The sequence below is a fragment of the Bradyrhizobium sp. LMTR 3 genome, assembly GCF_001693485.1.
Taxonomy (GTDB): Bacteria; Pseudomonadota; Alphaproteobacteria; order Rhizobiales; family Xanthobacteraceae; genus Bradyrhizobium.
Genome location: NZ_MAXC01000001.1, coordinates 1 through 225,064, shown reverse-complemented (window position 1 = coordinate 225,064; position 225,064 = coordinate 1). Strand labels below are relative to the sequence as shown.

Sequence of the window (225,064 nt, the reverse complement as noted above, 5' to 3'; positions counted from 1 at the left end):
ATGGCGTGATATTGGCGTCGCACGCCTTCAGCTTCTTCGCCGCCGGCTCGATGTCCTTGATGGTTGCGGGCGGTTCGACGCCGCATTTCTTCAGAATGTCAGTCCGATAATAGAGGATCGGCCCTTCGATATTCATCGGCATGCTGGTGAGCTTGCCGTCGAAGGTCCCCGCCTTCAGTAGAGCCTGGCTGAGGCCGGCATAGTCGTAGTCGCCGGCCACCGCGCCCTTGGTCATGGGCGTCAGATCGGCGTACCAGCCGGCAGCAGCGAATTGCGGGCCTTCGCGCGACGGCAAGGACATGAACACGTCGACCTCGTCGCTGCGCGCGTTCATCACGGTCACCAGGCGCTGGCGCATCTGCTGCTCCTGGTAGCCGTCGACCTTCAACGTGATGCCAGTGAGCTTCTCGAAGTCGGCCTTGTGCGCCAGCAGCGCCTGCGCCACCGGATTGTTGTTGGCGAGGAAGGTAACGGTCTTGCCCTGGAATTTCTTCCAGTCGAAATCAGCGGCGCAGGCCACCGAGGCAGCATTACCGGCCGCGACAAGAGCAAGCGCAAGGCGCGCCGCAAAGGCTTTGGCTTTCATTGGTCTCCTCCCTGATGGGGCTGACGCCCTCGTTTCCGGCTCAACCGGTTTTCTTGAAAACGGTTACATACTAGGCCGATGATATTGGCTGTCAAGCTTGCGCAAAATACAACTTATATAAGCAAATACCGATGGACTTCCCATCTACTATCCGCCATCCTTACATTTGTAACGTTACATCCAACCGACCGACGTGGTGATGGAAAGATCCGCAAAGCAGGGAATTCGCGCGGTGGCGGCCGAGGCCGGCGTGTCGACCGCCTCGGTATCCCGCGCCCTCAACAACCCGGACTCGGTAAGCGCGCCGCTGCGGGCGCGCATCGCGCGCGCCGTCGAGACGGTCGGCTATATTCCGCACGCGCCGGCACGCGAGTTGTCGTCACGACGGTCGCGCACGCTCGGCGCGATCGTTCCGACTATCGACAACACCATGTTCGCGCGCGGCATCGCCTCACTGCAGAAATATCTCTCTTCCGTCGGCTACATGCTGTTCCTGACTACGAGCGGCTACGACCTCGACGCTGAACTGGAGCAGGCGCGCAACCTCGTCAGCCGCGGCGTCGACGGCCTCGTGCTGCGCGGCGACTGCCATCACGACGGCTTGCGCAAGATGCTAGTCGACTATTCCGTGCCCTTCATCAATGTCGGCATCTATCGTCCCGACCGGCCCTATCCCTGCGTCGGCACGGACAATGAAGCCGCGGCACACCGTGCGGCCTTGCATGTGATCGAACTCGGCCATCGGCGAATCGGCATCGTCTCTGCACTCCAGCGCAACAACGATCGGGCGAGCGCCCGCGTCGCCGGCTTTCGCCGCGCGATGGCCGAACACGGCATCAAGATGCCCCCGCAATGGCATGTCGAGGTGCCCTATACGCTGGACGACGCGCGCGAAGCCGCCCGCTACCTGCTTGGCCTCAAGGATCGGCCGACGGCGGTGGTCTGCGGCAATGACGTTATCGCCTATGGCGTGCTGCTGGAGGCCGAACGCAGCGGATTTTCCGTGCCCGACGATCTGTCGGTGGTCGGCTTCGACGATCTCGACTGGAGCCGGCATTTGCGCCCTAGCCTCACGACCATCCATGTACCGACCGGAGATACCTGGCAACGCGCCGGCGAGTATCTCGTGCGCCACCTCGCGGGCGAGCAGACCATCATGCATCACGAAGTCGACTATTCGCTGATCGTCCGCGAGTCGACAGCGCCGCCGATGCGATCATCCAAATAGCAAGGAACAATCCGATGAACGCCCCCTTCGCGCTGGCTCCGGGATTCCACGCCGTGGTGATCGGCGGCGCCGGCGACATCGGCGCTGCCATTGCCAATCTGTTCTGCGATCTCGGCGCGACGGTAACCGCCACCGGCGTCGACGAGGCCGATATCGCGCGCACCGTGCTACGGCCCCGGCCGGGATTGCAGTTGGCTCCCCTCGATATCACCGATGATGAAGCAGTCGCATCGTTCGCAGGCCGCCAGGCACGCGTCGATGCGCTGGTCAACTGCGCCGGCATATTGGCGCGCGATAAGGAATTCGAGATCGAGACCTTTACAAAGGTGCTCGATGTCAACCTCGTCGGTACGTTCCGCACCTGCATGGCCTTTCGGGCCGCGCTTGCCGGCGCCAAAGGCTCGATCGTGAACATCGCATCGATGAACGCAACGCTCGCGCTGCCGCGCATTCCCGCCTACTGCGCCAGCAAGGGCGGTGTCGTCATGCTGACCAAGGCGCTGGCACTGGCCTGGGCGGAAGAAGGCATCCGCGTCAACGCGGTCGCGCCGGGCTACATCGAGACGGCGATCAATGCAGCAGGACGATCCGAGCGCGCGCACTACCAGCGCATTGCCGATCGTACGGCGCTCAAAAGGTGGGGACAGCCGGAGGACATCGCCGGCGCGGTTGCATTTCTCTGCATGCCGGCGTCGCAATACGCGACCGGCACGGTTGTCGCCGTTGATGGCGGATTTCTCGCCGGCTGAGGACGATAGAAGAAAACCCTAGCCCGGGGCTGCAGCGGAAAACGAGCTTCCACGCCGCGGCCACAAAAGGCATTCCTCTACCCTTGCTTCCGCGCAGCTATTGGCGACATTAGCTACAGCGAAACGGAAGCTACCATGAGCCAGCCCGCATTCGATCCCTTTGGAGAGCCGGTCCCGGCGGTCGATCCTTCGACTGCGCCCGGCGGCGCGTCCAAATGGCTGAAATCGGCCGGCATAGGCCTGTTCTGGGGGCTTGTCGGCGTCATCGTGCTGGCGCGCGCGGTCTATTTCGAGCCGGGCGATCTCAGCTTCGAGCGCGCCGTCGCGTGGGCGCATGGCTTGCTCGCCTCGCTTTAATATCTTGACCCGAGTGGTTGATCTGATCGTCGTTGGCCGCCACCGGGACGACGGCACGCCGACGTCTGCAAATGCAGGTTGAGGGATATAACCTCTCTGTATGGGCACAATCCGAAAATGGACTAGCGAGCCCGCGTGGTCCGGCGCATAAATTATTCTCCAAGGAGGATAAGTGCCGCCACCCCAAAGCAGTTCTGACGACGCAAAGCCACGACCCGGCATGCTCAGCCGCGGCATGGCCCTCGTTCCAGGGATCGCACTCTGCGGCATCATCACCGCCGTTTCGCTGGGCGCGCAACGTCTCGAAGAGCACGTCTTCATCCATCCTTACGTCGAGGCACTGGTCATCGCGATCCTGCTCGGGATGGCGATTCGCACCGTCTGGCAACCATCCCAGCGCTGGCGTTCCGGCATAGCCTTCAGCGCCAAGCAACTGCTCGAGGTCGCCGTCATGCTGCTCGGCGCGTCCGTCAGTTTTGGCGCGATCGCGGCCTCCGGCTATCTCTTGATCGGCGCAATCGTCGCCACCGTCGCCGTAATGCTTGCGGTGAGCTTCGGCCTCAGCCGCATGCTCGGGCTTCCTACGAAAATGTCGATCCTGATCGCCTGCGGCAATTCGATATGCGGTAACTCGGCAATCGCCGCCGTCGCGCCGGTGATCGGAGCCAATAGCGACGATGTCGCCTCGTCGATCTCCTTCACCGCCATCCTCGGTGTGTTGATGGTGCTGGGCCTGCCGCTCCTGATCCCCCTGCTTGCCCTATCGGCGACGCAGTACGGCATTCTGGCGGGCCTCACCGTCTATGCCGTTCCACAGGTTTTGGCGGCGACCGTGCCCGCGGGCATCGTCAGCACGCAAATTGGCACGCTGGTCAAGCTTGTGCGCGTGCTGATGCTGGGGCCGATCGTGGTCGCCCTCTCGCTGGTCGCGGCGCGCCGCCGCAAGCTCCACGCCGATCAAACGAAGGTCGCCGCCATCAGCCCATTCAAGCTGGTGCCCTGGTTTATCATCGGCTTTCTGGTGCTTGCAGTCCTGCGCTCGCTCCAGCTCGTGCCGGATCTTGTGGTCGCACCGGTGACGAAGACGGCGGCTATCCTGACCGTCCTCTCGATGGCTGCGCTTGGCCTTGGCGTCGACGTGCGCGTGCTCTCGACCGTGGGGGGAAGGGTCACCGCCGCCGTCACGCTGTCGCTGCTTCTCTTGCTGGGCCTGAGCATCGGGCTCGTCCATCTATTCCCGTGACCATGTGGCGCGCAGCCCCGTAGATGGTACCATGATTATGGCCGAGGGGGACAGCAGGCTACGGAGCAACGATGAGGCAGACGATACGGTTCTGCACGTCCCGCGACGGAGTGCGCATCGCCTTTGCCACGGCCGGTCATGGACCACCCATTGTTCGCGTGAACAACTGGTTCACGCACCTCGAAATCGATTGGGAGAGTCCGGTCTGGCGGCACTGGCTGGAGGCATTCGTGCAGCGGCATACGCTTGTCCGCCACGATCCCAGAGGCTCCGGCCTTTCCGACAGGAACGTGACGGATTTCTCGCTGGATGCCTGGGTGGCAGACCTCGAAGCGGTAGTCGATGCTGCCGGCCTGCGCCGGTTCCCGCTTTTTGGATTGTGCCAGGGCGGCTCAGTTGCGATTGCCTACGCGGCGCGCCACCCGGACCGGGTCAGCCGACTCATCCTCTACAGCGCCTATCCGCACGGTGCCTATGTCGACGGTGCAGCGGAGAAAACTGCCAGGCAGGCCCAGACACTCGCGCAGATGATCGAGATCGGTTGGGGCCGGAATGCCGGAGCGTTTCGCGAGGTGTTTGCCAATCTCCTGATGCCGGACGGCGGCAAGGAGCAGCTCAAATGGATCGGCGAGCTGCAGCGGCGCAGTGCCTCGCCTGAAACCGCTTGCCGGCTCTGGAATGCCTTCCACGCCTTCGACATACGCACAGAGGCGGGCAAAGTGAGCGTGCCGACACTCGTCTTTCACGTTCGCGGCGATGCGATGGTGCCGTTCGAGGCGGGCCGGCAGGTGGCGGCGATGATCCCGAATGCCCGGTTCGTACCGCTTGAGAGCAAGAACCACATTCTGCTTCCGCATGAGAAGGCCTGGTCTGTATTCCGCAAAGAGCTCGACGACTTCCTTAGGGCTGACGAGCCTGTCCAGACAATGGTGGCCGGCGAGTTGGCCGCTCTGACGGCGCGTGAAAGGGAGATACTGGACAGAGTCGCCCGCGGGCTCAGCAACGATGAGATTGCGAAGCTGCTGCGCATTTCCGAAAAGACCGTGCGAAACCACTTGACGACGATCTTTGCCAAGCTCGGGCTTGCCAGCCGCGCGCAGGCGATCGTCACCGCGCGCGAGGCCGGCCTCGGCCGCGACTGACCGGGACAAACGTCCCGACTCGGCGTCTTTCACCGAAAAACAATCCGCATCGATGGGACTGGCGCCTCATGCGCCCTCGCCTGCCTTGCCGCATGCTTCGCATCATCGCCAACATACATGGGAGCGGCCCGATGAGCGCAAGCACGATCGATATGGTAACGCCGCGTCAGGAACCTCTGCGCCAACGCTACCGCGAGAGGCCGGAGCAGGCGCAGATCGCAGATCACGCACGGGCTGCAAACACAGACCGGGATCCATTCCATGGAGCGGTCGTTGCAGGCGATGGTGAGGTCTCGCTGGATTTCGGCATCCACCGAACCATTGGCGGCGACCATGATCTACTGAATCCGGGCGACATGCTGTGTGCAGCGCTGGCCGCCTGCCTGGACTCTACGCTTCGGATGATCGCGGCGCGCATGGGAATCGCGCTTAAGACCCTCGCGGTCGAGGTGAAGGCCTTCGCCGACGTGCGCGGCTGTCTGGTGGTGGACCGCCAGGTCCCAGTCGGTTTCCAGCGTATCGATGTCGACGTGCTCATCGAGGCCGAAGAGAACACCGATCCAGCGCAGGTCAGTCGCCTTGCATCAGTCGCCGAGCGCTGCTGCGTCGTTCTTCAGACCTTGCGCAGCGACATCGCGGTGGACACGAGATTCCGCGGACCGGCAGCTATTGCATCCGCTGAGTGAGCCGCGTCGAGTGCTTCGCGGCGATCCAAACCTTGAACCTAGAACAGGAGCAACAGACCATGCCACTCGTCGATATTCACGTCATTCGCGACGTTTTCACACCGGCACAGAAGCAACAGCTAATCGAGAAGGTGACCGAAGCGATGGTCGCCGTGGAGGGCGAGAACATGCGCGGCGTCACCTGGGTGAAGATCAATGAGGTTGCAAGCGGCGACTGGGCGATCGGCGGAGAGAGGCTGACGTCCGAAAAGGTGAAAGCAATCGCTGCCGGACGCGCGGCATAGCCGACGGCCACGGTGCCCTTACAGGGAAAGCCGGTGATCCGGGAGCGGAACCCTCCGGGGCTCGATCACGCCATCGTGCTTGCCGATCCACGCGACTTCCGCGAGGAGGTCGAAGCTTGGTCGGCAAGCGAACCCGATACCGGGTTGTGAAAGGCCTCCCCGGATCAAGGCATCAGCTTCCCCGACCATGAAGCTTTTTCGTCTTTCCAGCACCAGTTTGCTTTTGCGCGAGGTGACACGATGACCTCACCTGTTTCGCAAACCTTGATCGACGCTGCGAGGGCCTACGAGGCACTGTTCGTTCCAGCACTCTTTCAGCAATGGGCGCCGATGGTGGCAGATGCCGCCAGGATTGAGAGCGGCGACCGCGTTCTGGACATTGCCTGCGGCACCGGAGTTCTGGCGCGCGAGGCGGCAAGGCGGACCGAAAGCTCAGGTCGTGTCGCCGGACTTGATCCAAACGCAGGAATGCTGGCCGTGGCGCGAGGCCTCGCGCCCGGCATCGACTGGCGCGATGGAGCGGCCGAGGCGCTGCCGTTTCCGGATCATTCGTTTGATGCTGTTGTGTGTCAGTTCGGCCTGATGTTCTTCTCGGATCGCGACAAAGCGGTCCGGGAGATGCTGCGCGTGATGGTGCCTGGCGGCAGGTGCGCGGTCGCAGTCTGGGATGTCATCGAGCACGCCTCCGCATTCGCTGCCCTCGTGGACCTCTTGGATCGCGTCGCCGGAAAGCCCGCCGGTGACGCGCTTCGCGCACCGTTTGTGCTGGGTGACAGGCAGGGGCTCGCCGCGTTGTTCAAGGGCGCCGGAGCCGGCTTGGTAGATCTCACGACCTGTAGCGGCACAGCACGGTTCCCCAACATACGCGAATTCGTAGAGGCGGAACTCAGGGGCTGGCTGCCCGTCATGGGAGTCGTGCTGCCGGAGCCGCAGATCAATCGCATCCTGGCAGAGGCGGAAACAATCTTCGCTCGCTATCTCACGGCCGATGGGCTTGCTTTCAGCATATCGGCGCATCTCGCGACCTGCAGACGACCTTAGGCGGCACGTCGCTACGACTGCAAATCACTTCACGTGCAAAACTTCACTCATCCAACCTCTTGCTTACCTCAGGATCGAGCTTGTTCCGATCGACAGACTGATAGAACGTGATGGGTCTGCATTTTCCCTCGAAATCCGCGAGGACAATGGCCGTCCACGGGCTCGTGTTCTCGCCCGAACCCTCGCGGAGGTCCGGCATGACCTTGCGAGCAGCGATCACATACCACGCGCGACCAGCCGCTGCGGCCTTCGCAGCCGCCGCGTACTCATCCAATATTCCGCGCAGATTCTTGCGCATTTCTTCTTCGCTGTCCCCGCGCAGGTATTTCCGAGTCGACTTTCCCGCCTCTCCGTACTCATGATGAATGTTCAACTGCAGTCGGGCATCATCCACTTCGATCTTGGTGACCCGTATCACGGCTCCGCCTTCACGAAGATAGTCCCGCACCCGAACGTCGCAGGCCAAAAATCTGTCCGTGGGTGGCTGAGCGACGCTAGCTGAAGGGGCAACCGCGGGCTTCTTCTTTCGAGGAGCAGCATCCGCGGGCATCGTGGCGATGGTGGCGCTGAGGAGCGCCGCGGCAAGCACGACCGGGAAAAGGGCAATCATGAGTGCGCTGCCAATACTGTGCTTCTAAAACGCATTGGCCGCAGCGTTGGTTCCGCGGCCGGAAGCGGTGCTGAACGGCCGGAGAAGCTGCGGGGCGCAGCCGTCGCACGGCTGCGCTCAGCCGCAGATGATCTCTTCGTTGGCGATGCAATCGGCGGCAAGGGTTTGGGCCGACCGGATGTTGTCGAGGTCGCTCGAAGGTCTAATCCCGACATTCGCGTCGCCATGCACCGGCGTACCAGGGAGTCTCCACTGTCCTCCCGCTGAATGACCGGCACTCACCGCGGGCCAAAGCGAGCCAACGGGAACTTTTTCCTCAAAACAGCCTTGTTTAATACCGTCCTACAAAAAAGGACCTTACGGAGGCGGTGTTTTCGACCGTCGGCAGGTCATGGACTCGATTCTCATCAAGATCTTCGCCACGGCGCTTGCCTTCAGCCAGGTCACTACCCGGCCGGATGGGGTCAAGACGGAGTTCGATGCGGTGCGCGACCGATCCGAGGTGGCGCAGCTTTTGAGTGCCGGCTGCGCTCACATGCGCAAGGCTTTCGACATCGAGGACCTCAACCTGGACGATCTGATTTCCACTGCCATGGATGACAAGGAAGCGTTGAGCGGTGAGATCAAGGCGCTCAAAGGATTGAATCTGGCCGACCTCCACGTTGCCTACCGGGAGTTCTGCAAGGTCGAAAAAGTGGAAGGATCTCCGGTCGATCTCGGTCAGGTCATCGCTTTCTACAACAGCGCGGTCAAGGATCTGCCCGATGCCGCGCAGCTTAAAGACCTCAGGCTTCCCGGCACGAGCGTAATTCTCGATAACAAGAGCGAGCGCGTTGCCGAAATTTACGCGCCGAACAATCGCCGCATCTGGGTCAAGCTTGCTGATATCCCGGAAGCGGTGCGCAACGCGTTCATCGCCGCCGAGGACAAGCGCTTCTTCCAACACACCGGCATTGACGAGCGCGGACTGGTCCGCGCCTTCATCGGCAACTTCACGAAGCCGGGCCGGCCGCAGGGCGGCTCGACCATTACGCAGCAGGTCGCCAAGAACCTGCTGGTGGGCAACGACGTCACTTACGAGAGAAAATTGCGCGAAATGATCGTTGCCTCGCGGATGGAGCGGGCCCTGACCAAGGAGGAAATCCTCGAGCTCTATCTCAACTCGATTTATCTCGGTCGCGGAGTCTGGGGCATCGAGCTGGCGGCGCGTAGCTATTTCGGCAAGCCAGCCAAGGCGCTTTCCGCGGTGGAGGGCGCGCTGCTCGCCGGGCTCGCCAAGGGACCGAACTACTTCAATCCCGACCACCACCCTGAGCGCGCGCGCGAGCGCCTTGCCTACGTGCTGGGCCGCATGCAGGACGACGCCATGATCGATGCCGCCGCGGCGCAGGCAGTACTACCGCAGCTCGTCGAGTACCGGCCGACGCGAAGGGACTTCGGCTTTCACTTCGTCGATCACATCGCCCGCGAGGCAAAGGCGGTCGCGGGCCTCGATAATCTCACCAATTCCTCCTACACCGTGCGCTCGACCGTCAACTCGGCCTTGCAGCGCGTAGTCGAAGCGACATTGCAGGAGGGCCTCGCGCAATACGAGCTGAACACTAGGCGTTACAAATTTGAGGGACCCGAGGCGAACATTTCCGATGCTGTCCGTCTGAGAGCGGCTGACCCGAGGGGCACGGAACCGGCTTGGCTCATGGCGTTGAAGACGACGCGGCTACCTCTCTATGACGTTCACTGGCAATCGGCGGTCGTCCTGGAGAGTACGCGTGGCAAGCGCGGCCATGCGATCAACGTCGGTCTGACCGACGGAAGCATCCTGCCGCTGAACACCTGGAGCGCCGCGATCGGGCGCGGTCTCAAGCCGTACGACGTGGTCTATGTGCAGGTGCGCGAAACCAAGGGTAAGCAAGCGGCGCGTGCCGATCTGCGCATTCGACCGACCGTGCAGGGAGCGGCGCTCGTACTCGGGAACGAAACCGGCCACATTCTCGCGATGGCCGGCGGCTTTTCGTATCCGGCAAGCCAGCTCAACCGCGCCGTCCAGAGCCTGCGGCAACCCGGCTCGACCTTGAAGCCGCTGACCTACCTCGCCGCCCTTCGGAAGGGATTGCAGCCCAACACGCTGGTGATGGACGAACCCATTACGCTGGCACCGATCGGCGCGACGGGCTACGCGCGCCAGCGCGGTTTCTGGTCGCCGAAGAACTATGAGGGCGGCGCTTCGGGCGCCATTACGCTGCGGCGTGCGCTGGAAAACTCCCGGAATCTCGCCACCGCGCAACTGCTCGCGACCGGCCTCGACGACAGCGCCGAGCGAGGCCTTGACCGGGTCTGCGAGCTTGCGATGGAGGCGCAGCTCTACAAGGACTGCATGCGCTACTACCCGTTCGTGCTCGGTGCCCAAACTGTGAGGCTCATCGACCTTGCGGCGTTCTATGCAGCGATCGCCAACGAAGGCGCGCGGCCCCAGCCCCATGCGATCGAAACGATCGAACAGGACGGCCACCCAATTTACCGGCACGATCCGCGCGCGGTGGACTGGATCGGCTCCGCCGACCGCGCATCGTTTTACCAGTTGAAATCAATGCTGCAGGGCGTGCTCGCGCGCGGTACAGCGCGCGCGGTGAAGCATCTCTCGCCCTATGTCGGCGGCAAGACTGGTACCACTGACAATTCGGCCGATGCCTGGTTCGTCGGCTTCACAAACGACGTCACCGTCGCCATCTGGATCGGCTACGACAACAGCGACGGCGAGCGCCGCACCCTTGGGCCGGGCCAGACCGGGGGGAAAGTGGCGCTGCCGATGTTCGAGCCGATCGTGCAGGCAGCCTGGGAGCTGCACGCTCCCAAGACGGCGTTGAATGGCCCTTCACGCGAAGCCATGCGCCAGCTCGCTACTCTGTCGATCGATCCTCATACCGGCGATCCTGTACCGGCCGGCTCCGGGCGCGCTTTCACCGAGTACTTCAAGAGGGATCCGGCGGGCAGAATCGATGATTCGCAATTTCGGATCGTCTCGCGTGCGGAAAGCTACACCTATCGTGGCGGTCGTGACGAAGACGACGGACCATTCCAGCAGTGGTCCTACGGCAATCGCCTTTACGGCGACAACCGGCTGCCCTTTCCATTCCCAACCTGGCGTCTTGGTCCGCGCGGATATCCCTCCTGGCGCGAATATCCCGATGACGAGGACCGCCTCCCGCGACCGCCGCTCCGAGTCGATCCCGATTACTTCTGGCGGCGGCTGAATTGAGCATTGCCATGAGCCTCTACCGTGCCGCCGCCCTCATCGCCGCCTGCGTGGCCACTTGCGCGAGCGCGGCGGCGCAGGAATTCCAGGTGGAGGACGTGCCAGCAGCCGCCAGCGTTCCGATCGAACAGATCAAGCCGCGCACGGTCATCTTCGCCGACCAACGCAACGACAAGCTCGCCGATTCCTCGACCGGGCTCATTCCTTTCGACGATTGGACCCGCTCACGCCCGGTTCAGCGGCGCTTCCTCTCGCTCTTCCCGAGCTTCGTAGAGCCCACGCTCAAACAACAAACGAAGCTGAAGCTCTCGGTCTACCAGGCGGAGGCGCGGTTTCGACTTCCAAAACCGGCAGCGGCATTGGATCTGTCGCGGTATGCGAGTGTCGCTTTCCTCGAGCAGATCGATCCGGCGGTCAAGCACCGGCCGATCACGGCGAGCGATGCTGTTCCGAACAAGGACGCAGGCGCCGCGCACAACCGTCCGCCGGATCGCCGCTGGTGTGAGGACGCGAAGGCGGTCTGCGTGCAGTCCCGCTACACGTTCGAAGGCAAAATTCCGTCGGGCATTCAGCTTGCCAACAAGCTGCGCGAGGAGAGCAAAAAGCCCATTCCGGATTTCATCGAGTTTCAGAGTGAGATCATGCTGGTCGCGCAGCCGCACCTTGCCGAGCTGCCGAGCCTGACCGGGCTCGACTCCACAGTCACCAGTGGGCTCGAGCAGAACATCTTTTGGGTCAACCAGGTCATCCAGTTCGGCAAGCTGCTTGCGGTTCTGCAACAGCATCCGACCGAGCGGGACGCCGCCATCGCGACGGTCTACATCCTGATTGCGGTCAGGAACGACGTGCTGAACAAGCAAAAGGAGTACAGCAACACACCCATGCTGCGAAACCTCGTGCCCGCGCAACTGCTCATGGGCAACAGCTCCTTCAACAGCGGCGATTCGTTGAGCGCCGGCCTGCCGAAATACGCCAAAAGCCGCATCAAGGCGATCGCCGAGATCATGGAGCGGGAATGAGCGGATCGTGTGCGCGAACTAGACTGGCGCCTCACTCATATCTTACGCGATCAAACGTGCCTCAGGCTTGTTCTTGCAATATCGCGGCACCGAGTTCGTCGAAACGAAACAGTTGAAAGATCCGCTGGCCATTGTAATCGAGCATCCTCAGATCGTCTGTTTCGTGCAAATCGCTCTCGACCGCGTGGAAATGTCCGCCATAGCGCTCCTTCGCGAGATCGAGCGGCACATCGAAGGCGACAAACTTGCCGATTCCCTTGGCTTTGAGCCTGCTCAGGAACTTCGGATCGTGCAGCGTTTCGTGGGACGTGAGGACCAGCAATGGACCACCGGCCGTAAGCAGCAGAAAGGACCTCATCGATCAACTCCCTGGTCGTTGGTTTCACCAGCATCGCGGTCCTGCGAACAATGTTCGCGGTTACGTCGGGCTGGTGCTTATCGATAGATACATAAGACCGAGAATGACGACTGAGAATAGGAGCGCGCAGGACGGGGTCGAGATGCCGATCACGGCTCCGATACCGAATTCCGCGGCATCGGTGAGCTGCGTTGAGACGGTCCAGAACGTCTCTATGGCCCCATTATTCTTCTCATTGTGGCTCTTTGCATTGATCGCGGCGTCAGACGGTTTGAAAAGGCGGCCATCTTGTTCGACAGGCCTGCGACGACCATGGCCTTTCCTTGCAAGAGCGCCCGGATACCGCTCGCAGCGACCGGACGCGGCTTCATCGTAAGGAGACGCAGCAAGGGCGAGGCGGTTGCGCCGGCTGTCGCATCGAATTCCGTCGCGGTGTGCCCGGGGCAGAGGCTGGTCACGACCACGCCATGCAGGCGGAGTTCGTCATGCAGGGCCTCGCCAAGGGCGAGCACGTAAGCCTTGGTCGCCGCATAGGCCGCATAGCTGGGAACGGCCTGGAAGGCCAGGAGGCTGGCGACGAGAAGGATGTGTCCAGATCGCCGTGTGGCCATGTCGCGGCCGAAGAGATAGGTCAGCTCGGTGAGCGTCGTGATGTTGAGCTGGGTCATGTTCGCGGTGCGCTCGATCGGCGTTTCCAAAAAATCGCCGTGCAAGCCGTATCCGGCGTTGTTCACCAAGATATCGATCGTCACGGACCTCGCGTCGAGACTGCTTTTCAGGCGGCTAGGTGCACCGGGCGAGGCAAGATCGATCGCCTCGACCAACACATCCAACCCGTATTTGCGGCGAAGATCGGAGGCGAGCCTTTCCATCGGTTCGAGCCGGCGGGCCGCCAATACGAGATTGACCTTCTGCGCCGCCAGTAGATCGGCAAATTCAAGACCGAGGCCACTCGATGCTCCCGTGATCAACGCCCGCTTTCCGGCGAGGCTGTTTATTGTTCCATCGGTTGCGCCGGGAGCTCCCGTTACCGAACTGATCGACTCTTTCGACATCGTTCTCTCCGTCGTCTATTTGATGGATTGGAAAAACAGGAAGAAAAGGCTTCAATCACGGGACGGTCCGGCGCTCGTGTCGGCCAGCTTGTCCGTCCAGCGTCGGAACAACGCGCTGGCGTTGACTCCCCCGAAGCCAAAGCCATTGGAGATTGCGTAGTCCATCTCCATTGGGCGAGCCTGGTTTGCGACGAAATCTATTCCATGGCCGGCCGGATCGGGCGCGCTCAGATTGAGAGTCGGCGGTGCCATCTGATCCCTGAGCGCCAGGATCGTGAAGATGGCTCCAAGCCCGCCGGCGGCTCCGAGCAGGTGTCCGGTCGCCGACTTCGTTGCGCTGACAGCGATAGTGGATTCTGTGCCGAAGACCCTTCTGATAGCCGCGATTTCCCCCAGATCACCGACCGGCGTGGAGGTTGCGTGCGCATTGAGGTGCACAATCTCACTCGCCGAAATACCGGCTTGGGTAATCGCGATCTCCATAGCTCGGCGCGCACCGTCGCCGTCCTCGGGACCGGAAGTGACGTGATGAGCGTCCGCTGTGGTGCCGTAGCCGACGAGCTCGGCGAGCGGTTTCGCGCCACGCGCAAGCGCGTGGCTCAATTCCTCGATGACCAGGATGCCGGCTCCTTCGCCCATGACGAAGCCGTCACGCAACATGTCGAAGGGGCGCGAAGCCCGATCAGGTGTTTCATTGAAGCCGGTCGAAAGAGAACGAGCTGCAGCAAAACCAGCGAGACTGACAATATTCATGCATGCTTCCGTTCCACCGCATACGGCGATATCGGCTTCGTTGGCGCGGATAAGACGAGCCGCATCGCCGATTGCCTGGATGCCGGCCGCACACGCCGTCACCGGTGCGCCGAGCGGGCCTTTGAAGCCGTAACGGATCGAGATGTGGCCCGCCGCGAGGTTCACCAGGAAGGACGGCACGGTAAAAGGCGATAAACGGCGGACGCCGCGCAGATCGACCGTACGCACCGCCTCGGTTATGGCAGGGAAGCCGCCGATACCCGAAGCGACGATCGTGGCCGTGCGCAAGCGATCCGCTTCCGAGACGGGTGCCCACCTCGCTTGGGCGAGTGCCTCTTGCGCAGCCGCGAGCCCGAAGAGAATGAACCGGTCTACCTTGCGTTGGTCCTTCGGCGCAAAGACGGTATTCGGTTCGAAGCCAGCTTCGGGGTCCTCCTCCAGGGAGGGAACCACGCCGCCGATCTTGGCTGGCAGGTCTCCCACCACATCGTCTGGAAGCCGGCGGATGCCCGAGCGACCGGCCAGGAGACGCGACCAGGACGCTTCGACATCTGCAGCAAGGGGCGTGACCGCGCCGATGCCTGTAACAACAATCCGTCGCATCTATTCTCCTACCCATTGGGTGCGCCGCCAACGCTGCCTACGTCGTGGCTCAATCCTGAGCTGACACGCGCTCGCAGCCGCTTCAGCTCCGCCGATACAGAGCGCCGGAGACGGGGACATCAGCCGTTCATCTCAAGCGGCGACGACTTCGCGAACCTGTTCGGTCGCCCTATCCAGAAAAGCCTGAGCCAGATCGGGGTCGTTGACGACGCGCGATAGCGTCACCGCACCGACCATTGTCGTGAGAATGGCCATGGCTTTGCCCTTGGACTTCTCGCCGTCGGTCTCGGCAATCAAGCGGCCGAGGACTTCGAGATGCGCCTTGATCCCCGCTTCGAATGCCGCTTTCACGTCGGACCCCTGTCTGGCGGCATCCGAGCCGAGCGCCACGATCGGGCAGCCGTCCATCTTTTCTTCGCGATGGTCAGCGCTGAGATAGAACGCGATCACCGCACCAAGCGGATCATCAGGATTCTCCGCGGCCGCGTCCGACCATCGGCGGGAGGCGCTCTCCAACGCCCGCCTGGACGCCTCTGCCGCCAAATCCTCTTTTGACGCGAACTGCTTGTAAAAGCCGCCTTGGGTCAGCCCGGCACCCTTCATCAGATCTTTAAGGCCGATGCCATCAAAGCCGCGCTCCCGAAAAAGGCGACTTGCCACATTGATTACGGTTTGACGGTTCTCCGCGGCCTGAATCCGACTCACGCGCATTGTCGACTCCATTTTTGATTTCGTTCGACATCTATACCAGATAGAAGTCGAATGCAATCTATTAGGAGGGGCTATTGCTCACCCGAAGGGAACTTGCCGCGGTCACTGTTTCGTGAATTCTCATTTTTAGATTGCGATCGAAATCTATATGAGGCATATAGAGGTCGATCAAAATCTAACAAGAGGAGATACGAGATGATCCGCAGGACCCTGGGCGCATCGCTCCTAGCTGCGCTGTTTCTGGCGACGCCCGCGTTTGCCGAGAAAGCCACCGTCGTACGCCCTGTCGAAGGCGGCAGCCTTCACGTGGGACGCCTCGACATGGCGGTCTACTACGTTCCGGTCGATGGCGACCTCCTGGAGGTCACCGCCACCTTCGCGCCGAAGAAGGGCGGGGGCGATCCGCTGCGCGTCGTCATGGGCCTCGCCGACGGCGACTCCGTGGCCTTCTCCATGCCGGGCTACCAGGACTCGCTCTACGCGTTCTCGAGGTCTGGCGAGAAGGTGACGGTCTCGACCAAGACCGACAAGCATCTGCGAGCCGATGCGCAAAAGCACTGACCGCCGCAAAATGAGGCAATGGCCATGAAGAAAAGACCCGCTGTTGTGCTGGGGGGACTCCTGATCGCGATGTCAGGGGCGGCCGCGTTCATCACAGTTTCCATGCGCACGCAGGAAGCCTCCGCCGTGAGCGACCCTAGGCAGCAACCACCGATCGTCAGACTGGCGGCCGCAGCGCGGGTGAATGGATCCGAACGCGGCTTCACGGGCGTCATAGGTGCGAGGGTGCAGAGCAACCTCGGATTTCGCGTCGCCGGCAAGATCGTGGAACGGCTTGTGAATGCCGGTCAGCAGGTCAAAGCCGGTGAGCCGCTGATGAGGATCGACGAGACCGACCTTCGCCTTGCGGTCACGGCGAAGCGCAACGCCGTTGCCGCGGCGCGTGCATCTGTCGTTCAGACCGACGCGGATGAACAGCGATACGCCAGGTTGGTGAGCAACGGATGGGCCTCCCGACAGCGCTATGAGCAAGCGAAGGCCGCGCTGGATACGGCCGAGGCGCAACTCGCCACCGCCGAAGCGGATGCGCGGGTCGCCGAAAACGAGGCGACCTATTCGGTTCTCGTTGCGGATGCGGACGGAACGGTGGTCGAAACGCTTGGCGAGCCCGGGCAGGTCGTCTCTGCCGGCCAGACCGTCGTTCGGATCGCAAAGGCCGGCCCCCGCGAAGCTGTGGTCGCGCTTCCCGAAACGATCCGGCCGGCGATCGGCTCCGCGGCCGAGGCCAGCGTGTATGGGGCGGCCGATGGGCGGCGCTATACGGCGCATCTGCGGCAGTTGTCGGATTCCGCCGATGCTCAGACCCGTACCTATGAGGCCCGTTATGTGCTCGACGGTGAGGCCGCGGCAGCACCGCTTGGCGCGACGGTAACCATTCGGCTGGCAAGCCAGGCTATTCAGCCGGAAGTTCAGGTGCCGCTCGGAGCCGTGCTCGATGACGGCCGGAAGACCGGTGTGTGGGTCCTGGATAGCGCCACCTCGACCGTACGCTTTCGGCCGGTCAAGCTTGTTCGGGTGAGCGGCGAAACCGCCGTGATCTCCGGACTGAGTTCTGGTGATCCGGTTGTTTCGCTCGGCGCTCATCTCCTGCAGGAGGGCGCTCGCGTCAGGACTGCGTCTGAAACGAGGAGCAACTGATGAGCCTCAATCTTTCCGCGATCGCCGTTCGTGAACGGGCCGTCACCCTGTTCTTCATCGTCCTGCTGGCGGCCGCAGGCGCCTACGCCTTCCTCATGCTCGGGCGGGCGGAGGACCCCTCCTTCACCATCAAGACCCTGACGGTCACGACGGTATGGCCGGGCGCGACGTCGCGCGAGATGCAGGACCAGGTCGCCGAACCCTTGGAGAAGCGGATTCAGGAGCTGACCTGGTACGACCGGGTGGAGACGACCACACGGCCAGGTTATGCGTACATGACGGTTACGCTGAAAGACAGCACACCGCCATCCAGCGTGCAGGAGGAGTTCTACCAGGCCCGCAAGAAGCTTGGGGATGAAGCGCGCAAGCTGCCGACCGGTGTGCTCGGCCCCTTCGTCAACGACGAATATTCGGACGTGAGCTTCGCCCTTTATGCCCTCAAGGCGAAGGGCATGCCGATGCGCGAACTCGCCAGGCAAGCCGAGACCATTCGCCAGGACCTCCTGCACGTGCCCGGCGTCAAGAAGATCAACATCCTCGGTGAACGTCCCGAACAGATATTCATCGAGTTTTCCTATGCCAAACTGGCAACGCTTGGCGTGTCGGCACAGGATATCGTTGCCGCCTTGCAGCGGCAGAACACCGTCACACCGGCAGGCTCGATCGACACCAAGGGGCCGCAGGTCTTCATCCGGGTCGACGGCGCTTATGACAGCGTCCAGGCGATCGCCGACACGCCGATCGTGGCTGCGGGGCGGACGCTGAAACTCTCCGACATCGCCGAAGTCCGCCGCGGCTACGAGGATCCTCCCACCTACCTCATTCGACACCAGGGTGAGCCCTCCGTCATGCTCGCAGCGGTTATGCAGGAGGGCTGGGACGGCCTCGCGCTCGGCAAGGCGCTGGAGGAGAGGTCCGCAGCTATCGCCCGGACGCTGCCACTCGGGATGACTCTGGCCAAGGTCAGCGACCAGGCCGTCAACATCACCTCGGCGGTTGACGAATTCATGATGAAGTTTGCGATGGCGCTCGGCGTGGTGCTGCTGGTGAGCCTGCTCAGCCTCGGCTGGCGCGTCGGCATCGTCGTGGCGGCCGCCGTCCCTCTGACGCTTGCCGTCGTGTTCCTCATCATGCTGGAAACCGGCCGGTTCTTCGACCGCATCACGCTCGGCGCCCTCATCCTGGCGCTTGGTCTTCTCGTGGACGACGCCATCATCGCCATCGAGGTGATGGTGGTGAAAATGGAAGAAGGCATGGACCGCATCAAGGCGGCGGCCTATGCCTGGAGCCACACTGCGGCGCCGATGCTGTCGGGTACACTCGTGACGGTCGCCGGATTCCTGCCGGTGGGCTTCGCGCGCTCGACGGCCGGCGAATACGCCGGCAACATCTTCTGGGTCGTGGGATTCGCGCTCATCGTCTCCTGGATCGTTGCGGTGGTCTTCACGCCCTACCTTGGCGTCAAGATGCTGCCCGCGATCAAGCCGGTCGAAGGCGGTCACCACGCGATTTACGGCACACCGAACTATCGGCGTCTGCGAAGCCTCATCACCTTCGCCGTGCGCCACAAGTTCGTAACCAGCGGCATCGTCGCCATCGCCTTCGCGCTTTCCGTCGTCGGCATGGGCGCCGTCAAACAGCAGTTCTTCCCGACGTCCGACCGCCCCGAAGTGCTGGTGGAGGTTCGTCTACCGGAAGGCACCAGCATTGGGACGACGACCGCAACCGTCGAGAAGCTCGAACACTGGCTGGGCCACCAGTCGGAGGCCAAGATCGTCACGAGCTATGTCGGTCAGGGCGCTCCCCGCTTCTTCTTCGCGATGGCGCCGGAGCTGCCTGATCCGGCCTTCGCCAAGATCGTCGTGCTTACACCGGATGCGGAGGCGCGCGAAGCTTTGAAGCACCGGCTCCGACAGGCGGTGTCAGAGGGGCTTGCACCTGAGGCCAATGTGCGCGTCACGCAGCTTGTGTTCGGACCCTACACGCCGTTCCCGGTCGAGTTTCGGATCGTGGGGCCTGATCCCGCGCAACTGTACAGCATTTCCGAGAAAGCCCTCGACATCATGCGTGGCGTTCCCGATGTGCGGCAGGCCAGCCGCGACTGGGGTAACCGCACACCCGTGCTCCGCTTCATCCCGGATCAGGATCGACTGAACCTCATCGGCCTCTCGCCAGCGGAGGTGGGCCGGCAACTGCAGTTTCTTCTTACGGGCATCCCGGTTACGCAGGTCCGCGAGGACATTCGCAATGTCCCCATCGTGGCACGCAGCGCCGGCGGCGAGCGGCTGGATCCGGCGCGTCTGGCGGATTTCTCACTGATGAGCCGGGACGGCCGCCCGATTCCGCTCGACCAGATCGGCCATTCGGAAATCCGTCTGGAAGAGCCGATCATGAAGCGCCGCGATCGCACACCCGTGGTCACGATTCGCTCTGATATCAATGAAGCGACCCAACCTCCGGAGGTCTCCAAGGAGATCAAGACGGCGCTTCAGCCGCTGATCGCATCGCTTCCGGCCGGCTATCGCATCGAATTGGGCGGATCGATCGAGGAGGCAACCAAGGCCAATGACGCGTTGGCGACGATCTTTCCCGCCATGATCGCCGCCATGTTGATCGTCGTCATGCTGCAGGTGCGATCCTTCTCGACGATGGCCATGGTCATGCTGACGGCACCACTCGGCCTCGTCGGTGTCGTGCCGGTGTTGCTCGCCTTCAACCAGCCCTTCGGATTCAATGCCATTCTGGGCCTGATAGGACTGGCCGGCATCCTGATGCGCAACACGCTGATCCTGACCGAACAAATCAAGGAGAACCGTGCTGCCGGCCTTGACGACTATCACGCCATCATCGAGGCCACGGTGCAACGCACGAGGCCGGTGATCCTGACTGCACTTGCCGCCGTGCTGGCCTTCATCCCTCTCACGCATTCCGTCTTCTGGGGATCGATGGCCTATACGCTGATCGGCGGCACCGCAGTCGGCACGGTACTGATCCTGCTGTTCTTGCCTGCGCTTTATGCCGCGTGGTTTCGGATCAAGCCGACGGCAGAAGATGAGATCCATGAGGATTCGACGGAGGATTTGAAATTGCGACCGGCAATGGCTGCCGAGTAGGACGCTGTTGTCGGAGGGGACGGTTCAAGTTCTCCTCCGCTGTATCGCACCGTGGCTTTGCCGGCATAGCTGCGGGTGACGTTGGAGAACTCCCCTTGGAAGGTGCGCGCTCCCAAAATATCGAAAACAACCCCATGCAAAGTAGCAGGCGGCCGCCGGCATTCGACAAAGCAACTTGACGCGTCGGGCAAATCAGCGGCATCCTTTCATTATTCAGAAATCCTGTATGCAACCATCGCCCCGCAATAGCGGGCGCGTCCGTTGCGATTGCAGCCGAAGAAGCCTCACCCACCATTGAAAATGAACCCGACCGCCGCGGCGAGCGATCGCCTGCGCGTGGCCGAGCCGCGCGCAGTGTCCGCGCGCCTGCCGGGAAATATCGACATGAACACCGCTCCTGACGTTACTGCGCCAACGGCGATCGCCGCGCCCGACCAGGCCAAAGCTGCCGCACTCCCGCGAATAAAGCTTCAGTCGCACGGATTCTCCCTCGACCATCCCGATCAAGCACTCGGCGAGCAGCTCATGGCGAACGCGCTGGGGGTCACCGATCGCGAAGCGATGCATGGCATTATCAGGCAATTGGTAAAGGCCAGCGTGAGCGGCGAGAGGCCCGACGAGGTCAACCTCTCCTTCATGATTTCGATGGTGAAGAGCATTCGCCCCCGGGATTCCGTCGAGGCCATGCTGGTGGCGCAGATGGTTTCGGTTCATGTGATGGCGATGCGATGCGCCCATCACCTTGCGAATGCGGACGATCTCGCGCAGCACGACAGTGCCGCCCGCGCATTGGGCAGGCTCGCCCGCACGTTTCCCGCCCAGATCGAGACGCTCAATCGTTACCGGAGCCATGGCGAGCCCGCCATCACCGTGCAGAACGTGTCGGTCGGGGATGGCGGCAAGGCCATTGTCGGCAACGTCACGCAGCATGCGAGCGTGATCGTGTCGGACAAGAGCCCGGCCGCGGCGCGGCATGCGCCGAAGGCCGCGGGCTCCAGGCGAAGGCCCGCTTCCGCTGATGCCAAGCGGGAAGCACAGGCATGAGCGATCACATCAGAACGACCGGCCCGATGCTGGCGAGCCCACGTTGTGGCGCCAAAACCCGTTGCAGCGGCGCGTGCCGCTCGCCGGCGGTGAGCGGCAGGAAGCGCTGCCGCATGCATGGCGGTGCACAGGGATCCGGCGCGCCAAGGGCAAACCAGAACGCGCGCAAGCACGGCCTGTTCACCAGGGACGCGATAGCCGAGCGAAGGGAGATACGGGCGCTGTTGGGTGAGGTTCGTAGGGTGCTGGAGAAGGTGAAGTGATTGGCTTTCGCAGAAGGCTGCGCCCACGCGTTGGCAAGCTTGCCCTTGTCTCGCATCGACAGCATTCGATTTCAAGCTAGCCATACCTGCCGTTCGAGCATTGGGGATAGTGCACTCAAACTCTGGGGTTTTATGTGCAGTCCAGCACTGCCACCGTAATTTGGCACCGGGCCGCCGCTATGATCCCACGATTTCGCCATACGCATCGTGTTGTTCGCCCGTACGACCCTTCCCGTCAGGCTCGCCTTCGGAAACATGGACATGGGCGGTGATTTCATGGGCCGCTGGCGTGCGGGTAGCGGCAGGAGAACGGCACGGCAAGCGAAAGCCGGACAGTACAGCGCGAAGGTGCTTGCTTGCGGCTCATGGCTGCTCACGTGTGTCATCGTCGATGGTATGGCGATGCAAACGGCATTGGCGGAAACAGCTGCACCGGCCGGGACAGGCGTCGCTGATACCGAAAAAGAACAGAGTGGGCACGGCGCCGCGCAAGCATCCCGCACGCAGAAGTCGGAGCCCGAAACAGTCCTGCGACAGCCCGAGGTGCAGAAGCCGGCGCCGGAAGCTGCCGTGCAAATGCCGGAAGCACGGAAATCGAGCCACGAGGCCAAGGATTTGCCTGTACCACAGCTCGTCTTGCCGGGCGATCTGGCGAAGAAGATCGGCCAGAAGATCTGGCTGAATGAAACAGGCGGAAGACGTGATGCGATCACGTCATGGAATGCGAACGAGGAATTCGCTTCCTTAGGGATCGGTCATTTCATCTGGTTTCCTGTCGGCAAATGGCTGCCTTTCGAGGAGAGCTTTCCGGCCCTGCTCGAATTCATGCGCAAGAAGAACGTGCGTTTGCCCGGCTGGCTGGACCAGACGCAAATTCCGGCCAACCCGTGGACAAGCCGGGCCGAATTCAGGAGGAACGCCAACTCACCGCAGATGAATGAGTTGAGGCAGTTTCTGCTCGGCACCGTGGCGGAGCAGACGCAATTCATGATGGCGCGGGCGCAAGGTGCGATGGAAAAAATCCTCAAGACGACGCCCGACGGCTCGGAGCGCGAACATATCGTCATCCAGTTCACGCGCGTTGTTCGCGCCTCCGAGAATTTTTATCCGCTGATCGACTACATCAATTTCAAGGGCGAGGGCACCAACCCGAACGAAACCGCCATGAACAGGGAGACCGGGCGGCGGCAGGGTTGGGGTCTCAAGCAGGTGCTGCTCAAGATGAATGGTGATACCAGCGATCCGAAGGTCGTGCGCGCCGAATTCGCCGATGCGGCGCAGTTCGTCCTGCAGCAGAGGATTCGCAACCTTCCATCCAACCGTGTCTTCGAGGTCGGCTGGATGCGCCGCGTCGCGACCTACCGCCGCCCGATCGCGGATACGGAATCGAGCCCCGAACGGGCTCTGAGGAAATCGTTGCGAGTGACGGCGGCTCAATAGCTTTGCTATGAAGGGGACGGTTGCCGTTTTTGCGTATGCGTGAGGCCGCTTGTCCCGCGACGTTCGTCAGCGAGTAGCCCGCATGAGCGCAGCGATATGCGGGGATGGACGATCCCACCGGATGTCGCTGCGCTCATCCGGGCTACGTTTGCTAACTCAAGATTTCCATTCGCTCATCGCCCATACAGAAGCAGGAAAGCGCGGGTGGCGTGGGCGGCACGCGCCTCGACCTGCGCCTTGCTGGGCCGCGGCAGCAAACCGAGAAGCCGCCTGATCTGAGCGTCACCAAGTAACAGGCCGAGAAAGTCTTCGGCGGCCTGGGTGGCGTCGTCGAGCTTCAGTGTCCCATGTTCGGCATACCTCTCCAGCAATCGGATGAAGGTTGGCAACACAGCCTGGCGCCCGCCGGCGGCCAGCGTTCGCGCGAGCGCGGGATCCGACTTCACTTCGGCAATCACGGCACGGTTGATCGCGACCGCACTATCCCCCAAGAGCAGTTCAAGGAGAGCGCGACCGAATTCGAGCAGCAGGCGTTCGGGAGGCGCATCGCCCTCCAGGTACCCGGCGAGGACCGCCTGCACGAGTTGAGCGTTTCTCTTGATCAAGGCCGCAAGGAGGCCTTGCTTGTCACCGAACCACGCGTAGAGCGTTTCCTTGGATGCCGATGCACGGTTGGCAATTTCGAGCATGCTGGCATCGCGATATCCGCGCTCGGACAGCACCTGAACGGCCACATCCAGGATCTCGTCGCGACGTCGGTCGCGGGAAGTCCTCTTCACGAACAGCACCCCATCAAGACCTCGCTTGACAGCAACCGTACCCTGCGGTACGGAAAGGTCAAGGCGTACCCGCAAGTACGGAAGATTGAGATGGCACAACCGCTACAGTCAGACGGCCAAGAGAGCGCTCCCACGCAGACCGCGGTCCTTGTCCTCTTGGTACTCACCGCCGTCATGCTGCTGGCCTTGTTCACGCGCACCGCGCCACATCCGCCGCTGGAGGTGGCGCCATTCGCTCTCGCGCCCTTCCTGGGCGCGTCATTGGCGATTGGCGCAGCCGCGTTCCAGCTCGGCCGCCATGGCGGTCGCGTCGGCAGCGCATTTGCGCTTCTTTTCGCCCTCACGGCGCTGGTGTCGTTCGGTCCCCAGAAATACGTGGACCCCGCCTTTTCGCGCATTTGGCCGGCGGTGATCACAGCTCAGGCGGCCATCATCATCATTGCCGTCTTCGGCATCAAAGCGCTGATCGAAAGAAAGGGTTCGGGTGGCTAGCGTGAAGGCGAAGCTCCGCCGGGGTGCCGCGTTCGCAATTTCCACTTCTCCGGGTCCGAGGTAGCGCTGGACTGAAAGTTCGCAGCCTAGTGGCCAGTGGAGCGTTGGTTCATTTTCTCCAAAAGCTCGCGCATTGCATCGAACTGCGTGCCGAAGCCTTTCCAATCTCCGGACTTCAATCGCTCCACTGCTTGATTGTAGCGATCAAGCGCCTCCCGTGCCTGACTTGCCGCTGGGCTTGTCACGGGCGTCTCCCCTATCGTGCCTGAAACTGCCGGCGCAGCGCCGGGCTCCATGAACAGCGCCGACAACGCTTCGGCGAGCGTCTCCTTCATCACCACATGTTCGCCGTAGGCTGCGATCACGCGTTTCAGCTCCGGCAGGTGTCCGTGCTCCGCCCGCAAATAGAGCGGCGTTACATAAAGGATCGAGTTCTCGATCGGGATCACAAGCAGGTTCGCGCCGCGTATCACCCGCGAGCCCATCTGGTTCCACAGCGTGATTTGTTGGGTTATCTCGGTGTTCTGATTGATCCGTGCTTCGATCTGGAATGGTCCATAGACGAGCTTCTCCTTGGGAAACTCGTAAACGATCAGTTTGCCGTAGTCGGGCCCATCGCAGCGCGCGGCGAGCCACGCGATCATGTTGTCACGGCGGCTGGGCACCATCGGGAGCATGAGGAAAAACTCGGCCTGCGGCTCGCCGGGCAGCCGCATGATGATGTAGTAAGGCGCCATCATTGCGGTGCCGCCGCCACCCGGCTGGCGCGGAAACTGCCAGAGATCTTCGCGATTATAGAAAACGTCGGCCGCGTCCATGTGGTAGGTTTGGTACAGCCGCGCCTGAATCAGGAACAGATCCTCCGGATAGCGAATGTGCTTCTGCAAGTCTGGCGGCATGGCCGCGAACGGCTTGAACAAGCTCGGAAAGATGCGCTGGAAGGTTGCGGCTACGGGGTCCGCGGTATCCATCAGATAAAAGTCGACAGTTCCGTTATAAGCATCGACGATAACCTTCACCGAATTGCGAATGTAGTTGAGATCCAGGCCTTGCGCCGGCTGCGCAGAGGGGAAGTAGGAACTCACCGTATAAGCGTCCTGCATCCAGAACATCCGCCCATCGCTGATGACCAGATAAGGATCGTGATCGAGCCTGAGGAACGGAGCGATCGTCCGTACCCTTTCCCCGATATTGCGGCGGATCATGATCCGGCTGTCGGTGGTGATGTAGCTTGAGAGCACCAGGTTCGGGTCGTTGACGTAATAAGCAAACAGACCTCTCCACACCATCGCCCCTATCGGAACGCCTCCCGCGCCGTCATAAGCCGCGTAGACATTGTCTTTCCCCTTCGGATAGTCGAACTCGGGTGTGCTCCCCTTGACGATGACGTAGCTGTCGCGCTCTTCGCCGTAGTAGATGCGCGGTTCATGGATCTGGAGGCCTCCGTCCGCAACAGGAGGTATGTCGCGCAGATAGAAGAATGGGAGCCCTTCGGCACTCTTGCGAGTGACCGGGCTCATCACTGCGCCGATGCCGTGAGTAAACAGCACGTGGCGGTTGACCCATGTCTGGGCATTCGGCGGCAGCAAGGAGGGCCGCAGTTCGCGGGCCGAGATCATTACGCTTTGGTAGGAGCCATCGAGCCAGTAGCGATCAACGTCAAGATGATGGAATTTGTAGTAAGTGCGGATCTCTTGAAGCTGCGCGTAGGTGTCCGACAAGGGCAGCCAGTCCCACAGCCTGATATTCTCGATGGTCGCCTTGTTGGCCTCAAGCGTCTTGAAGGTAAGCGTCTGTTCGGCAGCAAACGGCTTGGCTGCGATCTGATCGAGATTGTATGCCTGCCGGGTGAGCGCGATGTTGCGTTCGATGTAGGGCTTCTCCAGCTCCAACTCGCTTGGTTTGACGAAGAACTGCCGGAACAGCACGGGAGCTACGCCGGACAGCACGAAAGAGCCGATGACGACAAGCATGACCGCGGCGGCAGGAAGCCGGTAGGTCCTCGCCCGGAGGTTTGCCAATGCAGCAAACGCCGCAATGATCGACAGCCCAATCATTAGCCACAGGCCCGGTAGCCCAACATATACATCGGTGAAACTAGCGCCCACGACGACGCCGTTGTCGCCATAGAGCAGCAGATAACGGTCGAGAACGTAGGACCAGGCCTTCGCGACGAGGAGGAGAGCGAGCAACGCCGAGCCGTGAGCGATTGCTGTCGGCGACATCGATCGATGATGAATGTCGTATTCGATGTCGCCATGCACCCAATAGATCGCTGCGGCGAAAAGCGCGCTCAGAACGAGTACGAGCAGCATCCAGTTTTTGACGAGGATATAGGCCGGCAGTACGAACAGATAGAAACTGATGTCCTTGTTGAAGAGCGGATCGTCTGCACCAAAGGGGACGTGATAGAAAAACTGCAGGATGACGCCCCAATTGCCGACTTCTGCCGCGGCAACCAGAAGAGCGAGCAAACCTGCACCGCCCGCGACAACCCGGGACCATCGCAGCCGATCGCGCAACAGGTCGGGCGCCGGCACGTTGCCCGCAAGATTCCACACGAACGCCGCGACAGATTGCGGCGGCTGCCGCCGCGCAAAGTGCACCGCGAGCCATCCGTTCAACCAAAGGACGACCGCAGTACCGGTCCAGACTGCAAAAAAGACGACGGCCTTGGCGCCGATTGTCGTCCAAAAAACCTGCGGATAACCGATCGCGGAAAACCACAGCCAGTCAACCAGGAAGCCGCTCGTGAGCCAGAGCAGGATCAGGCAAATCCCGACGAAGACGGCCGCAATGAAGGACCCGACCACGGCGCTTTGCCTTGGTACCTTCCGTTCGGGTCCGGTAATCCCGATCGTCATGGCTTGATCATAGCGGAAATGAGGGACGCCTGCCGCTTGATTCGTGGTCGGGATTGCGCGGCAAAAGGGAAACGCGGAAGCTCGAAGCTCCGTCGCCGGGACCGCGCAACGAGTGAAGCTGTTTTCGAACTTTTGGGGGCAGGATCGGACCGGCCGATCCTACCGTCAGCGCGTAATTCTATGCCAGCTTATGCACCGCGGCGTTTCAGTTGATGCCTTGTCAGTTGATGTCTTGTCAGTTGATGTCTTGGCCCTGGCGGAAAACCCACTGACGTTGATGGCTCCCGTGCCACCATGGGTTCGCAGTTTTGTTCAGAGCGGTGGCGATTTGGCGCTCCCTAGGGGAATCGAACCCCTGTTTCAGCCTTGAGAGGGCCGCGTCCTAACCGCTAGACGAAGGGAGCGTGTGCTTCAGGGAATAGCCTCGAAATGCGCGGTCGGCAAGGCAAGTCTGAAGCCTTCGCACGGGTGGTTAACCCTGTCGCTTCGGGTTCTCGGGCCGACCCGCTGCACACCCGATCCGCCCGGCCTCAGGGTTCATTGACGAACTTGAGTTTTCCCGCCGGTTTCAGCGTCTTGGCGTCGAACGTGCGGATTTCGATCACCCCGCTTATATCCAGCGTCAGCACCAGCCGCTCGCCGGCGACTGCCGTCGCGACGATGCGGGCGCCCCTGGGCAGGGTTTCCGTGATGTCCGTCGTGCCAGGGGTGGGGCTTCCCTCGCCGCGGTAAAGGCGGTACCCGACGGCGATCAGGACCACGGCGATCGCCAGCGCCGAGGTCAGGCCCGCGATCAGCATCATCCGCCTGACACGCGCGATCAGCGCGGCCTGCTCGGGGGTTGGTTCGGGCGCAACGGTATCGGTCATGCAAGGCTCTAGCTTGGAACAGGGATTATCGAACGGCGGGCAAAGGCTGGAGGTTATTGTCGGCGGCGACGAGGGATCGCCCCGCCTCGATCGCGTGCTCGCGGTGCTTCGCCCGGAACTGTCGCGCTCGCGGCTGAAAGCGCTGATCCTGGCCGGTTCCGTTACCGCCAGGGGCACCCCCATCCGCGACCCCGCTTATCATGTCGCGCGCGGGGATACGATCACAATCGATGTCCCCGAAGCCGCTCCGCCAGAGCCTTTGGGCGAAGCTATCGCGCTCGATATCGTCTATGAGGACGACGACATCATCGTCATCGACAAGCCGAAGGGGCTGGTCGTGCACCCGGCCGCCGGCCACGAGAGCGGCACGCTGGTAAACGCCCTGATCGCGCATTGCGGCGCCAGCCTTTCGGGCATCGGCGGCGTACGGCGGCCGGGCATCGTGCACCGGCTCGACAAGGACACGACGGGCCTGATGGTGGTCGCCAAGAACGACCACGCCCATCAATCGCTGACCGCGCAATTCGCCGATCACGGCCGCACCGGTCCGATGCAGCGCGGCTACATGGCCTTCATCTGGGGCGTACCCAACCGCCAGCGCGGCACGGTCGCCGCGCCGATCGACCGGCATCCCTATGCGCGTGAAAAAATGGCGGTGCGCCCGGGTGGACGCGAGGCCGTCACCCATTGGGAATTGCAGGCCGCCTATCAGGGACGCGACGGCAAGCCGGTCGCTTCCCTCCTCGCTTGCCAGCTCGAGACCGGACGGACCCATCAGATCCGGGTGCACCTCGCCCATATCGGCCACCCCCTGATGGGCGATGCCGTCTATGGCCCGCACTTCAAGACCAAATCCCGCCACCTCGGCCCCGAGGGCCAGGTGGCGCTAGCCGCCCTCGGCCGGCAGGCCCTGCACGCTTATCTGCTTGCCCTAGAACACCCCCGAACGGGAGAACTTTTGCATTGGGAGGCGCCCCTGCCGGAGGATCTCGTCCTCCTGCAAAGCGCCCTGGAAGCGGCCCTATGACGCAGGCTTTTCAGGAAACTTAAGCTATACCAATATGTTATGGCTGACACACGGGGACGTGACGTCAGCATTCCTTCCCTATTTGTTCGTTTTTTGCTATGTTGCATATGCGTTGAATATCCAACGCGGAACATCGCAGCGTGATTGGCTTTAACACAGCGATCACCTGCCGGGCCCGCCGCTATCGGGGGCCTGAACCACTGGAGGGCGCTCAAATGGCCCGTACAGCTACGTTGCCGGTTCTCAATGGAGAATCCGGTCTCTCTAGGTACCTCGCCGAGATCCGCAAATTTCCGATGCTGGAACCCCAGCAGGAATACATGCTCGCCAAACGCTGGCGCGAGCATGACGATCGCGACGCGGCGCATCACCTTGTCACCAGCCATCTCCGGCTCGTGGCCAAGATCGCCATGGGCTATCGCGGCTACGGCTTGCCGATCTCTGAAGTCGTCTCAGAGGGCAATGTCGGCCTGATGCAGGCGGTCAAGCGGTTCGAACCCGAGAAGGGCTTTCGTCTCGCCACCTACGCCATGTGGTGGATCAAGGCCTCTATTCAAGAGTACATTCTGCGTTCATGGTCGCTCGTGAAAATGGGAACCACCGCGAACCAGAAGAAGCTGTTCTTCAACCTGCGCAAGGCGAAGAGCAAGATCTCCGCACTGGACGAGGGTGATCTCCACCCCGACCAGGTAAAGCTGATCGCCAAGCGTCTCGGCGTGACGGATCAGGACGTGATCGACATGAACCGCCGTCTCGGCGGCGACGCGTCGCTCAACGCGCCGATCCGCGACGACGGCGAAGCCGGCGAATGGCAGGACTGGCTGGTCGACAACTCGCCCAACCAGGAAGCCGTGATGGCCGAGCACGAGGAGTTCGATCATCGCCGTCAGGCGTTGAACGGCGCCATCGGCGTGCTCAACCCGCGCGAACGCCGCATCTTCGAGGCGCGGCGCCTGGCGGAAGAGCCGATGACACTGGAAGACCTCGCCGCCGAATTCGGCGTCTCGCGCGAACGCGTGCGGCAGATCGAGGTCCGCGCTTTCGAAAAGGTGCAGTCGGCCGTCAAGGGCACGATTGCCCGGCAGGAAGCCGAACTCGAAGCCGCGCACTAATCGCGGCAGAGGTATCAAGTAACGAAAGCCGGCGGCAACGCCGGCTTTTTGTTTTGTGGACGCTTGTTTTTGTGGACGCGTGCTGCTTCACCAACATCGCTGTCGTCCTCCGCGAAGGCGGGGGACCCAGTACGCCGCGGCCGTCGTGAGACGACGCGCAATAACTACGGTCTCTGGGATACTGGATCGTCCGCCTTCGCGGACGATGACAGCAGTAATCTACTCCCCCCACTCCCGCGCCATCCTTGCCAGCGCGCAGCCTTCGCAATAACGGGCGTCCTTGAAGTCGATCCAGTTGTGCGCATAGACGCGATCGAGCGGAATGCCGTAACGCGCGCGCAGCACCTTTACCAGAATTCGCCACGCCGCTACTTGCGCATCCGTCGGGCCCCGCGTCACATCAGGAAAATTGCCGGCGAATTCGACGCCGATTGAATTGCCGCCGACCACCTGACGGTAGGTCGGGCCGTTGTCGATGTACTTGTTGTCGTTGCGGTTGGCGCCGTCGCCATGCGTCGGAACGAGATGTTCGCCGACCGCCCAGTACACCGTGCCGTCGGTTTCGACCCAGACCATGACGCCGCGCCGCGTCGGGTTCTTCGATTGCGCCAGCGCGCCGCCGCGCGCGGAGCCCGCCGGTCCCTCGGTCTGATGCACGATGATGTTGCGCCAGGGATGGGCCCTTGCGCGATCGCCCCATGGCGCCAGCCAGACCATCTTCAAGCCGGGAATATCCGGCGTGCCCGACGAACGCGCGATTGCGGCGAGGTCGGGCGATTGCGCGCAGGCGCAAGCAGGAAGTGAAAGAGCGAACAGCACCGCCGCGACGAGACGAAGATTCATGACCGGGGTCCAGTGACGAACCTTAGTAACACGCCTCAGGCCCGCTTGCGGAGGGCCACGTCCGCTGCCGCTTCGGCCTCGGGCACCAGCGGCGGCGCCGGATCGTAGACAGCAAAGCCGTTCCGGCCGGCCTTCTTGACGTCGTACAGCGCGTGGTCGGCGGCAGCGATCAGGCGATCGGGGAAGCCGCCCGTCTCGCGGGTCCATTGTGCGACGCCGATCGACACCGCGATCGGAATGTCGTTGCCAGCGCATTGTTCGGCGTCCGCGCGGCAGACCTCCAGCACGCGGCGCGCGATCATCGCGCCCTCGCGCAGCGTCGAGGACGGCAACACGATGCAGAATTCGTCACCGCCGGTGCGTGCCAGCATGTCGCCGGGCCGCAGCCGGGTTTGCGCCATCAGGGTGAAATGCTGCAGGCAGGCGTCGCCCGCGGCGTGACCGTAGGTATCGTTGATGCCCTTGAAGCCGTCGAGATCGATCACCAACAGCGCGAAGGGCTGACCGCTGCGTTCGGAGCGCGCGCATTCTTCCGTGAGCCGCTGCACCAGATAACGGCGATTGCCGACGCCGGTAAGGTCGTCGAGCAGCGCCAGATCCGCGACCTCGTTGCGCAACCTGTCCATCGCCATCAGCAGGAAGCCGAAATTGAGCGACATCGACAGGAACACCAGCACCAGGATGACGACCGACTGCGCCGGGGTGAAATGCATGTAGGAGAAGCTGGGACCCATGCCGGTGACCGCGCCGGCCAACCGAGCCGCGAGAATGGTCATGATGATGATGGTGACGACGCCGGCCAGCCGGGCGCCCGGATTGATGCGACCCTCGTGCGGGGTCAGCAACAGCTTCAGGCCCATCGCCATCGGCAGCACTTGGGCGACCGTAAAGACGGTCATCCGCGCCGGCACGCTGTCGTAGACGAAAATGAAAAAGGACAGACCGACAAAGGTAAAGCCGGTGGTCAACGCGGTGCGAAGCCACGAAACGGGTCGGGTGAAGAATTTCTGAATTCCCATCGTGGCAAGGCAGATCGCCAATACCAGCGTGGTGCCGGCGAACAGCAACGGCACGAGCGAATCCGGGAAGACTACGCGCAGCATCGCCATCGCAGCACCGGCCGCCGCGACGAATGCCGAGCCGGTCCAGAACCGCGCGGCCTCGAACGACGGATAACAGCGCATGACGTAGGCCCAGATCAGGCCCAGCGCGAGAAAATTGATGACGAACACCGTCCACAGCGTCGGAACGCTAAGCATTGCGAACTCAGGACGCGCACGCGTCCCGTCTCCCCTGTTGTCTAACGACCGCCTGGGACTTCCGCGCGCCCCGAGCCATCTCCCGCGACAATCCCCGTCGTCTTACGGGACAAGATGCATCTACGCCGCTTAACGGACCCTGATGGCCGCCGGCCAATCCAAACCGTGGTTTTGAATTGATGAAGATCGCGCGCGTTCGGACATCGTTAAGCATGATGCGCGCATGCGAGCGGCAGCGGCGACGCGCGTTTCGGCAAAAAATCGCATCAAAATGCATAACAACTGTGGATAACGTGATGACACCGCCATGACGGCACGCGGCAGGCGCCTGCGAATCTGCTGGGATCGTGTGCGAGGATGTTGCGAGGCTGGCCCTCCGCCAAGCATGCCTCGGTGTCGCGTTTCAATCCATGAAAACCTTGAGAGGATACTATGGCTAAGAAAGCGAAGAAGGCGAAAAAGGCGAAGGCCAAGAAGGCCAAGAAGTCGAAGAAGAAGTGAATTTCGGCCCGGGTGGAGTGCTCAGCTCCGCCCGGGCTCCCAACTCCGGGCTAGTTTTGGAGAATGGCGGGCCGCAGGTCCGCCTTTTTATTTGCGGCTACCAACTCATTATGGATCGCGTTGCTGCGCGCGCGATAACGGCCGCGCGAAAAATCTACCGCTCCGCAAGCGCCAGCTTCGCCCCGAGCGCGGCAAATCCCGCCGCAAAGCTGCGGCGCAGCCAGGCCATCACCTTCGGCCGGGTGATGACGCGGTCGCGCATCGCGGCGGCGAACAGGCCGTAGAGCGCGAACACCGCAAACGTCATCGCCATGAAGGCTGCGCTCAATTCCAACATCCGCGCCAGCGGATGTTGCTCGTCGACGGCGACGAATTGCGGCAGGAAGGCCAGGAAGAAGATCGAGAGCTTTGGATTGAGGATGTTGACCAGGACGGCGGTCACGATGACGCGGCGGCTGGACCGCGCCTTCGCGGCCGGGCGCGTGTTGATCGCAAGAGCGCCCGTCTCGCGCAACGCCTGCCAGGCCATGTAAAGCAGATACGCCACGCCGCACCATTTCAGCGCGGCAAAAGCCAGAGCACTGGTGTGCAGCACGGCGGCGAGCCCGAGCATGGCGGCCAGCATATGCGGCACGATGCCGAGGGTGCAGCCGAAGGCCGCCGCGATGCCCGGCCGGCGCCCAGCGTCAGCGCCACCGCCAGCGTGTACAGCACGCCGGTGCCGGGGGAAGCGACCACGACCAGCGAGGTCAACAGGAACGACAGGGTCATGCCCTGCCATTAGCACGATGGCATCTGGCGCGAAAGCAGGGCGGCGGCTTACGGACGCTGTTCGCCGCCGTGCTCTCGTGCATAGACCATGCGCTCCGCCTCGCGGATCACGTCGAGCGGCGCCCAGGGCTTGGCCCAGAATTGCACGCCGTCGGGTAATTCCTGGTGCAGCGGCTTGCCCGAGGTGACGATCACGCCCATCTCGGGATTGTACTTCCTTGCGATGTGCGCGAGTTCGACGCCATCCATGTTGCCGGCAAGCTGCACGTCGGTCATCATCAGGACCAGACTGCCTGCAGCGCGCTCCAGCACCAGCTCAGCGGCCTCGGCGCTCTCGCATTCGATGACATCGACCTCACTCTCCTCGAGCAGCAGGCAGATCATGTTCCGCTGCATCGGGTCGTCTTCGACAATGAGGGCCGTTGCGCGATGGGGTTTGGATTGTCCCATGTGAGCCTCCTCTCAGGTTCGCGTCGGCTGGCGATGCCGCCCCTCTGTCGGGTATTCGACACTAAGCGCGGAAACCGCTTTATGGTTCGGTTCCAATTTGCGAAAGTTTGCAGGAACCCACCTATCCGACCTGCAAGGAGTTCGATCCGACATGACTGCGATATCTGGAAGCGCGGCCGCCGTGACCGGCGCCGCCAGCGGCATCGGCCGCGCGCTGGCGCTGGAACTGGCCGCGCGCGGCTGCGATCTCGCGCTCGCCGATCGCGACGAGGCCGGGCTGCAGCAGGTGGCCGCCGAGATCGGAAAGGTTAACAAGCGCAAGGTAACGATCCACCGCGTCGATGTCGGCGAGCCCGCCCAGATCCAGGAATTTGCCAACGCGGCCATTGCCGCGCATCCGGAGCTGAACATCGTCATCAACAATGCCGGCGTCGCGCTGCTCGGCGCCTTCAACGAGGTCGACCAGGCGCAGATGGAATGGCTGATCAACATCAATTTCTGGGGCGTGGTGCACGGCACGCGCGCGTTCCTGCCGCATCTTTCGACGAAGCCGGAGGCGCATATCGTCAACCTCTCCTCGATCTTCGGCATCGTCGCCCCGCCCGGCCAGACCGCCTATTGCGCCGCCAAATTCGCGGTGCGCGGATTTTCGGAAAGCCTGCGGCATGAGCTCGCGATGGCGAACAGCCCGGTGAAGCTCTCGGTGGTGCATCCCGGCGGGGTCCTGACCAACATCGTGCGCAACTCCCGCACCGGCAACGGCATCGCCGACAATGCGCGCCGCGCCGAATCGATCGAGCGTTTCGATGCGATCGCCAGGACCACGCCGCCGGCCGCGGCGCAACGCATCATTCTCGGCATCGAGAAAAACCAGCCGCGCATTCTGATCGGCAACGACGCGAAGTTCATGGACCTCTTGCAGCGGTTTCGCCCGGCGACCTATTGGGCGGTGTTGGCGAAGCGGATCGAGAAGATGGGCGCGCAGGCGAAGTGATTTCATTCTCGAGCGACACTGTCGATCTCGAGTGTGACACTGTCGACGCTCGGGTGGTCGGCTCCCTCCCCCCTTGCGGGGGAGGGCTGGGGAGAGGGGTTCTCTCCACGAGCACCGCCGATGCCGCCACCCCTCTCCCTAACCCTCCCCCGCAAGGGGGGAGGGAACAGACCGATCGTGTGGCGGCAGATTAGATCAGCGCCCCACCAGCCGGTCCGCAAAATATCCAATCGTCTTGCGGTAGATCGTCGCCCTGTTCCACTCCCGCATGGCTTCGAAATTCGCAGTGCCTTCGCCGTAGGGCGCGCCGGCCTTGAAGCCTGACACGTGCAGCAGGTTCGCGGTGGAGGCGAGCACGTCGGGCACGCTGTGGCGAAGGTCGACATGGCCGTTGCCGTCGAAATCGACGCCGTATTTGATGTAGGACGACGGCAGGAATTGCGTCTGGCCGATCTCGCCGGCGAAGGCACCGATCAGGTCGCGCAGCGGGAGATCGCCGCGCTGCACGATCTTCAGCGCGGCCAGCAATTCGCCCTGAAACAATTCGGTGCGGCGGCAATCATGAGCCATGGTCATCAGCGTGCGGATCACCGGCATCTTGCCGATGTCGCCCTTGCCATAGTCCGACTCCAACCCCCAGATCGCGACGATGATCTGCGGCGGCACACCGAACTTCTGTTCGATGCGCGCCAGCAGTGACGCGTGCCTCAGCAGCATCTGCCGGCCGATGTTGATGCGTCCGGGGCCGACGCGGGTCGAGACATATTGCTCGAACGTCTTGTTGAAGGTGCCGCGCTGGCGGCGGTCGAAAGCGAGCACCGCCGGATCCTGCGCGATGCCGGCAAAGGCCTGGCCGATCACCGCTTGCGACACGCCGGCCGCCTGCGCCTCCGCCGCCATCGCCGAAACGAAGGTGTTGAAATCGCCGCCACAGCGGGCAGCGTAAGTGGGGGTGGAGAAGATGACGGCGCCGAGAAAAATGGCCCAACGAAATATGCGCATGCGAATCCCTTGTTCATTCCCGCGTTCGTTATGCCATGGGAAGATACCGTGCGGCAGGTGGCTCTGTCTGTCATTGCCGGGCTTGACCCGGCAATCCATCTCCTTCGAAAGATTCTCGCGAAGATGATGGATGCCCGGGTCGAGCCCGGGCATGACAACGGAGACAGGAGTGCCCCCTACTCCCCACCATCGATCTGGCGGCCCATCAGCGCGATCGCCTTCTGATAGACGCCCGCGGCATTCCAGGCCTGGATGGCGGCGAAATTCGGCTCGCCCGGCTGATAGCCGGCGCCCGCGCGCCAGCCATGCGCCTTCAAAAAGTTCGCGGTCGACATCAGCGCGTTGGCCGAGTTTTCAAGATTGCCGGTACCGTAAGCCAAAATAGCTTTTGGCATGAACTGCGTCTGCCCGACTTCGCCATGCATCGAGCCGCGCTGGCCGGCAGAGAGCGCGCCGCGATCGATCAATTGCAGCGCCGCGTAGAGGTGCTCGGTGAAATAGGCCGAGCGCCGGCAGTCATAGGCGAGCGTCGCGATCGAGGCGAGCATGTTCTGATTGCCGCGCTGGCTGCCGAACCCGGTCTCCATGCCCCAGATCGCGAGCAGCGGCCCCGGCGGCACGCCATAGCGGCTCTGAATGGAGGCAAACAGCGCGGCTTGCGATTGCTTGAGCTTCCTCCCCCTCGCGACGATGGTGGTGGCGCCGCGCTTGGCGAGAAACTGATCGAGCGAGAGGCTGAAACTGCGCTGGCCGCGATCGGCATTGATGGTCGCCTGCGCGTAGTTCGTCGCCATCAAGGCCTGGATGGTCGAGGCGCCGATACCCTTGGCGCGAGCTTCGCCGGCGAATTGCTGCTTCCAGGACTCATAGCCGGCGGCGGAGCTGCCGCATTGGGCGGCGTGGGCGTGGGGGCTTAAGGACGCGAACAATGCGACGGTGGCGCTGAAAGCAAATGCGATACGGAGCATGGAAAGACCATTCCTGAGAGAGCCTGCAAGTACGCATCGGTTTCTAGCACGTCCTCACCCGCGCTTCGAGAGTTGCGGCAGATGCATGGGCAGAATCTGCTAGCCCTTAGCCATCTCGAAAAAGGCCATGATTGCGACTAATTTGAATCGATCGATATGCCGGCCGTTCGTTGAACCGCCGGACGCCCGCCTTGGCGCTTCCCAGGGACGATGGCCATGACCAGGTCCAGTGGTTTCAAAGTCGGAATGGGAATTGTGTTCGCCGTGCTGGCAGCGATGCACGACGCAGCCGCACAGGCGCCAACGCTTTCCGTAGACCCTTCACGATTGCCCCGTCTCGGCACCATCGACGAGCGTTTTCAATCGTACAATGTGGAAATGGTCGAGGTCACCGGCGGACGGTTCTGGAAACCCTACAGGTCGAGTGCCTCGGCGCCATCTGCTCGCGGCGACGGTAACGCCGAAAATATCCCGGCGGGGGCGAATCCCGATCGCTACGCGTATCGAGCGCCGATCGACCTGTCGAACCGCCGGCTGCGCATATTGGCTGCCGCGCTGGCCCCGGCCTACCTGCGCATCAGCGGCACCTGGGCCAACAGCACCTACTTTGCAGAAAGCGATGAGACGCCCGCGACGCCGCCCAACGGCTTCCGTGCGGTGCTGAGCCGCGAGCGCTGGAGAGGCGTCGTCGACTTTGCCCGCGCGGCCAGGGCGGAGATCGTGACCTCGATGGCCATAAGCTCCGGCATCCGCGACGCAGCAGGCCGATGGCGGAGCGATCAGGCGCGGCGCTTGCTTTCTTACACCAAATCCATCGGTGGCAGGATTGCCGCCGCCGAATTCATGAATGAGCCGACGCTGGCGGCCATGGGCGGCGCACCGAAAGGATACGACGCGGAGGCTTATGGACGGGACTTCAAAGCCTTTGTTGCGTTCATCAGGAACAACCAACCGGATGTGATCGTTCTGGGCCCTGGTTCGATCGGCGAGACAACAGCGTCGCAATCACCCCCGCAATCCAGCTCCGATTTTCTCCGTACGCGGGATCTGCTTGCCGCATCCGGCCCCGGCATCGACGTCTTTTCCTATCATCACTACGGCGCCCTCTCGCAACGATGCTCCGGGATTCCGGGCCAAACCACACCAGAGGCCGCGCTTTCGGAAACCTGGCTGGCGAGCACGGAGCAAACGCTCGCGTTCTACCGCTCGCTGAGGGACGAGTTTGCGCCTGATAGACCGATGTGGCTGACCGAAAGCGCAGAGGCCGCCTGCGGCGGCAATCCCTGGGCTTCCACTTTCCTCGATACGTTCCGATATCTCGATCAGCTTGGCCGACTTGCCAGGGCCGGCGTCCAGATGGTGGCGCACAACACGCTGGCGGCAAGCGATTACGGCCTGCTTGACGAGACGACGTTGCGGCCGCGGCCAAACTACTGGGCGGCGCTGCTGTGGCGCAGGCTCATGGGCGCGACCGTTCTCGACGCCGGCGTGCACGATGGGATGCACCTCTACGCGCATTGCCGGCGAGGCGGGCGTGGGGCCGTCACACTGCTCGCCATCAATACGAACAGGACGGCCACGGCAACCTTGCGGTTGCCCGCGGCGAGCGAGCGTTACACGCTGTCGGCGGATCAATTGCAAAGCGCCAGCGTGAAGCTGAATGGAACAGTCTTGGAGCTCGGCCCCAACGACGAACTTCCGCCGCTTGCCGCGGTGACATCGCCGCCGGGTTCGATCGAGATCGCGCCGGCCACGATCGCTTTCGTCACGGTTGCGGGTGCTGGAAATCCGGCATGCGGTTGAGCTTCTCGGATTCCGTTTTGCCGATTTCGCTCAGAGAAGTTGATTTTCATTCCACGGGCAGCCGAAGGCAGAGCACCGCGCTCGCCAGCGCTGAAACTCCCAGCAGCACGAGCACACTGGAGAATCCGCTCAGCGCGAACACGATTCCTCCGAAGGTCACCCCGACGGTGCCGCCGAGAAAGCTGCACGAATTGAGCATGCCCGAACCTTTCCCGGCCTGTAGTTGGGGCAGCGTCGCAAGCCCGAGCCGCGGCGCCGAGGCGTAGACGAGCGCGATTCCCGCACCGGCAACAAAGAGGCCGGGCATCAGAAGTGCCAACCTCGCTTCGATCTGGAGCGACGACCAAATAATGGCGCAACCGAGAGCGAGCAGGAGCGATCCACCTGTCAGCATGCGCCGCACGCCGATCCTCATTGCAATTGAGGGAGCCGCTCGCGCGAAGGCGAACAGTGCAACGGAGAGCGGCAACAGGGAAAGGCCGGCCGCAACGGCTGATATGCCGAGCCCATCAGCGGATTGCGCAAAGAGGTTGTAGTAGAGCAGCAGCGTCATGATGTCGAACATCACGAGAAACAGGAGGCCAGTGGCGATCGCAAAATTGCGGTTCGCGAACAGGCCGAAATCGACCAGTGGCTGAGGACGCCGCATCTCCATCCGGATCAATGCCAGCAACGCAATCGCCGCCAGCGCGAGCGGGACGATGGCGGCCAGCGGATTGATGCGGACATGCGCCAACGCCTGCAATCCCGATATCAGCGTCACCATGAAGACGGCGAGAATGCCAAGTCCCGCCCAGTCCATCGAAATCGTGCGTCGGCTGCCAGCGCCGGGATGCCGCAGCAGCATCAGGGCGGCGGGCACCATCGCGACGACATTCAGCCAGAAGATAAAGCGCCAGCCCGCGTAATGCGTCACGGCTCCTCCGACGAGCGGCCCGATGCTGAAGCCTACCATCAGGAAGCCGGTCCAGGCGCCGATCGCCTCCGCTCGCCGCGCGTCGGGCGCCGCTTCGGTTACCGCCGCAAGCGTGCCGGCCACTGCGAATGCGGCCCCCAGCCCTTGCAGCGCACGTGCTCCGACCACCACGAAGCCGGCCGGCGCGAGCGCGATGATCAGCGAGGCTAGAGCGAACAAGGCGATGCCGGCAACCGAGGATCGCCGCGCCCCGAGCTGGTCCGCCGCGCCGCCGCCGACAATGATGAATATCGCGGCGGTCAGGAGATAGGCGTTGACCACCCATTCGACTTCGGCCGGACCAAGCTGCAGGCTGCCCTTCATGTCGGGGAGCGCCGCCATGATCGCCGTGCTGTTGTCCCCCACTGCCAGCATGGCAAGGCAGCAGGCCATCAGCACCGGGGCGAGATCGCTCTTCGTGTTGGAGCCTACCGGCATCACCATCGCCCCTTCGCCTGTTCCAGGCAGACCGCCCAATCTATCATACGCAAACCACTCAGGGGCAGCATGAGGCGAGTGCCCAGCAATGTCACCAACTGGCCTTCCAGATCGCTCAGCAAGAGGTTTCTTCACCCACCTCGCGCAGGGTAGATGAGCGCGGGATGCGCGCTATTTTCTTTGACAGTAGCGGCCCGATCGACGACAAGCCGCCATGGCCAAAAAACCCGGGACCAACCCCAAGGGCGAGTTCGCCTTTTTCAATGTCGTCTATGAAGACGACTCGCAGCGCTCCAACCGGCGCGTGCCTGCCGAATTGCTCGGCGGGCTCGACGGCGACGAGCCGGCGCGCGGCTATATCATGGAGCAGGACCGCGAGATCGCCGAGAAATCCGGCCGCCCACAGCTCAAGATCAAGAGCATCAGTAGGGTTGGGGCGAAGAAGAAGTAGGCTCGCAGGCAAGGCCCGTTGCATCAACCAACGTTGCGATCGCCGGAGAGCGGTGTTGTCTACGGACTCAATTAGCAGCGGAGCAAGCGGTACCCCTCTCCCTAACCCTCTCCCGCATCCGCCTTCGCCAAGGCTTCGGCGGACACGAGGGGAGAGGGAACCCTACCGCCGATGCGTCCCTGATTAATGATAGGGAATGGCCATGACGCAATGTGAAGCAAGGCCGTAATGCAATGTGAGGCGACCACGCTGGCAGGCCTCCCTCCCCCCCTCGTGTCCGCCGAAGCCTTGGCGAAGGCGGATGCGCGGGAGGGTGGGGAGAGGGGTAGCCCCGGGCGCTGGCGTGAGAAATTTGGTGCGACCTGACAAAGCAGGAACGGCGGGCTTTCGCCCGCCGTTGTTGTTTCCTGCTGGAGTCTGTGGGTCCCCGGCTCTGCGGAGCGTCACTGCGTGCCGCACCGCGTCCAGGACACGAGATCAGTTGTCCAGGAAGCTCCGCAGCTTGCGGCTCCTTGACGGATGCTTCAGCTTACGCAGCGCTTTGGCTTCGATCTGGCGAATACGCTCTCTCGTCACCGAGAACTGCTGGCCGACTTCTTCCAGCGTGTGGTCGGTGTTCATGCCGATGCCGAAGCGCATGCGGAGCACGCGTTCTTCGCGCGGGGTGAGCGAGGCCAGGACCCGCGTGGTGGTTTCGCGCAGGTTGGACTGGATCGCCGCGTCAATGGGGAGGATCGCGTTCTTGTCCTCGATGAAATCGCCGAGGTGTGAGTCTTCCTCGTCGCCGACAGGCGTTTCGAGCGAGAGCGGCTCCTTGGCGATCTTCAGGACCTTACGGACCTTCTCCAGGGGCATGCCGAGCTTTTCGGCGAGCTCTTCCGGCGTCGGCTCGCGGCCGATCTCGTTGAGCATCTGGCGGCTGGTGCGCACGATCTTGTTGATGGTCTCGATCATGTGCACGGGGATACGGATGGTGCGGGCCTGGTCAGCGATCGAGCGCGTGATCGCCTGCCGGATCCACCACGTGGCGTAGGTCGAGAACTTGTAGCCGCGGCGATACTCGAATTTATCGACCGCCTTCATCAACCCGATGTTGCCTTCCTGGATCAGGTCGAGGAACTGCAGGCCGCGGTTGGTGTACTTCTTGGCGATCGAGATCACGAGACGCAGGTTGGCCTCGACCATTTCCTTCTTGGCCTGGCGCGCCTCGCGCTCGCCCTTCTGCACGCCGTGCACGATCTTGCGGAATTCGCCGATCTCCAGACCCGTCAGCGCCGCCAGCGACTGAATCTCGTGGCGCAGCTCCTTGATGCGGTCCTTCTCGTGATGGACGAAATTCTTCCAGCCCTTGGCCGACAATTTCGAGACACGGTTGAGCCAGCGCGGATCGAGCTCCGAGCCCTGGTAGTTGCGCAAAAAGTCTTCGCGCGCGACGCCGTGGCTGTCGCCGAGGCGCAAGAGGCGGCCCTCGAACGAAACCAGCTTCTTGTTGATGTCGTAGAGCTGCTCGACGAGGCTGTCGATGCGGGCCTGGTTGAGGCGCAGCGACTTCACCTCGACGATGATCTCGTCCTTCAGCTTCTTGTACTTGCGCTCCTGCGAGGGCGAGAGCGACTCGCTCTGAAGCTGGTTGGCGATGTCCTGCTCCTGAAGACGCCGCAGCTTCTTGTATTCGGAGGCGATCTTGTCGAAGGTCTCGACCACCTTCGGCTTCAGCTCGGCCTCGATAGCGGCGAGCGACATCTGGTTTTCAAACTCGTCGTCATCCATGTCGCCTTCGGCGGCGGCTTCCGCAGGATCCTTCTCTTCCGTCTCCGCATCGCCCGCAGGGGCTGCGCGGAACGGGGTCGGCGACGGGGGAGCAGCCGGCGGCGCGACATGCGCGGGCGCGGCTTCGCCGTTGGCGGCCTGGCCGTCGCCTGCGGGGGCGGCGATCATCGCCGGGTTCATGTTGTTCTTGGCGTCGGGGCCGGCATAGGTGGCTTCGAGATCGATGATGTCGCGAAGGAAGATCTTTCCTTCGTTGAGTTCATCGCGCCAGATGATGATGGCCTGGAAGGTCAACGGGCTTTCGCACAACCCTGCGATCATCGCCTCGCGGCCGGCCTCGATGCGCTTGGCGATCGCGATTTCGCCTTCGCGCGACAGCAATTCCACCGTGCCCATCTCGCGCAGATACATGCGGACGGGATCGTCGGTGCGCTCGCCGGGCTCGGATTTCTTGACCTCGGTGACAGCCTTCGCCGTGACCTCGACCAGCTCGTTGTCGGTGTCGTCGTCGGCCTCTTCCTTCTCGGCCTCCTCGTCGGCTTCCTCGGCCTCGGAGACGTTGATCCCCATGTCCGAGAGCATCGACATGATGTCCTCGATCTGTTCGGGCGAGGTGGTGTCGGAGGGCAAGACTTCGTTGAGCTGATCGAAGGTCACGAAGCCGCGCTTCTTGGCCTGCTTGATCATCTTCTTGACCGCGGCATCCGTCAGGTCGAGCAACGGCGACGGCGCATCGGGGCTATCCTTCTCAGGGGCGTCCGCTGCCTTGTCGTCTTTTTCCTTGTCCTTAACCTGCAGCGTCTTTGCCTTGGTGGCCATTCATCAAGCTCCCGAAACGCGCTTCATGCGGGCGTGCGTCGCCGCCCGCGCTCTTCAACTCAATTCGTTCGAGATGACGTCGTTCGATCGTCACCTTGCTCTGTGCATTCGCCTTCGCATGATCGGTCGAAAGCGGCACCCGCTTTTCCGCACCATGGTTACGACGCGCAAAGGGCGGCGCAGACCGTCGCCACCCCTGCCTTTCGCATCACCGGTTTCTGTCTTTCGTAGCCCGAAGGCCCTTAAGCTTTGCTTAACCCTGTTTTTGCCGCCAAATCATGGATTTGGCGAGTCTTTTCGCGGGCCCGGCCAAGGCCGTCCGCATCATTTTTTAAACGTCAAACGCTTTTGCGGAACCGGCCCGAAAGCTCGCCAAAACCCTCAATCAGGGCCTCGGTGCCGTCGAGGGAGTCCAGCCGGGCGCCGACATCCTTCAGCCATGCCAGATTGGCCTCGCTGGTTTCCTCGGCCAATGCCAGTTCGGCATCTTTCTTCTCCCTAAGTAGGGCGTGCGTTTTCTGATGCAAGACAACGAGTTGCTGCCAAGTGGCCAAAACGTCCTCGCGCGCCGCGCCGGGCCTCGCGGCCCACACCGCCACCGTCGTGATCGCCCGCTCAACCCGTTGAAGAACCTCGCCTAATCCACGCGCTTCGAGATCAGCGCGCATTTTCTCGGCCTGCTCCGCGACGTCGGGAGAATGATGATGGTCGTTGGCGAAGGCCGTAATAATACCGGCGCGGAGCTTGGTGGCCTCGGGATGCGCCAGTTCCAGCATAGCCACCTCCTCCAGATGATCGTGCAGCAGCCAAGGGTGGTTAATCAGGGATTGCAGGATCAAGGCTTCGCGGCGGGACATGGCGCTGCGCTGGCCGCGCATGATCGGGCTGGTCGCAAGCTGGGGGCTCGCCGCCTGGTAGGGGCCGGAGGCGATTCCTGAAGCTATCCCCGGCGGGCGGCCGCCGCGGGGGGCGAATCGGCCGGCGGGGCCCGCCCCGCGCGGGGCAAACGCGCGGGGTGATTCGGGGCGGCCGGTCCGGAAACTACCCCGGCCGTAACCGCCGCGGCCGGCATCGGGCGCAAAGGTGCGCTGCAGGCGCTCGGCGAGATCCTGGCGGTAATAGCGGCGCACGACCTCGTCGCGGATGCCGTTACTGAGTTCGTTGATACGCGCTTCCAGCGCGGCGCGCCGTTCGGGAGTCGCAAACGTGCCGCCCTCGATCTCGCGCGACCAGATCATATCGGCGAGCCCGCGCGCGGCACCGATCACCTCCTCGATCGCAACCCGGCCGCCGGTGCGGGCGAGGTCATCGGGGTCCTGCCCCTCCGGCAGCAGCGCGAAGCGCAGGCTTTTGCCGGGCGCGAGATTGGGCAGCGCGAGGTCGGCAGCGCGGTACGCTGCTTTTTGCCCGGCGCGATCGCCGTCAAAACAGAGGATCGGCTCGTCCGCCATCTTCCAGAGCAGCGCGAGCTGGTTTTCGGTGAGCGCGGTGCCGAGCGGCGCCACCGCACCAGCAAAGCCTGCGGTGACCATGGCGATGACATCTACATAGCCTTCGACCACGATCAGCGGCGAGCCGTCATGCGCCGCCTGTCGCGCGGGACCAAGGTTGTAGAGATTGTCGCCCTTGTGAAACAGCGGGGTTTCCGGCGAGTTCAAATACTTTGCCGGAACGTCCTTTTCCAGCGCGCGGCCGCCGAAGGCGATGACGCGGCCTCTGGCGTCGGCGATCGGAAACATCACGCGGTCGCGGAAGCGGTCGTAAGGAACGGGAATATCGTCGCCGCCGACGAGCAGCCCCGCTTCCACCATGTCCTCGGTCGAAATGCCCTGCGCGCCCAGATGCTCCTTCAGCGCAAAGCGCTCGCCCGGGGCATAGCCGAGGCGAAACTGCAATTGCGTCGCCGGCGAAATGCCGCGGTCGGCGAGATAGCCGCGCGCCTTGGCGCCGTGGCGCGAGGCCAGCGTATCGGCAAAGAATTTTGCCGCGAGTTCCATCACGTCATGCAGCGTCTTGCGGCGCTGCTCGTGGCGCGCGGCATCTGGCGTTGCCGCCGGCAGTGGCAGGCCGGCCATGGCGGCGAGGCGCTCGACAGCCTCCGGAAACGAGACGCCTTCCGTCTCCATGACGAAGTCGAAAATGTTGCCGTGCTTTCCGGTCGAGAAGCAGTGATAAAACTGCTTCTGGTCGTTGACCGTGAAAGAGGGCGTCTTCTCCTGCTGGAACGGCGACAGCCCCTTAAACTCCCGCCCCGCCCTCTTCAGCTTGACGCGCCGGCCCACGACTTCCGAAACCAGAAGCCGGGCGCGCAGTTCATCGAGAAATTGGGGCGTGAAGCGCATGGGTGGAGTTTTTGCCGAATCGCAGGGCCGTGCCAACCGACCATGGATATAGGGCCGGACCGCTAAAAGGCGAAGTCGGCCGGATTTCTCGCCGCTATTCACAGGTCCATCGGTCATTCCGGGACGTCCGAAGGACGAGCCCGGAATCCGCTTCACCGCGGATTACGCGGCCTGATGGATTCCGGGCTCGCGCTGCGCGCGCCCCGGAACGACGGATGCAGCTTGAATCCCCGCCGGTTCCGCGCTTCCATGTCCCGCATGTTCACGGTGTTTCGGGGTGGCAGGAGCGGGGCGTGGCGGGTGACGCGGTTTGCGCCGGTCAAGGGCGCAGCGCTTTCGCCGACGCCTTCGTTGTCGGTTGTGCATTCCCTGTCGATCGCATTGCCGATCCTGCCCTCGCCGACCTCGTGGCGGCTCGCCGGCTTCGCCAGCCATCTGCGCTATACCGAGCGCGCCGAGAAGACGCAGCTCGACGCCGTGCGGGCCGAGATCGGCCGACCTGAGGCAACCTTTGCGGCGCTGATCCCGATCAAGAAATCGGCGGCGTGGTGGGAGCTGACGCAGGAGGAGCGGCGGCAGATCTTTGAAGATAGATCCCATCACATCGCCGACAGCCTGAAATACCTGCCGGCGATCGCCCGCCAGCTCTATCACAGCCGCGACCTCGGCGAGCCCTTCGACTTCCTGACCTGGTTCGAATACGCGCCCGCGCATGCGGATGAGTTCGAGGAGCTGGTCGCCATGCTGCGCGCGACCGAGGAATGGAAATATGTCGAGCGCGAGGTGGATATCCGCGTCGAGCGTGAGCGGTTGGATGCGGGGTGATGCTCGTGCCCCGGATGCTGCGCAGCACGACAGTGATGCGCTGCTAAGCCGGGGCCTATGCTTGCGGCTTGGGTCCCGGCTCTGCGGCTCAGCGTTACACGCTGCACCGCGTCCGGGACACGGCGGATGTCACTGCTCCAGAAATTTTCCCGAGGCGATGCGCGGAAGGCTGGTGACCGGCCAGTTGTAGACATAGGTCCACGCCTCGCCGGCGGTGCCGTCTTCCAGCGACAACGGCAGCATGCGGCGGATGTATTCGGTCGGTTCCGGAAAGCCGGCGCCGCAGGCCTCATACATGTCGAACTCGGCCAGCAACGCGTCGCGATCGCGCAAACGATAGAGTTCGCCGAACACGACGTCGTTGGCGTCATCCGACAGCACCAGCCCCGGATAATGCTTGATGAGATAGAGCCGGCCACGGCAGGTGGCCGTGCCCAAAAAATCCGCACTGCGCGACAATAGCTGCGCCATCGGATGGTCGAAGCCGCGCATCAGCGTGCCGTAGACGGACAGTCGATCTGAAATCATGGATTTTCTATGTCATTGCGCGCGAAGCGATGCAATCCGCGGGGCGCCTGTTGCCGAAACTGCCTTGTGGGGAAGCATCCGGAGCGGCATCGTCAACGATCATCGATTCTGATACGTCTCATCCAACGGCAAGCTTTCCAAGGGAACTACGTTGAACGACGACGCCGGCCCCGCTTTGCTCCTCAGCGCCGAGGATGTTCCTCCGGTCCACGAATACAACACCGCAGGCCGCTCGCCGTTTCTGCTCACGTGCGATCACTATGGAAGACTCATTCCGCGCGTGCTCGGCGACCTCGGCCTGCCCGGGAGCGAACTGACACGCCATATCGCCTGGGACATCGGCATTGCCGGCGTCGCCGAAGCGCTCTCAAAACATCTCGATGCCCATCTGATCGTGCAGCGCTACTCACGGCTCGTGATCGACTGCAACCGCCCGCCGCACGTCGCAAGCTCGATCCCGCGCATCAGCGAGGCGACCACGATTCCTGCCAATGAAGGCATTTCGCGCGAGGCCGCCGCGATACGGCGGGCGCAGATCTTCGATCCCTACCACCGGCGCATCGACGAGATCATCGACCAGCGCGGCAGCGCTGCCATGCCGACGGTGCTGGTGTCGCTGCACAGTTTCACGCCGGTCTATGCCGGGATCGCACGGCCCTGGCATATCGGCACGCTCTACCACCGCGACAAGCATCTGCCGCCGCGCTTGCTGCAAGCGTTGCGCGCCGAGGGCGATCTGGTGGTCGGCGACAACGAGCCTTATGCAGTCAGCGACGAGACCGACTACACGATCCCCGTGCATGGCGAGGCGCGCGGGCTGATGAATACGGGGATCGAAATCCGTCAGGATTTGATTTCGGATCCCGCCGGCGAGAAGGCCTGGGCGGAGCGGCTGGCGCGGATACTTGGAGAGATCGAGGAGATATTGCGCAGGCAGCAATTGATCGCGTCTCGCCAAGGCGAAGGTCGCGTTCCCTTGCGGCACCAGCTCGCGGCCGATCGGGACTAAATTAGCTACATCTCACGGACCGCAAGCTTACCGCGCCCGCGTCAGTGCCAGCCAGATGCCGCCGCCGATCATGAAGCCGCCGGAAACGCGCGACACCAGCCGCGTCCGCTGCTTGGAGAAGAACATTCGCGCGCGTCCGGCCAGCAGCGCGTAGACCGCGTCGGTCGATGCCGCGATCACCATGAAGGTGACGCCGAGCACCGCCACCTGCGGGAAGTGGTCCTTCTCCATGTCCATGAACTGCGGAATGAACGCGCCGAAGAACACCAGCACCTTCGGATTGGAGAGCAGCACCAGCAGGCCCTGCAGGAAAAATCCGCCGCGCGGCGGCGGTGGCGGCTCGTCGGCGTTGACGCCTTCCGCCGGCTGCCAGATCAGCTTGATGCCCAGCCATATCAGATAGGCGGCGCCGGCAAAGCGCACCCAGTCGAACCAGTAGCCCATCGTCGCCATCAGCGACGTCAGCCCGACCGCAACGATGCCGATCACGATGGCGAGGCCGGTTTGAGCACCGGCGCAATTGATCAACGCCGCGCGGGTGCCGTGCCTCAGGCCGTTCGCGATCAGCAGCGTGACGACGGGACCCGGCAACAGCGCGAGCGCAATGCAGGCGGCGACAAAGGCGAGATAGACCTGAAGGGACATGGGGAGAACTCGGTGGGAGAGCGGTTACGTCATTATGCATGCTGGGGCGACAGATGGAAGCCGCGGTTCTGCTCCCTCTCCTTCACGGGGACAAGAACGAGCGGCGCTACCGTCCCTCCATCGCGGCCATCATCCACCGCGTCATTTCAGTTTCGCCAAGCAACGCCAGCGCCCCCCGCCGCACGCTCATCGCGTCGCCCTTGCCATGCGCGACTGCGACCAGCAGGTCGCAGCGGCGCGACACCGCGATTCCGATGGCGGCATGCCGCGTGCCGCCGGTCATTTCGAGATCATAGGCGCGGCTACGTCCCGGCATATCGGCGACACTGATCACATCGCCCGCCTCGATCGGCGTAAAGTGCTCGCTGAGCAGGTCGAGATCGGCGACGCGGTCGACTTCGTCGTCGTCCGCAACGCCGCGGTCGCAGTTGCAGAAGCCGATTTTCGGCCGAACGTATACCTCTATGCCATCGCCACACGACGCGCCGCGGCAACGAAAGGCGCGTCCTGCGGGCCAGCCGTCGCGCGGGAACGACCAGGCGATCTCCTGCCACGAGCCTTTCGGTTCGCCGTCCTGTTCGCCTTGCTGTTCATCTTGGCGCGGCACGATGTGCTGGTAGGCCACGGCGCACGACAACGCACCGAGCGCCGCGGCCGCAACAACGATGACCGGCCATCGACGCATTACCGTCCCTCACGGCAGGCCGGCGACGGCGCGCGCCGGGCCGGTCAGTTCCAGGATGTGCAGGCCGGTATTGGCGCGATCGACGATGTAGATGTAGCCGCGCGCGTCGGTTTCGACATTGTTGGTCTGGATCGCGACCTTGCAGCGATCCTTGCCGTCGATCTTGACGCAGCGCTTGTCGGTCGCCGCCGTGATCGACGGGATGAAATAGCCGACTTCCCTGGGATGATAGGGATCGCGAATGTCGAGCGCGCGGACGCCGGCATTGAAGAACGAGATGAAAGCCATCTTCTTGTAGAAGACCTGTGCCATGCTCTCGTTGGAAGAATGCGCGCCGAACCGCCCGCCCCGCTCGCAGAATGTCCCGCTCGCTTCCGGCACCGTGTAGCTCGAAATCATCATCGGCGCCTTCTCGACGGTGATGTCGGCGAACCACACCATCTGCCGCGGCTCGTTGCATTCGTTCAGGATCGACTCATTGACGATCATCACGATGTCGCGGGTCTTGCCGTCCTTGTCGCGCGCGAATTCCGCAATCGGCATGCCCGGCATCGGAAACGTCGTATGCGCGCCGATGAACGGCGACATGGTCAGCCGCGCAATTTCCGGCGAACGCAGATTGTCCGGGGTTGGCTCTTTGGGTCCGTTGAGCAGTTTCTCGCGATCGACGATCTGCAAAATCCCGCCCTTGTTGGTGCCGTAGCCGAAATAGACCCGGTTGCCGGAAGGTCCCGTCGAGATCGGCCCGTGCAATTCGGTCGGCACCGCACCGGTCGAGCCCGGCTCCTGACCGGGCAGACCGAAATCGCGGATCTTTTGCGGATGCGCGGGATCGGAGAGATCATAGACTTGCGTCATGCGGCGCGTGCGCCAGTCCGGCGCGCCCGAGACCAGGAAGGCAATGCCGGTGTCGCATTCCCACCAGCTCTTGTGCGTGTCCTTCAATCCCGCAATCCGCGTGATCAATACGGGACCAGTGGGATCGGCGACGTTCCAGATTTCATGCGCCTTGCCGCCGAAGGTGCGCAGCATATAGACCGCGTTGCGATCGCCCTTCGGCAGCGCCTTGCCGTCGCAAATTCGCACCATCTGCGCGCCGCCGCCTTCATACTTGCCCTCCTGACCCGGCAGGTGCCGCAAATATTTCGGCTGTGAGGGATCGGTGACGTCGACGATCGACGTGCCGTTCGGTTCGGCCTTGCCGGTATGCGGATTGACCGGCGCCGGAACTTCGTCGCTGCCGCCGTGATGGCCGATATAGGCGATCCAGCGGTCGCCCTGATGATGGATGGTGGGCTGATAGGCGCTGCGCGCCTGCAGGTCGCTGGTTCCGACCAGCTTCATGTTGAGCGCTTCAGGCGGCGCGCCAATGACTTGTTGCTGCGCGAAAGCGATGCCTGACGATGCGAGGAAACAGATCGCGAAAGAGGCTGCGAGTTTGAGGCGACCACTCATGTTCCACCCCGACTGTTCAAAACCAATCTGCGTTGGCTACCGCCACGGTAACACAGCCTTGGGCTGCGCCCAAAACACGCCCTTGACATGCAACCTTTTGGTTGCCTATCATCTCCGTTATGGATGAGGTCTTCAAAGCGCTTGCCGATGCGTCACGGCGCTCTTTGTTGGACAGGCTTCACGCCAAAAACGGACAGACGCTGAACGAACTTTGCGACGGCCTCGACATGACGCGGCAGGCCGTCACCAAGCACCTTGGGATTCTCGAGGCGGCCAACCTCGTCACGACACTGAGGCATGGCCGCGAGAAGCTGCACTATCTCAATCCGGTTCCGATCCATCAGATCGGCGAACGCTGGATCAAGAAATTCGAGCGCGGGAAACTCGCAGCGCTTAGCGAGTTGAAACGACAGTTGGAGAAGCGTGATGAGTAAGCCGGAATTCGTCTACGTCACCTATATCGAGACCACGCCGGAGAAATTGTGGGAGGCACTGACGTCCAGCGAGTTCTCCAAGCGCTACTGGTTCGGCACGGAACTGAAATCCGACTGGAAGGTTGGCTCGCCGCTGGCACTGGTCATGAACGGCACCACGACCGATACCGGGGAGATTCTCGAGGCCGATCGGCCGCGGCGGCTCTCCTACACCTTCAAGCATGAGGCCAATGAGGCATATCGCAACGAGAAGCCTTCGAAGGTCGTGTTCAACATCGAGCAGCACGGCAGTCTCGTGAAGCTGACGCTCACGCATGAAGGTTTTGCAGAGGGCCGCAAGCTGTTGGACGGCATCTCCAAGGGATGGCCGGCCATTATGTCCAGCCTCAAGAGCCTCTTGGAATCCGGCACCGCGCTGGAAATTCCAGTTTCCGCGCTCGACATCGAGGGTGTGTCATGAACATCAAGAACTTCAAGCCTGCCATTGTCTACACCATCTACATCGCCTCGACGCCGGAGAAGGTGTGGGAGGCGCTGACGCAAGCGGAATTTTCCAGGCAGTATTTCTCCGGCCAGGCGGTCGAGGTCGATCTCAGGGTCGGCGGTGCCTTCATCATGCGAACGCCGGACGGCGCCCTGCATATCTCGGGCGAGGTGATCGAGTGCGAGCCGCTGAGGAAGCTCACCGTCACCTTCAACGTCAACTGGCCAGCGCTGCTCGAAAAGCTCGGGCCAACGCTCGTCACCTACGAGATCGAGCAGGCCGGCGATGTAGTCAAACTGACGATGCTGCAATCGCATGACCGGGAGATCAGCGACGACATCCTGTCCGGCGGACGTACCGGCTGGCCCGCAATCCTGTCGAGCCTGAAGAGCCTGCTGGAGACTGGCAACGCGCTGACAATCAAGATGCAGCCGCCGGAGCGGATGCTGGCCGCACTGAAGGAACTGGGGATCGGGACGCCGTAGGCTCAGTTTTTCGTCGTCCCTGCGAACGCAGGGACCCATACTCCGCGGCCGTTGTTGTTGGAAAGTTGGAACTACTGGCGTGCAAACTATTGCCGCCAGTGGTTATGGGTCCCTGCGTTCGCAGGGACGACGGTGACCGGGGGTACTGCTCTCCGCAAGTGGACTTAGGCCCACCTAAGGGATATTCCAGCACGAGTCTAAGGCGGCTACCTCGCACGCAAATTCAACGTTATTCTATCGCACCACGAACCGCTGATCTGAGCGCGGAACGACGCACCGATGAGCCTGCGCACACGGCTATTGATACTGGTTATCGCCGCGATGCTGGTGCCGGCCATCCTTGTGGGACTGCGCTTCGTCCAGAATCGCGCAGGCGAAATCGACGCCGCACGCGCCAGCCTGTCGGCAACCGCCAACGACATCCTAGGCGATCTCGACGAGAAAATTCAGGGCACGGCCCAGCTTCACTACGGTCTCGCCCGCGCCCGCGATCTCGATACGCGCGACAAGGCGGCTTGCTCCGCCTTCCTGTCCGCCGTGCGCGAAGAGTATCCGCGGTACACCGGTATCTTGACCATCAATCCGGACGGCAGCCTGTTCTGCGACTCGTTGCGAACCGACCGGACGCTCGATCTCAGGGATCGCGAATATTTCAAGCAGGCGTTGGTTGCGCACGGCACCGTCACACTCCAGCCGGTGTTCGGTCGGTTGACGGGGACCTCCGTGTTACAGATCGCCTATCCCGTCCGCTCGGAAACGGCAGAGCTGAAATTCATCCTGCTCGCCTCGTTCAATCTGAAGAAGTTCGCCGATGATCACGACAAGCGGCTGTCGAACGACAGTCAGATTCTGCTCGTCGACAGAAAAGGTACGATCCTCGTCGCGCCCGAGGGCAAGGACTGGACCGAATCGCCCGGCACATCGATCGCGACTTCGGAGCTGTTCCGGTTTGCGACCTCGCCGAATCATGAGCCGTTTCGCGAAGTGACCGGGCGGGACGGCCGAACCCATGTCTGGACCGCCGCGCGCTCCCCCTCGGTGCGCGATGCCGGACTTTACCTTATGGTCGGGCGCGCCAAGGACGGTCTGGTGGCCGCAGCCAATCGCCGCCTCTACGAGGACCTGGCGATGCTTGCAGTGGCGTCGCTGCTGTTGCTCGCAGGCGTATGGGTTCTGGCGACGATGAGCATCGGCCGTCAGGTCGGACGCCTGGCTGCGATGGCGACGAAGCTCGGAGGTGGCAATCTGAGCGCGCGGATTGCTCCACCCCATCCGCGCGGCGAGCTCGGCGGGCTGATGACATTGCTCAACGGCACCGCTGAATCACTCCAGCATCAGCGCGCCGCCATCGACGAGCTCAACCAGAAACTCACCCAATCCCAGAAAATGGAGGCGATGGGTCAGCTCACCGGCGGCGTGGCGCATGATTTCAACAACCTGTTGACCGTCATTCTCGGCAATGCGGAGCACCTTGCCGAGAAGCTTGCGACACACAAGGAATTGCAGAAGATCGCCGAGAGCATCGCGACCGCCGCCGAACGCGGCTCGGACCTGACGCGCAGCCTGCTCGCGTTCGCGCGCAAGCAGCCCTTGATGCCGAAACACATCGATATCGGCCGGAAGATCGTCGGCATGGAGCAGTTGCTGCGCCGGACGCTCGGAGAGCATATCGAATGTGAATTCCGGCTCGATCAAGACCTGTGGCAGGCCAGTGTCGATCCCGGCCAACTGGCGTCGGCCCTGCTCAATCTGGTGCTGAATGCGCGCGACGCCATGCCATCAGGCGGCAAGCTGACGGTCGAGGTGCAAAATACGTCACTCGGTGAATCCGACGCGGACGTCAACGGCGAGGCGCGTCCCGGCGATTATGTCATGATCGCCGTGACGGACACCGGCACCGGCATGACGGCCGAAGTCGCCAGCCGCGCCTTCGAGCCGTTCTTCACCACCAAGGAGGTGGGCAAAGGCACGGGTCTCGGCCTGAGCATGGTCTACGGATTCGCGCAGCAATCCGGCGGGTCGATGCAGATACGCTCCGAACCGGGGCACGGCACCGCAGTCAAGCTGTTCTTCCCCCGCGTTGGGACAATTCAGACGACCGCCGCGCCATCCACTGGTCAGCCGGCCGCGCCCATCGGCAGCGAGACCATTCTCGTCGTCGAGGACGACGACATGGTGCGCCGCTATGTCGAAGGCGAATTGAAGGCGCTCGGCTATCGCGTCATCGTCACGCCCAACGCGCGCGCGGCGCTCGAAATATTGCGCGGCCCGAACAACATCCATCTCCTGTTCACGGATGTCGTGATGCCCGGCGGCATGTTCGGAACCGAGCTTGCGAAGCAAGCAGCCCGCCTGCGGCCTCAGTTGAAGATCCTCCTGACTTCCGGCCATAGCGAACATCCCGTCGAGGCGATCGATGGGGCCGGCCGCGACGTACGGATTTTGAACAAGCCCTACCGTCGGCACGATCTGGCATCGATGCTGCGTTCGGTCCTGAAGGCGAGTTGACGGTTTATCCTCACCGTCGTCCCTGCGAACGCAGAGATCCATACTGCGCGGCCTTTGTTGCTGGAAAAGACAGATAACGGCCGGCGTACAAACAACTTCCGCTGGTGGTTATGGGTCCCTGCGTTCGCAGGGACGACGAAATGAACGGACTCGCCGTCACGACCCCAACACCATCGCCACGACCGTATTGGCCACGAACAGCGTGGCATCGATGACGAAAATCCTGAGCATCGGCCCCCTCAGCACCGGCCAATAAGCCACCCCGACGCGTCCCCCGCGCATGAGGACCGGAAGGTTGTAGGCAAACTGGCTGAAGTGACACGCGGCGAAGAACAGGAACAACGCGAGCTGCGCTTCGATCGCCTGAAAGAAGGCCGGCCGGGCGACCAACAGATAGAGCGACAGCAGGCCGATGGGCAGATTGATGCCACCGAGAAACGCAACGCTGGCCGACAAGGTCGGCGCGATCGGATTTCCGCGCTCCTCGCGCGGCACCAGTATCTTCAGCGTGTTGCCCTGGGCGATGCTGAATTGGATGAAGGCGCCGCCGAACCAGAGCGCATTGAAAAGCAGGACGAAATCCGGAAATCGCATGGCTACTTTCCGTAGAACGCCTCGCTGCGCACCACGCGGCCGGCAGCGTCAAAATCCATGAACTCGCTGGCGCGGGTGTCGCCCAGTTGCCACCACACCGTCAGGCGCGCGATCGTATCGTCCCAGCTCCAGCTCAAAATTCTCAGGTCCGCGCTCGCGATGTGGCCATACGCCTTCCGCCAATACGAACGAATGTTCTCGGCGCCCGCGACCACCGGCGATTCCGTCAGTTTGAGTGCTAGGGGGCTGCGCATCTCCGCGTTCTCGGCAAAGTGCGAAACGACCGCATCGATGTCGACCTTGCACCAGTTCGCACACCACGTCTCGACAAAGCGTGCCACCGCCGCCCGGTCCATTGGCTGTTCGCTCATGCTCGCGCCCTCTTCTCCGTGCAACGGCCATGAAGAGATGACACGGGACAATTCTCAAGTCAACTACGTTGACCTGATAGGCGTCAGTTGTTGTCGGCAATGGCACCCATGACAGCCATCCAGGCAGCAGCGCCGGGCGGACCGACACGGTCAAATGCTGCGCGCAACACCTTGCGCTCATAACCCGACGCCCGCTGTTCGATTCGTTGCCCTTCCGGAGTCAGACGCAGCAATTTGGAGCGATGTTGCTCGGGCGACCGCTGCGATATCAGGAGCTTACGCTCCAGCAATAGGCTGAGCGGTCGATTAACGGCCTGCTTGGAAATGCCGAGCACGTCGATCAACGCACCGATCGAGATGTCGGGCTGTCGTGCCACAACGTAGAGAATGCGATGATGCGGGCGCGACAGGCCGAGCGCCGCGAGATACTGGTCGGCCGTGAGCGTCATGCCGCGCCAGCCGTAATACATGAGCTCGAGCGCAGCGTCCAAATCGTGGAGCTTCGTGAGCGAGGCGCGATGCAGGCCCGCGGCGCGCTTGGCAGCTTTTTTCATTCGTCCCTCGAAGCCGAAATCATCCCAGCGCCCGCAATTCCCGCCGCAGCACCTTGCCCGTTGCGGTCATCGGCAGCGTGTCGGCGAACTGCACGAAGCGCGGGTATTCGTGGGCGGCGAGCTGCACTTTCACGAACTCCTGGATTTCGCGCGCCAGCGCATCGCTCGCGGCAAAGCCCGGGCGCAGCACGATCCAGGCCTTGATGGATTCGGTGCGGATCGGATCGGGAATGCCGACCACCGCCGACATCGCCACCGCCGGGTGCTTCATCAGCGTGTGCTCGATTTCCGACGGGCCGACGCGATAGCCCGCCGTGGTAATCACGTCGTCCTCGCGGCTGACGTACCAGAAATAGCCGTCCTCGTCCTGCACGCCGAGATCGCCCGTCAGCAAGAATTCGCCAGCATATTTCTTCGCGGTCGCTTCCGGATTCTTCCAATATTCGAGCATGGTGCAGGGGCACGGCTGGCGCACACCGATGATGCCGCGCTCACCCCTTTGCAATTCCTCACCGCGATCGTTGACGATGCGAACGTCGAAGCCTGGTGTCGCCTTGCCCATCGAGCCGGGGCGGATCGGAAACAGGTTCGAATTGCTGCCGATCACGAGGTTGCATTCGGTCTGGCCGAACACCTCATGCGCGTCGATGCCGAAGGTTTCGCGCACCCAGCCGAGCAATTCGCCGCCGAGCGATTCACCGCCGGTAAATATGCTGCGCAGCTTTACGCCGGAATTTTTCACGCCGGCCTGCCGCATCAATTTCAGCGCGGTCGGCGGCAGGAACGTGTTGCGGATGCCTAAGTCCGCCATCATCGCCATCGCTGCCTGCGGCTCGAATTTGCGCGCGCGATGGCCGACCAGCGGAATGCCGTGATACCAGAACGCCAGCAGGCCGTTGATCAGCCCGCCGATCCAGGCCCAGTCGGCCGGTGTCCACATCAGGTCGCCAGGCCGCGGCAAGAAGTTGTGGCACATCTCGACATTCGGCAGATGCCCGAGCACCACACGATGCGCGTGCAGCGCGCCCTTCGGATTGCCTGTGGTGCCGGAAGTGTAGATGATCAAGGCGGGATCGTCGGCTGCGGTGTCGACGGTGGGGAATACTTCGTCCGCCGCCTCGATCGCCGGCCAGAACGGCTTTGCGCCGGCATGCGCGATACTGGTGGTGACGTAGATATCCTGAAGATAAGGCACCCGGTCGCGAATTTTCGTGAGCTTCTCCCAGCCAGCCTCGTCGGTAATGATGGCCCTGGCGCCGGAATTCGACAGGCGGAATTCCAGCGCATCCTCGCCAAACAGCGCGAACAGCGGGATCGAGATCAAGCCTGAACGAAACGCCGCAAGATGCGCGATCGGCAGTTCCAGCGACTGCGACAAAAACACCGCGACGCGGTCGCCGCGCACCAGGCCATCGGCATTCAGCACATTGGCAAAACGGCGCGACATCTCGGCGACCTCGTCGAACGAGGTGCGCGTCGTCGCGCCGTCCGCGTCGACGTAAATCAGCGCGAGACGGCCGGAGCCATCCGCATGTCGGTCGCAGCAGGCAGTCGCCATGTTGAAGCGCGCGGGAATGTCCCAGCGGAAGTTGCGGTAGAGCTCGTCGTAACTGGAGGCTTCGGTGAGCATGTTGGGCGACCCATCCCTAACGTCCGTCATGGCCCGGCTTGTTGCCGGCCATCAACGTTCTTGTTGCTTACCGCGACTTTAAAGACGTGGATGCCCGGGACAAGCCCGGGCATGACGTGGGGCTACATTTTGTGGCCTGACTTAGGGCGTCCGCGCCTTCTCCATCGCAAGCTCTGCCTCGAGGCTTGCGAGGTCCCGGTAGATCGAGGCGACGGCGAGCACGCGGCCGTTGCGCTTGTACTGCAGCAGGCAATCCTTGCCGGGGATGTCGCCGTCGACGGTGATTTCGTCCCATTTCTCGGCGTAACCGACATAATTGATCGGCACATCGTAGTGCTGGCTCCAGAAAAACGGCACCGCATGGAACGGCTCGCGCTGCCCGAGCATGTTTCGCGCGGCGGTCTGGCCCTGACGCTCGGCCACCACCCAATGTTCGACGCGAATGGTCTCAAGGGAATGCGGATCGGGCCAGCGCGCAATATCGCCCGCGGCATAGATCCCGGGGACGCTGGTTTCCAGATAGGCATTGACCGTGACGCCGCGATCGATCGTCAGCCCGGCCTGCTCGGCCAATTCAAGGCGCGGACGCACGCCGACGCCGACCACCACGATATCGGCGTCGATCGCGCCGCCGCTTTTCAGCGTCGCGCGTTTGCCGTCGATCCCTGTTACGGTGTCGCCGAGATGAAAGATAACGCCGTGCTCCTCATGCAGGGCACGAACGAAGTCGCCCATCGCGGGCCCCAGCACGCGCTCCATCGGCCGCGGCTCCAGGCCGACGACATGGACCTCGATATTTCTGGCGCGTAACGACGCCGCGACTTCGAGCCCGATAAAGCTCGCGCCGATCACGAGCGCGCGTCGCGCGCCGCCGGCCGATGCGATGATGGCGCGGGAATCGGCCAGCGAGCGCAGCACGTGGACGTGTGGCTGATCCGCGCCCGGTATCGGCAGGCGCACCGGCTCCGCGCCGGTCGCCAGCAGCAAGCGGTCATAGGGAATGGTCTCGCCGCCTGATGTGACGACATGGCGCGCGTTGGGATCGATTGACGTGACCTCGGTGTTGAGCCGCAGGTCGATCTTCGCCTCGGCGTAGAAATCATCCGGCCGCAACGGCACCCAGTCCTCCGGCGCGCTGCCGGCGAGATAGTCTTTTGACAGGTTCGGCCGGTCTACCGGTGCCGCCGCCTCATGGCTCAGCATCACGATGCTGCCGCGATAATCCTGCCGCCGCAGCATCTCGGCGGCGGCAAAGCCTGCCGCGCCACCGCCGATGATCACGATTTGGCTGGGCGCATCGACAGCGCCCTTCACCTGCGGCTCGGGCTGCTCACGCTTCTCCCGAACGAAGATGCGACCGTCTTGCTGCTCGACCTTCCAGACCGCGACCGGACTGAGCGCCGGCGCCCGGGTAGCTTCGCCGGTGCGCAAGTCGAAACAGGCATGATGCCAGGGACAGCGGATTCCCTCGCCGGTCACGAGGCCTTCGGCGAGCGGCCCGTGATAATGGGTGCAATGCGCACCGACCGCGAAAATTTCCGGTCCCGAACGCACCAGCAGCACTTCATCGTCGCCGACATGGCCGAGCAACATCTCCCCTGCGAATTCGGACGGGGCTATGCCCTTTGAGAGATCGGGACCGGCGGGCGAAGCTTGCTGGTCAGCCATGCCTTCCTCCGCTCTCGTTGCGCTACGTCGTCACTTTCGAGTTTGAACTCAAACGATGTTTCATCAGCACGAAGGTTCCCGAGCGTAAAAAATTTATCCTGATAGCGCCGCCTTCACCAGGCCGCTCGCCTTGCCGAAATCCATCTGGCCGGCAAACTTCGCACGCAGCACGCCGATCACCTTGCCCATGTCCTTCATGCCGGCGGCGCCGGTCTCGGCGATGGCAGCCGAAATCGCGGCCTTCACCTCATCGTCCGACATCTGTTTCGGCAGATAGGCAGAAATCACCGCGATCTCCTCGCGCTCCTGCGCGGCAAGCTCGGCGCGGCCGCCCTTGTCGTAGAGCTCGACCGATTCCTGGCGCTGCTTGATCATCTTCTGCAGCACGCCGAGCACGTCGGCGTCCGACAGCGGCGGCTTGCCCTGCCCGCGCGCGTCGATGTCGGCATTCTTGATGGTCGAATTGACCATGCGCAGCGTGGAGAGCTTGCGCTCGTCCTTTGCCCTCATGGCGTCCTTGACCGCATTGTTGATGTCGTCGCGCAGCATGGGTGCCTCACTGAAAATGGTGCCGCCGGAAAGATGCCGGGTTATGTAACGATTCCACCTATATAGGACGGGAACGACCAGGATCGGCAGTCGAATTGCCCTGCCGGTTCCAGATTCGACCGGATTTGGTGAAAAACCGGAAAACCCGGCTCAAGTCTATAGAACCGGCTGTCAAATATGCGGCAAACGCATGTGAATCCCGCGCTTTTCTTGGCCTTCCGGCTTTGACGCGCGGGGGTGCTTGCGACTATGAAGTGCGCTCATGACAACATCTGAAAATGCTTCAGCCTGGCCGGACCTGAAACCGACCGCGCTCCTCGTGCTTGCCGACGGTACCGTGCTGGAAGGTTTTGGCCTCGGCGCGGAAGGCCACGCCGTCGGCGAAGTCTGCTTCAACACCGCGATGACCGGTTATGAGGAGATCCTCACCGATCCCTCCTATGCCGGGCAGCTCATCACCTTCACCTTCCCGCATATCGGCAATGTCGGCACCAACGACGAGGATATCGAGACGGTGAACATGGCGGCGACGCCGGGCGCGCGCGGCGTTATCCTGCGCACGGCCATCACCGATCCCTCGAACTACCGCGCCACCCGCCATCTCGACCAATGGCTGCGCGCCCGCGGCATCATCGGGCTGTCGGGCATCGATACAAGGGCGCTGACTGCGCTGATCCGCTCAAAGGGCATGCCGAACGCGGTGATTGCGCATGCCAAGAACGGCGTGTTCGACCTGCACGGCCTGAAGGAAGAGGCGCGCGAATGGCCCGGCCTGGAAGGCATGGATCTGGTGCCTATGGTGACGTCGGGCCAGCGCTTTACCTGGGACGAGACGCCGTGGGCCTGGCAGAACGGCTTTGGCCGGCAGAGCGAACCTGAGTTCAACGTGGTCGCGATCGACTACGGCATCAAGCGCAACATTTTGCGGCTCCTGGCCGGTGAAGGCTGCAAGGTCACGGTGGTGCCGGCGACGACTTCCGCCGAAGACATTCTGGCGATGAAGCCGGACGGCGTGTTTCTTTCCAACGGCCCGGGCGACCCGGCCGCGACCGGCAAATATGCGGTGCCCGTGATTCAGCAGGTGATCCAGTCCGGCACGCCGACTTTCGGTATTTGCCTGGGTCATCAGATGCTGGGCCTGGCCGTCGGCGCCAAGACCAAAAAGATGCATCAGGGCCATCACGGCGCCAATCATCCGGTCAAGGACGAAACCACCGGCAAGGTGGAGATTACCTCGATGAACCACGGCTTTGCCGTCGACCAGGCTACGCTGCCCGAGGGCGCGATGCAGACCCACATCTCGCTGTTCGACGGCTCCAATTGCGGCATCGAGCTCAAGGGCAAGCCGGTATTCTCGGTGCAGTATCACCCGGAAGCCTCGCCGGGGCCGCGCGACTCGCATTACCTGTTCAAGCGGTTTGCCGATCTGATGCGAGAGAAGAAGCGGGCGTAAGCCACATTCGTCATTGCCGGGCTTGCCGGCTTCGCTAAAGCTACGCCGGCCCGATACTAGCGTGCCCGGCGAAGCCTAGCCCTAGCCGGGACCCGGCAATCCATCTTCTCTTGAAGAGTGATGGATGCCCGGATCAAGTCCGGGCATGACGATTTAGTTGTGTGTCGAAAGCTCGGAAATGGACAAACCCGCCGCCGCCAATGTCGAATACGGCGTGGCACCGACGCACGTCATGGCCTCGATGTCCGGCCTCGACTTCGTGCGCGCCATGTTCGAGGGCAAGCTGCCCTCCCCGCCGATCATGCAGAATGTCGAGCCGTTCGATTCCACTGCCGAGAAGGGACATGTGGTGTTCTACAGCGTGCCCGGCTTCCGGCATTACAATCCGATCGGTTCGGTGCATGGCGGCTATGCCGCGATCCTGTTGGATTCCGCGATGGGCCTTGCGGTGCATTCCGCCCTCCCCGCCGGCACCGGCTACACCACGCTGGAATTCAAGATCTCCTTCATCAAGGGCATGACAAAGGATACCGGCCCTGTCCGCACGGAGGGCAAGACACTCAATGTCGGCCGCCGCGCCGCCACCGCCGAGGCGCGGATCACCGACGCCAACGGCCGCCTGCTCGCGCATGCGACAACGACGTGTCTGGTTTTCGAGATTCCGAGGGGAACGTGAAGCGCTGAGCGCGGTTTTGAATTGTAGAAATCGTAGGGTGGGCAAAGCGACTTGTCCGCCGTAGCTCAACGAGCGAAGGCGGAAGCGTGCCCACCATCTTGCACGCCGCAAGCGGTGGTGGGCACGTCGCTAACGCTCCTTTGCCCACCCTACGAATCTACGATTATCGGAGGACCAACATGTCCATCGTCAGCGCCGATATCGAGCCGCTCACCTTCGTGTTCGAGGACGACGGCCTCGTGCCCAACAATCCCCTGCCGTTGCTGGTTTACAAGGGCGTGGTCTATCTCGCCAACGATCACCCGGAAAAGACCATCGAGGCGCTGTTCGGCGGCAATGGCTGGGGCGCGATGTGGCGCAACGGCGTCTACGACTATGTGCACTACCACGCCACGGTACATGAGGCGCTCGGCGTCGCCCGCGGCCGGGCCCGCGTCCGCTTCGGCGGTCACAGCGGCAAGGAGCTCGAAATCACGCCCGGCGATGTCGCGATCCTTCCCGCCGGCACCGGGCATCAATGCGTGTTCGCCAGCCCCGATTTCTGCGTGGTCGGCGCCTATCCGCCGGGACCACCGATGCAGATCACGCGCCCGACGCCGGAGAACCACGCCAGGGCGCTGAAGACGATCCCGGAAGTGAAGCTGCCGAAGACCGATCCGGTGCAGGGCGAAGACGGGCCGCTGGTCCGGCTGTGGAAGCGTGGCACGCGATGAAGCGGAGCGCCGTCATCCGCGCCTGGCAATCGGGACATTAGGTTCGGACAAAGCCTCCGGCACCGGCTCGCTCGACGAAACCCGCATCGCCGCGATCCGCGCGACAAAAAGCCCGATGACGAGATTTGTTCGTTCGATCTCCAGTCTGTCGCGGATCGGCCCGTTCGGAACGGTCGCGCACAACGCCCTGATGCATTCCAGGGTGCGCGACAATGAATCGACTACCGCATAGATCGGCTCGATCGACGGCGGCGCCGATGGCGCGCCCGGCGTATCGCCGGCCCGCTGGCCGGATGGGCCAACACGACGGCCGGACGTTGCCACGTCACGGAATTCGACAATTCTCTGCATCGGTGGATTCCAAACTTACAGTTTGCTCTTTAAAGTTGTATTTATGTCGCCGGACATTCAAGTCGCCGGCCGCTATGCAGCATAAAGGCGCTCTCGCGCAGGCCCGCTTAAATTGATTATCGGAATCGCGCACCGCATATTCTTTGCGCGCGTGAATTAGCGCGGCGCAATCCACCGCCCTGTGTGGGGGACATGGCGGGTTACGCTTCCGCTAACCCGCCCTACTCCAGCCGCTCACGCCACGTTGGCGCCTTCCTGGCGGCTTGCCTCAAACAGGAACCAGGTGCGGCGCTCGGTCTCGTCGATGAAAGTCTCGAGCAGGCCCGCAGTGCCGGAATCCTCGTGCTCGTCGGCGAGCTTGTGCGCCTTGCGCATCGCCGCCGCCACATGCTTGTTGTCTTCCATCAGCTCGCGCAGCATTTCGCGCGGCGGCACGTAGTCCTCGTTATTGTCCTTGATGGTCTGCAGCTTGGCGACCTGCCCGATCGAGCGCAGCGTGGTGCCGCCAAGTTTGCGGACCCGTTCAGCGAGTTGGTCGGTGGTGGCGAAGATCGCTTCCGACTGCTCGTCCAGCATGAGGTGATAGTCGCGGAAATGACGGCCGCTGACGTGCCAGTGGAAATTCTTGGTCTTCAGATAGAGCGCGAACGCGTCCGCCAGCAGCGTATTGAGCGAGGCCGAGATCTTGTCCACGGCGGCCGGCGGCAGGTCGGTCGGCGTATCGAGGTCGGCGGATACCTTGTCGGATTTACTGGTTTTGCTCACGTTGAACCTTCCTGTTAGGAATTGGGCACGACGGCATTGGCAGGGAGCGCCGGACCGTCCAACGCCCCACCTAGGTACCGGTTCCGTTACCGGAACCCCCAGTTTTGCCGGACCCGACTGCGATGGACGAATGGATCGACTACTACGATTCCACGCATACGATTTATGCGAGCAGGCTGCATCGCGACCTGCATTTCCAGGTCATCGCGCGCGATATCATCGGCTATATCGCTTCGCCCGACGCGGTCGTACTGGACTATGCCTGCGGCGAAGCGCTGTCGGCTGCCAAGGTGGCGGATGCCTGCGCAAAACTCTATCTGGCCGAACCGGCGCCCGGCGTCCGCGGCCGGCTGATCGCGCGTTTTGCACCGAACACCAAGATCCGCGTCCGCTCGCTTGAGGATCTCACGCGAATGGCGGAAAGCTCGGTCGATCTCGTCGTCATGAATTCGGTCGCGCAATACATGACGCCAGGGGAGTTGGATTCGGCGCTTGCCGTCATTCGCCGGTTGTTGAAGCCTAACGGTCGCCTGGTGCTCGGCGACATCCTGCGCCCCGAGGTCGGCATGGCCAAAGACGTGCTGGCGCTCTTGAAATTCGCCGCCGCGCACGGTTTCCTGAAAGACGCGCTTTATGGCCTGGCGAGCACGGCGCTGTCGGACTACCGCCAACTGCGCACGCGCGTCGGGCTGCAGCGCTACAGCGAAGACGAGATGATCGAAAAGCTCGCCGCCTCAGGCTTCACCGCCTCCCGCGCGCATCAGAACATCGGCCACAACCCGTGGCGGATGACGTTCGTCGCGCGGCACGCGCTCCAACGTAATTGAGTTCTACGCGCGTTGAGGTTGTTAACCCTAAAGCGCGGTAAGGATGGTTCACCGCGCCGTGATGAGCAATGATTGCCTCGGCCCGGTGGCGGAAGCGTCGACGCGGGAGCAGTGCAATGCTCTTTATCCTGGTTCAAATCCAGGCCGGGCCTCCACGCTTCGCCCTGACGGGCTACGCGTGGCGCAGCCACGACGGAGACCGGCGGGGCAAAGCGTGTCCGGCGTAGCTTGAGCAAAGCGAAAGCGTAGACGGACTGGGCCCCCCGCGTAGCCCAAAGGGCGAAGCCGGGCCTCGGCAATCATCGCAACTTCCTCCAAAAAACGCGGTTGATGAGGGGTTTTTGGGGGTTTCGCGGGTGCGGAATCTGGTCTAAAGACCACCCGCGCGCGAGGGTGACCCGCGCTCTTGGCTTAGGGGACGCGCGGCTGCGCGCCCTTTTTTTGTGCCCAAAATCCAGTCTGAGAGCTGATGCCCAAAAGAACAGATATCTCCACCATCCTGATCATCGGCGCGGGTCCCATCGTGATCGGCCAGGCCTGCGAATTCGATTATTCCGGCACCCAGGCGGTGAAGACCCTGAAGGAAGAGGGCTACCGTATCGTCCTCGTCAATTCCAATCCGGCCACCATCATGACCGACCCGGAATTGGCTGATGCGACCTATATCGAGCCGATCACGCCCGAAATCGTCGCCAAGATCATCGAGAAGGAGCGCTACGTCATCCCCGGCGGCTTTGCGCTGTTGCCGACCATGGGCGGGCAGACCGCGCTGAACTGTGCGCTGTCGCTGCGCCGTCAGGGCACGCTCGACAAATTCGATGTCGAGATGATCGGCGCCACCGCTGACGCCATCGACAAGGCCGAAGACCGCCAGCTTTTCCGCAACGCGATGGAGAAGATCGGCCTGCAGACGCCGAAATCGCGGCTCGCCAACGCCTCGGCGCTGAAAAAGTCCTATCGCGACAAATACCTCGCCGAACGTGAGAAGCTAACGGGCGACGCGCTGGATGAGCTCGAACGGCAATGGACGATCGGCGAAAACGAGCGCCGCAAGCGTTACCAGGAGCATGCGCTCGGCGAGGCGCTGATGGCGCTGTCCGAAATCGGGCTCCCTGCAATCATCCGCCCCTCCTTCACCATGGGCGGCACCGGCGGCGGTATCGCTTACAACAAGGAAGAATTCCTCGACATCATCGAACGCGGGCTCGACGCCTCACCGACCAACGAAGTGCTGATCGAGGAATCCGTGCTCGGCTGGAAAGAGTTCGAGATGGAGGTGGTGCGCGACAAGAAGGACAATTGCATCATCGTCTGCTCGATCGAGAACCTCGATCCGATGGGCGTGCACACCGGCGATTCCATCACGGTAGCGCCGGCGCTGACGCTGACCGACAAAGAATACCAGATCATGCGCGACGCCTCGATCGCGGTGCTGCGCGAAATCGGCGTGGAGACCGGCGGATCCAACGTGCAGTTCGGCGTCAACCCCGATGACGGCCGCATGGTGGTGATCGAGATGAATCCGCGCGTGTCACGCTCCTCGGCGCTCGCATCAAAAGCCACCGGCTTTCCGATCGCAAAAGTCGCCGCCAAGCTCGCGGTCGGCTACACGCTCGATGAAATTGCCAACGACATCACCGGCGGCGCGACGCCCGCCTCGTTCGAGCCGACCATCGACTATGTGGTGACCAAGGTCCCCCGCTTTGCGTTCGAAAAGTTTCCCGGCGCCTCCATCACGCTGACGACCTCGATGAAGTCGGTCGGCGAAGTCATGGCGATCGGCCGCACGTTCCAGGAGAGCCTGCAGAAGGCGTTGCGCGGGCTCGAGACCGGACTGACCGGGCTCGACGAGATCGAGATCGAGGGGTTAGGGCGCGGCGACGACAAGAACGCGATCCGCGCCGCGTTGGGCACGCCGACGCCGAACCGCATCCTGCAGGTGGCGCAGGCGATGCGGCTCGGCTGGTCGAACGAAGACATCTTCAATTCGTGCAAGATCGATCCATGGTTTCTCGCCGAGATGCGCGGCATCATCGACATGGAAACGAAGATCAGGACGCACGGCCTGCCGCCGAACGGCTATGGCATGCGCATGCTGAAGGCGATGGGCTTTTCCGACGCACGGCTTGCCGTACTGTCCGAGTCCACCGAAGCCGAGATCACCGCGAAGCGTCACGCGCTCGGCGTACGCCCCGCTTTCAAGCGCATCGACACCTGCGCCGCCGAATTCGCCTCCCCCACCGCCTACATGTATTCGAGCTATGAAGCGCCGTTTGCGGGCGCGCTGGCCGACGAGAGCGCGCCCTCCGACCGCAAGAAGGTCATCATTCTCGGCGGCGGCCCGAACCGGATCGGCCAGGGCATCGAATTCGACTATTGCTGCTGCCATGCCTGCTTCGCGCTCGACGATGCCGGGTATGAAACCATCATGATCAACTGCAATCCGGAGACGGTGTCGACCGACTACGACACCGCCGACCGGCTGTATTTCGAGCCGCTCACTGCCGAGGACGTGCTGGAAATCGTCGCCACCGAGCGGCAGAACGGCACGCTGCACGGCGTGATCGTGCAGTTCGGCGGGCAGACCCCACTGAAGTTGGCGCGCGCGCTGGAAGCCGCCGACGTGCCGATCCTCGGCACCTCGCCCGACGCCATCGACCTCGCCGAGGACCGCGACCGTTTCAAGCGCGTTCTCGACAAACTGAAGTTAAAGCAGCCTAAGAACGGTATCGCCTATTCGGTCGAGCAGGCGCGGCTGGTGTCGGCCGATCTCGGCCTGCCGCTGGTGGTGCGTCCGTCCTACGTGCTGGGCGGCCGCGCGATGCAGATCATCCGCGAGGAAACCCAGCTCAACGATTATCTGCTCGGGACGCTACCCGAGCTGGTGCCGGCCGACGTCAAGGCGCGCTACCCCAACGACAAGACCGGGCAGATCAATACCGTGCTCGGCAAGAACCCGCTGCTGTTCGACCGCTATTTGTCTGATGCTACCGAGATCGACGTTGATTGCCTCTGCGACGGCAAGGATACCTTCATCGTCGGCATCATGGAACATATCGAGGAAGCCGGCATTCACTCCGGCGATTCCGCCTGTTCGCTGCCGCCGCATTCGCTGGATGCGAAGATGATCGAGGAGCTCGAGCGGCAAACCCGCGAGCTCGCGCTCGGCCTCGACGTGGTCGGGCTGATGAACGTGCAATATGCGATCAAGGACGGCGAGATCTACGTGCTCGAGGTCAATCCGCGGGCGTCGCGCACCGTTCCGTTCGTCGCCAAGGTCGTCGGTACGCCGGTGGCGAAGATCGCGGCACGGATTATGGCCGGCGAGAAGCTCGCCGATTTCAAGCTGAAGAAGAAGCAGCTCGGCCATGTCGGCGTCAAAGAGTCGGTCTTCCCTTTCGCGCGCTTCCCCGGCGTCGATACCGTGCTCGGTCCGGAGATGCGCTCGACCGGCGAGGTGATGGGCATCGACCGCTCGTTCGAGATTGCCTTTGCCAAGAGCCAGCTCGGCGGCGGCACCCGCGTGCCGCGCAAGGGCACCGTCTTCGTCTCGGTGCGCGAGACCGACAAGACCCGTATCGCCGAGGCGGTCCGGCTTCTGCACTCGCTCGGCTTCAAGGTGATGGGCACCTCGGGCACCCAGCGCTTCCTCGCCGACAAGGGCATTCCGACCGAGAAGGTCAACAAGGTGCTGGAAGGGCGGCCGCACATCGTCGATGCCATCACCAATGGCGACATTCAGCTCGTTTTCAACACCACCGAAGGGCCGCAGGCGCTGGCCGACAGCCGTTCGCTGCGGCGGGCTGCCCTCTTGCATAAAGTGCCGTATTACACCACTCTTTCGGGTGCTGTTGCGGCCGCCCAGGGCATCCGCGCCTATCTGGGCGGGGACCTTGAGGTCCGCACGCTACAGAGCTATTTTTCCGAAAACTGATCGTTTGCCGGGCGAAAATGCCCGCGAAACGATCGGCAATAAGCCGGCATGGCTGGAACTCACCGCCCCGTTTGGATGTTGCAAGGCCCCTGACGGGGCCTAAAATCAACGGGCTGGCGGGTTCGTGTGTCGAGTTCCTGATCGAAAATCGAAAGCGTGGCTCGTGCGCGCAACTTCTGGCGGCTCGCACGAGGGAAGGACGGAAAGAGATGATGGACAAGGTTCCGATGACTGCTAGCGGGTATGCCGCCCTGGAGGTCGAGTTGAAGCAGCGCCAATCGGTGGAGCGTCCGCGCATCATCGAGCATATCGCCGAGGCGCGCTCGCATGGCGACCTCTCCGAGAACGCGGAATATCACGCGGCCAAGGAAGAGCAGTCACACAACGAAGGCCGCATCGCCGAGCTCGAGGACAAGCTCGCGCGCGCCGACATCATCGACATCTCGAAGCTGTCCGGCGACACCGTCAAGTTCGGCGCGACCGTCACGCTGGTCGACGAGGACACCGAAAAGAAAGCGGTGTGGCAGATCGTCGGCGAACCGGAAGCCGACGCCAAGAAGGGCCGCATCTCGATCACCTCGCCGCTGGCTCGCGCCCTGATCGGCAAGAAGAAGGGTTCGACCGTGGAGGTCGTGGCTCCCGGCGGCGCCAAGGCCTACGAGATCACCAAGGTCGAGTGGCGATAGAGCATGATCTCCGCGCAAACGCGTTCGGCGTTTGTCGCGAGGGAAAACCGGTATCCACTTTTCAGAATCATGCTGTAGTCACCTGCAAGTTACTGTTGCGACAAAGCCGCGTTTTCCACGCGGCTTTTTTGTTGCTGCTGTCCTGACAGGAATGTGAGTAGTGGTGCAGTGGATTTCAGAATATCCGAATCCCGGACGATGTTTATAGACTATAACTAACTGCACCGGGCGTGCCGGCGTTGCGAAACGGCGGCATAGTGCTGCGTTGCAATCGCAGCACTATCGCGAAGCGGCGCAGTGAAGGGGAATGATTCGATCTCAGGGGTGTTGTGTCGGCATCACACGCGATCCGACAAGACCGTGTAATCTCGTGGCGCTAAATTTTAGCGCGTCAAACAAAGGGGGACTATGACATGGAACAAATCGACAAGATGCTCGCGAAATGGCAACCGCCGGCGCTGAGCCTGTTTCGCTTCATCACCGGGCTATTGCTGTTTCAGTACGGTGTCGCGAAGATTCTGAAGTTTCCGACAATTCCGGAGGGCAACGCTTACGCCTTCCTCAACAAGGTGCAATTGATGTCCCTATCGGGAGCCGCCGGAGCGATTGAGTTGATTCTAGGCGGGCTCTTGCTGCTCGGACTGTTCACGCAACCCGTCGCCTTCATTCTCGCCGGCGAGATGGCCTTTGCCTATTTCATCGGTCATGCGCCGAGGAGCTTTTTTCCGCTCATCAACGGCGGCACGCTGGCGATCCTGTTCTGCTTCGCCTGCCTATATCTTTCGACTGCAGGCGGCGGCCCGTACAGCGTCGACGCGATGCGGAAGAAGTGACTGAGCGTCAGCTCAGTCATTCCGGGATGGTGCGTAAGCACCAGACCCGGAATCTCGAGATTCCGGGTTCGCGCTTTGCGCGCCCCGGAATGACGCTTCGCTTCACCCCGCCACCTTCACATCGAGCGGCACCGCCGCTTCATATTTCGAATTGTGCAGCACCAGCGACGTCCTGACGTTGCGCACATGCGGCGCGGCCGTCAGGTGCGTGACGAAATCCTGAAACGTCGCCATGTCGGGCGCGACGCATTTGAGGATGAAGTCGACTTCGCCCGACAGCATCCAGCATTCCCGCACCAGGGGCTCGGCGCGGACAAAATCCTCGAACGCGCGCAAATCCGCATCCGCCTGGCTGGACAAATGGACGGAAGCAAACACGGTGACGTCGAAGCCTAACCGACGCGGATCCAACAGGCCCCGATAGCCCTGGATGTAGCCTTCTTCCTCCAATGTGCGGACCCGGCGCAGGCAGGGCGGCGGCGAGATGCCGACACGCTTGGCGAGTTCCACGTTGGTGATTCGGCCGTCGGCCTGGATTTCGGCAAGGATTCGAAGGTCGATTTCGTCAAGATTCTTCGACACGCGCGTCGGGTTCCCTAATTCTGGCCGCGTGGGCTGGCCTTACTGGCAACTCTCTTAGCGCACGCCGCGCGGCTTGCGCAATTTTATTGCGCGCACGACGTCATATTTCGCGATTGTTACTTCAGTTCCGGGGAAAATTCGCTGGGATGAATTGCAATTCTTGCATAGCTACCCAGATATCTTAGACTTGGATTTGACACTTTCAGCGCCGTCGACCTCCTTCCGGGCGCTTCTGCTCAAAGTCAAAACAAACCCCCGAATAAGAGAGGGATCCGCCGATGCCTGCGCCTATTCATGCCAAGGTCGTCATTATCGGTTCCGGCCCCGCCGGCTACACCGCGGCGATCTACGCGGCGCGCGCGATGCTGGAGCCGGTGCTGATCCAGGGCATCCAGCCCGGCGGACAACTCACCATCACCACCGACGTGGAAAATTATCCGGGCTTTGCCGACGTCATCCAGGGCCCCTGGCTGATGGAGCAGATGGAGAAGCAGGCGGCCCATGTCGGCACCAAAATCGTCACCGATTTCGTCAACAAACTCGAACTGGCGCAGCGGCCGTTCCGCCTGACCTGCGATAGCGGCGACGTCTATCTGGCGGAAACCGTGGTCCTCGCCACCGGCGCGCAGGCGCGCTGGCTCGGCATTCCCTCGGAAGAAAAGTTCAAGGGTTTTGGCGTCTCGGCCTGCGCGACCTGCGACGGCTTCTTCTATCGCGGCAAGGAGGTGATCGTGGTCGGCGGCGGCAATACCGCGGTCGAGGAAGCGCTGTTCCTGACCAACTTTGCATCGACCGTCACGATCGTGCATCGCCGCGATCATTTCCGCGCCGAGCGCATCCTGCAGGATCGCCTGTTCAAAAATCCGAAGATCAAGGTGGTGTGGGACTCGGCGATCGACGAGATCTGCGGCGCCGAGAACCCGAGCAAGGTCACCCATGTGCGCCTGAAGAACGTCAAGACCGGCGCACTCACGAGTGTTGCGGCCGACGGCGTCTTCATCGCCATCGGGCATGCGCCGGCAACCGACCTGGTCAAAGGCCAGATCAAGCTGAAGCCATCAGGCTATGTCGAGGTGGCACCGAACTCGACCGCGACCTCGATCCCCGGCCTGTTCGCCGCCGGCGACGTGGCCGACGAAACCTACCGCCAGGCGGTTACGGCTGCCGGCCTCGGCTGCATGGCAGCCCTCGAGGCCGAACGCTTCCTGGCTTTGCGCGCGACCGATCGCGCGGCGGCTGAATAGTCATGCCTAGAACACGAGACGGATTTGACATGGACTGGGACAAGCTGAAGGTCTTTCACGCGGCGGCGGAAGCGGGAAGCTTTACCCATGCCGGCGAGCAATTGGGGCTCTCGCAATCCGCGGTATCGCGGCAGGTCAGCGCGCTGGAGCAGGAACTTGCGGTGTCGCTGTTCCATCGCCACGCGCGCGGACTCATCCTCACCGAGCAGGGCGATTTGCTGTTCCGCACCGCGCATGACGTCTTCATGCAGTTGCAGGCGGCGCGCGCAAAACTCACCGACAGCCGCGAGCGGCCGAGCGGTGACCTCAAGATCACGACGCCGCCAGCGCTCGGCATCAACTGGCTGATCCCGCGGCTCGACGAGTTCACCGCGCTTTATCCTGACATCCGCATCTCGCTGATCGTCACCGACGAGGATCTCGACCTGTCGATGCGCGAGGCCGACGTCGCGATCCGGACCCGCAAGCCGACCCAGCCCGACCTGATCCAGCGCAAGCTGTTCTCGATCGGCTTCCATGCCTATTGCTCGCCGGAATACATCAAGCGCTTCGGTACGCCGCGGACGCTGGACGACCTCGACTCGCACCGCATCATCATGCTCGGCGATGCGCAGGTGCCGCCACATCTGCAGAACCGGAGCTGGCTGATCGATGCCGGCCGCAACGGCTCGGGCCCGCGCGAGGCCTACTTCAAGGTGAACAACATCTTGGGGCTCGTTCGCGCCTGCCAGCAGGGGCTCGGCATCGCCGCCCTGCCCGACTATCTGGTCGAGGAGAACAACCGCCTGGTGCAGTTGTTCGGCGAGACCGATTCGATCGCGGTGGACACGTATTTCGTTTACCCCGAGGAATTGAAGACGGTCGCGCGCGTGCAGGTGTTTCGCGACTTCGTGGTGAGCAAGGCGCAGCGCTGGCCCTCCTAAAGCATGATCCGGAAAAGTGGGGACCGGTTTTCCTCGGGACAAACGCGAAGCGTTCGCCCGGAGATCATGCTGTAAAAATAAAGCTGGAAGCGGTGGCGCTACGTCTCCCGCTTTCCGGATTAGGCTATCTTATAGAGGCCAGAGGCCCCGCTCCCCGCATGACTGACATGCGGCTTGGACGGTTGCTGCCGGGCACCGATGAGGATCATAGTATTCAAACGCTGAACGGTCGCGTCGCGCATATGTCCCCCTCCTCCAGTGACGCGGCGGTTCAGTAATCCCTCTTGGAAGGTGATTGTGTCGGCCTCACGTGGCCAATACCTCAAGCCGGGCTCTTTCGGGCCCGGCTTTTTTTCATGTCCGCGTCATGTTCCCGCACAGATTGACATTGAGGTTCTCGGCCTCCATCATCCGCACATGATCACGAGTTCGTGCGCAGCACTGTCGTCGAAAAAAGGTCCCCATCCGGGGACCCGAGATCGACGCGCGCGCTAGTCTGTCGCGAACCCACGATCCCGAACCCCGCCGTCTGGACGGGGTTTTTTGTTGGTCCCGTCTCCGGCTTACCCCAAGAGGAGATGGAACGATGACTGCCCCTTCGACCAACGACCTGGCAAGCCGCCTGCACGGCCTGTGGCTGCCGCTGATCACACCGTTTCGCGACGGCGAACTCGACGAGGCGTCGCTGCGCCGGCTCGTCCGACACTATGCGGCTGGCCCCGTCGACGGCTTCATTCTCGCGGCGACGTCGGGCGAAGGCATGTCGCTCCGCGCAGACGAACTCGAGCGGCTGGTGACGCTGACGCAGAGCGAGCTCTCCGCCAGCCGGCGCCACTTGCCGATCCTGCTCGGCCTGTCCGGCGCCTCCACCGCGAAGATGCTCGATGCGTTGGATGAGACAGCGACCTGGCCGATCGACGGCTATCTGATCGCGAGCCCCTATTACATCCGGCCGTCGCAGCGCGGCCTCGTGCAGCACTTCGCCGCGCTCGCCGATCACGCCTCATGGCCGATCGTGCTCTACAACATTCCCTACCGGACAGGCGTCAGCCTCACCAATGAGACGCTGCTGCAGCTTGCCTTGCATCCAAACATCGTCGGCATGAAGGATTGCGGCGCCGACCGCGCGCAGTCGATCGACCTTCTGGCGAGACGGCCAGCAGGCTTTCGCGTGCTGACCGGCGAAGACGCGGAGTATCACGACGCGCTCGCCGACGGTGCCGATGGCGCGATCCTGTTGTCGGCGCATCTGGAGACCGAGGCCTTCGCATCGCTGCGGACGCTGCTCGCGCAGGGCGACCGCGACGGCGCGCGGGCGCGCTGGAAGGAGCTCTCCCGGCTGACCCGGCTGTTGTTCGCCGAGCCGAGCCCGGCGCCTGCAAAATACTGGCTGGCGCGCAACGGACTGATCGACAGCGCCGAGGTTCGCCTGCCGATGGTGGAGATAAGCGCAGAGTTGGCGGCGTTGCTCGACGAGGAGATCGAGCGGCGCAGGCCACAGCTTTTGCGGCGGGCTTAAGGATGGCATCGGCTCCCTCTCGCCCGATGGCGAGAGGGAGAAATGGAATTAGCTGACCAGCAGGCGATAGGCCATCACGGGCGCGAAGCCGAGCAGCATCGCCCAGGCGGCGAATGACGACACCAGAAGAACGTCGTGCATGCTCTGGGCGTACGCCGCAATCGGAAATTTCTTGTCGTGAGTGCCCATCGCTTTTCCCCCGTCGTTTTTCTGAGCGGGAGATTCATACGCATAAAATTCTAACGTTACGGGCGAGGCTTCGGTCGACTTTGACGCCGTGCAGTCAGGGAATGTTAACCAGGCATGGCGGCGGTTAATCGGCGGTAGCGGATGCGGTCAAATGCAAGCTAAATCGCAACCGGCCTTTAAAGCCGTTCGCGTATCCACATCCCCATACAACAGAAAAACGCGGGGGCGCGTCGTGCATTTTGAAAACAACGGCATTCCTGGACAACAGGGCTTTTCAACCGAGGACATTCTGTGGGCCGTCGGCATCTGGTCGGTGATCCTGACGCTGTCGCCGGTCGTCGTGTTCTACGTGCTGATGGTGGCGTAGGGCAATGTCATTCCGGGATGGTGCGTTAGCACCAGACCTCAGATGCGCAATTGCGCATCGGGGAATCTCGAGATTCCGGGTTCGCTTCGCGCCCCGGAATGACTGCGAAACAGCTCCCCAAAAAGAAAAACGCGCGGAGCCCGCGCGTTCTTTTATCAGTCCGGCAGATCGAGAACGGCGTTGTTACGCCGCCTGCTTGTGCATGGCGCCCGATGCCGACGCCGTTCCGCGAATTGCCTTGATCGAACGTTCGATCGCGCCCCACAGCCTGCTGATCTCCGCAGCCGCCCGGCCTTCCGCGTAGTATTCGCGGGCGCCTTCGCCCTGGCTCAGCGCCATGATCAGATCGGCGCGGTTGGTGATCTGACCGCTCCACACCGGCGCGCGGAATTTCGCCAGCGCTTCACGCGCGATGCTGACGATGCGGCTCTCGGCGCCGTCGCGTTCGGCAGGCGCGCCGTTGATCACGACCGCGTAGGGCTTGCGCGCCGAACGGCAGGTCTGAATGGTTTCCTGCACCGCGTTGACGTCGAACACGCCGGGCCGCGCCGGAATGATCACCATGGTGGCGTTGCGGATCGCATCGTCGACGACGGCCGACAAATTCGGCGGGGTGTCGATGAACACCCATTCGATGCCGTCGCGCTTGGCGGCAGCGACGATGCCGCTGACGGAATTCACCGCGGCCTTGATCGGCGGCTCGTTGGTGCCGCGCAATTTGTGCCAGAGCGTAAGTGACCCTTGCGGATCGGCATCGACGAGCAGGATAGGCTTCGTTGCCTTGTGAACATGGGCAGCGAGGTGAGCAGCCAGGGTACTCTTTCCCGAGCCCCCCTTACGTGATGCGAAAACAATTACGTTCATATCTTGGCCTCCAGTTGACCCCAGAAACCGAAAATGAATCAGCGCGGTGATTCGTGAAAGAAAAATTTATCACCCGCCGTGATGAAGCCACTTAATTGCCAATAAGGCTGGTTTTTGAGTCACACCGTGCAACCCCGGTGACGCGAGAAGGAATCGGAAAAGCCCGCCTTGCCTGGCTCATTGCACACTCTTTGCGCGCTCGCGTTCGAGCTTTGCGCGCTGACGTTCGAGCCATTTGCGCTCGATCCATCCAAGGCCCAGCGCCAACGGCTTCTGCAGCGGCGGGATGTCCTGCGCGAACAAAAGGAGTCCGAGCGGCAGCATCCAGAGCCCGAGCACCGGCAGGAAGCTGAGAAAGCCGCCGACGACCAGGAGTATGGCGAGTGGTACTCGGACGTAGATGGACGACGGTTTGCGCACCCAGCCGACGAACTTCGCCGGCCCCGGCGGCAGCTTCCTCTCGAACCAGGCAAAATGCCGGTCGAGTTCTTTACTGTGATCTATCAATGAACCCTCTCCTCTTCCCCATGGGAGATGTTCACTGAATCGGCCGCTGGCAAGCGTCAGTCTGTCGCGAAAAGCGACCTTGAAACGGGCGCGCCGCCGTCAGATCGCGGGCTTTTTCGGCTTTTTGGCGTTGCGCGGCTTGGCAGCAGCGGCCTAGCGCGGGGGTGCCGGCCGGATCACGGTCGGCCGGCCCACGGGCCGGGCCGTGATTTCATCGGACTCGGGACGGAAGTGCGCCCGGCAAGCCGGCGAGAGCTGCGACTTGTTGCGCACCATGCAGGCGGTGACGCGGCTGATGTCAGGGATATCGGAGCTGCAGAGGCGGAATGCGTCCCCGGTGCAAGCCTGCTCCTGTTCGGGTGTGTAGGTCTGACTGACGGCGGGCGAGATCGAAACCGCGAGTGCGGCGGCAAGCAACAATCCGAGCTGAAGTTTTTCGATCCGAAAGATCGCCATGAATTCCCCCAAGCCGCAATGATTCCCGGAAATAGTGGGTGAACGGGTGGGGCTTGGCAAGCACGGCTGGACAACGCGCCACAGCACGAGTGTCGCGGCAGGCCAGCGGCAATTCACGGGAGTGAAAGCTGGTACAGTTGGGTGGGCTCGAACCACCGACCTCCTGTTCCACAGACAGGCGCTCTAACCAACTGAGCTACAACTGCATCCTCACGCGGGCCCAAAAGGGGGTCGCGAATGGGCCGGAAACTAGGAGCAACGCCGGCCTTTGGCAAGGCCGGGAAGCATCCGATTTATAGTCGTTTCGGGTGCCTGTTGCGTTCATGTGCGGGCCGCGCCGGAGCCCGACAAAAAGTCTCTTGGGACAGCAAAAAGCCCGGGCCGCTTTCGCCCGGGCTTTTCGTTGGCGATGCGGGCCGATCAGGCGGCGGGCTTGTAGTACTTCGAGGCGGAGGCCTTGATCGGCTCGACAGTCTCGGTCGCAACCTTCTGGCCAAGTTCGGCAAGCTCCTTGGCCTGCGCGGTGAAGGTCTCGTACTGCTTCTTGGCGTGCGCGGTCCACAGCTCGAGCGCTGCCGCCGGCGTCTTCACGCCGAGTAGCTCCTGCGCGAAATCGAGCGAGGACGAGGTGTTGGCCTTGAAGAACTCGATCAGCTTGGCGTTGTACTCGCCGGCGCCCTTGCTGGCCGTGGTGAACACGGCCTCGATGGTGCCGTTATGGGTTTCGGCTGCATCCTTGAACTTGGCGTAGCTGTCGCGGGCCTGCGAAACGCCCTTTTCGGCGAGTGCGCGCATCTGCTCGGGAACTTCAAAGGGAATGATGGCGGCGGAGAAGGGATCGGTGGAGCTGGTCACGGCTTGCATCCTTCACAATGGGGTTAATCGATGTTTCCCTGGCGGTGCCGGGCGGATGACCGGGACGCCGAAAGGGATCACGTACACACGCACTCACGGAAGTTGCCCATCCACGGGCTCGCCCAATAAGCACCCATATCGTGTCAAATTTGTGCAACGCACTGCAATTTCTGGTGCGACGCCACATGGGGAACCCGCACCGGATGCGCGTTCCAGCCGGTCCATTTGGCGGTTGCAATACTGCCCGCTGCAGGGGGTCAGCCTTTCGGCTTCGCCGCACCCATGGCGGCCTTGCCGACGATCTGGCTCATTTCGCTGGCCTGCTCCGCCAGCACACGCATTTGCCCCTGCACATATTCGCTGTGCAGCCGCGTTACCTCGGCCAGATCCTTGGCCTTCAGAAGCGACTGCGCGTAGTCGAGCGAGCCCTGCACGTTCTTCTCGGCATAGGCGACGGCCTTCTGCCTGACATCCTTGGCGCCCTCGCGCACCGTGGCATTGCGCTCCTCGATGGTATCGGCGGTGGTCTGCGCGGCGGCGACGAATTTCTCAAACGTCTTGCGGGCCTGCTCCAGGCTCGCTTCCGCCATCGATCGCATTTCCTTGGGTATCTCGAAACGGTCTCGCACTTCGTCACTCATGGTGCGTTCCTTTGCATTGGCTGGGATTGCGTCCGGATACCGTCAGGGGCCGCTCCGGGGACGGATGCGGCGCCGGGGAGGTTCCCCGTTGAACCCTTGACGGCCGTTTGCAACCACCCAACGCGGCGGCCAGCCAAAGGGTCCAGCCGGGGTTAAGGTTATCCGCCGCTTAAATCACTGCCGACCGGCCGGGCCGTGGACCTGCCACCGCCGGCTTGCGATAGTAACGATCCCTTAACGTTATCGGCATTCTGGCTGCCGATCGTGACACCGGACGTCATGTAGTTGCGATGAAGGACGCGGAATTTCAGTGGCGGGCGCGGAGCGATCCGCGATTGGCGGCCTATGCGGCGAGCCCCCTGCCAGCATGGCTGTGGACGGCCGACGGCAGGCGGATCCTGTGGGCCAATCCGGCCGGCGCCCGCCTGTTCGGCGCCGCCAGCGCCGCAGCCCTTACTGAGAAGACCTTCGGACCGGCCGACCGGCACCGGCGGCAGATCGCGCGGCTCGCAGGACGGCTGCTCGCCAACGGCGCCATCCGCCTGGAGCGGCTACAGGGGTTTGGCGCGGCGCCCGGCATGCTTGCGACCTGCGGCTGTTCGCGATTCGACTTTCCCAATGGCAGCCATGGTGTCCTGATCGCCGCCGGCGACATCGCGCTGATCGCGCCGCGGCCGGCGCGGGCGCATGAGCCACCCGAGAGCGAGATGCGGCCCGAGGCGACAGCGTCAACGCCAGCCTCGCAGCCGAGCGCGCCCGTCACGGAGCAAGCGCCGCAGCCGGCTCCCGATTACGAACAGCCGGCGCAATCGGGCGAAGCGCCCGCCGAGTTTGCCCTGTTCGATGCGTTTGCCGAGCCTGCCGCCGCGGAGGAGCCGGCCCCGACTGCCCCCGCTCCATGCATGCCATTCCCGGCGCTCGAAGCATTCGCCAGGCAGCCGACCCGCCGCCTGCCGCTCCGCTTCACCTGGCAGATGGATCGGGAAGGCTGCTTCACGCTCGGCACCGACGAATTCACCGGCCTGATCGGCCCGCGCACCACCGCCGGCTTCGGGCGGCCATGGCGCGAGATCGCCGAGAGATTTGCGCTCGATCCCGACGGGCGGGTGATGAAGGCGTTCGCCACATGCGCGACCTGGAGCGGCATCGTGCTGAACTGGCCGGTCGATGGCGGCGGCACGCTGCCGGTTGAACTGTCCGGTTTGCCGATCTTCGACGGGCAGCGGAATTTCATCGGCTATCGCGGCTTTGGCGTCTGCCGCGATTTCGATGCGCTGGCCCGGCTCGCCGCCCTGCGCCTGGCGGAATTGTCCGGCGAGACAGCAACGCCGCAAGAACCGCCCGCCCCGGAATTTCTAAAGCCCACGGGCGTTGCACCGCCCTTGGTCGACGATTTGCCCGAACCGATTACTGCCGAGACTTCACATCAAAACGATTTGGAAACGCCCGTGGAACCTCCCAAGGAAGCCGTCGAGCAAAGCGTCGAGGAAAGCGCCAACGAAGCCTTGAAGGACATCGTGACGGAATGGCCCGCAGACGCTCCCAACGTGGTGCCATTCCGCGCCCCCGGCGAGGCGAAGCCGCTGTCGCTGACGCCGGTCGAAAACAGCGCCTTCGACGAACTCGCACGGCAATTGTCGGCGCGGCTCGACACCGAGAATGGCAACGAGGCGGTGCCGAACGTCACCGGTGAAACGATCTTTGAACCAACCGTCGCATCGTTCGCGCGCGAACCAGCCGGCGAGCCGCCCGAATGGCTGGCGCCGCCCGAACCGCCCGCGCATGGCGAAGCCACCCGCGACAAGGCGCTACTCGATCTCTTGCCCGTCGGCATCCTGATCTACCGGCTCGACCGCCTGCTGTATGCCAACCCCGCCTTCCTGACGCAGATGGGCTATGCCAGCCTGCATGCGCTGGAAGAGGCCGGCGGCCTCGACGCGCTCTATGTCGAACCCGGCACGTCGAATGCGTCCTCGACATCGGACACCGGCAGACCGGTGACGATTTCCGCAAGCGGGCCTGCGGATGCAGACGCGCCGTCATCGGCGGCCGAGGCCCGCCTCCACACGATTTCATGGGACGGCGATTCGGCGCTGGCCCTGATCTTCTCGACCACGCGCCATGAGGGCGCGGCGATCGCGGCCGCCATCTCGCAAGCCGAGCCGGTAGCGGAGCTGGACATCCCCGAACCGTCCGATGTCGGCCATGCCAATGCCGAAGAACTCGCCGCCATCCTCGACACCACAGCCGAAGGCCTCCTGATGTTCGATGCCGAAGGCAACATCCATACAGCCAACCGCAGCGCCGAAGCGCTGTTCGGCTATGACGGCGACGAACTGGTCCAACGCAATCTCGCCGATCTCTTTGCGCCAGAAAGCCAGCACGGCGTGTTCGAATATCTCGCCGGCATCAAGGCCTCCGGCGTCGAAAGCCTGCTCGATCACGGCCGCGAGGTGCTCGGCCGCGAAAGCAAGGGCGGCATCATTCCGCTGTCGATGACCATCGGCCGTACCCGCCCGGACGGCCCGAATTTCTTCGCGGTGTTCCGCGATCTCTCGCAGGCCAGGAAGATCGAGAGTGAGTTGCGCGAGGCGCGGCGGCTGGCGGAACGCGCCGCCAACGCCAAGGCCGACGTGCTGGCCCGGATCAGCCACGAGGTGCGAACGCCGCTGAACGCCATCATCGGCTTTGCCGAAGTGATGATCGGGGAGCGTTTCGGCGCGCTCGGCAACGAGCGTTACCGCGAATACATGAAGGACATCCGCGCCGCCGGCGAACACGTCATCGCCATCGTCAACGCCCTGCTCGATCTCAGCCGAATCGAAACCGGCAAGCTCGATCTCGCCTTCACCAACCAGAATCTCAACGAGCTGGTCGAGAGCTGCGTGGCGGTGATGCAGCCGCAGGCCAATCGCGAGCGCATCATCATCCGCACTTCGCTCGCGCACACGCTGCCGCCTGTGATCGCGGACGCGCGGGCGTTGCGCCAGATCACGCTGAACCTGATCGGCAATTCGATCCATCTCGCCAATGCCGGCGGCCAGGTCATCGTCTCGACCGCGCTGTCCGATTTCGGCGAGGTGATGCTGCGGGTCCGCGACACCGGCCACGGCCTCAACGACAACGAAGTCGCCGCCGCGCTGGAGCCGTTCCGCACGCGGGCGCCGTCGGATCAGTCCGAGAGCGCGGCCGTCAGCCTGTCGCTCACCAAGGCGCTCGTCGAAGCCAACCACGCCAAATTCCAGATCAAGACCGGCGGCCGCTCCGGCACGCTGATCGAGATCGTGTTTCCGCCCGCAGTGGTGCGGGCGTAGCCGGAGACGAACAGGCGTGGATAGCCGCAGCGTTGATCACGTCGCTATTGGCGAGAGAAACGCTGGAACGCTACGGCCATCGCTGCGCAAATAGTGGGCCATCGGTCGAACGACCTTGATGACGGCTGGTCTCGTCGTCATGCGCTGCCGCCATTGCAGAAGTCTCGGCGTTTCGCCGGTCATGTCGGCACCCATGCGGGCACCGAAGAGCTGGGCCATATAGAACGCGATATCGGCAAAGGAATATTCGCCGGCGAGAAACTCGCGCTCGCCAAGGACACGCTCCATGGTTCGATAATAGGCAGCAGCGGCCTCGCGCGCGGGCTTCCCGGCGGGATCGCTTGGCGTATTCCAGAGCGGCATCAATTTGATGATATGCGGGAAATAGACCTCGTCCGATTCATGCTCCAGCCGGCGAGCCCAGGCCCGCGCGGCAGGAGTCGCGGGCCACAGCGCAGGGCTCGGCTTGATGTCTTCGAGATACTCGAAGATCTGGGTGGAATCGAAAATCTCGAGATCGCCGTCAATCAGCACCGGGACCTGGCGCTTCGGATTGATGCGCAGGACTTCCGGATGCTTCGGCGCATAACCCTCCTTCTGGGTGAAGGGGACCATGACCAGTTCGAAATCGATGTCTTTCTCGTGTGCCGCGATCTGAACCTTTGCGCCGAACATGCTCAGGGCGGCGGAGAACAGCCGCATCTTGCGGCCGCAGCTTCGATCGGCTTCTCGACCGGATTGAGCATTCTCGTGCATCGATTTCCCCTCAATCATCAGCGTCGCGTTCGACCCGAGGCCGTGGCCGCCTTCGTCATCGCGTCTTATTCGGGCGCCACAGCCAGGCCAAGGCGACACAAAGCACGGTGCTTGTTCGGACATGTGCCGAGCAATTGGCGTCTCACTTTCGGTCAGGCAAGTGCCGAGGGCCAAAAACGCACGAGCTTCAAAGCTCTAGCGAAATCTTTGAGATCCGGTCCGCCCACGCAAAGGTCCTTCTGGACAGCGGCGGGTTTTCCGGCTGATATGCGACGAATTGACACACAGCGGCTCCGCGCGAGCCTGGAGGAAATCCCATGATGCCGTTTCATACGCGCCTGTTCGGCGCGGTCGTCGCTTTGACGCTTGCAGCCACAGCACCTGCCCTCTCGCAGCAGCTCGAGCTCAAGATCATGGCGCCCGCAGCGCCCGGCGGCGGGTGGGATCAAACCGCCCGCGCGATGCAGCAGGCTTTGGTCGCTGCCAAGATCGCCCGCAGCGTGCAGGTCACCAATGTGGCGGGCGCCGGCGGCAGCATCGGCATTGCGCAGTTCGTCAACGGCGCCAAGGGCGACGGCAACCAGATGATGGTGAACGGCTTCGTCATGGTCGGCGCGCTCGCCATGAACAAGTCGCCGGTGACGCTCGAGCAGGTGACGCCGATTGCGCGCCTCACCGAGGAAATCCAGGTGATCGTGGTGCCGGCGAATTCGCCGCTCAAGACGGCGCAGGATCTTGCCGCGGCCGTGAAGGCCGACATCGCCAAGGTGACCTTTGCCGGCGGCTCGGCCGGCGGCGTCGATCATGTGATGGCGGCGTTGTTCGCGGGAACGATCGGCGCCGACGCCAAGAAGATCAATTACATTCCGTTCTCCGGCGGCGGCGAGTCGCTGGCGGCCATTCTCGGCGGCAAGGTCACGGCAGGCATTTCAGGCCTGAGCGAATACGAAGGACAGATCAAATCCGGCAAATTGCGCGCACTCGGCGTGACCTCGGAGAAGCGTATCGCCGGGATCGACATTCCGACTTTCAAGGAACAAGGGATCGACCTCGTGCTCGCCAACTGGCGTTCGGTGGTTGCGCCTCCCGGCATCACTGCAGAACAGCGCAAGACATTGAGCGACGCCGTCGAGAAGATGGTCAAGTCCGACGCCTGGAAGGACATCCTCAAGCAGAAGGGCTGGGATGACGCCTATCTATCCGGCGATGGGTTCGCCGACTTCCTGAAGAAGGAAACGACGCGCGTCACTGACGTGCTGAAGTCGGTTGGTCTCGTCAAATCATGACGGACAGCGCTTCCAGCGATCTTGCGCAGCCACCGGCCTCGCGGCGCATCGATCCCGCCGGTCTGGTCATTGCCGCGGCCCTCGCGGTGCTGGCTGCGGTGCTGGTATGGGATGCAAGCCGTCTGTCATCCACTTCGATGTACGGCATGGGGCCTGAGGCGATGCCGGTCGTCGTGGCAGTCGGGCTCGGCATTCTCGCGATCGCCAACCTGATCGACGCCTTGCGCGGCAACCTGCCGCCGCGCGAGAGCGCCGATCCCAAGCCCGTGCTGCTGATCCTCGGCGGACTTGCGCTGCTGATCGCCATCATCGGGCTCGGCGGCGGCTTCATCCTGGCGACGTCGGCGCTGTTCGTCACCACCTCGGCGGCGTTCGGGCGCCGCGCCATCCTCGCCGACCTCGTCATCGCGCTCGTGATGACCACGCTGATCTATCTCGCCTTCGATCGGCTGCTGACGTTGAGCCTGCCTGCCGGCCCTCTGGAAAGACTGCTGTAATGGAAACCTTCGCTGCGCTTGCGCATGGCATGGCCGTCGCCGTCCAGCCGATGAACCTGCTTTATGCGCTGATCGGCGTGTTCCTCGGCACTGCCGTGGGCGTGCTGCCCGGCATCGGGCCGGCGCTCACCGTCGCGTTGCTGTTGCCGGTGACCTACAAGCTCGATCCCGGCGGCTCGCTGATCATGTTCGCCGGCATCTATTACGGCGGCATGTATGGCGGATCGACCACCGCCATCCTGATCAACACGCCCGGCGAGAGCGCGTCGATGGCGACCGCGCTCGAGGGCAACAAGATGGCCAAGGCCGGTCGCGGCGGTCCGGCACTGGCGACGTCGGCGATCGGCTCGTTCGTCGCAGGCACCATTGCCACCATCGGCATGGCTTTTCTCGCACCCTGGCTGGTGGATTTTGCCGTGCGCTTCGGGCCTGAAGATTATTTCGCGCTGATGTGCGTGGCCTTCGTGACGGTGTCTGCGACCTTCGGCAATTCGCCGATCCGCGGGCTGACCAGCCTGTTCATCGGGCTGACGCTCGGGCTGATCGGCATCGACAAGCTCACCGGCCAGGCCCGGCTCGCATTCGGCATGCCCGAACTGCTCGACGGCGTCGAGGTGACGACGCTGGCTGTCGGCCTATTCGCCGTCGGCGAAGCGCTCTACGTCGCATCGCGCCGCCATCACGCCGAGGAAAAGATCGAGCCGGTGCGCGGCTCGCTGTGGATGACGAAGCAGGATTGGATGCGGTCGTGGAAGCCGTGGCTGCGCGGGACAATGTTCGGCTTTCCGATTGGCGCGCTTCCCGCCGGTGGCGCGGAAATTCCGACATTCCTGTCCTACTCGACCGAGAAGCGGCTGTCGAAGCATCCGGAGGAATTCGGCAAGGGCGCGATCGAAGGCGTCGCGGGGCCGGAAGCCGCCAACAACGCCTCCGCCGCCGGCACCCTTGTGCCGTTGCTAACGCTGGGGCTTCCGACCTCGGCGACGGCTGCGATGATGCTGGCGGGCTTTCAGCAATACGGGCTGAATCCGGGACCGCTGCTGTTCGCCGAGCGGCCCGATCTGGTATGGGGCCTGATCGCGAGTCTCTTCATCGCCAACGTCATGCTGCTGGTACTCAACCTGCCGCTGGTCGGGCTATGGGTGCGACTGCTCGCGATCCCGCAGCCGTGGCTGTACGCCGGCATTCTCGTGTTCGCGACCATGGGCACCATCGCCGCAAAACCTTCGGTGGTCGAGCTGTCGATGCTGGCAGCCTTCGGCGTGTTGGGCTTTCTGATGCGCCGGTTCGACTTCCCGATCGCACCTGTCGTCGTCGGACTCATCCTGGGTCCAATCGCCGAAAGCCAGTTGCGCCGCGCACTCGCGATCAGCCTCGGCGATCCCATCGTGCTGCTGCAAAGTCCGATGTCCGCAACCCTGCTCGGCATTGCGCTGATTGCGCTAGTGGCGCCGTTCGTGCTGAAGGGGCTCGGCCGGTTCAGGGCGAGCGAGGACTAGTCACGACCGGGATGAATCCCGTTCGCGGGCCACGACCGGCACAATTCTTGCTCGAATCCAGTCTGCCTGAATGCATCCGACTGCGGATCGCCTGTTTTCCCGGGCATATTTGGATTTGATCATTATGCGCTGCCTCGTTGTTGCCGATTTGCATTATTCATTGCCGCAGTTCGACTGGCTGCTCGCGGCAGCTCCTGGATTCGACGTCGTCATTTTCGCCGGCGACGCGCTCGATATCTCCTCGTTCGTCGACTTCCGCGCGCAGATTCTGGTGGTGAAAAAATACCTGTCACTACTCTCGCAGGTGACGCGCGTCATTCTCTGCTCTGGCAATCACGATCTCGACGACCGCAGCGCCGAAGGCGAGAAGATCGCGCGCTGGATCGGCGATATCAGCGAGCTCGGCATCGCCTGCGACGGCGACAGCCTGACCATCGGCGGCACGCGCTTCACGGTGTGTCCGTGGTGGGACGGGCCGCTGGTCAAGGGCCGCATCGAGGCTCAGCTTCGCGACGCGGCGGCGGAACGGGCGCAACGCTGGATCTGGGTGCACCATGCGCCACCGGCGAATTCGCCGACGAGCTGGGGCGGCAAGCGGTTCTTCGGCGACGTCGAGCTGGTGCAATGGATCGCGCAGTACCAGCCGTCGATGGTGATCTCGGGCCACGTGCATCAGTCACCCTTCATCCCCGACGGCGCGTGGTTCGACCGCCTCGGTACGACCTGGGTCTTCAACGCCGGTCTGCAGCACGGCCGTCCGCCGGTCTATATCGTGATCGATCTCGACGAGAGCGCAGCATTCTGGATTGCCGCCGGTGAAGCGCAGCGCATCGATTTGCGCGCGCCCCTGCTGCGGCCGGCGGCAACGATCGAGACGCCGCCGCCTTGGCTTGTATCCTTGGGCCGGATTGCCGATCCGCTTTTCTCCTCATCGACAAGCGCCGGAGAAGTTCGAAATAAGCACGTGTGACAGCGCAGGACTACACACTCATATCGTTCGTTGGGCGCTCGTGGCTCCTGCGCTACCAGGCACGAGGCCAGCGCCTCGGACCGCCGCGCGAGCGGCACATCGAAGTTGGCTGGTGTGATGGCGGCTTCTGGTAAGCAGCCGATTACCGCATGCCGAGGCTGAGCTACTCGGTTTCGTCTTCCGCGCAGCGCGGCAAACTGGTAAGGTTCAGATCGCACCTGCTCACCGGAAGCCGACCAAGCCGATCACGCCACTTTACGTGAAGTGATGTGCAATGGTTCCGAAAACGCAATACGCAAAGAGCGGTGATGTTCGCATCGCCTATCAGGTCGTCGGCGAAGGGCCGTTTGACCTCGTGTTCGTTCCTGGTTTCATTTCGAACCTCGATGTCGCTTGGGAAGAACCCTATCGTGCCCGAGTTTGGACCCGCTTGGCGGCCTTTGCCCGCCTGATCATGTTCGACAAGCGCGGTACCGGGCTTTCTGACAGAACGGTCGGCGTGCCGACCCTGGAAGAGCGCATGGACGATGTTCGCGCGGTCATGGATGCTGTGGGCTCGCAACAGGCTGCCCTGTTCGGCATCTCCGAAGGCGGCGCGATGTCAGTCTTGTTCGCGGCCACCTACCCGGAACGGACCCGAGCGTTGGTCCTGTACGGCGCCTATGGACACTTCCGCTCGTGGGTTTTGCCCCCGGACAGGATCGAAGCCGCGCTGGATCGCATGGAAAAGAATTGGGGGACCGGCGACAGCCTCCGCTTGTTCGCGCCCAGCGTGGCATCAGACGAGACGTTCAAGCTAGCATGGGCCCGTTTCGAACGTCTCGGTGCAAGTCCCTCCGCGGTTGTCGCGCTTATGCGATTGAACAGCGAAATCGACGTTCGTCCAATCCTTCCGTCGATCCAGGTGCCAACGTTAATCATTCATCGACAAGGGGATGTTCGCGTCAACGTTGAAGCCGGGCGGTTCATGGCCCGGCAAATCCCAGGCGCGAAATATCTCGAACTGCCCGGCTGCGACCACCTGCTGTGGACTGGCGAAACGGAACGGGTATTGGATGAGATCGAGGAGTTTCTGACGGGATCGCGGTCCGCAATCGAATCTGATCGCGTGCTTGCCACCGTTCTGTTCACTGACATTGTGAATTCAACGAAGCGAGCCGAGACGATCGGAGATCGCGCATGGCACGATGTGCTCGATCGGCACAACGCGCTAGTGCGGCGGGAGATCTCCCGACATAGAGGGCATGAAGTAAGGACAATGGGAGACGGCTTCCTGGCAACCTTCGACGGGCCGGCCAGGTCAATCCGGTGCGCTCTGGCGATCAATGAGGGCGTTGAAGCTCTTGGACTGCAGGTGAGAGCCGGCCTTCACACCGGCGAGATCGAAATAGCCGATAATGACCTGAGCGGCATCGCGGTCCACATTGCATCGCGTGTCGCGACGATGGCGAAGCCCGGTCAGGTTCTTGTGTCTAATACCGTACGTGATCTTGTCGCTGGTTCAAACATCAGGTTTCACGACGAAGGGTGTCATTCCCTCAAGGGCCTCACAGAAAGCGTCAGATTGTTCGCAGCCGAACGTTAGTGGCGCAAAACCGATATTCCGCAATGAGTTGTCGTGTTGCTCTGAAAGCGGATCCTGCGCGAATTTTTTGTCACCGGCTCCCGTGCAATTTGCCACTTGCGTCGATCGTATCAGCCTGGTTGCGCAACGCTGCGACTCGGTATCCGGCAACCACAGAACAATTGCTTGCAAACGACACGTGGCCATTCGGGAAAAACTAGCATAACATTTCGACTGCAGTAGTCCAAAATTCGGCAAGCCGCCACCTGACCATCGGTGAAGCCAATGCAAGTGATTGCGGACTGGCTGGAGAAGCTTGGGCTCGGGCAGTACGCGTTGCGTTTTGCCGAGAATGGAATCGATATCGGTGTCCTTCCCGAGCTAACGGATCAAGACTTCGATAGACTCGGAGTCCTGCTCGGTCATCGCCGCAAGATGCTGCGCGCGATCGCCGAACTCAAGCAAGTCGAATTGGTCGACGAGCCGGCTCGTCAGCAAGACGCCGAGCGACGCCACGTCACCGTGATGTTCTGCGATCTGGTCGGCTCGACTGAGCTGTCTGCTCGCCTTGATCCAGAGGACATGTGGGAGGTGATCCGCGCCTATCGAACGGCTTGCGCCAGAGTTATTGCCACCTACGACGGCAGCATCGCCAGGTTTGTTGGCGACGGAGTGCTCGCCTATTTTGGTTACCCCCGCGCGCACGAGGATGACGCCGAGCGCGCCGTGCATGCCGGGCTCGACATGATCGCCGCAATAAGGCCGCTCGAAACGCGCGCGGAACAGGTTGAGGTGCGGATCGCGATTGCGACCGGACTTGTCGTGGTAGGCGACCTCATCAGCGGAGGCGCGTCGGAGCCGCAGGCGATGGTAGGCGATACACCGAACATCGCCGCCCGGCTCCAGGGCCTGGCTGAGCCGGGGGCGGTTATCGTTGCTGCTTCGACGCGCGAGCTGCTCGGAGATTTGTTCACTTTCCGTAGCCTCGGCCTGCGCCAGGTCAAGGGCATCTCCGAACCCATCGCGGTCTGGGCGGTCGAAGGTGGGGCGGCGTCGGAGAGCCGCTTCGAGGCGGTGCGCAGGGCGCGCTCGCTGAGCTTTGTCGGCCGTAAGGCAGAAATCGAATTCGCGCTCTCGCGCCAGCGGCTCGCGTGGCAGGGTCAAGGTCAGGTGGTGTTGATTTCCGGCGAAGCCGGGATCGGCAAATCGCGCCTGGTCGCAATGCTCTGCGAGAACCCTGCGTTGGGGGCACACTGCCGGGTGCGGTATCAGTGCTCGCCTTACCACATCAACAGTGCGCTTCATCCCTTTGTCGCTCAACTCGAGCGCGGCGCCGGTATCAGGTCACAGGACACGTCCGAGCAAAAGCTCGACAAGCTTGAGGCAATGCTTGCACTTGGAACGCAGCAGGTGGCCAACGCCGCACCGCTGATCGCAGCACTTCTTTCGATCGCAACAGGCGAGCGCTATCCGCCGCTCGGCTTGAATCCGGTGCAGCAGCGGCGACAAACGTTCGCAGCCCTGCTCGATCAGCTTGAGGGTTTGGCCCGGCAGCAACCTGTGCTGATCGTCTGCGAGGATATGCATTGGGCCGACGCCACGACACTTGAGCTGTTCGATCTCGCGGTCGACCGGATCAGGAGCTTGCCTATCTTCGCGCTCATGACTTTCCGGCCCGAGTTCGAGCCGCCTTGGGCGGGTCTCGCCAATGTCAGCCTACTGCGGCTCGACCGACTTGACCGGCAGGACGCACGCACTCTGATCGAGCAGGTGACCGTCGGTCGACATCTGCCAGGCGAAATGATGACGCAGATCATCGACAGGACGGATGGCATCCCGCTGTTTATCGAGGAACTGACCAAGACAATACTGGAATCCGGACTGCTGGTGGAAGATGCCGGGCGCTATCGCCTTGATCGACCGCTACCGCCACTCGCCATCCCCGCGACGCTGCAAGACTCGCTGATGGCGCGCCTTGATCGACTGGCACCGGTCAAGGAAGTGGCACAGATAGGCGCCGCCATTGGCCGCGACTTCTCATACACATTGCTGCGATGTGTGGCGGGGCGCGATGATCTGACGCTGAACGCCGCGTTGAGGCAACTGGAAGAGGCCGAACTGCTCTTGCGTCGTGGGACGCCGCCGGAAGCGAGCTACAGCTTCAAGCACGCGCTCGTCCAGGAGGCGGCTCATGAGAGCCTGCTAAAGAGCCGCCGGCAACTGCTGCACAAACACATTGGCGATGTGCTGCGCGACCAATTTCCGGCCATCGCCGAGACCGAGCCGGAAGTCGTGGCCTATCACTTCACCGAAGCGGGACTCGACGGCGTTGCCCTCGATTGGTGGCGCAAGGCAGGCCAGCAGGCGCTCAAGCGCTCCGCCTATACCGAGGCAATCGCGCATCTCGGCAAGGCAATTGCGATTGCCGACGCGCTGCCGGATGACCCGGGTCGAACCATGAACCGGCTTCATCTTCAAATCACCTACAGCCGCGCGCTGCGGGGCAACCTTGGGCACAGCGCCCCCCAAACCGTCGCCGCATGGACGCGCGCTCGGCAATTCGCGGCTGATATCAATGATCCGGTTGAGCTGGCGCCAATCTATTCGGGATTGTTCAATGCCTGTCTGACGCATGGCGAGATCGCGCCGATGTGGGAATTGGTGGATGCAACCATGAACGCCGCCAAGAGACATCCGGACTCCCCAGTGGCCACAGTTGTCGCACATTGGACAAACGGGGCGACCTGCTGGTTCGGCGGCGACTATATGAACGCGAGAACGCATCTTGAGCAGGCGCTTGCGGCCTATGGTGCCGAACCGAATCTTGAGACCTTCAGGGCTTCAACGCTGGACCTGCCGTTCGTCATCATGAGGTTTCTTGCTCTGGTGCTTTGGCCGATCGGACAGATTGATCGCGCCCGCCGGCTCGCCGCGGAAGCGGTGCTTTCCTCGGGAGAAAAGCGAGCGCTCTCCCAAGCCAATGCGCTCGTCCATAAGGCGGTTTTCGACGGACTGTGCGGCGGGCCGTTACAGCAAACAGAGACAATCCTTGCGCTCGCCCTCGCTCGCGACCATACGATGCCGTTGTATGTTGCCGCAGGCACGTACCTCACTGGCCTTGCAAAGTGGCGCGCCGGCGACCGAGAGGCCGGGCTTGCGGAAATGCGTCGAGGTTGGACCTTGCTGCATGAGAATGACTGTTACCTTTGCGAACCGTTTTGGGGAATGCAGGTTGCCGTGGCGAATGCAGCGGCAGGACAAACGGACACTGGGTTGGAGATACTGCGCGAGTTGATCGACGTGACGGAACGGTCTGGTCAGCATTGGCTCGATGCCGAACTGTATCGTGTGCGGGGTGAGCTTCTATTGCGTCGCGACCCGACGAACCTCTGCGGGGCCGAAAGCGCCTTTAACCAGGCGCTTGAGATAGCCCGAAGCCAGCAAACGAAAGCTTTCGAATTGCGCAGCGCAATTGGACTTGCGCGTCTTTGCATCAACAACGGCCGGGAAGCGGCCGGATCCGAGGTGGTCGCGCGAGCGCTCGTCGATTTTGAAACGGGGCAAGACCTCCCCGAAATCGAACAAGCGAAGGAACTGCTCGAAAAAATCCACTAGCTCTGCTGCGTCATGGCCGCTCAAACCCCTCATCCTGAGGAGCCGCGAAGCGGCGTCGCGAAGGATGTAGGCCACAGACGGGGCCTCATGGTTCGAGACGCGCGGAGCCTGTCATCGGGCCGCGCTTCGCGCGGACCCGTTGGCGCTCCTCACCATGAGGGGCTTATGCAGTACGACCAGCCGATGCTTCTACCAATGCAGCTAGAGTCTGGAGTCGGATTGCCGATCCGAGCCTGGCGAAACCTGCGTCGGCGGCAGGTTGATCATGCTCTGAAGGAGTTCGCCGACCATCGAGAGATGGTTACCCTGACCGGCATATTGATGCATCAGGTCGGCCAGATAGGTATTGGCGACGTTGAGGCGTTGCGCCAGCAGGCGCGCGATCAAGAGCGCCATCGCCGGCTGGTCGCGCAGAAACGCCGCGGCGTCGTCGAACTCGTAGACGACGGAATCAGCGGCGGCGCGCACGGTCGCAGTATGCGGCTGCTCGAGCAGCACCGACATTTCGCCCAGCATCGCCCCCGGCTCGGTCAGGACGGCGACGACGCTATCGCCCTTGATGACCTCCAGCCGCCCTTCCAGCAGCACGAACAGATGTCCGGTCCTGCTGGCTTCATGGATCACGAGCGTGCCCGCCGGCACGGCTCGCTTCGTCCCTCCGGTACAATAGTCCAGCACCGCACGCATCGGCATTCATCTCCTTGTCGGCCAAGACTAGGCACGGATGATGCCAAGGTCGAACGGATAACATACTCCGCGCTGCTCAAAATGTCGGCAATGCCGGCGGTCGCAGACGGCGCCGCCTTAGCAAGGCCGAACTTCAGATCCTCGCGAGCATGGCCGCTTTCAGCTTTGCGATGCGCGCTTCATCGCGCTTGTAGAACGTCCACTGCTTGACGCGCTTGGCGCTCACCAGTCCCGCTTGCGCCAGTATTTTCAGGTGCTCGCTCACGGTGGGTTGGCTGACGCCGAGCTTTTCGGCAATCAAGGCCCCGCACACCCCGTCCTTGACGAGATCGCCGTCGACCTGCTCGCGAAAATGCGCCCGGGGGCGTTTCAGCCACTCCAGGATCAAAAGCCGCCGATCGTTGGCGAGCGCGCGAAAAGCAGGCTCGACGTCGTCTTGCAAAGAAGGCATATTGCTAATTAGCTAAATGACTAATTCCTGTCAATTGTGGGGAGTGCCTTGCAATGAACGCGCCGGTGGATGCCGTAACCTCGGAAACGATCGCACAATGCGACCGGCTGATTCGGCCCTTTATCCGGCGGACGCCGATCGTCGAGGTCGATGGTGCCGAGTTCGGGCTTCCCGGCCGGACGCTGACGCTCAAGCTCGAGCTTCTGCAGCACTCCGGCTCATTCAAGGCGCGCGGCGCTTTTGCCAATCTACTGACCCGCGATGTGCCCCAGGCCGGCGTCGTCGCGGCGTCGGGCGGCAACCATGGCGCGGCAGTCGCCTATGCCGCGATGAAGCTTGGGAAGCCGGCCAAGATTTTCGTTCCGAGCGTCTCTTCGCCGGCGAAGGTGCAACGCATCCGCGACTATGGCGCCGACCTCGCGATCGAAGGCGACCGTTATGCCGATGCGCTCGCGGCAAGCGAGACATGGGCGCAGCAAACCGGCGCACTGCCGGTGCCGGCCTTCGACCAGAAGGAAACCATCACGGGACAGGGAACGATCGGCCTTGAGCTCGCGGAGCAGGCACCTGACATCGACACCCTGCTCGTGTCCGTGGGTGGTGGTGGGCTGATCGCCGGGATCGCGGCCTGGTATGCCGGCCGCATCAAGGTGGTCGGCGTCGAGCCGCTTGCATCGCCCACGTTGACCAGGGCCCTTGAAGCCGGCCATCCGATCGATGCCGAGGCCGGCGGGCTGGCTGCGGATTCGCTTGCGCCACGGCGCGTCGGCGAACACGTCTTCCCGATCGTCCAGAAATATGCGCGACAAACCGTACTGGTTTCCGACGCCGCGATCGCCGACGCACAGGCGACGCTTTGGCGCGCCCTGCGCATCGTTGCCGAGCCGGGCGGCGCAGCAGCGTTCTCCGCGATCCTGTCGGGCGCCTACAAGCCCGCCGCCGGCGAACGCATTGCAGTCGTCATCAGCGGCGGCAACACCGCTGCGGTCGATTTCGACCTCGCTATGCGCAGCCGATAGGTTGTGCCCCTGGCGAGCTGCGTCCCCGCCGTGCCTCGCGGACTGCAAGGTACGATGTCTCAATATTTGGAATCACTCTAAACTGCAGCGTGGAATCCTTCTAAATCGAGCCGTTCGCGACATCCGGTCGCTGACGGCCCCATGGCCGCTGCGCTACTGAGACGGGCATCTTCATCAGCTTTGTCGGGCAGCCCCATGATCAATATTCGCGCCACCGCCGCAACCGCAGCGTTGCTTTGTTTTACCGCGTTCGGAGCCTCGACGGCGTCCGCTGACGGCGAGGTCAACGTCTACACCTACCGCGAAACCAAGCTGATCCAGCCTCTGTTCGATGCCTTCACCAAGGATACCGGCATCAAGGTCAATGTCGTCTCCGCGAGCTCTGGTCTTGAGCAGCGCATGAAGGCGGAAGGCGCCAACAGCCCCGCCGACGTACTCCTGACGGTAGACATCGGCCGCATCGACGAGGCCGTGCAGGCCGGCGTCACCCAGCCGATCAAGTCGGTGGTGATCGACGAGATCGTGCCGGCGCAATATCGCGATCCGGACGGCCACTGGGCCGGCATTTCGATGCGCGCGCGGGTGATCTACGCCTCGAAGGACCGCGTCAAGCAGGACAAGATTACTTATGAAGAGCTCGCCGATCCCAAGTGGAAGGGCAAGATCTGCATCCGCTCCGGCCAGCACATCTACAACAACGGGCTGTTCGCGGCGTACACCGCCAAGTACGGCGAGGCCAAAGCCGAGGAATGGCTGCGCGGCGTCAAGGCCAACCTGGCGCAGAAGCCTTCCGGCGGAGACCGCGAAGTCGCGCGCGATATCGCGGCCGGCAAATGCGACATCGGCGTCGCCAACACCTACTATTGGGCGCTGATGATGAACAACGATCCCGAGAAGAAGCCGTGGGCGGAAGCCACCAAGGTGGTCCTGCCGACGTTTGAGGGCGGCGGCACCCACGTCAACCTCTCCGGCGTGCTGCTGGCCAAGCAGGCGCCCAACAAGGCCAACGGCGTCAAGCTGATCGAATGGCTGGTCGGTGACAAGGCGCAAAAGATCTACGCCGATTCAAACTACGAGTATCCGGTTCGCGCCGGCGTCGCCGTCAATCCGACGATTGCAGGCTACGGCAAGCTCAATGCCGACCCGCTGCCGATCGCCAAGATCGCCGCCAACCGCAAGGCGGCCTCGACGCTGGTGGACAAGGTCGGGTTCGATAATTGAACGGCTGGGTGGGCGAAGGATTAGAATTGTGATCTCTCGCCTGGCACAACTGCGTCCCCTCCCCCCGTTAGGGAGAGGGGTAAGCCACACGAGCAGCATCGCCCGTGGCCACCCCTCTCCCCCGCCCTCCCCCGCAAGGGGGGAGGGAGCCCACCTGCGCAAGCTGAGACGCCTTAGCCCGCTTCGTGTGCGAACGTGAGTCCTGTCACGCGCTCGGGCCGCATCGCGGCAGCGATTGCGGTTGCGACCGCCATCCTCGTCGCGGCTCCCGTCATCTCGATCATCGCGCTCGCGCTGCAGCCGGCGCCTGACGTCTGGCGGCACCTGATCGACTACGTGCTACCGGCTACCATCTTCGACACCGCGTTCCTGCTCGGCGGCGTCGCTGCCCTGTCGCTAGCGATCGGCACCGGCGCGGCGTGGGCGGTGTCGCTGCATGAATTCCGCGGCCGGAAAATGCTGCTATGGCTGCTGCCATTGCCGCTTTCGATCCCGACCTATCTCGCCGCTTACGTCTATGTCGACCTTTTCGAGCCGCTGGGCCTGGTCCACAAGACGCTCGCACACTGGCTTCCGCTGCAGGACGCGGTGCGCATGCTTCCGAATTTGCGCTCGCTGCCGGGCGCGGTCGTTGTGATCGCGCTGGTGCTTTACCCCTACGTCTATCTTTCGGCGCGCACGATGTTCCAGTACCAGAGCGCGGAATTCGCCGAGGCCGCGAAGACGCTCGGTGCCAGCCGCTGGACCACCTTCTGGCGTATCTCGCTGCCGATGGCACGTCCCGCGCTGGCGGTCGGCGTCGCGCTGGTATCGCTGGAAACGCTGAACGACATCGGCGCCAGCGAATATCTGGGTGTCCGTACCCTCACGGTGTCGGTGTTCACGACCTGGCTCAACCGCGGCAGCCTCGCCGGCGCCGCGCAGTTGTCCTGCTTCATGCTGGCGATCGTGGCCGGCCTGATCGCGGTCGAACGTTACGGACGCCGCAATGTCACGACGGAGTTTTCCGCCGAAAGCCCGCGGCTCACGCCGCGGACCCCGCTCACCGGCATCAAGGGCGGATGTGCGTTCGCGGCCTGCCTGCTGCCGGTGGTGCTGGGATTCCTCGTGCCGCTCCTGTATCTCGCACAGCAGAGTTTCAAGCGCGGGCTTTTTGCCAATTTCGACGTCGCGCTGTGGCGCGATGCATTCAACTCGGTCGCCTTCGCAAGCATTGCCACGCTGACCGCGCTTCTGCTCGGCTTTGCGACCATTCTCGCGTGGCGCTGGCGGCCGAGTGGGTTGCGCTTCGTCGCAATGAACATCGCGCAGACCGGCTACACGCTGCCGGGGCTGGTGCTGGCGCTCGGCCTGCTCGCGCCGGTGCTTGCCATCGACAATGCGCTGAACGCACTCGCCGGATGGCTTGGGCAATCGCTGCCGGGATTGATCGTGATCGGCTCAGGTGCTGCCGTGGTGATCGCCTATGTGATCCGGTTTCTGGCGGTGCCGACCGGATTCATCAAGGCCGGGTTCGAGCGGATCCCACGCGACTACGACGACAGCGCGCGCGCCGCCGGCGCCGGCCAGACCACGACGATGCGGCTGATCCATCTGCCGCTCTTGCGCCCCGCCATGCTCGGCGCGGTCATTGTCGTGTTCGTGGATTGCCTGAAGGAATTGCCGGCAACGCTGCTGTTGCGGCCGCTCAATGTCGAAACGCTGGCGACCTCGATCTACCAGTACGCCAGCCGCGGCAGCTTCGAGGAAGGTGCGCTCGCCGCGCTCCTGATCGTAGCCGCCAGTATCGGCCCGGTGGCGTGGCTAACGCGGTTTTCGGACGTGCCAGCCGGCCCGGCGTGAGTGACGTGGTAGGGTGGGCAAAGCGCAGCGTGCCCACCATCATGAGCCCGGCGCGAGATGGTGGGCACGGCGCGAAGAGCGCCTTTGCCCACCCTACGCGACCGTTCTCAAATCGCGCGCACAAACCGCCGGAAGCCCGGCGAACCGGTCAACACTTCGAACGCGGGATCGCGCTTTTCTTCGGCAAAGGAAAAGCCTGCCTTCGCATAACACCGCTCCGCCGCCTCGTTGCCGATCAGAAACGAGATCGATGCCTGCGCGAATCCTGCATCCCTTCCGGCGGCGAGTGCGTGGTCGATCAGCGCCTGCACCAGCCCGCGGCCGCGATACTCCGGCAGCGTGGCGACATGCTCGATCAGCCAGTCGCCCTCACCGCCCTGCACCCAGCAATTCGCTCCATAGGCGCCACGCCGGAAGATCGCCGTCAGATCGGTGGCGCTCAGCCCGATCGCGGCCGCCACCTCCTTGATCACCGCGCGCGCAGCGGCCTCGGTGCCGGCCGCGGGGAGCGCGCAGAGCGATGCCGCCGGCTCACCCTCGACCTCAGCGACGATGAACTGGGTGATGTGCCACCACGAGTGGGTTGGCGCGAGCGCGATGCATTCGACGAACGCAAGGCATTGCGGCTCGTCCCAGCCAAGCGCGATGTCGAACCAGCCGCGTGGGAACGGGCCGCGCTGCGAGGCCAGGATGTTGCGGGCAATGAAGCCTGCGTCTTCGGGACGCGCGGGACGGATCGCAGGCTGCGACCGTCCCGCCATCACGTCAGACGTTCTTCAGCGCGACGCGGAACTCGGCTTCGGTCTTGGCCTTCACCTCGTCCAGCGTGACGCCATCGGCGAGCTCGATCAGCGCCATGCCGTCCTTGCCGTGCTTGTCGATGGTGAAGACCGCAAGATCGGTCACCACCATGTCGACCACGCGTTCGCCGGTCAGCGGCAGGTTGCATTTCTTCAAGAGCTTTGGGCCGTCCTTGGCGGAATGCTCCATCACCACGACGACGCGCTTGACGCCGGCGACGAGGTCCATCGCGCCGCCCATGCCCTTCACCATCTTGCCGGGGATCATCCAGTTGGCGAGGTCGCCGTTCTGAGCCACCTGCATCGCACCGAGGATCGAGAGATCGATATGGCCGCCGCGCACCATGCCGAACGAATCGGCCGACGAGAAATAGCTGGTCGACGGCAATTCGCTGACCGTCTGCTTGCCGGCGTTGATCAGGTCGGCGTCCACCTCGTCCTCATAAGGGAACGGGCCCATGCCGAGCATGCCGTTCTCACTCTGCAGGCTGACGTCGATACCTGCAGGGATGTAGTTCGAAACCAGCGTCGGAATGCCGATGCCGAGATTGACGTAATAGCCGTCGCGCAGTTCCTTCGCGGCGCGCGCCGCCATCTGTTCGCGGGTCCAGGCCATCAGATTTCTACTCCCGTTGCCGCCGCGGACGCGCTCGATGGGCGCGGGCGGGTGTTGCGGAACTCGATGCGCTTCTTGGCCGTGCCGACCTCGATGATACGTTTGACGAAAATTCCGGGCGTATGGATGTGGTCGGGATTGAGTTCGCCGGCCGGAACCAGGTGCTCGACCTCCGCCACCGTGATCTTCGCGGCGGTCGCCATCATCGGGTTAAAATTGCGCGCGGTCTTGCGGTAGATCAGGTTGCCGGCAGTGTCGCCCTTCCAGGCGTGGACGATGGCGAGATCGGCGAACAGGCCGCGCTCCATGATGTATTTCTCGCCGTCGAACTCCTTCACTTCCTTGCCCTCGGCGATCAACGTGCCGACGCCGGTCTTGGTGTAGAACGCCGGGATGCCGGCGCCGCCGGCGCGGATGCGTTCGGCCAGCGTGCCCTGCGGGTTGAACTCGAGTTCCAGTTCACCGGCGAGGTATTGCTGCGCGAACAGCTTGTTCTCGCCGACGTAGGACGAGATCATCTTTTTGATCTGCCGCGTCTCCAGGAGCCGGCTCAGCCCGATGCCGTCGACGCCGGCATTGTTGGAAACCACCGTCAGATTCTTGACACCGGAATCGCGGATCGCGTCCGACAGGGTCTCGGCAATACCACACAGACCGAAACCGCCGGACATGATCATCATGCCGTCCTTGAGAACGCCGTCGAGTGCCGATTTGGCGTCGGGGTAAACCTTGTTCATGAAATATGACCTGATGGAGGGGAACGGCCGAAGCCGGCATTATCTTCGGATTATTAGGCGAATTCTTCGCGGTGCGTCAATGACGGGTGGATTATGCCGCCGAACTGCCCACCGAGCGCCATGTCGGCCTTGAAAGCGTCAAGAAAAGCCTTCAAGTTGTGTGGGTTGGCACGGGGTTAACGTTTGCGCCGCCTGCCCTAATCAACTGAGATACTTTAGCATCAAACCGAGTTCGGTTTAGCCAGATCCGGATATGTCACTGACGATGGCCCAAGGAATGAAGCGCCTCGGGGTGCCGGTTGCAGCGCTGTTCGGCGTGGCCGTGCTCGCCCTGATCGGAACCTCCTGGTTCATCAACCGCGACGCGCTACGGCAGGCGGTCGAGGCGCAGATCCGCGCGGTTACCGGGCTCGATCTGGTGGTCACCGGCGCGATCGACGTATCGGTGTTTCCGGGCAGCTATGTCTCGTTCCACAATGTCGGGCTGAAGGGCGGCGGCACCACCGACCCTGCGCTGCAGGTCGATGTTTTGACCGCAAATCTGCGCCTGCTGCCATTGCTTCTGCGCCGTTTCGAAATCGCAGACGTCATGATGTTGCGGCCGCATATCCGCGTCGTCAGAGAGGCCGGCGGTCAGAGCAACTGGACGCCGTTCGTCGAACGCATCGCGCGCACGATGAAGCCTGGCGCCGAAAACCAGGTGTCGTTCTCGGAAATCAGGATTCAAGACGGTGTGCTCAAATACGAGGATGCTGCTAACCGTGTCACCGAACAGCTCGGTGACATCGATCTTTCGCTGGCCTGGCCGTCGATCTCGCGCTCGTTCGCGGCGACCGGACAATTCGACTGGCGCGGCGAACGCGTCGACGGCTCGATCTCGGCCAGCGACTTCGTCGCGATGCTCTCGGGCGACCGCTCGGGTCTGAAGGCGCGGCTGGTCAGCGCGCCGCTGAAGCTCGCCTTCGACGGTGCGGTCGCCAACCGCACCAGCCTGATGATGGACGGCACGGTGACCGTCGACAGCGTATCGCTGCGCAACGCGATGCGCTGGATGGGACAGCCGGTGCCCGGCAGCGGCGGATTCGGCCGCTTCGCGCTGAGGGCCCGCGCCAATGTCGTCGGCGCCTCGGTTGCGCTGACGAATGTGAATGTCGAACTCGACGGTAACGTCGCCGAGGGCGTGATGACGGTTGCCAATAACGGCCGCCAGACGCTGCAGGCGACGCTCGCCGCGGGCAACCTGGATTTCACGCCCTATATCTCGACCTTCCGCCTGCTTGCGAGCGGCGCGCGCGACTGGAACCGGCAATTGTTCGACCTTACCTCGCTCTCCGCCACCGACCTCGACATGCGCCTGTCGGCGGCGAGAGTGACGGTCGGCCCAACGAGACTCGGTCGCACCGCGTTCGGCGCCAATCTGCGCGGCGGCGCGCTGGCGCTCTCGGTCGGCGAAGCCCAGATGTATGGCGGCATCGCCAAGGGCTCGTTCGGCATCGCGCGTTCGGATGCGATCGCCGACGTCAAGGCGCAGTTCCAGTTCACCGATGTCGATCTGCAGACCTGCGCCAGCGAATTGTTCGGCATCACCAAGCTTTCCGGCCGCGGCAATCTCGGCGTCTCGTTGATGGCATCCGGCTCGAGCCCGTTCGGCCTCGCCTCCTCGCTCGACGGCACCGCCACGCTCACCGGTCATGACGGCGCGATCGCCGGCTTCAATGTCGAGCAGTTGCTGAAGCGGCTGGAGCGGCGGCCGCTATCCGGCGGCGGCAATTTCCGCTCCGGCACGACACCCTACGACAACCTCACTGTTTCGGTGCACTTCAACGACGGCATCGCCACCGTCGAGGATATCCGCGTCGACGGACCGACCACGCGCCTGACGCTGACCGGCACCGCTTCGGTGCCATCACGCGAATACGACCTCAAGGGCATCGCGAGCCTGACGTCGACCGCCGGCGACAAGGGCTTCGAGCTGCCCTTCGTCGTGCAGGGCCCGTGGGATGATCCACTGGTGTTTCCCGATCCGGAAAGCCTGATCCGCCGCTCGCCGGGCGCAGCGCCCCTGCTCGATGCGGTGAAGGATCGCAAGACGCGCGACGCGGTGCGCTCGGTGATCGAGCGGTTTACCGGCGGAGGATCGCGGCAGGCCGTGCCGGAGGCGGCGGCGGACGCGCCGGCTAATGCACCGGCGAAGGCGAATTAACGTAGGGCGGATTAGCGTCAGCGTAATCCGCCCTAACGCCCCCCGAGTTGGCGGATTGCGCCTTCGGTAATTCTCCCTACTGGCCTTGGTAGCTGGAAGACAAAGCGACAACATCGACCAATGCGGCAGCTCCCGCCGCAACGGCGATCACCAACGTGAACGCGTGAAGGAGATACTTCTTATACGCAGGCCGGCTTTCGCGCTCAGCCGCAAATTCTCTTGCGAACGGTTTTGAGAAAACGAGGATCAATGCGGCAGCCAGACTCAGAACTCCCATTATCGCGCCCCAGATGACGCCAACATGCACCCGGCCAGCAAAGCCCCAAAATGCAAAGGCGGTAGATCCCGCGCCAAGGAAGTAGAATGCCGCACCTGCGTATCGCGCAATTTTGCTGAACAACCAGAGGCCCACCAAAATAACCAGCGCTGCCACCGCGTGGACCGCAAGACCATCGCTAAGGCGTGGCACATACCACTGCGAATAGATGAAAAGGCTGCAATTCACGGCTGCGATTAAAGCCAAAAGGTAAAGCGCTGCATCGCTCAAGCATGCAACCTCCTCCAAATTACTACGCTCAATTCCATCGCAAGCGATCTTCAGGGAATGTTGTTGTTGCTGCGACCACCAATGCTATGCGGCCTGTTGAGGAAGTAATCCCGATTGCCCAGCGCCGCCTCGGCATATTGATCGATTGCGACAACGATCGCCTGGACATGAGCATGGCACCATCCCTCCCGCGTCGCCCGGATCCGAACCTCCGCCAGGGCTTTCAGCCACGGCGGGTTATCTGCGTTGGGGTCGTACCATCTGAGCGGTCCTGACATCGCCGGCCTCTGTTAATGAAATCTTCCAACTCCGCCCGCTTGCGCGCGAGCAGGAGCTGCGCCCGCGCGTTATCCAGGCCGGATTGATTGAGCTGACGAGCAAGCTGATCCAGTTCGGCAATCCGCCGGCGCAGGGCTTGAATGGGATCATCGCTCACGGCTGCCTCGAGCCTTCTCCGTTCCGATCGAATCGGAACGGGGCTCTGGATTTTTTATCTGACGCGTTTTCTTGCCGCGAACCGGCTCCCACCCCGGATCAGGTCCGGGGCAGGCTTTCGCTGGAAAACGCCCTGACGCCCCGATCGCAGGCTTCCTGCTGACCGCACGGACATCCAGCTTCAGCCGCTCATCGACATTGAGCAGCCGCTCTTCGCCGCCGAGCCGGTTCCGCTCGCCGATGAGGCCGACCATGGTGACCCGCATGGCCATCAGACGCGTTGCCGCTTCCGAACAGTCCTCATCGCGGTTGAGCTGTTTGCGGATGTTATCCTCCGCGCCCAGCATCTCCGACCGTAAGAGCCTGATTTTTCTGCGAATTTCATTCAATTTGTTGTCCATGGGCCACCTCGCTGCGGTAGAACCTCATAAGAACAAATAAAGAACAAATTTCAAGTTAAGAGTTCGGATCAAATCAAAGATTCTTTGAGGTTTCAGATGTCCCGGCTACCGGACCAGGTGGATGCGCCGATGACGCCGCGCCAATTGGCGACGCTGCGCACGCTCAGCGCCGAGGCCTACCAGCCAAAACTGTTCGAGAAAAACCTGACGGCCAGGGAAGCCGAGCAGCGGATTGCCGCGCTGAAGGCGGAGATCGAATTGGCGGATTCGTTCTGAGCCGCTTGCCCCGGTCCCCCTGACCGGAACGAAGGGACATGGAGAGCCGCCACAGCCCAAACCGACGCGCCACCTTCAATCCAAAACCGACCTAAGCCGGTTTGATCTAGGAACATTGCTCTTCGCTGCGTGCTTATCCCTGAATGAAGGAAGCCGTCACGCGGTGCCGCGTGCAGGCGCGATGTCCCGCTCCCACCCGCGAGGAAACGGGATCGCAGCCCTGCGCGACAGCCGTAAGCCTCGACGCGCGCTGAGATCGGCCACGCGACAGCTACCGTACAGGGATGGATGGAGGAGACCCGGATGAGCGAGCCGACCGAGCAGGAAATCAAGAACCGCGCCTATGAGATCTGGGTACGCAACGGCAGGCCCGAAGGCAAAGAGGAGGAATTCTGGCGGCTTGCGGAGCAAGAGCTGCGAAATGAGGACAAGTCGTCGCCGGTCCGCACGCCCGACACCCTGTAGACGGAAGCGAACCTCGCGGGGCTCTTGTGGGCCACGTTGCTTGAAGCGCTTCCCCTTCTGGGGGAATTCGTTCGGGGCGTACGTTCTCGGAAGCAGGCGTGACTTCTCGACGCGGAGCCGGTCATGAAGATTGCCGTGGTAGGAGGGACCGGACTGATCGGATCGGCAATCGTGGCTCACCTGTTCTCGCGTGGTCATTCCGTCGTTTCAATGAGCAGAAGCGACCATTCCAGTTCTGGAACTCATAGGGTCGACATCTCCGAGGCGAAGTCGCCTGCATACTGGCTGCCGCATCTCGATGGCGTCGAGGCGGTTGTGAATTGCGCAGGGGTGCTCCAGGACAGCCCCGGCGATTCCACCTCAGTGGTGCATCATCACGGCATCGCAAACCTCTTTGCCGCTTGCGAGCAGCTCCAGATCCGTCGCGTCATCCATTTTTCCGCCATTGGCGTCGACCGCGAAACCCCGAGCGATTTTTCTCGATCGAAGTTATGCGGCGACAAGGCGCTGATGGAGCGCGATCTCGATTGGGTCATCTTGCGGCCTTCCGTCGTGATCGGCCGCGCGGCCTATGGCGCCAGCGCGCTGATGCGAGGGCTGGCTGCGCTGCCCGCCATTCCCGTGATGCCGAACACTGGACAGCTCCAGATCGTCCTGCTTGAGGACGTGGTGCAGACCGTGGAGCATTTTCTTGATCCTGCTGCGCCCGCGCGGCAGATTATCGAGCTGGTCGGCCCGCAGCGCTATTCCTTCGGCGAGGTCGTTGCGCTGATCCGCCGCTGGTGCCGTTGGCCGCCGGCGCGGGAGATTCACCTGCCGCAATTCGCTTCCGGCCTCATGTACAAATTCGGCGACATGGTTTCGTATCTCGGCTGGCGGCCTCCCGTACGCAGCACCGCCGAACGGGAAATGGTGCGCGGCGCCATTGGCAATCTCGAAGACATGCAGCGGCTTGGGCTGCATCCCAAAAGCCTTCCGGAATTCTTCGCCTCTGAACCGGCTTCCGTGCAGGAACGCTGGTTTGCCGGCATGTACCTGGTCAAGCCCGCGATCTTTGTCGTCTTGTCCCTGTTCTGGCTCTCGACCGCGTTTGTCTCGCTGGGACCCGGCTGGGGTTACGGCATGGGCCTGATGGGGGAAGGCGGCGTGGAAGGGACGGCCGCCGCGCTGACGGTCATCGCGGGCGCCTTGGCCGATCTGGTCATCGGACTTGCGATCGCCTACAGGCCGACCAGCCGCTACGGCCTCTATGCGGCCATCGCGATTTCCTTCGCCTACGCGATCATCGGCACCATCCTGGTGCCGCGGCTCTGGGCCGATCCGCTGGGGCCGATGCTGAAGATCTGGCCGATCATCGTGTTGCATTTCGCGGCGCTGGCCGTGCTCGAGGACCGATGACGCTGTATTTCGTCCTCAAATACCTCCATGTCGTCGGCGCCGCCGTGCTGCTCGGCACCGGCGCGGGCATCGCCTTTTTCATGCTGGCGGCTCACCTCGGCGGCAAGCCGGCCGTGATCGCGGGCGTCGCCCGCATCGTCGTGATTGCCGACTTCATCTTCACGGCGACCGCCGTCGTCGTGCAGCCGATCACCGGCACGTTGCTCGTGCTGAACGTCGGCTATTCGTTCTGGGATGGATGGATCGTCTGGTCGATCGTGCTGTACGTCATCACCGGCGCGCTGTGGCTGCCGGTGGTGTGGATGCAAATGCGCCTGCGAGACCTCGCCGTGATCGCAACGGCAGACGGCAAGCCGCTGCCGAAAGAATATCACCGGATCTTCTGGCTATGGTTTGCGTTTGGCATTCCGGCGTTCACTGCGGTGGCGATCATAATGTGGCTGATGATCGCCAAACCGCAGATCGGGTTTTTCTAGACACATCGGCTATCGTTAAGGATGAAGCGTTCGTCGCCCGGATGAGCGAAGCGACATCTCCGGGCTTTTAACTGCCTCCGCCTATCGCTGCGAATGCGATACTTGCTGCTGCACCCAGCAGGGTCTTCGATGCCGAGTGGCGCTGAGCCACACCGTCGGTCAGCACATGCTCTTCCGGCATGTCGGGATGCAAAAATGATTGAACCAAATGATTGAACCAAAATGCCCAGACGTCCTTGCCGCATTTGCGCCCTGAATATCCCCCTACAGAAGTTTGCATCGCCCCATCTGGATCGCGCCGCGCGCCTGGGCTAGTCTTTTATCCAACCGGTTAACAAGCCGGCGTTTTCAGGGAGAACAATGTGATATCCAGGAGATCAGTTTCGCTCGCGGTTGCAGCCGTCGGCCTGTTTTACGCCACGGCGCCCGCGCTCGCCCAGCAGAAGACCATCACGGTCTGGTTCGGTAAGGGCTTTTACAAGTCCGAGGACGATGCGCTCTTAGAGGCGATCAAGAAATTCGAGGCCAAGACCGGCATCAAGGTCGAGCTTTCGCAATACGCTATCCAGGACATGATTCCGAAGACGGTGGCGGCGCTGGATTCGGGCACCGTGCCTGATGTCGCCTATTCCGACAGCTATGACGTGCAGGCGCAGGGCAAGTGGGCCTATGAGGGCAAGCTCGAGGATCTCGGCGACATCCTTTTGCCGATGAAGTCCGCGTTCGCGCCCAACACGCTGGAGACCACCTTTCTCTATAACGACCAGACAAAGAAGAAGGGCTATTACGGCTTTCCGCTGAAGCAGCAGAGCATGCACGTCCAGATCTGGAAGGACATGCTGGAACAGGCCGGCTTCAAGGAAAGCGACATCCCGACCAAATGGGAAGATTACTGGTCGTTCTGGTGCAACAAGGTGCAGGCCGCCAGCCGCAAGGCAACCGGTCAGCGCGTCTATGCCGTCGGCCAGCCGATGGGCGTGGAATCCACCGATTCGTTCCAGTCGTTCTACACCTTCATGGACGCCTACAACGTCAAGCTGGTCGATGACGACGGCAAGCTCCTGGTCGACGATCCCAAGGTGCGGGAAAACCTGATCAAGGCGATGAAGGACTATACCGACACCTACATCAAGGGCTGCACGCCGCCGTCCTCCACCACCTGGAAAGATCCGGACAACAACGTCGCCTTCCACAACAAGACGATCGTGATGACGCACAACTTCACGATCTCGATCGCGGCGAAATGGCTCGACGACGCCAACAACCCGGCGCTGACGCCCGAGCAGCGCGCGCTCGGCAAGAAGAACTATGATGAGACCATCATCACCGCGTCCTTCCCCAACAAGCCGGACGGCACGCCGATCAAGTATCGCTCCGACGTCAAGACCGGCCTGATGTTCACGGTCGCCAAGAACAAGGCCGAGGGCAAGGAGTTCATCAAGTTCCTGCTGCAGGAAGAGAACGTGCGACCCTATATCGAAGGCGCGCTCGGCCGCTGGTTCCCGGTGACGACGGCCAGCCAGCAGAGCCCGTTCTGGCAGGCTGACCGGCATCGCAAGGCAGTGTACAACCAGTTCACGGGCGGCACCACGCCGTTCGACTTCACCAAGAACTGGAAGTTCACGATTTTGAACAACGAGAACGTCTGGGCCAAGGCGATGAACCGCGTGGTGAGCGAGAAGGTGCCGGTCGACAAGGCCGTCGACGAACTGATCGCCCGCATCAAGCAGGTCGCGGGTTAGTGTAAGCAATGCCGGCCGCCACGAACGTATGCTCGTCGTCCCTGCGAACGCAGGGACCCATACGCCGCGGCGGCCGTTTTAAAGGATGCTAGCCGACGGCTTTGCACAACAACAACCGCCTGTGGTTATGGGTCCCTGCGTTCGCAGGGACGACGGCGTAGTCGCGACCGGCATCTCGTTTCAAGAGTAAACAAATGGCAATCACGCTTTCGGGCGATCACGCGATACCAAGCCCGCCGCTATCGGCACGGCTGACCACCCCGCAGGTCTGGGGCATCGTGATGCTCGCCCCCTATCTGCTGGTGTTCCTGGCTTTCGTGGTCTACCCGGTCGGCTATGGCCTCTGGCTGGCGCGGCATCCGGCGAGTTATGTCGCGCTCTATCACGACCCGATCTTCGCGCGCGCCGCCGTCAATACGCTGATCTTCCTCCTGGTCGGCATCAATCTGAAAATGGCGATCGCGCTGTTCCTGTCCGGCTTCTTCGCCCAGCAGCGCACCTGGATCAAATGGCTGTCGGTGCTGTTCATCCTGCCCTGGGCGGTGCCGTCGATCCCGACGATTCTTTCCGTGCGCTTCATGCTCAATCCGGAATGGGGCGTGATCAACCAACTGATCTTCAAGTTCACCGCCGAGGACGGCCCGAACTGGCTGAACGATCCGAGCGTCGCGCTCGCCATGGCGATCGGCGTGCACATCTGGAAATCGCTGCCGTTCTGGACGCTGATCCTGATGACCGGGCGACTCGCGATCTCGCACGATCTCTACGAAGCCGCCGCGGTCGACGGCGCAAGCTGGTCGCAGAAATTCCGCTACATCACCTGGCCGTCGATGCAGACGCTCTACATCACCTGCACGCTGCTCTCGATGATCTGGACGCTGGGCGATTTCAACAGCGTGTATCTGCTCACCGGCGGCGGCCCCGCCGACCTCACCCATGTGCTCGCCACGCTCGGTATCCGCTATCTCCGGCTTGACCAGCTCTCGCTCGCGATGGCCTCCATCGTCTGCGCGCTGCCGTTCGTGCTGCCGCTGGTCTATTTCATGATGAAACGGTTGTCGCGATGAAGCTGCCCTCTCTGAGAGAAATCGGCAACGAGGCGAAACTGCTTCTAATCGGCATTCCCGTGCTGATCTGGACGCTGGTGCCGATCTATCACATGTTCCTGTTCGCGATCTCGCCGAAGGAAGACGCGTTTTCGGGCAAGCTGTGGCCTGATCATCCGACGCTGAACAATTTCAGCATCGTATTCCACCAGCAGCATTACTTCCTGCGCGATTTCTGGATCCAGTTCTTCAATTCGGTGGTGATCGCGCTGTCCGCCGGCGCACTCACGCTGATGATCGCGACCGCCGCGGCCTTCTCGATCTCGCGGCTGCGCGTTCCCGGCGGGCGCTGGGTGATGAATCTGGCGCTGTTCACCTATTTCATCCCGGCGGCATTCCTCGCCGTGCCGATGTACCGCACCATGGGCAATTACGGTCTCCTCAACAATCACTGGTCGCTGATTCTGGCGATGGTGACGATCGCCTCCCCTTACGCGATCTGGGTTTTGAAGCAGGCTTCCGACAAGCTGCCGGTCGAACTCGACGAAGCCGCCACCATGGACGGCGCCACCACGCTGCAATTGTTCCGCCTGGTCTACGTGCCCTTGATGATGCCCTCGCTGGTCGCGATCGGCACCTACGCGATCCTGCTCGCCTGGAACGAATATCTCTACGCATTCCTGCTGCTGTCGAAGGATACCGAGATCACGCTCCCCGTGGCGCTTGGCAACTTCCTGGCCGCGGACGACTCGCCGTGGGAATTGCTGATGACCACCGGCTTCATCTACGCGCTGCCGCCGGCCGCGATCTATTACGCGTTCAGGCGGTATATGGTGGGCGGGCTGACGGCGGGCGCGGTCAAGTCGTGAGGCTTATGTCCGCGCGTCGAGCCGGAAGCGAAATCGCTTGACGATCGATCCCCGCTGATCCGGTGCCGCGCCAGGTCGATAAGCTTGATCCTGGTCAACGACTGCGAGGCTTCACGACGCCACCTTTAGATCATTGGCTTCCGTGGAGAGGTGCGGGTGACGCTGATCGACAGAAGGCGGCTGCTGGGTGCCGCGCTCGGGCTTGCAGCCGGGACAACGGCATACCCGTCTTCGTCGGCAGCAGCGCCGATGACCTATGAGGAGGCGGCACGCGCGGCTAGAGCCCCGCTGCGCACCGCACCAAGAGAGCGAGAACTTGTGCGCTGTGCCACACTGGCTGCCAACAGTCACAATACTCAGCCCTGGATTTTCACGACCGCCGCCAACAAGATCACGATAACCCCAGACCTCGCGCGCAGATGTCCGGCGGTCGATCCCGACGATCATCACCTCTTCGTCAGCCTGGGATGCGCCGCCGAGAACCTCGTGCTGGGGGCGTCCGGACTCGGGCTGAGGGCGAACCCTCTCGTCAACGGCGACAGCATCGCGATCGATCTGGAGACGGCAGCGCCCGTACAATCGGCGCTGATTGACGCCATTACCGCTCGCCAGAGCACCCGCGCAAAATTCGACGGCAGACCTGTTACAACGGACACGCTGCGATTGCTCGAAAGCGCGTGCCGCGAAGAAGGCGTCTCGGCGATTATTTTGACCGATCGGACCAGGATCGCAAACGTTGTCGACTACGTGCTGCAGGGAAACTCGGCGCAGATGCGTGACAAGGCATTCATGGATGAACTTGTGAGCTGGATGCGCTTCAGCGACGCGGATGCCGTTGCCACGATGGATGGCTTGTTCTCGCGCGCTTCGGGAAATCCAGCCCTCCCTGCACGGATCGCGCGGCCGCTGCTTCGGCTCTTCTTCACCGAAAGCAGCGAGAACAGCAAGTATCGTGGGCAGATCGAAAGCTCGGCCGGTATTGCCGTCCTCGTGACTGATACGGACGACAAGGCGCATTGGATTGCTGCAGGCCGCGCCTGCCAACGCTTCGGGCTCCAGGCGACCGCACTCGGACTCAAATATGCCTTCGTCAATCAGCCCGTCGAGGTGGCGGCTCTAAGGACTCAATTCGCCTCCTTCCTGGGAATCGGCGGGCGTCGTCCAGATATCGTCATGCGCTTTGGCGCGGGACCCGACCTGCCAAAGTCCCTGCGTCGACCGCCGGAGCAGGTGATGCGTGAACGATGACGAAGATCCTCGGTACGGCCACCCTCTACTTCGTCATCGTCTTCGGCGTTGGATTTCTATTGGGCCCGATCCGCGTTCTCCTGCTGGAGCCGCGCATCGGTGCCGTTCGCGCCGCTCTCTGCGAGGCACCGTTCTTGCTCGGAGCCATTCTTGTCGCGTCGCGAGTGGCGCCGCGCACCCTGCAACTGGAGGCACGCAAGAGCGCGTTGCTTGCAGTTGGGCTGATCGCGCTCGGGATGCAGCAAATCGCTGACCTTGCAGTCGGCCTGACCTTTCGTAGCTTAAGCCTTACCGAACAACTCGCAAGATTTGCAACGGCGGAAGGTGCGGTCTATGCGGCACTGCTCGCCCTGTTCGCAACGATGCCTATACTGGCAAACCAGGCATCCAAGTAGCGCATCGCCCCTTCGGGGTTGATCACAACGGCGCCGCAGTCTCGCCCTGCGAACTCGACAGTTTCGAGGCGAGTGAGGCGATCACGATCAGCACCGCGATCAGCGCGATCACCATCGTGCAGATCGCGTTGATCTCCGGCTTCACGCCCAGCCGCACCTCGGAATAGATCCGGATCGGCAGCGTTGCCGAGCCCGGACCGGTGGTGAAGCTTGCGATCACGACATCGTCGAGCGAGAGCGTGAAAGCCAGCATCCATCCTGCGGCGATTGCAGGCAGAATCAACGGTAGCGTCACCCGAACAAACGCCTGCACCGGATCGCAGCCGAGATCCATCGCGGCCTCTTCCAGGCTGCGGTCGAGCGAGGCGAGGCGCGACTGCACCACCACGGTGACGAAGCACATCGTCAGCGTAGTGTGTGCGATCGTCACGGTCCAGAAGCCGCGCTCGGCGTTGAGCGCCACGAACAGCAGCAGCAGCGACAGCCCTGAGATCACCTCGGGCATCACCAGCGGCGCGTAGAGCATGCCGGAAAACAGCGTCCGTCCCCTGAAGCGTTCGCCGCGAACCAGCCCGACTGCCGCGAGCGTGCCGAGCAGCGTTGCAATCGTGGCCGATACCGCGGCAACCCGCAAGCTCATCCATGCCGCATCCAGCATGGCGCGGTCGTTGAAGAATTCATGATACCAGCGCAGCGACCAGCCGCCCCACACCGTGACCAGCCGCGAGGCATTGAAGGAATAGATGACGAGAATAACGATCGGCAGGTACAGAAACGCCAAGCCGAGCGCGAGCGCGGTGATGTTGAACGGCGATATCCGGCCGATCCGTCGCGCCATCACTTCGCGCCCTCCAACGTGCGGCGCTGCAGCCGGTCGTAGAGCAGAAGCGGTGGCACCAGCAGCACCAGCAAGGCGACCGCGGCGGCAGCGGCGACCGGCCAGTCCTTGTTGGTGAAGAATTCGAGCCACAGCGTCTGACCGATCATCATCGAGCCGGAGCCGGCGAGAAGATCTGGGATCACGAACTCGCCGATGATCGGGATAAAGCACAAGAGCGCGCCGGCGCCGACGCCCGGCAGGGATAGCGGGAACGTCACCAGCCAAAACGCTTGAAGTGGCGACGAACCGAGATCGCTTGCGGCTTCCAAAAGCGAGGGGTCCATCTTCGAAAGCGTCGCGTACAGCGGCAGGATCATGAACGGCAGATAGGAATAGACGATGCCGAGATACATCGCACTGTCGGTCGACAGCCACACCACCGGCGACGAGACCAGATGCAGCGCGAGCAGAATTTTATTGAGCAGTCCGTCATGCTGCAAAATATTGATCCAGGCATAGATGCGGATCAGGAACGAGGTCCAGAACGGCACGATCACCAGCATCATCGCGATCGGCTGCCAGCGCTGCGGCAGCCGCGCCATACCATAGGCGATCGGATAGCCAATCAATAGCAGGATCAATGTCGAGGTTACGGCAACAACGACGCTACGCAAATAGGAGCTGATGTAGAGACTGTCCGAGATCAGCAGCCTGAAATTATCGAAGGACAATTGCGCGAAGGCCGCCTTGATCGCAATCCATCCTTCGGAAAAATCGAACACCGGCACATAGGGCGGCTGCGCGATCGCGGTCTGCGACAGGCTGATCTTCAGCACGAACCCGAACGGCACCAGGAAGAACAGCACCATCCACAGGTAGGGCGCGATGGCGGCATACCGCGCCGGCTGCGCGAAAATGCGGCGCGTGCTCATCGTTCCAGCACCACGCCATCGTCGGGCGTGAACCACGCCACCACGCGCTGACCCACGCCATAGCTATGGATGTCCAGCCGCGTGGTATTGGCCATCGAGGAGCGCACGACCGCACCGGAATCGAGCTTGACCTTGTAGACGGTCGAGCCGCCGAGATAGCTGACATCGGCGACGACGCCCGCCAGCCGGTTAACCGCTTGCGGATTGCCTGCGTCCGACGCCGGGCCTTGATGCCACAGCTTCACCTTCTCGGGGCGGATCGCGACCGAGACGGCGGTGCCAGTGGCCATCTGACGGTGCTCCGCAACCACGATGTTTCCGGCATCCCCTGTTGCGATGGTCAGGCGATGGTGCGCATGCGAGGTGACTTCCCCGTCGAACAGGTTGACGTCGCCGACGAACTCGGCGACCCAGCGCGAGGCCGGCGCCTCGTAGAGATCGCGCGGGGTGGCGACCTGTTCGAGCCGGCCGGCATCCATGACGCCGATCCGGTTTGCCATCGTCATCGCCTCTTCCTGGTCGTGGGTGACGACAATGAAGGTCATGCCGAGACGGCGCTGCAGTTCCATCAATTCGAGCTGCGTGCTCTCACGCAGCTTCTTGTCGAGCGCGGCCAACGGCTCGTCAAGCAGCAGGACCTTGGGTCGCCGCGCCAGCGAGCGCGCCAGCGCCACGCGCTGCTTCTGGCCGCCGGAAAGCTGATCCGGCCTGCGCTTCTCTAGACCATCGAGCTTGACCAGCGCGACCATCTCGCCCACGCGGGTATCAATGGCGGCGCGCGCCATCCCGGCGCGCTTCAGGCCGAACGCGATATTGTCCCGGACCGAGAGATGCGGAAACAGCGCGTAGTTCTGGAACATCATGTTGACGGGCCGCTCATGCGGCAGCACCGGCGCGATATCGCGGCCACCGAGCAGGACGCGGCCCTCGTCCGGGGTTTCGAAACCGGCAAGCATCCTGAGCAGCGTGGTCTTGCCGCAGCCGCTCGGGCCCAATAGCGCAAAGAACTCGCCTGCCTTGATGTCGAGCGAGAGCCGGTCCACGGCGCGGAAACTGCCGAATTTCTTCGATACGCCTTCGATGCGGAGCAGCGGCGTGTCGTCGGCCGGCGCCATCGGCGTCGCCTGCGCGACGGCCGTGTTGATTTTCGCTGTGTCGATCTCAGGCGATTGCCCGCTCATGCCATTTGCCTGCGCCGTCATGGCCGCACGCTAGCGGCGGATCGCCATCCGCTCAACCGGCCCGGAACAAGCAGCCACAATATTCTGGATGCAGCTCCCGTCTCTGGTAAGGTTCGAAGCTCGCAGAAAGCCGGCCGCCGCGCACGATGGGAATGATCGGGAGAGATTGATGACCGTTCGGAAAATGGTGGCAGCAACGGCGATCTTTTGCCTGCTCGCCAGCTCGGCCGCCGCCCAGGAAGCCATCGTCACCTACAAATCGCTGAGCCCCGAGGTGGCGCTCGATCTGGCGCGCGCGACGCTGGCGGATTGCCGCAAGCGCGGCTTTCAGGTGTCGGTCGCCGTCGTCGATCGCTTCGGCGTGACGCAGGTGCTGCTGCGCGACCGCTTTGCAGGCGCACATACGGTTTCGACCGCCTCGGGCAAGGCGTGGACGGCCGTCAGCTTCCGCACCAGCACGACCGAACTCGTCGCTAACAGCCAGCCCGGGATGATGCAGTCCGGAATCCGTGATCTGCCGGGCGCCGTCATCATCGGCGGCGGGCTGACCGTCGAAGCGGCAGGTTCGCTGGTGGGCGCCGTCGGCGTCTCCGGGGCTCCCGGCGGCGACGCGGACGAAGCCTGCGCCAAAGCAGGCATCGATGCCATACGCGACAAGCTCGATTTCTAGACCTGACAATGTCATCGCGCGACCCTAGGACAAGAACGATGAACCGCGACAGATATGATCTCCCGCTGACAACCGCCTCGGATCGCGCCGCGGCGCATTATCGCGAAGGCGTCGACTGCATGCTGTCGGCGTGGCACGGTGCCGAGGACGCCTTCGACAAGGCGGTTGCGGAAGATCCCGGTTTTGCACTGGCGCATATCGGCCGCGCCCGGCTGCATCAGCTCAACATGGAGGGCAGCAAGGCGCGTGCTCTCGCCGCGCAAGCCCGCGAACTGGCCGCCGGCGCCACCCAGCGCGAAAAAAGCCATGTCGAGATCATGGCCGCCGTGATCGAGAGCAAGCCGAAAGTCGCGGTGACCGGCGCCGAGGCGCATCTCGACGAATATCCGCGCGACGCGCAGGTACTGTCGATCCTGCTCGGCGCGTTCGGTCTCTACGCGTTCTCGGGCCGTCCCGATCACGATGCGGCCAAGCTCGCGATCTGCAAACGCCACGCGCGGCATTATGGCGAGGACTGGTGGTTTGTCAGCTACCTCGGCTGGTCGCACACCGAGGCGGGAAATCTCTCCAACGGCCGGACGCTGTCCGAGCGCGCGATGGGGCTGCGGTCGGCCAACGCCAACGCGGCGCATGGCCTCTCGCACGCGATGTTCGAGCAGGGCGACATGGGGGCCGGGCGCAGCTTCCTTTCGCAATGGATGCCCGCGCATGACCGCCAGAGCTTTCTGCATGGGCACCTGGCCTGGCACGTCGCGCTGACCTTGCTCGACGCCGGCGATCTCGACGGCGCGCTTGCGATCTACGAACAGCATATCAAGCCCGCGGGCCGGCCGTATCCGCCGCTGAACATCTTCACCGACGGCGCCTCGCTGCTGTGGCGGCTTGCGCTGGCCGGCCAGACCGGGCTGGAGGCGCATTGGCAGGATATCGCCGCCTATGGCGAAAAGTACTTTCCGCAAGCCGGCGCGCATTTTGCCGACGTTCATTTTGCGCTGGCTACCGCAATGACCGGCAGCGATGCGCTGGAGACGCGACTGGCGCAGCTCGAAGCACGCGCAGCCGACGGCAAGCTGTTGCCGGGGCAGGCCGCCATCGACCTCTGCCGCGGCATTGGGGCGTTTGCGGAGGGCGACAATGCGGAGGCGATCCGCTTTCTCGAACCGGCCCTTGCCGAACTGACGCGGATCGGCGGCAGCCACGCCCAGCGCGAACTATGGGAGGACACCCTGATCGTGGCGTACCTTCGCGCCGGCCGCGGCGAAGCGGCCGCGAGCCGCATCGCGGCCCGGCTTGACCGAAGGCCTTCGGCGCGTGACGAGGCCTGGTCGCGACAGGCACAGCGAAACTAGGCGAGGCAAGCAGGTCGAAAACGGTTGGCCTGATAACGCCCCTCATGTCCCACCCATTCGTCAGACGGCCGCCGCCATGAACGCCGCCAGCGCCTCGCGGTCCTCCGGCAGCATGGTGAGGCCAAGCTTCGTGCGCCGCCACAAGACGTCGTCCGGAAAGCGCGCCCATTCCCGCTGCATGAGATAGCGGACCTCTGCGCCCGTCAATTCCGACCCGAAAGCAGGGCCGAGTTCGCTGCGCTCCTTGGCGTCGCCCAGGATCGCCTTGACGTTCGAGCCGTAGGCCGCGACCAGGCGCCTCGCCTCTTCCTCGCCGAGAAACCGCCAGCGTTCGCGCACTTCCTCGACTTCGTTGTCGAAGCGGTCCCAGGCAAAATCGCCGCCGGGCAGCGGCGCCGTTGCGGTCCAGCGCGGCGACATCGGATAGAACGGCGTCAGCTTCGAGACCGCCTGCTCGGCGCGCAGCCGCGACGTCGTGACGTCGCCGCCGAACACCGTGAGCAGCGGCGCTCTTCCGCGGCCGTGGTCGAGCGTCATCGCCCCGTTGCGTCCGCTCGCGGCGTTCCGCACCATGTTGGCCCCGGAAAGCGTACGCACCACATCGACCGTCTCGATCCGCTCGCGGAAATAGCGGTTCGCCGCATCGCAGAGATAGGCGACGTCACCGGCCGCCATCGCAACGATGGCGGGATCGCCCTTGAAGGCATGGCTCGCAGTGCCGATCAGGGTAAAATCGCGCTCATAGGGGCTGGCGAAAATCAGCCGTCCATCGCTGTTCTGGAATACGTAGATATTGTCGCTGTCGAACAGACGGCGGACCACGATCTGGTCCATCTGCTCGGCGGCAACCTTCGGCGGCGGCACGCGCAACACCGTCTCGGCGACGGACGACGTCCAGGCGCCGCTGGCGTTGACGATCGCCCTTGCCGTGATCACCTGGCGAAAGCCGCGATCGATCGTCACCAGCCGCCATTCCTTGCCCCGTTCGGCCCGGGTGCAGCGCGCGCCGGTGCGAATCACCGCGCCGCGCGCCGCGGCATCGACGGCGGTGAGCACCACCAGCCGGGAATCGTCCACGACACAGTCGGAATACTCAAAAGCGGTGCCGAACGGCCGCTTCAGCGCGTTGCCGATCGGATGATGGGTTACATCGACAGTTGCCGAGGCCGGCAGACCGCTGCGCGAGGCCAGCCGGTCGTACAACAGAAGCCATGAGCGCAACTGCCAGTCCGGACGTTCCTCCGAATGGGCGGGAATCGCAAAGCGCATCGGGCGCACCAGGTGCGGCGCGATCCTGAGCCAGATATCGCGCTCGGCGAGCGCCGTGCGAACCCGCAAGAAATGCCGGCGCTCGAGGCCCGCCAGATCGCCGTGGATCAGCCGCGGCGAGGCCGACGAGGCGCCCGCGGCGAGATCGCCCTGCTCCAGCAGGATGACGCGCAAGCCGCGGCCGGCGGCGTCCCGCGCGATGCTGACGCCGTTCAACCCGCCGCCAATGATCGCGAGATCGTAGTCCGCCATACGCTATGGGTGACTGGAGAGAAGCTGACTTCACTACACTAGGTCATGATGGCCAAAAGTAGATGTCGCTCCTGGATAATGAATCAAGCGCCGCTCTAGCTGTTTGCGCCGATCGATGCGAAGAAGCGCTCCGGCCCCTCCAGTTCCACCAGCTTCTTTTTTTCGATCAACCAGAACCGGTTTCCGACCGTGCGCATGAAGTTGCGATCATGTGAAACCAGCAGGCAGCTTGCCTGATGCTCCAGCAACTCGTCTTCTAGCGCCTCCTGCCCCTCGATATCCAGGTGATTGGTAGGCTCATCGAGCAGATAGAAGTTTGGTTGGGCAAGCCGCAGCAATAGCATGCCGAGACGCGCCTTCTGTCCGCCGGAAAGCCGGCCGATCGGACGGCTCTGCATCGCAACCGACAGGCCTGCGCCGGCGAGCAATGCGCGTGCCCGCTGGTCACCGACGTCGAAACGGCTGACGATAGTGCGCATCGGCGTGTCGGCATCGGCAAGATCGGCAAGACCCTGGCCGCAATAGCCCAGAGCAAGCGACTGCGTAACCTTGATACCGGCCTGCATAGTTTCCGGGTTTTCGATCGCCTGGCGCAGCATCACGACGAGCCGGGTCTTGCCCGCCCCGTTCGCTCCCAAAAGCACGATCCGGTCTCCCTTGCAGATGAACTGCTTGCCGGTCTTGAACAGCAACCTGCCGTCCGGGGCAAAGACGGCGGCATCGTCCAGCGCAATCAGAACCTTGGCATGTGTTCCGCGATTGGCCAGCTTGATCGTCCCTGCGGATCGCTCCAGGTGCGCAGGTCTCGCCGCATCTTCCAGCTTCTCGGCTCGCTGCTTCAGTTGCTTGGTCTTTTGCAACAGAAGGTCGCTGCCGGAATTGATGCCGATATTGTTGAGCTTTGCAGCGCGCTGGCGAAGCTGCGCGGCCGCCTTTACGTCACGTTGGTAGCGCCGTTCATCCGATGCATCCGCCTCGCTGAGCGCGGCGCGAGCCCGCGTATAGGGCAACGAGAATATTTGCGACTGCTCGGGTCGCAAGAATGCCGTGCGGTTCGTGGTCGCGTCGAGAAAGGCCCGGTCATGGCTCGCTATCACGACCGGCATATCGCGCGGCAGCGCGTTCAGCCAATCTTCAAGCTGACGGATCCGGGCGAGGTCCAGATGGTTGGTCGGCTCGTCGAGCAACAACACGTCGGCTTCGGTCACCACGACGCGGGCAAGCAAGGCAAGCCGCCGCCAGCCGCCGCTCAGTTGCTTTAGCGGCCTCCGTCGCAGTGCCTCTGGCACCTCCAGCGATTCCAGGACAAGGCCTACTCTCCAGCTTTCGCTTGCCCGTCGTTCGACGGGTAGCGCCTCGAGCACCGCCGTATCAAACAGCGTATCCATCAGCACTGACGGCACGTCCTGCTCGACATAGCCGATGGTCAGTCCTCGCAATCTGGTGACCTCGCCATCGCCCGGCTCCATCAGGCCGGCAATGCAGCGCAGCAGCGTGGATTTACCGCGCCCATTGGCTGCGACGAGCCCGATACGGTCACCGGCATTAACGACAAGGTTCAGTCGGGAAAACAGCGGAGCGCTCAGCGTCACGCCGAGATTGCGGATAGTGATAAGGGTCATGATCGTTCCCTGGTCTTGCCTGCGACCACGGCATCCCGGGCATACAGCCATCAGCGGATGTTCGCGTCGAAGCGCGGCGAGTTATCGAAATGCAGGCGCGAACGAGCAAACGTTCGACGTCGCATTGCGACGGGGGCAGACCAGGAAGAGATTTGCGAAAGATTTCTGGTCAGCCCTGCAAACGCATTTGCAGGGCGTTGACGGGGCCACACTGGCGACAGTGTCGGAAAATTGTCGTCACCGCGCAGCCCTCCTTTCTCGATCAGATCGGCCATCAAAATAGTCGGACCTGCAAAGGAAGGCAAGCAAAGGCCTCGTCGAGCTCAAATCCGAAAAGCCCGAACGGTTACGCACTTGATGGCATCATCTGGTCGTGAGAGCAGGATGACGCAGTATGGCGAAATCAGGCGCTGGCGAGCTTGCGCGCAGCCTCGATGGCATTTGCGGCGCTGCGGCCGACCAGCCCGGCGTAGTGCCCGATAGGCTGGGGCTTGCCGAGGAAATAGCCCTGCACCGCGTCGCAGCCCTCGTCGGCGAGGAAGCCGAGTTGTTCCTGGGTCTCCACGCCTTCGGCAACAATCGACATTTCGAGGCCGTGGCCGAGATCGATGACGGCGCGCACGATCGCCGCCGATTGCGGATTGCGCCCGAGATTCATGACGAAAGCGCGGTCGATCTTGATCTTGTCGAACGGGAAGGCCTGCAGATAGCTCAGCGAGGAATAGCCGGAACCGAAATCGTCCATGGAGATACGTACGCCGAGCGCCTTCAGCCGCCGTAGCAGTGCCAGACCGCGGTCAAAATCCTCGATCAGCACGCCTTCGGTGATTTCGAGCTCGAGCCGGTCGGGCGCGAGGCCAGTCTCGAGCAGGATCGAATGCACCAGGCTGACCAAATCGCCGTGCATGAATTGCGCCGGCGACAGGTTGACGGCGATCTGCATCGGCACCGGCCAGGAGGCAGCCTCCCGGCAGGCTTCGCGCAGGATCCAGACGCCCATTTCGACGATCAGGCCGCTTTCTTCGGCAAGTGGAATGAAATCGCCGGGCGACACGAAGCCGCGCACCGGATGTATCCAGCGCGCCAGCGCCTCGAAGCCGATGACCTTGCTGTTAGCGATCGTCGGGCCCGCCGCGGCCTGCGGCTGGTAGTACAGCGACAATTCGCCGTTCCTGATCGCCATCGAGAGATCCTGGTGCAGCACGCGGCGGTCGCGGATCTGCTGGTCCATCTCCGGTTTGAAAATGCTGATCGAGCCACGCGACTTCTGCTTGGCGCGGAACAGCGCCGCGCCGGAATTGGCCAGCAGCGAAGCCGCATCCGGACCATTATGCGGAAATACCGAGATGCCGGTCGTCACCCCGGTCCGCACCGACTTGCCGTCGATCACGAACTCGTCCGACATCGTCTGCGCGAGTTTTTCGGCAAGCGCCTTGCCCGCCTCCGGCTGCTTGCCGTCGATGATCAGGCCGAACTCGTCGCCGGAGAGCCGGGCCACCACACCGCCCCGGGCGCAGGCCTGGATGCGGCCCGCAACCTCGATCAGGAGCTTGTCGCCCGTTGCGTGGCCGAACACGTCGTTGATTTCCTTCAAGCCGTCGAGGTCGACGCACAGCACCGCGAATTCCTCGTCCGTGCCGGCACAGGCCTCGATCATCTGGGCCAGCGCCTGCAGGAAGGCGGCGCGGTTCGGCAGATCCGTCAGGCCGTCATGGTAGGCCATGTGCGCCATCCGCGACTCGGTCTGGCGGCGATCGGTGACGTCCTCATGGGTCTTGATCAGATATTGCGGCTCGCCGGCCTCGTCGAGCACTGTCATGCGGCGGGTCAGGAACAGCCGCAGCCCGTCCTTGGTGGATATCGGGTGCTCTTCGGTGAGCAGGCCACGCTTCTTGATCGCGGCCTCGTCGCGGGCGATGATCAGCTTGGCTTCGCGCGGATTGAAGATGTCGGCGGCGGTCAAGCCTGTGGCATCCTCGCGGCGGCGATTGAGAATGGTCTCGGCACTGCGGTTGGCGAGCAAATACCGCCCATCGCTGACGCGCTCCACGATCAGCGACACCGGGATATTGTCGACCACCAGCTCGAGGAACTTCTTGGTGTTTTCGAGTTCGCGCGACAGTGACCGCCGGTCGGTGACGTCGTCGAACAGCGTAATCAGGAATTCCGGCTTGTTGTTCTCGTTGCGCGCCATTACGCGGTTTGCGGAGAGAACGCGCTTGTCGTCGCCCCGTTCGACGACGTATTCACTGCGGTGATAACCTTCCGGCGCCGTCAGCGCCGCCCGGTCCGCTATCTCGATGCTCTTAGCGGTTTCGGGTGTGAATATCTCGTCGGCGCGCCTGCCGATGACGTGATCGCGGGAGAAGCGCGAGAATCGCTCGAACGCACGGTTGACGAAAATATAGCGACCGTCCTCGATGTTCTTGGCGGCGACGCAGACCGGAACGTTGTCGAGCACCGATTCCAGAAATTTGGTGGTCGATGCCAGCTTGCGCGACAACTGGCGCTGCTCGGTGCAATCCTCATGCGTTCCGATCGTCCCGCCATTGGGCAGGCTGAAGATCTTCGACAACACCGATCGGCCGTCAGGTAGTTCGGTGACGACACCTTCCGGGCGGCGGGCCAGCTTGCCGAACTCTTCGACGGTGAGATTGAGCAGTCCCCGCTCGCGCCGCAGTTCGAGCAGTTCGCGGCCGGTCATGCTGCTCGAAATCTCGGTGCGGCTGAGCCCGTACATTTCGAGAAAACGGTCGTTGCAGAAGACCACGCGGTTTTGCGCGTTGGTCATCATCACGCCCTGGTTGAGATTGTTGAGCGCCGAACTGATGAACGCGCTGCGCTGCAATTGCGCGCGCTTTGCCCCGCGCAGCGCCGATAAAATCCAGATGCCGATCGCTGCCGGGAAGGAGGCGACGACGATCCCGCCGATCAGGAACTCCCAGACCATAGTGGGATCTAATTCGCCGATATGGCTCGCCGGGGCAAAGCCGCTGGAGGATGCGGCCCCCCACGCCAGCCCGCACGGCGCAGCAATGGCGAGCAGACAGACGAGGGCCTGCGCCGGAATCGAATTCTTCCGTCCTGCCTGCCAGTTGCCGTCAGCCATTACCCACCCGAGGTTTGCGGGCGGAGTGTCTGGCTTGACGGGTTTGGATCGGGTAAACGACTACCCCTACAATTCTAAAATATGACCCAAATTACGGCAATTGGCCCGACATGATTAATGCTTCGTTAATGGGACTGCGTTTACTGCGTATTTCGAGGCAAACCAACGGGTTGTTCGACAGCTCCACCGAACGCAACGATGATTGCCGAGCGTGGCAAGCGCCGATTCCTGCGCCAGATTTCCGGGCCTGAAGCTGACATGGACAAGGTCGATTGCGTCGTCATCGGAGCGGGGGTGATCGGGCTCGCGATCGCACGGCGCCTGGCCCAGGCGGGCCGCGAAGTGATCGTGCTCGAGGCCGCCGAGGGCATCGGTACCGTCACCTCCTCGCGCAACAGCGAGGTGATTCATGCCGGCATCTATTACCGCGCCGGCAGCCTGATGGCGCAGATGTGCGTCAGCGGCAAGCGCGCGCTCTACCGATACTGCGGCGACCACGGCATTCCGCATCGCAATTGCGGCAAGCTGATCGTGGCGACGACGCCGAAGGAAACCGAGAAGCTGCAATCGATCCGCGCGCATGCCGAGGCCAATGGCGTCGACGACATGCAATTGCTGACCGGCGAAGCGGCGCGCGAACTGGAGCCGGCGTTGAATTGCGATGCGGCGCTGTTGTCGCCGTCCACCGGCATCATCGACAGCCACGCCTACATGCTGGCGCTGCAGGGCGATGCGGAAGAAGCCGGTGCGGCTTTCGCATTCCACACCCCGCTGCTGCACGCGCGAACCAACGCCGGTCGTATCGAAATCGAAGCCGGCGGCGATGCGCCGATGACCCTTGCGTGCAACCTGCTCGTCAATTCGGCCGGATTAGGCGCGCCCACGGTGGCGCGCAACATCGAGGGTATGCCGATCGAAATGATTCCCTGCGCTTATCTGGCCAAGGGCAATTATTTTAGCTGCAGTGCGCGGGCTCCATTTTCGCGCCTGATCTATCCGGTGCCGGAGCCCGGTGGGCTGGGCGTGCACCTCACCCTCGACATGGCCGGACAGGCCCGGTTCGGCCCCGACGTCGAATGGGTCGAGAGCATCGACTATGCGGTGGACCCCGCCCGCGCCGAGCGATTCTATCCCGCAATCCGGCGCTATTGGCCGACGCTGCCGGACGGCGCGCTGATGCCGAGCTATTCCGGAATCCGGCCGAAAATCGTGCCGCCGGCCGTCGCCACGCAGGATTTTCTCATCCAGGGTCCTGCCGATCACGGCATCGCCGGACTGATCAACCTGTTCGGCATCGAATCGCCCGGACTGACGTCATCGCTCGCGATCGCCGATCACGTGGGCAAGCTGGTGGAGCTGTAACGAAGGCCGAAACATCACCGACAGGCGGACGAGCGCATCGGCGCCCATCCGGCCGTGTGGGGATTTTCGATACTTTGCTAGGTACTTAGTGGAGGGTTTCGTCGGCGGTTTGCTTCAACCGCTCGATCTGATCCTTGACCATCAACTTGCGGCGCTTCAACTCGACAATTTGCAGGTCGTCTGTGGAAAGGTGCACGAGCGCTTCGTGCAATTCATTCTCGAGAATCTTGTGCTTACGTTCAAGCTCAACAAGATGCGCCTGTAGTGCCATACGAAATCTCCTCGGTGGGTGAAACCTCAGGTTCGATCCGGACGCGCGAGTGTACACCAGCCGCCGAATCTGTCGATGGGGTATCCAGAATCGGGGCCTCTCATATTTTCGGATTTATCTGTAACCAATCGTGACTATGGAACCCGATCAGCTTGCGGAGCGGCCTCGCAGGGACGATATTCATCGCCAGCTTCCGAAGAATCCGTTCGCAACCTGATCGCGCTTTCAGCTAACGTACACCATGACCGACGATGATGAGCGCGAGCTTGAAACCGAGCTCGCCAGGCTGCAGCAGGAGCATCGGGATCTCGATGCGGCGATCGACGCGCTGCATCAGTCGCCGGCGCCGGACTTGTTGCGGCTGCAGCGGCTGAAGAAACGCAAGCTGCAGTTGCGCGACCGCATCGCCTTCATCGAAGACCAGATCACGCCTGACATCATCGCCTGATCGTTGCGCTTGCTGCGCTCCGCTGGTTCGCCGCGCAAAAACCGTACGCCTTTCGGCAAGTCCTTTTCCCCGACATCCACACCCACGACGGCTCGATGGGCTTGGCGCCAGCGAAAAAACAGGCCTCCGGCTGGTGGATGCGGCTTGACTTCACCAGAACAAAAAGAGAACATATCCTCCTGCCGCCAGCCTCGGGAGCCCAGCCATGTCCGTTCCACCGCCCCTGTCCGACAACAACCGTTACGAGCAGGCCTGCGATCAGGCAATTGCGATGTGCGACGGCAATCTGCGCTCGACCATCAAGGCGCTGATCATGGCGAACGAGTATCTGGAAATCGAACTGGAGGAGCTGCAGGCCACGATAGCAGCCGGCTGTGTGCCGGCCAAACGTGCGAGTAGCAACGCGGCCTGATCTGGAGCGATCACACTGGAGCGATACAATGGCCGATGTCACCTATTACGTCGCAATGCCATTCCTGCAGGACGATAGCGGCTCGCCGGTGGCGGGCGCCGCGGAAGAATGCCAAAGCCCGACCACCGCGTTGCGGCGCGCCGAAACGATGTCGCGAATGGCCGGCAGCATCGGCGCCGTCGCCTTCAGCCGCAGCGGCGATCCCATGATGGGTGAATTCGGCGACGCGAAACTGCTGCGCAAGTTCGGCAACGTGCCGGACGATCTCAGCGAGCTTTAGCCAGATCGTTGATTGGAATTTGTCGGGTGGGCAAAGCGCAAGCTGCCCACCACATTCTTCAACGCTTGTCCGTTGGTGGGCACGGCGCGAAGCGCGCCTTTGCCCACTCTACGCCTTCGCCTCATGCCGCCGCAGCGCCTTGCGCACATACATGGCGCTGTCGGCCGCTTCCAGCGCGCGGCCGGCTTCGGAGTGGGTATCGAGCACAGAGACGCCCGCGGAGGCGCCCGCGGTAATGGTGCGGCCATCGAACACGAAGCTGAGGCGATCGATCGCCTCCTCCAGCGCGGCCGCCTTGGCCCTAGCGTCGGTCTCGCTGAGATTCCACAACAGCAGCGCGAACTCGTCGCCGCCGAGCCGGCCCACCATGTCGGAAGAGCGCACCTGCGCCAGCAGCGCCGCGGCAATGGCCTTGAGCACCTGGTCGCCCGCGGCATGTCCGAAGGCGTCGTTGATCGGCTTCAGCCGATCGACGTCGAGCACGACCAGGGCACCGCAGGCGCGATAGCGCTTCATATAGGCGATCGCGCGATTGAGCTCGCGCTCGAAACCGCGCCGGTTCGGGATGCCCAACAGGAAGTCGGTATCGGCGGAGGCCTGAAGTTCCTCGATCTGCGCCTGAGTCCGGGCGAGCTGCGCTTTCAGCCGGCGAATCGTCGCCTTGGTCTCGTTGGACGCTGCCGGCGGCCGGGATGCTGGCGGCGGCGATCGCCGTGGTGCGGATTTTCGCCCGGAAGCCGCGTTTTTAGGGCGTTTTCCGGCCCTGGAGGCGGTCGCCCTGGTTTTCTTCTTCATGGCCTTCCCTGTGCAGGCACGCTTATGAAGGCTTGCCGGGATTCACCAAGACAGGATAGTCCATTCCTGATCCCTTGCCACGCCTTGGATGACCCCCGGGCCGACCCTATAATCGGCTTATGCTTCTGGATTCCCAAACAGAATTGACGAGATGACCACACCGATCGCCATCATTATGGGCAGCCAGTCCGACTGGGAGACCATGCGCCATGCCGCCGAGACGTTGGCGGCGCTCGGGATCGACTGCGAAAAGCGCATCGTCTCGGCCCATCGGACCCCGGACCGGCTGTTCGCCTTCGCCAAGGGCGCCAAGGCTCAAGGTTTCAAGGTCATCATTGCCGGCGCCGGTGGTGCGGCGCACCTGCCCGGCATGGCGGCGGCATTGACGGAACTCCCCGTGTTCGGCGTTCCCGTCGAATCCAAGGCACTGTCGGGGGTCGATTCGCTGTACTCGATCGTGCAGATGCCGGCCGGCGTTCCCGTAGGCGCGCTGGCGATCGGCAAGGCCGGCGCCATCAACGCCGCGCTGCTCGCGGCAAGCGTGCTCGCGCTGAATGACCCGGCACTGGCAACGCGGTTGGCCGCCTGGCGCAAGCAGCAGACGGACGCGGTCAAGGAGCGCCCGGAGGGTTCAGCGTGACGGTTTCAGACAAGGTGAAGCTGAAGCCGGGCGACACCATCGGAATTCTCGGCGGCGGACAATTGGGCCGGATGCTGGCCATGGCCGCGGCGCGCCTCGGCCTCAAATGCCAGGTGTTTTCGCCGGACCCGGACTCGCCCGCCTTCGACGTGGTGCTGAACGCAACCTGCGCCGAATATGCCGACGTCGAGGCGCTCGAGTTGTTTGCCAACGATGTCGACGTCATCACCTATGAATTCGAGAACGTGCCGGCCGCCACCGCCATGGTGCTGGCGGCGCGCCGTCCGGTATTGCCGGCGCAGAAAATCCTCGAAACCACGCAGGACCGGCTGATCGAGAAAAATTTCGTCAAGCGGCTCGGCATCGACACCGCCGACTATGCCGACGTGTCGTCGGTGGAAACCCTGCAGAGCGCCATTGCCCGCATCGGCCTTCCCGCCGTGATCAAGACCCGCCGCTTCGGCTATGACGGCAAGGGCCAGGCGATCATTCGTGAGGGCGACGACCCCATCCGCATTTGGGAAGAGCTCGGCACCAAATCCGCGATCCTCGAAGCCTTCGTTCCATTCGAGCACGAGATCTCCGTGATCGCCGCGCGATCGGCGGATGGCCATGTCGAATGCTACGACGTCACCGAAAACGAGCATCGCGATCACATCCTGAAATTCTCGCGCGTGCCGGCCGCGATATCGGATGAACTGGCCGCACAGGCGCGAGCCGTTGCCGAGAAAATCGCCCATGCGCTCGACTATGTCGGCGTGCTCGCGGTCGAGCTGTTCGTCGTTGCCGGAAACGGCGGACCGCACGTGTTGGTCAACGAGATCGCGCCGCGGGTGCATAATTCCGGACACTGGACGCTGGACGGCGCCTCGATTTCCCAGTTCGAGCAGCACATCCGGGCAATTGCCGGCTGGCCGCTCGGCAAGCCGGTTCGTCACGGCCAGGTCACCATGACCAACCTGATCGGCGACGATATCCTCGATTATGAGCAGTGGCTGACGGTTCCCGGCGCCACGGTTCATCTCTACGGCAAGGGCACACCGCGGCCGGGCCGCAAGATGGGCCATGTCACTGAGGTTATCCCGGCAAGCAAGAAATAACGCTCGCCGTATTTGCGGCGAGCCATAACCCAATGTGAGGTGAGCACGCTCATCAGGCTCCCTCCCCCCTTGCGGGGGAGGGTTGGGGAGAGGGGTAGCCGCGCACTCGAACGAAGAGATCAGGCCAACCTGCATCAAACCATTGCAAGCTGCGCGCACATGAGAACCTCGTGCCGCGCTTCGTCTTGCAGCAGAGCAAGCGGCACCCCTCTCCCTAACCCTCCCCCGCAAGGGGGGGGAGGGAACCCTTCCGCCATGCGTCCCTGACGAATGACCAGGAGCAAGCCGTACCGCCATTGAGCGAGACCGCAGATCAGGCGGTCTTCAAGCCTTCCACGACGCCGGCCGGCTCCTCGCTAAGCCAGCGATAGATCGCGCCGCCGAGCGCACCGCCGATCAAGGGCGCCACCCAGAACAGCCAGAGCTGCGCCAGCGCCCAGCCGCCGACGAACAGCGCGGGCCCGGTGCTGCGCGCGGGATTCACCGACGTGTTGGTGACGGGGATACTCACGAGATGGATCATCACCAGCGCCAATCCGATGGCGAGCGGCGCAAAGCCGGCAGGCGCCTTGCCGTGGGTGGCGCCCATGATGATGAACAGGAACATCATGGTCATCACCACTTCGGTGATGAAGCAGGCCACCATGCCGTACTGACCAGGGGAATGCGCGTCATAGCCGTTGGAGGCAAAGCCCTTGGCCAGATCGAAGCCGGGCGCGCCGCTTGCGATCACATAGAGCAACGCCGCGGCAGCGACGGCACCGATCACCTGCGCGATCACGTAAGGAACGATCTGCTGCGCCGGAAACCGTCCGCCGGCCGCGAGGCCGATCGTGACGGCGGGATTGAGATGACAGCCGGAGATGTGGCCGATCGCATAGGCCATGGTCACGACGCTCAGGCCGAATGCCAGGGACACACCGACCAGGCCTATACCGACCTCCGGAAAACCGGCGGCGATGACCGCGCTGCCGCATCCCGCAAAAGTGAGCCAAAACGTGCCGATCGCTTCAGCGGTATATTTTTTGGTATTCATACTCGCCTCCCGCATGTTTTTGCGCTGCTGGATGTTAGGGAGGGCCCGTGAAGGGCTCGTTATTTGAGGAAACGGGCTCGTATCAGCCGATTTTCGCAGCTTTCCGGGGCCGGAAACCGCCTTCTCAGGTGGACATCTGCGGTTTTGTCTGCTACATGCCCGCGCTCAGGGTTGAGGACCAGGCCTTTCGCCGGCCCTTCGCTTTACCAGAATTCCTATCCGATCAATTGAAAGAGGATGCCGCGTGCAGGTTCTCGTCCGCGATAACAATGTCGATCAAGCCCTCAAGGCGCTGAAGAAAAAGATGCAGCGAGAGGGTATCTTCCGCGAGATGAAGCTCCGCGGCCATTACGAAAAGCCGTCCGAGAAGAAGGCCCGTGAAAAGGCCGAAGCCGTGCGCCGCGCACGCAAGCTGGCCCGCAAGAAGCTGCAGCGTGAAGGCTTGCTGCCGATGAAGCCCAAGCCGGTGTTCGGCGCCGGTCCCGGTGGCGACCGTGGTGGCGCTGGCGGCCGTGGCCCGGGCGCAGGTCCGCGCGGACCGCGCTAAGCAGTTCGCTGGATTTGAATGAAAAACGCGGGCCTTGGGTCCGCGTTTTGTTTTTCGCGATCTTGTTCCTCAGAATTCGGACGCGCCGGAAAATCGGCGCTCTCGCTGCTCGATCACCCACATCGCCGTCGACGCCGTTGCGGCCATTTTGACCGATGCATTTTGCGAGCCATCGGGTTACCTATGCCATGTTCGACGCGCGAGTATTCCGCCGCATGGCCGTTACTGACTGCAATACACTTCCCTGCGCTTCGCGCTTCACGGCCGCATCCATCGTGCTGCTCGCGATCGTTCTCACCCTGCCCCTCGGCGGCTGTTCGTTCGACCTGGGATCGTGGGGATCGGATAGGGAAAAGCCGCAGGCCGTCGAACGGCAACCGACCGGCACGATCAGCGGACAAAGCGTCGGCGATGCCCAGGGCCACGCAACGCGCGGCCAGACGCTCGCCAAATCCGGCAAGGCCGAGGAAGCGCTCGCGGAATTCGACCGCGCGCTCGCACTCGATCCCTACAACGTGCAGGCGCTGTACGGCCGCGGCCTGATCCATCAGGCCGACAAGCAGCATGAGCAGGCGATTGCCGATTTCACCGCGGCCAATGGCCTGACGCCGCAACGGGTCGATCCGCTGCTGGCGCGGGCGACCAGCTACCTCGCCATCGACAAGGCAAAGGAAGCCGCTTCCGATCTCGACGAGGCGGTGCAGGCCGATCCCAACAGCGCGCAAGCCTGGTCGGCGCGCGGCATCACCTATGAGCGCCTGGGCGACAAGGCCAAGGCGTTCACATCCTACAGCCGTGCGCTGGCGCTCCGGCCCAAGGACGACGCCGCCCGAAGCGGGCTCGCCCGCACCGGCGGCTAGAGCATGATCCGGAAAAGTGTGAAGCGGTTTTCCGAAAAGATCATGCTCAACAAAAAGATGAGATCATGATGCGATTCTACGAAATCGCATCATGATCTGGACGCTTTCTGTCGAAGACCGCAGACTATTTCGGCAGCACCGCGTGGAAGATCGACTTGGCGGTCGACAGCGCGTCCTCGGCAGCCGCCGTGGCGCGTTCGCGGACGGAAGGCTCCGCAACTTCGGCACGCAGATCGAGCGGGCGCGAGACCGGAATTTCGGCGGGCGGGACTGGGCGGTTCGGGTCGGTGGCCTCAGCAAAAGGCGGCCGTGCCTGCGGCGAAGCCTGACCATGGGGTTCGCCAGCGGGTGAGCCCGAGACCATGACCGGCGGCGGCAGCGGACGAAGCGCGGGCGCATTCACGGCAGCAGGCGCATTTGCGACCCTGGGTGCTTCGGGCGCGCGGGCCGTCTCGGGGGAGCGCGGAGACGTCTCGCCGTTGGCGCGCAGGCGTTCGATCGCGGCGCGCGCCAGATCGTTGGCATCGCGCCGTTCATCCGGAGTAACCGCAGTCTCGACCGGGGCGGCCGGCGCAGCCGCCGCAACCGGAGTGGCCTGGGACGCAACAGGCTGCACGGGCGACGGCAGGACGACCCTGATCTTTTCCTTTTCGCGCGGCAGCGCTGCATGACGGCGCTGGTCGGCCGGATTGCTGGCAGCGTCGGCCGGGTTCTCGGCTGATTTTACGTCGGACTTAGGATCGGGAGACCTGGAATCGGAAGACTTGGAATCGGAGGATTTGGAATCGGAGGATTTGGCATCGGCTTTTGCGTCAGCCTTCGCTTCGGACTTTTCTTCGGCTTTCGCTTGGGCCTTGTCAGCCGCCGCCCGTTCGGCAGCGGTCTTCTCCATGATGGCCTTCTCGGAGATACCCCTCGCCTTGACGTCTGCGGCCGGAAGGTTGCTCACGCCGGCCGTGGTCTCGGAAGTCTTGGTATCGGACGTCTTGGTATCGGACGTCTTGGCACCGGATTTGGCTTCAGGCTTGCCGGGATTGGCGGCCGACGCCGCCGCCGCGGGAGCGTCCGCGCTGGGCTTGGTCACGATGTAGTGGTTGACGATGTACGCCCCGATGACCGTCGCGGCCACCGAAGGGAAGATGTCCACCGCAAATTTCTTCAGGTAATTCAGCATTCCGGCCACTCCCCGCGGCCCTCCAATTGCCGGAACTTTGAGGCACATTGAGGGATCAACTGCGACAGATCGGTGGCAATTCAGCAGTTCCCGTGCAGGCCCAGCGAAACGGGCTAGAGTCGATCAAAACGGCCTGCTTCTCCAGGCCACAGCGCAGCACGGGTAGTCCCTGCCCGGCGAAGCAAACCTGAAAACCGAGGTGGAGCGGTCAGGGCTTCAGCTCGACCTCCAGAAACACAATCTCGCTTGCGGTCTCGTTCAGCACGTCGTGCTGGACCCCGGCCTTCCGGAAATAGGATTTGCCGGAGGCGAGCTGCGCCTTGGTGCGTTCGCCGTTCGGCGCGACGATGGTCATCTCGCCCGAGGTCACCGGCACGATCACGTAATCCATTTCATGGGTGTGGTGGCCGGTGGCGCTGCCCGGCGCCAGCCGCCACTCGGTAACGCGGACTTCTGATGTGTCGACCTGAACATCGGATTTGGCGGCAAGCATGTCAGCTTCACTCCTGTGGGACTACGGCACGAATACCATGAACAGGAACACGGCGAACACCAGCATGTGCACGAGCCCGAACAGGATGTTGGTGCGGCCGGTGCCGAAGGTGAGCATGCTGATGACGAAGGTCAGCACCAACAGCACCATTTCGCGGGCATCGAGGCCGAGCACCAGGTGCTTGTCGAGCGTATAGGCAACCACGGCAACCGCCGGCACCGTCAGCCCGATCGTGGCGAGCGAAGAGCCGAGCGCGAGATTGATACTTTTCTGCAGGTCGTTCCTGCGCGCGGCGCCGACAGCCGCGACGCTCTCCGGCAGCAGAATCAAGAGCGCCACCACGACGCCCGCAAACGCCAGCGGCGCACCAATCATCGCGGTCACGGCATCGACGACCGCCGAAAATTTCTTGGCCAGCAGCACCACCGCCAACAGCGATACAAGCAAGAGCGCGAAGCTGAGCGCCAGCATCCGGTTGGACAGTCGGGATTCGTCAGCCGCCTTTCCTTCCGCCTCGTTGATGAAGTAATCACGATGCCGGATGGTCTGGGTATAGAGAAACACGGCGTACAGGATCAGGGTAACGATGCTGACGAAGCCGAGCTGGGCCGCCGAGTAGATCGGCCCCGCCGCCGTCAGCGTGTAGTTCGGCATGATCAGCGTGATGGTCGCCAGCACGAACAGCACGCTAAGATAAAGGTTCGAGCCCGAGACCTGAAAATCCTGCTCGCGATAGCGCAAGCCGCCAATGAAGATGCAGAGGCCGACAAGGCCGTTGCACACGATCATCACCACCGCAAACACGGTGTCGCGCGCCAGCGCCGGCTGCTGCTTTTCACCGAGCATGATGGTGGCGATCAGCGCGACTTCGATGATGGTGATCGCAAGCGTCAATAGCAGCGTGCCGTAGGGCTCGCCGATTCGCTCGGCGATCACCTCGGCATGATGCACGGCGGCGAACACGGTGCCGAACAGGATTGCGAGCAGCACCACCGCAAACACGAACCCGCCGGCCGATGGTGTAAAGTCGATATCGAGGCCGGTAGCCACGGCAAAGAGCAGCACCGCCAGCACGGGGAATATCCAGGCCGATCGCGGCATCGGTCCATATGCGCTCATGCGGTCAGGTTCCCAGCCGGTTGGACGGAAGATACGCCCGTCCATGCTGCGACCATCCCTGCGCAAGGTTGATAAAATTCCGCGCGATTTCAATCGCGCCGAAATTGTCCAGATCGTTGTGACCTCCCCGGGCAAGGCGGACAAACCGCTTCGGCTCGTTGGCCAGCGCGAACAGCCGTTCGCCAAAGGCAACGGGTATCGTGGGATCGAGCGCGCCATGCATCATGAGCAGCGGAACCCTGATCCGGGCGATGCGCCGGTCGGAGTGGAACTGATCCCGCATCAACAGCCGCACCGGCGCGAACCAGAACGCGGACGCGCCGACGTCCACGATGGACGTATAGGACGATTCCAGGATCAGCTTTCCGACCGGCTGTTCGGCTGCCAGCGCAACCGCGACGCCGGTGCCCAGGGAGAATCCCCACGCAACGATTCTGTCCGCGCTGTATCGCGCTGCCGTGAAAGCATAGGCCGCCGCGGCATCCTGCAGCAATCCCTGCTCGCTCGGCTGCCCGCTCGAGCCGGCATAGCCGCGATAGGAGAGCGCGACGATTCCTGTCCCGTCGGCGATCAGGCCGCGAAACCGGCCGAAGAAGCCGGCGAGATAATCGCCATTGCCGTGGAAGTAGAGGACGACCGGGCGCCCCGGCCTGGCCGGAACATGCCAGACGATGACCTTCTCACCGTCGGCTGTGGCCAGGACATGTTCTTCTGCTTCGGGAAAGCCAGCCGCTTGCGGCGGCGTGCGCACGCTTGTCGGGGCAGGAAACAGCACGGCGCGCTGCGCGAAGAACATCGCGAGCAGACCACAGATATAACCCGCCGAAACGATGATCAGCAGCCATTTCAGCCCGGTCATGAATGTCCTGCGATCGCGTTACATCCCCTTGACGATGTTCTCGGTGACCTTCTTGGCGTCACCGAGCAGCATCATGGTGTTGTCGCGGTAGAACAGCGGATTGTCGATGCCGGCATAGCCCGACGCCAGCGAGCGCTTGATGAACATCACGGTGCCGGCCTTCCAGACCTGCAGCACCGGCATGCCGTAGATCGGCGAGGTCTTGTCTTCTTCCGCCGCCGGGTTGGTGACGTCGTTGGCGCCGATCACGAAGGCGATGTCGGCCTGGGCGAATTCGGAGTTGATGTCCTCGAGCTCGAACACCTCGTCATAGGGCACATTGGCTTCGGCGAGCAGCACGTTCATGTGGCCGGGCATGCGGCCCGCGACCGGGTGAATGGCGTACTTCACCTCGACGCCTTCCTTCTTCAACAGGTCGGACATCTCGCGCAGCGCGTGCTGGGCCTGCGCCACCGCCATGCCGTAGCCGGGTACGATGATGACTTTGGAGGCGTTCTTCATGATGAAGGCGGCGTCGTCGGCCGAGCCGAGTTTTGCCGGCTTCTGCTCGCCGGAGCCGCCGCCCGCGGCCGCCGTCTCGCCGCCGAAGCCGCCGAGGATGACCGAGATGAACGAGCGGTTCATCGCGTGGCACATGATGTAGGACAGGATCGCGCCGGACGAGCCGACCAGCGCGCCGGTGATGATCAGCGCGGAATTGCCGAGCGTAAATCCGATGCCGGCCGCGGCCCACCCCGAATAGGAGTTCAGCATCGAGATCACGACCGGCATGTCGGCGCCGCCGATCGGGATGATCATGAGCACGCCCAGCACCAGCGCGATGATGGTGATCAGCCAGAAGTCGAGCGCGCTGCCGGAGCGGACCAGGCCGAAAATGAAGAACACCAGCGCAAGCGCGAGCGCGATGTTGATGATGTGGCGGCCGGGCAGGATGATCGGAGCACCGCTCATGCGCGCGGAGAGCTTCAGGAAGGCGATCACCGAACCGGTGAAGGTCAGCGCGCCGATGGCGACGCCAAGCGACATCTCGACCAGGCTCGAGGCGTGGATGGCGCCGGGCTTGCCGATATCGAAGGCTTCCGGCGCATAGAAGGCGCCCGCGGCGACCAGCACCGCGGCCATGCCGACCAGCGAGTGGAAAGCAGCGACCAGTTCCGGCATCGACGTCATCGGCACGCGCCGCGCGATCACCGCCCCGACCGTCCCGCCGATGGCGATGCCGAGGATGACCAGCACCCAGGCGACAGCGTCCGCCGGCGGATGACTGGCGAGCGTCGTGCCGACTGCAATCGCCATGCCGATCATGCCGAACAGATTGCCCTGGCGGGACGATGCCGGGCTCGACAGCCCGCGCAGCGACAGGATGAACAGCACACCTGCCACAAGATAAAGAACTGCTGCCAGATTGGCGTTCATCTCAGGTCCCCATTTGACTTTATCACCACGAGGTGCGCGCCACTCACTTCACCTTTTTCTTGTACATCGCCAGCATGCGCTGGGTGACAAGGAAGCCGCCGAAAATGTTCACGCAGGCGAAGATCAGCGCGATGAAGCCGAAACCGCGCGCCCAGCCCGAGCCGCTCGAGATCATGCCGACGCCGACCGCGAGCAGCGCGCCGACCACGATCACCGAGGAGATCGCATTGGTCACCGACATCAGCGGCGTATGCAGCGCCGGCGTCACCGACCAGACCACGAAGTAGCCGACGAAGACGGCTAGGACGAAAATCGACAGCCGAAATACGAAGGGATCGACGACTTGGGCGACATGCTCCATGGCTTCTCTCCTTAGGCTTTCGGCTGGAAGTTCGGATGGATGACGGCGCCATCCTTGGTCAGCGCGGTGGCTTTCACCAGTTCGTCTTCCCAATCGACCGCGAGCGCCTTGTTCGCCTTGTCGACCAGCGTCTCGATGAACGAGAACAGGTTGCGGGCGTAAAGGCTCGAGGCCGATTGCGCCACGCGGCCGGCGACATTGGTGTAACCGACGATCTTGATGCCATCGAGATCGACGACCTCGCCCGCCTTTGCGCCTTCGACGTTGCCACCGCGCTCGACGGCGAGATCGACCAGCACCGAGCCCGGCTTCATCGATTTGACCATCTCGGCGCTGACGAGCCTTGGCGCGGGGCGACCCGGGATCAGCGCGGTCGTGATCACGATGTCCTGCTTCTTGACGTGCTCGGCGGTGAGTGCGGCCTGCTTTGCCTGATACTCTTTCGACATTTCCTTGGCGTAGCCACCGGCGGTCTGGGCGTTCTTGAACTCTTCGTCCTCGACCGCGAGGAATTTGGCGCCGAGCGATTCGACCTGCTCTTTGGTGGCCGGACGCACGTCGGTTGCGGTAACGACGGCACCGAGCCGGCGCGCGGTCGCGATTGCCTGCAGGCCGGCAACGCCGACGCCCATCACGAACACCTTCGCCGCCGGCACGGTGCCGGCCGCCGTCATCATCATCGGGAACGCGCGACCAAAGGACTCGGCCGCCTCGATCACCGCGCGATAGCCGGCGAGATTTGCCTGCGAGGACAGCACGTCCATCACTTGCGCGCGCGTAATGCGCGGCATCAGTTCCATCGCAAATGCCGAGACGCCGGCATCCGCGATCGTCTTCAGCGCCGCCTCATTGCCGTAAGGGTCCATGATGGCGATGACCAGCGCGCCGCGCTTGTACCTGGCGAGTTCTGAGGCCTCCGGCCGTTTCACCTTGATGATGATGTCGGCGTCCTTCAACGCGTCCGCGCTGACGGTGGCGCCGACGGCGGTGAATTCGAAATCCGGCAGCCCCGACTTGATGCCCGCACCCGGTTCGATCGCAACTTCGGCGCCCAGCGCCTTGAATTTCTTGATTGTGTCCGGGGAAGCGGCAACCCGCGGTTCGGACGGATCGATTTCCTTGGCAACGGCAATTTTCATGAGGCCTCCCCGGCGCGGCAGGCGCGCGCAAGCAAACTAGCGTCTTTTCCGCTTAGTTGGATACCGGTTTCGCAACCGGCATGCGTGCGAATTTTCTGGCCACCGCCAGGGCCGGCGGTGCAGGCAGCGACGCGTCAGGTCAGGAAATAGCCCATCAGGGCGACAATGATGACGACGGCGACGGTGCCGTATTTGACCAACATGATGAACCCTTCATAGGTCTGCTCATGGGCCGCGTAGTCGTTGCCGTCAGCGGTCGTGTAGGCCACTTCGTTATGGTCTGCCATCGGTATCCCCAGTCAAAATCCGCGTTTCTCGCGTGCAATTACCGCAAAGCGTTTGGGAGGGCAACGGCCCCTTGCCTATCGGGTCATTCGGAAGGCCAATTATCCCGGATCCAGCGGGCCAGGCTTTCTTCGCTGACCTCGCCTGCGGCGAGGGAAAGGATGATGGCGGTGGCGTGCGCCGGATCGGGCGCAAAGGGTATGTCGTTGACGCGCAAGAAGACCATCATGGCGTGGAACGCAATACGCTTGTTGCCGTCCACGAACGCGTGGTTACGGGCGAGACCGAACGCATAGGCTGCGGCAAGTGCAGGCATGTCCACGTGCCCGTCATTCCATCGGTTAGCTGACCGCAAAACCGCCAACTCGAGAAGGCCACGATGCCGAGTGCCTTCCGGTCCGCCGAATATCGCCAGTTGCTCGGCATGCATGTCGATGACTTCGTCGACATCGAGCCAGATGGGATCGCTCACTTTGCAAGCGCGGCGAACGTATCGCGATATTCGTGCATGACCTGGCGGGCGATTTCCATGGTCCGCGCGTGCTTGGGATTGAATGGCGAAAGCCGCAGGCTGCCATCCGGTTGTTCGACCGGATAGAACTTGTCGCCTTCCTTGAGATTGAGCCGGGCAAGAAGCTCTTTCGGCAGGATCACACCGACCGAATTACCGATCTTCCGGATTTGAAGGGCGGTGTCCTCCAGCCTGTATTCGCGAGAGGCTTCTTCCATTCCGCGAGGGGTTTTGTTCATGGCACGAGCTCCGTTATACAATATGTATAACGCATCTCAGCGGCCCGTTCAACAAATGTTTTACGCTTGGCTCTCGGGCCGCCCCAACCCCTCCAGCAATTTCCAACCCGTCTCGAAACGTCGCCTGGAAATGCATCGCCCGGCCGGAAGGCGAGCCGCCACTAGCCGACCACGAAATCGAAACGCCCCGCGAGCCAGCCGGCGTTCTTGGCCGTGCGCACCAGCAACTCCTTGCGAAACAGGCCGTCAGTACGGTTCAGCGCTTCGCCCGGGAAATAGAGCTGGGTGGTCAGCACGCGGCCGCCGCCCGGCTGCACTTTCACGTGGATATGGCGTGTACGGCCGACATAGGCGCCGGGCACGATGCTGCGCAACCGGTAGCGCCCTTCCGCATCGGAGAATTGGTGGCCACGCAAGCGAAAACCGGAATTGTCATATCGGCCCTTGTCGTCGGCCTGCCAGAAATCCAGCAAGGCTCCGGCGATCGGTTTGCAGGCGCGGGTAAGGACGAAGCCGACCAGTTCGATCGGCTGTCCTGGCATGCCTTCTTCAATCAGTTCGACCCGCTCGGGCGAAGAAGGCTTGAAGAACGGCCCTTCGGTCTGCGCCACTGTTGCGGCGTCGCCGTCATGGCATTCGGGGGTGGGAGCAAGCGGGGCCTGAGCAACGCTACCGTCGATGACAAGCAGCGAACCGGCTGCGAAGACGCCCGCTCCAAGGACAACGCGCCGCGTCGGGGTGTCGATCATGGGGCACTCCCCTTCTGTCGTCACCGACATCATGTAGGGCGCCGGCGGCAGAAATTGAGTCAGCGCCCATCACAATTCCGTTTCGTGCCCGCGGCCGAACCCGTCAGCCCATCGATTCCAGCTCGTCGATCATGCCTGCGATGACCGACAGCCCGCCGTCCCAGAATTTGGGATCCTTGGCATCCAGCCCGAACGGCTTGAGCAGTTCGGAATAATGCTTGGTGCCGCCGGCCGCGAGCATGGCGAGATAGCGCTCTGCGAAACCCTCGGCGGCGTTTTCGTAGACGGCGTAAAGCGAGTTCACCAGGCAATCGCCGAACGCATAGGCATAGACGTAGAACGGCGAATGGATGAAGTGCGGAATGTACATCCAGAAGTTTTCGTAGCCCGGGCGGATGTCGATGGCCGGCCCGAGGCTTTCACCCTGCACGCTGAGCCAGATCTGGCCGATGCGCTCGGCGGTCAGTTCGCCGTTCTTGCGCTCGGTGTGCACGGCGCGCTCGAACGAATAGAACGCAACCTGCCGCACCACGGTGTTGATCATGTCCTCGACCTTGCCGGCCAGCAGCGCCTGGCGCTGCTTGGCGTTTTTGGTCTGCGACAGGAGCCGCTTGAAGGTCAGCATTTCGCCGAACACGCTTGCCGTCTCCGCAAGCGTCAGCGGCGTCGGCGCCATCAGCGCGCCGTTCTTCGCCGCCAGCACCTGGTGCACGCCATGGCCGAGCTCATGCGCCAGCGTCATCACGTCGCGTGGCTTGCCCTGGTAATTCATCAGCACATAGGGATGCGCCGAGGGCGTGGTCGGGTGCGAGAACGCGCCCGGCACCTTGCCCGGCCGCACCGGCGCATCGATCCAGCGGTCGGTGAAGAAACGTTCCGCGATATCAGCCATCTCGGCGGAGAAGCCGCGATAGGCCGTCAGCACCATCTTCTGCGCCTCGGGCCAGGCGATCGTGCCGGCCGCCGCGAACGGCAGCGGCGCGTTGCGGTCCCAATGCGCCAGCTTCTTCTTTTTGAACCAGCCGGCCTTCAGATTGTAGTAGCGGTGCGACAGCCGCGGATAGGCCGCGCGAACCGAGCCGACCAGCGCATCGACGACCTCGCGTTCGACGCGGTTATTCAGATGGCGCGAATCCGCAACGTCCTGGAAGCCACGCCAGCGATCGGAAATCTCCCTGTCCTTGGCGAGCGTGTTGGTGACGAGGGCAAAGGTCCGCTCATTATCCTTGAACGTTTTCGCCAGCGCCTGCGCAGCGGCCTTGCGCTTTTCCGGCGCGCGGTCCTGCAGCAGATTGAGCGTCGGCTCGATCGCGAGCGCCTTGGTCCCGACCTTGAAGCGCAGGCCGGAGATGGTCTGGTCGAACAGCCGGTTCCAGGCGGCATAGCCGCTCTGGGATTTTTCGTGAAACAACTGCTCGACGCGATCTTCGAGCTGATATGGCTTGTCCTTGCGCAGATCCTCGATCCACGGCCGGAAATGCGCGAGCTCGGGCGTTTGCATCGCGCGCTCGATCACGGCGTCTTCGATGCGGTTGAGTTCGAGCGCGAAGAACAGCAGATGCAGCGAGGCCGCCGTCAGCCGCTCGGAGACGTCGCCGTAGAACTTGGAAATCACGGGATCGACGCTGTCGCCGGCATGAACGAGGCCTGCATAGGAGCCGAGCCGGCCGGCCAAATCGTCAATCGCCTCGTAGCGCCTGATCGCCTCCGCCAGCCAAAGACCGCCCTCGTCGCGGGCAACGCCTTCCGCCAGCTTGCCTTTGTAATCCGTTTCAAACGCGACGCAGTCGGTATCCATCTTCTGCAGATCGCGTGCGATTTCAGGCGCGTCGATGCCGGAATAAAGATCGGCGAGATTCCACTCCGGCAATTTGCCGGTTTTGGGTTTGGCTGTGCTCGCCTTGCTGCCCTTGGCGGGCTTACGGGACGTCTTGACGGCTCGGGAGGTCGCAGATTTTGCGCTCATGACACTTTCAGAATTGAGAGGTGATCAGGAAATTGGGCGAGATCAGGCGAAAGCCGAAAGCTGCGGTGCCAATTGGACAAGCAGTTCCTCGCTTTCGGCGAGCATCGGCTCGAGCCTTTCGTGCATCACGCTACGGACCGCGCACCATAACACGATCACGCGTACCATAAGCCACGACGTGCTCGGGACTGCCGCCCGCGCGTGCAGCGCGACGAGATCGAGGTTTCGGTGCTCGAAGAGCAGCCGCCCAAAACCATCCTCAAGGATATAATTTCCGCCGATCCGCGACACGCACAGCTCGCAAGCCTGATCCGGAAGCGGTCCCAGCAGGTAGAACTGGGCATCACGCTTCTCCGTCATGCCGGTTTCCCATTCGCGTCCGGTGCCCGGCGCAAGCGCGGCGTTCAGAGCCGCGACAATGGTGCTGAGTTCTCGCTCGCTCCACTCGCCCGCGTCCTGTCTGCGCTCGAACGCAACCACGCTCATGTGCTTTCCGCTCCGAACAGCAGCCGGTGCAATTCCGGCTCGTAGTATCTTAACAGATGCCTAGCGAAGGCGGCCGGTTCAAGACCCAATTCGCCGGCCCAAGCTCCCATAACTTCAGTTGGAACTCGACTGAACCCGTTCTCGACCTGGGAGATGAACGTGTAATATTTCAGGCCGAGGCGGGCAGCGAGGTCTGCCTGCGACAATTCGGCATCCGCCCTTCGCTGCTTCAACCAATCCCCGGCCAGTTTCCGCAACTGCTTGGCGTCCGGCGCGGCCTTAGCCGGCTGGCGTTCAGCGGAACCATCTTGATGTTTTACTCGTTTCATGATTACTAAACTATCTGGAATGAATGACCGGGTAGGTAATGTTCCCTACCACAATCTTAGCTCGCGAATAAGAATCCGATGGCCTTCTTGGACCGCAGTCAGATTGTTGAAACGACCGCCCGCTCCCCTGCGGCTCGCGGCAAGGAGTTGTTCGCCGGCATCCTGCTCGTGGCGCTGATTGCGACCGTGGGAATCCGGAACGTGGTGCCGGCGGATGCGCTGGCGCCCGCGATCGTCACGCTGCTCTTCGGCGTTGCCGCCTTGACGGCCGGCTTCGCGCTGATCTGCCGGCGCGACCGATTCCGCATCATGTGGTTCGACCTCGCCGGAAGCCTGACGTTCATCGGCGTCGTCATCTCCGTTCTGATCGAGCCGGACCAGATGGTCAGGCTCTTCACCCTCCCGGATCAACCTGAGTAACGGCAACGAATCTATCCGCAGTCTGACTGCGTCCTTTTTTGCGCACGTCCAAGCCCGGGCCCCTCTGGCAGTTCACGCGAACTGCGATGTCGGATTGGACACTTCAACGGAGTGGCCCGCATGCTGGAATTAATCTCCTCGCAACACCTGACAGCGCTCTTCCAGGTCATCATGATCGACCTGGTGCTCGCCGGCGATAATGCGATCGTCATCGGACTTGCGGCCGCGGGTCTCCCCGAGGGCCAGCGCAGGAAGGCAATTGTGATCGGCATATTGGCCGCCACCGCCCTGCGCATCGGCTTCGCCTCCGTAACGGTCCAGTTGCTGCAAATCATCGGACTGCTGCTCGCCGGCGGCGTTCTGCTGCTTTGGGTGTGCTGGAAGATGTGGCGCGAGTTGCGTACGTCGCATCATGATGAACCGAAATTGCAGAGTCTCTCAGCCGCAAGCACGATCGACGCGTCCGCCGCTGGACGTCATCAAAAAACGCTTGGCCAGGCCGTCTGGCAGATCACGCTCGCCGACGTCTCGATGTCGCTCGATAACGTGCTCGCCGTCGCGGGCGCAGCGCGCGAGCATCCGATGATTCTGGTTTTCGGATTGGCGCTCTCCATCGCGCTGATGGGGCTTGCCGCCAACTTCATCGCGCGCCTGCTGGAGAAGCACCGCTGGATCGCCTATGTCGGCCTCGCCATCATACTCTATGTGGCTCTCGACATGTGCTATCGCGGCGCGCTCGAAGTGTGGCCACACCTCAGCGTCTAGCCGCTTCTCAACAACGCCGTTTTCAACGTTTAAGAGAACGTTAATCGGCATCGGCGAAATTTGCCCCGATTCGGTACAATACAGTAGCGTGCGGGGAGAGCCATGGCTGCCACCATTTTGATTGCCGACGACGACGCCGTGCAGCGCCGTTTGGTTGAAAACATGGTGCAGAAGTGCGGCTATGAGCCCCTGGTCGTCGACAGCGGCGATGCGGCCGTCGCTTTACTGACGGCTCCGGATGCGCAGGCGATCGACGCGGTCGTGCTCGACCTCGTAATGCCCGGCCTCGATGGGCTCGGCGTGCTCGCAAAAATGCGCGAAGCAGGCCTGAGCATCCCCGTCATTGTGCAGACCGCGCATGGCGGCATCGACAATGTGGTTTCGGCGATGCGCGCCGGCGCGCAGGATTTCGTGGTTAAGCCGGTCGGCTTCGAACGGCTGCAGGTGTCGCTGCGCAACGCGCTCAACACCTCGGCGCTCAAGGGCGAATTGCAGCGCATCCGCCACAGCCGCGAGGGACGGCTGACCTTTGCCGACATCATCACACGCAGCGAAACCATGGCAGCCGTGCTGCGCACCGCGCAGAAGGCGGCAGCTTCCAGCATTCCTGTTCTGATCGAGGGCGAATCCGGCGTCGGCAAGGAATTGTTCGCCCGCGCCATTCACGGTTCCGGCGAACGCAAGGCGAAACCCTTCGTCGCGGTCAATTGCGGCGCCATTCCCGACAATCTCGTGGAATCGATCCTGTTCGGCCACGAGAAGGGCGCCTTCACCGGCGCCACCGAACGGCACGTGGGCAAGTTCGTCGAAGCTTCCGGCGGCACGCTGTTTCTCGATGAAGTCGGCGAGCTCCCGCTCGCAGCGCAAGTAAAACTCTTGCGCGCGCTGCAGGAAGGAACCGTCGAGGCGGTCGGAGGCCGCAAGCCGGTGAAGGTCGATGTCCGCATCATTTCCGCGACCAACCGCAGGCTGCTCGACCTCGTGAAGAGCGGCGCGTTCCGCGAGGACCTGTTCTATCGGCTGCACGTGCTGCCGCTGACCATCCCGCCGCTGCGGATGCGGCGCGAAGACGTCCCGCATCTGCTGCGGTATTTCCTGGCCCGCTTTGCCGCCGAGGAGAACCGCACCATCGCCGGCATCAGCGGCGAGGCCGTGACCCATCTCGCGCAGCTCGATTGGCCCGGCAACATCCGCCAACTCGAAAACACGGTGTATCGCGCCGTCGTCATGAGCGAGAGCGATCAACTCGGCCTGTCTGATTTCCCGCAAGTCCTCGGCCAGGCCGTGCCGGACGGCCAGCTAACGCACAGCGAGCCGCTGGTCGTCGCGCCGTCGACGGCGCCTGCCATGGTGTCGGGTAGCGAAATACCAATTGCCCCGCTCGCCAACGCCGGCAGCCTTTCGATGCTGACCGCCACCGGCGAGGTGCGGCCGCTCGAGGACATGGAAAACGAAATCATCCGTTTCGCGATCTCGCATTATCGCGGCCAGATGTCGGAAGTCGCGCGACGGCTCAAGATCGGTCGTTCCACGCTCTACCGCAAGCTCGATGAAGCTGCCGCCAGCGACCCAGCCGAAGGCGGCGCGCAGGACGCCAGTTGAGACGCGAGCAACGGGTGCTTACGCGATTACGGCGCCCGCGTGGCAAAGATCGTGGCAAACCAAGGACATCGGTCGTTCGGAAGCTTTTGAACCGTGGCTTGGCGGTGACAGACAAAAGGTGGGGAGCGTGGCAAAACCGCGAGATCCGAATGCAAACGGGTAGTTTGAGGTCAGTTTGTCGTGAGTTGTCCCGCATGGCGCTGGCTGCATGAAAGGGGCACATGTATCGTCTGCGTTGAATCATGGCGTGCAGGCGTACGACTGAAAAACCAATCGAGGCCGGCGCTTTCCCGCGCAAGCTATGAACGATGCCAACGACTGTTCCATGCCGGGGCAGTTTCGCCCAAGGGGGTGTGACGATGCGTGACTGTTCGAATCGTGCAGGATTTGACCGCGTGCTGATGGCCGTCGCGGCAACCTTCCTCACGGTATCAGCGACCTCAGCACTGGCGGCTCCGTCGGATACGCCGCGCGCCAGTGCTGCCGAACTCGCGATCGACGCAGCAGTTCCCCGTCCCGAGCCGGCTAACGTTCCGCCTCCCACCATCGGCGATTTCAAGATGGACTCGACCGGCGCGGTGCCCGATGCGGCCAAGACCACAGCGAAGCCGGCCGAACCGGGGACGACCCCGAAGGCGGCTGAACCCAAGACGGATATCAAGACAGATATCAAGCCGACGGAGAACGTCACCGCGCCGGCGGCCAAGCCGAGCGACGCCGCCACGACCACGCCTCCGGCTGCGACAGCCACCGCGCCCGCCCCCGAACCGGCCAAGGAGCCGGTGAAGGTCAGCACCGTCGCACCGGCCGACCAACCGGTCGCCGACCGGTTGCGCGACATGCTCGGCGCCAAATCGCTGCGCGATTTCGACCGCAAGAACGAGCGCGCTGCCGTCGAGAAGTTCTACTCGGCGCGGGACTATGCGCCGCAATGGACGCAAGCCGGCAAATTGACCGACAGCGGCAAGGGCGTGATCGCCCGCCTGAAAGACGCCGCCGCCGAGGGCCTCAATCCTGCCGACTATCCGGTACCTGATTTTGCCGCCGCGACCTCGCCGGACCAGCTCGCCGAAGCCGAACTGAAACTGACCGCGAGCATGCTCGACTATGCGCGACAGGCCCAGAGCGGCCGGATGCACTGGTCGCAGGTCGCTGGCGACATCCTCTACCCCGAGCACCCGACCGATCCGGCCGAAGTGCTTGCCAACATCTCGACCGCCAAGGACGCTTCGGCGGCGCTCGACGGCTACAACCCGCCGCACAAGCTCTACAAGGATCTGAAGGCCAAGCTCGCCGAGCTGCGCGGCCAGGGCGACGGACCGATGATCCACATCGCCGAGGGTCCCGCGCTGGCGTACAAGGCGGCCACCAAGAAGCAGGGTGAGGTCGCGCCGGAAGACCCGCGCGTGCCGCAATTGCGCGCCAAGCTCGGCGTCACCGAAAATCCCGACGGCACGCATTACGACGCCAAGGTTGCTGCCGCCGTGCGCAAATTCCAGGAGAGCGCCGATCTCAAGCCGACCGGCGTGCTCGACGACCGCACGGTGAAGGCGATCAACAGCCCGAAGCGCGACCGGCAGATCGATACCGTCCTCGTCAATCTGGAGCGCTTGCGCTGGCTGCCGCGCCAACTCGGCGCAGCCTCGCTCGGCAACGCCTATGTCATTCTCAATGTGCCCGACTTCACACTGAAGGTGATGCAGAACGGGGCCCCGGTCTGGACAACGAGGGTCGTGACCGGAAAGCCGGGCAAACACGCCACGCCGATGCTGACGGAAACGATGAAGTTCATCACCGTCAATCCGACCTGGAACGTACCGCCGTCGATCATCTACAACGAATATCTGCCTGCCCTGCAGCAGGATCCGACCGTGCTGGATCGCATGGGCTTGAGGCTCGAGCGCCGCCGCGACGGCAGCATCCACATTTCGCAGCCGCCCGGTGAAGCGAATGCGCTCGGCCGCATCCGCTTCAACTTCCCGAACAAGTTCCTGGTCTATCAGCACGACACACCGGACAAGCATCTGTTCGCGAAGGAAGAACGCGCCTTCAGCCATGGCTGCATGCGGGTGCAGAATCCGGATCAATACGCCTCGACCCTGCTCAATATCGTGATGCCGAACGAGCGCTACACGCCGGAAAAGATCCGCAGCATGTACGGCCGCAGCGAGATCGACCTGAAATTCCCGACGCCGATCCCGGTCAACATCACCTACCAGACGGCTTTCGTGGACGATGCCGGCAAGCTGCAGCTCCGCAAGGACGTCTATGGCCGCGACGCCACGATGATCGCCCTGCTCAGGAACGGCCGCAGCAGGGACTTGGAGGCCATGGTTGCCCATGCGCAGCCGAGCTATTCGCGGCCGGCCGGCTCGAGCCTGCCGGCCGGCGTCAACTTCGCCAGCGACAACACCTTCTCCTCCGGCCCGTCATTCTTCGAGCGCCTGTTCGGCGGTCCGTCGCCCATGACGCCGCCGGCCCCGATCGGTCGCCGGCCGCAACCGCGGTTCACCCGGTAATCCGGAGCACCACTGCCCGAGCGTAGAATTTCCGAACAAAATCAACAATCTCTCCCCACCGGAGAGATTGTTTACGTTAACCACCATCCATCCGGATTCGGCACCGGGCACGTTTTCGCCACAGTCAACGCGTTAGGTTAAGGCTTGCTTGGGGGCAGGACGGTAAACCTCGGTTAACCCTCCTGCTTTAAGAAAGCGTTCATCGTCTTTTGCTGGGGGTCTGCAAAAGAAACACCGTGAACGCTCGTCGACTGGGTGGGCTCATACGTGCTGGCTGGTTTCGCGCGCCAATTCAATCCGCTTGCTCTGCCAAAGGCCGGATGTCGGATCGGCTTGACGTCGCTTTTGCTGCTGGCCGGCGCCGGCACGGTGCATGATGCGACGGCGCTGAACGAAACCCGCACCCTCTCCTTCCACCATACCCATTCCGGCGAAGATCTCACCGTCACCTTCAAGCGCGACGGGCGCTACGACGAAGAGGCGCTGAAGAAGCTCAATCACTTCCTTCGCGACTGGCGCAGCCAGGACTCCACCACGATGGATCGGCACCTGTTCGATATCATCTGGGAAGTCTACCGCGACGTCGACGGCAAGAAGCCGATCCAGATCATCTCCGCCTATCGCTCCCCCGCCACCAACTCCATGCTCCGCCGCCGTTCCTCCGGCGTGGCGCGCTTCAGCCAGCACATGCTCGGCCACGCCATGGACTTCTACATCCCGGACGTGCCGCTGGAGCAGATCCGCGCCGCCGGCCTCCGCTTGCAGCGTGGCGGCGTCGGCTTCTACCCGACCTCCGGATCGCCTTTCGTCCACCTCGATACCGGCAGCGTTCGTCACTGGCCGCGCATGACCCACGATCAGCTTGCCAGGGTATTCCCGGACGGACGCACGGTGCACCTGCCGTCCAATGGCGGTCCGATGAAGGGCTATGAACTGGCCCGCGCCGACATCGAACGCCGTGGCAATGGCGATAGTGCCGCGACCATCAAGATGCCGAACCTGTTCGCGGCGCTGTTCAGGGGCGGCAAGTCGACTGAAGAGGATGACGAGGGCGGCGGCGCCCCCGTCAAGAACGAGAAGCCCGCACCGACCAGTGTGGCTGCTGTGAAATCCGCCGAACCGGTCCCGACCCCGCGCGCAAAGCCGGTCGGTGCGACGATCCAGCTCGCGTCGGCCGACGCCCAGCTCGTGTCGGCGCCCAAAGCTCGAGCCGAGCCCAAGCCTGAGACAAACAAGCCTGAGACCAAACAGGTTGCGCAGGCGTCCGCCGACAAGGCCGAGCCGAGGCCGCAAACGCCGGCCGATATCATCAATTCCCGCGGCTTCTGGGACGACGTACCGACCGCGGCGAACCAGGCGACCCCGGCGCAGGTCGCGGCCCTCCGCGCCCGCCAGGCGCTCGCCGCCGCCACCGATCCGCAGCCGACCGCCAGCGTCAGCGACGCGTTCGCCAAGGCAATGGCCTATGCGCCGGCCGCTTCTTCGCCGGTCGATCGCTCCAACGTCGTCGCCGCGTCCGCGGCTATCCCGCGCCCTGCCCGCCCGGCGCGCAACTCCGGCGCCGCAGCGACCGAGATCAACACCGTTGTCGCCAAAGGCACCCAGGGTCAGGACAGCGTGGTCTCCACGTCGACCCGCCTTGCCGCCGCGCAGGGCAACAATATCTGGATGCGGGTGGTGATGCTGGCGCCGAGCGCCAGCAGCGCGATGTCGACGACCGTGCTCGGCGACACCGAGATGACCCAGATGCGCGCCCACTTCGTCAAGCCGCAGGCCGCGGTCTCCATGACGTTCTCGGAAGATCCGATGATGGGCATGACCTGCGATCGCTTCACAGGATCGGCAACCGCACAACTGCCGACGCAGTCGTTCGTGCTGCGCACCGCCGCGCTGCGCTAGGCGCCCTTTCCGCAAAATTCGCCGTCGTCCTCGCGAACGCGAGGACCCATAACCACGAGCGTGCGCGTTAGAGCCGGCTGTGGCCCCAGCTTTGCACAACGTTACCATTTGTGGTTATGGGGCCCGGCTCGCGCTCACGGAGCCTGTCATCGGGCCGGCCGAGGGCCGGACCCGTTGGTTCGCTTGGCCAGGACGACGGAAACGTCACAGCATCCCGAGCGCCTGCATGTAGGTTTCCAAAATGGTTTCCTGCTCGGCGCGCTCGTTGGCATCCTGCTTGCGCATCCGCACGATGGTGCGCAGCGCCTTGGTGTCGAAGCCGTTGCCCTTGGCTTCGGCATAGACGTCACGGATGTCGTCGGAGATCGTCTTCTTCTCTTCTTCCAGACGCTCGATGCGCTCGATGATGGCCTTGAGCTGGTCTTTGGCGAATCTTGTCGCGGGCTCGTCCTGGACGGCGGCGGCGGAGGTGGCCATCGGGTACTCCTGAGTGGAACTGATTGTGATGCTCGAAGATCAAGCGCCGCACGCGTTACCGCACGGCGCTTTTGTGCGGATGACCCTCAAGATCGGGGGGCCTTGCGTCAAGGCAGCATCGCGCTCATCCACAGCGCGCCCACAGGAGAAGGGGGCACGCTGTCATTCCGGGGCGATGCGAAGCATCGAGCTATGGTGCGCAATTGCGCACCTGAGAATCTCGAGATTCCCCGATGCGCGGTTGCGCATCTGAGGTCTGGTGCTAGCGCACCATCCCGGAATGACGAACTCACTACGTGTATGTTGAACTCACTGCCCGGGATGAACCTTCTTCATTGCGGCTAGCTGCTCGGGCGTCGCGGCGCCCTGATATTTCGCCTTCCAATCCTCATAGGGCATGCCGTAGACCGCCTCGCGGCTCTCGTCCTTGCTGACGGCGACCCCCTTGGCGTCGGCCTCCTCCTTCATCCAGTTGGACAGGCAGTTACGGCAGAAGCCGGCCAGATTCATCAGATCGATGTTCTGCACGTCGGTGCGGGCACGCAGGTGGCCGACCAGGCGCCGGAAAACGGCGGCTTCCAGTTCTGTTCTGGTTTTGTCGTCGATCGTCATGGCCTTGGATCCCGCATCACATGTGCCGAGCATATTGGTATCAGGTGGCAATTGTCACAGATTTTGCCATATCTGCGCGCAAATTGGCGATCTCACAAGGGAGTCCCGGTTTCCCATAGCGCGGGAAAGGCGTTCCCGGCCGTTGACAGGCCCCGCCAGGTCACGCGAAATCGTAAATGATTTGATATAGCTTCGCCGCATGATCGGAAAATATTCGCGCTGCTTGTCTCCCCTCCCCGCTCGCGTGACCGCCGCCGGCCTTGCGCCGCTGCTTGCGGTGGCGTGTCTGTGGAGCAGTCCAGCGGCGGCCGATTTCCGGCTCTGCAACAACACGTCCAGCCGGGTCGGCATCGCGCTGGGCTACAAGGATGCCGAGGGCTGGACCACTGAAGGGTGGTGGAACGTGTCGTCACGCAGTTGCGAGACACTGCTGCGCGGAACTCTTGTTGCGCGCTACTATTACATCTACGCGCTCGACTATGACCGTGGCGGCGAATGGTCGGGGCAGGCCTTCATGTGTTCGCGTGATAAGGAATTCACCATCAAGGGTACCGAGAACTGCCTGGCGCGCGGCTATGACCGCACCGGGTTCTTCGAGGTCGATACAGGCGAACAGCGAGCGTGGACCGTGCAATTGACAGAAGCCAACGAGCAGCCCGCGCAGCGCGTGCCGGGAATTCCAGGAACAATGGGACCGGGGGGCCCCGGCGGGGTTCCCGGCCTGTCCAATCCGCCGGGCGGACCGGGTCTGCCGCCAGCCCCGGCGCCCAAGCAATGAGACGGCTCCGTCGCATCAAGATTCTCGCGACCCTCGGCCCGGCATCGTCCGACAGCGCGATGATCCGGAAGCTGTTCGAGGCGGGTGCGGACGTATTCCGCATCAACATGAGCCACACACCGCACGACAAGATGCGCGAGTTGGTCAATACCATCCGCAATGTCGAGAGCAGCTACGGCCGTCCGATCGGCATTCTCGTCGACCTGCAGGGACCGAAGCTGCGGCTTGGCGCGTTCACCGAAGGTTCGACCCAGTTGAAGAACGGCCAGAGCTTTGTACTCGATTCCGACAAAGCGCCGGGAGACAACAACCGCGTGCAGTTGCCGCATCCGGAAATCCTCGCCGCACTTCGGCCGGGCCATGCGCTGCTGCTCGACGACGGCAAAGTGCGCCTGATCGCCGAGGAAACCTCGTCCGAACGCGCGGTAACGCGCGTGGTGATCGGCGGCAAGATGTCGGACCGCAAGGGCGTCAGCCTGCCCGATACCGACCTGCCTGTGTCGGCGATGACGCCGAAGGATCGGGCCGATCTCGAAGCAGCCCTGGTGACCGGTGTCGACTGGATCGCGCTCTCCTTCGTGCAGCGCGCCGAGGACGTCCATGAAGCCAAGCGGATGATCCGCGGCCGCGCCGCTGTCATGGCCAAGATCGAAAAGCCGCAGGCGATCGACCGGCTCGCCGAAATCATCGATGCTTCCGACGCGCTGATGGTGGCGCGCGGCGACCTCGGCGTCGAGCTGCCGCTGGAGCGGGTGCCGAGCCTGCAGAAACAGATGACGCGGATGGCGCGCCGCGCCGGCAAACCGGTGGTGATCGCAACCCAGATGCTGGAATCGATGATCCAGGCGCCGGTGCCGACGCGCGCCGAAGTCTCCGACGTAGCGACCGCGGTCTATGAAGGTGCCGACGCCATCATGCTGTCGGCGGAGTCCGCCGCCGGCAAATTCCCGATCGAAGCGGTTTCGACCATGAATCGCATCGGCGAAGAGGTGGAGCGCGATCCGACCTATCGCTCGGTGCTGTCGGCGCAGCGGGCCGAACCGGAGAATACGGTCGGCGACGCCATCGCCGACGCCGCGCGGCAGATCGCCGAGACGCTGGAATTGTCGGCGATCATCTGCTGGACCTCGTCGGGCTCCACGGCGATCCGCGTGGCGCGCGAGCGGCCGAAGCTGCCGGTGGTGGCGATCACGCCGAACCTTGCGACCGGCCGCAAATTGTCGGTCGTCTGGGGCGTGCATTGCGTGGTGGCGGAAGATGCGCACGACCAGGACGACATGGTCGACCGCGCCGGCTCGATCGCGTTTCGTGACGGCTTCGCCAATGCAGGCCAGCGCGTGATCATCGTCGCCGGCGTGCCGCTTCGCATCCCCGGCACCACCAACATGGTGCGCATCGCCACTGTCGGTGGGGAAGGCAAGCCCGATAAGTGATGGGATCACCGTCATTCCGGGGCGATGCGCAGCATCGAACTACGGGGCGCCCCTTGCGCCCCTGAGAATCTCGAGATTCCCCGATGCGCAATCGCGCATCTGAGGTCTGGTCCTGCGGACCATACCGGTATGACGGTGCTACTGCAGCGTCGCGTCCAGCGTGATCTTGGTATTCAGCAGTTTCGACACCGGACAGCCCGCCTTCGCTTTACCAGCCAGATCCTCGAACTTTGCCTTGTCGGCGCCCGGAATCTTCGCATTCAGCGTCAGATGAATCGAGGTGATGGCAAAACCATCGCCCTGTTTTTCGAGCGTCACGTCGGCCTTGGTTTCCATGTGCTCGGCGGTGAGCTTGGCTTCCCCCAGAATCAGCGACAGCGCCATCGTGAAGCACGCGGCATGCGCCGCGCCGATCAATTCCTCCGGATTGGAGCCAGGCTTACCCTCGAAGCGACTCGAAAATCCGTAAGGATAATCGTTCAGCGCGCCGCTTTTGGTCGAGATCGCGCCCTTGCCGTCCTTGATGCCGCCCTGCCATTTGGCGGACCCTGATGTCGTGCTCATCGCATGCTCCTGATCGCGGGTTGGACCGTCGATAAGCCGCAGCGGGGCAAATGGTTGCGACAGAGGCGTGTCGCAAAGGGGGGAAGTTTCTAGGCCCCGACCAGCGCCTTGGCCGGCAGCACCGCCTGCACCACGAGGCCGCGGGCGCGGGCATCCATCACGCCGACGGCGCGCAGCGCCAAAAGTGTGACCGTTTGCACGGCATCGCGCAGCTTCGCTGGGTCATCCAGATTCTCGGGCGCCAGCGGGCCAACCAGCGATTCATGCAGCGCACCGAGCAGCGCGGTGGCGGCGAGCGCGGTATCCTGCGCCGGCAGATGGCCGGCACGCACCGCGGCGTCAATTCTGGCAGCGATCTCGCCGGAGATTTCGCGGCGGCTGGCAAGCCGCGACACCGAGACGTCGACATCGACAGGTTCGGCCAGAATGCCCCAGGCGAGCTTGCGCTGCGACAGCACATGCACGGCAACCGTGGTGACGGCGGCGGCGAGCGCCGAGGACGGTCCCGGCGCCGCATCCGCCGCGCGGCGGATCGCGGCCAGTTCGTCCCGCGAAACCTCGGCGATCAGTTCGGAAATCAGTTCGGCCTTGGAGGGGAAGTAACGATAGACGGTGCCGGCCGCGACATTTGCGCGGACCGCAACCGGGGCGATCTGCACCGCCGCCATGCCGCCTTCGGCCGCAGCGTCCCGCGCCGCCGCCAGGATGGCGCTACGCCGCGCCGCCAGTCGCTTTACGACCTGATGGGTTCGCCGATAGACCATGGCGCGTTTTCCGTCCCCGGCGCGCCCTCAAGCCCCGAGGAGCCTGCCAGAACGCGCACACCTTCAATGTCTTGAGCGATAGAGAGCTCATCGCTTTGAAGAAGTGAACTACTATTCACGGCTGATGACAAGGCGGTTTTGAAACGCAGGTCGGGAGAGATTTGCCGGGGGGGCTTGCGGACCATTAACAAGCTCTCAACACTGGCCGGTTTAGCATGCGCCGAGTTGGGCGGCCTCAGATCGGTCGCGATCCGCCCCGGATCGGTAAACACGGTCTGATGCACGCCGTCTTGCGATGATCGGGCGAGCTGCGTGCTCCCGCGATGAAGCTGAATTGCCTTGGAGAGCAGGTCCATTGTCGCGGCTTATCGCGTTCCTGAGTACCGGCCTTCTGATCGGTACGTTTGCGGGCCCGCTACTGACGTCGAGCGCCCACCAGACCGGTTTGGCTGCGCTTGCCCCGCCGGCGCGTGTCGAACGGCCCTGCGCCCACACCTCCGGCAACACGGCAATCATCGTCGTGCACGGCCAGAGCAATGCGGGCAATTGGGGAAGCGCCCGACATACCGCGCGCGAAGCCGTCGACAATTTCGACCCGCTCACGGGCAAATGCTTTGCTGCCGCCGATCCCCTGCTGGGCGCCGATGGCATAGGCGGGAGCTTTGCAACGCGACTCGGCGACATCCTGATCCAGGCCGGGCGCTACGATCGCGTGATCGTCGTACCCCTTGCCATTGGCAGCTCCTCGCTTTCGTTTTTGAACAATGAGCGGGCGGATTGGATCACAAACGCCATCTCGAAGCTGAAGGCAGCGGGCCTGACGCCGACGCATTTTCTGTTTCAGCAAGGTGAAACGGACGCGAGGTCAACGATATCAGCAGAACAATATGCCTCGCTGTTGCATCAGCTCGTGAAGCGATTTCGAGCGGCCGGGTTCGATGCGCCCTTCTATCTGTCACGCAGCACCAAATGCGGCATGGCCGAGCCGAAGAACACGGCTGCGGTACGTGCCGGTCAACTCTCCGCTGTCGATGACGCGCTCAACATCCGCCAAGGGCCCGATACCGACACGATCGGAAATGACGGCCGCAACCCCTCCGACGCTTGTCACATGAACGAGACCGGCACGCTTGCCAACGCCGCTCTCTGGGCGGCATTCATCAAGTAGCGGTCGACGACCTGACGTCTTGACGCGCCTCACGTTTACAAAGAGCGTCCACCTGACTGCCTCATTGAGAAATCACGTGGTATGGGTCCCCGCGTTCGCGGGGACGACGTGTTGGGAGAGGACGTGTTGAGAGTATGGCTTCCCCTACTCCCAGCTCAGCGCACCGCCGTTCTGGTACTCGATCACCCGCGTCTCGAAGAAATTCTTCTCCTTCTTCAGGTCCATCGCTTCCGACATCCAGGGAAACGGATTCTCGGTCTCGTCGAACACCCGCTGCAGCCCGAGCTGCGCGCAGCGGCGGTTGGCGATGAAGTGCATGTAGCTCTCGCACAGCGCCGCATTCAACCCGAGAAAGCCGCGCGGCATGGTGTCCCGCCCGTAGGCCGCTTCCAGCTCGGCCGCCTCGCGCACCATGGCGCGGACTTCGTCCTGGAACGCCTTGGTCCAGAGATGCGGGTTTTCGATCTTGATCTGGTTGATGACATCGATGCCGAAATTCAGGTGGATGGACTCATCGCGCAGTATGTACTGGTACTGCTCGGCAATGCCGACCATCTTGTTGCGGCGGCCGAGCGAGAGGATCTGCGCGAAGCCCGTATAGAACCACATGCCTTCGAATATGACGTAGAAGGCGACGAGATCGCGCAGGAACGCCTGATCGGCTTGCGGTGTCCCGGTCCTGAAATCGGGATTGTCGAGATGCTGCGTGTGCTTCAGCGCCCAGGCCGCCTTGTCGGTAATCGACGGCACCTCGCGATACATGTTGAACAGCTCGCCCTCGTCCAGCCCCAAGCTTTCGACGATGTATTGAAAGGTGTGGGTGTGAACCGCCTCCTCGAAGGATTGCCTCAGCAGATATTGCCGGCACTCCGGATTGGTCAGATGACGGTAGATCGCCAGCACGATATTGTTGGCGACCAGGCTTTCGGACGCCGCGAAGAAGCCGAGGTTGCGCTTGATGGCGCGGCGCTCGTCTTCCGTCAGCCCATCGCGCGACTTCCACAGCGCGATGTCGGCCTGCATCGAGACTTCGGTAGGCATCCAGTGATTGTTGCAGCCGGCGAGATATTTCTCCCAGGCCCATTTGTATTTCAGCGGCAGCAATTGATTGACGTCGGCGCGGCAGTTGATCATCCGCTTGTCGTCGACGGATACGCGTCCGCCGCGACGATCTATCATGCCGAGGCCGGTTTGTTCGGCCTGGGTAACGAATTGCACCACGACGGGCGGCGGCGTCTGACGCGGGGATGCGGATGGTTCGGACCAGTCGAGCATTGTGGTTTCCTCTTGTTCTTGCTGCTTACTGGCAGGCTTCGCATTCGGGATTATCGATCGAGCACGCCACCGCACCGGTTAAATCCGGCGCGGTGGCGGCCGGCGCGACGATGATCGGGGCTGGAGCCATCATCGCCGCGGACGCGACGCTATTGAGCTTGCCGTCGGTCCCCCGGAGCGTGGACTTTTCGACATGCGTCGCGCTGCGCGAGCGCAGGTAATAGGTCGTCTTCAACCCGCGCGCCCACGCCAGCCGATAGAGCGCATCGAGCTTCTTGCCGCTAGGGTTGGCGATATAGAGGTTGAGCGATTGCGACTGGTCGATCCATTTCTGCCGCCGCGACGCCGCCTCGATCAGCCAGGCGCTGTCGATCTCGAATGCGGTGGCATAGAGCGCCTTGAGGTCGCCGGGAATGCGATCGACGGCCCCCAAGCTGCCGTCGAAATATTTGAGGTCGTTGACCATCACTTCGTCCCACAGCCCGCGCGCCTTGAGGTCGCGGACCAGAAATTCGTTCACCACGGTGAAGTCGCCGGACATGTTGGATTTGACGTAGAGGTTCTGGTAGGCGGGCTCGATCGACTGCGCGACGCCGCAGATGTTGGAAATCGTCGCGGTCGGCGCGATCGCCATCACGTTCGAATTGCGCATGCCGGTCGATTTGACTCGCTCCCGCAGACGATCCCAATCGAGCGTCATGCCGCGGTCCATCGCGAGGTCGCCGCGGGCTTCCGCCAATAGTTCGATCGAATCGATCGGCAAGATGCCGCGGCTCCACAGCGAGCCATCGAACGACGGATAGCGCCCGCGCTCGGCCGCCAGATCGACGGAGGCCGAAATGGCGTAATAGGAAATCATCTCCATGCTGGTATCGGCGAACGTTACCGCCGCATCGGAAGCCATCGCGATCCGCATCGCCTGCAGCGCATCCTGGAATCCCATCAGCCCGAGACCGACCGGACGGTGCCGCAGGTTCGAACGGCGCGCTTCGGGGATGGTGTAGAAATTGATGTCGATGACGTTGTCGAGCATCCGCATTGCCGTCGTCACACTGCGTTGCAGCCGCGCCTCGTCCAGCCGGCCTTCCCGAACGTGATTGAGCAGATTGATCGAGCCGAGATTGCAGACGGCGGTCTCGTCGTCCGACGTATTAAGCGTGATCTCGGTGCAGAGGTTCGAGGAATGAATCACGCCGGCATGGCGCTGCGGCGAGCGCAGGTTGCAGGGATCCTTGAACGTGATCCAGGGATGCCCGGTCTCGAACAGCATGGTCAGCATCCTGCGCCAGAGATCCGTGGCACGGATCTGCTTGAACACGCGGATCTCGCCCCGCGCCGCCTTTGCTTCGTAAGCTGCGTAACGTTCGGCGAATGCGTTGCCGTAGAGGTCATGCAGGTCGGGCGTCTCGTCCGGCGAGAACAGCGTCCATTCGCCGTCGGTCTCGACGCGCTGCATGAACAGGTCGGGCACCCAGTTCGCGGTGTTCATGTCATGGGTGCGGCGGCGGTCGTCGCCGGTGTTCTTGCGCAGGTCCAAAAATTCCTCGATGTCGATGTGCCAGGTTTCGAGATAGGCGCAGACCGCGCCTTTGCGCTTGCCGCCCTGGTTGACGGCGATCGCGGTGTCATTGGCCACCTTTAGAAACGGCACCACGCCCTGACTTTCGCCATTGGTGCCCTTGATGTGGGCGCCGAGCCCACGCACGCGGGTCCAGTCGTTGCCGAGCCCGCCGGAATATTTTGCGAGCAGCGCATTGTCCTTGACCGACTTGAAGATGCCGTCGAGATCGTCCGCGATGGTGGTGAGGAAGCAGGACGACAATTGCGGCCGCAGCGTGCCGGAATTGAACAGCGTCGGGGTCGAGGCCATGAAGTCGAACGACGATAAGAGATCGTAGAACTCGATTGCGCGCGCCTCGCGGTCGATCTCACGCATCGCCAGCCCCATCGCGACGCGCATGAAGAACGCCTGCGGCAACTCGATGCGGTTGCCGTGCACATGCAGGAAATAGCGGTCGTACAGCGTCTGCAGACCCAGAAACTGGAACGCCAGGTCGCGCTCCGGATTCAGCGCCGCGGCAAGCTTTTTCAGGTCGAAGCGCGCCAGATCGGGATCGAGCAGTTCGGCCTTGATGCCGGCCTTGATATAGGCCGGAAAATATTCGCCGTAGCGCTCGGCCATCTCGGCCTGCGACGCGCTGGTCGGCGTATCACGCACGAAAGACAGCACCTCGGTGCGCAGCTTGTCGAGCAAGAGCCGCGCGCTGACATAGGCGTAGTTCGGCTCCTGCTCCACCAGTGTGCGCGCGGCCATCACCGACGCCAGCGCCAGTTCGTCCTCGCTGATGCCGTCATAGAGATTGCGCTGCGTCTCGGCGAGCACCGCCGTGGCGCCGACGCCCTCGAGACCGGCACAGGCTTCTTCGACGATCAGCGTCAGCCGCGCGATATCGAGCGGGACCTGCGCGCCACTGGCCAGCGTGACACGTAACGAGGGCTTCCCCGATGGCTGGGTGGCCCTCACGTCCTGTCCGGCACGCCTGCGCGTGCGTTCCTCGCGATAGAGCACATAGGCGCGCGCGACCTTGTGGTGCTCGCTGCGCATCAGGGCGAGCTCGACCTGGTCCTGCACGTCCTCGATATGAAAGGTGCGGCCCTCGCTCATCCGGCGCGACAGCGCGCCGACGACTTCGGCGGTCAGTTGCTCGACGATTTCATGCACCCGGCGGGAGGCCGCCGCGCCATGCCCCTCGACCGCGAGAAACGCCTTGGTCATCGCGACCGAAATCTTGCTCGCGTCGAATTTCGAAACCGTGCCGTTGCGGCGAATCACCTGCATCGGCGGCTGCGCTTCCGAGGCGGCAAGCGATTCGGGGCGCGGTCGAATGAATGGAGCGGCGTTGGCTTCGCGATCGAGAGAGAGTGACATCAAGAGACCCCGTAGTGCTGTTGGGGCCGGATGTCAGAGGACGCTACAGCTTAGCCCACGCGAAAAACGCGGGCATGAATCTGCGAGCGCCGCCGGGACACCCCGCCCGTGGACGTTTTTTCGGTGTCGCGGCAGGTCTCCTGGCTCGCAGGTCGCCGTTGTCCCCGTGTCTTCCCAATGCGATGCCGCATCAGTGACGTCAGAAATCGGGAGCAACTCACTGCTTACAGTTGCGGGGGCAGCGCCGGATTCTCGCGCGCTTGGCGCGATCACCGGCTTCCCTCTTGGCCACCAAATCTTGCGATCAGGCGGACCGTGACGGCTACATGTGGTAGTATTCGCCGCGTCGTGTCAAGCCCATTCGGGACATGCGCACGAAATTCACATCGAACCGCTAGCGCGACGTCGCGTAGGGGGCGAAGTAAGACCGCGTTTCGTCGACGTTGAGGGCCCGACCAACCGGCGGGAACGCGCGCTGCGGACAATCCGGCCGTTCGCAAACCTTGCAGCCCATGCCGATCGGCGTCGCCAGCGATGGATCGATCTTGAGGCCTTGCGAATAGACGATTCGTTCGGCATGGCGTACGTCGCATCCGAGGGCGACCGCAAATGTCTTGGTCGGCGCGCCGTAGCCTCCTCGGCCGTGCGAGACCGTCCGGGCAACCCAGAGATAGGTTCGCTCATCGGGCATCCGCGCCAACTGCGTGAGGATGCGCCCCGGATTGGCGAAGGCCTCATAGACGTTCCACAGCGGACACGTCCCGCCGACCCGCGAGAAATGGAAGTCGGTCGCCGATTGGCGCTTCGAGATGTTTCCGGCGCGATCGACGCGGATGAAGAAGAACGGCACGCCCCGCGCGTTGTGGCGCTGCAGGGTGCTCAGCCGGTGACAGATCGTTTCAAAGCCCACGCCGAACCGGTGGCTGAGCAATTCGATGTCGTAACGGCATCGCTCCGCCTCACCCAGGAAACCCAAGTAGGGCAAAATCAGCGCACCGGCGAAATAGTTTGCGAGCCCGATGCGGGCGAGGCCGCGCGATTCGTCGCTGGTGAACTTTGCCTTGCCGACGATCGCACGTATCACCTCGTCCAACTCGAGGATGGCGATCTGTGTTGCGAGCTGGAACGCCTGCTGGCCCGGATCAAGGCTGGGCGAGAGCCGCAGCATGCGTGCGCGGCCATCGAATACGCGCTGCATTCCCGCTCCCAGTTCGTCGATCGCGTCGATCAGGACATTCACGCCGTGCCTGCTTTCGAGATAAGACGCAAGGCCCGTCGTCATCCGGCCGATGGGAAACTGCATCCGGCCCGCGATTGCTTCCGCAGCCTCATCGAGCTCGGCAATGTAGTTGTGTTGCAGATAAAAGAAGTCGCGGACTTCCTCGAACGGCGTGGACGGCAACACCGCTGCCGCGGCGTGACGGTCCTCGCCGAACCGCGCGGAAATTGCCGCATATTGCTCCGCGGTGTAGCGGTATTTGCGGTTGAGATTGACCAGCGCACGACCGACTGCCGGCATGTTCTGCGCGAGCTCGCGGAGTTCAGCGACGGTGATCGTTTCGCCCAATGAAGGATCCGCCAGCGCTTCGCGGAGGTCCGAAATCAGGCGGGCCTCGTCGCCTTCGGCGAACGACTGCACGTCAAGACCGAACACCGAATTGAGCGCCAGCAGCACCGGCACGGTGAGCGGACGCTGATTGTTTTCCAATTGATTGAGGTAACTCAGCGAGATCCCGAGTTTGGTGGCGAGCGCCGCCTGGGTCAGGCGCTGCTCCTCACGCAGCCTTTTCAGCCGCACGCCCATGAAGGTCTTTTTCATCACATCGCCTTCGCAAACTTTGCAAATCGATCGGACTTTCTTCGCAAGACTATGCTTTTTCAGCCATTTCTACGATGCATGTTTTGTACATATTGCGAAGCCATTACGGAATGACAAGTCGTCCGGAGCAGGAGAATGCATTCAGCGGCGTCGCCCATCCCTCATCCCGACGAGACCCGGTTTGTGGAGATGGTGTTTCCGGAGCAGGCCAATCACTACGGCACGCTGTTCGGAGGCCATGCGCTCAGCCTGATGGGCAAGGCGGCATTCGTCATGGCTACGCGGCACGCCCGCCAAAGCGTCGTGATGGCGACCTCGGACAGGATCGAATTTCACGAGCCGATTCATGTCGGCGAACTCGTTGAGCTCGTTGCTCAGGTCGTACGCGTCGGTCGCAGCTCCATGACGGTCGCCGTCGACATGATCCGGGAAGACCTGATCAGCGGCCGGCGAAAATCCGCGGTGCGCGGGACGTTCGAGATGGTCGCGGTGAACGAATTCGGCCACCCGGTTCCGATCACGCAACCGACCATAACCGATCCAATCCAGAAGGAAGCTACGTCTTGAAGCAGCACAGCGTTCGTACTTTCAAATCGGCCGATCAGCTTCCGCGCGCAGGGCAACTGGCCTGGAAGATCGCCGAGGTGGCCGCCGACCCGGTCGCGATCGAGAGCGACGTGGCGGAGATGCTCGGCAACCGCATCATCGACAATGCCGCCGTTGCCGCAGCTTCGGTCACGCGGCGTCCCGTTGTGAGCGCGCGATCGCAAGCCGAGGCGCATCCGTTCCAGCCGGGCGCCACCGTGTTCGGCTTGACTCGGTCGCAGCGGATTTCGCCGGAATGGGCCGCTTGGGGCAACGGCGTGGCCGTCCGCGAGCTCGATTTTCACGACACTTTCCTGGCGGCAGACTATTCGCATCCCGGCGACAACATTCCGCCGGTGCTGGCTGTCGCCCAGCACTGCGGGTTGACAGGCGCGGACCTCGTGCGCGGGCTGGCTGCGGCCTACGAAATTCAGGTCGATCTCGTGAAGGGCATCTGCCTGCACGAGCACAAGATCGATCACATCGCCCATCTCGGCCCGTCTGCCGCCGCCGGAATCGGCGCGCTGCTCGGTTTGCCTGCCGAGACGATCTATCAGGCCGTTCAGCAGGCGCTCCACGTCACAACAACCACGCGGCAGTCGCGCAAGGGCGAGATTTCAAGCTGGAAGGCCTATGCGCCGGCTTTCGCTGGCAAGATGGCGATTGAATCCGTCGATCGCGTAATGCGCGGCGAAGGCGCGCCGTCACCCGCCTATGAAGGCGAGGATGGTTTCATCGCCTGGCTGCTCGGCGGTCCCAAGGCCGAATACGTGGTGCGGCTGCCGGAAAAAGGCGAACCCAAGCGCGCCGTTCTCGACACCTACACCAAGGAGCATTCGGCCGAATATCAGAGCCAGGCCCTGATCGACCTCGCACGTCGGCTGGGACCGAAGATCGGCGACCTCTCGAAGGTCGAAAGCATCGTCATCCACACCAGCCACCACACCCACCATGTCATCGGCACCGGCGCCAATGACCCGCAGAAGATGGATCCGAAGGCGAGCCGCGAAACGCTCGATCATTCGATCATGTATATTTTCGCAGTCGCGCTGGAAGACAGCGGCTGGCATCATGAACGGTCCTATGCCCCCGAGCGTGCAGGTCGCGAATCGACGATCACGCTGTGGCGCAAAATTTCGACGGTCGAAGATCCCGCATGGACCCGCCGCTACCACAGCCATGATGTCAGCGAAAAGGCGTTTGGCGGCCGCGTTGTCGTGAAGCTGAAGGGCGGCTCCATCATCAGCGACGAGATTGCGGTTGCTGACGCGCATCCGCTGGGCGCCCGACCGTTCAGGCGGCCGGACTACATCCGGAAATTCCGCACGCTGGCGGACGGCGTGATCGCCGCGGCTGAGCAGAATCGTTTCATCGGAACGGTCGAGAGATTGCCCTCGCTCAAGGCTGGTGAACTGACCGACCTCACCTTCACAGTCGACCCGAAGTCACTCTGCAGCACGGCGACCCACGGCATCTTCGACTGGCGCGGCGGCGCCCCGGCTGCAGTCCAGCGCGCCGCTGGCAATCGATAAGGGAGATTGAGATGACGGACATCAAGCCCGCCCCCAAGAAATCTGTCGAGCTTTCCGGTGTCATCGCCGGCGATACTGCACTGTGCACGGTCGGCCGCACGGGAAATGATCTGCATTATCGCGGCTACGACATTCTGGATGTCGCCGAAACCTGCGAGTTCGAGGAAATCGCGTATCTCCTCGTTCACGGCAGCCTGCCCACTTTGTCGGAGCTCAGAAATTACAAGGCAAAACTGAAAGCGCTGCGCGGACTGCCGCTCGCCGTGTTGCAGACACTCGAGTTGCTGCCCGCCGCCGCGCATCCGATGGATGTCCTAAGAAGCGGCGTCTCCGCGCTCGGCTGCATCCTGCCAGAAGCCCATGATCACAATCAGGCCGGCGCGCGCGACATTGCCGACCGGCTGATGGCCTCGCTTGGATCGATGCTGCTCTACTGGCATCACTACGCCCACCACGGCCGCCGGATCGATGTCGAAACCGATGACGATTCGATCGGTTCGCATTTCCTCCATTTGCTCCATGGCAAAAGGCCGCCGCCATCGTACGAACGTGCGATGCATACCTCGCTGATCCTCTACGCCGAGCACGAATACAACGCCTCGACCTTCACAGCGCGCTCGATCGCGGGCACGGGGTCGGACCTCTATTCCGCGATCACCGGCGCGATCGGCGCATTGCGCGGCCCGAAGCATGGCGGCGCCAACGAGATCGCGTTCGAAGTGCAGAAGCGTTACGGCAATACGGAAGAAGCGGAAGCCGACATGCGTCGCAGGGTCGGGGCCAAGGAGGTCATAATCGGCTTCGGTCATCCGGTCTACACGATCGCCGATCCGCGCAACAAGGTGATCAAGGAGGTCGCGCGCCGTCTCAGCATTGAAACCGAGAACACAAGGATGTTCGAGATCGCCGAGCGGATCGAGGCGGTCATGGCCGACGCCAAGAAGATGTTCGCCAATCTCGACTGGTTCAGCGCGGTCTCCTACCACGCGATGGGCGTTCCGACGGCGATGTTCACGCCGCTGTTCGTGATTTCCCGAACGTCAGGCTGGGCGGCGCATGTGATGGAACAGCGGATCAACAGGAAGATCATCCGCCCGGCAGCAAACTATGTCGGCCCGGAGAACCTGAAATTCGTACCGCTGCATGAGCGTGGCAAAGCCGCCGGCGCTCCGCGCGCCGCATAAGGAGGACCGCCATGGTGTATCTCCTCGGCTCTGACCTGGCCGAAAAGCCGGCCGGTGCTCGCTTCCGGGACCTTCTGGATAGGCCCGGCATCCTCCAGATACCGGGCGCGCACAACGGAATGGCTGCGCTGCAGGCTCGGGACACCGGCTTTTCCGCACTCTATTTGTCGGGCGCGGCAATGACGGCTTCGATGGGCCTTCCGGATCTCGGCATCATCACCATCGAGGAAGTGACTTTCTTCATCCGACAGGTGGTGCGCGCCAGCGGCCTGCCGGTGATGGTCGACGGCGACACCGGCTATGGCGAAGCCCTCAACATCATGAACATGGTGCGCGCCTTCGAGGACGCAGGTGCCGCGGCGGTTCACATCGAGGACCAACTGCTTCCGAAAAAATGCGGCCACCTCAACGACAAGCGGCTCGCGGACGCGCATGACATGGCCGCCAAGGTCGCCGCCGCTGCGAAAGCGCGGCGTCATCTCTATCTGATCGCGCGAACGGACGCCGCGGCCAGCGAAGGCATAGAAGGCGCGGTGACGCGCGCAAAGCTCTATCTGGAAGCAGGAGCAGATGCGATATTTCCTGAGGCCATGACTTCGCGCGAGATGTTCGAGGAGTTCGCCAGGCGCCTTCCCGGCGTCCCGCTGCTCGCGAACATGACGGAGTTCGGCAAGACACCGTTCTTCACCGCATCCGAGTTCGAGGCGATGGGCTATCGGATGGTGATCTGGCCGGTGTCGTCGCTGCGTGTCGCCAACAAGGCCCAAGAAAATCTGTTCGCCACCCTCAAGCGTGACGGCTGCACCTGCAGGATGCTCAATCAGATGCAGACGCGCGCCGAACTCTACGCAACGATCAGGCTGCACGATTACGAGGCCTTGGACGCTTCCATCGTCAGAACTGCCATTCCCCAGGGAATGCCGCAGAACTGAGTTGGACGTCTCGCCCAACGGTATCCATCACGAGTGATGGGTAACTGCCCATCTGACCTCGTATTGACTGGGATCGCGCTTGACCTTAACTGAATCCGTCGTGGTTCTTCGGGCTCGATTTCGCCCGAAGCTAAGAGGGAAGCCGGTGCGGCCGAAAAGCCAAAGCCGGAGCTGCCCCCGCAACTGTAAGCGGCGAGCCGCTGTCCAACAAAGCCACTGAGACCTCACGAGGTTTCGGGAAGGCCGGACAGCAGCACTGACCCGCGAGCCAGGAGACCTGCCTCGACAACATACACGTCCACGGGCGGGGTGTCCCGGTGGTGCGGTTGCGATTTTCCGCGCGCGCTCCGCCGTTCGCGAAAAATCCAGACGTGTCACTTCGGCCTTTGCCCCCAACTTTTGGGGTTAAGCCAATGTCTTCTTCCAAAGCTACGTCTACTTCCACCATCTCCACTTCTTCACTTCCCGTTGCCTCCCTCGGCACGCCGCGCATCGGTCCGCGCCGCGAGTTGAAATTCGCGCTGGAGAGTTTCTGGTCGGGCGCAACCGACGAGAAGGCGCTGATCGAAACCGGCGTCGGCCTTCGCGCCGCCAACTGGGCGCGCCAGAAAAAGCTCGGCGTCACGGTGATTCCGTCGAACGATTTCTCGTTCTACGACCAGGTGCTCGACACATCGGTGATGGTCGGCGCAATCCCGGAAATCTATCGCTGGAACGGCGGGCCGGTCTCGCTTGCGACTTACTTCGCGATGGCCCGCGGCGCGCAAGGCCAGCCGCATGGGGCGAGTTGCGGCCATGCCCATCACGGACACGACGCGGCGCACGGCGTGCCGGCGCTGGAAATGACGAAATGGTTCGACACCAACTACCACTACATGGTGCCTGAACTGGCGAAGGATCAGAAATTCATCCTCGCCTCGCGCAAGCCGATCGAGGAATACGAGGAAGCCAAGGCGCTGGGCTATCAGACCCGCCCCGTGCTGGTCGGGCCGGTCACGTTTCTCAAACTCGCCAAGAGCAAGGATGCCGGTTTCAATCCGCTGTCCCTGCTTGATCGCTTGCTGCCGGTTTACATCGAGGTCTTGCGCGAACTTGCCTATCGGGGCGCGGAATGGGTGCAGATCGACGAGCCGTGTCTGGTGCTCGATCTCGATATCGTCGCCCAGCAGGCGTTGCATTATGCCTATGCGGAGATCGCGAGCGCAGTGCCGCAGCTCAGGATCATGCTGACGACCTATTTCGGCGCACTCGGCGCCAACCGCGACACCGCGCTATCCCTGCCCGTCGCCGGCCTGCATCTCGACCTCGTGCGCGCGCCGGAGCAGATCGACGACCTCGCCGGATTTCCTGATAACCGCGTGCTGTCGCTCGGAATCATCGATGGCCGTAACATCTGGCGCGCGGATTTGAGCCGGCTTCTCGACCGGCTCGAGCCCGCAATCGCCAAACTCGGCAAGCAGCGCGTACAGATCGCCCCCTCCTGCTCGCTGCTGCATGTTCCGATCGATCTGGCGCTGGAGACAGGGCTCGATCCCGAAATCAAGAGCTGGCTCGCGTTTTCGGTGCAGAAGCTCGAGGAACTGGCCACGCTCGGAACGGCACTCGCCGATGGCCGCAGAGCAGTCGAAGCCAACCTGAAGGCATCGGACCGGGCGGCGACCTCCCGCAAGGCCTCGCCACGCATTCACGATGCGAAGGTAGCGGCACGCGTTGCCGGCATCAATGAACCGATGCGTTTCCGCTCCAGCATCTTCGCTGAACGCGCCACCGTTCAGCGCGAGCGCTTCAACCTGCCGGCGTTCCCGACCACGACCATCGGCTCGTTCCCGCAAACCGCCGACGTCAGGAACGCCCGCTCCGCTCATGCCAGGGGCGCCCTCACGGACGAAGCCTATAAGCTGTACCTGCAGAACCAGACCGCCCGCACCGTGCGCTGGCAGGAAGATATCGGGCTCGACGTCCTCGTGCATGGCGAGTTCGAGCGCAACGACATGGTACAGTATTTCGGCGAACAGCTCGCAGGCTTTGCCTTCACCGCGCACGGCTGGGTGCAATCCTACGGATCGCGCTACGTTCGCCCGCCTGTGCTGTTCGGCGACGTCTCGCGCCCAAAGCCGATGACGGTCGAGTGGTGGCAATATGCCCAGTCGCTGACGAAAAAGCCGATGAAGGCGATGCTCACCGGCCCTGTCACCATTCTGAATTGGTCGTTCGTCCGCGACGACATTCCGCGCAGCGAAGCCTGCCGGCAGATCGCGCTCGCGATCCGCGACGAGGTTACCGATCTCGAAGCGGCCGGCGCCGGCATGATCCAGATCGACGAGGCGGCGCTGCGGGAGGGTTTGCCGCTGCGCAAGTCCGAATGGCAGGCCTATCTCGATTGGGCCGTCGACGCCTTCCGCCTCTGTTCGTCCGGCGTGCGCGACGAGACGCAGATCCACACCCACATGTGCTACTCGGAGTTCAACGATATTATCGGCGCGATCGGCGCGATGGACGCCGACGTGATCTCGATCGAGACCTCGCGCTCGAAGATGGAGCTGCTCGATGCGTTCAGGGATTACCGCTATCCGAACGAAATCGGCCCCGGCGTCTACGACATCCATTCGCCGCGCGTCCCCGAGATCGGCGAGATGACCGGCCTGCTCAAGCTGGCGCGACAGCGGCTCTCCGACACCCAAATCTGGATCAACCCGGATTGCGGACTGAAGACCCGCAAATGGGAGGAGGTCCGACCCGCGCTCGCCAACATGGTGGCCGCCGCCCGCGAATTGCGGGCGATGGCGTAACCTGCCCGCCCCGTCTCTCATCAAGGCAAATCAAGGAGGACGTCATGCGCTTCTGGATCGAATGCACGCGATTTGAGACGGGGCAATCCACCCACATCAACATTGCCCTCGTCGGCAGCATGTGGCGCGACGGCGAGCGCACCGTGCTCGCCTTTGTCGGCGGCGATGGGCAAAAGGTCGAAGTGACCGAGACGCCGGAGCACATTCTGGCCGTACACCTCGGGGCGCCGGCCGCGGCGCCTTGACGGCTCGAAGTCAATCCCGGTCTGCACCAGTTTGTTCTAGGCCAGCGTCTATTCACGACAAGCGGACCCGATCACAAGAAAAAACGCGGCGTCTCCGCCGCGTTTCTGGTTCAGATGTAATCCGCTTACGCCTGGGGCTGCGGCTCCAGGCCAGGGTCCGGATCGGGACGCGGGCGCGGCTTGCCGGCCGGGGGTACGGCGGAAGCACGCGGCGTGCTCGGCTCCAACACCGACTCGCGGTTGGGCTTCTTGCCCTTCAAGAGATCGATGATCTCGTCGCCGCTCAGCGTCTCGAATTCGAGCAGGCCCTTGGCGAGCGTCTCGAGATCCTCGCGCTTCTCGGTGAGGATTCGGGTGGCCTCGTTGTAGCCTTCCTCGACCAGCCGCTTGATCTCCTTGTCGATCTTCTGGACGGTCGCTTCCGAGGCGTTCTGCGTGCGCGACACCGACATGCCCAAAAACACCTCGTCCTGGTTTTCGCCGTAGGACACGGTGCCGAGCTCTTCCGACAAGCCCCAGCGCGTCACCATCATGCGCGCCAGCCGTGTCGCCTGCTCGATGTCGGAGGCCGCGCCCGAGGTAACCTTCTCGCGGCCGAAGATCAGTTCTTCCGCGACCCGGCCGCCCATCATGATGGCGAGGCGCGAGGTCATCTGCTCGAGCGACATCGACAGCTTGTCGCGCTCGGGAAGCTGCATCACCATGCCCAGCGCGCGGCCGCGCGGAATGATCGTCGCCTTGTGGATCGGATCGGTCGCGACGACGTTCAGGCCGACGATGGCGTGGCCGCCCTCGTGATAGGCCGTCAAGAGCTTCTCTTCCTCGGTCATGACGAGCGACTTGCGCTCGGCGCCCATCATCACCTTGTCCTTGGCCTCTTCGAACTCGGCCTGCGTCACCATCCGCTTGTTGCGGCGGGCAGCCGTCAGCGCCGCCTCGTTGACGAGGTTCATCAGGTCGGCGCCGGAGAAGCCCGGGGTGCCGCGCGCGATGGTCTTGAGGTTGATATCGGGCGCCAGCGGCACCTTGCGAACGTGAACTTTCAGGATCTGCTCGCGGCCGACGACGTCCGGGTTCGGCACTACCACCTGGCGATCGAAACGGCCGGGACGCAGCAGCGCGGGATCCAGCACGTCGGGCCGGTTGGTCGCGGCGATCAGGATCACGCCTTCATTGGCTTCAAAACCGTCCATCTCGACCAGCAACTGGTTGAGCGTCTGTTCGCGCTCGTCATTGCCACCGCCGAGGCCCGCGCCGCGATGACGGCCGACCGCGTCGATTTCGTCGATGAAGATGATGCAGGGCGCGTTCTTCTTGGCCTGCTCGAACATGTCACGGACGCGGGAAGCGCCGACGCCGACGAACATTTCGACGAAGTCAGAACCGGAAATGGTGAAGAACGGCACGTTGGCTTCGCCCGCGACCGCACGCGCGATCAGCGTCTTGCCGGTGCCGGGAGGGCCGACCAGCAGCACGCCGCGCGGAATGCGTCCGCCGAGGCGTTGGAATTTTCCGGGGTCGCGCAGGAATTCGACGATCTCCTGCAGGTCCTGCTTCGCTTCGTCGACACCGGCGACGTCTTCGAAAGTGACGCGGCCATGGGCCTCCGTCAGCATCTTGGCGCGCGACTTGCCAAAGCCCATCGCCTTGCCGGCGCCGCCCTGCATCTGGCGGGACAGGAAGATCCAGACGCCGATCAGGGCGATGAAGGGCAGCCAGGAAACGAGCAGCGACACGAACCACGGCACGTTGTCGCCGGGCGGCTTGGCGGTGATCGAGACCTTGCCGTCATAGAGACGCTTCACCAGCGTCGGATCATTCGGCGCATAGGTCTGGAACGAGGAGCCGTTGGTAAAGGTGCCGTGGATTTCCGGCCCCTGGATCACGACGTCGCGCACGCGGTTCTGATCGACCTCGCTCAACAACTGCGAAAACGTGATGTCCTGCGAAGACGTGCGCTGACCCGGATTCTGGAAAAGCGTGAACAATGCCAACAGCAGCAAGACAATGATGACCCAGAGGGCGAAGTTGCGCAGATTGGCGTTCATTGATCTTCCTTCGTGGTCGCGCGGATCGCGGCCCTATGTCCTTGGTAGTAACCCTAGAATATCCTTGGGTAGTGAGGCGAGAATCCCCGGTCCACTGCACCCAATCTAGGTGGCGCCCGGGTCAATGCCAAGGGAACCACACGGGACTATTTAACGCATCTTAACGCGATTCCCGGTCAAAAAATGGCGCAAAAGGCCAGTGTCTTTCCGGGGTTGGTTAAGGCTCTCCGTCCCGATATTGCGGGATATTGGGAGATAGGAACGCTTCTCACGCCCGGCTACCCCGCGGCGGCGCTGCATCGACATAAATTCGGCCTCCGGTAAGGCTGATCGCGGCCCCGGCAAGCGTCTGTTTCAGTCTTGATTGCTTTTGGCCGTTCGCAATGGCGTTGTCCAGTACTGCCAGCAGCGCCTCGACCTTGCCGAGTTCCGCGGGTCCTTCGTGACCGGCCCGGTCAATCGCGCGCTTGAGCAGCCGAAGCCGGATTTCCTCGGGCAGACCGGCAAACGCCTGGGCATCGAACCCGAAGCGCGTAGCGTCATCACGATCTCTCACCGCGAGATAGCGCTCGGCGCCGTCGGCCAGCACTTCAATCGCGGCATTCGCCCGCGCCAGCCTTGATGCCAGCCGCGCCAGATTTCGGCTGTCGCCGCCCTCCTCCGCCAAAGCCGGCATCAATGCACGCAGCCGCGGCCGCGTGAAGCTCACGTCGCGATTGGTGGGATCGTCGGCAAAGGCGATCTTCGCCTTGTCCAGCGTCGCGACGAGCCGCGACTTCGGGATCTCCAGCAACGGCCGCGCCAGCCACACGCCATCGCGCTCGGTCTCGCGCGCCATCGCCGCGAGGCCGGCGATGCCGCTGCCGCGCAGCATCCGCATCAACAGTGTCTCAGCCTGATCGTCGCGGGTATGCGCGGTGAGGATGTGCGTCGCGCCGCTCGCCCGCGCAGCTTTCGCCAGCAGGCGATAGCGCGCCTCCCGCGCTGCAGCCGGCAATCCGGTTTTCGGCTTGGTGCCGGTCCAACGCAGCGTGCGATGGGGCAGATCAAGCGAGCGCGCGAGGCGCTTGACGTCGCGCGCCTCGCGCGCGGCCTCCGGCCGCAAGCCATGATCGACAGTGACGGCGATCAACCGCGGTCCGCGCGAGAGCGCACGGCGCCAGCGGGCGGCAAGCCACATCAGGGCAAGGGAATCGGGCCCGCCGGACACCGCCAGCACGAGGGCGGGCGCGGCCTTCCAGTGCGCGAACAGCTCTTTCGCTTGCTGTACCGAGATCGGCGCGTGGTCGTCGTCAGGCATGGCATCGCCAGTCTATTCGAGACCGATGGCGGCCTCGACCGGCTTCCGCTTTAGCACTTAACCCGCTTTTGCTCACGATCGACGGCGGCTTTGACGCCGGCCGATGCGCGCGGATATTTCCGGCTCACCTCGCCGAGCGCCGCGCAAGCGGCTTCCTTTTCCTTCAGTGCCGCCAGCGACTGCCCGAGCCGCAAGAGCGCGTCTGGCGCCTTGCCTGACTTGTCGAACTTGGTGGTTACGCCGAGAAACGCTTCGGCGGCGTCGCGATATTGCTGGCGCTGAAAATGGCTTTCGCCGAGCCAGTATTGCGCATCCCCAATCAGCGGATCGCTCGGATATTTCTGCGCAAAGTTCTTCATGGTCTCTTCGGCCAGCGCATAATCCTTGCGCTGCATGTAGCCGATGCCGAGATCGAACTCGTCCTTCGGCGTGGCCGAGGGCGGCAACGGGGTCAGTGCGGCGCTGGCGCCGGGCCCCGGGCCGCGCGGCGGCGGTGCGGCTGCAGCGGGCGGCGGCAAGGCGCCACCGGGATCGCGCGGGCCGCCGAGATTGAGCGGCTCACCGGGGCCGCGTCCGCCGGGCGCACCGACCGTAGCTTCATTTCCGATCGGCAATTGGCCGCCGCCGAGTGCCCGCGGCGCACCGGGAGCGTTGGGATTCTGGCTGGGGTCGAACGCATCGCCGCGGCGGCGGCTGCCGACCGCTGGGGCCGGCTCCTGCACGATGGGCGCCGGCGAGGCGATCTGCGGTTGCCGGTCATTGCCGGGCTGGGCCTGCGGATAGCCCTGCGGCTGGCGAGCCCCCTGCTGCGGATAGGCTTGTTGGGGATAGCCCTGTTGCTGCGGCGGGCCGGGCTGAACTGGAGGCGGCGCGGCGGCCACGCTGGGCTGCGCCGCCGGAGGCTGGCCGCCCGGCGCAGGCGGTGCGGCGCCGAGCTGCCGCAGCCGCTCTTCGAGCTGCCGGTTGCGGTACTGCAGTTCCTCGTTCTGGCCGGTCAGTTGCCGGAGCTGGTTTTCCAGCCGCTGGATCCGCATCTCCAGATCGGCGTCGTCGGACTGCGCCTGGACCTGCGGCGAGCCTTGCGGGGAACGCTCCCACGGGAACGTGATCTGTGCGACCGAGGGCTGCATAGACAAAGCCAGCATCGCGGCAATCGCCGCGGCACCGGCAGCATTGAGGAATCTGGATGACATTTTGCCCCGACGACGAAAATCACGTGTCAAACGAAAGCAGAACACATTGAGAGAGGGAGTACGCCAGAATTGTGACTGGCGTTTCCGAATCGGTTCGCCGAATTCCGGTATGGTTTAGTATCCGGTTCAAGACAAGCCGCCCGACGCGGCCGGCCGTTCACAAATCGAGGGAGACCCGCCGATGCACGTGTCCGTGAACGGGGTACGGCTGTTCTTTGATGTCGAGGGCGCGAAATTCGTCCCCGACGGCCCCATGATGCGGGAAAAACCCGTGCTGCTGATGCTGCACGGCGGTCCAGGCTTCGACCACTCGATCTACCGGCCGGCTTATTCCGCCCTGTCTGATATCGCCCAGATCGTCTATCTCGACCACCGCGGCAACGGCCGCAGCGAGGACGGCCCGCGCGAGCGCTGGACCTTGGCGCAATGGGGCGATGACGTGCACGCATTCTGCGACGCCCTTGGCATCGTCGATCTGATCGTCCTCGGCGCGTCGTTCGGCGGCATGGTGGCGCTGGCCTATGCCACGCGGCATCCGGATCACCCTTCCAGACTGATCCTGATCAGCACCGAGGCCGCCGGTGGCTCCTATCGGGAACGGCGCGTAGCGCTGTTTGAGCGCTTCGGTGGGCCGGAAGTGGGTGCGCTGGCTCGGCGCCGGTTTCTGGAGCCTGAAGGCCCTCTGGGTCAGGCAGAGCGCGACGCCTGGCTGCGGCTCGCCATGCCGGTCTATACGCGAATGCCGCGCGATCCGGACATGGCGAGGCGTGCGGTCAATCGCCGCGAGGTGGCGCTGCACTGGTTCGCAAGACCCGATGGTGAGAGCGACAGGTTCAACATGTTTCCGGATCTCGGCCGCATCCGCTGCCCAACACTCGTGCTCGGCGGCGAGGACGATCCGATGCATCCGATCGAGAGCCAGGCGGATATCGCCGCCGCGCTGCCGCCGCATCTCGTGCAGTTCGAGCGCTTTGCCGGTTGCGGCCACGGCGTGGTCAATGATGCCCCCGAACGCACGCTGGCTGTCATCCGCGATTTCATCCTGCGTCCAAAAATAAAGCCGGCGCCCGAAGGCGCCGGCTTTGAAACTCTGCGAAAGGCCTGACGGCTCAGGCGCCCGCGTTCAGCACCGTGACGGCGCGGCGGTTCTGCGACCAGCAGGAGATGTCGTTACAGACCGCCACCGGGCGCTCCTTGCCGTAGGAGATCGTGCGCATGCGGTTCGGGTCGATGCCGCGCGAGGCGAGATAGCTGCGCACCGACTGGGCGCGGCGTGCGCCGAGCGCGATGTTGTACTCGCGGGTGCCGCGCTCGTCGGCATGGCCTTCGATCGTGAAGGAATAGCGGTTGTAGGTCTGCAGCCACTGCGCCTGCTTCTCCAGCGTGGCGATCGCCTGCGGGCTCAGATCGGTCTGGTCGCTCTCGAAGAACACGCGGTCGCCGACATTAACCACGAAGTCCTGCTGGCTACCCGGGCTTGCCGCGCTGGCCATCGCGCCATCGGCGCCGACGTTGTTCTTGGCGCAGGCGCCCATCGACAGCGCCACAGCGACCACAGCCGCCAGCTTCCATCCCTGGAGGATACGCATCTGGTATTTCATTCCGGAGCCTCCAACGCTCACGTTTTTCGACTGTTATCCGGTCTACAGGTCGATGGTTAAGCGAACGTTCCGTCAACCTTGATGGAACCTTGCCAGACCCGATCAAATGCCGACAAACCGTGAAAAGCGACCGCGATAGTTAATGGTTTGTAAATGTGGCGCGAGGGTGAAGGCAAGCGCGGATGCGCCGAAATCACCGGATTTGCGGTGTTTAGGCAACGGTGACCCAGGAATGGCGCGGAATTCGGATCGGAGCCTATGGCCGGGTGGTCTGGTCCGTCGTTGTCCAACCGGCTCAGGAAATCGGAACGATCGAGGCCTGCTCTAAGGACGTGACCCTGCGTGGCGAGGGATGGCGCTCGCCGGCGCGCTGGAACAGCATCCGCCGCTCGAATGCGGTCGAGCGCATGATGGGAAAACGGGTCATGACCTTTTCCCGCACGGCCCGGTAATCGGACGCCATCAATGCCACCTTGGGCAAAAAGCCCGGAAACGAACGTGCTTCGGCGATGACCTCGGACATGAAGACCCGGCGGTAGAACGCCTGGTGCTCGGCACGAACGAGCGCGAGCCCGGTATTAGCGTTGAAATATTCGCATGCCAAATAAGCCAGCCGCACCGTCAGATAGGGAAGATCAGGGAATTGCCTCGCCTTTTCGGGGAGCGCGGCAAGACGAAGCGGGTCGATGAAAACTTCGCCTTGATCGAGGCGCGGGTGAAGAACATCGCCGAACAAGTCGGCCGAACCGGAAATCCGGCATCCTGACGTCACGACGTTGAGGCGGATAGAACTACAGAGTTCTCCATCAACATAGATTCCGAAAATCCAGGCGTTGGGCGCATCGTCGTAATGATCGCTGACGCGCTGAGACTCTGACGGCGCGGTTACTCCGCCATGCAGATAGGCTTTGTAACGCATCAAATAGATGGAATCTTTTTCCTCGGGAGTTTCCATGAGCCGGTAATCGACCCGATCAGACAACCCAGACTCCGGCCCAAAGAGCGAAGTGCGCGGTTCGGCTCCGGCCTTCATCTGTACTCCTAACCTTCCACAACAACTTCCACGAGTGCGAAAGATTAACGGCTCCTTAACAAAATTGCAAAGGCTTAGACACGTTAGGGTTAACCTTGCAGCCCGCAAAAACCCGGGGTAGCCGCGTCGAGAGCACCAACGCAGCGGGGCTGATTACGCTGAAGTCAGGCGAACGATCGGGAAGAAACAGCGATGAGCTGGTCGTCAGGCATGCGGCGACCGTGCGACGCATTGAGCAACTGCCGGACGCGCACGGCCGGGACCGGCGGGCTGAACAGATAGCCCTGCGCTTCCGTTACCGCCCCGTCGGCGCTGATCAATTCGAGTTGCTCGTTGGTCTCGATGCCCTCGACCACCACCGACATTCCAAGATCGGCTGACAGCCGCGCCACGCCGCGCAGCAGCGTCAGCGGACGATCGCTATCGATCCCTTCCAGGAAGGAGCGGTCGATCTTCACCTTCTGCAATGGGAAGTTGTGCAGATAGCTGAGGCTCGAATAGCCGGTGCCGAAGTCGTCGAGCGAGATCCGCACGCCGAGCGAATGCAATTGCGACAGCACGTCGTGGGTCAACTGCGTGTTACGCAGCAGCGAGGATTCGGTGATCTCGATTTCGAGCCGGTTCGCCGGCAGGCCGGAGACCTCGAGTGCGTAGCGGACTTCGCTCAGCACGTCGCGCTGATGGAACTGCTGCGGCGAGAAGTTGACGGCAACGCTGACGGCGTCGGGCCATTTCATGCATTCCATGCAGGCCTTGCGCAAAATCCAGCGGCCGAGATCGACAATCAGACCCATGTCCTCGGCGATCGGAATGATGTCGGTCGGCGACACCGTGCCGCGGACTGGATGATTCCAGCGTATCAGCGCCTCGCAGGTCGATATCCGGCCCGACTTGAGATTGACCAGCGGTTGGAAGAACAGTTCGAACTCCTCGTTGGCCAGCGCCTTGCGCAGGTCCAGTTCGAGGATACGGCGGGACTCGACGATTTGCGCCATCTCCTCCCGGAAGAAGCAGAAGGTGCCGCGGCCGTCGGCCTTGGCGCGATAGAGCGCCATGTCGGCATTCTTGAGCAGTGTGTCGGCGCTGACACCGCGCGAGGACATGGCAATGCCGACGCTGGCGCCGATCTCGACCAGATGGTTGTCGATCTTGTAGCGCTCGCTCAGGCGATCGACGATGCGCCGCGCGAGACCGGCGGCGTCGTCGGGGGACTGGATGTTCTGCTGGAACACCACGAACTCGTCACCGCCGAAGCGCGCCACGAAATCCTCGGGCCGCAGCATTTCACGCAGGCGAGCGGCCACCGCGCACAGCAACTGGTCGCCGCAGGGATGGCCGAGCGTGTCATTGACCTGCTTGAACTGGTCGAGGTCGACGAACAGCAGCGCCGACAACTGTTCGGCGCCCTGCTGGGCTGCCAGAAGATGTCCGATCTCGTCGCGGAAGTTGACCCGGTTTGGGAGTTCGGTGAGCTCATCGTAGCGGGCCAGATGGCTGATCCGGGCCTCCGCGTCCTTGCGCTCGGTGATGTCCTCCACCAGCATGACGGTGCCGCCGTCGGCCATCGGCTGGAACGTCCAGGACAGCGACCGGTGCTTGCTGAAGTCCGGATCGGCCGTGATGATATCAGTGGCCCGGGAGTCCTCGACTTCCTGCAGAATGAGGCTGGCGCTCGCCGCCGAGATCGCGCTGGAGGCAACGCAAGCGGTGACGATGTCGAACGCGCTGACACCGCCTTGCAAGAGTTTATCGGACAGGTTCATGATTTCGGCGAAACGATGATTCATTACCGCAAGCCGGCCATCGGCGCGAAACATGCACAGCCCGTGTGGCATGTTGTTCAGCGCGGCATCGAACTGGCCGGCCAGCGCCGCCTCGCGCTCGCGCGCCACAAGCGCCTGCATAAATATTCTGTGCAGATTGGCCGAAATTTGCAGAACAGCCACGAGAAATGCGGCGCACACGACCGACATGGCCATGTAATAGGGCGTGCCACGCAACGCCAGCGCGATCACAGTTGGACCGAAGATGAGGGCGGCCTGGAGCTGGAATATCCACTGCCGTCCATAGGCCCTGCCCGCACCTAACGCCAGGATCCCGGTGGTGACGGATAGGCAAATCATATGGGCCAGGGCATCGTCACTGACCAACAGCGTGGCGGAGCACCATATGCCGAGCGCAGCCGCCTGGATCATCGCTCCAATCTGATGGCGCTTCTTCCACAGCGCAGCTTCCTCGACGGTCGGGGTCGATTTGCGCGTGTGGTACAACTGCAGGACGAACGCGCGGACGACGCCTGCGAAGACGAGAAGCGCGACACACGCCCAGATGAGGGTTTCACTCGTCTTCAGCGCGGTCATGGCCGCCGCGCCGGCTCCGAATACGAGGCCCGTCAGCATCGGAGCGGAAGTTTCGAACTGCGAATCGATCAGTGCCGCGCGAAGATACGGCGAGGTTTGTTGATCGGGCTCTCCGCTCTGATTTGCGAGCTGCATGTGCGGTGTACTGGCGTCCTGTCGGATGCGTAGTTTTACCCTCTGGAGATGAAGTCTTTCTGAGGGAACATCGTTACCGAGACGTTACCGTCGTTTCTAGCTGCGGAAATCTGCCTGAAAAATCAGCAGGCTAGGCAGTGCTTGCCGGACAACGACAGGCCGTCCGCGCGGCCGGGTTCCACTATGACAACAGCGGCGACCACGCCGGATCGGAGGCGAAACCGGGCGTTGGTACGCGCAATTCGTTGCGACCGGAGATATCGACCGTGTACAGCGACGGCCCGCCGCTACCGCCGGGGTCGCGGAAGAACATGACGACCCGGCCATTCGGCGAAAAGGTCGGACCTTCGTTGTGGAAGCCGGAGGTAAGAATTCGTTCGCCCGAACCGTCGGTCTTCATGATGCCGATGGCGAAGGCGCCGCCGCCCTGCTTGGTGAAGGCGATGTAGTCGCCGCGCGGCGACCACACCGGCGTCGAATAGCTGCCCTCGCCGAATGAGATGCGCTGCGCGCCGCCGCCGGTGGCCGGCATCACGTAGATCTGCGGCTTGCCGCCACGGTCGGATTCGAAACAGATCCGGCTGCCGTCGGGTGAATAGGACGGCGAGGTGTCGATGGCCGGCGTGTCGGTCAGCCGCGTCGTCGATTTCGAGCGCAAATCCATCACGAACAGGTTGGAGTTGCCGCCCTGCTGCAGGCTCATGATGATGCGCTGGCCGTCCGGCGAGAAGCGCGGCGAGAACGACATGCCGGGGAAATTGCCGACGATCTCGCGCTGCCCGGTCTCGACGTTGAACAGATAGACGCGCGGATCGCCCTGGCCGAATTCCATGTAGGTGATCTCTTGCGTCGACGGCGAGAAGCGCGGCGTCAGCACCAGGTCGGAGCCCTTGGTCAAATACCGGACATTGGCGCCGTCCTGATCCATCAGCGCCAGCCGCTTGACGCGGCGCTCCTTCGATCCGGTCTCGTCGACGAAGACAACGCGGCTGTCGAAATAGCCCTTCTCGCCGGTCATGCGTTCGTAGATCTGGTCGGAGATGATGTGCGCGATCCGCCGCCAGTATTCCGGCGAGGTGAAGTATTGCTGACCGGTGAGCTGCTGGTTGGTGTTGATGTCCCAGAGGCGGAATTCCGCTTTCAGGCGGCCGTCGCCCTGCCGCGTCATCCGTCCCGTCACCAATGCTTGCGCGTTGATCTGCTTCCAGCTCTGGAATTGCGGCGCGACGTCGATATTGGTGATGCGCTCGATATGAGCAGCCTGATCGATCGGCGCGAACAGCCCGCTGCGCTTGAGATTGTTGGTGATGACCTGCGCTACGCCGACGCCGACCTCGGTATCGCCGGGCGTGCCCGCCACGAAATTCGGGATCGCGATCGGCAGCGGAACGAACTCACCTTCGGGAATGGGGATCCGCTTCGGCGCTTGCGCGAAGGCATTGCGACCGCCGGCGACCGCGCCAAGCGCAGCCATTCCGGTAATGATCTGCCGGCGGTTCAGGCGGAACGGCATTATTGGCAATCCATCTTTGTCAATCATCGCTTCGATCTTGCTCATGTGTGATCGCCAACGGGCGAGCGCAATCAGACTTTTTCTTTGAACACCGGCGCGAAGTATTTCCATTCCTCATAAAACGCCGCCGGCAGCCTGTACGGCTGACATTCGATGATCGCGCGCAGCGCGCTCTCCTGATAGACGCGAAGGAAGGGCGTTGCCGGAACACCTTCCGGAACCGGCGAGCCTTCGAGCGTGCCGTCGCGCTTCAGACGGATGGCAAACGCGACTTCAGGCTTCTGCGATTCTATCCCGCCATACGGCTTCTTCCAGCATCGCTCGACCTGCCGCTGGAACATCGACCCCCATGTCGCGGAATTATCCGCCGCCGCGCCCTTGGCCGTACCAAGGGCGGCATTGGAATTCAGCGTTTCGCCGGTCGTGGCCTGGCGCGACGGATCACGCTTGTCGAGCAGGGCCGCGATCTGGTTCTGATCGAAGTGCCGTTCCACGATCCTCTGCTTCTGCGGCTCTGGCGGCTTGGCGGCCTGCACTGGCGGCTTCGGCGGCGGCTTCTTCTCTTCCTTCTTGATGGTGTCGCCGATCTGGTCGACCTTCTGCTCAGGCTTTTTCTCAACCGGCTTCGGCTCTTCCTTCGGCTTCTCGACGACCTTCGGCGGATCGGGTTTCTTCTCTACCGGCTTTTCCTCGATCTTCGGCTGCGGCGGCGCCGCGGTCTCGGTCACAACAGGCGCTTTCTCGGTGATCTTGCCGACGGCATCATCGACCGGCTTGGCTTCGGCGACTTTCTCGACCAGCGGCTTCGGGTTTTCCTTCTTGCCGGTCTTCATGCCCGCCATCACCTTGGCAAGCTGGTCGGACGAAACGACATCGACCGCCACCGACTCTTCCGGCGGCATTTCGAGCGCTTTGGTCGAGAACGACAGCATCACCCACCCCAGCACGAAAACGTGCAGGGCAACCGACGCCATCACCGTCTTGTCGACCTTGATCTTCACCTGCGCTTTTCCGCTCCGCCGTCAATCACCGCGCGCCGCTGCATGGCTCAGGAGCCCTGCTCCGGCACGATGACGATATTCGCCTTGAACCCCGCCGTTCGAATATACCCCAATAATTTCATCATATCCGTGTAACAGACGTCCTTGTCGCCCCGCAGATATACCACCCTCTCGGCCTCCGATCTGGTCTCCTTGATCGCCGTTATCTTGGGCAGGAGCTCATTGGCCGGAATCAGCGTATCCCCGAGATAGAGCTCGACGTTCGAATTGCAGGCACCGCCGGTGCGCTTGACCGACAGCGTCAGCGGTGGCGCGTTGGCTTGCAGTTGCTTGCCGCCGCCGGCGACGGGGAGATCGATATCGATGGTCGAGGTCATCAAAGGTGCGGCCACCATGAAGATGATGAGCAGCACCAGCATCACGTCGACCATCGGCGTGACGTTGATCTCCGCCATCACGGCGGCGCGACGCCGGCCGCGGCGTCCACCACCGCCTCCGGCCGAACCTGCCATGTTCATCGCCATGATCTTGATCTCACGGTGTGCTCGTCATTGGCCGCCCTCACGCCCGCTCGTCGATCTGGCGGGACAGGATGGCTGAAAACTCGTCGGCAAAACCTTCCAGCCGCTGCGCCTGCCGGTTCACCTCGGACGTGAACTTATTGTAGAAAATCGTCGCCGGGATGGCGGCGATAAGACCGATAGCGGTCGCAAACAGCGCCTCCGCGATGCCGGGCGCCACCACCGCGAGCGAGGTGTTTTTCGAGGCCGCGATCGACTGGAAGCTCGACATGATGCCCCAGACGGTTCCGAACAGGCCGACGAACGGGCCGGCGGAGCCGACGGTTGCCAGCACCAGGAGCCGCCGCTCCAGCCGCTCGACCTCGCGGGCGATGGAGACGTTCATCACCTTCTCGATCCGCATCTGCAATCCGGCAAAGGAGCGCGACTGGCTCTCGAACGAGCGCTTCCACTCGCGCATGGCCGCCACGAAGCACGCCGCCATCGATTGCGTCGGTTTCGCCGAAAGCGCGCGATAGAGCTCCTCGATCGATTGTCCCGACCAGAACGCCTGTTCGAAGCGGTCCATCGCGCGCTTGGTGCGCGAATAGAGGAAAATCTTGTCGATCGCGATCGCCCAGACCCAGACCGAGCAGGCGAGCAGGCCCATCATGACCGACTTCACGACCCAGTGGGCCTGCCAGAATAGCGCGATCAGCGACACGTCGGCCGAGACGAGCGGCAGAGCTGACGGAGCCACGTCGGCGGGATTCATGAGCAGTATCCTCTCAACGCAAGTGTCCCTAAATTCCTCCGGGAGCAAATGGCCGCCGGTATCACAGCCGCGCGTCGGGCGCGGCGATTTGCGCCAGCGCGAGAGCCTGTTTCCTGTCGCATGGGGGGCCCGCCGAAAGCCGGGCATTGCTTCCCCTGCCAACATGTCAAAACGAGGGCTGCCAGCGCGTCATTCCGTCCCTAACCAGACGCTAAGCTTGGTTAACTTTCGGTTACCAATAGGGAATTCCACTGCCGGAAGTCCAGCCCGGCCGGGCGGTTACGGGGGCGATGGGCTGGGTTCCATGCCCTCCCGGAGGTTGCGGGGCGGCCGGCGGCCCCGCCGTTCGGGATGGCGTTGACTATGTCCCCCTCCCGGCTGTCATCCCCGCGAAGGCGGGGATCCAGTACGCCGCGGCTTCTCGGTTCTATCACTGTCGACTCTGGAATACTGGGTCGCCCGGTCAAGCCGGGCGATGACAATTGAGTGTGGGTCGGCGTTCTCGCGACACACTGTGCCCGAGGTTTGCTCTTCACTTACCGCCCTCTCATTCAGAGGGCGCAGGGAAGACCGGGTGCGCGCCGCACCCGCGGTCTCGTGTGCAAGTGCGCAAAGCAAAAGCGCACACGAGCATACAGGTACAGCGGGAGCATCCCGGCCTTCCCTGCGCAATGGCTTTACGGCTTACTTCGTGCTCTTCCCGGAGAACGGCTCTTTTGCCTCCGTCGCCGACGAGATAATTCCCGCCGACTTAACGCCAGCACCGCGGCGCCAGAACCACACGACTTCGCCGTACGCTTCCTGCGCCTACGTCTTGCGCATTCCGCGTCCATCGCATCTCACCGCACGTTCGTGACGATCGCGAGCGCCCCTCAATGGGTGAGACGGGCGGAGTTATGCCGGTGATTTGGCCCGCACGTTAAGCGAAATATTTTTGATTCTCGGGCTTGACACCATTTCTGAAAATCCGAAGTGATTTGCCCACGGCACATTCGCGCCTTTGTCCACTCTTGCATGCACAGGCCAAGCATGGCTCAGCGGCCTCACGACGTCGTGCCTGCCTGGTTTCGAGTTCGCTTGGAACGTGACCTGCGGCCTAACGTTGTACCGCGCCAGCACTAGCTGGTACCGAGGTCGCGCCATGAGCGCCCTCAATAGCGCTGAACAGTGAGTGGCGCGGCCCCTCAATCCAGAACGGAGGAGGTTACGCCATGAATGCATTGCGCATTTCCCGCCGGCAATCGATCGCCGGCCTATCCGTCGCAGGACTCGCGGGACTGCTTATTCCACCTGCCTATGCCCAGCAGAAGCGCGAGACCACGGGCGTTGGGATCGGCAAGAAGGGAGCAGCGATCGACGACGAGGACATTTTCACCTTCGCGCTGAACCTCGAATATATGGAAGCCGAGTTCTATCTGCGTGCAACGACCGGCAAAGGCATCAGCGATACCGATGCCGGTATGGATGCCGGCAGGGTCGTGGGCGGCCACGAGGCGCAATTCAAAGAGAAAGCGATCCGCGAATTCATTGAAGAGACGGCGGAGAACGAACTGGCCCACGTCCGCTTCTATCGCAAGACGCTTGGCCGAAGCGCCATTTCAAGACCTGCGATCGACTTCGACGCCGGCTTCAAGGCTGCTGCTGAGGCTGCCGGATTGCCAGCCGATTTCGATCCCTTTGCCGATGACATGTCGGTGCTGCTCGGCGGCATGCTGTTCGAAGACGTCGGCGTGACCGCCTATGCGGGCGCGGCTCCTCTGCTCAAGAAGAAGGAATTCGTGGAGGCAGCGGCCGGAATTCTTGCTGTTGAGGCCTACCACATGGGAATGGCGCGCTCCCAGCTCTACATGATGGGCGAGAAGGCATGGGACGCCGCCAACGCAATCTCGGATGCACGGGACAAGATTGACGGCACACCCGAAAAAGAAGACGAGGGGATCAGGGTCGACGGCAAAGCCAACTTCGTGCCCTCAACCCGCGACGCGATTGCGTTCACGCGTACGCCGCAAGAGGTTCTGCGCATCGTCTATCTGACCGACAAGGCGGGCGTCAGCAAGGGCGGGTTCTATCCCAACGGAATGAACGGAGAGCTCAGGAGCACCTGACTGCAATACGCACTCTGCCGCATGAATCCAGGTTGTGATCGTGCCGGCATCCGCCACGCTGGCTGTTCGGACGGGCATTCAAGCTAGCGTGGCACCTCATCGGGCTTGCCCGTACGGTTCTGAGGCCCTGTGTAAGCAATGCGCCAGACGGTGCCGCCGGTATCGTCGGCAACGAGCAACGACCCGTCCTTGGCAATCGCAAGCGCGGCAGGTCGGCCCCAGATCTCCGCCCGGTGCTTGCCGGAGACCCAGAAGCCGACGGTGAAATTCTGGTACCAGCCTTGCGGACGGCCATCCTTGAACGGCACGAACACGATCTTGTAACCGGTTGGTTCGGATCGATTCCACGACCCTTTGAGGGCAACAAAGGCACCGCCGCGGAATTCGGGCGGAAACTGTTCGCCTTCGTAAAACACCAGATCCATCGCCGAGGAATGCGCTTCGAACAGAAGGTCGGGCTTGATTGAAGCCTTGACCTTGTCTGGTTTCAAATTGGCGAAACCGGGCTGCGGGTGCTGACCGATATATGCGTAAGGCCAGCCGTAGAAGGCGCCCTTCTCGACACGCGTCAGATAATCGGGCGGAAGCCGGTCGCCGAGACCGTCGCGCTCCTGAACCACCGCATAGAGATCGCCCGTTCCGGGTTCGAAGGCGAGCGCCGTCGGATTGCGCAATCCCGAAGCGAACGTGACCTGGTTCGTGCCGTTGGGATCGAAGCGCTGGATCGTCGCCTTGACTTCCGGTTCAACACCGATGTTGCCGGACGAGCCGACGGCGACGAACAGTTCGCCAGTCTTGGGGGCAATCGCGAGGTGTCGGTTAGCATGGCCTTGAACAATGCCGAACACGCCCTTCCTGGTGATCATTTCCTCGCCAACCATGGCGGGCGACGGTTTACGCTGATCCGGCGGCACATCGGCAGCCTTCGGCTGCTCGCCACCACGGCCTGCACGCAATGCGCCAAGCCGGTGCGGTACCTTCCATATCCCATCCTGATCCGCGACCAGGACGTGATCGTCCCGCCAAGCGAGTCCGTAAGGTTGGTTTAATCCCTCTGCGTGGCGCTGAATCCAGTCGGCCTTGCCGTCCCCGTCCTCATCGCGCAGCAATGTGAGATGGCCCGCCTTCTGTTCGGCCACGAGCACGTCGCCGTTCGGCAGCACAAGCAGACGCCTCGGATGCTCAAGGCCGGTCATGAAAGCTGTCGTGATGAAGCCTTCAGGGACGCGGGGCGTTTGGCCCTGATGGGGAATGACAAGGGAGCGGCTGCTGACGATCGGACCGGTCTTCGGGGACGGCAGGTCCTCCGCCTTGACCGTAAACCGGCGTCCAAGTTCCTGGTCAGGCAACAGCGCCGGGTCCGCCGGCTTTTCTGCCGTGGGCTGAGCGGCGGGCGCGTTTTTACGCTGAGCCCAGGCTGGTGCAAGCGCAACGCCAATCGCAACGAGAGCTGCCGTGAGGGTCACGAGGCGGGAAGAAGGGATTTTCATTGTGAGCCTCCCATTGAAGTCGAGTCAGGCTTTTCTTCAGGCCGATCAGTGGTCTGTCCTAATCGTCTTGCTGCCGCCCAGACATCCATTGCTACGCCGCCATGGTCGCGGCACACCTCTGTCTGCGCAGACACCGCCTACGGTGCCGCTCTCGTGTTTGGGGGCAGTTCTAGTAACTGCCTCCACCCCCACGCGCACCTCCGCCGCCGGGTGCTCCGGGCGCTCGGCCTCTACCAGCGGCTCGGTAGTGGCGACACCAGCCGTTGGCGCTGATGGGTCCCTCGACGATCGCGCAGGTCCCTCCGCGGAAATTGACGCAGCCGCCGCAGCGCTGAGATCCATTTGGACTATCGCGATACTGGGCCGATGCTTTGCTGACTTTTCGCCGGCCGCGTATCTCGTGCAGCAGCCCGTCACCCAATGGCAGAGGCGTAATCGGCGGCGCCGCCCATGCCGGCAGCGCCGTCCCGGCAAGTGCCGCTCCACAGAGGGCTTTTTCAATAAAATTGCGACGCGAAATGGATTCCTTTTTCGAATGCTCGCTCATGGGTGTCCTCCAGGGTTGTGGAGGGACCATTCGCGGTCTCCCAAACGATCAAAACAATTTACCGAGGGACGCGTTGTTCCTCACATTGCCGAGTTTTCCTTTGCAGCGAGGTCACGCGGATCGCAGCTTTGAGGTCGGTCGGCGCCAAGCGAGGGTGGCCGCCCACAAATCAGGGCAGCCATATTACCTCTTCCTCCCACTACGCTGTTAGTTAGTCGAAACGCGCGTTCGTCGTCTTTCCGTTCGGCCCGGTGAGTTGAACCGCGCCCTTGACGGTTTCAGGAATTGGCGAACCGGCCTTTCCGGCAAGCGCGCCCGACTCGCCCGGCCGCAGTTCGATCCGTTCCACCTTGCCGCCAACCTGAAAGATGGCGACGCCTTTGAAGCCGGCGGCATTCATCGGCTTTTCGTCGGCGTCGCTGATGAAGATTTCAATGGTGTCGTCCTTGGTCACGAGTTCGGCGTGATAAGGTTTTGCTTCAGCAAGCCGCCCGCCATGCGGCCCCTTCGATGAGTGAGCCGCGGCTGGCGAGGCGATCAAGGCCGCCAGAAGCGCAACGCGAACGACAATGCCTGTGTGTCTCATGTGAATTCTTCCTTTTCCGCGTTGCATCAGTAGGAGTGAGCCGGAGCGATTCGTTTGCCCGTCTCGTCGGCCTGCCGCTGCAACAAACGCGCAAGCGGTTTTTTCCCGAACCACAGGAACAGCACCGGCGTCACGACGGTATCGAGCAGTGTCGCACTGACGAGGCCGCCGAAGATCGTCACTGCAACAGGATGAAGAATCTCCTTGCCCGATTCATCGGCGCCGATCAGGAGCGGCACCAGCGCTACTCCCGCCGACAGCGCCGTCATCAAGACCGGCGTCATCCGTTCGAGACTTCCCCGGACGACCAGCTCCTTCCCGAACGCCATGCCCTCATGCAGCGCCAGATTGATATAGTGGCTGATCTTGAGGATACCGTTGCGCGCGGCGATGCCGGTGAGCGTGACAAAGCCGACCAGGCTCGCAACCGAGAGCGGCTGATCCGTGATGGCCAGCGCGGCAACCGATCCGATCATGGCGAGCGGAATGCCGCCCATGATGATCAGCGCCAGCACCGCGGACCGATAGCGGCTGTACAGGATTGCGAAGATCAGCGAGAGCGAGATGAGCGCGAGAATGCCGATGGTCCGGCTCGCTTCTTCCTGCGCCTGGAAGGTTCCCTCGAGGCTTGCGGTCACGCCCGGTGGCAGTTTCGCCGCTTGCAGCTCGCCGCGAATTCCTTCGACCAGCTTGGCCATGTCGGTCGTGGCGTCGGAATTTGCGAGGATGACGATGCGCCGCCGTCCGTTTTCCCGCAAAATCTGATTAGGTCCGTCGGTCTCCGTGATATCGGCGATCTGCCGCGCCGGTATCCATCCGGTCGGCGTCTTGATCAGGAGATCGCCGAGCTTTTCCGTGGTTCGCAGACGGTCCGGCAGGCGCATGACAACATCGAAGCGGCGATAGCCATCGACGACGCGCGATATCACGCGGCCGCTTGACAACCGCGACAATTGCTCGACGACTGCGCCTGGCTGAACCCCGTAAAGCGCAGCGCGGGTATAGTTGACGCGGATTTCAAGCTGGGGAATTCGCACCTGCTTTTCGACCTGGAGGTCCTTGATGCCGGGCAGACCGGCGATCCGGCTCCGGATTTCCTCGGCGGTACCGCGAAGGGTGTCGAGATCCTCGCCGAACACTTTCAAGGCGATCTCCGCCCGGACGCCGGAGAGCAGGTGATCGAGCCGATGCGAGATCGGCTGTCCGACATTGGCGGATAGCGGAAGGACGGCGAGGCGCGAACGTATGTCGGCAACGACGTCCGCCTTCGCACGATCCGAATGCTTCAACGCGACCTCGAGGTCGGAGGAATGCACGCCTTCCGCATGCTCGTCCAACTCGGCCCGACCGGTCCTCCGGCCCACGCTGATCACCTCCGGGACGTCCAGCAGCAGCCGTTCGGCGATCGCGCCGACGCGGTTCGATTCTGCCAGCGAAACGCCGGGATTGAAGGCGAGGTTGATGGTGAACGTGCCTTCGTTGAATGCCGGCAGAAAGGCGCGCTTGAGCTGGAATGCGCCCCACCCCGCCGCTGCCACCGCGATCAAGGTCAGCGCCAGCAGAAGCTTCCCGCGGACGAAGGCCGCATCAAGCGCGGCGCGGTTGATGCGCTTGAGCCGTCGCACCAGCCAGCCTTCGCCCTCCGCCATGCGTTTTGCACTCGGCAGCAGGTAATAGGCCATGACCGGCGTGAGCGTGATCGAGACCACAAGGCTTGCGAGAATGGAAATGATGTAGGCCTGGCCGAGCGGGGCGAACAGGCGCCCTTCGACGCCGGAGAGCGCGAACAGCGGCACGAACACCAGCACGATGATCGTCGTCGCATAAACGATGCCGGAACGGACCTCGCTGGAGGCGGCAACGACGACGTCGAACACGCTCCGCGGATTGCCCTGCTCCCTGTTTTCGCGCAGCCGCCGAAAGATGTTTTCGACATCGACCACCGCATCATCGACAAGCTCGCCGATGGCAATCGCAAGCCCGCCGAGCGTCATCGTATTGATCGACAGACCGAGCAGCTTGAAAATGATCGCCGTGGTCAGGATCGATACGGGGATGGCCGTGAGCGAGATGGCCGTGGTGCGCCAATTGAGAAGGAATGCGAACAGGATCACCGAGACGACGATGGCCGCCTCAATCAGAACCCGGCCGACATTGTGCAGCGAATTCTCGATGAAGTCCGCCTGGCGAAAGACCACCTCGTCGGCCTTGATTCCGAGCGGAAGCGACGGCGCGAGTTCGGAAAGCGCCTGCTCGATCTGCCCCGTCAACCGCACCGTATCGACGCCGGGTTGCTTTTCAACCGAGACAATGACGGCGGGCTTGCTCATATAGCCGGCATCGCCGCGCTTTATCTTGGGCGCGAAGTCGACATCCGCGACCTGACGCATGTAGACCGGTCTGCCGTCGATGGTGGCCACGACGATGCTACGCAGATCCTCCAGGCTTGTCGTACGTCCGATATTCCGGATCAGGTACTCGCGGGTGTTCTGGTCGGTGAAGCCGCCGCCGGTATTGGTTCCGAATTGGGCGAGCGCAAGCTCAAGCTGCTCATAGCTCACCGAAAGCGCTCGCAACGCGGAAGGCTGCGGCGCAATCCGGTATTGCCTGACTTCGCCACCGATCGGGATCACCTGTGCAACGCCGGGGATGGCGAGCAGGCGCGGACGGATCGTGAAGTCGGCGACCTCGCGCACTTCCATGGGCGATGCCGTATTCGAGGTCACGGCCACGAGAAGGATCTGCCCCATGATCGAGCTGATCGGGGCGATCTGCGAGGTGACATTGAGGGGAAGCTGGCTTTGAACCCGGGCCAGACGCTCGGCCACGAGCTGCCGGTTGCGATAGATATCCGTTCCCCAGTCGAACTCGACATAGACGATCGAAAGCCCGATCCCCGAAACCGAACGAACACGGCTGACGCCGGGAACACCGTTCATCTGGGTTTCGATCGGGAATGTGATGAGCTGCTCGACCTCGGGCGGCGCGTAGCCTTCGGACTCCGTCATGATCGTGACCGTCGGGCGGTTAAGATCAGGAAATACGTCCACGGGGAGTTGTCGGGCGGTGTAGGCGCCGAGAACAACGAGCAGGCCGGCCAAGGCGAGCACGAAAAGCCGGTTGCGGAGCGAGGCGCTGACGAGAAGCGAAAACATCGAGACGCCTCCCTTCAGCGTACGTGTTCAAGGAGCTCGGCTCCTTGCGAGACGATTCGCTTGCCGGCGGCGACGCCCGACATGATCAGCACGTTCTCGCCGTCGAGCGGCTCCGCGCGCACGCTCCTCGGCGCGAACCGCTCGGGCCCGATGTGCTCATAGACGAAGTCCTGGCCGTTCGAGCCGCGGACAAGGCTGGTGCGCGGGACCGCGATTCCTTCTTTCTCTTCCCGCGTCGGAACGAGAACCGTCAGGAACTGCCCTGCCCTCAGGCCGCCGGTATCGCCGACGATGGAAAAATGCACCGGTACCGACTGGCTGCGGTCGGCAAAGCCGGCGCCGCGATATTCCAGCTCGAGGCTCCTGCCCGAATAGGTCGTGGCGCGCGCGCTCGTTGCGCCTTCGATGGTCTCAAAGCTCAATGCTTCGACCCACAGGCGCGACGGATCGACGATGTTGAAGACGATCGAACTCGGCTGCACGATCTGTCCGGCGACCGCAGTGCCTTCCGCGATCACGCCGGCCACCGGAGCGACGAGCGCCTCGGGTTCGCGACGGGCCTTCTCGATCGAGGCGCGGCGGTCGCGCAAGCCTTCGAGTTCAAGGCGGGCCTCTTCGAGCTGTGTGCGGGACACGGCCCCGCCCGCCGCGAGCTGCTCGTAGCGCGCCACGCGCCGCTCGACGATCGAGATTTGCTGATCCAGTTCCCCCTGCCGCTGGCGCATGTCGGACAGATCGATGGCCTGCAAAGGCGGCGTGACGTAACCCAGAATATCCCCCTGCTTCACGCGGGTGCCGAGCCGGGGAAAACCGCCCGTCGACGCCGACAACCGGCCACCGACGGAAGACTGCACGTAACCGCTGGCGGCGGGGTCCGGAATGATACGGCCGGGAAGCTCGGCGACCTTGGGATGACGCGCCTTCTCCGTCACCAGCGAGCGCAGGGCAAAAATGCGCTGGACGGACTTCGGAACGAACACCGTGCCATCCGAAAGGCGTTGGGCACGTTCCTCCGAATTTGCCCTGATCGCGACCTGCCCTTTTTCCTCCTCGTGACCGTGGCCTTCATGCGCCCGGCCTTGCTCCACGCCGCCGGCAAATGCCATGCACGCCAGGGCGACAATGGCCGCGCGGCGGCGGCGCAGGGCAACCGCCGCGACAAGAAGGCCCGCAACAAATCCGCCACCGATGAGCAGAACCGTGCGCAGGTCGGCTGACAATCCCGCCTGCGCAACCGGCGATGCCGATGTCTGCGGTGGTGGCGTTTCAATGCTTACCGGCAGGATGTCGGTCAGGTCCCTGGCCGTGATCGAAACGACAAGATCGGTTCGGCCGCCCTTGGCGAGCCAGGGCGCCGCCAGCCGATAGGCGCCATCCGGCTGCTCGCTCGGCGTGGCAGGCCCGGCAGGTGTCTCAACGACCAGGCTGGCGCCGGTGACCGGCTCGTTGGTCGCGAAACGGTCGACATAGATATCGATGGCGTCGCCGCGCGCGACCGCAACCAGCTCAAAGTCTGCGGAGGCGGCTTCGCCGCGTGGCGCCGCGCTGATGCTCGGCGGCGGTTCATCGGCGTGGTCATGGCCTTCATGGGCCGGTGCAACCGTCAGCGTCGCGGAGGTCGCAACAACGGCAAAGGCGATGGCGCACGAGATGCGCCGAAACTTTCGAAACATGGCAGTCGTCCTCACTCGAGATTCGTGCCGCGCGAAGCGCCACGCGGGCGCGCTCACGCGGATTCAGCACTCAGAGGGACGTTCTGGGAGGACGCTCGAAAGATTCCGGGGGGCGGCGTACCCCCGCTTGCGACGGCGGAAAACTTAAGCGCGAGACACTCTGCAGATATGGAATCAGCAGCGAGGCGCTGGGAAGTCCCGAAGGGCAACACGAGCCGAAGGCCGAGGAGCAGCATCCGCCCATACAGGATCTTTCGGGGGACGCTTGATCTCCATCCTGGTCCAGCTTCGCCTCCGCCGCGGCGGAGAGAGTGGCCTGGTGATGGGTGCTTGCCGTCGCAATGGATGCGACACCCGCGTGATGCGCGGCATGATGTTGATGACCCGAATGGGCCTTGGCTGCAGACGGAACGAACGAAAGCACGGCCAGGACGACCGCCATTCCGACCATTCGGTATAGCATCCCAAGGAACATCATTTTCCGATCATAGGACGAACGCTGCCGCAGTTACATCGTTTCAAGGTTGCCGTCCATGCAAAACAAACCGCCCACCTGCTTCTCGCAGATGGGCGGCTGTATCCGCCGTCAGGCGTCATGGGGGCATCACGCCTGCGGCTGAATGCGCATTTCGAGTTCAGCCCTGTTGGGGCTGGTCGTTCGGTGGGGTCGGACGCTGCTTGTGCTGCGCCATGAAGGCGTCGAACTCTTCCTTGTCCTTGGCGTGGCGCAGACGCTCGAGGAAATTCTTGAACTCGACCTGCTCTTCCTCGAGCCGCCGCAGGGTTTCCATGCGGTACTCGTCGAAGGCGCGGTTGCCGCTGGACGGCGGGCCGAAGCCGAAGCCGCCAAAGCCGCGGCGCTCCATGCGATCGCGCATCCGGTCCATCTTGTACTGCATCCGCTCCATCTTGTTCTGCCAGCGATCTCCGTGACTCCAGCAACCCATTTTTCTGCTCCCTAGTGTGAAAAAGAGGAGGGCAAGACCAATCGGCCACCAGATGATGAAGCCGAGGATAGTCACCACGATCCAGCCGGGGTGCCAGGGGCTCTCAAGCATATGCGGTCGATAGGTCTGTTCCGTCTGACCGCGCCATCGATTGACATCTGCGGTGTAGGCCATTTCCCTCTCCATGACGGCAATCACGCCGTTGTGAATGTAAATAACATTTACATACCTAAGCCATCCCGCGTTTTTGTCAAGCGGGCGCCTCGCCGCGCCCTCGAAAAATTATTTTCGGTTCCCCCAAGGACCAGATGGCGCGCCACCTTCCGGTGGCACCGGCGGCGGGCCGGACGGTTTCTGGTCTGACGGCCGGCGGTCGGTCGGGAAGCCGAGGCCGCGCAGATAAATCAGCACTTCCGCTTCCAACAGTTCTTCCGGCGACATCGGCAATTTGCGGCGCGCGGCGTCGCCGCGGCCGAACAGCGAGGCTATCCCGTGCGACATCGACCAGATATGCAGCGCCATCATCATCGCGGGAGGCCGCGGCATGCCGGGCGGCGCCAGCGCGGCGAGCCGCTCGGCGGCGGCGCGAATGATCGCGAACGCACGCTCGCTGGCAGCCATCAATGTCGGGCTCGAATCGACAGGCACCCCGGATTCGAACATCGCCGAATAGAACGCCGGCTCGTTGCGGGCGAAGGCGAGATAGGCCTTGCCGACCCGTTCGAACGCCGTGACCGTGTCCGGGCGGCCGTCGTCCCAGGCCTGCGTCAGCAGCGCCTCGAACTGCTCGAAGCCGCGTTGCGCGATCGAGGACAGCAATTCATCGCGGTCGCGAAAATGCCGGTAGGGCGCGGCCGGACTGACCCCAGCCATGCGTGCGGCATCCGCAAAGGTGAAGCCGGCCGGGCCCTTTTGCGAAATCAGGTCGAGCGCCGCCTGCAGCAATGCCTCTTTCAGATTGCCGTGATGGTAGCCACGCTCGCCGCGACGGTCCTTTTGCCAGCTCATGTGAATGGCTTTTACATGAGGTGGCCGCAAAGGTCACTTAATTTGAACGTTAAAGAAGATTAACGGGCGGCGGCAGACGGTGCTGCCCTCCCTCGCTGCCGTGAAAGACAGGTGAAGGACGGAACAGGGAGCGGAAACGCTCACCGCGCCTTGTGCGCATTTCCCTTCTGGAGCTCGTCGAAGCCTTTGGCGGCCTGCTGCACTTCCTCCGAGAAATCACCGATTTCCTGCACCTGGCGGATCTCGATGATCTCGTTTTCGGACGCCGGGCACTTCTTCGCCCACTCGATCGCCTCCTCGCGCGACTTCACGTTGATCATCCAGTAGCCGCCGAGCACTTCCTTGGCCTCCGTGAACGGGCCGTCGGTAACGACGGGCTTGCCGGTGGCGAAGGAGACCCGCGCGCCCATCGAGGGCGGATGCAGCCCGTCGAGCGCGATCAGCACGCCGGCCTCCTTCAGCGCCTCGTTGTATTTCATCATCGCCTTGACCCGTTCAGGGTCGAGCTGGACGTCCGGCGGCGCGGTCTCGTAGCCCAAGGGGATCATCAGCATCATGAATCGCATGGTGGGTGTCCTTGTTCAGGTATCGTCATTCCGGGATGGTCCGAAAGACCAGACCCGGAATCTCGAGATTCCGGGTTCGATGCTTCGCATCGCCCCGGAATGACGGTGAGAATTATTTCTTCGCCGCCTGCGCCCGCAGCCGCTCCTCCTGCTCGCGCAGCTCGGGGGTGAGCGCTTCGCCGAAATCCTCGGTCGAAAACACCTGACGGATTTCGATCTCGCCGCCGTCGCCGAACGGGGCGCGCTTCATCCAGTCGATCGCTTCATCGAGCGATTTGGCGTTGATCAGCCAGAAGCCGCAGACGAGATCACCCGAGAGCGGGAACGGACCGCGGCTGGCACTGCCCTGCCCGCCTGCATACTTGATCCGCGCGCCATTCGAGGTCGGGTGCAGGCCCTCGCCCGCTTCCATGATGCCCGCCTGGACCAACTCCTCGTTGAACCTGCCCATCGCGGTCAGCAGCTCCGTGCTCGGCATCACGCCGGCCTCCGAATCCTTGTTTGCCTTCACAATCACCATGAATCGCATCGTCATTCTCCGTGTTGATCTTCTTGGGCCAGCCACTTGCCGCGTCGGCCTTCGTCAACAAGACGAGCGGGCTTTTACGCCGCCGACATGTCCTGCAAAATTATTTCGAGATAATTGTCCTCGTGCCCCGGGCGCGGCGCAGCAAGCCGCTTGGCTTGATGCGCCGCATCGCGTCCGGAGAACGCAAGCGGCTACCCCGGCTGCCTGATGAAAGCACCGTTTTCGTAGGTTGCCCCGAAATAGACGTCGATGCGCTTCACCTTGTCGCCGTCGAAGACGAGGAACTCGGTATTGCGGAAACTCTTTCCGTCCTTGGCCGTGCAGCGGTAGGTCACAAAGGCTTGATCGCCGTCGACGAGAATTCGCTCCAGCTCGTGCCGTTCGATCCAGTCGCTGCTCTGCCAGCAGCGCGCGAAATAGGTTGCTTTATCGATGTTGTCATCGAACGGACTGGTGAAGCGGAACTCCTCGCTGAAGGCATTCTCGACGAATTGGCGATCGTTGGACAGATAGGCTGCGAAGATCTTACGGATCGTCTCCGCCCTGTTGGCTTCGGCCATTCAGCGCTCCTTTAGGGCTCTTTGGGCACCATCTGGAAATACGGTTCGGCTTCCTTCAACACGCGCGCGACGGAGGGGCGCGCCTTCAGCCGTTCGAGATAGGCGCTGAGGTTTTTCTGCGCTTCACCGAACGGCACCGCCATGTTGCCGTAGAACAATGACGGCACTGCCGCGCAATCGGCGAGGCTGAAATCCTCGCCCATCGCCCAGCCGCCGTTTTCCATCTGCTGCTCGATCATGGCATAGGAAGTGTGCAACTGCGCCCGCGCCTCCTCGACGCCGCGCGGGTCCCGCTTGCCCTCGGGTCGCAGCCGGTCCGTCACGATCTTCTGCATCGGCAGATGCACATAGAGATCGTAGAAGCGGTCGCGCAGCCGGGTCTGCAAGGCGCGGGCGGGATCTTCGGGAATAAGCCGGACGCGGCCGCGGTAGTATGAATCGAGATATTCGACGATGATGCTGGATTCCGGCACGGTCTGATCCCGCGCATCGTCGCGCAGCACCGGGAACTTGCCGATCCCCCACAGTTTCAGCAGCGCGGCGCGCTCGGCCGGATTGCCAAGATCGACGAGATTCGGCCGGAACGGAATGTCGTTCTCGTAGAGCGCGATCAGCGCCTTCCAGCAGAACGAGGCCAGCGGGTGGAAGTGCAACGTCAGCGACATGGAAACTCCGGTTTGCCGTTTGCAAGACGATCGGCGTCTGGTGACGCCGACATTTATGGCGCCGGCACGTAGCGCAGGATCACCATGCCGGTCGACAACGGCCGGCTGTCGAGCAGTTTCAGCTTGCGCTTTTCGCCCGGCTTGAACAGCGGCGTGCCGCCACCGAGGATGACGGGGCTTACCGCGATACGAAACTCGTCGATCAGCCCGTGCGGGATCAGGCTAGAGGCGAGATCGGCGCTGCCGAACAGAAAGATGTCCTTGGCGCTGCCGCGCTTCAGCCGCGCGACGATCTCCGTCACATCGGCGCTGAACATCTGCGTGTTGTTCCAGTCGGATTTCTTCACCGTGCGCGAGAAGACATATTTCGGCGCGGCATTCATGAAGTCGGCGACCTCGCCGGTCGCGCTCGGCCAGTGGCCCGCCATCAGCTCATAGGTGACGCGGCCGAACAGCAAGCCGCCGGCGGCTTTCATTTGCTCGATCGACAATTGCGCCAGCTCCTCGCCCCAAACGTCGGAATGCCAGGAAATGTCGCGATTGGGACCTTCAACGAAGCCATCCAGCGTCATCAGGTTCCACATGATCAATTTCGCCATTGCGATCTCTCCCTAACTGATTGCGATTTGCAACTGGTTGTATCTTTAGCCAACTGGTGCAATATTGCAAGCAGTTTTTTGAGGGGGCCTTGGCGCCCGTTTTTGGAGACGACCATGACCGACGCCCAGCGCTCCGGCTGCCCGATCAATCTTTCGCTGGAAGTGCTCGGCGACAAATGGAGCCTTTTGATCATCCGCGACATGATGTTCGGCAACCGGCGGCATTTTCGCGAGCTATTGACCAAATCGGAAGAAGGCATCTCCTCCAACATCCTCGCCGACCGGCTGAAGACCCTGCTCGAGCAGGGCATCATCACCCGCGAGGACGATCCCACGCACAAGCAGAAGGGGATCTATTCGCTGACGGAGCAAGGTATCGAGCTCTTGCCCGTTCTCGCGCAGATGGCGGCCTGGGGCTATAAATATCTACCTGTCACCGAGGAACTCGGTATCCGCGCGCGGCTGCTCAGCGAGGGCGGACCGAAAATGTGGGCCGAATTCATGGACGAGCTGCGCGAGAGCCATCTCGGTGCAAAGCGGCGCAGGCGCGGCGGTCCTTCGGTCGGTGAACGACTGCAGGCAGCGTATGAAAGCGTCGTGAACGGAAACTAGCCCCCGAGTCCGCGGCCGCATGCTCGTCCGGCGGGCGTCGCGCGCCGGGACTTCCTTAAGATCAGCATTACGTCGCGATGTTATCCGTCATCTTACGGAGAACAGCGTTAACGGATTCTTTTTGCCTCCCGGTCAACCGTGAACGCTAACGAGGCTCGGATTGAACTGGTCGACGGCCTCTTCATTTTACCGCCATTTGGATGGGGCCTTTCCGTGTTTCAGTTTCTCAAGAATTCCTCGGCCGACAAGGCACTTACCGACGCCATCGGCCGCTCGCAGGCCGTCATCGAGTTCAATCTCGACGGCACCATCATCACCGCCAACGACAATTTCCTCAAAACCCTCGGTTACTCGCTCGGTGAAATCCGAGGCAAGCATCACAGCATGTTCGTCGATCCATCGCAGTGCGACAGCGCGGCGTATCGCGACTTCTGGACGGCGCTCAAGCGCGGCGAATACCAGGCCGCTGAATACAGGCGGATCGGCAAGGGAGGCAAGGAAGTCTGGATCCAGGCGACCTACAACCCCGTGCTCGACGGCAACGGCAAACCCTGCAAGATCGTGAAATTCGCGACCGATATCACCGCCCGCAAGATCAAGAACATGGAGGATGCCAGCCAGATCGCCGCGATCGACCGTACGCAGGCGGTCATTGCGTTCGAGATGGACGGCACCGTCATCACCGCCAATAGCAACTTCCTGAAAGCGATGGGCTACACGCTCGCCGAAATCCAGGGCAAGCATCACAGCATGTTCGTCAGTCCGGCGGAGCGCGACAGCGCCGCCTACCGGCAGTTCTGGGCGAGTATCAACCGCGGCGAAAGCCAACAGGCCGAGTACAAGCGGATCGGCAAGGGCGGAAAGGAAGTCTGGATTCTCGCCTCCTACAACCCCGTGCTCGACGAGAAGGGCAAGCCGTTCCGGGTGGTGAAATTCGCCACCGATATCACCAGCCAGAAACTTTCGACCGCCGATCTCGCCGGCCAGATTGCCGCCATCGGCAAGTCGCAGGCCGTGATCGAGTTCAAGATGGACGGCACCATCATCGGCGCCAACCAGAACTTCCTCAGGGCGGTCGGTTACGCGCTGGACGAGATCCGCGGCCGGCACCACAGCATGTTCGTCGAACAGTCGGAGCGCGACAGCGCGGGCTATCGTGAATTCTGGGCGGCGCTCAACCGCGGGGAATATCAAGCGGCCGAATACAAACGGATCGGCAAGAACGGCAAGGAAGTCTGGATCCAGGCATCCTACAATCCGATCCTCGACCTCAACGGCAAGCCGTTCAAGGTGGTGAAATACGCCACCGACATCACCGCGCAAGTGCTGGTCCGGATGGGCAACGAGCGCGTCCGCGGTATGATGGAATCGGTGGCGGCAGGCGCTGAGGAACTGAACGCCTCGGTCCGGGAAATCTCCGAAGCCATGACCAAGTCGCGCGAGACGGCGGCGACCGCGGTCGGGCGGGTCGAGGCGGCCGACGCCCAGGCGCAGCGGCTGAACGAAGCGGCGCAGGCGATGAGCGGCATCGTGGAGCTGATCGGCAACATCACCGGCCAGATCAACCTCTTGGCGCTCAATGCGACGATCGAATCGGCGCGCGCCGGCGAGGCTGGACGCGGCTTTGCCGTGGTGGCTTCCGAGGTCAAGAACCTCGCCACCCAGGCCAAGCAGGCGACCGACAAGATCGGCCAGGAGATCGGCAATCTCAACGGCATCTCCGGCGACGTCGTCGGCGCGCTCGACAGCATCAAGAGTGCGATCCAGGGGGTCAGCGAATATGTCACCGCCACCGCCGCCGCGGTCGAGGAGCAGAGCACGGTGACCGGTGAGATGTCCTCCAACATGCAGCGCGCCGCCGCGGAAGCGAAGGCGATAGCGCAGCGCTAGGGCGGTTAGTTCTATTGCGTCATCGCTGCTCAAACCCCTCATCTCAGGAATAAGCGCACTTGCGCTTATTCCGAAGGAGCCCGCAGGGCGGACGTCTCGAAGGATGCAGGCCACAGACGGGGCCTCATGGTTCTCCCGGCGATGCGAAGCATCGTCCGGAGACGCGCGGAGCCTGTCATCGGGCCGCGCTGTGCGCGGACCCGTTGGCGCTCCTCACCATGAGGGGCTTATGCCGGGACATACGACGCGGCCTGGGTTATAGGAGCGGGAAATCTTCTCTCTCGCAAACGGACCGCCCATGCCCCCTTCCCCGCAAAAAGTTGCCCTCGTCACCGGCGCCGCGCGCGGCATCGGGCTTGCGACGGCCAAACGCTTTCTCGCCGAGGGCTGGCGGGTGGCGCTGCTCGACATCGAAGGCGAGTTGCTGCGCGGCGCGATCGCCGGCCTCGCCAACCCCGACAATACGCTGGCGCTGCATTGCGACGTCTCCGGCGCTCGGGCAGTGGCGAACGCCGTGGCGGCAGTGAACGAACGTTTCGGCCGGCTCGACGCGCTGGTCAACAATGCCGGGATCGCGGTGTTCGCGCCGCTGCTCGACACCTCCGATGACGACTGGAACCGCATCCTGCAGGTCAACCTCACCGGCCCGTTCCTGTGCACCAAGGCGGCGGCGCCATTGATGCGGGAACATGGCGGCGGCGCGATCGTCAACGTCACGTCGATCTCGGCAGTGCGCGCCTCCACGCTGCGTTCGGCCTACGGCACCAGCAAGGCGGGGCTCGCGCATCTGACCAAACAGCTCGCGGTCGAACTGGCTTCGCTCGGCATTCGCGTCAACGCCGTGGCGCCCGGTCCGGTCGAGACCGCGATGGCAAAGCAGGTCCACACGCCGGAAATCCGCGCCGATTATCACGACGCCATTCCGCTCAACCGCTATGGCCTCGAGGAGGAGCTGGCGGAAGCGATCTTCTTCCTCTGCAGCGATCGCGCAACCTACATCACCGGGCAGGTCCTCGCCGTCGATGGCGGCTTCGACGCCGCCGGCATCGGTCTGCCGACGCTGCGCGGCCAGCGGCGGAACGGTTAGTTCCTCAGTGGCTGTGTTGCCTGGAGTGCGGATCAGAGCCCAGTAACAATGGACTTGGCCGGCGGCCTCTCATTGCTGGATCGAGGAGGTAGGTTACTCTTCAGCGCGCCGCGGTGCAGCAACACCGTCTGTTCCGGTGGAGCATCCGGTCTCATGCTCGGCGTTCCCAGTGCGAACGCTGTCACGAGCAGCAAAATGCCCGCGCAGATAATGCTAAGGAAAAAATGATCCATGGGCCTTTCAACGAGGGGCCGCATTTTTCGTTCCGCGGGGCTGCGCGGCAATTTCGATAGAGCACGGCGCGGACCATTGGCGAAAAAACAACCGCGCGTGACCCCATCAATACAAGCCCAGCCTGATTGATGAATGCGATTAGTTTTGCGGCACGAAAGTGCTGCCGTTCTACCATTGAGTATCATCCCGCCTCACTTGGTCGCAGGGTTTGGAAGCACGGTCATGGCAAAATACGGAGTTGGAACCACGCGGGATAGAGAATGCAGCACGATACGCCTCTCATCGCTACTATCGTCGCTGGCCTGGGGCTCGCGTTTGTACTCGGCGCAGTTGCTCAGCGCCTTCGAATTCCACCACTAGTTGGATACTTGCTGGCAGGCGTCGCCGTCGGCCCTTTTACGCCGGGCTACGTTGCAGATCAGGCACTGGCGACCGAGTTGGCCGAGATCGGCGTCATTTTGCTGATGTTTGGCGTTGGGCTTCACTTTTCGCTCAACGACCTTTTGTCCGTACGCGCGATAGCGCTGCCGGGTGCCGTTGTTCAAATCGTTGTCGCCAGCCTGATGGGACTGGGTCTCGCGCTGTTCCTGGGATGGACTATTGGCGCCGGTCTTGTCTTTGGACTGGCCTTGTCCGTCGCAAGCACCGTGGTGTTGCTCCGAGCCATGCAGGAACGACGGCTGATGGAGACGGAGCGGGGCCGGATCGCGGTAGGCTGGCTGATTGTGGAAGACCTCGCAATGGTGCTTGCGCTCGTCTTGCTTCCGGCTCTGGCTGGCTTGCAGGACGCAAACAGCAACACACTCACTGCGGACCCGCTAGCGTCCTGGCTCGGGACGGGACTTGGCGGAGTGCTGGTAGTCACCATTGCAAAGGTCGGTGTCTTCGTTGGCATCATGCTGATTGTAGGACGGCGCTTTATTCCCTGGATACTTCACTACATCGCACACACCGGCTCGCGGGAGTTGTTCCGTCTCGCCGTTCTGGCAATCGCCCTCACCGTGGCATTCGGATCGGCGAAGCTGTTCGGCGTTTCCCTTGCACTCGGCGCGTTTTTCGCCGGAATGATCCTCAGCGAAAGTGCACTAAGCCAACGCGCGGCCCAGGAAACATTGCCATTGCGCGATGCCTTTGCCGTACTGTTCTTCGTCTCCGTCGGCATGTTGTTCAATCCGGCGAGCCTGCTGCGCGAGCCATGGCCGTTGCTCGCCACGCTCTTCATCATCATCGTCGGAAAGTCAATGGCCGCCTTCCTGATCGTGCTCGCGTTTCGTCATCCGGTCGGAACGGCATTAACAATCTCGGCCAGTCTCGCCCAGATCGGGGAATTCTCGTTCATTCTGGCTGAACTTGGAGTGAAGCTGAACCTGCTGCCGACGGCAGCACGCGATCTCATTCTGGCCGGCGCAATCCTCACCATCATGCTCAATCCCCTGATCTTCGCCGCAATCGACTGGTTGTCCCGACGCCTGGAGCGAGCGCCCAGCCACGGCGGTATCGACGTTCTCGGCCCCAAGACGACAGGACAGGTCGCTCCGCCCGCGAAATCATCCGCCTCGCCCGAGGCCACGCGTCTGACAGATCATACAATACTTGTCGGCCATGGCCGCGTCGGCAGCATTGTTGCCGATGCCTTGAAGAAGAGCGGTCAACCGTTCCTCGTTATCGAGGATGCCGACGATGTCGTTGCGAAGCTGCGCGAGAGCAACTTCGAGACCATCGTTGGAAATGCTGCGCGTTCCGATGTCCTGAAATCCGCCAATCTCGCCGGCGCACGATATCTGCTGATTGCCATACCGGAAGCATTCGAAGCAGGTCAGATTGTGCAGCAGGCTCGTGCTGCGAATCCGGGTATCCAGATCATCGCCCGTGCGCACTCAGATGCCGAAGTCGAGCATCTGAGGTCGCTCGGCGCCGATCTCATCATCATGGGGGAGCGGGAGATTGCGCTGGGAATAATTCATAATCTGTTCGGGTGGCAAGCGCGTAGCTAGCGGCACAACGTTAGCTGTTTCCGCCATTCATGGCAGCCCGCCGTGCGTCGAAACATCGCGGGGTGCGGGTGGCGATATTCAAGGAAAATGCGCAGTGTTAAACTTGTGGCAGGCTGAGGGTGGCGATTGGACGAGAGGAGGTGTGCAATGTTGCCCGCGAGAGCACCTCAGACGCCTCGCAATATCCAGGCATTTGACCTCATTGCGCCCGACGGAAAAATTCACCGGTTTCCCAAACTGACGCGGCGACAGCGCGCTGCCTTGTGGCTTCTCTCTCTTGCAGATCCAGCAGTATCGATCGCTATTGTATGGGTCTTGTCTACGCAGCAGGAGTTGTTGGGAGAGAGTATGGCGAGCTCGCATCTGATCCCTGTATGATTCCGTTTTTGCTATGGGCTCGGCAGTTCGTCACGTGAGGTCAGCGCCACCGCGACACTCTCCTGTTGCTTCAACTCCTTTCGAAGCAAGTTAGCCCAATAGGGAGCCATCGTGCGTGGTCTGCTATTCGCCCATTGCTTCATTTTCACTGCTGCTCAGCGACGCGTCGCTTTAGCTGGGCGCTCGTCGTGGAAAGGATCGGGTTGAGGCGTCGGCAAGTGCTTCTGCTCGCGATGAACTTTCGAGCATTTTTGGATAGGGATCGACGAGCCCTAATGGGCACGTTTCGAGGACTGACGCGGGCTAGCGATTGCTGGTGGAACAGCGTTGCGTCCGCGTTCTGCGGGTCTAGGCTGCAAGCGGGATGTCCGGCGCAGGCACTTGACCAAACCTTGCCACATGTCCCAGCGTAACTGGGCCGGGGGCAGTGCTGACGGAGGAGCTGCACATGGGAATGGCGGTCATCAAGTTCATCATTGTCGCCGCCGCGCTGTTGGCGGCAATCATGCCGGTGCAGGCCGAGATTCGCATTCTCGCCAGCCCCGGCGGACAGGTCGGGCCGTTTCTCGAGCTGTTCGATCGCGTGCGCGAGACCGGGGAGCGGGTGGTGATCGACGGGCCATGCCTGTCGGCCTGCACGCTGGTGCTGATGACGGTGCCGGCCGAGCGCATCTGCGTGACCCGCCGCGCGGTGCTCGGATTCCACGCCGCGCGCTCGATCGATGGCCGCGGCCGGATCTATGCCGAGCCGGAAGCCTCGCGCGCAGTGCAGGCAGCCTATCCGGCGCGGGTGCGGGATTGGATCAGCCGGCGCGGTGGACTGACGTCGCGGATGCTGCTGCTGCGCGGGCGTGACCTGGCGGCGATCTATCCAAGGTGCAGATGATTTGTAGGAATCGTAGGGTGGGTTAGCGGAGCGTAACCCACCAAAGTCTCGATACTCGGCTAGTTCGGCCGGTGGGTTACGGCTTCGCCTAACCCACCCTACGAATCCGACTACATATCTTCCTTCGGGCAGTTCACCATCCACGGGATACCGAACCTGTCGACGCACATGCCGAAACCGTTGGAGAAGAAGGTCTTGCCGAACGGCATCCTGACCGTGCCGCCTTCGGCGAGCGCATTGAAGCGGCGTTCGGCGTCGGCGGGATCTTCGACCTGCAGCGAGACGGCAAAGCCCTGCGGTTGTTTGTAATCGCCGGGCGTGGCGTCCGACGCCATCAGCACCTCGCCATCGATCGTAATGCTCGCATGCATGAGCTTCTTCTTCCAGTCGGGCGGCGTCGGCATGTCGGGCGGCGCGCCCTCATAGGGAAACATCGCACCGATCTGGGCGCCGAGCACCTTTTCATAATGCTTCAGCGCTTCCTCGCAATTGCCGTTGTAGAACAGATAGGGATTGACCTGCATGTGGATCTCCTTGGGTTGCCGATCAGTTCTGATGTCGGTGGCGTTCCCCGGATGCAGTGCAGCGCGTTAGCGATGCGCTGCTGGTCCGGGGTCCATCATTGGGTCCCGGCTCTGCGTCGCATCACTGTCGTGCTGCGCCGCGTCCGGGACACGATAGTGTCGTGACAGTGTCGTCACACTCATTTCTCGGTGAGCGTCTTCAGATTGGCGAGACCGGCTTCGAAATCCCTGCCGATCATGCGATCCAGGTTCATGAACACCTGCATCAGCCTGGACATGAAGTTCGCCGGACCATGCATCAGCCATGTGACATGGGTGCCATCGCCCTGCGGCAGCATTGTGAACTCGGCGGTGTTGTGGCCTTCGAACGGCGTAAAGAAATCGAGCTTGATGACGATTTTCTGAGGCGTCGCAGCTTCGAGAATTTCCATGCGACCGGAACCGACATTCTTGTCGCCGTCCCAGGCATAGACGGCACCCTTGCCGCGCTCCGCACCGCTATAGGTGCGCTTCATCGCCGGGTCCTTTTCCTCGTAAGGCGACCAGCTCCGCCACTGCTGAAAGTCGGAGATCAGCGGAAAGATCCGCTCCGCCGGCGCCTTGATGCTGATCGCGCGCTGCACCCGTAACGTATTCGGCTTGGTCGCGGCGAGAATGAGCACGATGGCGACGGCGATCGCCAATATGACGGCTATGACGGCAATGACTTCCAGCATGTCGGGCTCCGTGAACAATCGGTTGAAGTTCGTCAGCGGCGAAAGGGGATCAGGTTGCGCAGGTTCTTGTCGCGCAGCCACAGCCCGCCCCACAGCATCAGGCCGAGATAGAGCCCGAACAGCGTGTGCGTAAGCAGGGGGCTGTCGATCCGCACATGCGAAGCGATCGCGCCGCCGAGATAGCCGGTGAGCAGGATCGCCCCTAGGATCGAGGTCGGCGGAATGGCGTAGAGCACGGTGCAGACGATGGTGATGGCGCCGAGGCCGCGCATCAGCGCGTCGCTCGATCCGTACCCCATTCTGTCCATGGTTTCCGTGACGACCGGCCACGGCACCAGCTTGATGGCGCCGTCGATCATCAGGAACAGGATGACGAGGCCGGAGAGAATGCGGCCCGTCCAGCGTGCCGGATTTGAGACAGGCGCGGTCTCGGCGATGACGGTCATGATCGGTCCCCGTTGTCTTGAATGGCTGCTCGGATTCAAGACGAATGAGGGAGGTGGAAACCGACAGGGGGCCGCGAAATTTTTCGACAAGGACGCCGTAGTGCCCCGGGCTAGTCCCGGCTTAATCATTGCTCGCGGTGTGCATCACCCTCCCCTGGAGGGCCCCTGGAGGGGGAGGGTCGATGCGAAGCGGCGGGGCGGGGTGACGGTCTTTCCACATCCAGCATGCCCGAGTGGAGAGATCACCCCACCTCGGTTCGCATTTCATGCGAACCGATCCTCCCCTCCAGGGGAGGATAAGACCATGCAAGGGGAGAAGAGCTACTTCCCCGCCTTCTTGCCGCGGGGCTGGCTGTCGCGCTGCAGGCGGTCGAGGTGCATGCGGATGTGGGCGGCTTCGGCCGAGGTGTTGGCGAGCGCAATGGCGCGGTCGAAGGCCACGCGGGCCTCGTCGTTGCGGCCGAGTTGCATCAGGAAGGCGCCGCGCACGCCGAAGAAATGAAAATAGTTCGACAGCCGCGCCGCTAAGGGCTCGATCATGTCGAGCGCAGCTTCCGGCCCTTTCACCTTGGACACCGCGACCGCGCGGTTCAAGGTCACCACCGGCGACGGCTGCATGATCTCCAGCGCGCCATAAAGCAGGTCGATCTGGGTCCAGTCGGTATCCTCGGGTTTTTCGGCGCGGGCATGCAGGGCGGCGATCGCGGCCTGCACCTGATAGGGGCCGCTGCGGCGATGGCGCATCGCCTTGTCGATCAGCGCCAGCCCCTCGGCGATCAGAGCCTTATTCCATTTCGAACGGTCCTGGTCGTCGAGCAGGATCACGGCACCATCGGCATCGAACCGCGCCGCAGAGCGCGCATGCTGCAGCAGCAACAGCGCCGTCAGCCCCATGATCTCGGGCTCGCTCTGGAACAGCCGCAGCAGCAGCCGCGCCAGGCGAATGGCCTCCTCGCACAAAGGCGCGCGAATCTCGGCGGTGTCGCCAGAGGCTGAGTAGCCCTCGTTGAAAATCAGATAGATCATGGCGGCAACGGAGGCGAGGCGCTCGGAGCGCTCCGCTGCGCCCGGCGCTTCGAACGGCACGTTGGCATCGGCGACGCGCGCTTTCGCGCGGGTGATGCGCTGCTCCATCGCGGCTTCCGAGACCAGGAAGGCGCGCGCGATCTGCTTCACCGTGAGGCCCGAAACGATGCGCAGCGCCAGCGCGATCTGCTGCGTCGCCGGCAGGTCCGGATGGCAGCAGATAAACAATAGCCGCAGGATGTCGTCGCGGTAATGCGAGCCGTCGAGTCGCTCGGCAAGCTCCTCCTCGGCGTCGTCGAGGTCGGAGATCGCCTCGTCCTCGGGCAGCGCCGTTTGCTTCTTGCCGCGCCTGATGTCGTCGATCGCGACATTGCGGCCGACCATGATCAGCCACGCCGCCGGATCGCGCGGCGGGCCGTTTTGCGGCCAGCTCTTCAGCGCACGCAGGCAGGCGTTCTGAAAGGCTTCCTCGGCCGTATCGAGGTTACGGAAATAGCGCAGCAGCGCGCCGACCGCCTGAGGGCGAGCCGAAGTCAGTGCGGCATCGATCCAGGCGGTATCGGTCATGGCTGCACGCTCCCCGCCGTGAAGTGGCCGACGGGACGGATCTCGTAGGCGCCGCCGGGATTGGCCGCGCCGAGATCGCGGGCGACGCCGAGCGCCTCGTCGAGGTCCTTGCAGTCGACGAGATAGAATCCGAGCAATTGTTCCTTGGTTTCGGCATAGGGGCCGTCCAGCACCAGCGGCGGATCGTCCTTGCGCAGCGTGGTCGCCGCCGTCGTCGGCAACAGCCGCGCCACCGGGCCGAGCCGGCCCTGTTTGGTCAGTTTATCCTGAACGACGGTCAATTTCTTCATGACCGCCGCGTCCTGTTCCTTGGTCCAGGAACCGACAGTGTCTTCATCATGATAGCAAAGAATGGCGTACAGCATGAGGCTCAAGCATCTCCGTTGTCTTGATGACGAACGATTATGCCCGGAGCCGACAGGCGCGTCGAAGAAATTTTGAAAAATGCCCTGCCTGCCGTCAGGGACCGACAATCGGCGGCGGTGGTGGATTGAAATGCCTGTAGGCGTGAATGGCCGCCGTGGAACAAAGGCCGCACACACCGAGAATGAGAACGATGCACCTGAGCGTTTTCATCCGACGGCCCCGACTCTGGCCGGCCCAAAGCCGCGGTGATTGTACTGGCAGGCGAGCGCCAGCCGGACCATCACCGCCACGATGACGAGTTTGCAGATCACCAGCAGATTGGGCATGCAAGGTCTCCCTTGTCGGATGAAAGGAGGCTAGAGAAACACTTGGGTCCGCGATGTGAGGCGGATCACGCCGAGTTGGCGACGCGAAAGGAATGGCAATGACGAAGGGTGCGCTTGCGCTGCTGGTACATGGCGGGACCGACAACTGGTCGCCGCAGCGCTGGAAGAGCCGGTTCGATGATGTTTGCGAGGGGCGGTCCGTGCTGCTGTTGCCGGATGCGTCATTCGATCCGGCTGATGTCCATTACGCGGCGGTGTGGAAGCCGCATCCGGGCGAGCTCGCCGCCTTCCCCAACCTGCGTGTCATCTTCAATCTCGGCGCGGGCGTCGATGCGCTGATGGCCGATCGCTCGTTGCCTGACGTGCCGCTGGTGCGCGTCGCGGTCGGCGACCTCACCGCGCGGATGACCGAATATGTCGTTCTGCATGTCCTGATGCACCACCGGCAGGAGCCGTACTTGCGCGAATCGCAGCGCGAAAAGCGCTGGGCGCCGAAATCGCAATGGGTGGCGGGCGCAATCTCCGTCGGAATCATGGGGCTCGGCACGCTCGGCACCGATGCCGCCGACGTGCTGCGGCGGCTGGGCTTTCGTCTCGCAGGCTGGAGCCGCAGCCCGCGAACGATCGAGGGCATCGAATGCTTTCACGGCGAAGCGCAGCTCGAGCCATTCCTGCGGCGGACCGACATTCTGGTATGCCTTCTGCCGCTGACGCCGGAGACGCGACACATTCTCAATCGGGGGCTGCTTGAGAAACTGAATCGCACGAGTCCGCTCGGCGCGCCGGTCGTGATCAATGCCGGCCGCGGCGGCCTGCAGAACGAGGCCGACATTTTGCAGTGCCTCGATGATGGCACGCTCGGCGGCGCCTCGCTCGACGTCTACGCCACCGAGCCGCTGCCCGCCGACAGCCCGTTCTGGACCCATCCGAAGGTGGTGCTGACCCCGCACAACGCCGCCGACACCGATCCCGACGAGATATCGAAATATGTCGCGCAGCAGATCGCGCGGTTTGAGGAAGGCGGCGCGCTGGAGAATGTGGTGGACCGTAAGCGGGGGTATTGACGATTCTATCGTCGTCCCTGCGGACGCAGGGACTCATACGCCGCGGCTCCTCGTTTGAATGCTGGGGCCAGTTACCTTCGCAGCTACAACGCAGGTGGTTATGGGTCCCTGCGTTCGCAAGCAGGGACGACGGAGAGAGTTATTTCGCCGCCCCGACCATCACCTCGATCGCACCGTTGACGATCGTCTCCAGTTCCTTGCGCGGCACCTGAGCGCGGGCGCGGATGGCGATGGTGTGAATGGTGGCGGAGGCAAGTTGCGCCAGTAGGGTCGGATCGGCGCTCGCCGGTAGCTCGCCCTTCTCCTGGGCGCGCCGGAAACAGGCGGCAAAAGCCCTGTCGAGCTCGGCAAAACCTTCCAGCACCATCGCGCGGATATCGGGGTCATGCACCGCCTCGGAGGCTGCGGTCATCACCGTGAAGCAGCCGCGCGGACCGGATTCGCCGGACAGATAGATGTCGAGCGCCACCGCATAGATGCGTTCGAGGCGTTTTCGGATCGGCAACTCGTTCCGGAAGATGTCGCCCATCGCGACCCGCGCGTCGTCGCGATAGCGCCGGTAGCTCTTGATGAAGAGTTCGCGCTTGTCGCCGAACGCGCCATAGAGGCTCGGCCGGTTCATGCCGGTGGCGGCGGAGAGATCGTCGAGCGAGGTGGCCGCAAAACCGTCCTTCCGAAACAGGTCGAGCGCCTTGCCGAGCGCCACGCCCGGCTCATAGGCGCGCGGGCGGCCCCGCCGCTTGGGTGGGACGGGAGCGTCGATCCGCGGGACCGGGGGCCTTTTCCTTTTTTGTACCATTTCGCAAAGAATTCCTTGACCGGCTCTATATTATGCGGAACAGTATAAAAATCAATCCTGCCCGCCTTGAACGCCGGCCGATTGATCAACCGCCAAGGAGGCAAATCATGGACCTGTATTTCTCGCCGCTCGCCTGCTCGCTGGCGACCCGGATTGCGCTGTACGAAGCCGGCGTTGAGGCCAATTATCTCGAGGTCGATCCCAAGACCAAGGTTGTGCAGAAGGACGGCTCGGATTTCCGCACCGTCAATCCGCTCGGGCTGGTGCCGACGCTGCGCACCGACGACGGGACCGTGCTGACGGAGAACGCGGCGATCCTGCAATATGTCGCCGACCGCTTTCCGGGCGCCGGCATCTCGGCCAATTCCGCCGAGGAGCGCAGCCGCCTGCATCAATGGCTGTGCTTCATCGGCACCGAACTGCACAAGGCGCTGTTCGTGCCGCTCCTCGACAAGACGGCGCCGCAGGACGCAAAGACTTATGCGCTGAACAAGAATATGTCCCGGCTCGACTATCTCGAGAACTACCTAAAGGGCCGCGAATTCCTGCTCGATCACTTCAGCGTCGCCGATGCCTATCTCGTCACCATCATCAACTGGACGATGGCGACGCCGCCGATCGAACTGGCGAAGTGGCCGGCCGTGAAGGCCTATTACGAGCGGCTGCGCGCCCGCCCGAGCATAGCAAAGGCGGTCGCCGAGGAGTTCGAACTCTACAAGGCCGAACTCGCGCGGCATAAGGCGGCGGCGTAAGGCGCAGTTTCTCAACACGTCTTCCCCGCCTGGTGCGCAATTGCGCACTGGCGCGGGGACCCATAACCACCGGGGTCCGTGAGGGCAATCGTCACTCACCGCGTACAAGTCGAAAGGCCGCGGCGTATGGGTCCCTGCTTTCGCAGGGACGACATCGTTCTAGCAGCCATCACGCCGGCGGCGCCAGCAACCGCGCCGTCAGATCGCTCAACGCGCGACGAAAGATTTTGGCGTCGCTCCGCGCCCGCGCCAGCACCAGCGCGCCCTGAATGGTGAGGAGCGCATCCTCGGCGCGCCGCTGGGCCTGGCTGTTCGTGAGCCCGGATCGCCGCAACAGCGACGCCAGCGCCGTTTGCCAGCGCGCGAAATAGCCATCGACCGCTTCGGAAAAACTGTCGCGCGCCGAGCCGAGCGCCACCATGCCGACCAGGCAGACGCGATCGCCCGAGTGGAAATATTGATCGACGCCAGCGATCATCGCAGCGACGGCGCGCGTCGGATCGTCGGCGATGCGCAAGGGCGCGAAGATATGGAGTTCGAACCAGCCGTCGATCTCGGCCAGCACCTCGGCGGCCATCTGCTCCTTGCCGCCGGGGAACAGATGATAGAGGCTGCCCTTGCCGAGGCCTGTGGCCTCCGTGATCAGCGTCAGCGAGGCGCCCTCGTAGCCATGCGCGCGAAACACCTCGCCGAGCGCGCGCAGTACCTCTCCACGTTCGACGCCTCTTGTCAGCATCTGATCATAGCGGGTTCTCGCTCAGTCCCGCGACATCCGCCGGGCGCGGACCGGGGGCCGGCCAATGGAAGCGCCGCTCGCTTTCCTTGATGGCGAGATCGTTGATGCTGGCCTCGCGCCGCCGCATCAGGCCATGCTCGTCGAACTCCCACTGCTCGTTGCCGTAGGAGCGATGCCACTGTCCGGCGTCGTTGTGCCACTCATACTGAAAGCGCACGGCAATACGGTTCTGATCGAACGCCCAGAGATCCTTGATCAGGCGGTAGTCGTGCTCCTTCGCCCATTTGCGGGTGAGGAACTCGACGATCGCGTCGCGGCCCTGGAAGAATTCGGAGCGGTTACGCCAGCGGCTGTCCTCGGTATAGGCCAGCGATACCCGGACCGGATCGCGCGAATTCCAGGCGTCTTCGGCCATGCGCGCCTTCTGGGCTGCGGTTTCGCGGGTGAAGGGCGGCAGCGGCGGACGCGACATGAGGTTTCTCCGGGTTGCTAACCCCGAGACATTGTACCGATCGGTACAGAGAGTCAATATCCATAGCGTTTTCGAGCGAAGCATGCCCTCGGACGTGATCCGAGGGTGGATGCCGGTTCGAGTGAAGAAAACGCGTCAAACCAAGATTTACTCCGGCGCCAGATCGGCCTTCATCAACAGCCGCAGCGATTTTGGGATCGGCTTCGCCCGTCCCTCGCTGATGAAGGCAACGCGCACCTCAGCCCTGACGAGGACATCCTCGCCGCGACGCACCTCCTGCGCCAGGGTGATGGAAGCGCCCTTCACCGCGACCGGCCATGTCACGACGTCGAGCACGTCGTCCATCCGCGCCGGCCGCAGAAAATCGAGCCGCATCGAGCGCACCACGAAGGCAAAGCCCGGCGTCTCCTCCTGCGCCTGTTCGAACAGCGCATGCTGCGACGCGCCCAGCAGCCGCAGATGGTTGGTGCGTCCGCGCTCCATGAAGCGCAGGTAATTGGCGTGATAGACGATGCCGGAGAAATCGGTGTCCTCGTAGTAGACACGGACCTGCATGTGATGGCGGCCGTCGCGGATCTCGCCGTCGAGGGAAGGTATCATCGACATTACTCCCGAACGTCCGCGGCAAGCGATAGCGATTGCGCCGCAGCAAGCAATCGCTTATCGCGCGTCCAGATCAATGTCTCGGGCGTAAGAGCGGCCGCGGCCAGCAGATGGGCATCGACGTATCCGATGCCGGATCCCGGCAACTTGCGATCCGAGATAAACTTCAGGACTTCGTCGGAGCTAGCCACGCTTGTTCTTGGAAGAGTATTTAGGTCTCCAATCAAATTGGAGGACCCGAGAGCCGATCCAAGCAACAACTCGCCGACAACGAAGGGATGCATGGCGACTTCACCGCGATCGAGCAATTGAGCCAAACGCGCATCAACGTGACGAAAGTGATCGATCCAGATCGACGTGTCGACAAGCACCATCATTTAGGGCGTCGGCGCGGCGGTGCTTTGGCATCAGGTTGCGTTCCCCCCATTCGGGCAAGCCGGCGAGCAGCTTCGCGCTCGACAAACGCCTTCAGCGCTTCTCGTATGACGGCTGATTTCTCAGAGACGCCGGCAAATTCCTGCGCCTTGGCAAATAACTCGTCGTCTATCGCTATCGTGGTTCGCATGGGACGTGCACCTCTTCTGCATCAAAAATAGCATCATTTGATGCAGAAATCCATGCCCGGCGGGTGCGGCTACGCCACCGCCGGCTGCCCCGCCCCAATCGTCACCAGCACGATCTCCGGGGGCACCCCGAGCCGGAACGGCATGATGCTGCAGCCGAGACCGCCGGAGACGACGACGTCGCAGTTCATCTTGATGTGGCCGTAGGCGAGCTGCTGGCCGGAGGGCGAAATCGGGGACCAGCCGAGCATCCGCACCTGGCCGCCATGGGTGTGTCCGGAGAGCTGCAGCGCAACGCGCGCGGGCACGCGCCGCGCGATGTCAGGCTCGTGCGCCATCAGAACCACGGGCGCATCGTCGGTGATCTTCGCCAGCGTCGCGCCGAGATCGTCGACGCCGATCCGCTTGAGCGGCCTGAAGCGGCGCGCCGGCACATAGGCGAGTTGGTCGCCGAGACCGGCCAGCCAGAACGAGTGACCATTCTTGCTGAACTTCCTGGCGTCGTTCTCGTACACCGGGATACCGACCGCTTCCAGCGCACGGCCCGCGCTCGGCAGCCCCTGCCCGTTGCGCTGCACTTCCTTGTCCTCCCACCAGTCGTGATTGCCGAGCACCGCATGCACGCCGAGCGGCGCCTTCAATCCGGCCAACGCTTCCGCCCATTCGGCGTCGGGAATGAAGCGCGTCACCTTGCGATGTCCGGCCACGTAGTCGCCGAGCATGACGACGACGTCAGGCTTGAGCGCATTGGTGCGTTCGACGATCTCACCGATATGATCGAGCGACATCCAGGGATCGCAGGCATGGAGGTCGGCGATGGCGGCGATCCTGAGCTTGAGACCTGCCGGCCATTGCGGCGGCGAAAGGTTGTACCGCACGACGCGAAGCCGGACGACCGGCGCGCTGAACCCGTAAGCGGTGGTCGAGGCGCCCAACGCGCCCAATCCACCCATGGACTTCAAGAAATGACGGCGTGTTAACATGTGATCCAATCGTGATGCACCGCCAACATGGTGGCGGATTGAGCCTGAATTGGGGTGCGTTTGTGCAGAACGTCAGCAGGCCTCCAGCAGCTTCTCACCAGCGGCACTCCACGGCAAGCAAGCCGGAGGCTCAAGCGCCGGCTGTTGCCCTTAGTGCATCGCCGGAACGATAGGGTTCGAAGCGCTCAGTCGTCGCTGTCGTTGCCGAACAGGCCGAACTGCGCGGGATCGCGCGTGGGCTCGGCGAGGCCGAGGTGGCGGAAGGCGTGCGAGGTGAGCAGCCTCCCGCGCGGGGTGCGTTGCAGATAGCCGCACTGGATCAGATAGGGCTCGATGATGTCCTCGATGGCATCGCGTGGCTCGGATAGCGCCGCCGCCATGGTCTCGACGCCGACCGGGCCGCCGCCATAGTTCATCGCAATCGTCGTGAGATAACGGCGGTCCATGGCATCGAGGCCGGCGGCATCGACTTCCAGCGCGCTCAGCGCGTGGTCGGCAATCGCGCGGTCGACCGAGCTGGCGTCGGCTGCGGATGCAAAATCGCGCACGCGACGCAACAGGCGGCCGGCAATGCGCGGCGTGCCGCGGGCGCGGCGCGCGATCTCGTTGGCACCGTCGGCCGTCATGCCGATATTGAGCACGCGGGCGCCGCGGCTGACGATCCTCTCCAGTTCTTCCTCGGTGTAGAAGTTCAGCCGGATCGGAATGCCGAAACGGTCGCGCAGCGGATTGGTCAACAGCCCTGCGCGCGTCGTGGCGCCGACAAGGGTGAACTTTGCGAGATCGATCTTGACCGAACGCGCCGCCGGCCCCTCGCCGATGATGAGGTCGAGCTGAAAATCCTCCATCGCAGGGTATAGCACTTCCTCGACCGCCGGGCTGAGGCGATGAATTTCGTCGATGAACAGGACGTCGCGCTCTTCGAGATTGGTGAGCAGTGCTGCAAGATCGCCGGCCTTGGCGATGACGGGACCTGACGTGGCGCGAAAGCCGACGCCGAGTTCGCGCGCGACGATCTGCGCCAGCGTGGTCTTGCCGAGGCCGGGAGGCCCGACGAACAGCACGTGGTCCAGCGCCTCGCCGCGCTTACGCGCGGCCTCGATGAAGATCGAGAGGTTCTTGCGCGCCTGAGCCTGGCCGACGAACTCGGACAGCAGTTGCGGGCGCAACGCAGTGTCGCCGACATCGTCGGAACGGCGCTCGGGGGTGACGATCCGGGAGGGGGTGTTCACCCGTTGCCCCTCCGGTACTTGTTGGGCAAAAGCTCGTCGATGGTGACGACGTTCGGCTCGCGGCCATGGTCGGGAACGATGACCCGCGCCTTTGCATCGTAATCGTGGATCAATTCGCGACAGATGCCGCAGGGCGAGACCACGGCGATATCGCCGGGCTCGTCCGGCTTGGGATGACGCACCGCGACGATGGTCTCGATGCCGCGATCGCCGGTTTCGGTGATGGCGCGTCCAATGGCGATCGCCTCCGCGCAGACGGCGATCCGGCCGATATAGGCATCGATATTCACGCCGGTGACGATGCGGCCGTCGCGGGTGCGCATCGCAGCGCCTACCTCCTGCCATTTGTTGCGATAACGCGGCCTGATCGCGTCAATCGCGGCGGCGATAAGTTCTTTGTCTTTTTCGCTCAACATGGCGGAAACGCCTTCCTTCGTCGGTCAATGGCGAACATAGCCTATTTCGCCAGTTCCTTCAGGCCCAGCCGGATCAGTTGCGCGGTCTCGGCATTCTCGCCCGCGCTGCGCGAGGCGGCGGCAATCGCAGCGGCCGCCTGCGGCTGGCCGTAGCCGAGATTGACCAAAGCCGAGATCGCGTCGGTGACCGGGCGCGGCGCGCGGTCGCTGTCGATCGCGCCGGCGAGATGCACCACGGCCGGATCGACATTGGCAAACGCCGGCGCCTTGTCCTTCAATTCAGAAACGATGCGCTCGGCGACCTTTGGCCCGACGCCGGGCGTGCGCGATACTGCGGCCTTGTCGCGCAGCGCAATCGCATTGGCGAGTTCGGCAGGCGGCAGCGTGGAGAGCACCGCCAGCGCGACCTTGGCGCCGACGCCCTGCACGGTCTGCAGCAGGCGAAACCACTCGCGCTCCGTGTCGGTGCGGAAGCCGAACAGCTTGATTTGGTCCTCGCGGACATAGGTCTCGATCGAGAGCACCGCAGCCTCGCCGGGCGACGGCAGCGCCTGCAGCGTCCGCGAGGAGCAATGCACCTGATAACCGACGCCGCCGACGTCGAGGATGACAAAGTCCTCACCGTAGGAATCGATCAGGCCCTTGAGTTTACCGATCATCTTGAAGACCCGAATCCGATGCTGGCGACGGCAGAACCGATAACTGTGGTGCCGACATAGGTGAGGGACGTACCGACGGAAGGGTTCCCTCCCCCCTTGCGGGGGAGGGTTAGGGAGAGGGGTGCCGCTTGTTCAGTCGGTTGACGCAAAGCGAGAACAACTTCCTCGCCGAAGACCTCGACAGGCTCGTTGGAATATTCCCGCCGCATGTCGTCTGCCAGAACCCGGGGTTTACCCCTCTCCCCAACCCTCCCCCGCAAGGGGGGAGGGAGCCTGATGAGCGTGCTCACCTCACATCGCATCATTTCGAAGTTGCCGATCATAAGCTCGCCACCTTCATCCGCAGCGCCGCGCCCTGGCGGTGGTGGGCGTGGGTGATGGCGATGGCGAGCGCATCGGCGGCGTCGGCGGATTTGGGCTCGGCCTTCGGCAGCAATATCTTCAGCATCACCGCGATCTGGTTCTTGTCGGCATGGCCGGCGCCGACCACGGTTTTCTTGACTTGGTTGGGCGCATATTCCGCAACCGATATGCCGAACATCGCGGGCGCCAACATGGCGACGCCGCGGGCCTGGCCGAGTTTCAGGGTGGCGACGCCGTCCTTGTTCACAAAGGTCTGCTCCACTGCGGCTTCCGCCGGCCTGAAATCGCCGAGCACGGCGGCGAGCCCCTCATGGATCGCGAGCAGGCGGCTCGCTATCGGCAGGTTGTCCGGCGGCTCCACCGAGCCGCAGCCGATGAAGACGAGCCGGTTGCCCTCGGTCTCGATAACGCCCCAGCCGGTGCGGCGCAGGCCGGGGTCGATGCCGATAATCCGGACGGGATGGCGAATCGGTGTGGATGTCATGGCGTAGTGATAACGCCAGAGCCGGGTGAACGAAACATAAAGAGAACAGAAATCCCCGCGAATGCGTGCCCGGACGCGGCGCACCGCGAAGTGGTGCGCTGCAGAGCCGAGGCCCATCTATCCAATCGTCGTGTGGTGACATGGGTCCCGGCTTTGCGGAGCAGCGTTGCACGCTGCACCGCGTCCGGGACACGTGGCAGCCCTACCCGCCCATCTTGGCGACCAGCGCGTCGGAGACCTCGAAATTGGCGTAGACGTTCTGCACGTCGTCGTGCTCGTTCAAGAGATCCATCAGCTTCAGCAGCTTCTCGCCAGTCTCGTCGTCGACCGCGACCGTGTTCTGCGGCTTCCAGGTCAGCGCTGCCTTGCGGGCTTCGCCGAACTTGGCTTCCAGCGCTTTCGCAACCTCGCGAAAGGTTTCCTGCGAGGCGTAGATCTCGTGGCCGCTTTCGCTGGATACGACGTCGTCGGCGCCGGCCTCGATCGCGGCTTCCAGCATCGCGTCGTCGGAGGCCTTGCTGGCGTCGTATTCGATGATGCCGGTGCGGTCGAACATGAAGGCGACCGAGCCGGTTTCGCCGAGATTGCCGCCGGACTTGGTGAAATAGGAGCGGATGTCGGAGGCGGCGCGGTTACGGTTGTCCGTCAGCGCCTCGACGATGATGGCGACGCCGCCGGGGCCGTAGCCCTCGTAGCGGATCTCGTCGTAGCTCTCGCTCTCGCCGCCGATCGCCTTCTTGATAGCGCGCTCGATATTGTCCTTCGGCATGTTTTCCTGGCGCGCCGCGATCACGGCCGCGCGCAGCCGGGGGTTCATCGCCGGGTCCGGCGTTCCAAGCTTGGCGGCGACCGTGATTTCGCGCGCCAGCTTGCTGAACAGCTTGGACTTCTGGGCATCCTGCCGGCCCTTGCGGTGCATGATGTTCTTGAATTGGGAATGGCCGGCCATGCGGAGTCTCTTGGATTCGTCCCAGGGGAATGTAGGGGGTGAAGCGCGGCCTTATAGGCCGGCAATTGGCCGAAATCAAAGATTTACAGCCCATCCGGGTATGCCGGTACTGCCGCGCGCCGAAATATCAGGCAGTTGTTAACCATGATTTCATGCCCGGATGAGAGGATTTCGCACCGATCCTCAACTTTTGAGAGACGTCATGGCCTTCGGTTTGTTCAAAAAGCGGGTGCCGGAACCGGCCTTGCCTGCCGTCCGGCCCAAGGCCCAAACGGCGGTTCAAACGGCGGCTCAGCCGGCCGCCGTGACGGAGGCCGGCTCGGGCGACGGCGAGTCGGCCAGGGCGATCCTCGAACTTCTGGAACTCGAACTCGGCGCGATGATCCGCCAGCTCGAGCGCGCGGCCAATTCGGTCGCCGGCGGCGCCGAGGCGACCGCTGCGACGCTCACCACCATTCGCCAGCGCACCGATGCCCTGACGAGCCGCACCAGCGCCGCACAGGGCACGGCGACGACGTTTTCGCAGGCCGCCGACAAGTTCACCCAATCGGCGCAAGGGATCGGCTCCCAGGTGCGCGACGCCGGCAAGCTCGCCGACCAGGCCAGTGAGGCCGCCCGCGAAGCCGGCGCCAATGTCGACCGCCTGAGGGAATCATCGGCCGCGATCGGCAACGTGGTCAACCTGATCGCGCAGATCGCGCGGCAGACCACGCTCCTGGCGCTCAATTCCACCATCGAGGCCGCACGCGCCGGCGAAGCCGGGCGCGGTTTTGCCGTGGTCGCCACCGAAGTGAAGGCACTCGCGGTGCAGACCCAGAACGCGACAGAGGAAATCACCAAGAAGATCGAGGCGCTGCAGCGGGATGCCGCGGGCTCGGTCGATGCCGTGCATCGCATCACGCAGGCGATCGAGGCGATCCGCCCGGTGTTCGAGAACGTCAACGGCGCGGTCGCCGAACAGAACGCAACCACCGGCGAGATGGCCGACAATGCGGCCGCCGCTTCGAGCTTCATCGCTTCCGTCGGCGCCAGCGCCACCGAAATCGACAGCGCGACCAAGGAAGCCGAGGTGCATGGCGAAAGCGTCGCCAAGGCCGGACGAGCCGTCACCGCCTTTGCGCAGAAGCTCAAGGCGCGCTGCGCCGTGCTGCTGCGCCAAGGTGAGCGGACCGAGCGCCGTAAGGACGAAAGGTTGCCTTGCAGCCTCAAGATCGAAATTACGGCCCCGCGCGGGGTGATATCAGCACCTGTCTACGAAATTTCCAGGGGAGGCATTCTCGTCAGCGGGACAGACGCGGAAGCGCTCGTGCAGGGCCAGAGTTTTGATGCGACGCTGCAGGATGTCGGCGCCTGCCGGATTCGTATCGTCCAGCGGTCGAAAGCCGGCACGCACGCACAATTCGAACGGCCGGATGCCGAGCTGACCGAAAAGATCGAAGACAAGCTGTGGTCGATCCAGGACGACAACACCGAAGCGGTCACCCGCGCGATGGAAGCCGGCGCGGCGCTGAAGAAGATTTTCGAGAACGGTATCGATAGCGGCGCCATCTCGATGGAAGACATGTTCGACACCAACTATGTCGAGATAGCCGGCAGCAACCCGGTGCAATATCGCACCAAAATCCTGGACTGGGCCGATCGCGCGCTGCCGCCGTTCCAGGAAGCGTTCCTTGCCAAGGACAAGCGGATGGCGTTCTGCGCCATGATCGACACCAACGGCTATTTGCCGGTGCACAACAAAATCTATTCGCACCCGCAGCGCCCGGGCGACGTTACCTGGAACACCGCCAACAGCCGCAACCGCCGCATCTTCAACGATCCGGCGGGACTTGCTGCCGGGCGCAATCAGCGCGCCTATCTGATCCAGAGCTACGCCCGCGACATGGGCAACGGCAACACCGTGATGATGCGCGAGATCGACGTGCCGATCCGCGTCAAGGGCCGCCACTGGGGCGGCTTCCGCACGGCCTACCGGCTGTAATCACTTTAACCGGCCGACAAGCCGCATTCAGTCGTGCGGTTTCGCGCGATCGCGCCAGAAGCCTGTCCAAAAACTGTGCAGCAAGCAGATTCGCATATCGCGCTTTCGGTCTGAACCTTCCCTGTTCGAACTCGTTGATAGGCGGGCTTGGCCCCCTCAGCGCGAACTCAGGCTGGATCATCCCGCGCGCACCATCCTTGCGCACCAGCCCAGGCAGGCGGAGATCAACATGGCGCGATCTGGCGCAGCAAAGCGTGTAACGCGGATGGTCACCGTGCCGGAGAAAATTCCGATCAGGCTGACCGTCAACGGTAACCGCATGGAACTGACGGTCGCCCCGTGGACGACGTTACTCGACGCGCTACGCGATCATCTCGACCTGACGGGCACCAAGAAGGGCTGCGACCACGGACAATGCGGCGCGTGCACCGTTCTGGTCGACGGGCGACGGATCAATTCCTGCCTGACGCTGGCGGTGATGAAGGAAGGCGCCGAAATCATCACCATCGAGGGCCTTGCACACGACGGTGAGCTGCATCCGCTGCAGCAAGCCTTCATCGATCATGACGCATTTCAGTGCGGCTACTGCACGTCGGGACAGATCTGCTCGGCTGCCGGGCTGATTGCCGAGGGCAAGGCCAAAACGGCCGACGAGATTCGCGAACTCATGAGCGGCAACATCTGCCGCTGCGGCGCCTATCCGAACATCGTGTCGGCGATCCAGCAGGCGATGGAGCGATCATGACCCCGTTTCAATATTCGCGCGCAAACGACGTCGCCGACGCCATCAAGCAGATTGCCACCGATCCTTCCGCAAAATTCATCGCGGGCGGCACCAACCTGATCGACCTGATCAAATATGATGTCGAGGGTCCGAGCCGGCTGATCGATATTTCGCACCTGCCGCTCAGGAGCGTCGAACCAACCTCCGCTGGCGGCGTTCTGATCGGCGCGATGGTGCCGAATACCGACCTCGCCTACCACCCCCTGATCGAGGGGCGCTATCCACTGCTCTCGCGCGCGATACTATCAGGCGCGTCGCAGCAGTTGCGCAACATGGCCTCGACCGGCGGCAACCTGCTGCAGCGGACGCGCTGCTTCTATTATTACGACACGGCGACGCCGTGCAACAAACGTGAGCCGGGTAGCGGCTGCTCGGCGATCGATGGCGTCAACCGCATCAATGCGATCCTCGGAACGAGCGAGGCCTGCATCGCTACGCATCCTTCCGACATGTGCGTGGCACTCGCGGCGCTCGAAGCCACCGTGCATGTCACAGGTCCGGCCGGGGCGCGCATCATCGCGTTTGCCGATTTCCATCGCCTGCCCGGCAACACGCCGCAGCGCGACACCAATCTGGAACCCGATGAGATCATCACGGCCATCGAGCTTCCGCCAAAAGGGTTTAGCGCGAACTATTCCTACCTGAAGATTCGCGATCGCCTGTCGTACGCGTTCGCGCTGGTATCGGTGGCGGCAGCGCTCGAACTCGACGGCGACACGATCAAGGAAGCCCGCCTGGCGCTCGGCGGCGTTGCGCACAAACCATGGCGCAGTACCGCGGCCGAAGCGGCCCTGCTCGGACAACGCACTGACGCGACCGCATTTGCGAAGGCCGCGGATTGGTTGCTGCACGGCGCCAAAGGCTACGGACACAACAACTTCAAGATCGGCCTGGCGCGGCGCGCCATCATGCGGACGCTCGATCAGGCCGCGCGGGGCACGCCGCAGTCGAACTCCGACAAGAAAATACGGTGAGCGCCATGGCATCCTATATCGGATCAGCGACACCCCGCGTCGACGGCAGGGCCAAGGTCACCGGCGAAGCCAAATATGCCGGCGAGTTCAACGTCCCCGGCCTCGTCCATGGCTATGTCGTCGAATCGACGATTCCGAAGGGCCGGATCGTGCGCATCGACCCCAGCGGGGCGCTGGAGGTTGACGGCGTGATCGACGTGCTGACCCATCGGAATCGGCCGCAGATGGCCGATAAGGACGACGCCTACAAGGACGAAGTCGCGACGGAAAAAGGCTCACCCTATCGCCCGCTCTACGACGACATCGTCCTTTTCAGCGGGCAACCGCTCGCGCTGGTACTCGCCGAGGATTGGGAAACCGCGCGCGTCGCTGCTTCGCTGGTAAAGGTCGAGTACCAGAAGGCGCCTCACGTCACCGATCTGCACACCGAGCGCGCCAACGCGTTTGCCATCGACAAGCCGGAGAAGCCGCGCGGCGATGCCGAGAAGGCATTTGCGTCCGCCGCCGTGCGCCACGAGGCCGAATATTTCATTCCGACCGAGCACCACAATCCGATGGAATTGTTCGCCTCGACGGCGATCTGGGATGACGGCCAGCTCACCGTCTACGACAAGACGCAGGGCGTGCAGAACGTACAGCAATATCTCTGCGGCGTGTTCAAGATGAAGCCGGACGCGGTTCGCGTCATGTCGCCGTATATGGGCGGCGGTTTCGGCTCCGGCCTGCGCCCGCAATACCAGGTCGTGCTGGCGGTGCTGGCGGCGCGCGCGCTCAAACGTCCGGTTCGCGTCATGCTCAGCCGGGCACAGATGTACGCCCTCGGCCACCGGCCCGCGACCATCGAACGCCTTGCGCTCGGTGCCAAGAGCGACGGCACGCTCGACGCGATGACGCACGAGGCCATCGCCGTGACCTCGCAGTTCGAGGAATTCGCGCGCAACGACACCGGCTGGGGCAATCTGCTTTACAGGAGTCCCAACGCGAAATTCGAGCACAAGCTCGTGAAGCTCGACGTGCCGACGTCCTGCGACATGCGCGCACCGGGGGCTGCGACCGGCGTCTATGCGCTCGAATGCGCGATGGACGAACTCGCCGTCGCGCTCAAAACGGACCCGGTGCAGTTGCGGCTGCAATGCTATTCCGATCGCGATCAGGGCGCGGATATTCCCTATACCAGCAAGCAACTGCGCGAGTGCTACCGGGAGGGCGCGGCGGCGTTCGGCTGGGACAAGCGCAAAGCGGAGCCGCGCTCCATGCGCGAGGGCAGCGATCTGGTCGGCTGGGGCATGGCGTCCGGCGTATGGGAAGCCCTGCAGATGGCGACCACGGTGCGCATCGTGCTGACAGCGAACGGCCATGCGGAAGTGGCGACCGCAGCCTCCGACATCGGCACCGGCACCTACACGATCATGGCGCAGGTCGCGGCCGACATGCTCGGCCTGCCGATCGACAATATCAACGTCAAGCTCGGCGATTCCACGCTGCCGCAATGTCCGCTGGAGGGCGGCTCGTGGATCGCATCCTCAGTATGCAACGCGATTGCCAATACCGCCCGCGCGGTTCGCGGCGACTTGCTGAAGCTTGCAATCGGCATGAAGGATTCGCCGCTGGCGGGTGCGGGCGTAGACGACGTCGCGCTGATTGACGGCAAGATCGTCAGCAGGCGGGATGCGACCCGCGCGGTCTCGATTGCCAGCGCGATGCAGTCCGGCACCGCCGATCGCATCACGCGCGAGGAGGCCAACAAGGTTGCCGAAGACAAGTCTCACGCGCGCAATGTCCACTCCGCCATCTTCGCGGAGGTCAAGGTGGACGAACAGCTTGGTGTGATCCGCGTGACCCGCGTAGTCAATGCCGTCGCTGCAGGCCGCATCCTCAATCCGAAGACCGCCCACAGCCAGGTCATGGGTGGCGTGGTCTGGGGAATCGGCATGGCGCTGCACGAGGAAACGCTGTTCGACCATCGCTTCGGACGCGTCATGAACGCCAACATCGCCGAATACCATGTGCCGGTGAATGCCGACGTGCACGACATCAAGGTGATCTTCGTCGACGAGCCCGACGAGATGGTCAATCCACTCGGTATCAAGGGCCTCGGCGAGATCGGCATCGTCGGCGTGGCGGCGGCGATCGCCAACGCGGTCTATCATGCGACGGGAAAGCGCGTCCGCGACCTGCCAATTACGCTGGACAAGGTCATTCAGTTCAATTGAAGCCCTGTCCCGGACGCAGTGCAGCGCGTAGCGCTGCTCCGCAGAGCCGGGATCCATCTTTCCGCATATCATCTCTGGACCCCGGCTCAGCAGCGCATCACTGCATGCTGCGCTGCGTCCGGGGAACGGAGAGTGACAGCGCAACAACCAGCAGCCTCGGCATCGACACTCCGGCGTTTGTATCGCTTCACGCCCAAAACGCCGGCACGGCCGGCTCGAGCCTGCCGCCGGCCCGCACCGGCGCAACACGCAGCGCGAGGCCGGTTAAATCATCGGTCTCGACCGCAACACCGCTGAGTGTCGCCACCCCTGCGGCCGGTTCGAAACGGGCTGATGGAATACCCGTCGTAAAGCGCCGCAGCGGCTCTTCCTTCTGCATGCCGATGATGGAATCATAATCGCCGGTCATGCCGGCGTCCGTCATGTAGGCGGTGCCGCCGGCGAGGATCTGATGATCGGCGGTCGGCACATGGGTGTGCGTGCCGACGACGAGGCTGGCGCGGCCGTCGCAGAAATAGCCGATGCCTTGTTTCTCGCTGGTCGCCTCGGCATGGAAATCGACCACGATCGCATCTGCGGCTTCGCGCAGCGGACAGGCCTCGAGCTCCCGATTGAGCACCGCGAAGGGATCGTCGAACGGCGTCATGAAGACACGGCCGATCGCGTTGACAACGAGCGCGCGCTTGCCGTTCTTGGTATCGACCAGCGCCGCTCCCCGGCCCGGCGTGCCCTTTGGATAGTTCGCGGGCCGGACCAGTTTCGGCGCGCGCTCGATGAACACCAGCGCCTCGCGCTGATCCCAGGCGTGATTGCCGAGCGTGATGGCGTCCGCCCCGGCGTCGAGCAATTCCTGATAGACCGCCTCGGTGATGCCGAACCCGCCGGCGGAATTCTCGCCATTGACGACGACGAAGTCGAGAGCCCAGTCCCTGATCATGCCGGGCAGATATGCCGCGACCGCGGCGCGCCCAGCGCGACCGACCACGTCACCAACGAAGAGAATACGCAAAGTTCAGCTCCGGAAATCGAACACCTTCTTTTCCGTTAGCACATAATCCAGCGCCACGTCGTGCGGCAGCGCGGGAACGCCTTTTATTTCCTGCACGGAAAAGGCGGTGCCGACAGCCGTAATGGCCTTCGCTTTGCGCAAGTGGGCGAGCGTGAAGTCGTAGTGTCCGGCGCCATAGCCGATGCGGTGGCCGGCGCGATCGAACGCAGCCAGCGGCACCAGCATGATATCTGGAACGAGTTCGGCCGCCGCCGGCGACGGTTCGAGAATGCCGAGCGGCCCCATCATCAGCCGATCGTCGGGCGACCACGCGCGAAACGCGAGCGATTTGCCGCGCGACAGCACCGCCGGCAGCGCGAGCTTTGCGCCCTGCTCGGCGAGCTTGCGCATCAAGGGCGCGGGATCGATCTCGCTGCGGATCGGCGAGTATCCCGACACGACGAGCCCTGGCTCGACCTCGAACGGCAGGCCGCGCTTCGCCATCGCCTGCGCCGCAGCCGCGCGCTGCTCGTCGCTCAACGCATCGCGTTTCGCCAGCGCTGCGGCGCGGAGATCGGCTTTCGACAGGGTTGCCGTCATGCAGTATCTTTCCGCTGTCATCAACCGCGACCTGTCCGCCGAAGCTCAACGAGCGAAGGCGGAAGGCGGGTGATCCAGTATTCCAGAGACTTCAGTGATTCAACCGAGACGCCGCGGCGTACTGAATACCCCGCATGCGCGGAGTATGACGGGACGTGCGCGGGTAGGACGAGGTCGCAGGCAACAACAAATTAAAGTGCGAGGCCACGAACGCCGTTGAAGCACTCGATCCCGGAGTTCCCTACGAAAGTAGGTGGGCACCATATGTCCGGATCCACGGACCCGGCCAGGGACAGTTCCCTAAAGGATCGATAAGGCCCCGGGGATATATGGCTCCTGACGCACGACGCAGCTTCGCGAAGCCAATGTAAGCGTTACGGGACCAATCCGCCAGCGGTTACCGGGTTAGCAGCTTCCTCATCCTGCCGAGTGAAGATCGAGTAGGGCGGGAAACATCTCGCTTGTGCTCGCCCTTAGATTGCGCTTCTCTTCACCCTCCCCTGGAGGGGGAGGGTCGTTCGCGTTCGGCGATGCGCAGCATCGTCGAATGCGAGCGGGGTGGGGTGATCTATCCGCGAGCGAGGTAGAAATGATTTCAACGGCGATCCGCCGCGCCGCTGCGAAGAGGCTGCGGGCTAACACCACGCCGCATGAGCGCATCCTCTGGCGTGCGCTGAAAGAACTGCCGATCGAAGGCACGCATTTCCGGCGACAGGCGCCTATCGGTCCATATGTCGTGGACTTCTTCTGTCCAGCAAAGCGTCTCATCATTGAACTTGATGGCGGGCATCACAACGAGGATGCAACAGCCAAGCGCGACAGCGAAAGGCAGGCATGGCTGGAGCAGGAAGGATATCGGGTTATCCGCTTCTGGAATTCGGACATTGCTGGCGATTTGAATGCTGTGATGGAGAAGATTTACGTGGAGGTGTATGGGTCGCTTGACGCGGAAACCTTTCCACTGAAGCACCGCCGACGAGGATAGTCTGTCACCCCGCCCCGCCGCTGCGCGGCGACCCTCCCCCTCCAGGGCTACGGGATCCCCGAAAGTGATTCCCCGGATTTTGTGAATGTGATTCGAGGCCTTTCGACCTATTTTGGCGGGAGGCATGCGATGTCTTTTGGCGATATTCGGGTTGCTGAGCGTGCTGATTGGCTGATCGAGCGGGTGGCGACAGCGGGAACGCTGGTGCTGCGCAAATTGGGG

215 protein-coding genes, 3 tRNA genes, 1 other RNA gene, 2 pseudogenes and 2 riboswitches (1 of these 223 cut by a window edge) are annotated in these 225,064 nt (G+C 62.9%); of the genes and pseudogenes, 98 read left to right on the top strand and 123 right to left on the bottom strand.

Annotated elements, in window-relative coordinates; all coding sequences use genetic code 11:
* A protein-coding gene (locus tag LMTR3_RS01075) for an ABC transporter substrate-binding protein (protein ID WP_065743235.1) crosses the window boundary here: on the bottom strand, positions 1–586 show its 5' portion. Its footprint begins 716 nt before the window's first position; only the first 586 of its 1,302 coding nucleotides appear in the window; the start codon lies at positions 584–586; its stop codon lies beyond the left edge, outside the window.
* 199 nt (positions 587–785) lie between these two features.
* Here LMTR3_RS01075 and LMTR3_RS01070 point away from each other — a divergent pair, with 199 nt between their 5' ends.
* The 8 genes from LMTR3_RS01070 (at position 786) to LMTR3_RS01035 (ending at position 7,316) form a co-directional block, all read left to right on the top strand.
* Positions 786–1,814 carry a LacI family DNA-binding transcriptional regulator gene (locus tag LMTR3_RS01070; protein ID WP_065743234.1) on the top strand — a complete coding sequence of 343 codons (1,029 nt, stop codon included), beginning with the start codon at positions 786–788 and terminating at the stop codon, positions 1,812–1,814.
* A 14-nt stretch (positions 1,815–1,828) separates the two neighbouring features.
* Entirely contained in the window at positions 1,829–2,563 is a 735-nt protein-coding gene (locus tag LMTR3_RS01065; RefSeq protein WP_065743233.1) for an SDR family NAD(P)-dependent oxidoreductase, read from the top strand.
* Between the two features lie 135 nt (positions 2,564–2,698).
* Positions 2,699–2,920 (top strand): hypothetical protein, encoded by a 222-nt coding sequence (locus LMTR3_RS01060; protein ID WP_065743232.1) that lies wholly within the window; start codon positions 2,699–2,701, stop codon positions 2,918–2,920.
* Between the two features lie 220 nt (positions 2,921–3,140).
* Positions 3,141–4,163: a YeiH family protein gene (locus LMTR3_RS01055; RefSeq protein WP_065743231.1), complete on the top strand. Its 1,023-nt coding sequence runs from the start codon at positions 3,141–3,143 to the stop codon at positions 4,161–4,163.
* A 71-nt stretch (positions 4,164–4,234) separates the two neighbouring features.
* Positions 4,235–5,305, top strand: coding sequence for an alpha/beta fold hydrolase (locus LMTR3_RS01050; RefSeq protein WP_065743230.1), 1,071 nt, complete (start codon positions 4,235–4,237; stop codon positions 5,303–5,305).
* A gap of 131 nt (positions 5,306–5,436) precedes the next feature.
* On the top strand, positions 5,437–5,991 hold the full coding sequence (locus LMTR3_RS01045; RefSeq protein WP_065743347.1) for an OsmC family protein: 555 nt from the start codon (positions 5,437–5,439) through the stop codon (positions 5,989–5,991).
* Positions 5,992–6,050: 59 nt separating this feature from the next.
* Entirely contained in the window at positions 6,051–6,275 is a 225-nt protein-coding gene (locus LMTR3_RS01040; protein ID WP_065732441.1) for a tautomerase family protein, read from the top strand.
* A gap of 240 nt (positions 6,276–6,515) precedes the next feature.
* A complete protein-coding gene (locus LMTR3_RS01035) occupies positions 6,516–7,316 on the top strand; it encodes a methyltransferase domain-containing protein (protein ID WP_065743229.1) in 801 nt (266 codons plus the stop codon).
* A gap of 43 nt (positions 7,317–7,359) precedes the next feature.
* Here LMTR3_RS01035 and LMTR3_RS01030 read toward each other — a convergent pair whose 3' ends face one another.
* The gene (locus tag LMTR3_RS01030) at positions 7,360–7,926 is read right to left on the bottom strand and encodes a hypothetical protein (protein ID WP_065743228.1); all 567 of its coding nucleotides are present in this window, start codon (positions 7,924–7,926) and stop codon (positions 7,360–7,362) included.
* A 391-nt stretch (positions 7,927–8,317) separates the two neighbouring features.
* On the opposite strand from LMTR3_RS01030, the gene LMTR3_RS01025 reads away from it, so the two are divergent.
* Together LMTR3_RS01025 and LMTR3_RS01020 are read left to right on the top strand one after the other, a co-directional pair.
* Positions 8,318–11,182 carry a penicillin-binding protein 1A gene (locus LMTR3_RS01025; protein ID WP_065743227.1) on the top strand — a complete coding sequence of 955 codons (2,865 nt, stop codon included), beginning with the start codon at positions 8,318–8,320 and terminating at the stop codon, positions 11,180–11,182.
* 8 nt (positions 11,183–11,190) lie between these two features.
* Positions 11,191–12,198, top strand: coding sequence for a hypothetical protein (locus LMTR3_RS01020; RefSeq protein ID WP_065743226.1), 1,008 nt, complete (start codon positions 11,191–11,193; stop codon positions 12,196–12,198).
* 61 nt (positions 12,199–12,259) lie between these two features.
* On the opposite strand, the gene LMTR3_RS01015 is transcribed toward LMTR3_RS01020, so the two are convergent.
* The 4 genes from LMTR3_RS01015 to LMTR3_RS01000 all read right to left on the bottom strand — a co-directional run bounded on the left by LMTR3_RS01015 (position 12,260) and on the right by LMTR3_RS01000 (position 15,678).
* Positions 12,260–12,556 (bottom strand): cytosolic protein, encoded by a 297-nt coding sequence (locus LMTR3_RS01015; RefSeq protein WP_065743225.1) that lies wholly within the window; start codon positions 12,554–12,556, stop codon positions 12,260–12,262.
* 212 nt (positions 12,557–12,768) lie between these two features.
* The gene (locus LMTR3_RS01010) at positions 12,769–13,611 is read right to left on the bottom strand and encodes an SDR family NAD(P)-dependent oxidoreductase (RefSeq protein WP_065743224.1); all 843 of its coding nucleotides are present in this window, start codon (positions 13,609–13,611) and stop codon (positions 12,769–12,771) included.
* A 51-nt stretch (positions 13,612–13,662) separates the two neighbouring features.
* Complete coding sequence (gene fabF / locus LMTR3_RS01005) at positions 13,663–14,967, bottom strand: beta-ketoacyl-ACP synthase II (RefSeq protein WP_065743223.1); 1,305 nt, start codon at positions 14,965–14,967, stop codon at positions 13,663–13,665.
* Between the two features lie 132 nt (positions 14,968–15,099).
* On the bottom strand, positions 15,100–15,678 hold the full coding sequence (locus LMTR3_RS01000; RefSeq protein ID WP_065743346.1) for a TetR/AcrR family transcriptional regulator: 579 nt from the start codon (positions 15,676–15,678) through the stop codon (positions 15,100–15,102).
* A 195-nt stretch (positions 15,679–15,873) separates the two neighbouring features.
* Between LMTR3_RS01000 and LMTR3_RS00995 the strand changes: the two genes are divergently transcribed.
* The 6 genes from LMTR3_RS00995 (at position 15,874) to LMTR3_RS00970 (ending at position 23,236) form a co-directional block, all read left to right on the top strand.
* Positions 15,874–16,239 (top strand): hypothetical protein, encoded by a 366-nt coding sequence (locus LMTR3_RS00995; RefSeq protein WP_084029314.1) that lies wholly within the window; start codon positions 15,874–15,876, stop codon positions 16,237–16,239.
* Between the two features lie 24 nt (positions 16,240–16,263).
* A complete protein-coding gene (locus LMTR3_RS00990; protein ID WP_065743344.1) occupies positions 16,264–17,376 on the top strand; it encodes an efflux RND transporter periplasmic adaptor subunit in 1,113 nt (370 codons plus the stop codon).
* Entirely contained in the window at positions 17,376–20,489 is a 3,114-nt protein-coding gene (locus LMTR3_RS00985) for an efflux RND transporter permease subunit (protein WP_065743222.1), read from the top strand. The genes LMTR3_RS00990 and LMTR3_RS00985 overlap by 1 nt, the downstream gene beginning before the upstream one ends.
* A gap of 300 nt (positions 20,490–20,789) precedes the next feature.
* Positions 20,790–21,533 carry a hypothetical protein gene (locus LMTR3_RS00980; protein ID WP_349643783.1) on the top strand — a complete coding sequence of 248 codons (744 nt, stop codon included), beginning with the start codon at positions 20,790–20,792 and terminating at the stop codon, positions 21,531–21,533.
* On the top strand, positions 21,530–21,796 hold the full coding sequence (locus LMTR3_RS36005) for an HGGxSTG domain-containing protein (protein ID WP_084029312.1): 267 nt from the start codon (positions 21,530–21,532) through the stop codon (positions 21,794–21,796). Before LMTR3_RS00980 ends, LMTR3_RS36005 begins: the two co-directional genes overlap by 4 nt.
* 261 nt (positions 21,797–22,057) lie before the next feature.
* Complete coding sequence (locus LMTR3_RS00970) at positions 22,058–23,236, top strand: hypothetical protein (RefSeq protein ID WP_065743342.1); 1,179 nt, start codon at positions 22,058–22,060, stop codon at positions 23,234–23,236.
* A gap of 173 nt (positions 23,237–23,409) precedes the next feature.
* On the opposite strand, the gene LMTR3_RS00965 is transcribed toward LMTR3_RS00970, so the two are convergent.
* Entirely contained in the window at positions 23,410–24,024 is a 615-nt protein-coding gene (locus LMTR3_RS00965) for a TetR/AcrR family transcriptional regulator (protein WP_176721796.1), read from the bottom strand.
* A gap of 81 nt (positions 24,025–24,105) precedes the next feature.
* Here LMTR3_RS00965 and LMTR3_RS00960 point away from each other — a divergent pair, with 81 nt between their 5' ends.
* On the top strand, positions 24,106–24,507 hold the full coding sequence (locus LMTR3_RS00960) for a hypothetical protein (protein ID WP_065743220.1): 402 nt from the start codon (positions 24,106–24,108) through the stop codon (positions 24,505–24,507).
* 86 nt (positions 24,508–24,593) lie between these two features.
* Here the strand turns inward: LMTR3_RS00960 and LMTR3_RS00955 are convergent, their stop codons facing one another.
* From LMTR3_RS00955 to LMTR3_RS00945, 3 genes are all read right to left on the bottom strand, one after another.
* A complete protein-coding gene (locus LMTR3_RS00955) occupies positions 24,594–27,371 on the bottom strand; it encodes a UPF0182 family membrane protein (protein ID WP_084029310.1) in 2,778 nt (925 codons plus the stop codon).
* Positions 27,372–27,700: 329 nt separating this feature from the next.
* Positions 27,701–27,775, bottom strand: a tRNA-Glu gene (locus tag LMTR3_RS00950).
* Positions 27,776–27,901: 126 nt separating this feature from the next.
* Positions 27,902–28,240 carry a hypothetical protein gene (locus LMTR3_RS00945; protein ID WP_065743219.1) on the bottom strand — a complete coding sequence of 113 codons (339 nt, stop codon included), beginning with the start codon at positions 28,238–28,240 and terminating at the stop codon, positions 27,902–27,904.
* Between LMTR3_RS00945 and LMTR3_RS00940 the strand changes: the two genes are divergently transcribed.
* Positions 28,239–29,267 carry an RluA family pseudouridine synthase gene (locus LMTR3_RS00940; RefSeq protein WP_084029308.1) on the top strand — a complete coding sequence of 343 codons (1,029 nt, stop codon included), beginning with the start codon at positions 28,239–28,241 and terminating at the stop codon, positions 29,265–29,267. The genes LMTR3_RS00945 and LMTR3_RS00940 overlap by 2 nt on opposite strands.
* Before the next feature lie 215 nt (positions 29,268–29,482).
* Positions 29,483–30,379 (top strand): RNA polymerase sigma factor RpoH, encoded by an 897-nt coding sequence (gene rpoH / locus LMTR3_RS00935; protein ID WP_028350232.1) that lies wholly within the window; start codon positions 29,483–29,485, stop codon positions 30,377–30,379.
* Between the two features lie 219 nt (positions 30,380–30,598).
* Here the strand turns inward: rpoH and LMTR3_RS00930 are convergent, their stop codons facing one another.
* The 4 genes and pseudogenes from LMTR3_RS00930 to LMTR3_RS00915 all read right to left on the bottom strand — a co-directional run bounded on the left by LMTR3_RS00930 (position 30,599) and on the right by LMTR3_RS00915 (position 34,203).
* Positions 30,599–31,222 carry a peptidoglycan recognition protein family protein gene (locus LMTR3_RS00930; protein WP_065743218.1) on the bottom strand — a complete coding sequence of 208 codons (624 nt, stop codon included), beginning with the start codon at positions 31,220–31,222 and terminating at the stop codon, positions 30,599–30,601.
* A gap of 35 nt (positions 31,223–31,257) precedes the next feature.
* Positions 31,258–32,481, bottom strand: a complete 1,224-nt coding sequence (locus LMTR3_RS00925) for a GGDEF domain-containing protein (protein WP_065743217.1) — start codon at positions 32,479–32,481, stop codon at positions 31,258–31,260.
* Between the two features lie 655 nt (positions 32,482–33,136).
* Positions 33,137–33,753 (bottom strand): annotated as a pseudogene (locus LMTR3_RS00920) (LysE family translocator).
* Positions 33,754–33,801: 48 nt separating this feature from the next.
* Positions 33,802–34,203, bottom strand: a complete 402-nt coding sequence (locus LMTR3_RS00915; protein ID WP_065743216.1) for a response regulator — start codon at positions 34,201–34,203, stop codon at positions 33,802–33,804.
* A gap of 151 nt (positions 34,204–34,354) precedes the next feature.
* Between LMTR3_RS00915 and LMTR3_RS00910 the strand changes: the two genes are divergently transcribed.
* Complete coding sequence (locus LMTR3_RS00910) at positions 34,355–35,197, top strand: SDR family NAD(P)-dependent oxidoreductase (RefSeq protein ID WP_065743215.1); 843 nt, start codon at positions 34,355–34,357, stop codon at positions 35,195–35,197.
* A gap of 195 nt (positions 35,198–35,392) precedes the next feature.
* On the opposite strand, the gene LMTR3_RS00905 is transcribed toward LMTR3_RS00910, so the two are convergent.
* Together LMTR3_RS00905 and LMTR3_RS00900 are read right to left on the bottom strand one after the other, a co-directional pair.
* The gene (locus LMTR3_RS00905) at positions 35,393–36,199 is read right to left on the bottom strand and encodes a lytic murein transglycosylase (protein ID WP_065743338.1); all 807 of its coding nucleotides are present in this window, start codon (positions 36,197–36,199) and stop codon (positions 35,393–35,395) included.
* Between the two features lie 176 nt (positions 36,200–36,375).
* Entirely contained in the window at positions 36,376–37,167 is a 792-nt protein-coding gene (locus tag LMTR3_RS00900) for a lytic murein transglycosylase (protein WP_065743214.1), read from the bottom strand.
* Positions 37,168–37,383: 216 nt separating this feature from the next.
* On the opposite strand from LMTR3_RS00900, the gene LMTR3_RS00895 reads away from it, so the two are divergent.
* Positions 37,384–38,970: a glycosyl hydrolase family 79 N-terminal domain-containing protein gene (locus LMTR3_RS00895; protein ID WP_141686414.1), complete on the top strand. Its 1,587-nt coding sequence runs from the start codon at positions 37,384–37,386 to the stop codon at positions 38,968–38,970.
* Positions 38,971–39,016: 46 nt separating this feature from the next.
* Here LMTR3_RS00895 and LMTR3_RS00890 read toward each other — a convergent pair whose 3' ends face one another.
* Positions 39,017–40,369 carry an MFS transporter gene (locus tag LMTR3_RS00890; protein ID WP_065743212.1) on the bottom strand — a complete coding sequence of 451 codons (1,353 nt, stop codon included), beginning with the start codon at positions 40,367–40,369 and terminating at the stop codon, positions 39,017–39,019.
* A gap of 208 nt (positions 40,370–40,577) precedes the next feature.
* Here LMTR3_RS00890 and LMTR3_RS00885 point away from each other — a divergent pair, with 208 nt between their 5' ends.
* Complete coding sequence (locus tag LMTR3_RS00885; RefSeq protein WP_065732426.1) at positions 40,578–40,814, top strand: hypothetical protein; 237 nt, start codon at positions 40,578–40,580, stop codon at positions 40,812–40,814.
* 477 nt (positions 40,815–41,291) lie between these two features.
* On the opposite strand, the gene rpoD is transcribed toward LMTR3_RS00885, so the two are convergent.
* A complete protein-coding gene (rpoD, locus tag LMTR3_RS00880; protein ID WP_065743211.1) occupies positions 41,292–43,403 on the bottom strand; it encodes an RNA polymerase sigma factor RpoD in 2,112 nt (703 codons plus the stop codon).
* A 338-nt stretch (positions 43,404–43,741) separates the two neighbouring features.
* Positions 43,742–45,745, bottom strand: a complete 2,004-nt coding sequence (gene dnaG, locus LMTR3_RS00875) for a DNA primase (protein WP_065743210.1) — start codon at positions 45,743–45,745, stop codon at positions 43,742–43,744.
* 258 nt (positions 45,746–46,003) lie between these two features.
* Here dnaG and LMTR3_RS00870 point away from each other — a divergent pair, with 258 nt between their 5' ends.
* Complete coding sequence (locus LMTR3_RS00870; protein ID WP_065743337.1) at positions 46,004–46,570, top strand: chlorite dismutase family protein; 567 nt, start codon at positions 46,004–46,006, stop codon at positions 46,568–46,570.
* A gap of 129 nt (positions 46,571–46,699) precedes the next feature.
* On the opposite strand, the gene LMTR3_RS00865 is transcribed toward LMTR3_RS00870, so the two are convergent.
* Positions 46,700–47,098: a gamma-glutamylcyclotransferase family protein gene (locus LMTR3_RS00865; RefSeq protein WP_065743209.1), complete on the bottom strand. Its 399-nt coding sequence runs from the start codon at positions 47,096–47,098 to the stop codon at positions 46,700–46,702.
* Between the two features lie 151 nt (positions 47,099–47,249).
* Here LMTR3_RS00865 and LMTR3_RS00860 point away from each other — a divergent pair, with 151 nt between their 5' ends.
* A complete protein-coding gene (locus tag LMTR3_RS00860; RefSeq protein ID WP_084029306.1) occupies positions 47,250–48,107 on the top strand; it encodes an N-formylglutamate amidohydrolase in 858 nt (285 codons plus the stop codon).
* 27 nt (positions 48,108–48,134) lie between these two features.
* Here LMTR3_RS00860 and LMTR3_RS00855 read toward each other — a convergent pair whose 3' ends face one another.
* The 3 genes from LMTR3_RS00855 to LMTR3_RS00845 form a co-directional block, all read right to left on the bottom strand.
* Positions 48,135–48,752 (bottom strand): LysE family translocator, encoded by a 618-nt coding sequence (locus LMTR3_RS00855; RefSeq protein WP_065743208.1) that lies wholly within the window; start codon positions 48,750–48,752, stop codon positions 48,135–48,137.
* A gap of 106 nt (positions 48,753–48,858) precedes the next feature.
* Positions 48,859–49,437: a hypothetical protein gene (locus LMTR3_RS00850; RefSeq protein ID WP_065743207.1), complete on the bottom strand. Its 579-nt coding sequence runs from the start codon at positions 49,435–49,437 to the stop codon at positions 48,859–48,861.
* A gap of 9 nt (positions 49,438–49,446) precedes the next feature.
* Positions 49,447–50,892, bottom strand: a complete 1,446-nt coding sequence (locus LMTR3_RS00845) for an LVIVD repeat-containing protein (RefSeq protein ID WP_065743206.1) — start codon at positions 50,890–50,892, stop codon at positions 49,447–49,449.
* Positions 50,893–51,011: 119 nt separating this feature from the next.
* Here LMTR3_RS00845 and LMTR3_RS00840 point away from each other — a divergent pair, with 119 nt between their 5' ends.
* From LMTR3_RS00840 to LMTR3_RS00825, 4 genes are all read left to right on the top strand, one after another.
* The gene (locus LMTR3_RS00840) at positions 51,012–51,326 is read left to right on the top strand and encodes an ArsR/SmtB family transcription factor (protein ID WP_065743205.1); all 315 of its coding nucleotides are present in this window, start codon (positions 51,012–51,014) and stop codon (positions 51,324–51,326) included.
* A complete protein-coding gene (locus LMTR3_RS00835; protein WP_065743204.1) occupies positions 51,319–51,786 on the top strand; it encodes an SRPBCC family protein in 468 nt (155 codons plus the stop codon). The genes LMTR3_RS00840 and LMTR3_RS00835 overlap by 8 nt, the downstream gene beginning before the upstream one ends.
* Positions 51,783–52,295 carry an SRPBCC family protein gene (locus LMTR3_RS00830; protein ID WP_065743203.1) on the top strand — a complete coding sequence of 171 codons (513 nt, stop codon included), beginning with the start codon at positions 51,783–51,785 and terminating at the stop codon, positions 52,293–52,295. Before LMTR3_RS00835 ends, LMTR3_RS00830 begins: the two co-directional genes overlap by 4 nt.
* A 279-nt stretch (positions 52,296–52,574) precedes the next feature.
* Positions 52,575–54,803, top strand: a complete 2,229-nt coding sequence (locus tag LMTR3_RS00825) for an ATP-binding protein (RefSeq protein ID WP_065743202.1) — start codon at positions 52,575–52,577, stop codon at positions 54,801–54,803.
* Between the two features lie 156 nt (positions 54,804–54,959).
* On the opposite strand, the gene LMTR3_RS00820 is transcribed toward LMTR3_RS00825, so the two are convergent.
* The 6 genes from LMTR3_RS00820 to LMTR3_RS00795 all read right to left on the bottom strand — a co-directional run bounded on the left by LMTR3_RS00820 (position 54,960) and on the right by LMTR3_RS00795 (position 60,169).
* Positions 54,960–55,397 (bottom strand): hypothetical protein, encoded by a 438-nt coding sequence (locus LMTR3_RS00820; protein WP_065743201.1) that lies wholly within the window; start codon positions 55,395–55,397, stop codon positions 54,960–54,962.
* A 2-nt stretch (positions 55,398–55,399) separates the two neighbouring features.
* Positions 55,400–55,768 (bottom strand): Cif family virulence factor, encoded by a 369-nt coding sequence (locus LMTR3_RS00815; RefSeq protein ID WP_065743336.1) that lies wholly within the window; start codon positions 55,766–55,768, stop codon positions 55,400–55,402.
* Positions 55,769–55,851: 83 nt separating this feature from the next.
* Positions 55,852–56,322, bottom strand: a complete 471-nt coding sequence (locus LMTR3_RS00810) for a MarR family winged helix-turn-helix transcriptional regulator (protein WP_065743200.1) — start codon at positions 56,320–56,322, stop codon at positions 55,852–55,854.
* Positions 56,323–56,341: 19 nt separating this feature from the next.
* Complete coding sequence (locus tag LMTR3_RS00805; protein WP_065743199.1) at positions 56,342–57,952, bottom strand: acyl-CoA synthetase; 1,611 nt, start codon at positions 57,950–57,952, stop codon at positions 56,342–56,344.
* A gap of 141 nt (positions 57,953–58,093) precedes the next feature.
* Positions 58,094–59,620, bottom strand: a complete 1,527-nt coding sequence (locus LMTR3_RS00800) for an FAD-dependent oxidoreductase (protein ID WP_065743198.1) — start codon at positions 59,618–59,620, stop codon at positions 58,094–58,096.
* Positions 59,621–59,713: 93 nt separating this feature from the next.
* A complete protein-coding gene (locus tag LMTR3_RS00795; protein WP_065743197.1) occupies positions 59,714–60,169 on the bottom strand; it encodes a GatB/YqeY domain-containing protein in 456 nt (151 codons plus the stop codon).
* Positions 60,170–60,431: 262 nt separating this feature from the next.
* Here LMTR3_RS00795 and carA point away from each other — a divergent pair, with 262 nt between their 5' ends.
* From carA to LMTR3_RS00780, 3 genes are all read left to right on the top strand, one after another.
* Entirely contained in the window at positions 60,432–61,622 is a 1,191-nt protein-coding gene (gene carA / locus LMTR3_RS00790; protein ID WP_065743196.1) for a glutamine-hydrolyzing carbamoyl-phosphate synthase small subunit, read from the top strand.
* 178 nt (positions 61,623–61,800) lie between these two features.
* The gene (locus LMTR3_RS00785; protein ID WP_065743195.1) at positions 61,801–62,298 is read left to right on the top strand and encodes a PaaI family thioesterase; all 498 of its coding nucleotides are present in this window, start codon (positions 61,801–61,803) and stop codon (positions 62,296–62,298) included.
* 179 nt (positions 62,299–62,477) lie between these two features.
* Positions 62,478–63,011 carry a hypothetical protein gene (locus tag LMTR3_RS00780; RefSeq protein WP_065743194.1) on the top strand — a complete coding sequence of 178 codons (534 nt, stop codon included), beginning with the start codon at positions 62,478–62,480 and terminating at the stop codon, positions 63,009–63,011.
* Between the two features lie 12 nt (positions 63,012–63,023).
* Here LMTR3_RS00780 and LMTR3_RS00775 read toward each other — a convergent pair whose 3' ends face one another.
* Positions 63,024–63,362 (bottom strand): hypothetical protein, encoded by a 339-nt coding sequence (locus LMTR3_RS00775; RefSeq protein ID WP_065743193.1) that lies wholly within the window; start codon positions 63,360–63,362, stop codon positions 63,024–63,026.
* Between the two features lie 234 nt (positions 63,363–63,596).
* Positions 63,597–64,127 carry a Dps family protein gene (locus LMTR3_RS00770; protein WP_065743192.1) on the bottom strand — a complete coding sequence of 177 codons (531 nt, stop codon included), beginning with the start codon at positions 64,125–64,127 and terminating at the stop codon, positions 63,597–63,599.
* 122 nt (positions 64,128–64,249) lie between these two features.
* Between LMTR3_RS00770 and LMTR3_RS00765 the strand changes: the two genes are divergently transcribed.
* From LMTR3_RS00765 to LMTR3_RS00745, 5 genes are all read left to right on the top strand, one after another.
* A complete protein-coding gene (locus LMTR3_RS00765; protein ID WP_065743191.1) occupies positions 64,250–64,954 on the top strand; it encodes a class I SAM-dependent methyltransferase in 705 nt (234 codons plus the stop codon).
* A 79-nt stretch (positions 64,955–65,033) separates the two neighbouring features.
* Positions 65,034–65,109: transfer RNA gene (locus tag LMTR3_RS00760), tRNA-OTHER, on the top strand.
* A gap of 314 nt (positions 65,110–65,423) precedes the next feature.
* Positions 65,424–68,888 carry a carbamoyl-phosphate synthase large subunit gene (carB, locus tag LMTR3_RS00755; RefSeq protein ID WP_065743190.1) on the top strand — a complete coding sequence of 1,155 codons (3,465 nt, stop codon included), beginning with the start codon at positions 65,424–65,426 and terminating at the stop codon, positions 68,886–68,888.
* Positions 68,889–69,100: 212 nt separating this feature from the next.
* The gene (greA, locus tag LMTR3_RS00750; protein ID WP_141686413.1) at positions 69,101–69,574 is read left to right on the top strand and encodes a transcription elongation factor GreA; all 474 of its coding nucleotides are present in this window, start codon (positions 69,101–69,103) and stop codon (positions 69,572–69,574) included.
* A gap of 422 nt (positions 69,575–69,996) precedes the next feature.
* Complete coding sequence (locus tag LMTR3_RS00745) at positions 69,997–70,407, top strand: DoxX family protein (protein ID WP_057847482.1); 411 nt, start codon at positions 69,997–69,999, stop codon at positions 70,405–70,407.
* Positions 70,408–70,509: 102 nt separating this feature from the next.
* Here the strand turns inward: LMTR3_RS00745 and LMTR3_RS00740 are convergent, their stop codons facing one another.
* A complete protein-coding gene (locus tag LMTR3_RS00740) occupies positions 70,510–70,989 on the bottom strand; it encodes an Lrp/AsnC family transcriptional regulator (RefSeq protein ID WP_028350193.1) in 480 nt (159 codons plus the stop codon).
* Positions 70,990–71,267: 278 nt separating this feature from the next.
* On the opposite strand from LMTR3_RS00740, the gene trxB reads away from it, so the two are divergent.
* From trxB to dapA, 3 genes are all read left to right on the top strand, one after another.
* Complete coding sequence (trxB, locus tag LMTR3_RS00735; protein WP_065743189.1) at positions 71,268–72,233, top strand: thioredoxin-disulfide reductase; 966 nt, start codon at positions 71,268–71,270, stop codon at positions 72,231–72,233.
* 2 nt (positions 72,234–72,235) lie between these two features.
* Positions 72,236–73,156 carry a LysR family transcriptional regulator gene (locus LMTR3_RS00730; RefSeq protein WP_028350191.1) on the top strand — a complete coding sequence of 307 codons (921 nt, stop codon included), beginning with the start codon at positions 72,236–72,238 and terminating at the stop codon, positions 73,154–73,156.
* A gap of 586 nt (positions 73,157–73,742) precedes the next feature.
* Positions 73,743–74,675 carry a 4-hydroxy-tetrahydrodipicolinate synthase gene (gene dapA, locus LMTR3_RS00725; protein WP_065743188.1) on the top strand — a complete coding sequence of 311 codons (933 nt, stop codon included), beginning with the start codon at positions 73,743–73,745 and terminating at the stop codon, positions 74,673–74,675.
* 48 nt (positions 74,676–74,723) lie between these two features.
* Here dapA and LMTR3_RS38290 read toward each other — a convergent pair whose 3' ends face one another.
* Complete coding sequence (locus LMTR3_RS38290) at positions 74,724–74,864, bottom strand: hypothetical protein (RefSeq protein WP_176721795.1); 141 nt, start codon at positions 74,862–74,864, stop codon at positions 74,724–74,726.
* Positions 74,865–75,096: 232 nt separating this feature from the next.
* On the opposite strand from LMTR3_RS38290, the gene LMTR3_RS39725 reads away from it, so the two are divergent.
* Positions 75,097–75,231 carry a hypothetical protein gene (locus tag LMTR3_RS39725; protein WP_283809255.1) on the top strand — a complete coding sequence of 45 codons (135 nt, stop codon included), beginning with the start codon at positions 75,097–75,099 and terminating at the stop codon, positions 75,229–75,231.
* 183 nt (positions 75,232–75,414) lie between these two features.
* On the opposite strand, the gene LMTR3_RS00720 is transcribed toward LMTR3_RS39725, so the two are convergent.
* From LMTR3_RS00720 to LMTR3_RS00695, 6 genes are all read right to left on the bottom strand, one after another.
* A complete protein-coding gene (locus LMTR3_RS00720; RefSeq protein WP_065743187.1) occupies positions 75,415–76,095 on the bottom strand; it encodes an AAA family ATPase in 681 nt (226 codons plus the stop codon).
* Between the two features lie 177 nt (positions 76,096–76,272).
* Positions 76,273–76,602 carry a hypothetical protein gene (locus tag LMTR3_RS00715; protein ID WP_065743186.1) on the bottom strand — a complete coding sequence of 110 codons (330 nt, stop codon included), beginning with the start codon at positions 76,600–76,602 and terminating at the stop codon, positions 76,273–76,275.
* A 153-nt stretch (positions 76,603–76,755) separates the two neighbouring features.
* Positions 76,756–77,058, bottom strand: a complete 303-nt coding sequence (locus LMTR3_RS00710; RefSeq protein ID WP_065743185.1) for a hypothetical protein — start codon at positions 77,056–77,058, stop codon at positions 76,756–76,758.
* Between the two features lie 129 nt (positions 77,059–77,187).
* Positions 77,188–77,264: transfer RNA gene (locus LMTR3_RS00705), tRNA-His, on the bottom strand.
* Positions 77,265–77,478: 214 nt separating this feature from the next.
* Entirely contained in the window at positions 77,479–77,913 is a 435-nt protein-coding gene (locus tag LMTR3_RS00700; protein ID WP_057847481.1) for a phasin, read from the bottom strand.
* 257 nt (positions 77,914–78,170) lie between these two features.
* The gene (locus LMTR3_RS00695; RefSeq protein WP_065743184.1) at positions 78,171–78,554 is read right to left on the bottom strand and encodes a phasin family protein; all 384 of its coding nucleotides are present in this window, start codon (positions 78,552–78,554) and stop codon (positions 78,171–78,173) included.
* Between the two features lie 290 nt (positions 78,555–78,844).
* Between LMTR3_RS00695 and LMTR3_RS00690 the strand changes: the two genes are divergently transcribed.
* Positions 78,845–81,868, top strand: a complete 3,024-nt coding sequence (locus tag LMTR3_RS00690; protein ID WP_065743183.1) for a PAS domain-containing protein — start codon at positions 78,845–78,847, stop codon at positions 81,866–81,868.
* Positions 81,869–81,904: 36 nt separating this feature from the next.
* Here the strand turns inward: LMTR3_RS00690 and LMTR3_RS00685 are convergent, their stop codons facing one another.
* Positions 81,905–82,624, bottom strand: a complete 720-nt coding sequence (locus LMTR3_RS00685; protein WP_210184667.1) for a glutathione S-transferase family protein — start codon at positions 82,622–82,624, stop codon at positions 81,905–81,907.
* 317 nt (positions 82,625–82,941) lie between these two features.
* On the opposite strand from LMTR3_RS00685, the gene LMTR3_RS00680 reads away from it, so the two are divergent.
* The 6 genes from LMTR3_RS00680 (at position 82,942) to LMTR3_RS00655 (ending at position 92,055) form a co-directional block, all read left to right on the top strand.
* Positions 82,942–83,910: a Bug family tripartite tricarboxylate transporter substrate binding protein gene (locus LMTR3_RS00680; RefSeq protein ID WP_065743182.1), complete on the top strand. Its 969-nt coding sequence runs from the start codon at positions 82,942–82,944 to the stop codon at positions 83,908–83,910.
* The gene (locus LMTR3_RS00675; RefSeq protein ID WP_065743181.1) at positions 83,907–84,407 is read left to right on the top strand and encodes a tripartite tricarboxylate transporter TctB family protein; all 501 of its coding nucleotides are present in this window, start codon (positions 83,907–83,909) and stop codon (positions 84,405–84,407) included. Before LMTR3_RS00680 ends, LMTR3_RS00675 begins: the two co-directional genes overlap by 4 nt.
* On the top strand, positions 84,407–85,906 hold the full coding sequence (locus LMTR3_RS00670) for a tripartite tricarboxylate transporter permease (RefSeq protein WP_065743180.1): 1,500 nt from the start codon (positions 84,407–84,409) through the stop codon (positions 85,904–85,906). The genes LMTR3_RS00675 and LMTR3_RS00670 overlap by 1 nt, the downstream gene beginning before the upstream one ends.
* Positions 85,907–86,030: 124 nt before the next feature.
* Entirely contained in the window at positions 86,031–86,876 is an 846-nt protein-coding gene (locus LMTR3_RS00665) for a metallophosphoesterase family protein (RefSeq protein ID WP_065743334.1), read from the top strand.
* 274 nt (positions 86,877–87,150) lie between these two features.
* On the top strand, positions 87,151–88,461 hold the full coding sequence (locus LMTR3_RS00660) for an adenylate/guanylate cyclase domain-containing protein (protein ID WP_065743179.1): 1,311 nt from the start codon (positions 87,151–87,153) through the stop codon (positions 88,459–88,461).
* Between the two features lie 264 nt (positions 88,462–88,725).
* A complete protein-coding gene (locus tag LMTR3_RS00655) occupies positions 88,726–92,055 on the top strand; it encodes an adenylate/guanylate cyclase domain-containing protein (RefSeq protein WP_065743178.1) in 3,330 nt (1,109 codons plus the stop codon).
* A 201-nt stretch (positions 92,056–92,256) separates the two neighbouring features.
* Here the strand turns inward: LMTR3_RS00655 and LMTR3_RS00650 are convergent, their stop codons facing one another.
* Together LMTR3_RS00650 and LMTR3_RS00645 are read right to left on the bottom strand one after the other, a co-directional pair.
* Positions 92,257–92,742 (bottom strand): Crp/Fnr family transcriptional regulator, encoded by a 486-nt coding sequence (locus tag LMTR3_RS00650; RefSeq protein ID WP_065743333.1) that lies wholly within the window; start codon positions 92,740–92,742, stop codon positions 92,257–92,259.
* Between the two features lie 133 nt (positions 92,743–92,875).
* Positions 92,876–93,193, bottom strand: a complete 318-nt coding sequence (locus LMTR3_RS00645) for an ArsR/SmtB family transcription factor (RefSeq protein WP_065743177.1) — start codon at positions 93,191–93,193, stop codon at positions 92,876–92,878.
* Positions 93,194–93,246: 53 nt separating this feature from the next.
* Here LMTR3_RS00645 and LMTR3_RS00640 point away from each other — a divergent pair, with 53 nt between their 5' ends.
* The 3 genes from LMTR3_RS00640 (at position 93,247) to LMTR3_RS00630 (ending at position 97,275) form a co-directional block, all read left to right on the top strand.
* Positions 93,247–94,212, top strand: coding sequence for a threonine/serine dehydratase (locus tag LMTR3_RS00640; RefSeq protein ID WP_065743176.1), 966 nt, complete (start codon positions 93,247–93,249; stop codon positions 94,210–94,212).
* 195 nt (positions 94,213–94,407) lie between these two features.
* Complete coding sequence (locus tag LMTR3_RS00635; RefSeq protein ID WP_065743175.1) at positions 94,408–95,433, top strand: Fe(3+) ABC transporter substrate-binding protein; 1,026 nt, start codon at positions 94,408–94,410, stop codon at positions 95,431–95,433.
* A gap of 195 nt (positions 95,434–95,628) precedes the next feature.
* Entirely contained in the window at positions 95,629–97,275 is a 1,647-nt protein-coding gene (locus LMTR3_RS00630) for an ABC transporter permease (protein WP_065743174.1), read from the top strand.
* A 107-nt stretch (positions 97,276–97,382) separates the two neighbouring features.
* Here the strand turns inward: LMTR3_RS00630 and LMTR3_RS00625 are convergent, their stop codons facing one another.
* The 3 genes from LMTR3_RS00625 to LMTR3_RS00615 are packed head-to-tail and all read right to left on the bottom strand — an operon-like array spanning position 97,383 to position 99,428.
* Positions 97,383–98,036, bottom strand: a complete 654-nt coding sequence (locus LMTR3_RS00625) for a GNAT family N-acetyltransferase (protein WP_065743173.1) — start codon at positions 98,034–98,036, stop codon at positions 97,383–97,385.
* A gap of 4 nt (positions 98,037–98,040) precedes the next feature.
* Positions 98,041–98,691, bottom strand: coding sequence for a 3-oxoacid CoA-transferase subunit B (locus LMTR3_RS00620; protein WP_057847341.1), 651 nt, complete (start codon positions 98,689–98,691; stop codon positions 98,041–98,043).
* A complete protein-coding gene (locus LMTR3_RS00615; protein ID WP_028350172.1) occupies positions 98,691–99,428 on the bottom strand; it encodes a CoA transferase subunit A in 738 nt (245 codons plus the stop codon). The genes LMTR3_RS00620 and LMTR3_RS00615 overlap by 1 nt, the downstream gene beginning before the upstream one ends.
* Before the next feature lie 265 nt (positions 99,429–99,693).
* Between LMTR3_RS00615 and LMTR3_RS00610 the strand changes: the two genes are divergently transcribed.
* Positions 99,694–101,631: an AsmA family protein gene (locus LMTR3_RS00610; RefSeq protein WP_065743332.1), complete on the top strand. Its 1,938-nt coding sequence runs from the start codon at positions 99,694–99,696 to the stop codon at positions 101,629–101,631.
* Between the two features lie 76 nt (positions 101,632–101,707).
* Here LMTR3_RS00610 and LMTR3_RS00605 read toward each other — a convergent pair whose 3' ends face one another.
* The 3 genes from LMTR3_RS00605 to LMTR3_RS38285 all read right to left on the bottom strand — a co-directional run bounded on the left by LMTR3_RS00605 (position 101,708) and on the right by LMTR3_RS38285 (position 103,014).
* Positions 101,708–102,178: a hypothetical protein gene (locus LMTR3_RS00605; RefSeq protein WP_141686410.1), complete on the bottom strand. Its 471-nt coding sequence runs from the start codon at positions 102,176–102,178 to the stop codon at positions 101,708–101,710.
* A gap of 50 nt (positions 102,179–102,228) precedes the next feature.
* Complete coding sequence (locus tag LMTR3_RS00600) at positions 102,229–102,456, bottom strand: hypothetical protein (RefSeq protein ID WP_065743171.1); 228 nt, start codon at positions 102,454–102,456, stop codon at positions 102,229–102,231.
* Between the two features lie 147 nt (positions 102,457–102,603).
* Positions 102,604–103,014, bottom strand: a complete 411-nt coding sequence (locus LMTR3_RS38285; RefSeq protein ID WP_176721794.1) for a hypothetical protein — start codon at positions 103,012–103,014, stop codon at positions 102,604–102,606.
* Positions 103,015–103,110: 96 nt separating this feature from the next.
* Between LMTR3_RS38285 and LMTR3_RS00590 the strand changes: the two genes are divergently transcribed.
* The 4 genes from LMTR3_RS00590 (at position 103,111) to LMTR3_RS00580 (ending at position 105,629) form a co-directional block, all read left to right on the top strand.
* On the top strand, positions 103,111–103,290 hold the full coding sequence (locus LMTR3_RS00590) for a DUF3072 domain-containing protein (protein ID WP_065743169.1): 180 nt from the start codon (positions 103,111–103,113) through the stop codon (positions 103,288–103,290).
* 303 nt (positions 103,291–103,593) lie between these two features.
* Positions 103,594–103,755: a DUF2934 domain-containing protein gene (locus LMTR3_RS36000; RefSeq protein WP_084029342.1), complete on the top strand. Its 162-nt coding sequence runs from the start codon at positions 103,594–103,596 to the stop codon at positions 103,753–103,755.
* 123 nt (positions 103,756–103,878) lie between these two features.
* Positions 103,879–105,153: an SDR family oxidoreductase gene (locus LMTR3_RS00585; RefSeq protein ID WP_065743168.1), complete on the top strand. Its 1,275-nt coding sequence runs from the start codon at positions 103,879–103,881 to the stop codon at positions 105,151–105,153.
* The gene (locus tag LMTR3_RS00580; RefSeq protein WP_065743167.1) at positions 105,150–105,629 is read left to right on the top strand and encodes a DUF2269 family protein; all 480 of its coding nucleotides are present in this window, start codon (positions 105,150–105,152) and stop codon (positions 105,627–105,629) included. Before LMTR3_RS00585 ends, LMTR3_RS00580 begins: the two co-directional genes overlap by 4 nt.
* A 67-nt stretch (positions 105,630–105,696) precedes the next feature.
* On the opposite strand, the gene LMTR3_RS37225 is transcribed toward LMTR3_RS00580, so the two are convergent.
* A complete protein-coding gene (locus LMTR3_RS37225) occupies positions 105,697–105,909 on the bottom strand; it encodes a hypothetical protein (protein WP_141686409.1) in 213 nt (70 codons plus the stop codon).
* 82 nt (positions 105,910–105,991) lie between these two features.
* Between LMTR3_RS37225 and LMTR3_RS00575 the strand changes: the two genes are divergently transcribed.
* The 5 genes from LMTR3_RS00575 to LMTR3_RS00555 all read left to right on the top strand — a co-directional run bounded on the left by LMTR3_RS00575 (position 105,992) and on the right by LMTR3_RS00555 (position 110,929).
* A complete protein-coding gene (locus LMTR3_RS00575; protein WP_065743166.1) occupies positions 105,992–107,371 on the top strand; it encodes an ABC transporter substrate-binding protein in 1,380 nt (459 codons plus the stop codon).
* 194 nt (positions 107,372–107,565) lie between these two features.
* A complete protein-coding gene (locus LMTR3_RS00570) occupies positions 107,566–108,438 on the top strand; it encodes a carbohydrate ABC transporter permease (RefSeq protein ID WP_065743165.1) in 873 nt (290 codons plus the stop codon).
* A complete protein-coding gene (locus tag LMTR3_RS00565; RefSeq protein ID WP_065743164.1) occupies positions 108,435–109,286 on the top strand; it encodes a carbohydrate ABC transporter permease in 852 nt (283 codons plus the stop codon). Before LMTR3_RS00570 ends, LMTR3_RS00565 begins: the two co-directional genes overlap by 4 nt.
* Positions 109,287–109,442: 156 nt before the next feature.
* Entirely contained in the window at positions 109,443–110,534 is a 1,092-nt protein-coding gene (locus LMTR3_RS00560) for an Acg family FMN-binding oxidoreductase (RefSeq protein WP_349643782.1), read from the top strand.
* Positions 110,531–110,929, top strand: a complete 399-nt coding sequence (locus tag LMTR3_RS00555; RefSeq protein ID WP_065743163.1) for a hypothetical protein — start codon at positions 110,531–110,533, stop codon at positions 110,927–110,929. Before LMTR3_RS00560 ends, LMTR3_RS00555 begins: the two co-directional genes overlap by 4 nt.
* Positions 110,930–110,951: 22 nt before the next feature.
* On the opposite strand, the gene LMTR3_RS00550 is transcribed toward LMTR3_RS00555, so the two are convergent.
* The 3 genes from LMTR3_RS00550 to LMTR3_RS00540 are packed head-to-tail and all read right to left on the bottom strand — an operon-like array spanning position 110,952 to position 113,796.
* Positions 110,952–111,767 (bottom strand): ABC transporter permease, encoded by an 816-nt coding sequence (locus LMTR3_RS00550; RefSeq protein WP_065743162.1) that lies wholly within the window; start codon positions 111,765–111,767, stop codon positions 110,952–110,954.
* Positions 111,767–112,681 carry an ABC transporter permease gene (locus tag LMTR3_RS00545; protein ID WP_065743161.1) on the bottom strand — a complete coding sequence of 305 codons (915 nt, stop codon included), beginning with the start codon at positions 112,679–112,681 and terminating at the stop codon, positions 111,767–111,769. Before LMTR3_RS00545 ends, LMTR3_RS00550 begins: the two co-directional genes overlap by 1 nt.
* Positions 112,678–113,796, bottom strand: coding sequence for an ABC transporter ATP-binding protein (locus LMTR3_RS00540; protein WP_245319690.1), 1,119 nt, complete (start codon positions 113,794–113,796; stop codon positions 112,678–112,680). The genes LMTR3_RS00545 and LMTR3_RS00540 overlap by 4 nt, the downstream gene beginning before the upstream one ends.
* A 235-nt stretch (positions 113,797–114,031) precedes the next feature.
* Between LMTR3_RS00540 and LMTR3_RS00535 the strand changes: the two genes are divergently transcribed.
* Positions 114,032–114,532 carry a GlcG/HbpS family heme-binding protein gene (locus tag LMTR3_RS00535; protein ID WP_065743160.1) on the top strand — a complete coding sequence of 167 codons (501 nt, stop codon included), beginning with the start codon at positions 114,032–114,034 and terminating at the stop codon, positions 114,530–114,532.
* Between the two features lie 38 nt (positions 114,533–114,570).
* Positions 114,571–115,881, top strand: a complete 1,311-nt coding sequence (locus LMTR3_RS00530; protein WP_065743159.1) for a tetratricopeptide repeat protein — start codon at positions 114,571–114,573, stop codon at positions 115,879–115,881.
* Positions 115,882–115,941: 60 nt separating this feature from the next.
* Here LMTR3_RS00530 and LMTR3_RS00525 read toward each other — a convergent pair whose 3' ends face one another.
* The 4 genes from LMTR3_RS00525 to LMTR3_RS00515 form a co-directional block, all read right to left on the bottom strand.
* Positions 115,942–117,402: a glycerol-3-phosphate dehydrogenase gene (locus LMTR3_RS00525; protein ID WP_065743158.1), complete on the bottom strand. Its 1,461-nt coding sequence runs from the start codon at positions 117,400–117,402 to the stop codon at positions 115,942–115,944.
* A 95-nt stretch (positions 117,403–117,497) separates the two neighbouring features.
* Positions 117,498–119,024 carry an ABC-F family ATP-binding cassette domain-containing protein gene (locus tag LMTR3_RS00520; protein ID WP_065743157.1) on the bottom strand — a complete coding sequence of 509 codons (1,527 nt, stop codon included), beginning with the start codon at positions 119,022–119,024 and terminating at the stop codon, positions 117,498–117,500.
* 50 nt (positions 119,025–119,074) lie between these two features.
* On the bottom strand, positions 119,075–119,299 hold the full coding sequence (locus LMTR3_RS37220) for a hypothetical protein (RefSeq protein WP_141686407.1): 225 nt from the start codon (positions 119,297–119,299) through the stop codon (positions 119,075–119,077).
* Between the two features lie 128 nt (positions 119,300–119,427).
* Positions 119,428–122,133 carry a sensor domain-containing protein gene (locus tag LMTR3_RS00515; protein ID WP_065743156.1) on the bottom strand — a complete coding sequence of 902 codons (2,706 nt, stop codon included), beginning with the start codon at positions 122,131–122,133 and terminating at the stop codon, positions 119,428–119,430.
* Positions 122,134–122,313: 180 nt separating this feature from the next.
* Between LMTR3_RS00515 and LMTR3_RS00510 the strand changes: the two are divergent.
* Positions 122,314–123,495: pseudogene (locus tag LMTR3_RS00510) on the top strand (NAD(P)/FAD-dependent oxidoreductase); the annotation flags it as partial.
* An 85-nt stretch (positions 123,496–123,580) separates the two neighbouring features.
* On the opposite strand, the gene LMTR3_RS35995 reads toward LMTR3_RS00510, so the two are convergent.
* Complete coding sequence (locus tag LMTR3_RS35995; RefSeq protein WP_057858669.1) at positions 123,581–123,766, bottom strand: YdcH family protein; 186 nt, start codon at positions 123,764–123,766, stop codon at positions 123,581–123,583.
* A gap of 241 nt (positions 123,767–124,007) precedes the next feature.
* On the opposite strand from LMTR3_RS35995, the gene LMTR3_RS00505 reads away from it, so the two are divergent.
* The 3 genes from LMTR3_RS00505 to LMTR3_RS00495 all read left to right on the top strand — a co-directional run bounded on the left by LMTR3_RS00505 (position 124,008) and on the right by LMTR3_RS00495 (position 124,906).
* Positions 124,008–124,214 carry a YdcH family protein gene (locus LMTR3_RS00505; RefSeq protein ID WP_028350152.1) on the top strand — a complete coding sequence of 69 codons (207 nt, stop codon included), beginning with the start codon at positions 124,008–124,010 and terminating at the stop codon, positions 124,212–124,214.
* 205 nt (positions 124,215–124,419) lie between these two features.
* Positions 124,420–124,626, top strand: coding sequence for a hypothetical protein (locus LMTR3_RS00500; RefSeq protein ID WP_065743155.1), 207 nt, complete (start codon positions 124,420–124,422; stop codon positions 124,624–124,626).
* Positions 124,627–124,654: 28 nt separating this feature from the next.
* A complete protein-coding gene (locus LMTR3_RS00495; RefSeq protein WP_065743154.1) occupies positions 124,655–124,906 on the top strand; it encodes a hypothetical protein in 252 nt (83 codons plus the stop codon).
* 108 nt (positions 124,907–125,014) lie between these two features.
* Here LMTR3_RS00495 and LMTR3_RS00490 read toward each other — a convergent pair whose 3' ends face one another.
* Complete coding sequence (locus tag LMTR3_RS00490) at positions 125,015–125,701, bottom strand: GGDEF domain-containing protein (RefSeq protein WP_065743153.1); 687 nt, start codon at positions 125,699–125,701, stop codon at positions 125,015–125,017.
* A gap of 151 nt (positions 125,702–125,852) precedes the next feature.
* Here LMTR3_RS00490 and purE point away from each other — a divergent pair, with 151 nt between their 5' ends.
* Complete coding sequence (purE, locus tag LMTR3_RS00485) at positions 125,853–126,341, top strand: 5-(carboxyamino)imidazole ribonucleotide mutase (protein ID WP_065743152.1); 489 nt, start codon at positions 125,853–125,855, stop codon at positions 126,339–126,341.
* The gene (locus LMTR3_RS00480; RefSeq protein WP_065743151.1) at positions 126,338–127,441 is read left to right on the top strand and encodes a 5-(carboxyamino)imidazole ribonucleotide synthase; all 1,104 of its coding nucleotides are present in this window, start codon (positions 126,338–126,340) and stop codon (positions 127,439–127,441) included. The genes purE and LMTR3_RS00480 overlap by 4 nt, the downstream gene beginning before the upstream one ends.
* 313 nt (positions 127,442–127,754) lie before the next feature.
* On the opposite strand, the gene aqpZ is transcribed toward LMTR3_RS00480, so the two are convergent.
* Positions 127,755–128,477: an aquaporin Z gene (gene aqpZ / locus LMTR3_RS00475; RefSeq protein WP_028350146.1), complete on the bottom strand. Its 723-nt coding sequence runs from the start codon at positions 128,475–128,477 to the stop codon at positions 127,755–127,757.
* 244 nt (positions 128,478–128,721) lie between these two features.
* On the opposite strand from aqpZ, the gene rpsU reads away from it, so the two are divergent.
* On the top strand, positions 128,722–129,024 hold the full coding sequence (gene rpsU / locus LMTR3_RS00470; protein WP_028350145.1) for a 30S ribosomal protein S21: 303 nt from the start codon (positions 128,722–128,724) through the stop codon (positions 129,022–129,024).
* A 188-nt stretch (positions 129,025–129,212) separates the two neighbouring features.
* Positions 129,213–129,884, top strand: coding sequence for a tetratricopeptide repeat protein (locus tag LMTR3_RS00465; RefSeq protein WP_245319682.1), 672 nt, complete (start codon positions 129,213–129,215; stop codon positions 129,882–129,884).
* 124 nt (positions 129,885–130,008) lie between these two features.
* On the opposite strand, the gene LMTR3_RS00460 is transcribed toward LMTR3_RS00465, so the two are convergent.
* From LMTR3_RS00460 to LMTR3_RS00395, 14 genes are all read right to left on the bottom strand, one after another.
* On the bottom strand, positions 130,009–131,058 hold the full coding sequence (locus tag LMTR3_RS00460) for a hypothetical protein (protein ID WP_065743150.1): 1,050 nt from the start codon (positions 131,056–131,058) through the stop codon (positions 130,009–130,011).
* A gap of 208 nt (positions 131,059–131,266) precedes the next feature.
* Positions 131,267–131,551 carry a cupin domain-containing protein gene (locus LMTR3_RS00455; protein WP_057847321.1) on the bottom strand — a complete coding sequence of 95 codons (285 nt, stop codon included), beginning with the start codon at positions 131,549–131,551 and terminating at the stop codon, positions 131,267–131,269.
* A 21-nt stretch (positions 131,552–131,572) separates the two neighbouring features.
* Entirely contained in the window at positions 131,573–132,670 is a 1,098-nt protein-coding gene (locus LMTR3_RS00450) for a calcium:cation antiporter (protein ID WP_065743327.1), read from the bottom strand.
* 4 nt (positions 132,671–132,674) lie between these two features.
* Entirely contained in the window at positions 132,675–133,529 is an 855-nt protein-coding gene (locus tag LMTR3_RS00445) for an alpha/beta hydrolase (protein ID WP_065743149.1), read from the bottom strand.
* 18 nt (positions 133,530–133,547) lie between these two features.
* A complete protein-coding gene (locus LMTR3_RS00440) occupies positions 133,548–134,945 on the bottom strand; it encodes an NAD(P)(+) transhydrogenase (Re/Si-specific) subunit beta (RefSeq protein ID WP_065743148.1) in 1,398 nt (465 codons plus the stop codon).
* A 43-nt stretch (positions 134,946–134,988) separates the two neighbouring features.
* The gene (locus LMTR3_RS00435) at positions 134,989–135,306 is read right to left on the bottom strand and encodes a proton-translocating transhydrogenase family protein (protein ID WP_018453812.1); all 318 of its coding nucleotides are present in this window, start codon (positions 135,304–135,306) and stop codon (positions 134,989–134,991) included.
* 11 nt (positions 135,307–135,317) lie between these two features.
* Entirely contained in the window at positions 135,318–136,445 is a 1,128-nt protein-coding gene (locus LMTR3_RS00430) for a Re/Si-specific NAD(P)(+) transhydrogenase subunit alpha (protein WP_065743147.1), read from the bottom strand.
* A gap of 134 nt (positions 136,446–136,579) precedes the next feature.
* On the bottom strand, positions 136,580–136,732 hold the full coding sequence (locus LMTR3_RS00425) for an aa3-type cytochrome c oxidase subunit IV (protein ID WP_065743146.1): 153 nt from the start codon (positions 136,730–136,732) through the stop codon (positions 136,580–136,582).
* Positions 136,733–136,815: 83 nt separating this feature from the next.
* Positions 136,816–137,202: a type II toxin-antitoxin system death-on-curing family toxin gene (locus tag LMTR3_RS00420; protein WP_084029304.1), complete on the bottom strand. Its 387-nt coding sequence runs from the start codon at positions 137,200–137,202 to the stop codon at positions 136,816–136,818.
* Positions 137,199–137,459, bottom strand: coding sequence for an AbrB/MazE/SpoVT family DNA-binding domain-containing protein (locus LMTR3_RS00415; RefSeq protein ID WP_065743145.1), 261 nt, complete (start codon positions 137,457–137,459; stop codon positions 137,199–137,201). The genes LMTR3_RS00420 and LMTR3_RS00415 overlap by 4 nt, the downstream gene beginning before the upstream one ends.
* Before the next feature lie 182 nt (positions 137,460–137,641).
* The gene (locus tag LMTR3_RS00410; RefSeq protein WP_210184666.1) at positions 137,642–138,229 is read right to left on the bottom strand and encodes a dioxygenase family protein; all 588 of its coding nucleotides are present in this window, start codon (positions 138,227–138,229) and stop codon (positions 137,642–137,644) included.
* Positions 138,230–138,332: 103 nt separating this feature from the next.
* Positions 138,333–140,195 carry a M3 family oligoendopeptidase gene (locus tag LMTR3_RS00405; RefSeq protein ID WP_065743143.1) on the bottom strand — a complete coding sequence of 621 codons (1,863 nt, stop codon included), beginning with the start codon at positions 140,193–140,195 and terminating at the stop codon, positions 138,333–138,335.
* Between the two features lie 42 nt (positions 140,196–140,237).
* Positions 140,238–140,681, bottom strand: coding sequence for a hypothetical protein (locus tag LMTR3_RS00400; RefSeq protein WP_065743142.1), 444 nt, complete (start codon positions 140,679–140,681; stop codon positions 140,238–140,240).
* Positions 140,678–141,010 carry a helix-turn-helix domain-containing protein gene (locus LMTR3_RS00395; RefSeq protein WP_065743141.1) on the bottom strand — a complete coding sequence of 111 codons (333 nt, stop codon included), beginning with the start codon at positions 141,008–141,010 and terminating at the stop codon, positions 140,678–140,680. The genes LMTR3_RS00400 and LMTR3_RS00395 overlap by 4 nt, the downstream gene beginning before the upstream one ends.
* 147 nt (positions 141,011–141,157) lie before the next feature.
* On the opposite strand from LMTR3_RS00395, the gene LMTR3_RS00390 reads away from it, so the two are divergent.
* The 5 genes from LMTR3_RS00390 (at position 141,158) to mepK (ending at position 148,215) form a co-directional block, all read left to right on the top strand.
* Positions 141,158–141,430, top strand: coding sequence for a hypothetical protein (locus tag LMTR3_RS00390; RefSeq protein WP_141686406.1), 273 nt, complete (start codon positions 141,158–141,160; stop codon positions 141,428–141,430).
* A 120-nt stretch (positions 141,431–141,550) separates the two neighbouring features.
* The gene (locus LMTR3_RS00385; RefSeq protein ID WP_065743139.1) at positions 141,551–142,195 is read left to right on the top strand and encodes a TerC family protein; all 645 of its coding nucleotides are present in this window, start codon (positions 141,551–141,553) and stop codon (positions 142,193–142,195) included.
* Between the two features lie 102 nt (positions 142,196–142,297).
* Positions 142,298–143,797, top strand: a complete 1,500-nt coding sequence (locus tag LMTR3_RS00380; RefSeq protein WP_065743138.1) for a sigma-54-dependent transcriptional regulator — start codon at positions 142,298–142,300, stop codon at positions 143,795–143,797.
* Positions 143,798–144,156: 359 nt separating this feature from the next.
* Positions 144,157–146,316: a L,D-transpeptidase family protein gene (locus tag LMTR3_RS00375; RefSeq protein WP_065743137.1), complete on the top strand. Its 2,160-nt coding sequence runs from the start codon at positions 144,157–144,159 to the stop codon at positions 146,314–146,316.
* Positions 146,317–146,571: 255 nt separating this feature from the next.
* Positions 146,572–148,215 carry a peptidoglycan L,D-endopeptidase MepK gene (gene mepK, locus LMTR3_RS00370; RefSeq protein WP_065743136.1) on the top strand — a complete coding sequence of 548 codons (1,644 nt, stop codon included), beginning with the start codon at positions 146,572–146,574 and terminating at the stop codon, positions 148,213–148,215.
* A 204-nt stretch (positions 148,216–148,419) separates the two neighbouring features.
* Here mepK and LMTR3_RS00365 read toward each other — a convergent pair whose 3' ends face one another.
* Positions 148,420–148,692, bottom strand: a complete 273-nt coding sequence (locus LMTR3_RS00365) for a DUF2312 domain-containing protein (RefSeq protein WP_057847308.1) — start codon at positions 148,690–148,692, stop codon at positions 148,420–148,422.
* Positions 148,693–149,001: 309 nt separating this feature from the next.
* Complete coding sequence (locus LMTR3_RS00360; protein ID WP_065743325.1) at positions 149,002–149,304, bottom strand: DUF1244 domain-containing protein; 303 nt, start codon at positions 149,302–149,304, stop codon at positions 149,002–149,004.
* A 199-nt stretch (positions 149,305–149,503) separates the two neighbouring features.
* On the opposite strand from LMTR3_RS00360, the gene LMTR3_RS00355 reads away from it, so the two are divergent.
* Entirely contained in the window at positions 149,504–150,082 is a 579-nt protein-coding gene (locus tag LMTR3_RS00355; RefSeq protein WP_065743135.1) for a DUF1036 domain-containing protein, read from the top strand.
* Positions 150,079–151,515, top strand: coding sequence for a pyruvate kinase (pyk, locus tag LMTR3_RS00350; RefSeq protein WP_065743134.1), 1,437 nt, complete (start codon positions 150,079–150,081; stop codon positions 151,513–151,515). The genes LMTR3_RS00355 and pyk overlap by 4 nt, the downstream gene beginning before the upstream one ends.
* A 138-nt stretch (positions 151,516–151,653) precedes the next feature.
* On the opposite strand, the gene LMTR3_RS00345 is transcribed toward pyk, so the two are convergent.
* The 3 genes from LMTR3_RS00345 to LMTR3_RS38280 form a co-directional block, all read right to left on the bottom strand.
* A complete protein-coding gene (locus tag LMTR3_RS00345; protein WP_065743133.1) occupies positions 151,654–152,079 on the bottom strand; it encodes an OsmC family protein in 426 nt (141 codons plus the stop codon).
* Positions 152,080–152,168: 89 nt separating this feature from the next.
* A complete protein-coding gene (locus tag LMTR3_RS00340; protein ID WP_065743132.1) occupies positions 152,169–152,843 on the bottom strand; it encodes a TetR/AcrR family transcriptional regulator in 675 nt (224 codons plus the stop codon).
* The gene (locus LMTR3_RS38280; protein WP_065743131.1) at positions 152,813–153,199 is read right to left on the bottom strand and encodes a hypothetical protein; all 387 of its coding nucleotides are present in this window, start codon (positions 153,197–153,199) and stop codon (positions 152,813–152,815) included. The genes LMTR3_RS00340 and LMTR3_RS38280 overlap by 31 nt, the downstream gene beginning before the upstream one ends.
* Between LMTR3_RS38280 and LMTR3_RS00330 the strand changes: the two genes are divergently transcribed.
* Complete coding sequence (locus LMTR3_RS00330) at positions 153,199–154,011, top strand: sialate O-acetylesterase (protein ID WP_065743130.1); 813 nt, start codon at positions 153,199–153,201, stop codon at positions 154,009–154,011. The two genes, LMTR3_RS38280 and LMTR3_RS00330, sit on opposite strands and share 1 nt — an antisense overlap.
* Positions 154,012–154,155: 144 nt before the next feature.
* On the opposite strand, the gene LMTR3_RS00325 is transcribed toward LMTR3_RS00330, so the two are convergent.
* From LMTR3_RS00325 to LMTR3_RS00315, 3 genes are all read right to left on the bottom strand, one after another.
* Positions 154,156–155,286 carry a ribonucleotide-diphosphate reductase subunit beta gene (locus LMTR3_RS00325; protein ID WP_084029300.1) on the bottom strand — a complete coding sequence of 377 codons (1,131 nt, stop codon included), beginning with the start codon at positions 155,284–155,286 and terminating at the stop codon, positions 154,156–154,158.
* A 25-nt stretch (positions 155,287–155,311) separates the two neighbouring features.
* Positions 155,312–158,215 (bottom strand): ribonucleoside-diphosphate reductase subunit alpha, encoded by a 2,904-nt coding sequence (locus tag LMTR3_RS00320; protein WP_065743129.1) that lies wholly within the window; start codon positions 158,213–158,215, stop codon positions 155,312–155,314.
* 113 nt (positions 158,216–158,328) lie between these two features.
* Positions 158,329–158,548, bottom strand: a riboswitch (cobalamin riboswitch).
* Positions 158,549–158,609: 61 nt separating this feature from the next.
* Positions 158,610–160,034 (bottom strand): short-chain fatty acyl-CoA regulator family protein, encoded by a 1,425-nt coding sequence (locus LMTR3_RS00315; RefSeq protein WP_065743128.1) that lies wholly within the window; start codon positions 160,032–160,034, stop codon positions 158,610–158,612.
* Positions 160,035–160,169: 135 nt separating this feature from the next.
* Here LMTR3_RS00315 and LMTR3_RS00310 point away from each other — a divergent pair, with 135 nt between their 5' ends.
* The 6 genes from LMTR3_RS00310 (at position 160,170) to LMTR3_RS00285 (ending at position 167,301) form a co-directional block, all read left to right on the top strand.
* A complete protein-coding gene (locus LMTR3_RS00310; RefSeq protein WP_065743127.1) occupies positions 160,170–160,601 on the top strand; it encodes an acyl-CoA thioesterase in 432 nt (143 codons plus the stop codon).
* The gene (locus tag LMTR3_RS00305; protein ID WP_065743126.1) at positions 160,598–162,151 is read left to right on the top strand and encodes an MmgE/PrpD family protein; all 1,554 of its coding nucleotides are present in this window, start codon (positions 160,598–160,600) and stop codon (positions 162,149–162,151) included. Before LMTR3_RS00310 ends, LMTR3_RS00305 begins: the two co-directional genes overlap by 4 nt.
* A gap of 11 nt (positions 162,152–162,162) precedes the next feature.
* Positions 162,163–163,335, top strand: a complete 1,173-nt coding sequence (gene prpC / locus LMTR3_RS00300; RefSeq protein WP_065743125.1) for a bifunctional 2-methylcitrate synthase/citrate synthase — start codon at positions 162,163–162,165, stop codon at positions 163,333–163,335.
* Positions 163,336–163,346: 11 nt separating this feature from the next.
* Entirely contained in the window at positions 163,347–164,267 is a 921-nt protein-coding gene (gene prpB / locus LMTR3_RS00295) for a methylisocitrate lyase (protein ID WP_065743124.1), read from the top strand.
* 84 nt (positions 164,268–164,351) lie between these two features.
* Positions 164,352–164,566, top strand: a riboswitch (cobalamin riboswitch).
* Between the two features lie 114 nt (positions 164,567–164,680).
* Positions 164,681–167,056 (top strand): 5-methyltetrahydropteroyltriglutamate--homocysteine S-methyltransferase, encoded by a 2,376-nt coding sequence (gene metE / locus LMTR3_RS00290; RefSeq protein ID WP_065743123.1) that lies wholly within the window; start codon positions 164,681–164,683, stop codon positions 167,054–167,056.
* Between the two features lie 44 nt (positions 167,057–167,100).
* Positions 167,101–167,301 carry a hypothetical protein gene (locus LMTR3_RS00285; RefSeq protein ID WP_065743122.1) on the top strand — a complete coding sequence of 67 codons (201 nt, stop codon included), beginning with the start codon at positions 167,101–167,103 and terminating at the stop codon, positions 167,299–167,301.
* A gap of 125 nt (positions 167,302–167,426) precedes the next feature.
* Here the strand turns inward: LMTR3_RS00285 and ftsH are convergent, their stop codons facing one another.
* The 3 genes from ftsH to ybgF all read right to left on the bottom strand — a co-directional run bounded on the left by ftsH (position 167,427) and on the right by ybgF (position 171,842).
* Positions 167,427–169,349, bottom strand: coding sequence for an ATP-dependent zinc metalloprotease FtsH (ftsH, locus tag LMTR3_RS00280; protein WP_065743121.1), 1,923 nt, complete (start codon positions 169,347–169,349; stop codon positions 167,427–167,429).
* Positions 169,350–169,617: 268 nt separating this feature from the next.
* Positions 169,618–170,649: a tRNA lysidine(34) synthetase TilS gene (tilS, locus tag LMTR3_RS00275; RefSeq protein WP_065743120.1), complete on the bottom strand. Its 1,032-nt coding sequence runs from the start codon at positions 170,647–170,649 to the stop codon at positions 169,618–169,620.
* Between the two features lie 50 nt (positions 170,650–170,699).
* A complete protein-coding gene (ybgF, locus tag LMTR3_RS00270) occupies positions 170,700–171,842 on the bottom strand; it encodes a tol-pal system protein YbgF (protein ID WP_065743119.1) in 1,143 nt (380 codons plus the stop codon).
* A gap of 181 nt (positions 171,843–172,023) precedes the next feature.
* Here ybgF and LMTR3_RS00265 point away from each other — a divergent pair, with 181 nt between their 5' ends.
* Positions 172,024–172,947 (top strand): alpha/beta fold hydrolase, encoded by a 924-nt coding sequence (locus LMTR3_RS00265; protein ID WP_065743118.1) that lies wholly within the window; start codon positions 172,024–172,026, stop codon positions 172,945–172,947.
* Positions 172,948–172,951: 4 nt separating this feature from the next.
* Here the strand turns inward: LMTR3_RS00265 and pal are convergent, their stop codons facing one another.
* The 7 genes from pal to tolQ form a co-directional block, all read right to left on the bottom strand.
* Complete coding sequence (gene pal / locus LMTR3_RS00260; RefSeq protein ID WP_028351332.1) at positions 172,952–173,443, bottom strand: peptidoglycan-associated lipoprotein Pal; 492 nt, start codon at positions 173,441–173,443, stop codon at positions 172,952–172,954.
* 295 nt (positions 173,444–173,738) lie between these two features.
* On the bottom strand, positions 173,739–174,476 hold the full coding sequence (locus tag LMTR3_RS00255) for an N-acyl amino acid synthase FeeM domain-containing protein (RefSeq protein WP_065743117.1): 738 nt from the start codon (positions 174,474–174,476) through the stop codon (positions 173,739–173,741).
* Between the two features lie 164 nt (positions 174,477–174,640).
* On the bottom strand, positions 174,641–176,971 hold the full coding sequence (locus tag LMTR3_RS00250; RefSeq protein WP_065743116.1) for a putative bifunctional diguanylate cyclase/phosphodiesterase: 2,331 nt from the start codon (positions 176,969–176,971) through the stop codon (positions 174,641–174,643).
* A 181-nt stretch (positions 176,972–177,152) separates the two neighbouring features.
* Entirely contained in the window at positions 177,153–178,484 is a 1,332-nt protein-coding gene (gene tolB, locus LMTR3_RS00245) for a Tol-Pal system beta propeller repeat protein TolB (protein ID WP_065743323.1), read from the bottom strand.
* A gap of 71 nt (positions 178,485–178,555) precedes the next feature.
* Entirely contained in the window at positions 178,556–179,479 is a 924-nt protein-coding gene (gene tolA / locus LMTR3_RS00240; protein WP_065743322.1) for a cell envelope integrity protein TolA, read from the bottom strand.
* Between the two features lie 53 nt (positions 179,480–179,532).
* A complete protein-coding gene (locus LMTR3_RS00235; protein WP_065743115.1) occupies positions 179,533–180,009 on the bottom strand; it encodes a biopolymer transporter ExbD in 477 nt (158 codons plus the stop codon).
* Between the two features lie 37 nt (positions 180,010–180,046).
* Complete coding sequence (gene tolQ / locus LMTR3_RS00230) at positions 180,047–180,760, bottom strand: protein TolQ (RefSeq protein ID WP_057847291.1); 714 nt, start codon at positions 180,758–180,760, stop codon at positions 180,047–180,049.
* Positions 180,761–181,971: 1,211 nt separating this feature from the next.
* Between tolQ and LMTR3_RS00225 the strand changes: the two genes are divergently transcribed.
* A complete protein-coding gene (locus tag LMTR3_RS00225) occupies positions 181,972–182,865 on the top strand; it encodes a ferritin-like domain-containing protein (RefSeq protein ID WP_084029298.1) in 894 nt (297 codons plus the stop codon).
* Positions 182,866–182,948: 83 nt separating this feature from the next.
* Here LMTR3_RS00225 and LMTR3_RS00220 read toward each other — a convergent pair whose 3' ends face one another.
* From LMTR3_RS00220 to LMTR3_RS00170, 12 genes are all read right to left on the bottom strand, one after another.
* Positions 182,949–184,355 (bottom strand): PQQ-dependent sugar dehydrogenase, encoded by a 1,407-nt coding sequence (locus LMTR3_RS00220; protein WP_065743114.1) that lies wholly within the window; start codon positions 184,353–184,355, stop codon positions 182,949–182,951.
* Positions 184,356–184,524: 169 nt separating this feature from the next.
* Positions 184,525–184,902 (bottom strand): twin-arginine translocation signal domain-containing protein, encoded by a 378-nt coding sequence (locus tag LMTR3_RS40170; RefSeq protein WP_176721793.1) that lies wholly within the window; start codon positions 184,900–184,902, stop codon positions 184,525–184,527.
* Positions 184,903–185,113: 211 nt separating this feature from the next.
* Positions 185,114–185,488 (bottom strand): hypothetical protein, encoded by a 375-nt coding sequence (locus LMTR3_RS00215; RefSeq protein WP_065743113.1) that lies wholly within the window; start codon positions 185,486–185,488, stop codon positions 185,114–185,116.
* 26 nt (positions 185,489–185,514) lie between these two features.
* Entirely contained in the window at positions 185,515–188,643 is a 3,129-nt protein-coding gene (locus LMTR3_RS00210) for an efflux RND transporter permease subunit (RefSeq protein WP_065743112.1), read from the bottom strand.
* Positions 188,644–188,657: 14 nt separating this feature from the next.
* Positions 188,658–190,316, bottom strand: coding sequence for an efflux RND transporter periplasmic adaptor subunit (locus LMTR3_RS00205; RefSeq protein ID WP_065743111.1), 1,659 nt, complete (start codon positions 190,314–190,316; stop codon positions 188,658–188,660).
* 635 nt (positions 190,317–190,951) lie between these two features.
* Positions 190,952–191,437 carry a DUF2852 domain-containing protein gene (locus tag LMTR3_RS00200; protein WP_065743320.1) on the bottom strand — a complete coding sequence of 162 codons (486 nt, stop codon included), beginning with the start codon at positions 191,435–191,437 and terminating at the stop codon, positions 190,952–190,954.
* A gap of 108 nt (positions 191,438–191,545) precedes the next feature.
* Positions 191,546–192,271, bottom strand: coding sequence for a TetR/AcrR family transcriptional regulator (locus LMTR3_RS00195; protein WP_065743110.1), 726 nt, complete (start codon positions 192,269–192,271; stop codon positions 191,546–191,548).
* 140 nt (positions 192,272–192,411) lie between these two features.
* Positions 192,412–192,837, bottom strand: a complete 426-nt coding sequence (locus LMTR3_RS00190) for a YciI family protein (RefSeq protein WP_065743109.1) — start codon at positions 192,835–192,837, stop codon at positions 192,412–192,414.
* Between the two features lie 112 nt (positions 192,838–192,949).
* Positions 192,950–193,366 carry a YciI family protein gene (locus LMTR3_RS00185; protein WP_065743319.1) on the bottom strand — a complete coding sequence of 139 codons (417 nt, stop codon included), beginning with the start codon at positions 193,364–193,366 and terminating at the stop codon, positions 192,950–192,952.
* Between the two features lie 191 nt (positions 193,367–193,557).
* Complete coding sequence (locus LMTR3_RS00180) at positions 193,558–193,926, bottom strand: nuclear transport factor 2 family protein (protein ID WP_065743108.1); 369 nt, start codon at positions 193,924–193,926, stop codon at positions 193,558–193,560.
* Positions 193,927–193,937: 11 nt separating this feature from the next.
* A complete protein-coding gene (locus LMTR3_RS00175; RefSeq protein ID WP_065743107.1) occupies positions 193,938–194,591 on the bottom strand; it encodes a glutathione S-transferase family protein in 654 nt (217 codons plus the stop codon).
* 53 nt (positions 194,592–194,644) lie between these two features.
* Positions 194,645–195,190, bottom strand: a complete 546-nt coding sequence (locus LMTR3_RS00170; RefSeq protein ID WP_065743106.1) for a dihydrofolate reductase family protein — start codon at positions 195,188–195,190, stop codon at positions 194,645–194,647.
* Between the two features lie 114 nt (positions 195,191–195,304).
* On the opposite strand from LMTR3_RS00170, the gene LMTR3_RS00165 reads away from it, so the two are divergent.
* From LMTR3_RS00165 to LMTR3_RS00140, 5 genes are all read left to right on the top strand, one after another.
* On the top strand, positions 195,305–195,802 hold the full coding sequence (locus tag LMTR3_RS00165; protein ID WP_065743318.1) for a winged helix-turn-helix transcriptional regulator: 498 nt from the start codon (positions 195,305–195,307) through the stop codon (positions 195,800–195,802).
* A gap of 213 nt (positions 195,803–196,015) precedes the next feature.
* On the top strand, positions 196,016–197,692 hold the full coding sequence (locus LMTR3_RS00160; RefSeq protein WP_065743105.1) for a methyl-accepting chemotaxis protein: 1,677 nt from the start codon (positions 196,016–196,018) through the stop codon (positions 197,690–197,692).
* 298 nt (positions 197,693–197,990) lie between these two features.
* A complete protein-coding gene (locus tag LMTR3_RS00155; RefSeq protein ID WP_065743104.1) occupies positions 197,991–198,779 on the top strand; it encodes an SDR family NAD(P)-dependent oxidoreductase in 789 nt (262 codons plus the stop codon).
* A 494-nt stretch (positions 198,780–199,273) separates the two neighbouring features.
* The gene (gene ybaL / locus LMTR3_RS00145; protein ID WP_065743102.1) at positions 199,274–201,007 is read left to right on the top strand and encodes a YbaL family putative K(+) efflux transporter; all 1,734 of its coding nucleotides are present in this window, start codon (positions 199,274–199,276) and stop codon (positions 201,005–201,007) included.
* 832 nt (positions 201,008–201,839) lie between these two features.
* The gene (locus LMTR3_RS00140; protein ID WP_245319689.1) at positions 201,840–202,271 is read left to right on the top strand and encodes a hypothetical protein; all 432 of its coding nucleotides are present in this window, start codon (positions 201,840–201,842) and stop codon (positions 202,269–202,271) included.
* A 110-nt stretch (positions 202,272–202,381) separates the two neighbouring features.
* Here the strand turns inward: LMTR3_RS00140 and LMTR3_RS00135 are convergent, their stop codons facing one another.
* From LMTR3_RS00135 to LMTR3_RS00115, 5 genes are all read right to left on the bottom strand, one after another.
* A complete protein-coding gene (locus LMTR3_RS00135) occupies positions 202,382–202,795 on the bottom strand; it encodes a VOC family protein (protein WP_065743101.1) in 414 nt (137 codons plus the stop codon).
* Between the two features lie 179 nt (positions 202,796–202,974).
* Positions 202,975–203,511: an SRPBCC family protein gene (locus tag LMTR3_RS00130; protein WP_065743100.1), complete on the bottom strand. Its 537-nt coding sequence runs from the start codon at positions 203,509–203,511 to the stop codon at positions 202,975–202,977.
* A gap of 32 nt (positions 203,512–203,543) precedes the next feature.
* Positions 203,544–203,957, bottom strand: a complete 414-nt coding sequence (locus LMTR3_RS00125; protein WP_065743099.1) for a DoxX family protein — start codon at positions 203,955–203,957, stop codon at positions 203,544–203,546.
* 321 nt (positions 203,958–204,278) lie between these two features.
* The gene (locus LMTR3_RS00120; RefSeq protein WP_065743098.1) at positions 204,279–205,550 is read right to left on the bottom strand and encodes an RNA polymerase sigma factor; all 1,272 of its coding nucleotides are present in this window, start codon (positions 205,548–205,550) and stop codon (positions 204,279–204,281) included.
* Positions 205,547–205,915, bottom strand: a complete 369-nt coding sequence (locus tag LMTR3_RS00115; protein ID WP_065726765.1) for a YciI family protein — start codon at positions 205,913–205,915, stop codon at positions 205,547–205,549. Before LMTR3_RS00115 ends, LMTR3_RS00120 begins: the two co-directional genes overlap by 4 nt.
* Positions 205,916–206,340: 425 nt before the next feature.
* Here LMTR3_RS00115 and LMTR3_RS00110 point away from each other — a divergent pair, with 425 nt between their 5' ends.
* The gene (locus LMTR3_RS00110; protein WP_065743097.1) at positions 206,341–207,306 is read left to right on the top strand and encodes a 2-hydroxyacid dehydrogenase; all 966 of its coding nucleotides are present in this window, start codon (positions 206,341–206,343) and stop codon (positions 207,304–207,306) included.
* A gap of 139 nt (positions 207,307–207,445) precedes the next feature.
* On the opposite strand, the gene LMTR3_RS00105 is transcribed toward LMTR3_RS00110, so the two are convergent.
* Positions 207,446–208,105 (bottom strand): TetR/AcrR family transcriptional regulator, encoded by a 660-nt coding sequence (locus LMTR3_RS00105; RefSeq protein ID WP_065743096.1) that lies wholly within the window; start codon positions 208,103–208,105, stop codon positions 207,446–207,448.
* Between the two features lie 107 nt (positions 208,106–208,212).
* Between LMTR3_RS00105 and LMTR3_RS00100 the strand changes: the two genes are divergently transcribed.
* Positions 208,213–208,857 carry a glutathione binding-like protein gene (locus LMTR3_RS00100; protein WP_057842790.1) on the top strand — a complete coding sequence of 215 codons (645 nt, stop codon included), beginning with the start codon at positions 208,213–208,215 and terminating at the stop codon, positions 208,855–208,857.
* Between the two features lie 169 nt (positions 208,858–209,026).
* On the opposite strand, the gene LMTR3_RS00095 is transcribed toward LMTR3_RS00100, so the two are convergent.
* The 11 genes from LMTR3_RS00095 to LMTR3_RS00045 form a co-directional block, all read right to left on the bottom strand.
* Positions 209,027–209,593 (bottom strand): TetR/AcrR family transcriptional regulator, encoded by a 567-nt coding sequence (locus tag LMTR3_RS00095; protein ID WP_065743095.1) that lies wholly within the window; start codon positions 209,591–209,593, stop codon positions 209,027–209,029.
* A 4-nt stretch (positions 209,594–209,597) separates the two neighbouring features.
* Positions 209,598–210,065, bottom strand: a complete 468-nt coding sequence (locus LMTR3_RS00090; RefSeq protein WP_065743094.1) for a nuclear transport factor 2 family protein — start codon at positions 210,063–210,065, stop codon at positions 209,598–209,600.
* Between the two features lie 147 nt (positions 210,066–210,212).
* A complete protein-coding gene (gene ybgC / locus LMTR3_RS00085; RefSeq protein WP_065743316.1) occupies positions 210,213–210,665 on the bottom strand; it encodes a tol-pal system-associated acyl-CoA thioesterase in 453 nt (150 codons plus the stop codon).
* A 5-nt stretch (positions 210,666–210,670) separates the two neighbouring features.
* Positions 210,671–211,045, bottom strand: coding sequence for a type II toxin-antitoxin system VapC family toxin (locus LMTR3_RS00080; RefSeq protein WP_349643781.1), 375 nt, complete (start codon positions 211,043–211,045; stop codon positions 210,671–210,673).
* Positions 211,042–211,233 carry a type II toxin-antitoxin system VapB family antitoxin gene (locus LMTR3_RS35990; RefSeq protein ID WP_084029296.1) on the bottom strand — a complete coding sequence of 64 codons (192 nt, stop codon included), beginning with the start codon at positions 211,231–211,233 and terminating at the stop codon, positions 211,042–211,044. The genes LMTR3_RS00080 and LMTR3_RS35990 overlap by 4 nt, the downstream gene beginning before the upstream one ends.
* A 69-nt stretch (positions 211,234–211,302) precedes the next feature.
* Positions 211,303–212,214 carry a metallophosphoesterase gene (locus tag LMTR3_RS00075; protein WP_065743093.1) on the bottom strand — a complete coding sequence of 304 codons (912 nt, stop codon included), beginning with the start codon at positions 212,212–212,214 and terminating at the stop codon, positions 211,303–211,305.
* Positions 212,215–212,399: 185 nt separating this feature from the next.
* A complete protein-coding gene (gene ruvB / locus LMTR3_RS00070; RefSeq protein ID WP_065743092.1) occupies positions 212,400–213,446 on the bottom strand; it encodes a Holliday junction branch migration DNA helicase RuvB in 1,047 nt (348 codons plus the stop codon).
* Complete coding sequence (locus LMTR3_RS00065) at positions 213,443–213,862, bottom strand: cytidine deaminase (RefSeq protein WP_065743091.1); 420 nt, start codon at positions 213,860–213,862, stop codon at positions 213,443–213,445. Before LMTR3_RS00065 ends, ruvB begins: the two co-directional genes overlap by 4 nt.
* Before the next feature lie 41 nt (positions 213,863–213,903).
* Positions 213,904–214,521, bottom strand: a complete 618-nt coding sequence (ruvA, locus tag LMTR3_RS00060) for a Holliday junction branch migration protein RuvA (RefSeq protein WP_065743090.1) — start codon at positions 214,519–214,521, stop codon at positions 213,904–213,906.
* Between the two features lie 319 nt (positions 214,522–214,840).
* Complete coding sequence (gene ruvC / locus LMTR3_RS00050; RefSeq protein ID WP_065743314.1) at positions 214,841–215,368, bottom strand: crossover junction endodeoxyribonuclease RuvC; 528 nt, start codon at positions 215,366–215,368, stop codon at positions 214,841–214,843.
* Positions 215,369–215,570: 202 nt separating this feature from the next.
* Positions 215,571–216,317 carry a YebC/PmpR family DNA-binding transcriptional regulator gene (locus LMTR3_RS00045; RefSeq protein WP_065743088.1) on the bottom strand — a complete coding sequence of 249 codons (747 nt, stop codon included), beginning with the start codon at positions 216,315–216,317 and terminating at the stop codon, positions 215,571–215,573.
* Between the two features lie 202 nt (positions 216,318–216,519).
* Here LMTR3_RS00045 and LMTR3_RS00040 point away from each other — a divergent pair, with 202 nt between their 5' ends.
* The 4 genes from LMTR3_RS00040 (at position 216,520) to LMTR3_RS00025 (ending at position 222,269) form a co-directional block, all read left to right on the top strand.
* Positions 216,520–218,298: a methyl-accepting chemotaxis protein gene (locus tag LMTR3_RS00040; RefSeq protein WP_065743087.1), complete on the top strand. Its 1,779-nt coding sequence runs from the start codon at positions 216,520–216,522 to the stop codon at positions 218,296–218,298.
* Between the two features lie 265 nt (positions 218,299–218,563).
* The gene (locus LMTR3_RS00035) at positions 218,564–219,043 is read left to right on the top strand and encodes a (2Fe-2S)-binding protein (RefSeq protein WP_176721802.1); all 480 of its coding nucleotides are present in this window, start codon (positions 218,564–218,566) and stop codon (positions 219,041–219,043) included.
* Positions 219,040–220,056, top strand: a complete 1,017-nt coding sequence (locus LMTR3_RS00030; protein WP_065743085.1) for an FAD binding domain-containing protein — start codon at positions 219,040–219,042, stop codon at positions 220,054–220,056. Before LMTR3_RS00035 ends, LMTR3_RS00030 begins: the two co-directional genes overlap by 4 nt.
* A gap of 5 nt (positions 220,057–220,061) precedes the next feature.
* Positions 220,062–222,269 carry a xanthine dehydrogenase family protein molybdopterin-binding subunit gene (locus LMTR3_RS00025; RefSeq protein WP_065743084.1) on the top strand — a complete coding sequence of 736 codons (2,208 nt, stop codon included), beginning with the start codon at positions 220,062–220,064 and terminating at the stop codon, positions 222,267–222,269.
* Between the two features lie 187 nt (positions 222,270–222,456).
* Here LMTR3_RS00025 and LMTR3_RS00020 read toward each other — a convergent pair whose 3' ends face one another.
* From LMTR3_RS00020 to ssrS, 3 genes are all read right to left on the bottom strand, one after another.
* Positions 222,457–223,278, bottom strand: coding sequence for a TIGR00282 family metallophosphoesterase (locus LMTR3_RS00020; RefSeq protein WP_065743083.1), 822 nt, complete (start codon positions 223,276–223,278; stop codon positions 222,457–222,459).
* A gap of 3 nt (positions 223,279–223,281) precedes the next feature.
* A complete protein-coding gene (locus LMTR3_RS00015; protein ID WP_065743082.1) occupies positions 223,282–223,857 on the bottom strand; it encodes a 5-formyltetrahydrofolate cyclo-ligase in 576 nt (191 codons plus the stop codon).
* Between the two features lie 197 nt (positions 223,858–224,054).
* Positions 224,055–224,215: non-coding RNA, 6S RNA (gene ssrS / locus LMTR3_RS00010), on the bottom strand.
* Positions 224,216–224,446: 231 nt separating this feature from the next.
* Here ssrS and LMTR3_RS00005 point away from each other — a divergent pair.
* The gene (locus LMTR3_RS00005) at positions 224,447–224,842 is read left to right on the top strand and encodes an endonuclease domain-containing protein (protein ID WP_065743081.1); all 396 of its coding nucleotides are present in this window, start codon (positions 224,447–224,449) and stop codon (positions 224,840–224,842) included.
* Positions 224,843–225,064: the final 222 nt, after the last annotated feature.

Bases quoted from the DNA above. Each gene is read 5' to 3' on its own strand.
- LMTR3_RS01070 (WP_065743234.1), top strand. From the start codon at position 786: ATGGAAAGATCCGCAAAGCAGGGAATTCGCGCGGTGGCGGCCGAGGCC.
- LMTR3_RS01065 (WP_065743233.1), top strand. From the start codon at position 1,829: ATGAACGCCCCCTTCGCGCTGGCTCCGGGATTCCACGCCGTGGTGATC.
- LMTR3_RS01060 (WP_065743232.1), top strand. From the start codon at position 2,699: ATGAGCCAGCCCGCATTCGATCCCTTTGGAGAGCCGGTCCCGGCGGTC.
- LMTR3_RS01055 (WP_065743231.1), top strand. From the start codon at position 3,141: ATGCTCAGCCGCGGCATGGCCCTCGTTCCAGGGATCGCACTCTGCGGC.
- LMTR3_RS01050 (WP_065743230.1), top strand. From the start codon at position 4,235: ATGAGGCAGACGATACGGTTCTGCACGTCCCGCGACGGAGTGCGCATC.
- LMTR3_RS01045 (WP_065743347.1), top strand. From the start codon at position 5,437: ATGAGCGCAAGCACGATCGATATGGTAACGCCGCGTCAGGAACCTCTG.
- LMTR3_RS01040 (WP_065732441.1), top strand. From the start codon at position 6,051: ATGCCACTCGTCGATATTCACGTCATTCGCGACGTTTTCACACCGGCA.
- LMTR3_RS01035 (WP_065743229.1), top strand. From the start codon at position 6,516: ATGACCTCACCTGTTTCGCAAACCTTGATCGACGCTGCGAGGGCCTAC.
- LMTR3_RS01030 (WP_065743228.1), bottom strand. From the start codon at position 7,926: ATGATTGCCCTTTTCCCGGTCGTGCTTGCCGCGGCGCTCCTCAGCGCC.
- LMTR3_RS01025 (WP_065743227.1), top strand. From the start codon at position 8,318: ATGGACTCGATTCTCATCAAGATCTTCGCCACGGCGCTTGCCTTCAGC.
- LMTR3_RS01020 (WP_065743226.1), top strand. From the start codon at position 11,191: ATGAGCCTCTACCGTGCCGCCGCCCTCATCGCCGCCTGCGTGGCCACT.
- LMTR3_RS01015 (WP_065743225.1), bottom strand. From the start codon at position 12,556: ATGAGGTCCTTTCTGCTGCTTACGGCCGGTGGTCCATTGCTGGTCCTC.
- LMTR3_RS01010 (WP_065743224.1), bottom strand. From the start codon at position 13,611: ATGTCGAAAGAGTCGATCAGTTCGGTAACGGGAGCTCCCGGCGCAACC.
- fabF (WP_065743223.1), bottom strand. From the start codon at position 14,967: ATGCGACGGATTGTTGTTACAGGCATCGGCGCGGTCACGCCCCTTGCT.
- LMTR3_RS01000 (WP_065743346.1), bottom strand. From the start codon at position 15,678: ATGCGCGTGAGTCGGATTCAGGCCGCGGAGAACCGTCAAACCGTAATC.
- LMTR3_RS00995 (WP_084029314.1), top strand. From the start codon at position 15,874: ATGATCCGCAGGACCCTGGGCGCATCGCTCCTAGCTGCGCTGTTTCTG.
- LMTR3_RS00990 (WP_065743344.1), top strand. From the start codon at position 16,264: ATGAAGAAAAGACCCGCTGTTGTGCTGGGGGGACTCCTGATCGCGATG.
- LMTR3_RS00985 (WP_065743222.1), top strand. From the start codon at position 17,376: ATGAGCCTCAATCTTTCCGCGATCGCCGTTCGTGAACGGGCCGTCACC.
- LMTR3_RS00980 (WP_349643783.1), top strand. From the start codon at position 20,790: ATGAACCCGACCGCCGCGGCGAGCGATCGCCTGCGCGTGGCCGAGCCG.
- LMTR3_RS36005 (WP_084029312.1), top strand. From the start codon at position 21,530: ATGAGCGATCACATCAGAACGACCGGCCCGATGCTGGCGAGCCCACGT.
- LMTR3_RS00970 (WP_065743342.1), top strand. From the start codon at position 22,058: ATGGGCGGTGATTTCATGGGCCGCTGGCGTGCGGGTAGCGGCAGGAGA.
- LMTR3_RS00960 (WP_065743220.1), top strand. From the start codon at position 24,106: ATGGCACAACCGCTACAGTCAGACGGCCAAGAGAGCGCTCCCACGCAG.
- LMTR3_RS00955 (WP_084029310.1), bottom strand. From the start codon at position 27,371: ATGACGATCGGGATTACCGGACCCGAACGGAAGGTACCAAGGCAAAGC.
- LMTR3_RS00940 (WP_084029308.1), top strand. From the start codon at position 28,239: ATGCAAGGCTCTAGCTTGGAACAGGGATTATCGAACGGCGGGCAAAGG.
- LMTR3_RS00945 (WP_065743219.1), bottom strand. From the start codon at position 28,240: ATGACCGATACCGTTGCGCCCGAACCAACCCCCGAGCAGGCCGCGCTG.
- rpoH (WP_028350232.1), top strand. From the start codon at position 29,483: ATGGCCCGTACAGCTACGTTGCCGGTTCTCAATGGAGAATCCGGTCTC.
- LMTR3_RS00930 (WP_065743218.1), bottom strand. From the start codon at position 31,222: ATGAATCTTCGTCTCGTCGCGGCGGTGCTGTTCGCTCTTTCACTTCCT.
- LMTR3_RS00925 (WP_065743217.1), bottom strand. From the start codon at position 32,481: ATGCTTAGCGTTCCGACGCTGTGGACGGTGTTCGTCATCAATTTTCTC.
- LMTR3_RS00915 (WP_065743216.1), bottom strand. From the start codon at position 34,203: ATGGGACAATCCAAACCCCATCGCGCAACGGCCCTCATTGTCGAAGAC.
- LMTR3_RS00910 (WP_065743215.1), top strand. From the start codon at position 34,355: ATGACTGCGATATCTGGAAGCGCGGCCGCCGTGACCGGCGCCGCCAGC.
- LMTR3_RS00905 (WP_065743338.1), bottom strand. From the start codon at position 36,199: ATGCGCATATTTCGTTGGGCCATTTTTCTCGGCGCCGTCATCTTCTCC.
- LMTR3_RS00900 (WP_065743214.1), bottom strand. From the start codon at position 37,167: ATGCTCCGTATCGCATTTGCTTTCAGCGCCACCGTCGCATTGTTCGCG.
- LMTR3_RS00895 (WP_141686414.1), top strand. From the start codon at position 37,384: ATGACCAGGTCCAGTGGTTTCAAAGTCGGAATGGGAATTGTGTTCGCC.
- LMTR3_RS00890 (WP_065743212.1), bottom strand. From the start codon at position 40,369: ATGGTGATGCCGGTAGGCTCCAACACGAAGAGCGATCTCGCCCCGGTG.
- LMTR3_RS00885 (WP_065732426.1), top strand. From the start codon at position 40,578: ATGGCCAAAAAACCCGGGACCAACCCCAAGGGCGAGTTCGCCTTTTTC.
- rpoD (WP_065743211.1), bottom strand. From the start codon at position 43,403: ATGGCCACCAAGGCAAAGACGCTGCAGGTTAAGGACAAGGAAAAAGAC.
- dnaG (WP_065743210.1), bottom strand. From the start codon at position 45,745: ATGCGCTTCACGCCCCAATTTCTCGATGAACTGCGCGCCCGGCTTCTG.
- LMTR3_RS00870 (WP_065743337.1), top strand. From the start codon at position 46,004: ATGTTCACGGTGTTTCGGGGTGGCAGGAGCGGGGCGTGGCGGGTGACG.
- LMTR3_RS00865 (WP_065743209.1), bottom strand. From the start codon at position 47,098: ATGATTTCAGATCGACTGTCCGTCTACGGCACGCTGATGCGCGGCTTC.
- LMTR3_RS00855 (WP_065743208.1), bottom strand. From the start codon at position 48,752: ATGTCCCTTCAGGTCTATCTCGCCTTTGTCGCCGCCTGCATTGCGCTC.
- LMTR3_RS00850 (WP_065743207.1), bottom strand. From the start codon at position 49,437: ATGCGTCGATGGCCGGTCATCGTTGTTGCGGCCGCGGCGCTCGGTGCG.
- LMTR3_RS00845 (WP_065743206.1), bottom strand. From the start codon at position 50,892: ATGAGTGGTCGCCTCAAACTCGCAGCCTCTTTCGCGATCTGTTTCCTC.
- LMTR3_RS00840 (WP_065743205.1), top strand. From the start codon at position 51,012: ATGGATGAGGTCTTCAAAGCGCTTGCCGATGCGTCACGGCGCTCTTTG.
- LMTR3_RS00835 (WP_065743204.1), top strand. From the start codon at position 51,319: ATGAGTAAGCCGGAATTCGTCTACGTCACCTATATCGAGACCACGCCG.
- LMTR3_RS00830 (WP_065743203.1), top strand. From the start codon at position 51,783: ATGAACATCAAGAACTTCAAGCCTGCCATTGTCTACACCATCTACATC.
- LMTR3_RS00825 (WP_065743202.1), top strand. From the start codon at position 52,575: ATGAGCCTGCGCACACGGCTATTGATACTGGTTATCGCCGCGATGCTG.
- LMTR3_RS00820 (WP_065743201.1), bottom strand. From the start codon at position 55,397: ATGCGATTTCCGGATTTCGTCCTGCTTTTCAATGCGCTCTGGTTCGGC.
- LMTR3_RS00815 (WP_065743336.1), bottom strand. From the start codon at position 55,768: ATGAGCGAACAGCCAATGGACCGGGCGGCGGTGGCACGCTTTGTCGAG.
- LMTR3_RS00810 (WP_065743200.1), bottom strand. From the start codon at position 56,322: ATGAAAAAAGCTGCCAAGCGCGCCGCGGGCCTGCATCGCGCCTCGCTC.
- LMTR3_RS00805 (WP_065743199.1), bottom strand. From the start codon at position 57,952: ATGCTCACCGAAGCCTCCAGTTACGACGAGCTCTACCGCAACTTCCGC.
- LMTR3_RS00800 (WP_065743198.1), bottom strand. From the start codon at position 59,620: ATGGCTGACCAGCAAGCTTCGCCCGCCGGTCCCGATCTCTCAAAGGGC.
- LMTR3_RS00795 (WP_065743197.1), bottom strand. From the start codon at position 60,169: ATGCTGCGCGACGACATCAACAATGCGGTCAAGGACGCCATGAGGGCA.
- carA (WP_065743196.1), top strand. From the start codon at position 60,432: ATGACAACATCTGAAAATGCTTCAGCCTGGCCGGACCTGAAACCGACC.
- LMTR3_RS00785 (WP_065743195.1), top strand. From the start codon at position 61,801: ATGGACAAACCCGCCGCCGCCAATGTCGAATACGGCGTGGCACCGACG.
- LMTR3_RS00780 (WP_065743194.1), top strand. From the start codon at position 62,478: ATGTCCATCGTCAGCGCCGATATCGAGCCGCTCACCTTCGTGTTCGAG.
- LMTR3_RS00775 (WP_065743193.1), bottom strand. From the start codon at position 63,362: ATGCAGAGAATTGTCGAATTCCGTGACGTGGCAACGTCCGGCCGTCGT.
- LMTR3_RS00765 (WP_065743191.1), top strand. From the start codon at position 64,250: ATGGACGAATGGATCGACTACTACGATTCCACGCATACGATTTATGCG.
- carB (WP_065743190.1), top strand. From the start codon at position 65,424: ATGCCCAAAAGAACAGATATCTCCACCATCCTGATCATCGGCGCGGGT.
- greA (WP_141686413.1), top strand. From the start codon at position 69,101: ATGGACAAGGTTCCGATGACTGCTAGCGGGTATGCCGCCCTGGAGGTC.
- trxB (WP_065743189.1), top strand. From the start codon at position 71,268: ATGCCTGCGCCTATTCATGCCAAGGTCGTCATTATCGGTTCCGGCCCC.
- LMTR3_RS00730 (WP_028350191.1), top strand. From the start codon at position 72,236: ATGCCTAGAACACGAGACGGATTTGACATGGACTGGGACAAGCTGAAG.
- dapA (WP_065743188.1), top strand. From the start codon at position 73,743: ATGACTGCCCCTTCGACCAACGACCTGGCAAGCCGCCTGCACGGCCTG.
- LMTR3_RS38290 (WP_176721795.1), bottom strand. From the start codon at position 74,864: ATGGGCACTCACGACAAGAAATTTCCGATTGCGGCGTACGCCCAGAGC.
- LMTR3_RS00720 (WP_065743187.1), bottom strand. From the start codon at position 76,095: ATGAACGTAATTGTTTTCGCATCACGTAAGGGGGGCTCGGGAAAGAGT.
- LMTR3_RS00710 (WP_065743185.1), bottom strand. From the start codon at position 77,058: ATGGCGATCTTTCGGATCGAAAAACTTCAGCTCGGATTGTTGCTTGCC.
- LMTR3_RS00695 (WP_065743184.1), bottom strand. From the start codon at position 78,554: ATGAGTGACGAAGTGCGAGACCGTTTCGAGATACCCAAGGAAATGCGA.
- LMTR3_RS00690 (WP_065743183.1), top strand. From the start codon at position 78,845: ATGAAGGACGCGGAATTTCAGTGGCGGGCGCGGAGCGATCCGCGATTG.
- LMTR3_RS00685 (WP_210184667.1), bottom strand. From the start codon at position 82,624: ATGCACGAGAATGCTCAATCCGGTCGAGAAGCCGATCGAAGCTGCGGC.
- LMTR3_RS00680 (WP_065743182.1), top strand. From the start codon at position 82,942: ATGATGCCGTTTCATACGCGCCTGTTCGGCGCGGTCGTCGCTTTGACG.
- LMTR3_RS00675 (WP_065743181.1), top strand. From the start codon at position 83,907: ATGACGGACAGCGCTTCCAGCGATCTTGCGCAGCCACCGGCCTCGCGG.
- LMTR3_RS00670 (WP_065743180.1), top strand. From the start codon at position 84,407: ATGGAAACCTTCGCTGCGCTTGCGCATGGCATGGCCGTCGCCGTCCAG.
- LMTR3_RS00665 (WP_065743334.1), top strand. From the start codon at position 86,031: ATGCGCTGCCTCGTTGTTGCCGATTTGCATTATTCATTGCCGCAGTTC.
- LMTR3_RS00660 (WP_065743179.1), top strand. From the start codon at position 87,151: ATGGTTCCGAAAACGCAATACGCAAAGAGCGGTGATGTTCGCATCGCC.
- LMTR3_RS00655 (WP_065743178.1), top strand. From the start codon at position 88,726: ATGCAAGTGATTGCGGACTGGCTGGAGAAGCTTGGGCTCGGGCAGTAC.
- LMTR3_RS00650 (WP_065743333.1), bottom strand. From the start codon at position 92,742: ATGCGTGCGGTGCTGGACTATTGTACCGGAGGGACGAAGCGAGCCGTG.
- LMTR3_RS00645 (WP_065743177.1), bottom strand. From the start codon at position 93,193: ATGCCTTCTTTGCAAGACGACGTCGAGCCTGCTTTTCGCGCGCTCGCC.
- LMTR3_RS00640 (WP_065743176.1), top strand. From the start codon at position 93,247: ATGAACGCGCCGGTGGATGCCGTAACCTCGGAAACGATCGCACAATGC.
- LMTR3_RS00635 (WP_065743175.1), top strand. From the start codon at position 94,408: ATGATCAATATTCGCGCCACCGCCGCAACCGCAGCGTTGCTTTGTTTT.
- LMTR3_RS00625 (WP_065743173.1), bottom strand. From the start codon at position 98,036: ATGGCGGGACGGTCGCAGCCTGCGATCCGTCCCGCGCGTCCCGAAGAC.
- LMTR3_RS00620 (WP_057847341.1), bottom strand. From the start codon at position 98,691: ATGGCCTGGACCCGCGAACAGATGGCGGCGCGCGCCGCGAAGGAACTG.
- LMTR3_RS00615 (WP_028350172.1), bottom strand. From the start codon at position 99,428: ATGAACAAGGTTTACCCCGACGCCAAATCGGCACTCGACGGCGTTCTC.
- LMTR3_RS00610 (WP_065743332.1), top strand. From the start codon at position 99,694: ATGGCCCAAGGAATGAAGCGCCTCGGGGTGCCGGTTGCAGCGCTGTTC.
- LMTR3_RS00600 (WP_065743171.1), bottom strand. From the start codon at position 102,456: ATGTCAGGACCGCTCAGATGGTACGACCCCAACGCAGATAACCCGCCG.
- LMTR3_RS38285 (WP_176721794.1), bottom strand. From the start codon at position 103,014: ATGGACAACAAATTGAATGAAATTCGCAGAAAAATCAGGCTCTTACGG.
- LMTR3_RS00590 (WP_065743169.1), top strand. From the start codon at position 103,111: ATGTCCCGGCTACCGGACCAGGTGGATGCGCCGATGACGCCGCGCCAA.
- LMTR3_RS36000 (WP_084029342.1), top strand. From the start codon at position 103,594: ATGAGCGAGCCGACCGAGCAGGAAATCAAGAACCGCGCCTATGAGATC.
- LMTR3_RS00585 (WP_065743168.1), top strand. From the start codon at position 103,879: ATGAAGATTGCCGTGGTAGGAGGGACCGGACTGATCGGATCGGCAATC.
- LMTR3_RS00580 (WP_065743167.1), top strand. From the start codon at position 105,150: ATGACGCTGTATTTCGTCCTCAAATACCTCCATGTCGTCGGCGCCGCC.
- LMTR3_RS37225 (WP_141686409.1), bottom strand. From the start codon at position 105,909: ATGCAAACTTCTGTAGGGGGATATTCAGGGCGCAAATGCGGCAAGGAC.
- LMTR3_RS00570 (WP_065743165.1), top strand. From the start codon at position 107,566: ATGGCAATCACGCTTTCGGGCGATCACGCGATACCAAGCCCGCCGCTA.
- LMTR3_RS00565 (WP_065743164.1), top strand. From the start codon at position 108,435: ATGAAGCTGCCCTCTCTGAGAGAAATCGGCAACGAGGCGAAACTGCTT.
- LMTR3_RS00555 (WP_065743163.1), top strand. From the start codon at position 110,531: ATGACGAAGATCCTCGGTACGGCCACCCTCTACTTCGTCATCGTCTTC.
- LMTR3_RS00550 (WP_065743162.1), bottom strand. From the start codon at position 111,767: ATGGCGCGACGGATCGGCCGGATATCGCCGTTCAACATCACCGCGCTC.
- LMTR3_RS00545 (WP_065743161.1), bottom strand. From the start codon at position 112,681: ATGAGCACGCGCCGCATTTTCGCGCAGCCGGCGCGGTATGCCGCCATC.
- LMTR3_RS00540 (WP_245319690.1), bottom strand. From the start codon at position 113,796: ATGGCGCCGGCCGACGACACGCCGCTGCTCCGCATCGAAGGCGTATCG.
- LMTR3_RS00535 (WP_065743160.1), top strand. From the start codon at position 114,032: ATGACCGTTCGGAAAATGGTGGCAGCAACGGCGATCTTTTGCCTGCTC.
- LMTR3_RS00530 (WP_065743159.1), top strand. From the start codon at position 114,571: ATGAACCGCGACAGATATGATCTCCCGCTGACAACCGCCTCGGATCGC.
- LMTR3_RS00525 (WP_065743158.1), bottom strand. From the start codon at position 117,402: ATGGCGGACTACGATCTCGCGATCATTGGCGGCGGGTTGAACGGCGTC.
- LMTR3_RS00520 (WP_065743157.1), bottom strand. From the start codon at position 119,024: ATGACCCTTATCACTATCCGCAATCTCGGCGTGACGCTGAGCGCTCCG.
- LMTR3_RS37220 (WP_141686407.1), bottom strand. From the start codon at position 119,299: ATGGCCGATCTGATCGAGAAAGGAGGGCTGCGCGGTGACGACAATTTT.
- LMTR3_RS00515 (WP_065743156.1), bottom strand. From the start codon at position 122,133: ATGGCTGACGGCAACTGGCAGGCAGGACGGAAGAATTCGATTCCGGCG.
- LMTR3_RS35995 (WP_057858669.1), bottom strand. From the start codon at position 123,766: ATGGCACTACAGGCGCATCTTGTTGAGCTTGAACGTAAGCACAAGATT.
- LMTR3_RS00505 (WP_028350152.1), top strand. From the start codon at position 124,008: ATGACCGACGATGATGAGCGCGAGCTTGAAACCGAGCTCGCCAGGCTG.
- LMTR3_RS00500 (WP_065743155.1), top strand. From the start codon at position 124,420: ATGTCCGTTCCACCGCCCCTGTCCGACAACAACCGTTACGAGCAGGCC.
- LMTR3_RS00495 (WP_065743154.1), top strand. From the start codon at position 124,655: ATGGCCGATGTCACCTATTACGTCGCAATGCCATTCCTGCAGGACGAT.
- LMTR3_RS00490 (WP_065743153.1), bottom strand. From the start codon at position 125,701: ATGAAGAAGAAAACCAGGGCGACCGCCTCCAGGGCCGGAAAACGCCCT.
- purE (WP_065743152.1), top strand. From the start codon at position 125,853: ATGACCACACCGATCGCCATCATTATGGGCAGCCAGTCCGACTGGGAG.
- aqpZ (WP_028350146.1), bottom strand. From the start codon at position 128,477: ATGAATACCAAAAAATATACCGCTGAAGCGATCGGCACGTTTTGGCTC.
- LMTR3_RS00465 (WP_245319682.1), top strand. From the start codon at position 129,213: ATGTTCGACGCGCGAGTATTCCGCCGCATGGCCGTTACTGACTGCAAT.
- LMTR3_RS00460 (WP_065743150.1), bottom strand. From the start codon at position 131,058: ATGCTGAATTACCTGAAGAAATTTGCGGTGGACATCTTCCCTTCGGTG.
- LMTR3_RS00455 (WP_057847321.1), bottom strand. From the start codon at position 131,551: ATGCTTGCCGCCAAATCCGATGTTCAGGTCGACACATCAGAAGTCCGC.
- LMTR3_RS00450 (WP_065743327.1), bottom strand. From the start codon at position 132,670: ATGAGCGCATATGGACCGATGCCGCGATCGGCCTGGATATTCCCCGTG.
- LMTR3_RS00445 (WP_065743149.1), bottom strand. From the start codon at position 133,529: ATGACCGGGCTGAAATGGCTGCTGATCATCGTTTCGGCGGGTTATATC.
- LMTR3_RS00440 (WP_065743148.1), bottom strand. From the start codon at position 134,945: ATGAACGCCAATCTGGCAGCAGTTCTTTATCTTGTGGCAGGTGTGCTG.
- LMTR3_RS00435 (WP_018453812.1), bottom strand. From the start codon at position 135,306: ATGGAGCATGTCGCCCAAGTCGTCGATCCCTTCGTATTTCGGCTGTCG.
- LMTR3_RS00430 (WP_065743147.1), bottom strand. From the start codon at position 136,445: ATGAAAATTGCCGTTGCCAAGGAAATCGATCCGTCCGAACCGCGGGTT.
- LMTR3_RS00425 (WP_065743146.1), bottom strand. From the start codon at position 136,732: ATGGCAGACCATAACGAAGTGGCCTACACGACCGCTGACGGCAACGAC.
- LMTR3_RS00415 (WP_065743145.1), bottom strand. From the start codon at position 137,459: ATGGAAGAAGCCTCTCGCGAATACAGGCTGGAGGACACCGCCCTTCAA.
- LMTR3_RS00410 (WP_210184666.1), bottom strand. From the start codon at position 138,229: ATGATCGACACCCCGACGCGGCGCGTTGTCCTTGGAGCGGGCGTCTTC.
- LMTR3_RS00405 (WP_065743143.1), bottom strand. From the start codon at position 140,195: ATGAGCGCAAAATCTGCGACCTCCCGAGCCGTCAAGACGTCCCGTAAG.
- LMTR3_RS00400 (WP_065743142.1), bottom strand. From the start codon at position 140,681: ATGAGCGTGGTTGCGTTCGAGCGCAGACAGGACGCGGGCGAGTGGAGC.
- LMTR3_RS00395 (WP_065743141.1), bottom strand. From the start codon at position 141,010: ATGAAACGAGTAAAACATCAAGATGGTTCCGCTGAACGCCAGCCGGCT.
- LMTR3_RS00385 (WP_065743139.1), top strand. From the start codon at position 141,551: ATGCTGGAATTAATCTCCTCGCAACACCTGACAGCGCTCTTCCAGGTC.
- LMTR3_RS00380 (WP_065743138.1), top strand. From the start codon at position 142,298: ATGGCTGCCACCATTTTGATTGCCGACGACGACGCCGTGCAGCGCCGT.
- LMTR3_RS00375 (WP_065743137.1), top strand. From the start codon at position 144,157: ATGCGTGACTGTTCGAATCGTGCAGGATTTGACCGCGTGCTGATGGCC.
- LMTR3_RS00365 (WP_057847308.1), bottom strand. From the start codon at position 148,692: ATGGCCACCTCCGCCGCCGCCGTCCAGGACGAGCCCGCGACAAGATTC.
- LMTR3_RS00360 (WP_065743325.1), bottom strand. From the start codon at position 149,304: ATGACGATCGACGACAAAACCAGAACAGAACTGGAAGCCGCCGTTTTC.
- LMTR3_RS00355 (WP_065743135.1), top strand. From the start codon at position 149,504: ATGATCGGAAAATATTCGCGCTGCTTGTCTCCCCTCCCCGCTCGCGTG.
- pyk (WP_065743134.1), top strand. From the start codon at position 150,079: ATGAGACGGCTCCGTCGCATCAAGATTCTCGCGACCCTCGGCCCGGCA.
- LMTR3_RS00345 (WP_065743133.1), bottom strand. From the start codon at position 152,079: ATGAGCACGACATCAGGGTCCGCCAAATGGCAGGGCGGCATCAAGGAC.
- LMTR3_RS00340 (WP_065743132.1), bottom strand. From the start codon at position 152,843: ATGGTCTATCGGCGAACCCATCAGGTCGTAAAGCGACTGGCGGCGCGG.
- LMTR3_RS38280 (WP_065743131.1), bottom strand. From the start codon at position 153,199: ATGGACCTGCTCTCCAAGGCAATTCAGCTTCATCGCGGGAGCACGCAG.
- LMTR3_RS00325 (WP_084029300.1), bottom strand. From the start codon at position 155,286: ATGCTCGACTGGTCCGAACCATCCGCATCCCCGCGTCAGACGCCGCCG.
- LMTR3_RS00320 (WP_065743129.1), bottom strand. From the start codon at position 158,215: ATGTCACTCTCTCTCGATCGCGAAGCCAACGCCGCTCCATTCATTCGA.
- LMTR3_RS00315 (WP_065743128.1), bottom strand. From the start codon at position 160,034: ATGAAAAAGACCTTCATGGGCGTGCGGCTGAAAAGGCTGCGTGAGGAG.
- LMTR3_RS00310 (WP_065743127.1), top strand. From the start codon at position 160,170: ATGCATTCAGCGGCGTCGCCCATCCCTCATCCCGACGAGACCCGGTTT.
- prpC (WP_065743125.1), top strand. From the start codon at position 162,163: ATGACGGACATCAAGCCCGCCCCCAAGAAATCTGTCGAGCTTTCCGGT.
- prpB (WP_065743124.1), top strand. From the start codon at position 163,347: ATGGTGTATCTCCTCGGCTCTGACCTGGCCGAAAAGCCGGCCGGTGCT.
- metE (WP_065743123.1), top strand. From the start codon at position 164,681: ATGTCTTCTTCCAAAGCTACGTCTACTTCCACCATCTCCACTTCTTCA.
- LMTR3_RS00285 (WP_065743122.1), top strand. From the start codon at position 167,101: ATGCGCTTCTGGATCGAATGCACGCGATTTGAGACGGGGCAATCCACC.
- ftsH (WP_065743121.1), bottom strand. From the start codon at position 169,349: ATGAACGCCAATCTGCGCAACTTCGCCCTCTGGGTCATCATTGTCTTG.
- tilS (WP_065743120.1), bottom strand. From the start codon at position 170,649: ATGCCTGACGACGACCACGCGCCGATCTCGGTACAGCAAGCGAAAGAG.
- ybgF (WP_065743119.1), bottom strand. From the start codon at position 171,842: ATGTCATCCAGATTCCTCAATGCTGCCGGTGCCGCGGCGATTGCCGCG.
- LMTR3_RS00265 (WP_065743118.1), top strand. From the start codon at position 172,024: ATGCACGTGTCCGTGAACGGGGTACGGCTGTTCTTTGATGTCGAGGGC.
- pal (WP_028351332.1), bottom strand. From the start codon at position 173,443: ATGAAATACCAGATGCGTATCCTCCAGGGATGGAAGCTGGCGGCTGTG.
- LMTR3_RS00255 (WP_065743117.1), bottom strand. From the start codon at position 174,476: ATGAAGGCCGGAGCCGAACCGCGCACTTCGCTCTTTGGGCCGGAGTCT.
- LMTR3_RS00250 (WP_065743116.1), bottom strand. From the start codon at position 176,971: ATGCAGCTCGCAAATCAGAGCGGAGAGCCCGATCAACAAACCTCGCCG.
- tolB (WP_065743323.1), bottom strand. From the start codon at position 178,484: ATGCCGTTCCGCCTGAACCGCCGGCAGATCATTACCGGAATGGCTGCG.
- LMTR3_RS00235 (WP_065743115.1), bottom strand. From the start codon at position 180,009: ATGGCGATGAACATGGCAGGTTCGGCCGGAGGCGGTGGTGGACGCCGC.
- tolQ (WP_057847291.1), bottom strand. From the start codon at position 180,760: ATGAATCCCGCCGACGTGGCTCCGTCAGCTCTGCCGCTCGTCTCGGCC.
- LMTR3_RS00225 (WP_084029298.1), top strand. From the start codon at position 181,972: ATGAATGCATTGCGCATTTCCCGCCGGCAATCGATCGCCGGCCTATCC.
- LMTR3_RS00220 (WP_065743114.1), bottom strand. From the start codon at position 184,355: ATGAAAATCCCTTCTTCCCGCCTCGTGACCCTCACGGCAGCTCTCGTT.
- LMTR3_RS40170 (WP_176721793.1), bottom strand. From the start codon at position 184,902: ATGAGCGAGCATTCGAAAAAGGAATCCATTTCGCGTCGCAATTTTATT.
- LMTR3_RS00215 (WP_065743113.1), bottom strand. From the start codon at position 185,488: ATGAGACACACAGGCATTGTCGTTCGCGTTGCGCTTCTGGCGGCCTTG.
- LMTR3_RS00210 (WP_065743112.1), bottom strand. From the start codon at position 188,643: ATGTTTTCGCTTCTCGTCAGCGCCTCGCTCCGCAACCGGCTTTTCGTG.
- LMTR3_RS00205 (WP_065743111.1), bottom strand. From the start codon at position 190,316: ATGTTTCGAAAGTTTCGGCGCATCTCGTGCGCCATCGCCTTTGCCGTT.
- LMTR3_RS00200 (WP_065743320.1), bottom strand. From the start codon at position 191,437: ATGGCCTACACCGCAGATGTCAATCGATGGCGCGGTCAGACGGAACAG.
- LMTR3_RS00195 (WP_065743110.1), bottom strand. From the start codon at position 192,271: ATGAGCTGGCAAAAGGACCGTCGCGGCGAGCGTGGCTACCATCACGGC.
- LMTR3_RS00190 (WP_065743109.1), bottom strand. From the start codon at position 192,837: ATGCGATTCATGATGCTGATGATCCCCTTGGGCTACGAGACCGCGCCG.
- LMTR3_RS00185 (WP_065743319.1), bottom strand. From the start codon at position 193,366: ATGCGATTCATGGTGATTGTGAAGGCAAACAAGGATTCGGAGGCCGGC.
- LMTR3_RS00180 (WP_065743108.1), bottom strand. From the start codon at position 193,926: ATGGCCGAAGCCAACAGGGCGGAGACGATCCGTAAGATCTTCGCAGCC.
- LMTR3_RS00175 (WP_065743107.1), bottom strand. From the start codon at position 194,591: ATGTCGCTGACGTTGCACTTCCACCCGCTGGCCTCGTTCTGCTGGAAG.
- LMTR3_RS00170 (WP_065743106.1), bottom strand. From the start codon at position 195,190: ATGGCGAAATTGATCATGTGGAACCTGATGACGCTGGATGGCTTCGTT.
- LMTR3_RS00165 (WP_065743318.1), top strand. From the start codon at position 195,305: ATGACCGACGCCCAGCGCTCCGGCTGCCCGATCAATCTTTCGCTGGAA.
- LMTR3_RS00155 (WP_065743104.1), top strand. From the start codon at position 197,991: ATGCCCCCTTCCCCGCAAAAAGTTGCCCTCGTCACCGGCGCCGCGCGC.
- ybaL (WP_065743102.1), top strand. From the start codon at position 199,274: ATGCAGCACGATACGCCTCTCATCGCTACTATCGTCGCTGGCCTGGGG.
- LMTR3_RS00140 (WP_245319689.1), top strand. From the start codon at position 201,840: ATGGCGGTCATCAAGTTCATCATTGTCGCCGCCGCGCTGTTGGCGGCA.
- LMTR3_RS00135 (WP_065743101.1), bottom strand. From the start codon at position 202,795: ATGCAGGTCAATCCCTATCTGTTCTACAACGGCAATTGCGAGGAAGCG.
- LMTR3_RS00130 (WP_065743100.1), bottom strand. From the start codon at position 203,511: ATGCTGGAAGTCATTGCCGTCATAGCCGTCATATTGGCGATCGCCGTC.
- LMTR3_RS00125 (WP_065743099.1), bottom strand. From the start codon at position 203,957: ATGACCGTCATCGCCGAGACCGCGCCTGTCTCAAATCCGGCACGCTGG.
- LMTR3_RS00120 (WP_065743098.1), bottom strand. From the start codon at position 205,550: ATGACCGATACCGCCTGGATCGATGCCGCACTGACTTCGGCTCGCCCT.
- LMTR3_RS00115 (WP_065726765.1), bottom strand. From the start codon at position 205,915: ATGCTGTACGCCATTCTTTGCTATCATGATGAAGACACTGTCGGTTCC.
- LMTR3_RS00110 (WP_065743097.1), top strand. From the start codon at position 206,341: ATGACGAAGGGTGCGCTTGCGCTGCTGGTACATGGCGGGACCGACAAC.
- LMTR3_RS00105 (WP_065743096.1), bottom strand. From the start codon at position 208,105: ATGGTACAAAAAAGGAAAAGGCCCCCGGTCCCGCGGATCGACGCTCCC.
- LMTR3_RS00100 (WP_057842790.1), top strand. From the start codon at position 208,213: ATGGACCTGTATTTCTCGCCGCTCGCCTGCTCGCTGGCGACCCGGATT.
- LMTR3_RS00095 (WP_065743095.1), bottom strand. From the start codon at position 209,593: ATGCTGACAAGAGGCGTCGAACGTGGAGAGGTACTGCGCGCGCTCGGC.
- LMTR3_RS00090 (WP_065743094.1), bottom strand. From the start codon at position 210,065: ATGTCGCGTCCGCCGCTGCCGCCCTTCACCCGCGAAACCGCAGCCCAG.
- ybgC (WP_065743316.1), bottom strand. From the start codon at position 210,665: ATGATACCTTCCCTCGACGGCGAGATCCGCGACGGCCGCCATCACATG.
- LMTR3_RS00080 (WP_349643781.1), bottom strand. From the start codon at position 211,045: ATGATGGTGCTTGTCGACACGTCGATCTGGATCGATCACTTTCGTCAC.
- LMTR3_RS35990 (WP_084029296.1), bottom strand. From the start codon at position 211,233: ATGCGAACCACGATAGCGATAGACGACGAGTTATTTGCCAAGGCGCAG.
- LMTR3_RS00075 (WP_065743093.1), bottom strand. From the start codon at position 212,214: ATGTTAACACGCCGTCATTTCTTGAAGTCCATGGGTGGATTGGGCGCG.
- LMTR3_RS00065 (WP_065743091.1), bottom strand. From the start codon at position 213,862: ATGTTGAGCGAAAAAGACAAAGAACTTATCGCCGCCGCGATTGACGCG.
- ruvA (WP_065743090.1), bottom strand. From the start codon at position 214,521: ATGATCGGTAAACTCAAGGGCCTGATCGATTCCTACGGTGAGGACTTT.
- ruvC (WP_065743314.1), bottom strand. From the start codon at position 215,368: ATGACATCCACACCGATTCGCCATCCCGTCCGGATTATCGGCATCGAC.
- LMTR3_RS00045 (WP_065743088.1), bottom strand. From the start codon at position 216,317: ATGGCCGGCCATTCCCAATTCAAGAACATCATGCACCGCAAGGGCCGG.
- LMTR3_RS00040 (WP_065743087.1), top strand. From the start codon at position 216,520: ATGGCCTTCGGTTTGTTCAAAAAGCGGGTGCCGGAACCGGCCTTGCCT.
- LMTR3_RS00035 (WP_176721802.1), top strand. From the start codon at position 218,564: ATGGTCACCGTGCCGGAGAAAATTCCGATCAGGCTGACCGTCAACGGT.
- LMTR3_RS00030 (WP_065743085.1), top strand. From the start codon at position 219,040: ATGACCCCGTTTCAATATTCGCGCGCAAACGACGTCGCCGACGCCATC.
- LMTR3_RS00025 (WP_065743084.1), top strand. From the start codon at position 220,062: ATGGCATCCTATATCGGATCAGCGACACCCCGCGTCGACGGCAGGGCC.
- LMTR3_RS00015 (WP_065743082.1), bottom strand. From the start codon at position 223,857: ATGACGGCAACCCTGTCGAAAGCCGATCTCCGCGCCGCAGCGCTGGCG.
- LMTR3_RS00005 (WP_065743081.1), top strand. From the start codon at position 224,447: ATGATTTCAACGGCGATCCGCCGCGCCGCTGCGAAGAGGCTGCGGGCT.